Source organism: Nocardia brasiliensis ATCC 700358, from assembly GCF_000250675.2.
GTDB lineage: Bacteria > Actinomycetota > Actinomycetes > Mycobacteriales > Mycobacteriaceae > Nocardia > Nocardia brasiliensis_B.
The window spans coordinates 1037271-1267956 of the sequence record NC_018681.1 but is presented as its reverse complement, the minus strand read 5'-3'; the positions used below and the strand labels follow the sequence as shown (position 1 = coordinate 1267956).

Sequence of the window (230686 nt, the reverse complement as noted above, 5' to 3'; positions counted from 1 at the left end):
TGGTCCCGGTGCGCGCGCACCGATCCGGATCGCGCTGACCACGCTGCACGGCGTCGGCGGCGAACTGGCACGGCAAGCGCTGACCGCGGCGGGTTTCACCGATGTGCACGTGGTCGAGGAGCAGTTCGCACCGGATCCCGACTTCCCGACCGTCGCGTTCCCGAACCCGGAGGAGCCGGGCGCCACCGATCTCCTGCTCGCCCTGGCCGCGCGGGTCGACGCCGACGTGGCGATCGCGCTGGATCCCGATGCCGACCGCTGCGCCGTGGGAATTCCGTTGCCGGACAACACCTGGCGCATGCTGCGTGGCGACGAGACCGGGGCGCTGCTCGGCGCCTGCGTGCTGCGCACCGCCCCGCCGGACGCACTGGTGGCGACGACGATCGTGTCCTCACGGCTGCTCTCCAGGATCGCCGCGGCGCGCGGTGCGCGTTATGCCGAGACGCTCACCGGGTTCAAATGGCTGGCCCGGGCGGGCGACGGCCTGGTCTACGCCTACGAGGAGGCGATCGGTCACTGCGTCGATCCGGCGACGGTCCGGGACAAGGACGGCATCTCGGCCGCCGTGCTGACCGCGGATCTGGTGGCTCGGCTGAAGGCGGCGGATCGCACGCTGCGCGACGAACTGGACGACTACGCCGTCGAATTCGGCCTGTACAGCACGGACCAGGTGTCGCTGCGCCTCGCCGCACCGGCGGCCGCGGCCGAGGTGGTCGCTCGATTGCGGGCGAACCCCCCGGACGAGATCGCGGGCGAGCCGGTGAAGTACACCGATCTGCTCCAGGTGCGCGGGCGGATGCGCACCGACGCGTTGATCTTCGAGGGCGCGGGCACGCGCCTGGTGGTCCGGCCGTCCGGCACGGAGCCGAAACTCAAGTGCTATCTGGAGGTGCTGACCCCGGTCGGCGACCGGGCCGAGTTGGCCACCGCCAGGACAACTGCGGGACAACACCTTTCCGTCCTGCGCGAATACTGCCGACAGCTCTGATCGCCCAGGCATCATCATTTGATGACGGCGATGCACTGTACTCACTGCGGCGGCGACGGCCTGGTCCCCGGTTTCATCGAGGATTCCGGCGACAGTTCCCGCGGCCACGTCCGCTGGACCGAGGGCGCCCTGGAGATCGGCTCCTGGGGCGCCATCCGCACCGGCCGGCCACACTGGCTGGTCGATGCCTACCGATGTCGGGACTGCTCGCACCTGGTCCTGTTCACCAGGCCGCAGGAGAAGTAAGGAGCGGTCAGCGGGGGCCGAACTGCCGATCGCCTGCGTCGCCGAGGCCAGGGACGATGTAGGCGTTCTCGTTCAGGCCCTCGTCGACGGCCGCGGTGACCAGGCGAACCGGATGCCCCGAGGCGGCCAGCGCGGCCACCCCCTCCGGCGCGGCGACCACGCAGATCGCGGTGATGTCGGTGGCGCCGCGGGCGGCGAGCAGTTCCAGCGTGTGCCGCATCGAGCCGCCGGTGGCCAGCATCGGATCGAGTACGTAGACCGGGAGTCCGGCCAGATCGTCGGGCAGCGACTCCATGTACGGGACCGGCTGGTGGGTCTGCTCGTCGCGGGCGATACCGACGAAGCCGACCCTGGCGTCCGGGATCAATTCGGCGGCCGCGTCCACCATGCCGAGGCCCGCGCGCAGCACCGGCACCAGCAGCGGCGGCTGGGCCAGCCGCGCGCCCTGCGTGACGGCGACCGGGGTGCTGATCTCGAATCGCTGCGCGGGCGCGTCGCGCAGCGCCTCGTAGATGAGGATGCGGGTGAGATCGCGCAGCGCGGTACGGAAGGCGGAATTGTCGGTTCGCGCATCTCGCATCGTGGTCAACAGGGCGGCGGCGAGCGGGTGGTCCACGGTGTCAGTACGCATGAGGGAACGATAAAGTGAGTCAGGGTCCGCCGCCGAAAGCTCGCCCCGAAAGTTTTTTCGCATCGGTGGGAACCGAACGGGAAGAGCGCGCGTCGAACCAAGTGGATGACGTACTCTGCCTGGGAACAAGGATGGGGGAAGCTCTGATGCGGAAGATGTCGGCGGATACCGAGGGCATCGCGGCCTACGGCGCGACCGCGCATGTGATGGCCGGAGAAATGGCCACGGCCGCGGCAGGCGCGGCGGCGGCCGAACCCGCATTACTCGGCCCGGTCATGGGACTGATCGGCGGCGATTTCATGACCGCCTACGCCGCGGCGCACGCCGGGCACGTCGCCGCCATCGGGCAATTGTCCGCGGTGCTGACCAGCATGGGCGGCGCGGCCACCGGCGCCGCTGCGGTACTCACCGAAACCGACGTCGACCACGCGGGATCGCTGCAGAGCGCGGCCGCCGAACTGGACAGGTGAGCCTGTGATCGATATCGAGGCCCTGGCCAAACCGATCATCGAACTGCTGTCCAGCTTCGGGTCCGGCGTGCTGTCGTCCGGCGGGCCCTCCGACGCGCTGCGCAGCACGTCGAGCGTGGTCGACCAGATCCACCAGATGGGTCGCGACAGCATCAACGGCATGAACACGGCCTGGGACGGCCAGGCCGCCGATGCCGCCACCGCCAAGGCGCTGCGGGTGCAGACCTCCGCCGCCACCATCTCCGACCGTGGCAACGACATGGCAACCGTGGTGAATCAGGCCGCGGCCCAGGTCGAGACGGGCCAGAAGGAACTCACCGGCATCGTCGAGTCGTTCGTGAACACCGCCGTGAGCGCGGGCCCCGCGCTGGCCACGCCGGCGGGCATGACGATGATCGTCGGTTCCGCGATCGACCACCTCGGGCAGGCGCTCAACGTGGTCGGCCGGGTGCGCAGCGAGCTGGACACGCAGACCGCCTCGATGACCGAGTTGACGCCGCCGCCGTCCACGCCGTCGCTCGCGGGCACCGCGACCTCCGCCGCGAGCGCGCAGCAGTTCGTGTCGACCGCGAGCAGCGCGCTCAGCGGTGCGGGTTCGATGGCGAGCGGCCTGATGAGCTCCGCGATGTCCACCATCCCCGCGTCGATGCCGAGCACCACCGCCAACACCCAGAACGCACCGAGCACCACCACGAAGCCCAACACGGGTTCGTCGGGTCTGTCGGCCGACGGGAAGGGCGTGAAGATCACGCTGCCCGACGGCAGCGTCGTCGAGGCGCCCAACGAGAAGGCGGCGACCGCGGTCCGTTCGGCGATCAGCGCGGTCGGCACCCCGTATGTGTGGGGCGGCAACACCCCCGGCGCCGGATTGGATTGCAGCGGACTCACCAAATTCGCCTACGGCGAGGCCGGCGTCGACATCCCTAGACTGGCCGCCGATCAGGCCACCGGAAGTTCGGTCTCCCCCGGCGACCTGATGCCCGGCGATCTGGCCATCTGGGATGGTCACGTCGCGATGGTGATCGGCAACGGACAGTTCGTCGAGGCCGGTGACCCGGTCCAGATCAGCTCTATTCGAACGGAGAACTCAGGAATGGGCTTCCACGGCTTCTACCGGCCGACCTCATGACACAGCCGCAGATTCCGAACGTCACGGTGGCCGCCAGCACCAACCGGTCCGGGACCATCTCGGTGCGCGCCACCGATCAGGGCATGCCGGTGGAGATCAAGTTCGAGCGCAGCGAATACCGTTACGGTGCCCAGACTCTCGCGAACGAGATCCTGCGGCTCACCAAGCGCTCCACGGTCGCCGCGAAAGCCCGCAGGCGCGAATTGCTGGCCGAGACCGGCATGCCCGCCGATATCCTCGACCGGCTCGGCCTGCCCACCCGGCAGGCCGCAGTCGACGAGTTGGACCGGATCGACGACGCGGACACCGGACCGACGACATGGATGAGGCCGGTATGAGCGAGCGAACAATGGACACAGCCGCCCCGGCGGTCATGCGGGAGCCGAGCGCCAGCGAGGCGGACGCATGAGCGCCGAGATGGACGCGTTGGTCGCCAATGCGACGCAGAAGCTGGAGGCGCTGGAGGCGGCGCTGTACGGCCTCAAGCAGGTCCGGGGCCGCCACACCACCGACGACGGCTCGGTCACCGTCGAGGTGGACAGCGACGGCGCGCTCGTCGCGTTGAGCCTCGCCGAGACCGTCACCTCGCTGCCGCCCGCCGAGGTCGGACAGCTGATCGTCTGGGCCTGCAGGCAGGCCGCGGAGGACGCGGGCAACCAGCGCTCGAAGGTCGTTGCGACACTGAACGAGTCGTTCGTTCCGCCGGCGAACCCCGCCGGCGGAACCATTGGGGGCGGGCCGGATAGTGCCTGACGCGGAAGGTAGATAGGCTTCCGCTCATGGCTTCTGGAGACATCGTCCCGATCGAGCTCGGCCTGACCGACGGCGATCTCGTCACCCTGTGGGCACCGCGCTGGCGAGACGGTGACGACGAGTGGGAGGCGTTCCTCGGACACGAGGACTCCCTCTACGGTTTCGAGACCGTTGCGGAGCTGGCCGCGTTCATCCGGACCAACTCCGACAACGACCTCGTCGACCATCCGGCGTGGAAGGTCGTCGCCGGGCTGTCGGCGGTGGAACTGGAGCCGGAGGAGAACTTCTCCTTCGATCTGGTCGCCGTGCCCGAGCTGGCGGCGGGCGAGCCCGAGGTGGAGACCATCGCCGAGCTCGAGGACACCCTCAGCATGGTCCGCAACATCGGCGAGGTGTGCGAACTGGAGACGGTGACCAAGTTCTTCGGGTCGCATCCGGTGCTCGGCGCGCTGCCCGGCGGCGTGAACGCCTTCATCGGCCGCGACGGCGAAGAGCTGTGGGACCAGATCGGCGCCGCCATCGCCAAGGGCTGGGACGACGTGCTGGACGCCATCGACTCGGTCGTGCAGACGCCGGACGTCGACGCGGAGGCCGTCGCCGTCGCCGAGGCCGAACTGCTGGCCGCCGAGGAGAACGTGGTCGACGCCGACGACGCGGCGGACAACGAAGAGGACGAGTTCGAGCCCGTCGACCTGGATGCCGACGACGAGGACGAAGAGGACGAGGACGAGTCGTTCTGGCACGAGGTCGGCATCGACCCGGTCAAGATCGTCACCTCCGACGGCACGTACTTCACGCTGCGCTGTTACCTGGACGACGAGCCGATCTTCCTCGGCAGCGACAACGCGATCACCGTGTTCACCTCCGAGCGCGCGCTGGCCCGCTACCTGGCCGACGATCACGAGCACGACCTGGCGCGGGTCAGCACCTTTACCGATGTGCAGACCGCCGCGGTGGACGGCTCGCTGGAGGTCGAGGTCACCGACGAGAACGTCTACGTACTACCGGGGCTGGCCGACGATCTGGCCGAGGGCCCGGAAGCGGTCGACATCGAACAGCTCGACCTGGCGGTCGAATTGTTCACCGACGCGTCCGACTACGCGGGCGACGATGTCGTGGAACAGGCTCTGGCCCAGTCGAATCCGCTCGGCTGGTACGTGTCGTACCTGCTGAACCCGGACCCGAGCCGGATGGCGCCCAACCCGCCGTTCGCCGCCGAGGCGCAGTCCTGGCGGGAGCTGGAACGCAATTTCGAGTCCCGGCTCAACCCGCAGTAGACCCGGACCCGCAGTAGCCACGAGCCCCCGCCGCACCCGCGACGGGGGCTCGGCTCATTTCGGCTTCGGTTGCCGCCGTGGTCAATTCACCGCTGTCGTCAATTCAGCCGGATCCAGATCTGTTCGGCCCGGCCGAGCAGCCGGTCGTCGGCGCCGTAGACGGCGGTGGACGCGAACGATTTGCGGCCCTGCTCACCGTGCGCCTCGCCGACCACGACGCATTGCTCGCCGACCGCAGGCAGGTCGTGCACCGTGGCGGTCATGGAGCCGAGCAGGGCGGGCCGGTCCATCATGTCGGGCAGCGACCAGCCGCCGGGGCAATCCATGGCGGCCCACACGATGGCGGGGCCGAGCGGGAGCGAGGCGTCGGGAATCCACGGTGCCGCCACCCGGCCCGGGTCCACCGCGCCCGCCTCGATGCGCAGGCCGTCGGCGCGGCTGCTGCCGCAGACGAAGCAGGACGCGAACATCTCGTTGGTTCGATACGAACTCGCGGCCACCGCAGCCGTCGCGTAGGGCACCGATTGCGGTGCGGCACGGTCGAATTCGCCGGCCCGGGTCTCCGCGACCAGGGTGTCGCCGTCGTACAGGTGCCCGTCGCGCAGGTCGAGCGGGGTGTCCAGCGGCGGGCGGTTGCGCAGGATCACGGTGACCGCGGCCTCGTCGCGCTGTTCGGCGAGCAAGCCGCCCACGTAGCCGCCGTTACCGGTGCCCGGCGGGCCGTTGTATCGACTCGGAATGCGCAATGTCGCCATAGCGGCCACGCTAGCGAAACCGGGTGCAGCCACCCACGGACTGTCACCCGGTTCACACCACGGCAGCTAGCCGAGCAGCACCGCGTAGCCCGGCTTGATGATGTCGTCGATGATCCGCAGCCGCTCCGGGAACGGGATGAACGCCGACTTCATCGCGTTGATGGTGAAACGCTCCAGATCGCTCCAGCCGTAGTCGAACGTGTCGACCAGCTTCAGCATCTCCTTGCTCATGGTGGTGTCGCTCATCAGCCGGTTGTCGGTGTTCACCGTCACCCGGAAGCGCAGCCGGGCCAGCAGGTCGAACGGATGCTTGTCGAGCGAGGGCACCGCGCCGGTCTGCACGTTCGACGACGGACAGAGCTCCAGCGGGATGCGCATATCCCGCACGTAGTTCGCGACCAGCCCCAGGCGGGCGTCCTCGATCGCGCCGGGCACGCTGATGTCGTCGGTGATCCGCACGCCGTGGCCGAGCCGGTCACAGCCGCAGAAGGCGAGCGCCTCGTGGATCGAGGGCAGCCCGAACGCCTCGCCGGCGTGAATGGTGAAGTGCGCGCTGTTGGCGCGCATGTACTCGAACGCGTCCAGGTGCCGGCTGGGCGGGAAGCCGGCCTCCGCACCCGCGATATCGAAGCCGCCCACGCCGCGATCCCGGAAGCGCACGGTGAGCTCGGCGATCTCGCGCGACCGTGCCGCATGTCGCATGGCGGTGAGCAGGCAGGTCACCACGATCGGGCGGCCCGCCGCCGCGGCGGCCGCCTCGCCCTCCCGGAAGCCGGCCAGGGTGTGCTCGACGACCTCGTCGAGGGTCAGTCCGCGCTCGAGGTGCTGTTCGGGGGCGAAACGCACCTCGGCGTACACCACGCCGTCCGCGGAGAGGTCTTCCGCGCATTCACGGGCGACCCGGCGCAGGCCCTCCGGCGTCTGCATGACGGCGACGGTGTGCGCGAAAGTTTCCAGATACAGTTCCAGCGATCCGCTGTCGGCCGCGTCCCGGAACCAGGCGGCCAGCGCCGCCTCGTCCGTGGCGGGTAGGTCGGCGTAGCCGCACTCGGCGGCCAACTCCAGCACCGTGGCGGGCCGTAGACCACCGTCGAGGTGGTCGTGCAGCAGCGCTTTTGGCGCCTGTCGGATCGAGGCAAGGGTCAATGCGGTCGGTCCAGTCATGTAATGACGGTAGCCGCACCTCGCCGGAACGGCACCCGACTGACGTAGTGGCAACCATCTCGTTGCCGGCCCATCCCGTGACGGCCCACACCCGGACACCGGACAGACGCCCGGCATGCGCGCGGCGCGGGTGCGGAGTCCCGCAGGTCTGCCGTTGCCCACCAGCCTGTTTCGTGCGGCGAGGGACGCGGCGAGCCGAGCCGGTGCGGGCCGCTCAGACCCCGATTCGACCGAGGAGCAAAGGGGCGGTGGGCTTCTCGCCGGTGTCGCCGATGGCGACAGCCTCTCGCAGCGCGTCCTGCGCACCGGCGAACGCGTCCGGGGTGTCGGTGTGCAGGGTGAGCAACGGCTGCCCGGCGGTGACGGAATCACCTGGCTTGACATGCATTTCGACGCCCGCGCCGAACTGCACCGGATCGCCCTGCCTGGCCCGGCCCGCGCCGAGCCGCCACGCCGCGATGCCGACGCCCATGGCGTCCAGCCGGGTGAGCACGCCGTCACGCTCGGCCTTGACGACCTCGGTGTGTTTCGCGGTGGGCAGCGCGGCATCCGGGTCGCCGCCCTGCGCCCGGATCATCGCGCGCCAGTGATCCATCGCCCGGCCGTCGGCCAGCACGTCGGCCGGGTCGATGTCGAGCCCGGCCAGTGCGACCATCTCGCGCGCGAGCGTGACGGTGAGCTCGACGATATCCGCGGGCCCGCCCCCGGCGAGCACCTCCACCGACTCGGCCACCTCCAGCGCGTTACCCGCCGTCCGGCCGAGCGGGGTGTCCATCGCGGTGAGCAGCGCCACCGTGCGCACGCCCGCGTCGGTGCCCAATTCGACCATGGCCGTGGCCAATTCGCGCGCGCCGTCGAGCGTCTTCAGGAACGCGCCCGCGCCGACCTTCACGTCGAGCACCAGGGCCGCGGTGCCCTCCGCGATCTTCTTGCTCATGATCGAGCTGGCGATCAACGGGATGGATTCCACGGTGCCGGTGACATCGCGCAGCGCGTAGAGCCGTTTGTCCGCCGGTGCGAGGTCGGCGCCCGCCGCACACACCACCGCGCCGACCGCGGGGTCGCTGAGCAACTCGCGCATTCGCGGCACCGAAACGTCGGCCTGCCAGCCGGGAATGGCTTCGAGCTTGTCGAGCGTGCCGCCGGTGTGGCCGAGCCCGCGCCCGGACAGCTGCGGGACGGCGGCGCCGCACGCGGCGACCAGCGGCGCCAACGGCAGCGTGATCTTGTCGCCCACCCCGCCGGTCGAATGCTTGTCCACCGTGGGCCGGGGCAGATCGGTGAAGTCCATCCGGCGGCCGGACGCGATCATCGCGGCGGTCCAGCGCGCGGTCTCCCGCCGGGTCATCCCCCGCCACACGATCGCCATGGCCAGGGCCGACATCTGCTCGTCGGCCACCACCCCCTTGGTGAACCCGTCGATCACCCAGTCGATCTGGGCGTCCGACAGCGCGCCGCCGTCACGCTTGGCAGTGATGATCGAAACCGCGTCCAGTGCCGTCACATTCGCCAGTCTGGCACGAGCAGGCCGCCGAGAGCTGGTTCTTGTCGGCACCCTCCGATAGCCTCAGCGCATCAATCGAACACGGGGCAAGGGGGATCCATGACATCCGCACACATCGACCGTCGCGTCCGTGAGCTGGAGACGCGCGTCACCGATATCGAAGACCTACACAGCGAGTCGCTGTACGAACTGAAGCGCCGCGTCACCGGGATCGAACTGGTGCAACGCCGCAGCTTCGCCCTCCTACTCGGCCATATCGGCGTCCCCGCCACGGACATCCCAGCGATCACCAGCGCCACCGACGCAGAAGTCGACGCCGCCCTCGACTCGGACTGCTGAGGGCCGTTCGGCCCGGCTGAAAAGCACGGGCACGGCTTACCGCCGGCCGGCGTCCAGGTCGTCGGGGCCGAAGGCGTCGGGGAGCAGGGCGGCGAGGCGGACGGGTCCGTTCCGGTGATCGACCAGCAGGTCGGACCCGCCGTGCTCGTAGAGGAGCTGACGGCAGCGCCCACAGGGCATCAGGATTTCGCCGCGGGAATCGCACACGGCGAGGGCGAGCAACCGGCCCCCACCGCCGGAATGCAAGTTACCGATGAGTACGCATTCGGCACACAGGGTCAAACCATATGAGACATTTTCCACATTGCAGCCCCGCACAATTCGACCATCGGCACTGAGAGCCGCTGCTCCGACCGGAAACCGCGAGTACGGTACATAGGCATTACGCATTACTTGAATTGCGTTGTCACGCAGGGATTTCCAGTCGATTTCCGGCATCGTGAACCCCTTCTGGAGCGAGCCCGACCTGGCCGCAACGAGCCCTCGGCGGAACCCTTCAGGCATCAAGAAAGGCAAACCTAACCCGCCCGACTGTAGCGCAACGCACGGCACGCCGAATTAGTTCCGGCAAACCGAGAGGATTAGAGTCCAAATAGATCGGTTCAGGTTCCCGGCAGCGGGCCGCAACGCAGCCACCTGGGCATATGCCCCGGAACGCAGCCGGCGTCGAATCAGCGAACCGGGTCCATCAACGACGTTGGAGGCACCGCACTCTATGACCACGATAGAAGCTCCGGCCCAGCCGAAGCGGAAGACGCTGTACCGAGGCGACCCCGGAATGTGGTCCTGGGCGCTGCACCGGATCACCGGTTGCACCATCTTCTTCTTCCTCTTCGTGCACGTCTTGGATACCGCGCTGGTCCGAGTCAGTCCGGACACCTACAACCAGGCGATCGAGACCTACAAGACGCCCATCGTCGCCCTGATGGAAATGGGCTTGGTCGTCGTCGTGCTCTTCCACGCGCTCAACGGCGTCCGCGTGATCCTGGTCGACTTCTGGGCCAAGGGCCCCAAGTACCAGCGCACGATGCTCTGGATCATCCTCGCGATCTGGTTCCTGCTGGCGGTGCCCGCCATCGGCCGCCAGTTCTTCTACCTCTTCACGGAGCATTGAGATGAGTGCACCTGTTCTGGGTAAGTCCTACGACCGGCCGGCCAGCCTGGATTCGCCGCGCTCGCCCCGCGCCCGCTCGAAGAACAACTTCGAGATGTACGCCTGGGTGTTCATGCGCTTCTCCGGCCTGCTGCTGATCGTGCTCGTGCTCGGCCACATGACGATCATGCTGCTACTCGACGGCGGCGTGAAGCGGCTCAACTTCGGCTTCGTCGCCGGCCGCTGGGCCAGCCCGTTCTGGCAGATCTGGGACCTGACCATGCTCTGGCTCGCCCAGCTGCACGGCGGCAACGGCCTGCGCACGGTGATCGCGGACTACTCCCGCAAGGACTCGACTCGGTTCTGGCTGAACACCCTGCTGGCCATCTCGATGATTCTGATCCTGGCCGTCGGCACGTACGTCATCTTCACCTTCGACCCCAACATCAGTTAGGAACAGGCCACTTCGATGAGTGAATCGCGGATTCAGGAGCATCGCTACGACGTCGTGATCGTCGGTGCCGGTGGCGCCGGCATGCGCGCGGCGATCGAGGCCGGGCCCCGGGCGCGTACCGCCGTCCTGACCAAGTTGTACCCGACCCGCAGCCACACCGGCGCGGCACAGGGTGGCATGTGCGCCGCACTGGCGAACGTCGAAGAAGACAACTGGGAATGGCACACCTTCGACACCGTCAAGGGTGGCGACTACCTGGTCGACCAGGATGCCGCGGAGATCATGGCCAAAGAGGCCATCGACGCGGTGATGGACCTGGAGAAGATGGGTCTGCCGTTCAACCGGACGCCCGAGGGCAAGATCGACCAGCGTCGTTTCGGTGGTCACACCCGCGATCACGGCAAGGCCCCGGTGCGACGCGCGTGCTACGCGGCCGACCGCACCGGGCACATGATCCTGCAGACGCTGTACCAGAACTGCGTCAAGCACGACGTCGAGTTCTACAACGAGTTCTACGTGCTCGACCTGGTACTCAGCGATACCGACCGGGGCCAGGTCGCCACCGGCGTCGTCGCCTACGAGCTGGCCACCGGTGACATCCACGTCTTCCACGCGAAGTCGATCATCTTCGCCACCGGCGGTTCCGGCCGGATGTACAAGACCACCTCGAACGCGCACACGCTGACCGGTGACGGCATGGCGATCGTGTTCCGCAAGGGTCTTCCGTTGGAGGACATGGAATTCCACCAGTTCCATCCGACGGGCCTGGCCGGTCTCGGCATCCTGATCTCCGAAGCCGTGCGCGGCGAGGGCGGCATCCTGCGCAACGCCAGCGGTGAGCGCTTCATGGAGCGCTACGCCCCCACCATCAAGGACCTCGCGCCGCGCGATATCGTCGCCCGCTCGATGGTGCTCGAGGTGCTCGAGGGTCGCGGCGCCGGGCCGAACAAGGACTACGTCTACATCGACGTGACCCACCTCGGCGAGGACGTGCTCGAGGAGAAGCTGCCCGACATCACCGAATTCGCGCGCACCTACCTGGGTGTCGACCCGGTGACCGAGCTGGTGCCGGTCATGCCGACCTGTCACTACGTGATGGGTGGTATCCCGACCAAGATCCGCGGCGAGGTGCTGCGCAACAACACCGACGTGCTGCCCGGCCTGTACGCCGCGGGCGAATGCGCCTGCGTGTCGGTGCACGGCTCCAACCGCCTCGGCACCAACTCGCTGCTCGACATCAACGTGTTCGGCCGCCGCGCCGGCATCGCCGCCGCCGAGTACGCGCACCGCACCGAGTTCGTCGACCTGCCGGACAAGCCCGCGCAGATGGTGCAGGACTGGCTCGCGCTGATCCTGTCCGAGCACGGCGACGAGCGGGTCGCCGATATCCGTACCGAGTTGCAGTACACGATGGACATGAACGCCGCCGTGTTCCGCACCGAGGACACCCTCAAGCAGGCCCTCACCGATATCCACGTGCTGAAGGAGCGCTACAGCCGGATCACGGTGCAGGACAAGGGCAAGCGCTACAACAGCGACCTGCTGGAGGCCGTCGAGCTCGGCTTCCTGCTGGAGCTGGCCGAAGTCACCGTCGTCGGTGCGCTCAACCGGAAGGAATCGCGCGGCGGCCACGCGCGCGAGGACTACCCGGACCGCGACGACGTGAACTTCATGCGGCACACGATGGCCTACAAGGAAAGCGCGGATCTGATCTCCGACATCCGCCTCGACTTCAAGCCGGTGGTGCAGACCCGTTACGAGCCGATGGAGCGTAAGTACTGATGACTGCCGTACTCGAGAAGAACCCGCCCGCCAAGCCCGCGCCGGTCCCCGAGGGCTCCGTGATGGTCACCGTCAAGGTGGCCCGGTTCAACCCGGAGGACGACAAGGGTGCGCACTGGGAGTCGTTCCAGGTGCCGGTGCTGCCGACGGACCGATTCCTCAACGTGCTCATCTACATCAAGTCCTACCTGGACGGCACGCTGACGTTCCGGCGGTCCTGCGCGCACGGTGTGTGCGGCTCCGACGCCATGCGGATCAACGGGGTGAACCGGTTGGCCTGCAAGGTGCTGATGAAGGACATGCTGCCCAAGGGCGACAAGACCCTCACCATCACCGTCGAGCCGATCCGCGGCCTGCCCGTGGAGAAGGACCTCGTGGTGAACATGGAGCCGTTCTTCGACGCGTTCCGCGCGGTGAAGCCGTACCTGATGACCTCGGGCAACGAGCCGACCCGCGAGCGCATCCAGTCGCAGGCCGACCGCGCGCGCTTCGATGACACCACCAAGTGCATCCTCTGTGCGTGCTGCACCACCTCGTGCCCCGTGTACTGGAGCGACGGCAGCTACTTCGGTCCCGCCGCCATCGTCAACGCGCACCGCTTCATCTTCGACAGCCGCGACGAGGGTGCCCGCGAGCGCCTCGACATCCTCAACGATGTCGAAGGCGTCTGGCGCTGCCGCACCACCTTCAACTGCACCGACGCGTGCCCCCGCGGCATCGAGGTCACCAAGGCCATCCAAGAAGTCAAGCGGGCACTCCTCTTCGCTCGCTGACCCGGTACCCCGAAGGCCGCCTCCATCGAAAGATGCAGGCGGCCTTCGTCGTTCCCGGATATCAGTTGTCGTAGGAGGCGACGCCTACGGGGCCGACGCCGAGGCAGGTGGTGAGGCCGGGGGTGCGGGAGGAGATGCGCAGGGCGGCGCCGCTGCCGGTCAGGCGGACGTAGACGGTGTTGAGGCCTGCGCGGACCGGGACGGTGACGGGCTTGCCGTGTTCGAAGGCGACGGCCAGTTTGCCGTCGCGGTCGGCCAGGTAGTTGAGCTGGGCGGTCCATTCGTGTTCGAGCATCGGACCGTCGAGCCGGACGGTGACCGGGTCGCCGCCGTGAATTCGATAGCCGCACTGGGGATCCGGACCCGGCAGGATGCTGCGGTTCCACCAGACCTGAGCGTCGACGACGGTGCCGGTGTCGGTGATCATACGCAGGCGCGGAGTCGAGTCGGCGAAGGTGCCCGGCGCGGCGAGGGGTGCGAGTACCTGGCTGGCCAGGTTCTGCGGATAGGCCAGCGGGTTCAGCACGTCCCAGGGGACCTCCTGCTCCAGCAGCGGCACCCCGTCCCAGTGCGCGAGAGCCGAGTTCACGTTCGCCACATAGGTTTTCGTCGGACTTGGACGCCAGGAACAGACGAAAGTGTATGTGGAGAACAAGCTGCTGACGACGAACGACGCCGTCAGCGCGATCGCGGTACGGGACCCGAACTGCCGTGGGAGTGGTCGGCGCGGACTCGCTCGCAAGAGCAGGGCACCCACGACGGCGAAGGTCACGCCCAGATCGGCGAAGTAGCGCAGCGACTGCATGAGTTCGGCGGCCGTGTTCGGTCCGCCGCGCACCAGCGCCACCGGCAACTGCAGCAACAGCACGTAGGCGACGGCGAGCACCCACACCGGCCACACCCCGCGCCGGGTGTACACCGACAGTGCCGGCACCGAAATCAGCACCACCCAGGCCAGCACGACGGCGCCGCCCGGCGGATCGGCCCAGGGCGCGGCGGGCAGCCAGCGCTCCCACCGCCACGGCCCGCCGGCCAGGGCGGGCACCACGCCGAGCGAGGTCGCGTTGGGCAGCCAGTCCCGCATGCCCGCCGGATTGTTGTGCACACCGGACACGCCGACGACCGCCAGATACCCCGCCAGCCAGCACATCAGCACCAAACCCGAACCCAGCCACAAGCACTTCCCGCGCCGCGCCACCTCGCACACCACAGCCCACCGCCCACCGCCGCGCCGCTCTCCGTCCACGCGCTGCGCGAGCACCGCAGGTTCCAGCCCACCGCCGAACTGCTCTCCGTCGACGTCCTGCGCGAACGCCGCAGGTTCCTGCCCGCCGACGCACTGTTGCTGCCCGTCGATGTGCTGCGCGCGCACCGCGGATTCTCGCCTGCCGCGCCGCTCTCCCCCAGCGTGCTCGAGCACCGCAGGTTCCCCATCGCCAACGCGCCGCTGGGGTCCGTCACTGCGCTGCTGCGGTCCGTCGATGTACTGCGCGAGCACCACAGATTCCCGCCCACCGCCGCGCTGCTGCGGTCCGTCGACGTGCTGCGCGAGCACCACAGATTCCCGCCCACCGCCGCGTTGCTGCGGTCCGTCGACGTCCTGCGCGCGCCCCGATTCTCGCCCGCCGCCGAGCTGCCGGTCGATGTACTGGGTCAGCGCCGCGACCGCGAACGCGACGAACGGCACGATCACCGACTTCTCGAAGAACAGGAGCGCGAGCGCTAGCACGACGATCCCGGAGACCGCGTATCGGCGGCGGCCGGTGCGCAGCAGGAGCAGCGCGTCCCCGATGACCCAGGCGAGCGCGAATTGCAGCGGCAGCGTGTTCAATGCGGCCGACCACCACGCGAAGGCCGGCAGCGTCACCGGTGAGAAGAGAAAGAACACGAGCGGCACCAGCAGCGCCCACCGCAGGGCGAGCAGCAGCCGCAGCATGCGCAGCACCGCCAACGAGACTGCGAGCTGTCCGAGGACCAGTACCAGCACCGGTGCCGCCCAGATCAGCGGCGCGGCCTGCGTCACCACCCAGGCGACGACGAAGGCGAGCGGCATGAAATGCCCGTCGTGGTTGTGCAGCAACAGTTCCGTGGACAGCAGCGGATATCGACCGGCCCGGCCGACCAGGATCAGGTCGTCCCAGTAGAAGTAGCCACTGGCCGCCACCCAGCCTCGAAGTAGGAGCTGCAGAGCGATCAAACCACCCGCGACGAGCAGGACGGGCGGCACGCGCCAAGACCGGCCGGCGGGGGCCACACCGCCGCTGGATCGCGCGGCACCGACCGCGGACGCGGTGCGCGCGGTCCGCACATCACTCGGACGCGCAGGCACGTCGCTCGAGTCCCGGTCGGACCCGACCTTCGGTGCGACCGCAGCGGTGTCCATGCCGCCCCACCCTAGTGGCGGGCCGCGCGGGATCAGCGCAACCGCGGACGCGCGGGATCAGGCCGCGTAGCCGGTCGCCTTCTCGACTTCGACGCGCACCGCGACCCGGACCTCGCCCGGCGCGGGCAGCGCGTGGTCTTTACCGTCGTACTTCCAGGACAGTTCGTGACCGACCCGCAAATCGTCGTCGTGTGTGATGGTCGCGCGCCCGCGCAGTTCGACGTAGCTCTCACCGTCCGCCGAGTCGATCACCGTCACGCTGACCCGCGGGTCGCGGAGCATGTTCCGGTGCTTGAGCCGGCCCGCCAAGGTGGAGAACAGCAGGTCGTCGCCGTCCCGCAGCACCCACATCGCGGAGGTCTGCGGACTGCCGTCGGCGTTCAGGGTGGCGAGGACCGCGTAGTTCTTGCCGTCGAGCAGGGCGATGGTGGCGGGGCTGAGCGTGATTCCCATGTCTGGACAGTAGGCGACGCGCCGGGCGCGGCTCGACTGTTTTCCGGGGCGGCTGGTCCGTCCGGCGGCGATCGAGCGCAATGTGCCGGCACTACCGCGGGGTTGCCGGTAAGTTGATCTTGGACGTGTTCTCCAGGTTGCCGATACATCGTCAGCCACGCCACACCGCTCACCGTGCGTGGCCCGGAGGAAGGCGCTCATTCATGTTCATGCTCCGCACCGCGATCGCCGCCACTTTACTCACCTGCCCAGCACTGGTCGCCGCGGCGGCGACGGCCTCCGCTCCGACCGGGACTGCGCCACATCGGGATTCCGCGGTAAGCGCGGTCGTCACCACGCACCGCTCTGAACCGGCCGCATCGCAGGCCGTGCTCAGCACCCTGCTGTACCCGGGACTCGTCCCGGTCGCGACCTCGCGCCGCACGGTGCTCAACAGCCTGCTCTATCCGGGTCTGGTCGACACCGCGGGCCCGCTCGGCACCGGCGGTGCTGCTCTCGGCCTCGGCCTGGCCGCGCTGATCGGCACCGGCAGCGCGATGCTGGGTACGGGCAGCGCCGCCGCCGCGCCGTGGGCGGCCGTGCTCGGCACCGGCAGCGCCGCGGCGGGCACCGGTAGCGCGGCACTCGCGCCACTGGGCGTCGTACTCGGTACCGGCGCGGCGTTTCTCGGCACCGGCAGCGCGGCCCTGGGAGCGTCGGGCAGCGTGGCCAGCGGTGGCCTCGGCACCCCGTTGGCCATGCTCGGTGCGGGCAGCGCGGCGGCGGGCACGGGCAGCGCCAGCCTGGCGGGCGCGGGCGCGGCGGCCGCACCGTTCGCGGCGATGGCGGGCACCGGCAGTGCCATGCTCGGCAACGGCAGCGCCGCCGCCGTCCCGTTCGGCGTCGCCCTCGGGGCAGGCGTGGCCGCCGGAATCGCCACCGGCAGTGCGGGAATGGCCTCGCTCAGCGCCGCGTCACCGGTCGCGGGCACCCCCGACGCCGATCCCAAGTCAGGCACTGGCACTGGCACTGGCACTGGCACTGGCACTGGCACTGGCAAGACCGAACCCGAGTACAAGCCGCTCCGGCTCGGCCCGCCCAGCTGAGGCCACCGCGGTCCCTTCCCCCGGGCCGCGGCCGGGCACCCCCACGCGGCCCACCAGCAGCCAACGCCGGGCGGACCCACCGATCACCGATATACCCTGACGTATGGGTCTGTCGCGACGCCAACTGCTGAGGTTCGGGGGTGCCGGATCGCTCGCCGTGCTGGTCGGGACCTCCGCGGCGAGCAGCGGACGCTTTCGCGCGCCGCGCTGGTCCGACGACCCGTTCACGCTCGGCGTGGCTTCGGGTGAGCCGACGGCCGACGGCGTGGTGCTGTGGACGCGGCTCGCCCCGGATCCGCTCGCGCCCGACGGGCTGGGCGGGATGCCGCTGGCCCCGGTCAGCGTGGATTACGAAGTCGCGCACGACGAGCAGTTCCGGCAGGTGGTGGCGCGCGGCACGGCGGTCGCGACCCGCGAACTGGCACACAGCGTGCATCCCGAGATCAGCGGGTTGGCGCCGGACCGGTGGTACTTCTATCGATTCCGGGCGGGATCGGTGCTCTCGCCGGTGGGCCGGACCCGCACGGCACCGCAGCCCGGACAGCCGACCGCGCGGATGCGTTTCGCGTTCGCCTCGTGCCAGTCGTGGACCTCGGGCTTCTTCACGGCCTACGAGCACATGGCCGCCGAGGACCTGGATCTCGTTGTGCACCTCGGCGACTACATCTACGAACGGGGCTGGAACCGCGGGCGTGCGGGCATGTCGATCGAACCGCACCTGCAGTGGGAGGCGGTGGATCTGGCCGGGTACCGGTTGCGCTACGCGCAGGCCAAGGCGGAGCCGCCGCTGCGCGACGCGCATGCCGCGTTCCCGTGGCTGGTCACCATGGACGATCACGAGATCGACAACAACTGGGCGGGCGAAGCCCCCGGGCTCGGCCTCGACATCTACCGCCTGCCCGCACTGTTCCGCCGCCGCAAGGCCGCCGCCTTCCAGGCGATGTACGAGCATCAACCGCTGCGGCTGGCGCAGTTGCCCGCCGGGCCGTCGATCCACCTGCACCGCCGCTACGCCTTCGGCGACCTGGCCGAGATCACCATGCTCGACACCCGGCAGTACCGCGACAAGCAGGCCTGCGGCGACGGCAACACCGTCATCGATTGCGCGGATCGCCTCGCCGTCGATCGCACGATACTGGGTGCGCGGCAACGTGATTGGCTGATCGATGGATTCGCCGGCTCGGCGGCGCGCTGGCAGATCCTCGGCAATCAGGTGTCGATGGGTCAGTCCGATCAGGACGCCGGACCCGTGACCGCGGTCGGCACCGACTCCTGGGACGGCTACGTCGCCGACCGCAACACGGTCCTCGGCGCGGCCGCCGATCTCGGTGTGCGCAATCTCGTGGTGATCACCGGCGACCGGCACCAGAACCACGCCGCGAACCTGCGCCGCGACTTCGCCGATCCCGAATCACCGGTCGTCGCTTCGGAATTCATCGGTACCTCGATCAGCAGCGGCGGCGACGGGGTGGACATGAACCCGTCCGGGCGCAATCTGCTCGCCGCCAACCCCGATCTGAAGTTCTTCAACGCGCAGCGCGGCTACGTCCGGGTGGAACTCGAGCACGGCCTGTGGCGCAGCGACTTCCGGGTGGTGCCGTACATCCGCCGCCCGGGTGCGCCCATCCAGACGCGGGCCACGTTCGTGGTGCAGGATCGCGTTCCCGGCGTGGTTCAGGACGCGCAGTCCGAACCGGCTCCCCCGTCGTCGGCACCGGACTCGGCCGCGGCCCCACCAGCCACCGGCCCTCGTTAACCCGTTGCCGCACAGGCTGTTCCCGCACGCCACCTGCTGACGGGCGGGATACAGCGAGTGTGCCGACGACTACCGAACCGGGACCGGCAACGACGTCGCGGGCGTTTCCGCGATCGTGGCGGAACGCTCGGACGGCGTCCGGAAGGTCGCTTCGATGGTGGCCCGTTCACGCCACAGGTGGATCAGCGCGAGGACGAAGATCGTCGTGCCGACCACGTTGGCCCCGAAATGCCACCACACCCGATAGGTCCACAGGCCGGGGCCCGGGTCGAGCAACCCGAACCAGGTCGACAGCCCGATGGCCTTCGCCCCCAACGCCACCGAGACGGTCAGCGCGATGTGTTCGAGACCGTGGATGCCCTGCATCAGCACGCCCATCCGTCCCCATTTGCGCGCCTTGCTCGCCAGCGCCCGATGCGTGATCAGCGCGACCCCCACCAGCCCGGCGAGGAACTGGAAATTGCCTGCCAGGTGCAGGATTTCCATGCCGAGGGTCGGTTTGGAGGTGTCGACCTGCCCGAACCCGTTGGCCAGGCCGGTGCCCCACGGCGTCATCCAGGCCGGCGAGTTCGGGTGCCCGAGCCAGTAGCCGACCTGCAGCACGTGCTCCTGGAAGTGGCCGATCTGCGCCAGGACGCCGAGCCCGATGACGCCTAGGCTCCCGCGGTACATCCACGGTCGCACGCCGCGACGCATGGCGACGATGAGCACGGCTACCGCGGCCCACATCACCACCATCCACGACAGCATCGCGATCGCTCCGGCGATCTCCCATCCGGTCGCTCCCGCACCGTGATGCATGTTTTCCATCTCGTACCGCCTGTCGCCACCCAATGAATACGGGAATACAAAAAGGGTAATTCAAGGACGTTCGACAGCGATGCAAATAGCGCATTTTCACTTTTATCCCGGAACGGCCGCCCGCCGTCCGTCTCACGAATATAATGTTGTTATTTGCAGGCATGTCACAATTAAGGCTATGCGCTGCGCAAAAAGCACGCTGAACAGCGCATATCCGCGTCGCATTCGCACCTCGACCCGATATCGCCCGATAACCGAGTTATCCACCGATGATCTGCTGACCGACCGGGAAGTATATTATCGCCGCCGATATCGTTCACACAACGCACCGGTCAGTACGAAATGGCGGGCGCACTGGCCCACTCCTCGCCCGCAATTACCACATGGTCGAGGAAGCGGAGACCGACGGTGCGCGCGGCCTCGGCGAGCAGCGTGGTGGCGCGGCGATCGTCCAGGCTGGGCGCCGCGTCGCCGGAGGGGTGGTTGTGCACGACGGCGAAGGCACGGCCGTCGTGGCGCAGGACGGTGTTCAGGATCTCGCGGACCGGGACGGCCACCTGATCGACCGCGCCTTCGGCGACGAACACCTTGCGCCGCAGCCGATTCTGCGCGTCGCACACCAGCACCAGCAGCCGTTCCACCCGCGCGCCGGTGAACAGCGGGCGGGCCGCGGCGGCGACATCGGACGCGGCGGTGAGCCGCGTCGCGGTGGCGGTGCCGGTGCGGGCGCGCGAGCCGAGATGGAACGCGGCGACGAGGGCGGCGGCCTTGGCCGTCCCGATGCCCGCGCGGCGGGCCAGTTCCTCGGGGCGTGCCGCCGCCAGTTCGGCCAGGCCGCCGTGCTCGACGAGCAACTCCACCGCCAGATCGAGGGCGCTCGCCCCGGGCCTGCCGTGACGTAGCAGCAGAGCCAGTAATTCGGCGTCACTGAGCGCCTGCGGACCGAGGGCGAGCAGCCGCTCGCGCGGGCGCTGCTCGACGGGCACATCGATAAGAGAAACCGGCATCGTTCCACCCCTTGGTCACGGCGACAGTGTCACGGAGTCTGCCAGGACCCACCGACATGGTGTCCGCGTCCACGCGCCGCCCGAGTTGTCCGGTCCTGCCGATTGCGGTTCGGTGTCCGTCCGGCAGACTGAGTACGTCACACGGAGTACAGGGGTCGACGAATGTGCACATCGCGCAAGGGAACCGCGGCATCCGAGCGGGTTGCCGCGCTGACCGCGCTGCTCACCGCGGTCGTGTTGCTGGCCGCCGGGTGCGGCGGCGGCAAGGACGCGCCCCCGCCGCCCGTCCCGACCCTGGATCGGTACTACCAGCAGCAGATCGCGTGGGGCCCGTGCGACGACTATCCGGGCGGCGGGGCCGAACTCACCGCCACCGGAATCCAGTGCGCGCGGGTCACCGTGCCGATCGACTACGGCCGCCCCGACGGTGAGACGGCGAAGATCGCGATCTCCCGGCTGCGCGCCACCGGCGCCAAAGTCGCCTCGCTGCTGACGAATCCGGGTGGGCCGGGGGTGCCCGGCCTGCTCATGCCGCTGGCGCTGGCGAAGCTGCCGGTGGCCGAACGCTTCGACGTGATCGGGATGGACGTGCGCGGGCTCGGCGCGTCGACCCCGCTGGTCCGGTGTCGTTCCACGAAGGAACACCTGACCAGCCGGCGCGTGCTCGGCATGACCGACCCCTTCGCCGAGATCGACCAGATCGAGCAGGAGAACGAGGAATACGCGGACTCGTGCGCCCAGCGCACCGGGCTGGCGCTGCTCGGCCACGTCGGCACCGGTGACGTCGCGCGCGATATGGATGTCATCCGCGCCGTGCTCGGCGACCGGAAGCTGACCTACTTCGGCGGGTCCTACGGCACCCGGCTGGGCTCGACCTATGCCGAACTGTTCCCGGACCGGGTCCGCGCCATGGTGCTCGACGCCCCCGTGGATCCGACCACGAACATCGGCGACGAAGTGATCACCTCGGCCGGCTTCCAGCAGGCCTTCGACGCCTATGCCGCGGATTGCGCCAAAGCGCCGGACTGCCCGCTCGGCACCGATCCGAAGAAGGCGACGGAGGCCTACCGAGCTCTGGTGCTGCCGCTGATCCGGCGCCCGATCAGCGTCGCGGGCCAACGCGGCCTGGACTACGACGCGGTCATCACCGCGACCATCGCCTCGCTCTACAACCCGGAGTCCTGGCCCGCGCTCACCCGGGGTTTGGCCGAACTCGCCAACGGCCGCGGCGACGCGCTGCTCGGTGAAGCGGGCGAGTATCAGGAGGTTTCCTCCGACGACGTGCACCGCGCGGTGCTCTGCCTGGAGGAGGTCCGGGTGACCGACCGCGCGGTCGCGACCGATATCGACCGCCGATCCCGCAGTGCCGCCCCGATTTTCGACGACGGCGTGGCCACCGGCCAGACGCCGCTGGACGCCTGCGCGTTCTGGCCGATCCCGCCGACCGCGCAGCCGCATGTGCCGAACGTGGCCGGGCTGCCGAAGGTCGTGGTCGTCGCGGTGACGGGCGACCCGGCGACGCCCTATCCCGGCGGCGTTTCCCTCGCGAAAGCCCTCGGCGCCGCGTTGATCACCTACGAGGGCACCCAGCACGGCGTCACCTTCGAGGGTGTCGCGTGCGTGGACGAGCCCGTACTGAAGTATCTGATCGATCTGACCGTGCCGGCCGAGGGCCTGCGCTGCCGCAAGTCCTGAGCCGGCTACCCGTCGACCACCACGACCTCGGGCCCCGGCAGCGCGAACAATGCTGTCGCGGCGAGCTTTTCGAGATGGCGTAGCTGACGTTCGTGCACGACGATCCGGCGCAGTGCCTCGTTGATAGTGGCGTTGCTCGTCGAGGTGCCCATGATCGCGGCAGCGGCGGCGAGCAGTTTCTGGTCGAGATCGATCCGCACGGATTTCATGCGTCCTCCTTCGTACGTTCGCCATTTTGCGCTGTCTCGCCCGCTCATGTCCGGCAAATCGATCAGAGTCACCGAATTCGCCGAGTTTTTCAGGGCCGCAAGCAGGTTGGGCAGCCGGGTGAACAGGCACGTGGGTGGTTCCCGGCACACACTCGGCATCGTCTTCGGCACCGCGCGCCGGGCGGGTGTGACGACCCGACGGTCACTGGTCAGCTCGCCGCCGGATCAGGCGGTCTTACGCCGGTATGTGGGCACCGATCCGGCACCAGCTAGACACTTTGCCAAGCTGAATGCCCGTTTGTTGTCGCCGGGCCGCCGCGGTGCTTGCATCGTCGTATGTTCACCGAAGCTCAGCTGTACTCACCGGTGACCCGGTCCGGCGACGGCGATGTGACCGTCCACCTGAGCGACGAGCACCCTGGCGTGCACGACGCTGACTACCGGACCCGGCGCAACGCCATCGCCGAACTGGCACTCGACTACGCGCCGGGCAAGCCGGTTCCGCAGATCGCCTACACCGACGAGGAACAGCAGGTGTGGCGGATCGCTTCGGCGGAACTCGCCCGCAAGCACCAGACCTACGCCTGCGCAGAGGTATTGGCGTCGGCGGCGCGGCTCGCCCTGCCGGAGGACCATATTCCGCAGTTGGACGAAGTCTCCGCGGCACTGCTGCCGCTCAGCGGATTCCGCTACGCGCCCGCCGCGGGCCTGGTGCCGCTGCGCGAGTTCTTCGGCTCGTTCGCCGATCGGATCTTCCACTCCACCCAGTACATTCGGCACCATTCGGCACCGCTGTACACGCCCGAACCCGATGCCATCCACGAGATCATCGGGCACGCCAACCAGATCGCGAGCCCGCGCTTCGCCGCCATCTACGAGGCGGTCGGCGCGGCCGTCGGACGACTCGAGACCGATACCGCGCTGAAATTCCTGGCCAACGTGTTCTGGTTCTCGATGGAATTCGGGGTGGTCCGCGAACAGGGCGAGGTGCGCTGTTACGGCGCGGGCCTGCTCTCCTCCTACGGGGAGATCGAGGAGTTCCGCGGCGCCGACCTGCGGCCGCTCGACGTCGCCGAGATGGGCAGCGCGGTCTACGACATCACGCACTACCAGCCGATCCTCTACTGCGCGGAGTCGATCGCCGAGATCGAGGACGTGGTGGGCGGGTTCTTCGCGACCATGGACGACGAGACCCCGGAGCGGCTGCGGCATTCGAATACCGCTGGAGCGCAGTAGGTTCGGGCTACTTCCCGGAACGGTCCCGCCCCAGCGGCAGGCCCGCTTCGAGGAACTCCATCGCTTTGGCGATGTTCTCGGCGTTGACCGGCGCGATCGTCGCGATGGCCAGCGCGATGCCCGCCAGCGCGCCGGAGAGCACCCGGACCTCGAAGTCGTCCGGGGACACCTCCAGCCGTTCGGCCAGCATGCCCGCGGAGAGTTCGATGCTGCGCAGCATCTCCTGTCCGACCGCCGAGCGCAGTTCGGGCACGTGGTACACCAGCGCCTGGCGTTCCTGCTCGAAGGCCAGTTCCGCAGCGGGCAGCGAGCCGAACACCTCGGCGATGGCGTCGCGGAACGCCTGCAGCGGCGGCACCTCCGGCGGCTGCGCCAGGAAGACCGCCTCCAGCACCGGGTCGAGGTCATCGGCGAGCACCAGCTGCTCCTTGGACGGGAAATAGCGGAAGAAGGTGCTCGGCGAGACCTCGGCCGCCGCCGCGATCTGTTCGACGGTCGTCTCGCCGTAGCCCTGCTCGCGGAACAGCCGGAACGCTTCGAGGCGAATCGTCCGGCGGGTTCGCTCCTTCTTCCGCTCCCGTAGACCGGGCACCGCGGGTTCTTCTCCGGACAGATCAACCGACATGGTTCGATTCTGACGCATCCGCCCCGACGATCACCTCCGCTCCGGCGACCGGGGGTTGCCGATCCTGCGCCGCGGCGGGCATGGCCGGTCGCGGCACGCGGATGAACACGGCGGCGAGCACCGCCGCCGTTGCGCACAGGGCCGCGCAGACCCAGAGCATCGCCGCCATGCCGCCGACGAACGCGGTCTGCACCTGGTGCAGCAGCGCGAGGTCGCCGGTCCGGTGCGCCACCGCGGCGCCGGCGTTCACCCCGTCCGAGATCGGGTCACGATTCACATCGCCCAGTTCCGAACGGTAGCGGGTGGCCAGCACGGTGCCGAGGATCGCGACGCCGATGGTGCCGCCCGCTTGGCGCAGGGCCTGGATCAACGCGGACCCGGACCCGGAGCGCTCGGCGGAGAGTCCGCCCATCGCCAAGCCCATGGCGGTCGGCATGGCCAGTCCCATGCCGGCGCCGAGCAGGGTCAGCCACAGCGCGGTGAAACCGTAGCCGCTGTCCACGGTGGTCAGCCCGCCGAGTGCGAGTGCGACGGCGAGCAGGCCGAAGCCCACGGCGAGCACCGTGCGGGTGCCGAGTTTCGGCAACGCCTTGTCGACCACCCGGCTGCCGACCAGCAGGCCGCCGATCAGCGGCAGCAGCCGCAGCCCACTGCCGAGCGCGTCGACGCCGAGCACCGCCTGGAAGTACTGCGGCACGGTGAAGAACATGCCGAACATCGCGAAGTTGACGACGATGGAAAGTACGGTGCCCCAGCGGAATCCGGCGTTGCCGAACAAGCCGAGATCGATCAGCGGATGCGCGGTCCTGCGCTGCCACAGCACGAACGCACCGAGCAGCAGCACCCCGGCGCCGACGCTGCCCCACGCCGCCCCGTTGCCCCAGCCGAACTCACCGATCCGAATGAAACCGTAGGTGAGGCCCAGCATGCCCGCGGCCGACAGCACGACACCGGGCACGTCCAGCCGGTAGCGCTGTGCGCTGCGGGAGTCCGGCACCAGGGCGAGTACCGCGAGCACACCGATGATCACCATCGGCACATTGATCAGGAACACCGAACCCCACCAGAAGTTCCGCAGCAACCAGCCGCCCACGATCGGCCCGAGCGGCAGGCCGAGCGCGGTCGAGGTCACCCAGACGGTGAGCGCACGCTGCCGTTCGCCCGGCTCGGGAAACAGCGAGGGCAGCACTGCCATGGACAGCGGGATCATCGCCGCGGCCGCCACGCCGAGCACCACTCGCCCGGCGATCAGCTCGCCCGCCGAGGTCGCGAAGGCGCACGCGAGCGAGGCCGCGCCGAACAAGAGCAGGGCGGCGAGCAGGAACTTCTTGCGCCCGTACCGATCGCCGAGCGCGCCCGCGGGCAGCATCACCGCGGCGAGCGCGAGCGTGTACGCGCTGCTGAACCATTGCAGCGCAGCGGTATTCGCTTGCAGATCGATGGCAAGCGTGGGCAACGCCACGGTCAGCACCGTCACGTCGAGCCCGATGGTCAGCATCGCGACCGCCAGCGCGCCGAGCGCCAGCCAGCGGCGAGTCGAATCAGTCTGCACAACCCCTCCGTAAATGAGAGAAACTACTTTTTGATAGTAACTCTCATTTAGTAGCGTCTGTCGATACCCGGCCAGGACGCGTGCGCGGCCACCGCCCGCGCCGACCGTTACGCTCGCAAACGATGAAGATCCGGGAGTCGCGCCGCCGCGCCACACTTCGCCTCGGTTCCGCGCTGGCCGCACTGGCCGTCACCGCGGGCTTGGCCGCCGTACCGTCGTTCGCCGCGCCGACGAGCACGACGACGACACCGTTCAGCACGCCCAATACCGACGGGTGCCCGCAGAAGACCAGCCCGCCCCCGCCGATCGACCAGTCCGAGGTGCCGCGGCCCGGGCAGTCGGCGCCGACCGCGCTGCCCGTCCCCGTCCCACCCGTCGGCGGCAGCAGGCTCGGCGAATGCGGACTGGTGCTGCCCAAGGGCGCACCCGCTGTGCCGCAGGATATTTCGGCCACCGCCTGGCAGGTGTCGGACCTGGACACCGGCGAGGTCCTGGTCGCCAAGGACCCGCACGGCCGGTATCGGCCGGCCAGCACCATCAAGGTGCTGCTCGCCACCATCGCGCTGCGCACCCTCGACCTGAACAAGGTGGTGACCGGCACCGAGGACGACGCGAACGCCGACGGCACCCGGGTCGGCATCGGCCCCGGCGGCCGCTACACCAACCGTCAGCTCATGCAGGCCCTGATCATGGCGTCCGGCAACGACGCGGCCCATGCCATCGCCACCCAGCTGGGCGGCGAGGAGGCCACCGTCGCCAAGATGAACGAGCTGGCGAAGTCGTTGCACGCCTTGGACACTCGCGCGGCCAGCCCGTCCGGGCTGGACGGCCCCGGCATGAGCACGTCCGCCTACGACCTGTCCGTGCTCTTCCGGGAGGCCATGACGATCCCGCTGTTCGCCGAACTCATCCACACCGAACAGGTCGATTTCCCCGGTTATCCCGCGAACCCGAAGATCCCCGACGACAAGGACCATCCCGGCTTCCCGATCGGCAACGACAATCACCTGCTCTACGACTACGAGGGCGCCCTCGGCGGCAAAACCGGTTTCACCGACGACGCCAGGCAGACCTTCGTCGCCGCCGCCGAGCGCGACGGCCGCCGGCTCGTCGTCACCCTGCTCAAAGCCGATGTCCGGCCGCTACGCCCCACCGATCAAGCCGCCCGCCTGCTCGACTACGGCTTCGCCCTGCCCCGCGGTACCAGCATCGGCACACTGCCCAGCGCCACCCCCGACCAGTCGAAAACCGGTGCCGCCCTGGCCTCCCCGCCGCCTCGCGACACGGCCCCCCAGGCAGACTCCGCTCCCGGCGACTCTCACGGACCCGACCGTACCGTCTGGATAGTGGGCGGCACCATTCTGGTCCTCGCCCTGCTCCTGGGCGCCCGCCGCCTCAATCGCCGCAGATAGCAAGGCTTTTCAGAGCAGCAGGACAACGACGGTCGAGTCAGGGACGGCGGCGCAGGCCCGAAAGCGCCAGGGCCGCAAGGGCTCCCGCACCGAAGAAGGTCGCGCCCGCGCCGACGGACAGTTCCCGGGCGGAAACCCGGGGCGCGATCACAGCGGCGGGTGGCGGCGGGATATCGGCGTCGCGGTCGTTGTCGGAGGCGGTGGCGGCCCACGCGGTGGCGAACAGGACGATGCGGTAGGTGATGTAGCTGAAGACCATCAGGCCGATGATCGAGCCGAACGCCGCGCCGGCCGGGCTGGACAGCACGGTGCGCAGGTAGATCGAGGCGACGAACTTGAAGACCTCGAAGACCAGGGCGGCCAGCGCCGCCGCCTTCGCGGCACTCTTCAACGTGACCGGCTCGCGCGGCAGCCGCGCGATCATCCAGGCGAACACCGCCCAGGACGCGAGAAAACCGAGGAAGATCGAGACCAGTGCCAACAGCAGCCGCGCGCCCGGCAGGTGCGAAAGGCCGAGGCTGATCAGCAGCCGAGCCCCGAGGGTGCTGGACGCGAGTGCGGAAAGACCAAGAGAGACAACGAAAGCCAAGCCGAGTCCGAGCAGCGCGCCGAGATCGGACAGTTTCGCCAGGAACCAGTTCTGCTCCTCGCTCTTCTGCTCCCACTGTTCGGTGAGCGCCGCGCGCAGGTTCGCCATCCAGCCGAGCCCGGTGTAGAGCCCGGCCAGCAGACCGATGACGCCGACCGTGCCGCGGGAGTCGACGGCCTTGTCGACCAGCTCGTTCAGCTGGGTGCCGAGCTCGCCGGGAATGTTGTCGACGATCTTGGCCTGCAGCTCGCCGAGCAGATCGGGATTGCTCGTCAGCACGAAGCCCGCGATCGCGAAGGCGACCATCAGCAACGGAAACAGCGACAGCACGGTGAAATACGTGATGCCCGCGGCGTAGTAGTCACCGCGCTGCCGTTGATACCGTCCGCCCGCTCGCACCAAATGGTCGAGCCACGGCCGCTTCTGGATCCGTCGTTCGATCCCGGCCTGGATGTTGTCGATCACCTGCACCAGTTCGCCCCTTCAGGAGTGATCTCGCAGGTGCCGCCACTAGCGGGTCAGCAGACCCACTCGGTCGTATACCTGTGCGAGGGTGTTGCCGGCGATCTCTCGCGCACGCTCGGCACCGGCGGCGAGGATGCGGTCGAGTTCGCCCTGATCCGACAAATACTCTTGCACCTTCGCCTGCAATGGCGTGACAAATTCGACCAGCGCGTCGGCCACATCCGCTTTCAGGTCGCCGTAGCCCTTGCCCGCGTAATCCTTTTCGAGCGTCACGATCGGCGTGCCGGTCACCGAACTGAGGATCACCAGCAGGTTGCTGACGCCCGGCTTGTGCTCGACGTCGTAGCGGATCTCGCGCTCGGTGTCGGTGACCGCGGAACGCACCTTCTTGGCGGTGATCTTCGGGTCGTCCAGCAGGTTGATCAGCCCGGCGTCGGAGGACGCCGACTTGCTCATCTTCGCCGTCGGATCCTGCAGGTCGTAGATCTTGGCCGTGCCCTTCACGATATGCGCCTCGGGCACCACGAAGGTCTTCTTGAACCGGGTGTTGAAGCGCTGCGCCAGGTTTCGGGTCAGTTCGAGATGCTGGCGCTGATCCTCACCGACCGGCACCTGATGCGGACGGTAGAGCAGGATGTCCGACGCCATCAGCACCGGATAGGTGAACAGGCCGACGGAGGCGTTGTCCGAGCCCTGTTTGGCCGACTTGTCCTTGAACTGGGTCATCCGGCTCGCCTCGCCGAACCCGGTGATGCAGCTGAGCACCCAGGCCAGTTCGGCGTGCTCGGGCACCTGGCTCTGCACGAACAACGTCGACTTCTTCGGGTCGATGCCGACAGCGAGCAGCTGCGCGGCGGCACCCCTGGTCTGCGCCCGCAGCGCCTTCGGGTCCTGCGGCACGGTGATCGCGTGCAGGTTCGGGATGAAGTACAGCGAGTCGTAATCGTCCTGCATGGACACCCAGTACTGCAGCGCCCCAAGGTAGTTGCCGAGATGGAACGAGGAACTGGTGGGCTGGATCCCGGAAAGGACCCGCTGCTTGCGTTCAGCGGCCGGGGTTTCTGCAGGAACGGACATACCCCGATCTTTCCATGCCCCTCAAGCGGAATTCCGCTGCACCCAGTTGCGTGGATCGATGCCCGGCATACTCGGTCGCCCGGTGCGCAGCAGGCGACGTTCACGCTGGGAAACCAGCTTGTAGACCGGCGCGCTCGGCCCGGCCAGCGTGCCGCGCAGCACCGGCGGCGCCAGCGGCAACGCGACATGCGCCGTACGCACGGCCTGCGCGAGCGCCCGGTACGCGCCCTGCTCGGCAATCCCCCACCGCATGCCGTACATCTCGCGGATCCGCGGCGGCAGGCTGCCCTGCACCAGCAGGAAGAAGGCGGAGGTGACCTGCTGCAACGGCATCCGCTGCGGATACGGCACCCGCTGCCCGGCCAGGTACGAGCCGACCAACCGCGCCTCGTCGGTGAGGAACAGTTCATCCGAGGCGAGGTAGGCGTCGAACGACGCGCGGAACTCGCGGTAGGTGGCGGGCGCGGCCGCGGGCGGCATCCCGAACAGTTCGGCCCAGCGGACATAGTCCTGGTAGAGGCCCTCGCGTTCGCCGTCGGTCAGGGTGCGGACCAGCAGGTCGTACATCACCTCGGCCGAGTCGAAGGTGAACGCCATCGTCAGGTACATCAGGTGCGGATCGTCGGCCGAATATCCGGTGCCCGCCGGATGATGGGCCCCGGCGTCCTCGGGCAGCACGCCCCGCACCGTGGCGTGCTTCTTCTTGGTGAACTCCAATGCCCGGTCTGCCTCCGCCTTGCTGCCGAGAAAGACCGCCTCGAACAGGTGACCGGTGAGTGCGAGCCTGGTGTAGGGCGTCATCCGGTGCTCGGTGTGCTCGGCGGTGCCGACGTAGAGCAGTGGCTGCACCGCACCGACAACCAGGGCGCGCTGGCCATAGGTCAGGCCGACCGCCCGCTTGCGCATCACCCGCCGGGCCATCGAGTGGTCGCTGAAATAGCCGGGTTCGGACATCACTGCCTCCTCATCGAGACCATCTGGCAATAGCATCCGCCAGATCTGCAATTCTGGCAAGAGGCTATGCCAGAATGGGCCGTGCCAGAATCGGAGTCGTGACTCGTAGCTATGGCGGGGTCTCCGCGACGGAGCGCAAAGCCCAGCGGCGCACGGCACTGCTCGATGCCGCACTGGAGATCATCGGCACCCAGGGGCTGGCCAAACTGACCGTTTCGGGGCTCTGCGCCCGAGCCGGACTCAACGAGCGGTACTACTACGAGAGTTTCGACAGTCGCGACGCCGTGCTGACCGCCCTGATCGACGCCATCGCCGAGGAACTCGCGAGCGTGATCGTCGCGGCGGTCGGCGCCGCGCCGAAGGATTCCCGAGGCACCGCACACGCCGCGATCGCCGCGGGCATCCACCTGCTCACCGACGATCCGCGCAAGGCCAAGGTCGCGCTCGTCGCGGGTATGGCGACGCCGGAACTGCGGGCCCGCACCACCGAAACGGTGCGGTTGTTCGCCGGGATGGTCGCGGCCGAAGGCATCGACTTCTACGGCATCGACGATCCGGCCGCGGATCCGGCGATCGCGTTCCGGGCGAACTACCTGGTCGGCGGTTTGGTGCAGACGCTGACCGCCTGGCTACAGGGTGAGTTGCCGATCAGCCGGGACGAACTGATCGAGCACACCACCGACGTATTCGTCCTGCTCGGCGAGGACCTGGCACACCGCCTGAGCTGACCCGGCGGAGTCAGAGTTGCACCGAAACGTCCTGCAACCCGGTCGATCCGCCCTGCAGCACCACCCGGAACAGAATGCCCTTACCCGACCAGTATTCGGCGGCATCGCGAATCGCCGAGCCGAACCAGGCCCGCTCGTCCGGTTCGTCGGCCAGCAGCTGTGCCGAATCACGGATCACCACCACGTATCCGGTCGCGTCGCCGACGAAATCGTCCAGATCGCGCAGACATTCGTCGAACGCGTCCTTGTTCTCGCCGAAGTAGTACGGGAACTGCAACGCGGCGGCGATCTCGTCGAAAACCCGTGCGACCGACCGCATCTTCGGCCCGCGCAGCTCACGCACCGCGAAACCGGAAGGCGCGCGGTAGCGCACACTGCTCAGCTCGGCCGCATCGACGGCCGTCGCGCCCAGCGCCGTCCGCGGCGGCAGCGGGGCGATCGACGGGACCCCCGCGTCGGCGGCGACGGGACGAGCAAGGAACTGCGACAACGTGACTGACTCGGTCATCAACGCATCCTCGTGAAGGTTTTGTAATGGTCCCCGGTGTACCAGGCCGCACCGTCACTTCCGGTGACGATGCGTTCTGCGTCCCGATTCCGGTTGCGCTGCTTGGGATTGACGTCCCACTCCTGATAGGTGATCGGTGTGCCGGACGCGTCGGTGGCGGGCAGATCGCCGCCGCGATTCATCCAGCGGTCGCCGCCCTTGGTGCCCGGCGCGTTCGCCGAATCCGGCCAGCGACCCGCGTCGATCTCGCGCAGGGTGGCGTACGCGCGATCGGGCACGCCCGGTGCACGGCTGGCCGACGGAGGTGCTTCCGGTGTCCGCTGAGCATTCCCGGCCGGTGCGCCGGCGCTCGGCGTGGCGCGGGTGGTGGTGGCCCCCGCGGCCCGGTCGTCACCGCCGCGGGTTGCCAGCACCGCGGCCACGATCAGCACCAGCGCCACCGCGCCGAGCGCGACCGCCGCACGAATCGCCTTCGGCGACAGGTTCATCGGTACTGCACCGTGACCGGTGCGTGATCGGACCAGCGCTGGTCGTACGCGGCGGCCCGCTCCACCACGGCCTGCTTGGCGCGGGTCGCGAGCTCGCCGCGGGCCAGCTGGTAATCGATCCGCCAGCCGGTGTCGTTGTCGAAAGCGCGGCCACGGTAGGACCACCAGCTGTACGGGCCTTCGACGCCGGGATGCAGCTTGCGCACCACATCGACGTATCCCGCGGCGAGCAACTGATCGATCCAGGCGCGCTCGTCCGGCAGGAAGCCCGCCGACTTCAGGTTGCCCTTCCAGTTCTTCAGATCCAGTTCGGTGTGCGCGATGTTCCAGTCACCGCTCACCACGAACTCGCCGGTGCGCGTGGTCAGGTAGGCGCCGAGTTCGGCCAGGTACCGGTACTTTTCGTCCTGGCGCGGGGTACCTGCGTCGCCCGAGTGCACGTACACACTCGCCACGGTGACGTCGCCGAAGTCGGCCTCGAGGTAACGGCCCGAAGCGTCGAATTCGCTGCTGCCGAAGCCGATTCGGACCGCGTGCGGCTCCCGGCGGGACAGGATCGCGACCCCGGCGCGGCCCTTGGATTCCGGCTCGGCATTGGCCAGCCACCAGCCCTCGGCCAGCGCAGGCGCCAACGCCGCTCTGGTCTGCTCGTCGGTCGCCCGGACCTCCTGGACGCAGACGATGTCGGCCTCGGTGGCGGCGAGCCAGGCCAGCATGCCTTTGCCCGCGGCAGCGCGGACGCCGTTTACGTTCACACTCGAAATGATGTAGGCCACCGAACGACCGTACAATGCTGGTCAGATGAATTCCTTCGGACACCGCCGTCCAGGAAAGGGTGATGACGATGCCGTCTGACACCTCCAAGCCCACCGCCGGCGCGAAGCGCCCCGCGCGCCCGCCGGCCGCCGCCAAGCAGGCTCCGGCAATGCCCAAGGCCGTCAAGGCTTTACACCTGGGCTCCGGCGACCCGCTGCTCCTGCTGCACGGCTTCATGATGTCGCCGCACTGCTGGGAGCAGACGGCGACGCGGCTGTCGATCCAGTGCGAGGTGTACGCGCCCGCCTTCGCGGGCCACTGGGGTGGCGAGGAGGCCGACGGGTGGTCGGTCAACGTGCATACCCTCGCGGACCGCATCGAGGACCAACTGGACGACCTCGGCTGGCGCACCTGCCACATCGCGGGTAACTCGCTCGGCGGATGGGTCGGAGTCGAACTCGCCCGGCGCGGGCGGGCCCGCACACTCACCCTCATCGCGCCGGCTGGCGGCTGGCACGTCCCTTCGATCACCCACCTGCGGATCAACCTGAAGTTCCTCTCGCTGGTCCCGGTCGTCGAAATCGGCAAGCGGCTGGGCGGTTTCGCGATCAACAATCCGATCGCGCAGCGGCTGGCGTTGCTCCCGCTGAGCAAAAACGCGTCGGCGGTGTCCCGGGCCGACGCCGCGGCGTGCATCATGGCGGCGCTGCACTGCCCGACGATGATCCCGTTCCTCGTCGCCGGGCTGCGCGGGCCGGGACAGGAAGACCTGTCCACCCTCACCACGCCGGTCCGGCTGCTGCTCGCCGAATACGACCGGGTGATCCCCAATCGCGTGTACGCCCGTCGGTACTTGAAAGAGCTGCCCGACTCCGCCGATCGCATCGTCGTGCACGGGGTCGGGCACGTCCCGATGCTCGAAGCCCCCGACCGGATCGCCACCCTGATCGCCGAGCACGTCTACGCCAGCCGCAACCGGCTCCGCGCAGTCTGAACGACCGGATATCCACAGGTAGCGAAGTTGTCCCCAGATCGGAGAAAGATCTCGATCGTGCTCGCGCCCGGACTTAGTCTCGTGGCATGGGGAGCCAGCACACCGACCGAACCTTCCATCAACTGCGTGGCGACGTCTACGGACTGTACGACGTGGCCCAGGGGATCAAGGACGACGTGATCAAGTGCGACCGCGTGGTCCGAGACGTCCACCTTCGCCTAGGACGGCTGGGGCGAACCTCCGGACGCCAATTCGGTCTACTGCTCACCGCCCAGCATGAACACGGACACCGTCTGGACCGCGTGGAGTCCCACCTCCGCGATCTCACCACCGGTCTCGACAAACTCGCGCCACTACCAGCACAGGTCAGCACCCTCACAACCCAAGTCAACGAACTCACCGGCCGGGTCGACCAACTCACCAACCGGGTCGACCAACTCACCAACCGGGTCGACCAACTCACCAACCGGGTCGACCAACTCACTGGCGGGTTCGACCAACTCACCAACCAAGTCGGCGAACTCACCAGCCGCGTTGACCAACTCACGAACCAGGTCGGTGAACTCGCCGCTTTACCTGCACGATTCGTCACGCTCGAGACTCAGATGGGCAATCTGCAAGCGCAGGTAAATCAACTCGAGGGGACCATCCATCAGAACTCCCGGACCCTCGACACCGTCCTCGAACTCCTGCGCAAACAGCAACCCGCACGACGCAGGGACGAACTCGAACCTCCATTCTGAAACCAACGACCCGTTCCATTCGGACGAGCCCGATGTGCGGTGCAGCGGACCGGCCCGATGCACCGCAGATCAGAGCGGTTTTCGCAGGTCGACAATGTGGTCGACGTGCCCGGTAGCGACGGCTAGCGTTGCGCCCCATGGGAATCGCCGAGCTCCAGCACTACGACTTCGCAGTCGACTGAGGGCGGGGTCAGGAGGCGGCGGTTGATTGGGGGGTGGCGGGGAAGTGGAGGAGGAGGTGGGCGATCTGGTCGGGGGCGTCGAGTTGGGGGCAGTGGCCTAGGCCGGGGAGGGGGACGAACTCGCTGTGCGGGAGGAGGGCGTGCAGGGTGCGGGCGGCGGTGATCGGGATGATGCGGTCTTTGGTGCCGTGGGCGATGAGGACGGGGCAGGTGAGGGCGAGGGGGCCGTGGCCGGTGGGATGTTCGCGGGCGTAGCGGACGGCGTCACGACCGCGTGCGGCGACAGCAGCCATGTCGGGGATCGAACGGACTGCGCTGCTGAGGAATTCGGGGGTGGCGGCGAACCCGGGGCCGTAGACGAAGGTGGCGACGGCACGGTGCACACCCCAGCGCACCACCGAAGCCGGAACAGGCAGCACAGCGAGGAGGCGGAACAACAGCCGGTACTCACGCAATCGGCCGACCCGGGCCAGCCAATGCCGAGCCAGCAGCGGCTCGTCCAAGGCGACCACGGCGACGACCTCGTCAGCCGAATGCCGGGCGGCGGCATGCAGCGCGGTGGCCGCGCCGAGCGAGTTGCCGACCACGGTCAACGGACCGTGCTCGGCGATGATCGCATCGACGAACGCATCGAACTGCGGGGTCAACGCACCGGGCCGACGCCGATCCGCCAGGCCGAAACCCGGCAGGTCGACGGCGAACGCCGCACGCCCGGCGACGGCGAGCGCGGTGAGCACCCCGCGCCAGGTGTCGGCACTGTCCGCATACCCGTGTAGCAGCAGCATCGGCGGGCCCGCACCCGCGACGGAAAGCACCCGGGTCCGGACTCCGCCGTAGCGCGCGGTGGATTCGGTGATCATGGCCGATGCCCTTCACGAGCGGCGCACCTCGAAAAGGTGCAGGGACAACGGCGTTGCAACGGCACAGCACGTTCGGAGCGCACACGCCGTTGTCGTGCGCCCCGAACGACGAGCTGTCAGGCCAGCAGACCCTTGGCGATGTGGGTCACCTGGATCTCGTTGCTGCCCGCGTAGATCATCAGCGACTTCGCGTCGCGCGCAAGCTGTTCCACGCGGTACTCGGTCATGTACCCGTTACCGCCGAACAACTGGACCGCCTCCATGGCGACCTCGGTGGCCGCCTCGGACGCGTACAGCTTCATGGCCGAGGCCTCGGCCAGTGTCGGCGGTTTGCCGGCCCGGCCCCGTTCCAGCGTGTTGAACACCATGTTCTGCACGTTGATCCGCGCGATCTCCATCTTGGCCAGCTTGAGCTGCACCAGCTGGAACCGCCCGATCTCCTGGCCCCAGAGCTTGCGGCTCTTGGCGTATTCCAGGCAGAGCCGGTGGCATTCGTTGATGATGCCCAACGCCATGAATGCGACGCCGACCCGTTCCGCGGTGAAGCTGGAACGGGCACTCTCCCGGCCGTCACCGCCCTTGTGCTCCTCGGTTTCCCCGAGCAGCCGGTCCCGGCCGAGGCGGACGTTGTCGAAGAACAGTTCACCGGTCGGCGAGGCGTGCAAGCCCATTTTCTTGAACGGCTTGCCCTGGGTGAGGCCCTCCATGCCCTTGTCCAGCACGAAGGTCAGCACCTTGCGCTCGCGCTTGTCGGCGCCGTCACCCTCGTCGAGCTTGGCGTAGACGATCATCACGTCGGCGAAGGGACCGTTGGTGATGAAGGTCTTCTGCCCGTTGAGCAGGTAGTCCTCGCCGTCGCGTTTGACGTAGGTCTTCATGCCGCCGAACGCGTCGGACCCCGAGTCGGGCTCCGTGATAGCCCACGCCGCAACCTTTTTCATGGTCACGATGTCGGTGAGCCAGCGCTGTTTCTGCGCCAGCGTGCCCCGCGACATGATGGTGGTGGCGCCGAGACCGATGCTGACGCCGAGCGCGGTGACCACGCCCATGCAGACACCGGACAGCTCGCCGATGAGCACCGCCATCAGCGATTCCTGCCCGGCGAACGGGCTACCGCCGGCGGACTTGTCCTTCTTCTCCGGCTTCGGCTCGCCCGCCGCGATGGCCGCTTCTCTCGCCTCCTGCTTGGCGAGCAGCTTGGTCACCGCTTCCTCACCCATCGCGTCGATCCCGAACTCGCTGAACAGCTTCCGGATGATCGGGTACGGCGACAGCTCGCCGCTGTCCAGGGCGTCCAGGTTGGGCCGGATCTCCTTGTCGATGAACGTCCGCACGGCGTCGCGGATCAGCAGATCGGTCTCGGACCATTCGAACATCGTTGTTCTCCTAACGTTGCGGCGAGCTCAGGGCAGCCGGGCGGAGATGTCGTCGATCAGCCAGGGCCCTTCGGTCTCGATCGTCTTCACATCGTGCCAACCGGCCAGCTCGGAAATGGCGCCGCCCTGCACCGCGAACACCTTGCCGGTGATCGGGCACTTGTCCGAGGCCAGGTAGGCCACCAGCGGCGAGATGTTGGCGGGGCTGAAGGCATCGAAGCCGCCCTCCGCCACCTCGTCGGCCTCGGCGGCCATCATCGCGCCCATGCCCGGCGTGGCGAGGGTGAGCCTGGTGCGCGCGATCGGCGCGATGGCGTTGACCCGCACGCCGTAACGGGCGAGTTCGTCGGCCGCGACGAGAGTCAGCGCGGCGATCCCCGCCTTGGCCGCGCCGTAGTTGCCCTGACCGGCGTTGGGCACCGTGGTGCCGGACGCGGAGGCGGTGTTGATCACCGCCGCGTTGGGCTGGTTGCCCGCCTTGCTCTGGTCTTTCCAGTAGGCGGCGGCGTGGTGCAGCACGGCGGCGTGGCCTTTGAGGTGCACCGCGATCACCGCGTCCCATTGCGCTTCGTCCATGCCCGCGATGAACGCGTCGCGCAGGATGCCCGCGTTGTTGACCACGATGTCGAGCCCGCCGAGCTCGGCGACGGCCTGGTCGACCACCCGCTTGGCGCCGTCCCAGGTGGCGATGTTGTCGGTGTTGGCCACCGCCTTACCGCCCGCGGCGACGATCTCGTTCGCGACCTCTTGCGCGGGCGTGGTGTCGGTACCCTCGCCCTCGTTGCTGCCGCCGAGGTCGTTGACGACCACCGCAGCGCCTTCCCGGGCGAACAGCAGGGCGTGCTCGCGGCCGATGCCGCGCCCGGCGCCGGTGATGATGGCTACTCGACCTTCGAGTGCACCCATCGATGTCTCCTCTTCCTGAAGTCTGTGCTGAATTATTCGACCTGGTAAGGGTTTTCGCTCAGTCCGCGATCTCGGCGAGCCCGTCGCTGAGCACCACGTCCGCGCCGCGCACGGTCTCGAACGCGTAGGTGGTGACGCCGTCGGCGGAGCCGACCTTCCAGATGCGGGTTTCCAGGTCGTCGCCGGGGAAGACCATCTTGGCGAACCGCACGGCGAATCGCTTCAGCCGGTTGACATCCGAACCACCCACCTCGGTGAGCACCGCCCACGACGCGAACGCCATGGTGCAGAGACCGTGCGCGATGATGCCGGGCAACCCGGCGTCCTTGGCCACCTGCTCGTCGAGATGCAGCGGCACCGGATCACCGGAAGCCGGTGAGTACCGGAAGGTTTGGTCGTCGTCCACATGCTGGGCCACGACCGCCACCGGCGGCTGCGCGCGCAGGGCCTCGTCGAACTTGTGCGCCGGCGCCGCCGCGCCGACCGACTTGCCCGCGTCGATATTGCGGAAGAAGGCGGTCAGGTACTGCTCGTTGACCAATTCCCCTTCCTCGGTGCGACATTCGATGAGGATGGTGATGGTGGTGCCGTTGGACCGGCTGGTGTATCCGGTCGCCTTGGCCCGCGAGACCAGCTTGTCGCCGGGCTGGATGGCCCGGTGGAAGTGGAAGTCCTGCTCGCCGTGCACGACCCGGCCGAAGATGTCCATCGGCGCGACATCGATCACCGGCATCATCATCGCCTCGAACACCGGCACGATGGCGAAGATCGGCGAGGCGACCCGGCCCGCGAGGTGCGCCTCGATCGGATCGTTGGTGGCCGCGGCGTATTCGCCGATCCGCTCGCCGGTGACCTCGAACCGCTCGTCGTCGCACCAGGTTTCCAGGCCGGCGTCGTCGAACTCGACCAGCCGCGCCGCGGCGGTCTCGGCGGTCATGCCGAAGCCAGCGCGTCGAGCTGCTCGAGGGACTTGTCCAGCTGCTTGAGGCCGTCCTTCTCGACCGCCTTGCCGAGCGCACCCTTGATCAGCGCGCCTTCGAAGTCGCCGGACACCAGGATGGTGCTGCCGCCGTCCCCCTTGGGCTGGATGTCGAAGGTGAATTCGGTTTTCACACCGGCCATTCCGGTGCCGCCGAGGGTGAGCTTGGACGGCTGCGCGACGGAGACGACGGTCCACTCCAGCTTGTTCGCCATGCCGAGCATCACGATCTTGGCGACGAGCTTGGCGCCCTCGGTGAGCACGGCGGGCGGCTCCTCCATGAAGCGCTCGTGGATGGTGAACCACTTGTCCCAGCTCTGCGGGTCGGAGACGACCGCCCAGAGGGCCTCGGGGGTGGCGTTGACGTCCTTGGTGGCTTCGATGTGTCCCATGAGTTGACTCCTCGTCGAGATGTGTTGTGCGAGTTCAGCGGTCGGATGTTCGGCGCCGGTCCGGCTCAGCGGTCGGCGCGCTGGTAGGCCGTGACGACCGCGGCGCCGCCGAGACCGATGTTGTGCTGCAGCGCGGCGGTGACGCCGTCGACCTGGCGCTTGTCCGCGGTGCCGCGCAGCTGCCAGGTGAGTTCGGAGCATTGCGCCAAACCCGTTGCGCCCAAAGGATGTCCCTTGGAGATCAGGCCGCCGGAGGGGTTCACCACCCACTTGCCGCCGTAGGTGGTCAGGTTGTCGTCGATCAGCTTTCCGGCTTCGCCCTCGCCGCAGAGCCCCAGTGCCTCGTAGGTGAGCAGCTCGTTGGCCGAGAAGCAGTCGTGCAGCTCGATGACCTGGAAGTCTTCGGCGCCGAGACCGGCCTGCTCGTAGACCTTGCGGGCCGCCTGCACGGTCATGTCGTAGCCGACGAGGTTCTTGGCGGTCTCGTCGAAGGTGGACTTGAAGTCGGTGGTCATCGCCTGTCCGACGATCTCCACCGCCTGCGCGGCGAGGTTGTGCTTGTCCACGAACGCCTCACTGGCCAGGATCACCGCGCCGGAACCGTCCGAGGTCGGCGAGCACTGCAGCTTGGTGAGCGGGTCGTAGATCATGCGCGCGCCGAGGATGTCGTCCATCGAGTACGCGTCCTGGAACTGCGAGTACGGGTTGTTCACCGAGTGCTTGTGGTTCTTGTAGCCGATCTTGGCGAAGTGCTCGGCCGTGGTGCCGTACTGCTTCATGTGCTCGCGGCCGGCCGCACCGAACATCCACGGCGCCACCGGGAACAGCACCTCGGAGATCTCGGCGAGCGCCATGATGTGCCTGGCCATCGGCTGCTCGCGGTCGTCCCAGGTGGAGCCGAGCGAGCCCGGCTGCATCTTCTCGAAGCCGAGCGCCAGCGTGCACTCGGCCAGCCCGCCCCGAATCGCTTGTGCCGCAAGGTAGAGCGCGGTCGAGCCGGTGGAACAGTTGTTGTTGACGTTCACCACCGGGACACCGGTCATGCCGAGTTCGTAGACCGCGCGCTGACCGGAAGTGGATTCGCCGTACACATAGCCGACGTAGGCCTGCTCCACCAGGTCGTAGGCGATGCCCGCATCGGCGAGCGCCTTGGTCCCGGACTCCCGCGCCATGTCCGGGTAGTCCCAGTCGGTCCCGTCTTCGTTCTTGCGGCGGCCCGGCTTCTCGAACTTCGTCATGCCGACGCCGACGACGTAAACCTTGTTCGCCATCGAACTCCTCAGATAGTGCCTAGCCCGGCGGTCCCCGCCGGGTACCGCCCACGGGCGGACGACGCTGACCGATCCGTCCGGATCGAGCTGAAACAAACATACAGAGATGTATGTAAGTACGCAAGGTTGTCACCGGTACCCACGGTTCCATCTAGGCATTGTCCAGCCGACGGACACGCTTCTACGACATACCGTCGGAGGTGTATGTATCGCCAGTTCGTGCTGGTATTCGGACCGGTTCGAGCGACCTGCGGACTACTCCGAGCCGGTTCCTGTGACCCAATTCACCGCCTCGACGGACGTAACAGCCGCGTAATGGTCCGGAAATTCATCGTCCACAACCGTGTACGACGGTCGACAGGTCGCAGATCGTCAGTGCGAACATGAGGAGAAGAACGTGGTCGAGCTCGATACCCGGTCGTCGAATTCCGACGGGATCGCCGCAGCAAAAGAAACACTCGAGGACTACACCCTGCGGTTCGCGCCACGGAGTTACCGGAAATGGAGCCCGGCCGTCGTCGGCATCTCCGCCCTCGGTGGCATCGCGTACCTGGCCGACTTCGCCATCGGCGCGAACATCGGCATCGCCAACGGCACCGGGAACGCGCTGCTCGGGATCGGACTGTTCGCCGTCGTCGTGATGCTGACCGGCTTTCCGCTCGCCTACTACGCGGCGCGCTACAACATCGACCTCGATTTGATCACTCGCGGTAGCGGATTCGGCTATTACGGGTCGGTCATCACCAATATCGTGTTCGCCTCGTTCACCTTCATCTTCTTCGCGCTCGAAGGGTCGATCATGGCCCAGGGGCTGGAACTCGGCCTGGGCATACCGCTTTGGCTCGGCTACCTGGCCTCTACACTGATCATCTTCCCGCTGGTCATCTACGGCATGAACACCCTCGCCAAGCTGCAAGTGTGGACGACGCCACTCTGGTTGCTGCTGATGGTGCTGCCGTTCGGGTTCCTGCTGGTACGCCACCCTGATTCGGTGTCCTCGTTCTTCGCCTACGGCGGCGAAAACGGTTCCGGCGTCAGCTTTTCCGGCACGCTGCTGGCGGCGGGCGTCTGCCTGTCATTGATCGCTCAGATCGCCGAGCAGATCGACTACCTGCGCTTCATGCCGCCGCGCACGCCGGAGAACGCCCGCAAATGGTGGAGCTGGATGCTGCTCGCCGGGCCCGGCTGGGTGGTTTTCGGCGCGCTCAAGCAGGTGGTCGGGCTGTTCCTCGCGGTGTACCTGATCGCGAATGTGCCTGCTGCACAGGGGATCGCCAATCAGCCGGTGCACCAGTTCCTGGAGATCTACCGCGATATGGTGCCGGGCTGGCTCGCTATGACGTTGGCTGTCGTGCTCGTCGTGATCAGCCAGATCAAGATCAATGTGACCAACGCGTACTCGGGTTCGCTGGCCTGGACCAATTCCTACACCCGGGTCACCAAGAGCTACCCGGGCCGGTTGATCTTCCTCGGCGTGAACCTGGTGATCGCGTTGATCCTGATGGAAGCCAACATGTTCGACTTCCTCAACAACATCCTCGGTTTCTACGCCAACTGCGGCATCGCCTGGATCGTCACCGTCGCAACGGATATCGCGGTCAACAAGTACCTGTTGAAGATCTCGCCGAAGCAGCCGGAGTTCCGGCGCGGCATGTTGTACGACTTCAACCCGGTCGGCCTGGTCGGCTTCGGACTGTCCGCGGTGCTCTCGATCATGACGTTCTTCGGGCTGTTCGGTGAGCTGCTGAAGCCCTACTCCCCCATCGTCGCGGTGGTCGTCGCGTTCCTCGCCACCCCGCTGACCGCGATCGCCACCAAGGGCAAGTACTACCTGCGGCGCAGCGACGACGGCATCGATCTGCCGATGTTCGACGAGCACGGCAACCCCTCCGGCGAGACCCTCACCTGTCATGTCACCGGCCTCGAATTCGAACGCCCCGACATGATCGCCTCGGCCACCCCAGGGCCCGAAGGGGAGATCCAGTACATCAGTTCGCTGGCCCTGTCCACCGACAAACCCGGCCACCACCTCCTCCCCCGCCAGCACTGACCCACCCGTCGAGCGGGACGCGACCGAACGGCACACCGGTCTCGTCCCGCTCGACGGCGTTATCGGCCGGACTCGGCGGAGACGAAAATCGAAAAGAAGTCCGAGCTGCTCGCCCTGGCACTGTGCGACGAATAGACGCCGCGCCTCAGTCCGGCGTGCGCCTCAGTCCGGCGTGCGCCTCAGTCGGCGTGCGCCTCAGTCGGCGTGCGCCTCAGTCGGCGGCACCTGGGTCGGCGGTACGCCTCAGTCGGTGGTGCGGACGCCGGCCAACGCCGCGGCGGCGATGTCGTGCAGGTGGGCGGTGGCGCGACGCCAACGGCGCTGTGCGCGTTCGTTGTCCGGGTCGATGAAGTTGGAGACGAGAATGCCGCGCAGGGCGTCCATCGCCGTGTAGATGAAATCGCGGGCTTCCTTGCGGCGGATCTCGTCGGGGACGAAGCGGGCGACTGCCATCAGGACGGCATTGTTGACGAACGGCTCGACCTTCTCCATCGCGGCGGCGAGCACGGGGTCGGTGCGGCCCGCCACCCACAGCTCGACGGTGGCGATGAACAGCGGCCCCTGGTGCAGTTCCCACAGGAATTCCAGCGCCGCCCCGACCGGGTCGTCACCGCGCTCGACCTTGGCCATCTCCCGCATCGCGGTCTCCGCGCGCAGTTGCGCGAGATGGCTGATCGCGGCGACCACCAGATCGGTTTTGGAACCGAAGTGATGCACCTGCGCACCGCGGGTGACGCCGGCGCGTTCGGCGACCCGCGGTGTGGTCGTGCCCGCGTAGCCGTACTCGACCAGGCAGTCGATGGTCGCGTCGAGCAACCGCGTCCGCATCTCGGTGCTGCGCTGCTCCTGGGTGCGACGCTGCGGTTTCGCGACTTCGATCCTGGCCATCCGGCGATTCTACACTTACATACAGCTCTGTATGTTCAAGCGCGGCGCACCGTCAGGCGATCAGGGCCGCCGCCGCGACGAGGCGCGCGTCGCGCCGGGCCGCCCAGACGGTGACGGCGAACAACACCACGCCGATCACGGCGAGACCCGCGCCGACCATGGCGGGCGCGGTGTAGCCGAGCCCGGCCGCGATCACGGCGCCGCCGAGCCAGGCGCCCGCGGCGTTGGCGATGTTGAGCGCGGCGTGGTTCAACGCGGCGGCCAGCGTCTGCGCCTCGTGCGCCACATCCATCAACCGCGTCTGCAAGCCGGGGGCGAGCGACGCGCCGCTCGCACCGACCAGGAACGCGCCGATCGCCGCGGTGTACGGATTGTGCGCCGCCGCAACGAATCCGGCGAGGATGACGGCCATGCCGATCATGGCGACGTAGATCGCGCGATCCACACCGCGGTCGGCGAGCACGCCGCCGACGATATTGCCGACCACCATGCCGACGCCGAACAGCATCAGCACCAGCGGAACCAGTCCGGCGGACATGCCGGCGACGCCGGTGAGCGTCGTGGTGATGTAGGTGTAGACGGCGAACATGCCGCCGAAGCCGATCGCGCCGACCAGCAGGGTCAGCAGGACCTGGGGACGACGCAGCGCGCCGAGTTCGGTGACGGGATTGGTCATCGTGATCCCGGTGAGTTCCGGGACGAACTTGATCAGTGCGGCGACGGTCGCCAGCCCGATCACGGCGACCACGACATAGGCGTCGCGCCAGCCGAGATGCTGGCCGAGCCAGGTCGCAGCAGGAACGCCGACAACATTGGCGGCGCTCAACCCGAGCATAACCGCGGCGACCGCTTTCGCGCGCTGACCCACCGGAGCGAGGGTGGCGGCGGCGAGCGAGGCGACGCCGAAGTACGCGCCGTGCGGCAGACCGGAGACGAACCGCGCGGCCACCAGCGTGCCGAAGGTCGGCGCCAGCACGGTCGCGATGTTGCCCAGCGTGAACGCCGCCATCAGCGCGATGAGCAATTTCTTCCGGGACACCCGCGCGCACAGCGCGGCGATGACCGGCGCGCCGATCACCACCCCGAGCGCGTACGCGGAGACGGCGTGTCCCGCGGTCGGTTCGGAGACGCCCATCGCGTGGGCGATATTGGGCAGCAGGCCCATGGTGACGAATTCTGTTGTGCCGATGCCGAATCCGCCGAGAGCCAGCGCGAGCATGGCCGGAATATGCCAGCTCGTCCGCTCAGCCTCGGGGCGTGCGGGTACCTGGGTGGCGAGTGGGGTGGTCACGTATTCATGAAACGCCTCCCGCGGCGGTTTCGCTTCCCGAGTAAACGTGAGTTGAAACACCTTTAGTTTCGAGAAAACATGCAGGTCAGAAGGAAAAATCGCCCAATTTGGACGCGCCGGCCATTCGACCTGGCAAGTTTCATTCGGAAACACTCGCGTACCCCGATCGCACCGCCCGCCGCCGCCACCGCATGTGCGCGGCGTCATCCCGGCCCGGGTTCGGTTACGCCGGCGGGCAATTCACGCCGCGGGCGGTTCGCGCAGCGCGAAGGTGCGGCGGTATTCCGCGGGCGTCACGCCGACCACGGCGGCGAAGTGTCTGCGCAGGTTGGCGGCGGTACCGAGGCCGCACATGCGGCTGACCCGATCGATGGGGTGATCGGTGGATTCGAGCAGCGATTGCGCGCGGGCGAGGCGCTGGGTCAGCAACCACTGTTTCGGCGTGACGCCGATCGACTGCTGTACGCGGCGGTGGAAGGTGCGCGGGCTCATGGCGGCGCGGGCGGCGAGCTGGTCGACGGTGAGCGGCTCGTCGAGGTGGGCGCCGGCCCATTCGAGCGCGGGGCCGAGATCGGCGGCGGCCCGCGCCGTGACGGACAGGTCGACGAACTGGGCCTGTCCCCCGGCTCGATTCGGCGGCACCATCAGCCGCCTGGCCAGCCGGTTCGCCACGGCCGCGCCGAAATCGCGGCGCACCAGATGCAGCGAGAGATCCAGCGCGGCGGTCATTCCCGAGCTGGTGAGGATGTCCCCGTCGTCGACGTAGAGCGCCGCGCCGTCCACTTCGACGGCGGGAAAGCGCCGAGCCAGGATCGCGGCGTGCTCCCAGCCCACGGTGGCCCGCCTGCCGTCGAGCAGCCCGGCTGCGGCCAGCACGAAGGTGCCGCTGCACAGCGCGACCATCCGCGCGCCGCGCCGGTGCGCCGCGCCGAGGGCGTCGATCAGTTCGGGCGGCACCGGGCGGTTGTCGGTCGTGCAGTCGTAGGCGATCGACGGAATGAAAACCGTGTCGGCGGCGACCAGTTCGGCCACGCCGTACTCGGCGCGCAGAAAGGCGCCGTGCCCGATCGCCGACTCGGCCGTGCCGGGCAAGACCGAGCAGATCCGCAGCTCGTACCAGTCCTCGGCGATATCGGGCTGCGGTGTGCCGAAGATCGAGGCGAGCACGCCGAGTTCGTAGAGATCCCAGGGATGCATCGCACCGGGTGTGACGGCGATGGCGACGGTGCGGCCGGTCATGCCGCCCAGGATATGGCAGGAAGCGTGCGTCGACGGTCAGTCCTGCCACTCGTGCGACGCGACCGGAACGCGAAGACTGGGACGCGGGCGCCCACCCGACACCCGCACAGATCTACGGAGGAAACGCATGACCAGCGAAAAGCGCACGCGGATAACGGTGCTCGGACTCGGGCGGATGGGCTCGGCGATCGCCGGACGCTACCTGGCCGCCGGCTACCCGACGACGGTGTGGAACCGGACGCCGGGCCGCGCGCCGCAGCTGGACGAACTGGGCGCGCGCCGCGCCGCGCCGCTCACCGACGCGATAGCGGCGAGCGAACTGATCATCGTCTCGCACGTCGACACCCCCGGCGTGGCGGCGCTGCTGGCGACCGTTCCCGGCGCGCTGGCGGGACGCACGGTGCTGAACGTCTCGACTGGCCGCCCCGACGAGGCCCGCGCGCTGGCCTCCTGGATCGCCGAGCAACGGGGTCACTTTCTCGACGGCGCGATTCTCGGCATGCCCGCGACGGTGGGCACCGCGGCCACGCTCGTTCCCTACAGCGGGTCGGCCGAAGCCGCGGACGCACACGGCGCGGCGATCGCGGAGCTGGGCGCCACCAGCTATCTCGGCGCGGACACCGGCCTGGCGGCCTTGCACGACATGGCGGTGCTCGCGGGCATGTACGGACTGTTCGGCGGCTTCTTCCACGCGGCGGCGATGCTCGGCGGCGCACCGGCCACGGTGCACGGTCTCACCGCTGATTTCCTGGTGCCCTGGCTGCGCGCGCTGCTCGACGTGCTGCCGGCCCTGGCCGCCGAAATCGACGCGGACGAATTCGCGCCGACCTTCGCGAGCATCGCGGAGATGGGGTCGGTGCTGGAAACGATCCGCGGCGTGAGTCGCGAGCAGGGACTGCCCACCGACCTGCTGGACCCGTTGCAGCGACTGCTCGACGCGAGCGTCGAACGGGGTCTCGGCGCGGACAACTTCCCCCGCGCCGCCACGGTGCTGCGCGACCACACCGTCGCGGCCTGACCGGAAAACAGTCCGGGCACCCGTACCACCGTGTGGTGCGGGTGCCCGTAGAGTCGTCCCCGGCGCCGGATTCGCTGCCAGCGCCGGGACATTCAGCTGGTCAGCGCAGGGCGCGGGCCAGGTTAGCGTCCAGCGCGCCGAGGAATTCCTCGGTGCTCAGGTAGCCCTGATCGCCGCCGACGAGCAGCGCGAGATCCTTGGTCATCTGGCCGCCCTCGACGGTCTTGATGACGACATCCTCGAGGGTCTGCGAGAAGCCGATCACCTCGGGGGTGTTGTCCAGCTTGCCGCGGTGCTCGAGCCCGCGCGTCCAGGCGAAGATCGACGCGATCGGGTTGGTCGAGGTCGGCTTGCCCTGCTGGTGCTGGCGGTAGTGCCGGGTGACGGTGCCGTGCGCGGCCTCCGCCTCACAGGTCTTGCCGTCCGGGGTCAGCAGCACCGACGTCATCAGGCCGAGCGAACCGAAGCCCTGGGCCACGGTGTCGGACTGCACATCGCCGTCGTAGTTCTTACAGGCCCAGACGTAACCGCCCTCCCACTTCATGGAGGAGGCGACCATGTCGTCGATGAGGCGGTGCTCGTAGGTCAGGCCCGCCGCGTCGAACTGGGTCTTGAACTCGGCGTCGAAGACATCCTGGAACGTGTCCTTGAACATGCCGTCGTAGGCCTTGAGGATGGTGTTCTTCGTGGACAGATACACCGGGTAGTTCTGCTGCAGGCCGTAGTTGAACGAGGCGCGCGCGAAATCGATGATCGAGTTCTTGAAGTTGTACATGCCCATGACGACGCCGCCGTCCTCGGGCATCTTCACGACCTCGTGCTGGATCGGCTCGCTGCCGTCCTCCGGCGTGAAGGTCACGGTGACCGTGCCCGCCTGATACACCTTGAAATCGGTGGCGCGGTACTGGTCGCCGAACGCGTGGCGGCCGATGATGATCGGCTTGGTCCAGCCGGGCACCAGGCGCGGGACGTTGGAGATGATGATCGGGGCGCGGAAGATGGTGCCGCCGAGGATGTTGCGGATGGTGCCGTTGGGCGAGCGCCACATCTTCTTCAGGCCGAATTCCTTGACGCGGGCCTCGTCCGGCGTGATGGTGGCGCATTTGACGCCGACGCCGTGGCGCTTGATCGCCTCGGCGGCATCGATGGTGACCTGGTCGTCTGTCTTGTCCCGGTACTCGATGCCCAGGTCGTAGTACTCGAGGTTCACGTCGAGATACGGATGGATCAGCTTGTCCTTGATGAACTGCCAGATGATCCGGGTCATCTCGTCGCCGTCGAGTTCGACGACGGTGCCTTCAACCTTGATCTTGGACATGGATCTTCGTGTCCTCCTAGGATGGTGCCCTCATTGCACGGCCAGGCGAACACGCTTGTGAGCGGACCCCAGCTGTTCCAACAGACAACGTATATGCCCCGCGTTGTCCGCGAGACGTGTGGTGCAAACAAGACAAGCGTACTGCTGCCGCTGTTCGCGGTGTGCGGGCAGCCCCCCGAGTGAGAAACCCCACGAACTTACTGACTGGTAGGTCCCAGCGCAATTCACCGGTTGGTCACAGCCCACTGCATCGGTTGATACGGCGCAATGCGCAGGTCGCCCGCGTCCCCCACGATAGGTCCGCGGACCGCCGCCTGGCGATCCGCGGACCGAGTCGTTATCCAGCTGATCAGACTCCGACGTGCACCGGGCGCGCCGCGTCGTCGGCGCCCTCGATCAGGTTCGCCGGCCGGTCCCGGATCATCAGCCAGATCACCGGGATGGCGGCCAGGAAGAACCCGGCGCCGACATAGAACGCCACGTCGTAGCTGTGGATCGAGGCGCGGGCGAGCAGGTTGTCCAGCGTCGCGTGGCTCTCGGCGTAGCTCTTGGCCGTCTGCACCGAGATGGTGGTCAGCAGCGCCGTGCCGACCGCGCCGCCGACCTGCTGTGCGGCGTTCAGCAGCGCACTGGCCACGCCCGAATCCGCTTCTTCCACCTGATGCAGCGCGACGGTCTGCATGCCGACGAACAGCGGACCCATGCCGAGCGCGATCAGCAGCTGCGCGGGCAGCACGCTGGTCGCGTAGCCGTCCCCGAAACCGAGCTGGGCCAGCCACAGCAGACCGAGCACGCCGAGCACCGCGCCGGCCACCATCAGCGGCCGCGGACCGATCTTCGGCAGCAGCGCGCTGGTCACGCCCGCGGAGATCGCGATGCCCGCGGGGAACGGCAGGAACGCGAAGCCCGCCTTCAGCGACGAGTAGCCGAGCGTGATCTGGAAGTAGTAGCTGAGGAACAGGAACATCGCGAACATGGCGATCGGCACCAGCAGCGCGGCGAGGAACGCGCCGCCCCGGTTGATCTCACCCGGAATATGCAGCGGCAGCAGCGGATTCGCCGAGCGTCGCTCGATCGCGACGAACGCGATCAGCAGCGCGGCACCGGCCACCAGCAGGCCGAGCGTGCTGCCCGCCAGCCAGCCGTCGTCGGCGGCCCGGCTGAAGCCGTACACGATCGAGATCAGGCCGAGGGTGACGGTGACGGCGCCGGGCACGTCGTAGCCGCCGGTCCGCGGTGTCGGCACATCCTTTACCACCCAGGCCAGCGCGCCGACCAGGGCGAGCAACGCGATCGGGGTGTTCACCAGCAGGCACCAGCGCCACGAGGCGTATTCGGTGAGCGCGCCACCGGCGATCAGGCCGAGCGCGGCGCCACCGGCGGAGATCCCGGCGAACAGGCCGAAGGCCTTGGCCCGCTCACCTGGTTCGGTGAAGGTCACCGAGAGCAGCGAGAGCGCGGCCGGCGCGAGCAACGCCGCGAAGGCACCCTGCAGGGCACGTCCGGCGAACATCTCGGCCCCGTTCTGCGCGAGACCGGCAAGTGCCGACGCGGCCGCGAAGCCGATCAGACCGACGATGAAGATCCGCCGTCGGCCGAGGTAGTCGGCCAGCCGCCCGCCGAGCAGCAGCAGGCCGCCGAAGATCAGCGTGTACGCCGTGAGCATCCACTGTTTGTTGCCGTCGCTGATGCCGAGGTCCTGCTGCGCGAAGGGCAGCGAGATCGTCACGATGGTGGCGTCGAGCACCACCATGAGCTGGGCCAACGCGATGACGCCGAGGGCGAACCAGCGCGCGGAACTGCCTTGTTTTTCTGGAACTGCTACCGCTGTCGCAGTGTCGGTCACTGTCTTCTCCCTCATATCGAAGTGTTGCCATCCTGGCATTGCGCGACATTTGGCGTCAAGAGAAAAATGTCGTAACACGACAGTTGTCTGTTAATGACACGATCCGACCCGATTGCGATAGCATGGATGCATGCTCGAGTCACCGACGCCGACGAGTGCGAACGCCGCGGCCCCCACGCCGCAACCCCACCCCGGCCTGCGCGAGCGGAAGAAGCAGCAGACGCGGTTGCGCATCATCGAAGTCGGCCTGAATCTGTGCGACGCACAGGGATTCGACGCGACCACGATCGAACAGATCGCCCACGCGGCCGATATCTCGCCGCGCACCATCAACCGGTACTTCGAGAGCAAGGAAGACATCGTCCTCGGGCCGGTGGTCGACTTCGGCGCGGCGGTCGCGCACACCCTGCGCGAACTGCCGCACACCGGGAACGAACTGCACGCGTTGCGCGAAGCGTTCCTGCGGGTCGTCGACAGCGCGTCGACGAACGACAGCACCGACCCGGTGACCTTCCGCCAGTTCCAGCAGATGCGGCGGATCATGCGCAGCAGCGCGGCGGTCAGCACCCGCAGCATCGACCACGCCGAGAGCAAGAACGCCGCGATCGCGAGCGTGCTCGCCGAGCGGCTCGACACCACGCCCGACGCACTGCCGGTACGGCTCATCCTCGGCACCTGGCAGCTGATCGGGCACGTCGGCATGGAATGTCAGGAGGCAGTCTTCGACGACGATGATCTCGAGGGCGCGGCCCAGGCCGCGCGCACGGCCTTTACCACGACATTCGACGAGTTCCTGCGCTTGTGCTGCGGTACCGGTAGCGCCGCCGCGGGGTGAGGTTGCGGCGGCCGCGGCCGCGCCGGTTATGATCGCGGTCAGGTCATGAGTACCAGCGCCAAGCCCCGGCTCGCTGGTCGGCAACCCTCCAGCAGCGGTGGGGTGCTCCGGGTGATGACCCGGCTCTCGACGGTCGAGAGCAAGCGCGCTTCCAGGAGGTTCCCGAAATGTGTTGTTGTTCTGCGCCTGCGCCCCGATAACCCAGCAGTTCTGGCGAGCAACCTTTTCTTTGGAGCAAAACCGACATGACTGACCCCACCGTGTCCGAGGTCGATCCGAGTCAGTGGTCCTTCGAGACCAAGCAGGTGCACGCGGGCCAAACGCCCGACGCCGGTACCGGCGCCCGGGCCCTGCCGATCTACCAGACCACCTCGTACGCCTTCCGCGATACCGATCACGCCGCCGCGCTGTTCGGCCTCGCCGAGCCGGGCAATATCTACACCCGGATCATGAACCCCACGCAGGACGTGGTCGAGCAGCGCGTCGCCGCGCTGGAGGGCGGCGTCGCCGCACTGCTGCTGGCCTCCGGGCAGGCCGCGGAGACCTACGCGATCCTGAACCTGGCCGCGGCCGGCGACCACATCGTGTCCAGCCCGCACCTGTACGGCGGCACCTACAACCTCTTCCACTACACGCTGCCCAAACTCGGCATCGAGGTGTCCTTCGTCGACGACCCGGACGACCTCGAACAGTGGCGCGCCGCGATCCGGCCGAACACCAAGGCGTGCTACGGCGAGACCATCGCCAACCCGAGCAGCGCCATTTTCGACATCCCCGGCATCGCCGCCGTCGCGCACGCGGCCGGGCTGCCGTTGATCGTGGACAACACGGTGGCCACGCCGTATTTGATCCAGCCGCTGGCGCACGGCGCCGACATCGTGGTGCACTCGGCGACCAAGTACCTCGGCGGACACGGCTCGGCTATTGCGGGCGTTATCGTCGACGGCGGCACCTTCGACTGGACGGTGACCGACGCGCAGGGACAGTCCCGCTACCCCGGTTTCACCACCCCGGACCCGAGCTACCACGGCGCGGTGTTCGCCGATCTCGGCGCGCCCGCGTTCGCGCTCAAGGCCCGCGTGCAACTGCTGCGCGACCTCGGCGCGGCCATCTCACCGTTCAACGCGTTCCTGATCAGCCAGGGTCTCGAGACGCTGAGCCTGCGGGTGGAGCGACATGTGGCCAATGCCACGGCGGTCGCCGAATTCCTGCGCACCCACCCGGACGTGACCTCGGTCAGCTACGCGGGTCTGCCCACGTCACCGTGGTACGAACGCGCCCGGCAACTGGCGCCGAAGGGCGCGGGCGCGATCGTGGCCTTCGAGCTGCGCGGTGGTGTCGATGCGGGCAAGAAGTTCGTGGACGGATTAGTCCTGCACAGCCATGTGGCTAACATCGGAGATGTGCGTTCTCTCGTGATCCACCCCGCGTCGACCACACATTCGCAGCTCACGCCGGACGAACAACTCCGCGCGGGCGTCACTCCGGGGTTGGTCCGGCTGGCGGTGGGCATCGAGGGGATCGACGACATCCTGGCCGATCTGCGCGCCGGCTTCACGGCGGCGGCGACGTGACGGTGGGTACCGAACCGAGTTTCCGCCGTTCGTCCGGGGTGGCCCTGCCGCCGCCGGACGGACGGCTCGGGATCATCCCGGTCGGTGATATTCGATTGGAGAGCGGCGCGGTCATTCCGCAGGTCCATCTCGCGGTCCAGCGGTGGGGCGAGCTCTCCCCCGAGCTGGACAACGTGGTGCTGGTCGAGCACGCGCTCACCGGCGACTCGCACGTGGTCGGCTTCCCGGACGATATCCACCCGCTGCCCGGCTGGTGGGACGGCATGGTCGGTCCGGGCTGTCCGCTCGACACCGACGAGTGGTGCGTGATCGCGACGAACGTGCTCGGCGGTTGCCAGGGGAGCACCGGGCCGTCGACCCTGTCGCCCGATGGAAAGCCTTGGGGCGCAAGGTTTCCCGAGATATCCATCCGCGACCAGGTGACCGCCGAGGCAGCGCTGATGGATCGGCTCGGCGTCACGCGGCTGGCCGCCGTCGTCGGCGGATCGATGGGCGGTATGCGGGTACTGGAGTGGATGGTCGGCAGTCCCGACCGGGTCGGCGCCGCATTGGTACTGGCCGTCGGCGCCCGCGCCACCGCCGATCAGATCGGCACCCAGACCACCCAGATCGCCGCCATCAAAGCCGATCCGGACTGGCAGGGCGGCGATTACCACGACACCGACCGCGCGCCGATGACCGGCATGGGACTGGCCCGGCGCATCGCGCACCTCACCTATCGCACCGAGGACGAGCTCGACCACCGCTTCGAGAACAGCGCGCAGGGCGCCGAAGATCCTTGGCGCGGTGGGCGTTACGCCGTGCAGAGCTACCTGGACCACCAGGCCGACAAGCTGTGCAACCGGTTCGATCCGGGCACCTATGTGCTGCTGACCGAGGCGATGAACCGGCACGACATCGGCCGCGGCCGCGGCGGGGTGCAGGCGGCGCTGGCCGCGACGCCCGTGCCGTGCGTGGTCGGCGGTGTCGACTCCGACCGGCTGTATCCGCTGCGCACCCAACAGGAACTCGCCGACGGGCTGCCCGGCTGCGACGGCCTCGAGGTCGTGCACTCCCGAGACGGTCACGACGGCTTCCTCACCGAGGCGGCAGCGGTGGCGAAGCTGCTGACCGAAACGGTGCGGCTGGCCCGCGCCGCTCGGCAACCCGCCACCTGAGGTTCACGCGCACGAATTGTCTTGGCGCGCACAGAATCGCTGATCAATTCGTGCGCGGGGTGCTGAGATGTGCGCGGCGGCAGGGGTTATGGGGCTGGGGCGCCGACGAGTAGCCGGACGATGGCGTGCACGAAGCCTTGCAGGCGTTCGCGAGGGTACTCGTCGGGTTCACTGACCGCCAACCGCCCGAGCATCTCGGCCACCTGCAGCAGCGAGTTGGTGAGCAGCGCGGAATCCACACCGGCCCAACGCGGTTCGAGTGCGGTGCCGATCCGCACCAGCGCCTCGGCCTGATCGAAGATGCCCGCCCGCGAATGGCGCAGGGCCTCACGGTATTCGTCGGGCGCGTTGCCCGGCCCGGCGAGGATCAGCCGCCAGCGGGTCGGATTCTCCAGTGCCACACCGACGAACGCCTCGACCGTGGCCGAGGCGGCGACCACGGGGTCGGCGCCGATCAGATCGGTCGGCAGGGTGGCGGCGACCTGTTCCAGGCCGCGCTCGCGTTCCCGTTCCAGCAGTGCCGCAACGAGTTCGGCGCGAGTCTTGAAGACGGTGTAGAGCACCGGCTTGCCGACGCCGGCCTCCTGCGCGACCGCCTCCATGTTCAGCTCGTGCAGTTCCATCCGGCCCAGCACCGTGAACGCGGCGTCGAGCAACTGGGCCCGGCGCTGCTCGGGCGGCAGGCGCGGCGCGTAACGGCGACGCGGCCGCTCCGCCGCGGTACGCGATGTGGTCACTGCCGCCTCACCTCCATGCGGTCCATCCTGACAGCATTCGCCCACCTGCGGGGAATCCGCCGGTCACAAATGCTACGCCCCCGTTGTATTCGACACACGCAATTGCTACGGTTGCGTTGCATTCACCCCCGCGCCCAGGGGCGATCACCGCAAAGGAGCACGTGATGCACTTCGATCCGACCACCCTGCGCCGGGACGACTACGGGTTCTTCGGCCCCGATTCGCCCAGCTGGAAGATCTGGACCGCGCCGACCGCGGTGATCGGCTTCCAGCGGGCCGTGGTGCTCGAGCACTTCGACCCGTACCTCACCGCCGCCGTCGCCGACTCGCAGGGCATCTACAGCAACCCGCGCCGACGGCTCGACCACACCTTCTCCTACTTCCTGATCGCCGCGATCGCCGACGGTCGCACCGCCATCCAGGCGGCCGAACACCTGATGCAGGTGCACGCCCCGATGACGGGCATCGAACCGATCAGCGGCAACCGCTACAGCGCGAACAGCCCCGAGACCCAGCTGTGGATCCACATCACCGGCTGGCACTCGGTGCTCAAGGCCTACGAGGTATTCGGCCCCGGCCCGCTCTCGCCGGAAGAAGAGACCCGGTTCTGGCACGAGTGCGCCATCGCGGCCGAACTGCAGACCTGCAAGCCAGAGGATGTACCCCGTTCACGCGAGGAGGTACGCGCCTACTTCGAGCGGGTGCGCCCCCGCCTGTGCACCTCGGAACGCGCCGAAGAGGGCATGCACCACCTGCTGTGGACCTCGCCGCGCAACGGCGCCGGACTCGCGTATGCCCTTGGCAGCAGGCTGCTTTCGCTGGCCTCGGTGGCGACGCTGCCGAAGTGGATGCGCAAGCTCGGCCGCTTCGATCGCTGGGGCATCGTCGATCTCGCGGTGAAGATTCCCGCGAAGGTCCTGGTGTGGAGCTTCAGCCGATTCAATTCGTTCGGGCTGCTCGCCGCGGCGCCGTTCATCGCGCCGATGGCGGGACAGATCCTGAAGGAGCACATCAACGCCGCGCCGCCGACCTCGCCGGAAACCGTCACGCCGGCGCAGGCCCGCGCGCTCTACGGCAGTCGCGGCGCCCGGCCGGTACCGTCGCTCGTCGCGGAATCGGCCTGACCGGAAGGTATTTCACGGGATCCGCCCGCCGCGTCGAGGGGTGTGGCGCGGCGGGTCCCGCGCTCAGAAAACGCCGAGGGTGTTGATCGTCGCGGCGATGAAGACGATGGACGAGCCGAGCAGCGTCAGCGCGCCCACATCGAAAGGCTTGCTGCGCACCGCGAGCAGACCGACCCGCGCGGTCGGCAGGCACAGCCGGAAGGCGGCCGCGAGCAAAGTGGCCCCGCCGAAGAACAGGGCGCCGCGGCGCCAGCGATCCTGGGCCACGAACACGATCGCCACCAGGATGACCAGCGTGACGAGCACGAGCGGCAGATGGCAACGCAGGAACTGGGCTCCCGCGCCACCGGTCCGCTGATCCACTCTCGACCGCTCGGCACCTGTCACTCCCCGATTCTTACAGACCCGCATATCCCACGCCGCCACCGGCCGCGATGGCTACGTCGGGGCGGTCGCCACGTGGCGAGTCCCACCCTTGCCGGAAAATTACTACCGAGCGTAGTTTGAGAAGGGATCAGCGGCACAGAAGGTGGGCCATGCGAGCATTGACACGGATCGGGCATTACCTCCAGGCGATGCGCCAGGCCAAGCGGCACCGATCGGATCTGGTCGGCTGGCAGCTGCGCCGGCCGCAATTACTGTTCAGCACAGCGGTATTCGAGACCTCGCTGCTGTTCGCGAATCGACTGGACCCGAAACTCAAGGAACTGGCCGAACTGAAAACCGCGGGTCTGGTGAACTGCGAGTTCTGCCTGGACATCGGCTCCGCACTGGCCAGATCCGCGGGGCTGTCCGAACAGCAACTGCTGGACCTGCCGCGCTACCAGACCAGCTCCGCCTACACGGATTTGGAGAAGCTGGTCATCGCCTTCGCCGAAGCCATGACCGTCACGCCCGCGATCGGCATCGATGAATTGCGCGAATCCCTGCTCGTCCATCTGTCCAAAGCGCAGCTGGCCGAACTGGCCGTCACCATCGCCTGGGAGAATCAACGCGCCCGCGTCAATCAGGGGCTCGGCGTGCGCCCGACCGGCATGGCCGAAGGCGGCGTCTGCGCTCTGCCCGAACGGCCCGCCGCGGCCGAATAGTCGTGCGGTCGAATCGATTCGGTGCACCGCCCCGAAAAATGGGGGCGACGGCACGCGGGTGACATCATCTCGACCATGACTCGACGACTTTCCCTCCTCGCGCTGCTCGCCGTTCCGGCCGCGGCGCTGGCGCTGCCCGGCGCCACCGCCAACGCGATCCCCGGCCTCGACGCGCCGGTGATCGAAGAGGTCTTCTCGGTGTCGGGCACCGTGTCGGCGAAGTTCCACAACCCGAACAACGACGGCGTGTGCTGGATCTTCAACGCCAAGACCGGCGAAATCTTCGGCGGCAACAACCCGACCTCGTTCGCCACCGGCGACCACAAGATGGTGCAGACCTCGATCGGCAACGGCGGCCTGCCCGCCGGCCAGGTAATCGACGTCCGAGGCGCCTGCGCCTGGGAACGCCCCACCGGCCCGCACGACAACGTGACCGTCACCGACATCATCCCCGTCACCGTGGTCGGCAAACCCAGCACCGGCAGCTTCGGCTGACCCACCCGCGACCGGACGCAACCGGCACCTGATTGACTTGGGGGCGTGTTTCGTCTGATGTTTCATGAGCCCGCTATTCCTGGGAACACCGGGAATGCGATCCGGTTGGTGGCCGGGACCGGGTCCGAGCTGCATCTGGTCGAGCCGTTGGGGTTCGATCTGTCCGAGGCGAAGCTGCGGCGGGCCGGGTTGGATTACCACGACCTGGCCTCGGTGACGGTGCATCCGAGTCTGGCGGCGGCCTGGGCGGCGTTGCGGCCGGAGCGGGTGTTCGCGTTCACCACGCAGGCGACGACGCGCTACACCGAGGTCGCCTACCGCGCGGGCGACGTGCTGCTGTTCGGGACGGAGCCGACCGGGCTGCCGCCCGCGGTACTCGACGACCCGCAGGTGACGGCGCAGCTGCGGATTCCGATGCTGCCGGGCCGCCGCTCGATGAACCTGTCCAACGCGGCCGCGGTCACCGTGTACGAGGCGTGGCGGCAGCTCGGATTCCCGGACGGCGTGTAGCCCGGCTCAGCGGTCGATCTCGAACCGCTTGTGCCGGGAGGTCGCACCCGCCGCCAGGCGCACGGCGCTCTTCGGAACCCCGTAGTGCGCGGCGAGTAGTTCGATGGCGGCCTTGTTCGCTTTGCCCTCGACCGCGGGCGCGCGCACATACAGCTGCAAGGTCCCGTCGTCGAGGGTTTCGACGAGCGGGCCCTTGCGGCTGTTCGGTTTGATCGTGGCCCGGACGATGGTCGGCACCGCACCTCCCGCCGGTCGCCCATAATGGCTGGGCTCCAACAGTATTCAATGACTGAGCGGGTCCGCCCTCGATCTCGGACCCGCCCGGCCACAATATGCTCAGGACTCGGATTCCGCCGAACTTCCGGTGCCCGAAGGCTTCCCGGTGCCCGGAGGATTTCCGGTGCCCGGCGAAGTTCCAGTGCCCGGCGAAGTTCCAGTGCCCGGCGAAGTTCCAGTGCCCGGCGAAGTTCCAGTGCCCGGCGAAGTTCCAGTGCCCGGCGAAGTTCCAGTGCCCGGCGAAGTTCCAGTGCCCGGAGAGCGTCCACCGCCCGAAGAACCACTAGCGCCCGGAGCACTTCCCGTACCCGAAGAACCGCCGCTTCCCGAGGTTCCCTCGGCGCCCGGGGAGCTCGCTGAACCCACGGCACCGCCCGACCGCTCGGCACCCACCGCGACCGGCGCGGGCCGACTCGATTCCCCGTGCGCCGGACCATTCGCCCCGGTCTTGTTCCGTCGCAACACCGTTCGCACGATGCCCCACACCACGGCGGCGAGCACCACGAGGAACCCGAGCCACGGAATCGCCTTGCCGGTGAACACCACCGCGTCCTTCAGCCAATCCACCAGCGAGTTCCAGCCGTCGACGATGCCCTCCCAGAAGCTGTCGGCGCGCTCCTCGTCGACCTTCTTGGTCGTGGTGGTGATGTCGATCGAGAGGCTGGACAGCGCGACCTGGTCGTCGAGGTGGCGCTTCTGCGCGGTCAGGCTGTCCAGCTCGCCCTGCCGGCTGGACAGCGCCTGCTCGGCATTGAGCAGGTCGGCGGTGTTGGTCGCGTTCGCGATGAGCCCGCGCAGCCGCTCGACGGAGGCCTGCAGCGCCTTGATCCTGGCGTCCAGGTCTTCCCACTGCATGGTGACGTCGTCGCGATTGGTGCTCACCCGGGTGACCTTGCCGATGCCGCCGAGCCCGTCGATGAACGCGTCGGTCTTGTCCGCAGGCACCCGGACGGTGAGCGTAGCGCTGGCGTCGGTGTCGCCGGCGCCGGGTTGCTCGGTCCGGCTGTCGATCCGGCCGCCGACCTCGCGCACCCGATCGGCGATCTTGCCCGCCGCTTCGATCGGTTTGTCGGCGGTGATCTCCACGCTGCCGGTGACGATTTCCTTACGCGCCGAGGTGGTTTCGCCGCTCCCGGTGTTGTCCTTGCGCACGGGGCCCTGGTCGCGCAGCGCGGGCGGCGGCACGGCGGCGGGCGCGGGCGCCTCGGTGGCGTAGGTGGCGGGCCGGCCCGGTGGCGCGGACTTCTTCGCGTCGTCGGCACCGCAGCCGACGAGCAACGTGAGACCGAGCAGGCCGATGCACAGCACAGCAAGCTTCCGCATGATTCGCACAGTAACCCCTCAGGCTGCGGAAACGGCCCGACATAACGGTTCTCTAGAACGCTTCTAACAGTTCCTTAAAAGCCGCCGCCGCGGCTCAGCGGAAGTCCCGCGACTTCGAATCGACCCGCAGTTCCAGCCTGCGCAGGTGTTCGGCGACGACGGTGACCGCGCCCTCGGCGTTCTGTACCCGGCCCCGGATGAGCAGGGCGGGCGCGCTCTGGGCCAGGCGACGGTAGCGCGTCCACAGCCCGACCGAGCAGACGACGTTCACCATGCCGGTTTCGTCCTCCAGGTTCATGAAGGTGACACCGCCCGCGGTGGCGGGGCGCTGCCGATGGGTCACCGCGCCGCCCACCAGGACTCGCGAACCGTCCGGCACCGTGAGCAGATCGGCGGCGGGGACCACACCGAGCGCGTCGAGCCGCGGACGCAGGAATTCGGTGGGGTAGCTCCCCGGGGAGACCCCGGTGGCCCAGACATCGGCGGCGGCCGATTCGAGATCGCTCATGCCGGGCAGCACGGGCGCGGCGGTGGCGGCGCCGGTGCCGGGCAGGCGATCCGGACGTTCTCCCGCGGCGGCGCCCGCGGCCCACAGCGCTGCGCGCCGGGTGCTGCCCAGACTGCCGAGCGCACCCGCGGTGGCCAGCGATTCGGCTTGCGCGACAGTGAGTTCCACCCGCCCGGTCAGATCGAGGAAGCTGGTGTACGGCCGCTGTCCCCGGGCGGCGACGATCTTTTCGGCCACATCGGTGCCGATGTGCCGGACCGCCGCGAGACCGAGCCGGACCTCGGTGCCCCGGCGTTCGAGGGTGGGTTCGGCCCGGCTGGCATTGATGTCGGGGCCGTGCACCACCACCCCGTGCCTGCGGGCGTCGGCGACCAGCGATTGCGGCGAGTAGAAGCCCATCGGCTGGGCGCGCAGCAACCCGGCGCAGAACGCCGCCGGGTAGTGCAGTTTGAACCACGCCGAATAGAACACGATCGAGGCGAAGCTCTGCGAATGACTCTCGGGGAAGCCGAAATTGGCGAAGGCGTAGAGCTTTTCGTAGATGCGATCGGCGATCTCGCCCTCGATGCCGTGCAACTCGCGCATGCCTTGGTAGAGGCGCGCTTTGAGCCGCTCCATGCGTTCGGGCGACCGTTTGGACCCCATCGCGCGGCGCAGCTGATCGGCCTCGGTGGCGGTGAATCCCGCGACATCGACGGCCATCTGCATCAGCTGCTCCTGGAACAGCGGCACGCCGAGCGTCCGGGCCAGCGCGTTCTCCAGGGCCGGATGGTCGAAGTCCCAGTCCTCCAGTCCGTTGCGCCGCCGGATGTAGGGGTGCACCGAGCCGCCCTGGATCGGGCCGGGCCGGATCAGTGCCACCTCCACCACCAGGTCGTAGAACGTGCGGGGCCGCAGCCGGGGCAGCGTCGCCATCTGCGCGCGCGACTCCACCTGGAACACGCCCACCGAGTCTGCGCGCGAGAGCATCTCGTAGACGGCGGCCTCTTTCAGGTCGAGCTGGTGCAGTTCGACCACCTCGCCGGTGTGCTCACGCACCATGTCCATCATGTAGTGCAGCGCCGAGAGCATGCCGAGCCCGAGCAGGTCGAACTTCACCAGATCGATGGCGGCACAGTCGTCCTTGTCCCACTGCAGCACGCTGCGGCCGGGCATGCGCGCCCACTCCACCGGGCAGACGTCGGCGATCGGCCGGTCGCAGATCACCATGCCGCCGGAGTGGATGCCGAGATGCCGCGGAAGGCCTTCGATTTCGCCCGCCAACCGCAGCACTGCGGCGGGGATGTCGGTGTTCGCCTCCGCCTCGACGCCGGTCCACCTGCTCACCTGTTTACTCCAGGCGTCCTGCTGCCCTTGCGAAAAGCCCAGTGCGCGAGCGGCATCGCGCACCGCGGACTTGCCGCGGTAGGTGATCACATTGGCCACCTGGGCGGCGTACGCGCGGCCGTACTTGGCGTAGACGTGCTGGATGGCCTCCTCGCGGCGGTCGGACTCGATGTCGATATCGATATCGGGCGGGCCGTCGCGCTCCGGGGAGAGGAAGCGCTCGAACAGCAGAGTGTTGCCGACGGGATCGACGTTGGTGATGCCGATCGCGTAGCAGACGGCCGAGTTGGCCGCCGAACCCCGGCCCTGGCACAGGATGTCGTTGTCCCGGCAGAACTTGACGATGTCGTGCACCACCAGGAAGTAGCCGGGGAACTCCAGCTCCTCGATCACCGCCAGCTCGTGCTCGATCTGCTGGTAGGCCTTGGGATTTCGCTCCCGCGGTCCATAGCGCGCGGCCGCGCCCTCGAAGGCGAGCAGGCGCAGATAGGACGTCTCGTCGTGGTTCGGGGGCACGGTGAACGGCGGCAGTTTCGGCGCGATCAGCTTCAGGTCGAAGGCGCACTCGCGGGCGAGCAGGACCGCGTTGTGCACCGCCTGCGGGCACTCGGCGAACAGCCGCGCCATCTCCACGCCGGAGCGCAGGTGCGCGCCGCCGGTGGGCGCCAGCCAGCCCGCGATCTCGTCCAGACTCTGCCGCGCCCGGATCGCGGCCAGCGCCATGGCGCGACGACGCTGCCGCGGCGCGGCGAAATGTGCTCCGGTGGTGGCGATCACGGGCAGGCCGAGCCGATCGGCCAGCGCGAGCAGGTGCGCGTTGCGCTCGTCGTCCTCCGGGATGCCGTGGTGGGTGAGCTCCACGCTCACCCGGTCGGCGCCGAAACGTTCGGTCAGATCGCGCAGCGCGGCCTCGGCGTGCACGAGACGGGTGCTGCCCGAACGCAAGTCGTCCGCGAGCGCGCGGCGCAGGTGCCCTTTCCGGCAGCCGGTCAGGATCTGCCACTGGCCGCCCGCCGCCGCGGTGAGGGTGTCGAGGTCGTAGCGCAGGATGCCCTTCTCCCCCGCCGCCATGTGCGCGGCGGCGATCTCCCGGGAAAGGCGGCGGTAGCCCTCCTGACCGCGGGCCAGCACCAGCAGATGCGGTCCGGCGGGGTCGGGAGATCCGGTGCGCGGCACGGAATCCGGGGCATCGATGTGCCCGCTCCGGCCGGCGCCGTTCCCGTCCGGGTCCGGCGCGCCGAGCACACCGTCCGGGCCGATCGCCGAATCCCGTTGGCTGCCTGCCCGATCCGCGCCCTTGGTGCGCCGCCGCGGCGTCGGCCGTTCGGTACCGAGCGACAGCTCGGAGCCGAAGACGGTCGGCAGACCGAACTCCCTGGCTGCCTCGGCGAAGCGCACCGTGCCGTAGAACCCGTCGTGGTCGGTGAGCGCGATCGCCTCCAGGCCGAGGCGCACGGCCTCCTCCACCAGCTCTTCCGGCTGGCTCGCCCCGTCCAGGAAGCTGTAGGCCGAGTGCGCGTGCAGTTCCGCGTACGGCACCTGTGGCTCGCCGGCCGGCGCCACCGGCTCGGCCCGGTACTCGCCGCGTTTGCGGGACCAGGCCGGGCTGTCGCCGCCGTCGCCCGGATACATCGCGTCCGGGTTCGTGCGGCCGGGCCGGCCGGACAGCACGCGCTCCAGCTCCGTCCAGGTGGGCGGGCCGTTACTCCACCCCACCGCGCATCACCTCCTCGGGCGGGTTCAGCTCGACAGCGGTTCGGTCGAACCGCGGGCCAGCGCGGATTCGACGCGTTCGAGTTCGGACCGGATCAGCGCGCCGTACGCGTCGGCGGCGAGGACATCGAGGTGCCCGCGGGCGATGGTCAGCTGCATGCGCGCCGTATCGAAATCGCCGACGCGGCGATGGCTGTCGGCCAGGTTCAGATACAGCGACGGAAGGAAGCTGCGCAGCCCCTCGTCGAGCGGAATGCCGGGGCCGAACACCGCGGCCAGTGCCCGCCGATCCCAGAGCAGCGCGTCGGCTGCCGCGCCTTGCAGATCCGCCAGGTGATGCGCGATCACGCAGCGGTGCAAGGGATCACCGCCCTCACCGATCTCGTCCCACAACTTCTCCAGCGCCTGTCGCGCCGCCGCCGGGTTCCCGCCACCGAGCCGCACCGCGGCAAAGATGTCCGCCATCCGATCGTCCGCCATGCGCCGAGTATCGCACATATGTTCGATCGATTTCGAGGGGTTGTTCGACCCGTGTTCACCACCTCGACCGCCGCCCCGGAAAGTGATCAGCACCACTTGGCAGGTAAACTTACTTCGGAGTAAGTTCGTGCCAAACAACCTGCAAAGGAGCAGCGATGACCGAGGCCTCCGCTGACGCTGCCGGCGCACGTCGCCGCCGTAACCGTGATATCGCCGGACGGCATGTCCTGATCACCGGCGCCTCGTCCGGTATCGGCCGGGCGGCCGCGATCGCCGTCGCGGGCAAGGGCGCCACGGTGTTCCTGCTCGCGCGCCGCGCCGACGAACTCGCGAGCGTGGTCGAGGAGATCAAGGCCGCGGGCGGCAGCGCGTACGCCTACCAGTGCGACGTCACCGACTCCGACTCGGTCGATCACGCCGTGAAGACCATCCTCGACGAACACGGCCACGTCGACATGCTGGTGAACAACGCGGGCCGGTCGATCCGGCGCGCCATCCACCGCTCCACCGACCGGCTGCACGACTTCGAACGGACCATGGCGGTCAACTACTTCGGCGCGCTGCGGCTGACGCTGGCCCTGCTGCCGCAGATGCGCGAGCGCAAGTTCGGCCACATCGTCAACATCAGCAGCGCGGGCGTGCAGGTGGCGACGCCACGCTTCGCCGCTTACCTGGCCAGCAAGGCCGCGCTGGACAAATTCGCCGAGGTGGCCTCGGTGGAGACGATGGCCGACGGCGTCACCTTCACCACCATCCACATGCCGCTGGTGCGTACCCCGATGATCACCCCGAGCGGCGACCAGGGACCGTCCGAATCCCCCGAGTGGGCCGCGGCGACCATCGTGCGCGCGCTGACCGAACGCCCCAAGCGCATCGACGTGCCGCTGGGTACCTTCGCCGAATACGGCGCGCTGCTCACGCCCAAGTTCCGCGACCGGATCCTGCACCGCTACTACCGCGCCCTGCCGGACTCCCCCGCGGCCAAGGGCGAACAGGTGGAGGAGACCGAGGACAACGCCGAACCCGTGGTGTCCCCAGCGGAACCGCGTCCGCGCTCGGCGGCCCGCCGCGTCACCGGCACCGCCCTGCGCCGCGCGGCCCGCTGGGTGCCCGGCACCCACTGGTGAGCCGAGCCGCTCGACGAACTCAGGCGGCGAGGAACGGGTGCACGGCGGCGGCGAACTCGCGATAGCGGTCGCGGTGGATGCTGTGGCCACAGGTGAACGCGGTGACCGTGCAGTCGGGGACGGCGGTGCGCAGGAACTCGAGCTTCACCGGGTCGACCATGCCGCCGGGCCCGCCGCGCAGCACCAGCGTCGACGCGGTGATGTCGGCCAGCCGGTCCCACCACTCCGGGTTCGGCTTGCGGAACTGCTCGAGCGCGGTCCTGGTCATGGACCGGTCGAAGGCCAGCACCGCGCGCGGATGCCGGACCAGGCTCGAGGTGGCGTGCCAGAGTTCGGGCACGGTCGGGAAACGCCGGGTCAGGCGTAATTCCTCGGCACCGGACTGCAACGGCAGCGGGCATTCCTCGATGACCAGACGGCGCACCAGTTCGGGACGCTCCTGCGCGACGCAGGAGACGGCGTAGCCGCCCAGCGAATGGCCGACCAGATCCACCGAGGTCAGCTCCAGCCGCTCGCACAGGGCCAGCACATCGGCGCCGAACTCGTCGAACCGATACGACTCGGTGTGCGCGCTGCGGCCGTGGCCGCGCAGATCGGGGATGATCACCCGGCGACCCGCCTGCACCAGGGTCCGTGCGAACCGGTCCCAGGTGTGCCCGTCCCCGCCCATGCCGTGCACCAGCACCACGGGCACGCCGGAACCCGCGGTCGCCCCCGAGTCCCGGTAGGCGATCCGCACGTCACCGCATGCCAGCTCGGCCACCGTCAGATCCACGATCTTCGAGGGTACCGGGGTCGCGGCGGCCGGACCTGCGACTTGTCACCCGGATCACGTGCGCCGAGCGGCACAGATCCGCTCAGCCGACGGCGCCGGCGGGAAACTTCCTGGCGAAACCCGTTGTGCCGCGCAATACTCCGGGCATGCCGTCCTTCGCGGAGTACGACCGCCGAAACTATCCCACCGTCGACGTGGCCACCGGATACGACGGCTGGGCGCCGACGTACGAGAACACGGTCATGGACGAGATGGATATCGCGCTGCTGACTCGCCTGCGCCGCCCGGAGTGGGCCCGGGCGCGGCGGGCCGCCGACCTCGGCTGCGGGACCGGACGGACCGGCGCCTGGCTGCGCACCCAGGGCGTCGAAGAGATCGACGGGGTCGATGTGAGCACCCAGATGCTGAAGCGGGCCGCGCAGCGCGGCGCCCACAGCACGCTCACCACCGGCGACGTGCGCGACACCGGACTGCGCGGCGGGGCCTACGACCTGATCATCGCCTCGCTGGTCGACGAGCACCTGCCCGAGTTGGCGCCGTTCTACGCCGAGGCCTGGCGGCTCGCCGCACCCGGCGCGCGGTGCGTGCTGGTCAGCTTCCACCCCCAGTTCATGATGGTGACCGGCATGCCGACGCACTACACCCCGGCCGGCGGCGAACCGGTGGCGATCAGCACCAACCTGCATCTGCTCAGCGAGCACCTGACCGCGGCGCTGGACGCGGGCTGGGTGCTCACCGAATTCGCCGAGGCGCTGATCGACGAGGCCTGGCTGGCCGCGAAACCGAAGTGGGCGCACCTGCTGGGGCAGCCGTTCACCATGGCTTCGGTGTGGACCCGGCCTCAGTCGTAAAGCCCTTCCGCGCGCCAGTTCTCGTCGTAGTAGAGCAGCAGCAGCACCCGTACCTCGGCGGCCGCGCCGTCCAGCTGCACCTGGGCGCGGGCCGTGAAAGTGGCTGCGCCGTCAGCTTTTTCGGAGGCTTCCCACCAGCGCTCGTCCACCGGCCACGGTCCGGCCCACCCGGCCAGCTGCCACTGCCTGCTGCCCCAGCGCAGGCGGGACGGGTCGGCGCTGAACAACGCGCGTTCGGTGATCCGGATCGGCATGCCGTCGGCGTCCTCCAGGTGCACCACCGGGCGGTGCAGCAGGATCAGCGCGGGCGCGGGCTCCGGCAGCCGGCCGGGCCACGGCAGCGCCGGATCGGTGGCGGGCACGAGTTCGTCGCCCAGCGCGACCATGGTGACACGCTCGGTGGGGCCGCGTCCGCCGCTGAGCACGCCGACCCGCACCGCTTCCCCGCCGAGCAGGCCCTGCACCCGGATGAGCGCACGACGGGCCCGCTCGTCCTGTTCGCCCACGCCGCCCCACAGGCCGAGTTGCAGCGCGCCCGCGGCCACCACCTCGACCGGGTCCAGGCGCAGCCGGACGATCGGGGCGGTGGGCCGGTCCCGGTGGGTGAGCCAGCCGTCGAGCTGCCAGCGCACCCGGTCCGCGGTGCCCTCCGGGGTCAGCGGCTCCGCACAGCGCCAGATCCGGGAAAGCTCCTCCCCCGCTTCGGTTTCGGCGAAAATCGACAGCCGGGTACAGGCCAGTCCGGCGGCCGCGAGCGCGGCGTGCAGGCGGGTGGCGAGCAGGCGGCCCGCAAACGCGGCGGCGTCCACCCGCTCGATCGGCGGATCGCAGGGATACTCCACCGCCAGGTCTTTCGGCGGCTGCCGCGCGGCGGGCGGGCGCTCCGGCTCCGCGTTGGCGCTGCGGTGCGCGAGCACCGCGTCCGCGCCGAAGCGCGAGGCCACCTCGGCGGTGGCCAGCGCGGCGAAATCACCGATCCGGCGTAAACCCAAGCGGTGCAACAGATCCACCAGGTCGGTTCGCTCCGGGGCGGCCAAGCTCGGCTCGACCGCCAGCTCGTGTACCGGCAGCGGCGCCAGGAAGCGCGCGCCGTGCCCGGCGGGCACCAGCACGCCGCGGCGGGCGGCGATCACCGCCGTGGACACCTCGTCGGCGATGCCGACCTGCGCCTCCACTCCGGCGGCGGCCGCGGTGTCGACCAGTCGCTCGGCCGCCACCTCCTCGGAGCCGAAAAACCTTGCGGCACCCCGGGCCCCGAGCACCAGCAGACCCGGCCGCAACACCTCCACACCGGGCACCGTCTCGTCCACCGCCGCCACCACCGGCTCGAACAACCGCGCGTCCCGATCCGGATCCGCTTGGGCGAGAAACAGATCGGGGCAACGGGCCTGCGCCTCCCGGCGCTTGAGTCCGCGCCGCACCCCGTCGGTGCGCGCGACCGCCGAACACGCGACCACCCGGTTGGCGAACAGCACCGCCACCGGCCGCGTCGCGGGTATCCCGGCCGGCGCCGCCGCGGCGACCGCAGGCCAATCCGGGCACCACAACGCGAGCACCCGGGCCGGCTTTCCCGACTTCGGACGAATCATGGTGCCGCTGAGCCGTTCCCGCGCAAGGAGGCCGGGCACCTCACGAGGCTGCCTCGCCGGCGTCGACCACCGGCACGGCCCGCCGGCTCGTCTCGTGCCGGACCCATTCGACCCGGCCCGCCCGCGAACACAGGTCGAGTCTGCCGCGCCGGGGCTGCCCCTCCTTGCCACGCACCTCGACCTCCAGGCCGAGGGCGCGCAGGCGGCCCCGGCCCCGGCCGAGCCCCGCATAACCGGCGACGCGCGCGTCGAGCCGCAGGGCGGGACCGGGCCAGCGACCGTCGGTGACCACCAGGGTCGAGCCCTTGTTGCGGGCGCGCGCGGCGATCACCCTGGTGCGGGCGGGCGGCACCGCCGCGCCGCTCAGGCCGAGCACGACCAGGTCGAGACCGTCGAGCAGGACGGCGGCCACCTCCACCGGGTCCTGGCCCGGGTCGGCGATCACGGCGAGCCGCTCCAGCTGGGCGCCCATCTCCGCCGCGGCGAGCAGGCCGAGCCGCGGCACCCCGACCACCGCGGCATGGCCGCCGGCTCCGGTCACCGCGGCGACCAGCCCGGCGAGCAGCGAACGCGCCCCGGTGTAGGACACGACGGAACCTTTGGCCAGCCCACCGTCCGGCAACAACTCGGCGAGCGGCGGCGGCACCGCGAGCACCTCCCGGCGCAACCGCGTCTCCACCGGCGCCCGCTCGACCGCCGCCGCACCGCGCCCGGGGATGGCCGCCATCTTCCTGCGCAGCTCAGCCAGGGTCGGCCCGGCCTGACGACCGGCCGACGGCGACGAGCCCCGCGGTTGCGCCCCCGCCTGCGTTCGCGCATCCGAACCCATCCCTACCACCTACTTCCCACGATGGACCCGGGTCGGCACCGACTCAGCTATCGATCCGTAATCGAATATACGTTCGATACCTGCTCAGTAGAAACCGACCCCCGGGTTCCGTCAAGAGGGCGCACCCGCGGGCGGCGATTTCGAAACGCGGCCGTTGTACAACGACGGCCGCGCTACCCGGTCGTTATGCGGGTGCGACGGCGGCATGCGGTGTCGCCACGAATCAGGCCAGCTAAGCCCATTTTCCGCTACCCTCGCACCCGTGACCGAACGCGCTCGTCCCATCGTCGGCCCCGACTACCTCGTCGCCGGCCGCTACCGGCTGCAGTCGAAGGCGGGCGGAGGTGGCATGGGCGCGGTCTGGCTCGCGCACGACCGGCTGCTCGATCGGGATGTCGCGATCAAGCAGGTCATCTCGACGGCCGGGCTCGACGAGCAAGAGGCCAACGAGATCCGCAGCCAGATCATGCACGAGGGCCGGGTCGCCGCCAAGCTCTCGCACGAGCACGCGATCGCCGTCTACGACGTGGTGCTGGAGGCCGGCGAACCGTGGCTGGTGATGGAACACCTGCCGTCCCGCAGCGTCGCCAAGGCGCTCGCGCTGGTCGAAACCCTCCCCCCGATCGAGGTGGCGCAGATCGGCGCGCAGGTGGCCGACGCGTTGGCCACGGCACACGCGGCGGGCATCGTGCACCGCGACATCAAGCCCGGCAACATCCTTGTCGCCGACCGCGGTCCGATCGTCGGCATGGCCAAGCTCAGCGACTTCGGCATCTCGCGCGGCGCGGGCGAGCACTCCGACGAACCCGACGGCGTGATCACCGGCACCCCCGCCTACCTGCCGCCGGAGGTGGCGCGCGGCGCCCAGCCGACCAAGGCCAGCGACGTGTTCTCCCTCGGCGCCACGCTCTACACCGCGATCGAGGGGCAACCGCCGTTCGGTTTCGACGAGGACCAGGACGTCGTGGTGACCCGTGCGGCCATGGCGCAGATCATCCCGCCCACCCGCAGCGGCATGCTCACCGAGGCGCTGCTGCACATGATGGAGCCCGCCCCGCAGCGACGGCCGACGATGGCCGAGGCCAGAGACGAAATCCTCACCGCCGCTTTCGGTCCCGGCACCGGTCCGTACATTCTCGGCGCGCCGGTGCGCACCGAGGACGGCACGATTCCGGCGTGGGCGGCCCGCAATTCCGCCTCCGGCTTACGCAGCCCGCACTCCACCCCGTTACCCCGCCCGCATCGCACCCCCGCGAGCGCCGCGGCGGCCCCCGCCCCGCAGCGCACGAAGGCCCCGCAGCCGAGCAGCGCTCCGCTGGCCATCGCCGTCGGCCTGCTGATCGGCCTGATCATCATCATCGCGATCATCGTCGCGGTGATGTAAGCACCTCTGCCCCAAGACAACCCGCTCGGAGCGGGCGGCCGTTCGCGTGCGGTGAACTCAGTCGATGCGGCGCCGATGCGCCCAGCGGGTGAGCGCGTTGCGATTGGACTGCTGGGTTTTGCGCAGCACGTTGGAGGCGTGGGTCTCCACGGTTTTCACCGAGATGAACAGGTTTTCGGCGATCTCCCGATAGGTGTAGCCACGCGCGAGCAGGCGCAGCACCTCGAGTTCCCGCGGGGTCAGCGAATCCAGTTCCGGATCCAGCGGCGGTTCCGGAACCGGCGACTTACCGGTGAACGAGTCCAGCACGAAACCGGCCAGACGCGGGCTGAACACGGCGTCGCCGCCCGCCACCCGCCGGATGCCGTCGGCCAGTTCGGCGCCCGAAATCGTCTTGGTCACATAGCCTCTGGCACCCGCCCGGATCACCGCGATCACGTCTTCGGCCGCATCGGACACACTCAGGGCCAGGCACACCGGCCCGTCCTCGATGCCGCCGAGCACCGCGACGCCGCCACCGTCGGGCATGTGCACGTCGAGCAGCACCACATCCGGCTTCGCCGTGTTGATCCCGGCGATCGCCTCGGCCACCCCGCCCGCCTCACCGACCACTTCCATGTCGGTTTCTCTGCTCAACTCCGCCCGCACACCCGACCGGAACACTGCGTGATCGTCGACGAGAAAGACTCGCACGGTCACCTATCCGCCTCTCCGCGTACTCCGCCGGACATGAAAGCCACCGCGCTGTCGCCGCGGGCCACCGGCCGCACGCTGAGTCTAATGAAAAATCGTCACGGCACGGGTTGCCGGACTTCGGCCTGCGCCGGCTGCTCGGCGGCCACGTCCTCTTGGCCGCCGGAATCCGTGCGCGGCATGAAGATTCGTACCTCGGTGCCGCGTCCCGGATGGGACAGGATCTCCACTTGACCACCGCGGCGTTCGATGCGGCCGCGAATGGACTTGGCCAACCCCTGCCGGTCCTGCGGTACCGCCGCGGCGTCGAAACCGGTGCCGCGGTCGCGCACGAAGATGCTCACCTGATGGGGTTCGGTCTCGGCGAAGAGATCGATCTCCGGGACGCCCGCGTGCTTCGCGGCGTTGACCAGCGCCTCCCGGCTGGCGCCGAGCAGCGCGGTGAAATGTTCCTTGGGCAGGCCGGATCCGGTGTCGCCGAGATCCATCGAGACGTCGCCGACGGTCACCGGGGCGACCTTCACACCGTGCTGGTCCTCTACTTCGCCCGCGATGGTGCGCAGCGCGGCGGCCAGACTCGACTGCGCGGGCCCCGCGTCCTCGAACAACCACTTGCGCAGCTCCCGCTCCTGGCTGCGCGCCAGCCGCGCCACCTCCTGCGGGTCATCGGCCTGACGCTGGATCAGGGCCAGCGTCTGCAAGACGGAATCGTGCAGGTGTGAGGCGATCTCCTCGCGTTCCTCGTTGCGGATGCGCGCCGCGCGCTCGGCGTTCAACGCCCGCATCATGCGCAGCCAGAGCGGCACCGTCAGCAGCGCCGCCCCGACCAGGGTGACCGCCACCGCGACGAGCGCGGACCCGAGCGAGCTCAGATCGATCCGGGCCAGCACCACCACGCCGAGTCCCGCCACGATCAGCGTGCCGCCCGCGACGATGCGCGCCCAGGTCACCACCGAGGGACGGGCGGGCAGGCCGAGCAGCGAGCGCGGGCCGTCGGCGTCGTACTCGCGCCAGACCAGCGCCGCGCCGATGGCCACCACGATGATCGGCACGATCACACTCGCCGCGGTCCCGCTGAACAACCAGGACACGCCGACCGCGAGCGCGAGCCCGAGCAGGGCCAGGCCGATCGCCTGCCGCCGCTCCGAGCCGGAGGCCTTCACCACATCGTTGCCGCCGGGGGTGAAGATCCACAGCAACCCGTAGGTGACGATGCCCGCGCCGAACGCGGACAGCAGCACGAAGGCGATCCGTACCTTGAAGACGTCGATGCCGAGGTGATCGGCGATGCCGCCCGCCACCCCGCCGACGATCCGGCCGCCCGAGCGCCGGACCATCCGCGCATGCGGCGCCCGCCCGGGGTCGAACACCGGCGCCGGGCCGAAACCGCGCACAGGATCGAACCCCCGCGTGGCTTCGAACCCCCGGGTGTCGAACGAGGGCGCAGACGGGTACATGTCTTCGATAGTGACACGCGCCCCGGCAGCTAGCTATCAGGAATCACCCTGATCTTCGCGCCCACCCGCCGCTGACCGGCCGGTCCAAAGGATGGGGGGAATTATTCAGGGTTCCCCCCGATGTGCGGATGCGCTGGTCAGGCACAGTATGGGAACCATGACGAAAACGAGCTTCGGGGACCAGCTCCAGCACATGTGGCGCACGCGGCCGGTGCGGCTGCCTCGGCAGGGGCCGATCGCCGGCGTCGCGGCCGGGTTCGGCCGGCGGTACAACGTCGACCCGGTGCTCGTCCGCGTGGCGTTCGTGGTGTCGGCCATCTTCGGCGGCGCGGGCGTCGTCCTGTACCTGCTCGCCTGGCTGCTGTGCAGCGAGGCCGGGGACCAGGCGTCGGCGGCCGAGTCGCTGGTGGGGAAGGGCCACAGTTCCCAGTCACAGACCAAGACGATCGTGCTGATCGTCGCGCTCGCCATCGCGGTGAGCACGATGGGTCCGGTCGGGGTCGGCCTCGGCGGCTCGGGGCTGATCAGCCTCGCGCTGATGCTGGCGGGCTGGTGGATGCTGCATCTGCGCAACCCCGCGGCACCGCCCGGCACCACCAGTGAGTTCAGCGGGTTGATGACCGACGACGGCATCACCGCCACCGGGTACCCCGGCGCCGCCTTCCCGCCGGGCGCCCCGCGTACCGCCGGAGCCATGTACGAGCCGCCGACCAGCGTGTACACCCCGTACACCAAGCTGCCGGACGCCTACGTACCGGACGCCCAAGCCCCCGAAACCGCACCGCCGCAACCGGATTCGCCCGTTGCCGCCGAAGCGCCCACCGCCGTGCTCCGGGTGGACGAGCAGTCCACGACGATCATCGACCTCGAAAAGCCCGACACGCCTGGCGAAGACAGCACCGTCCTGCTGGACAAGTGGAGCACGCCGGCCGAGTCCGCCGACGACATCCAGGACGCCGAGATCGTCCCTTATCCCGCGCCCGCACTGCGCAAGGATTCGCCCGCCGCGCGGCCCGACACCGGAACGTCTTCCGGTGCAAGCAGATCCGTGACGCTCGACCGCCCGGCTCCGCCGTCCTGGGATCCGCTCGGCGTCGCGCCGCTCGCCTGGGACCTGCCCGAACCGACCCCGCTCCGCACCGTGGTCGCGCCCCCGCCGAAACGCCCACGCTCCCGGCTGACCCCGGTGGTGATCGGCCTCGCCATCCTGGCGGCCGCGGGCGCCGGTGCGCTGGCCGCCTCGGGCGTCGAATGGATGACGCCCGGCCGGATCGCGGCGGTGGCGCTGGCGGTGGTCGGCCTGGGCCTGGTGCTCGGCGCCTTCCTGCGTCGCGGCTACGGACTGCTGGTACTGACCGCACCGCTGGCCGGCTTCGTCCTGCTCGCCTCGGCGATCGGCCCGGTCGAACTCGATCGCGCCGCGATGGGCGAACACGTCTGGACCCCGACCTCGGTCGACCAGTTGGACGCGAAGTACCGGATCAACATGGGCGCGGGCAAACTCGATCTGCGGTCGCTGAATCTCACTGCGAATCGCACCGTCGACATCAATGTCCGCATGGGCGACTTCCAGGTGCTGGTGCCCGCGGGCATGACGGTGCGCACCAATTGCAATGTGGCGATGGGTGATTGCGTCAACGGCGTCACCGGACCGAATACACCCGACACCCCCGTGCTCGACCTGCGGGTCGACGTCCGGGCCGGCTCGATGGCGGTGCAACGTGGCTGACAACTCGTACAACGAGACCGAGACCAAGCGCGGCCCGTCCGCCTCGCTGCTCATCGTCGGCCTGCTGGCCCTCGGGGTGAGCGCCTGGGCCTTCATCGGCCCCGAGTCGTGGTCGAAGACCAGCGGGGTGCCGCTGGGCTGGATCGTGGTGCTCGCCGCCATCGTCATCGGCGTGGTGCTGGTGGTCTCCCCACGCAAACGACGCTGAGCACACAGCACAGTAAAGGCCCCGTCCGAACGGACGGGGCCTTTACTGTCGGCTCAGTGCGGGATCACTCCCATTCGATGGTGCCCGGCGGCTTGCTGGTCACATCGAGGACGACCCGGTTGACCTCCGGCACCTCGTTGGTGATCCGGGTGGAGATCCGCTCCAGCACCTCGTAGGGCAGCCGGGTCCAGTCGGCGGTCATCGCGTCCTCGCTGGAGACCGGACGCAGCACGATCGGGTGACCGTAGGTGCGGCCGTCGCCCTGCACGCCGACGCTGCGCACATCCGCGAGCAGCACCACCGGGCACTGCCAGATCTGCTTGTCGAGCCCGGCGGCGGTGAGCTCCTCCCGCGCGATGGCGTCGGCCTGGCGCAGCGTGGCCAGCCGATCGGGGGTCACCTCGCCGACGATGCGGATGGCCAGGCCGGGGCCGGGGAACGGCTGCCTGCCGACGATCTCCTCCGGCAGGCCGAGCTCACGACCGACCGCGCGCACCTCGTCCTTGAACAGCAGGCGCAACGGCTCGACCAATTCGAATTCCAGGTCGTCGGGCAGACCGCCGACATTGTGGTGGCTCTTGATGTTCGCGGTACCGGTGCCGCCGCCGGACTCGACCACATCCGGGTACAGCGTGCCCTGCACGAGGAATTCGACCTTCGAGCCGGTGTCCGCCGCATCCGTGCCCTGCTCGAGCACGACCTCGGATACCGCGTCCTCGAACGAACGGATGAACTCACGCCCGATGATCTTGCGCTTCTCCTCGGGGTCCGTGACGCCCTTCAACTCGCCGAGGAACTTGTCGACCGCGTCGACGGTGACCAGCTTGGCCCCGGTGGCGGCGACGAAATCCTGCTGCACCTGCTCGCGCTCGCCCGCGCGCAACAGGCCGTGGTCGACGAACACACAGGTCAACCGGTCCCCGATGGCGCGCTGCACCAGCGCGGCGGCGACGGCGGAATCGACACCGCCGGACAGGCCGCAGATCGCGTGCCCGGTGCCGATCTGCTCACGCACCCCGGCGATCAGCGATTCGGCGATATTGGCGGGCGTCCAGGTAGCGCGGATGCCCGCGATCTCGTGCAGGAAGCGGCTGAGCACCTGCTGGCCGTGCGGCGAATGCAGGACCTCGGGGTGGTACTGCACACCGGCCAGGCGGCGGGCCCGATCCTCGAACGCGGCGACCGGCGCGCCCGCGGTGGTACCGGTGACCTCGAACCCCTCGGGGGCATCGGTCACCGCGTCGCCGTGGCTCATCCAGACCGGCTGGATAGTGGGCAGGCCGCCGTGCAGCAGGCCGCCGTCGATATTGAGTTCGGTGCGGCCGTATTCGCGGGTGCCGGTGTGCGCGACCGTGCCACCGAGCGCCTGCGCCATCGCCTGGAAGCCGTAGCAAATGCCGAACACCGGCAGGCCCAGATCGAACAGCCGCGCGTCCAATTGCGGTGCGCCCTCGGCATACACGCTGGCCGGGCCGCCGGACAGGATCACCGCGAGGGGCTGGCGCTCGGCGATCTCCTCGACCGTGGTGGTGTGCGGGATCACCTCGGAGAACACACTCGATTCGCGGACCCGCCGAGCGATCAGCTGTGCGTACTGCGCGCCGAAGTCGACGACAAGGACCGGTCTCTGTGTTTGCGCCACCGGCACAGTTTAGTGAGCGCGCCGCACGAGCGAATCATCGGCACCGCGGTGCCGCTACCAGCCCCGACGAGGGCGTCTAGGTAGTACGCGGGCACCGGCCGCCGCGGGCGTCGCAACGAGCAGCCGCCCAGCGAAGGCGCAGCGAGCGAACTGTCGGCACCGCCGACACGCGGCCGCGGCGCTCGATCTCGAGCGTCGCTGCGCCGAACCCGGCCGCCCCGCAACGAAGTCCGGCGATCCCGGTCGTGGACTTGGCGGACCCGTCGGCGGGGGCGATTTCGGAACTCGCCGCACCCGCGAACTCCAGCAAGTAATCGGGCGACCCAGCAAATCGGCCCGCGAGCCGGTGCCCCGCTGGCTATCCTCGTGCAGTGCCATTCGCCCGCGCGATCGACGCCGACATCCACTACGAGGACAGCGGCGGGAGCGGCCCGGTGGTGCTGCTAGCACACGAATTCTTCATGGACCGGACCATGTTCGCGGCTCAGATGGCCGCGCTGGCACCGGAATTCCGGATCGTCTCGTGGGATGCCCGCGGCCATGGCCGCACCAGGGACGAAGGCTTGCCGTTCACCTACTGGACCGCGGCACGCGACGCGCTCACCGTGCTCGACCACGTCGGCGCCGAACGGGCCGTGGTCGGCGGCACCGCGCAGGGCGGCTTCACCGCCCTGCGAACCGCGCTCATCGCGCCGGAACGGGTCTCGGCACTGATCCTGATCAGCACCGAGGCGAACGGCCCGACCCCCGAACAGTCCGACGCCACCCAGAAGTTCCTGGAAGAGTGGTACGACGACGACTCGCGTCAGCAGGCGGCGCACCAGCTCGCGTCCTGGCTGATCGGCAACGACAACTGGTACCGCACCATCTGGACCACCCGCTGGCTGCTGCGCGACTGCCGCGGTATCGAGGTGGCGGCGGGCTGCCTGCTCAGCCGGGACTCCGTGCTGGAGCGGCTGTCCGAAATCACCTGTCCCGCCTTGGTGATCCACGCCACCGACAGCGGCATTCCGCCCGACCGGGCCAGGCAGCTGACACACGGCCTCACCGGCTCGACCTACGTCGAGATCGCGGGCGCGCGACTCGCCGTCACCATGACCCATCCCGACCCGGTGAACACCGCGATGCGCCGCTTCCTGCGCGAACGCGTCATCCCGAGCATCGCCCGCTGAAACCTGCGCGGCGAGCGCGGAATTCGCGACGCCGGGCGCTCAGCCCGCGGACGCCGAGTAATCAGCCGCGGACGCTGAGCCCAACCTTCTGGAACTCCTTGAGATCGGAGTAGCCCGCCTTGGCCATCGAACGACGCAGGCCGCCAACGAGATTCAGCGAGCCGAACGGGTCGTCGGAGGGGCCGAACAGCACCTGTTCCAGGCTGGGACGCACCGCATCGCCGGAGCCCTCCTCCTGTTCCCATTCGACGCCGAGCAGCGAGCCACGGGGCACCGAGGGGTGTGCGGCGGCCGAGGGCCAGTACCAGCCGCGGCCCGGCGCCTCGGCGGCCACCGCGAGCGGCACCCCGAGCATCGCGGCGTCCGCACCGCAGGCGATCGCCTTGGCCAGCTGACCGGAGGTCTCGATATCGCCGTCGGCGATGACGTGCACGTAGCGGCCGCCGGTCTCGTCCAGATAGTCGCGGCGCGCGGCCGCGGCGTCGGCGATCGCGGTGGCCATCGGCACGCCGATGCCGAGCACCTCGCGGGTGGTGGTCGCGCCGGGGAACGAGCCGTAGCCGACGATGACACCCGCCGCGCCGGTGCGCATCAGGTGCAGCGCGGTCCGGTGATCGCTCACCCCGCCCGCCACCACGGGCACGTCCAGCTCGGCGATGAAGGTCTTGAGGTTCAACGGTTCACCGTCGCCGACGTGTTCGGCGGAGATGATGGTGCCGTGCACGACGAGCAGGTCGACCCCGGCCTGCACCAGGGCAGGCGTCAACGCGCGCGCGTTCTGCGGGCTCACCCGCACCGCGACGGTCACCCCGGCCGCCCGCACCTGCGCGACCGCGGCCGCGAGCAGCTCCGGCTGCATCGGCGCGGCGTGCATCTCCTGCAGCAGCGAGACGGCCCGCTCGTAGCCGCCCTTGCCGACCAGCTCGAGCAGTTGCTCGATCTTCGCGGCGACGTCCGCGTGCCTGGCCCACAGGCCCTCGCCGTTGATGACACCGAGCCCGCCGAGGCGGCCGAGTTCGATGGCGAACTCCGGCGACACCAGCGCGTCGGTCGGGTGCGCGAGGAACGGGATCTCGAAACGGTAGGCGTCGAGCTGCCACGACAGCGACACCTGCTTCGACGAGCGGGTCCGGCGCGAGGGAACGATATCGATATCGTCCAGCTCGTAGGTACGCCGGGCGGTCCGGCCCATGCCGATCTCGACCATGTCGCGCACGTTTGTACTCCTATCTATCGGCCGCGCGGGCGCGGCGTGTTCGTGGCCCCCTCGTGCCTTGCGCCCGAGCCGTCGAGACTCGCGCGCGAGACGGGCCACGAACGGCGCTCGTGAGACTCGCGCTGTGGTGACCTTGTCCTGACCGGAGGTCGCGGCCCCAGGCTAGTCGCAGCCAGGTCAACGGCCGCGCGGACACGGCACGCCGGGCCCCGTCATCGGGGTCCGGACGCGCCGGCTCGGCGGTCGCGCCCGCTGTTCGCCCGGCAGCGACCGCCGGTGTGCTACCTCCGCTAGCCGCGACCGGTGTAGTTGGGGGCCTCGACGGTCATCGTGATGTCGTGCGGGTGGCTCTCCTTCAGACCCGCCGCGGTGATCTGCACGAACTGCGCGTCCTGCAGATGCGCGATGGACTGCGAACCGGTGTAACCCATGGCCGCGCGCAGACCGCCGACGAGCTGGTGGATGACCTGGTTCACCGGGCCGCGGAAGGGCACCCGGCCCTCGATGCCCTCGGGCACCAGCTTGTCCTCGGCGAGCACGTCGTCCTGGAAGTAGCGGTCCTTCGAGAAGGACTTCGCCTGGCCCCGGCCCTGCATCGCGCCGAGCGAGCCCATGCCGCGGTAGCTCTTGAACTGCTTGCCGCCCACCAGGATCAGCTCCCCCGGCGATTCGGCGGTGCCCGCGAGCAGCGAGCCCAGCATCACGGTGGACGCGCCCGCCGCGATGGCCTTGGCGATATCGCCGGAGAACTGGATGCCGCCGTCGGCGATCACCGGCACACCGGCGGGCTTGCACACGGCCACGGCCTCGAGGATCGCGGTGATCTGCGGCGCGCCGACACCCGCGACCACGCGGGTGGTGCAGATGGAGCCGGGACCGACGCCGACCTTCACCGCGTCCGCGCCCGCCTCGACCAGCGCGGCCGCGCCGGCCCGGGTGGCCACGTTGCCGCCGACGACCTGGATCCGGTCACCGACCTCGGCTTTCACCTTGGTGACCATCTGCAGCACCTGCGCCTGGTGGCCGTGTGCGGTGTCGACGATGAGCACGTCCACGCCCGCGTCGGCCAGCGTCATCGCGCGCGACCAGGCGTCCTCGCCCACGCCGACCGCGGCGCCGACCAGCAGGCGGCCGTCGCGGTCCTTGGTGGCGTTCGGGTACTGATCGGTCTTGACGAAGTCCTTGACCGTGATGAGGCCGCGCAGCCTGCCGTTGCCGTCCACGATCGGCAGCTTCTCGATCTTGTGCCGGCGCAGCAGGCCGAGCGCCGCCTCGGCGGTGACGCCCTCCTGCGCGGTGATCAACGGCGCCTTCGTCATCACCTCTTCGACCCGGCGGTTCTGATCGACCTCGAACCGCATGTCGCGATTGGTGATGATGCCCACAAGGGAACCGGTCTCGTCCACCACCGGCAGGCCGGAGATGCGGAACCGGGCGCACATGGCGTCGACCTCGGCCAGGGTGTCCGACGGCCGGCAGGTCACCGGATCGGTCACCATGCCCGCCTCGGACCGCTTCACCGTCTCCACCTGCGCGGCCTGATCGGCTGCTGCGAGGTTGCGGTGCAACACGCCCATGCCGCCCGCGCGAGCCATCGAGATGGCCATCCGCGCCTCGGTCACCGTGTCCATCGCCGAACTCACCAGCGGGGTCCGCAACCGGATCTCCCTGGTCAGCTGGCTGGACGTCTCCACAGAACTGGGGATGAGATCCGAGGCGGCGGGCAACAACAACACATCGTCGAATGTGAGGCCGAGCATGGCGATCTTGTGCGGATCGTCACCACCCGTAGATGGGCGGACAGCAGTGCGTTCGCCCGATACGGGATTACTCATTCGGATCGACCCCTCCTGGACGTCGACAGCGAGCGGCGCCGGGGTCACCGGCGTCGTGCGCAGCTGATGGGATGGACTGGTGGCTCCGGATATCGTGTCGGGTGCTCGCCGGAGCCTGACACCATGGTATCTGTCCCGCAAACGCACCGACCAAGTGAGCCCACCGGGGGACGAGAGGGCGGCGAAGCCGACGCGAAACGCGCGGGCACGGGGCGACGGCGCGGACCGGTGGCGGGCGGGTACCGGCGAAACTTGCGGCCCACATCGCTGGCGCAGACCACCCTGTTCTGCGTACCGTGGGGATGTGCGTGACCATCTACCACCTGGCTTGCCGCCGGATCCCTTCGCCGGAGACCCCTCCGACCCGTCCGCCGCGCTCGATGCCATCGAGCCCGGTGAGCCGCTGGATCCCCACGAGCGCCTCGCGGTCGAGGAGGATCTCGCTGATCTCGCCGTCTACGAGGCACTACTAGCGCACCGCGGTATCCGCGGACTCGTGGTCAGCTGCGAAGACTGTCGGCAGGACCACTACCACGACTGGGACATGTTGCGCGCCAACCTGCTTCAGCTACTGGTGGACGGCACGGTGCGCCCGCACGAGCCCGCCTACGATCCGACGCCGGAAGCGTACGTCACCTGGGATTACTGCCGGGGCTACGCGGATGCCTCGATGAACGAGGCCTTCCACGGCGACGGCTTCGACGGTTTCGACAGCTGAGCGTTTCGCCGCCGAGCTTCGTCCCCCTCCGTGCCGCATCGATGGTTCGGACCCGCGCTACAGCGTCGTGTGGCGCTGTGATTTTCGCCGCATAGATCTTCGCCGCACAGCCCCCGCGACAACCCGGTCGGGCAGCCCGAAAAGACAGAAAACCGACCGCCGTTCGGCAATCGGTTCATGTCTTGTTCGGTTGTGCTGTGTGCCAACCGGCTGGTGCGGCGCTCTACTCAGCTGGTGCTGGGCAAACCCGCACCGGACGGCACGGCGAACGTCGGCCCCGAGTTCCCCGTCGGCGGCTTGGTCACCGGCTGAGTCGGCGCGCCGTTCGAATCCCCGGTCGGCTCGACCACCGTAGGCCCGGACACCGTGGTGGGTGTCGCAGGCTGGGTGGTCGGCTCGACGGTCGGCGGCGGCGTGGTCACCGGCGGCGGGGTGGTCGGTTTGTCGTCGGTCGGCTCGGTCGGTTCGGTCGGCTTGTCCGACGGATCGCCCGGCTTCGTCTGCAGGATCGTGTTATCCGGGGTGGTCTGCACCGGCGGCACCGGCTTCGTGGGCTTGACCCCACTGGTCGGTGTCGGCGTGACCGGATCCGACGTGCCGTTGTTCAGCTGATCGGCCAGGTCCTGACGCACCTTGGCCAGCTCGGCGACGAGCCGGTTCCACTCCTCCATCGCCTCGGTGTGCTTCTTGGGGTCGCTGATCTGCCCGGCATTCTCCTTGGCCGCCGCCAAGCGCTGCTTGGCCGCAACCGGATCCTGCTTGACCAGCTTGCCGGCCTCGCTCAGATCGCTGTCGGTGCGCTGCACCACGGTGCTCTGCGCCTGCTCACTGAACACGACCTCTTTGAGCCGCCACAGCGGATCGTCCGGCTCGGCGTTGTAGGAGAACGCCGTCATACCGCCGAAGACCAGGGCGAGTGCCGCCGCGGCCCCGAGGAGCGGGCGGACCAGCCGTAGTCGGTTGCTGGTCTGGGCCCCTATCCGTACCTGACGCGCACCGATCTCCTGATTGACCGCGGCCACGATCGCATCCAGATCGGGTGCGTCGGCCATCGGCGGAGCGATGAGCTCCGCGCGCCAGTCCGCGAGCAAAGTCGCGAGCTGATACTCCTCCGCGCTGTCGGTGCGCACCTGGCCATCGCTTGCGATGGCATCGATCAGCACATCGTCGCGGCGTACCGCGGCGATGTCGACCGGGCCGGTGTCCCCTGACGCGTCGGCGTAGGGACCGCTGTTTCGCGATCCAAGCCGCGCTTTCCAGTCGCCCCGACCGCGCTCGCCATCCCTAGCCATACATTTCACCTGCCCTCGCCACTTGAGACTTGAGTTTCGCGAGTGCCCTGTGCTGAGCCACTCGTATCGCGCCCGCCGTACTGCCCATGGCGACTGCGGTTTCTTCGGCTGACAAACCCATGACCAATCGCAGGATCAAGATCTCTCGATGTTTCTCGGGGAGCGTCGCGAGCAGACGGTTCATCTGCCTGCTCGTCTCCGATTCGAGAGCGCGTTGTTCCGGACCATGGTCGGTGGATATGACATCTGGTACTTCGGCCATCGCCTCCGCCTTGTTACGGGCGGCGTTGCGATGGGCGTCGGCGACCTTGTGCGAAGCGATTCCGTAAACGAAGGCCATGAAGGGCCTGCCCTGGTCTTGATACCTGGGCAAGGCGGTCATCACGGCCAAACAGACCTCCTGCGCAACGTCGTCCGCGGAGAGCTGCCCACGCTCCGCGGCTCCGATCCGCGCGCGGCAGTAGCGCACCACCAGCGGGCGGATCATCTCCAGTACCTGAGCTAAAGCGGATCTGTCGCCCTGCGCAGCGGCAGCGACGGCGAGGTCCAACTCTTCGCCCGTGTTCGTCATCGTCAGAGAGATTCCTGGCGTTACAAGTGGCACGGTCGGTGTTGACCGGTGCTTCCACCGAAGCGGCGGAACGGAACTAACAATAGCGATACAGCGCGCGGAACAAGGCAACTGGGAGCGCATGCGCGCACGAAATGCGCGCGACCCCGCAGCCGCCCTGCGCGAACCTCATCCCACGGTCATCGGGCGGAACCGCCCGCCACGTCGGACGATGGTCGCCGCGCAGTCGTCGGCCGCGGCGGCGGCACCCGGCACGGACAGGCCGGCGCGCAGCATCGCGCTCGCCCAGCGCAGCGGCAGCAGGCCGTGTTCGCGGCACTGCGCGTCGACCTGTTCGGCGAGCTCCCGCGACCGGTCGTGTTCGTCCGCCGCCGCGGCGGCAGCGGCGACCAAGAGGCGGGATTTGACCCGATGCCGCACCGAGGGGCTGTGCTCGGCGAGTTCGAGCGCGGCGGCCGCACTGTCCCGCGCCCGCTCGACAAGGCCTGCGGCAAGCGCCGTTTCGGCGCCGACCCAGTGCCTGCGCAGGGTGGGGCGCCAGCCGAGTTCCCCGCCGGGCAGCAGTTCGTCCACCCGTTGCAGCAGCCGCCAGGACAGCGCGAGGCGGCCGGTGCCGAGCGCGTCCGCGGCGAGACCGGTCAGCGCGTCGCAGATCGCTTCGGCCGCGGGGAAGCGAGAGTGGGCGGGGTTCGCGCGGTCTCCCAGCGATCGCGCCGAGACCAGTGCGGCCGCGCGACCGTCGTAGGCGGCGGCGCGGGCGTGCCAGCCGAGCTGGCGCAGCAGCGAGCCCGTGGTGCTCGCGGCCAGCGAAAGCAACACCGGATCCGTGCTCGCGCCGCCGATAATTCGTAATTCCGCGCGCGCCGCCGCATAACATCCCTGTCCGCCGAGAATCACCGCTCGATACCACGAAGCGAGCGCACCGGGCGCGGTCGGCAACTCGGCAGCGGCGAGGCCCGGACGGGCACCGAACGCAGCGTCGGCGAGGACCTCGATACGGGGATCTCCGAGCGGAGCAGGCACGAACACCGCCGCACTGTATACCGGGCACCCCGCGCAGTGTCCGGGAGAAAGACCGGAAACAACCAACCGGCTACCGCGCAGCATTTACGACGACTATGTCATGTTTCCGTCAGGTAAATCTCATCACCGTAATCCCGCGGTGGCCGTGGTCGTTATTCACACGCGTTTCGCGCAATTTACCTGGATGCCCCGTTTTCGCCATCTCGGCGCCGCCCGCCACACCGGGGGCTGGACCCCATCGTGACCGCCCCCACACCGGCCATCGCCAGCTCTGAACGGTTCAGATCTCCAAAAAAGGCACTCTACCTGCGGAAATGTGTCCATATCGCAGGCAGCAGCGACCGATGCGCCTCTGGTCAACCGATCAGTATCGCCGGAACCAATGCGAAAAGTAAACAGCTCAGAGGTTAAATTTCGCAGCCTAAGATTTGGAAAACTGCTGCGCCGAACTATTGACGGAATTTCGCGGCTGGACCTAACGTAGCTCATCGCCACAGTCGGCGCCGCGCGAAATTGCAGCGACCGCAACGGGCAGCACAGGGGCACTCGCCGACACAGCGCCGTGGCCTACAACTTTGCAGAACAACTGCTCGACAACGCTGACGAGCTCGCACCACGAGGAGTTCACCATGCCCATGCCCACCCACCTCCCCGGGCCGAACGCCGATGTCTGGGATTGGCAGATGCGAGGGTCCTGCCGTGGGCAGGACTCCGCTGTGTTCTTCCACCCCGACGGCGAACGTGGCCGCGCCCGTACCGCGCGCGAGATGCGCGCCAAAGAGATCTGCCGGGCCTGCCCGGTGCTGATGCAGTGCCGCAGCCATGCCCTCAAAGTCAGCGAGCCCTACGGCATCTGGGGTGGCATGTCCGAAACCGAACGCGAGATGCACGCCCGGCGCAATCGCCGCCGCATGGCGGTCTGATCCAAAAATTTTCCCATCCATGTGGCGCGGCGCGCCGAATCCCTAGCAAACAACCGGCAGGCGATATGCGGTCACCACCGCGGCGCCGTCGGCGCCAAAGGCCAGAAGCCAAATAACCTGACGAGCCCTGCGTTTCGCAGTTAATTTCGGCGTGTCACGGCGTGTCTCAGCTCGAGATGCTCCGGCGTGTCGAAGTTTTCCGCAAAGTCGCTGGGCCACAGTCGGTTTGCCGACACCCCAGTCGAAGGGAGGTCATAGCGGCCCGCTACGGTGGTGACCGATGACACAGAATGGAGCGTTGTGACAACGCGGCAGCCGGCCGCAGAGGGCGACTCGTTCCGAAGAGATGCCTTCCCACCCGGTGTGGATTCTGCGGTTACGGCCCGCGCCGCCGAAAGTATCGAGCTCGCCGCATTGCTGGACAAGTGCGGCCAAGCCGACCAGGAAGCCTTCGCCGAGCTATACGACCGGACGTCCGCGCGCGTCTTCGGTCTGGTGCTGCGCGTCCTACACGACCCCGGATACGCCGAGGAGACGACCCAAGAGGTCTATCTACAGATCTGGCGCACCGCCGCCAGCTTCGACCCCGACAAGGGCTCGGCCGTGACGTGGTTGATGACGCTGGCACATCGGCGAGCCGTCGACCGGGTACGCGCCGAGCAGGCACACACCCAACGCGAGGTCGCCTACGGCATCCGGGTGCTCGGTAACGAATTCGACGAAGTGACCGAAGAGGTAGAGCGAAGGCTCGAACAGCAGGCCGTTCTCGACGGTCTCGCGACCTTGACCGAGACCCAGCGAGAAGCCATCTCGCTCGCCTACTACGGCGGGCGAACCTATGCGGAGGTAGCCCACTACCTTGGCGTAGGGTTACCGACCGTTAAGTCCCGAATTCGGGATGGATTGACACGACTCAAAAGAAGTTTGGGGGTGACGTGAGATGAACGAACGCCAGGTCGATCTCGCGCACACCGTCGCGCTCGGATCGATCGACGACGAAGACCACCATGAGGTGCAGGAACTGCTCGACACCGAGGACCCCGCGCTACGTGCGGAGTTCATCACCGAGATCCGGCGGACGCGCGAAGCCCTCGCGACGCTCGCCACTGCTTCGGCCAGCCAACCGCCCGCAGCGTTGCGGAGTCGGTTGCTCGCCGCCATCGCGGCCGAACAGCCGCCCGTAGCCTCTTGAACACATAGCAGCCACTCGAGCACATAAAACGAAGGCCCCCGGACGTTGTCCGAGGGCCTTCTCTGGTGCTGCGCCAGGGTCAGCTCAGTGGCTGTGCCCGTGGTGGCTGTGCTCCGGCGCCTCTTCGGCAGGCTTGTCCACGACCGCGCTCTCGGTGGTCAGGATCATGCGCGCCACCGACGCCGCGTTCACGACGGCCGAGCGGGTCACCTTCACCGGGTCGACGACACCGTCGGTGACCAGGTCGCCGTAGGTGAGGGTGGCGGCGTTGAAGCCGTCCTTGCCCTCGGCGACCTTGCTGACCACCACGGCGCCGTCCACGCCCGCGTTGGTGGCGATCCAGAACAGCGGGGCCGACAGCGCGGTCCGCACCACCTCGACGCCGACCGCCTCGTCGCCGGACAGCGAGTCGCGCAGGTCGCCGAGCTTGGCCGCCGCCTGCACCAGCGCGGAGCCGCCGCCGGGCACGATGCCCTCCTCGACCGCCGCCTTGGCCGCGCTGACCGCGTCCTCGACCCGGTACTTGCGCTCCTTGAGCGCCGTCTCGGTGGCCGCGCCGACCTTGATCACCGCGACGCCGCCGGACAGCTTGGCCAGCCGCTCCTCGAGCTTCTCGCGATCCCAGTCGGAGTCGGTGGCCTCGATCTCGCGCCGCAGCTGCGCGCTGCGGGCCGAAATGTCCTCGGCGGTACCCGCACCATCGATGATGGTGGTGTCGTCCTTGCTGACGACGACGCGGCGCGCCTTGCCCAGCACGTCGAGGCCGGCCTCGCGCAGCGTGATGCCCAGGTCCGGGTTGATCACGGTGCCCGCGGTGACCACGGCCAGGTCGTCCAGGAACGCCTTGCGCCGGTCACCGAAGAAGGGCGCCTTCACCGCCACGGCCTTGATCGTCTTGCGGATCGAGTTGACCACCAGGGTGGACAGCGCCTCGCCCTCGACGTCCTCGGCGATGATCAGCACCGGCTTGCCGGATTCGGCGATCTTCTCCAGCAGCGGCAGGAAGTCGGGCAGCGAGCTGACCTTCTCCCGGTGCAGCAGGATGTAGGCGTCCTCCAGCACGGCCTGCTGGGCATCGATGTCGGTGACGAAGTACGGCGACAGGTAGCCCTTGTCGAACTGCACGCCCTCGGTGACGACGAGCTCGGTCTGCAGCGTCGAGGACTCCTCGACGGTGACGACGCCGTCCTTGCCGACGACGGTCAGCGCCTTGCCGACCATCTCGCCGATCTCCTCGTCCCGCGAGGAGACCGTGGCGACCTGCGCGATCGCCTTCTCGCCGGACACCGGGGTGGCCGCGGCCAGCAGCGCCGCGGCGACCGCGTCAGCGGCCTTGGCGATGCCCGCGCCGAGCGAGATCGGATTCGCGCCCGCGGCAACGTTCTTCAGGCCGGCCCGGACCAGCGCCTGGGCCAGCACGGTGGCGGTGGTGGTGCCGTCGCCCGCCACATCGTTGGTCTTGGTGGCGACGCTCTTGACCAGCTGCGCGCCGAGGTTCTCGAACGGGTCCTCGAGGTCGATCTCGCGCGCGATGGTGACACCGTCGTTGGTCACGGTGGGGCCGCCGAAGGCCTTCGCGAGCACGACGTGGCGGCCACGCGGGCCGAGGGTGACCTTGACGGCGTCGGCGAGCTTGTCGACACCGCGTTCCAGAGCCCGGCGAGCTTGCTCGTCGAACTCGATCTGCTTTGCCATAAGTCCTATTCCTTGGATTCCAGGGCTTGAGATGCCACTGCCCCGGCCCCGCTCAGCGGAACCGGGGCAGTGGCACGACTAGATCCGGGCGGTCGGGTGGCAGCGGACCGTCACCACCGCGCGGAGCGCGGTCACTTGGTGACGACGGCCAGCACGTCGCGCGCCGACAGGATGAGGTACTCCTCGCCCTGGTACTTGATTTCGGTGCCGCCGTACTTGCTGTAGATGACGGTGTCACCTTCCTTGACGTCGACCGGGATGCGGTCACCCTTGTCGGTGACGCGGCCTTCGCCGACGGCGATGACGGTGCCCTCCTGCGGCTTTTCCTTCGCCGTGTCGGGGATGACCAGGCCGGAGGCCGTCGTCGTCTCGGCCTCGTTGGCCTGGACGAGGATCTTGTCCTCGAGCGGCTTGATGTTCACGCTCGCCACGTTGAGCCCTCCACTTTCAGGGGATTACCGGAACTGTTGTTCCGGACCATCGGTATCTGTATCGGTCACAGGTTCTTTCGAGCGACCTGCAAACAGTCGCAAGCGGTAGCCGACCCTGCGCACAGCCCCGTCGTCGCGGGTGCCGGGACCCCTGCCCAGTAGTCGAAACTGCCTGGCACAAGCACAGAGCACCGAGCGGATGGAAGTCCGGCCGGGCACGTCACACAGTGCCGACTAGCACTCTATACATGAGAGTGCCAGCGCTCAAGGCCGGGCGGTGCCAATTTCGGATCGCCGTGCAGCCCAGGCGGTCGCGACACGCCCAACGCACGCTCGCGGGGGTTCCAAATAGATCCGGAAAACTGTAACGTTCGGATAACGGATTGTGACACTATTGACGACGGTCGCTGTCCGACCACTGTGTTCGTCCCGAACCAGTGCCGTCGGAGACCAGGGGTCGTCAACAGCAGGCACGTCGTCACGGCACTCGGCTTCACCGAATACCTCAGCGGCACCGAACAGTTCAGCGGCACCGAGCAGTTCCACGGCACCGACGCCCCGGAGCCCGCGAACCACCCGGCACCGGGGAACACCCAGCGTCACCAGAACTACGTCTCATCGAGAGCTGCACCAGAGAGCTAGCCACACGTGATCCACCCCCGGTCCCCGCGACCCCACCGGACAACGGGACCGACCGGATTTCGGAGTCCGAACCGTGCGTCGACCACGACGATTCGGCAGTCCAACGAGATGGTCGGCGACAACGAGTTGCTTACGAGAGCGAATACCCCAGCCGCACATGACCATCCGCTCGAAGGGAGGTGAATGAACATGCGAACATCCCTCGGCATCTCCGCCGGGTCCGAGGTCGTGTGCTCGGCACTGGTCGCCACCGCCTCGAACGGGGCACAGAGCTTCGACTACCGCGTCGTCTCCGCCGACGCGGCGCATTCCGATCTCGGCGACCTGGTCGCCTCCTCGATCGAGTTGATGACCACCCAGCTGCCGACCACCCAGCTGGCCCACGACGTGGACTACCCCGTCGGCGCCCGGTTCGCCGGCGCGAGCCCGCGCAACCTCGAATCGCCGACCAGCAGGCCGCCCACCAGCGTCGCCGTCGCCTACCGGACCAAAGAGCAGGCGCAGGCGATCCGCTCGGCCACCGGCAAACAGCGCGAACTGCGCCTGGTGCCCGAGGGCACCGCGGCACTCACCTACCTCCGGCACACCGGATTGCTCGACCGCTACGAGACGGTCGCCATCATCGACCTCGGCGCGAGCGGGCTCACCGTCACCGTGGCCGACCAGGCCGACGGCACCGTGCTCCGCTCCGAGCGCACCGCCGCGATCAGCGGCAACGCCATCGATGATCTGATCTACCACCATTTGGTCGACCTGCACTACGCGCGGCGCGGCACCCGCCCCAACCGCGGCATGCTGACCAACCGCGGCCGCGCGGCCAAGGAACATCTGTCCATCGCGCCCGCCGTCACCATCGATCATGTCGCCGGGCAGCCGCTCAAGCTGACCAGGGCCGATTTCGAAGAGCTCATCGCCGACCTGCTCCGCGAGACCGCCGTCTTCGCGGCCGCGGTGTTCGCCCGGGCGCCCAAGTTCCCCGAGGCGGTGGCCGTGATCGGCGGCGGCGCCAATATCCCCGCCGTCGTGGACACCCTCGCCCGCCGGCTCGACGTGCCGGTGTTCACCGTGGAAGATCCCGATGCCGTGATCGCGAAAGGCGCCGCGCTGGTTGCCGATTCGGTCCAGCCGTCGGTGATCCCGCTGGCCGCGCTCGGTAGCGACGCGCCGGTCGGCACGTTCACCAAGGTGGTCGGCACGCTCGCCGGTGCGATCGTGGTGGTCGGGCTGATCATCGGCTACGGCGTGAAGACGTTCGCGCCCACCTCCGACGACGAGGTCTCCCCCGCGGGCACTACCAGCAGCGCGTCCCAGCTGCCGCCCGCGCCGGTGAGCGTCGTCCCGCCGACCGGTGCGGGCACCGCCACCAGCGGGCGTACCCAGGAGAGCACCAACCGGCCGAGCGACGGCAACCTGCCCTCGATCACCCAAGACCGCGGGCAGCCGTCGAGCACGCCGGCACCGTCCTCCGCCCCGCCGCCCAGCCCGCCCACCCTGCGGCCGGACCCGAACCTCCCGGTCATCCCGTTCCCCGAACTACTCGGCCCGCTGTTCGGCAACCCCACCACGCCCCCGGGCGGTTCCTCGGGCCCGGACAAGCCCAAGCCCGGAGCCGCCCCCACCCCGACCCAGGTCCCGCCCACCGGCCAACGCCAAGCCCCCGCCCAATCCCAACTCCCGATCATCCCCCGCTCGAACTCCGGCTCCGCACACGTCGGTGGAACCGAGCAGCCGGGCCACTCGGACTGAACAGGGTTCGCCCTGGGTGCGGGCCCGGAAGTTTCGCCCCAACCAGGACGGCATCCGCCGCCACGGCCTGCGGCGAGGGCACCGCGCGGATTCGAAAGGCGCACTACTTCTGAACTCACGCACCACTTCTGCGGCTTCGCACTCGCTACGGCAGGCCACAGCGGGTGCGGGAAGACAGAAGGGGTGCGGGGTTAGGGGACGCGGCTTACTGAGACCGGGAGGCCGGGGTCGGTGGCTACGGTGAGGGCGGAGGGGGGTGCGCCGCCGGCGATCACGTGGGCGCCGAGGGCGGCGATCATCACGCCGTTGTCGGTGCACAGGCGGGGTTTGGGTACGCGGAGGGTCAATCCGGCGGCGGCGCACCGTTCTTCGGCCATCGAGCGGATCCGGGAATTGGCGGTGGCGCCGCCGCCGAGGACGAGGGTATCGACGCCGACGTCCTGGGCGGCACGGACCGCTTTCATGGTGAGCACGTCGGCGACCGCTTCCTGGAACGACGCGGCGATATTCGGGATGGGCAGGTCGGCGGCGGTCAGGCCGCTGCGTTGCGCTGCCTCGACGTAGCGGGCGACGGCGGTTTTCAGGCCGGAGAAGGAGAAGTCGTATCGGGCGTCCCGGGGCCCGGTCATGCCGCGCGGGAAGGCGATCGCGCCCGGATCACCCTGTGCGGCAGCGGCGTCCAGTGCCGGGCCGCCGGGAAAGCCGAGCCCGAGCAGCCGCGCGACCTTGTCGAACGCCTCGCCCGCGGCATCGTCGACGGTGCTGCCCAGTTCGACGATGGGTTCGGCCAGATCGGTGACGTGCAGCAGGTGGGTGTGCCCGCCGGACACGAGCAGCGCGACGCACGGCGGCATCGGACCGTGCTCCAGCGTGTCCACCGCGACGTGTCCACCGAGGTGGTTCAACGCGTAGAACGGCACATCCCACGCCGCCGCATAGGCTTTCGCCGCCGCGACGCCGACGAGCAACGCGCCTGCCAGCCCGGGGCCGATGGTCACGGCCAGCGCGTCGGGCTTGGCGATACCGGCCGCGGCGAGCGCCCGGCGCATGGCGGGGACGATCGCTTCCAGGTGCGCACGGGACGCGATCTCGGGCACCACACCGCCGAAGCGGGCGTGCTGATCGACGCTGGAGGCGACCTCGTCGGCGAGCAGCTCGCAGCTGCCGTCGGCGTGCCGGCGCACGATGCCGACTCCGGTTTCGTCGCAGGAGCTTTCGATGCCCATGATGATCACGAGAGCACCTCGTCCGGCAGGGGCAGGGCGCTCAGCGCGGGCCTGCGCATGGTGTAGGCGTCGGCGCCGCTGGGGTGGTAGTAGTTCTTGCGCAGGCCGATGATGTGGAATCCGTGCTTGGCGTACAAGGCGATCGCGGGATCGTTGTCGGTGCGCACCTCGAGGAACACCGGCCCGCCGCGTTTGCCTGCCTCGTCGAGCAGCGCCTCCAGCAGCCGGGTGCCGATGCCGGCGCGCAGGTAGCTCGGGTCGACGCCGATGGTGTGTACCTCGGCTTCGGGGTGTCGGTCGTCACCGAGCAGTGCGATGCCGGCGTAGCCGACCATTCGCCCGTCGGCGTCGCGCGCGGTGATGTAGCGATTGTGTGCGGCAGCCAGTTCCGACTGGAACGCGACCGCGTGCCAGGGGTCGTCCTCCGGGAACAGCAGCTGTTCCAGTTCGACGCAGCGGTCGATGTCCGTGCCGGCCATCGGTTCGATCCGGATGTCCACCGATCTCACGCTCCCGTCCGGTCGAGGGTGCGGTAGCTCTTCTCGACGGCGTCGGGCCTGCGCAGATACAGCGGCACGAGCGGGTCGGGCACCGCGCGCGCGAGCACCGCCCCAGCGGCGACGGTGGCCAGGCCGGCCGGTGACGGCGTCTCCACCGGCAGCACCGGCAGGTCGAAGAAGTCGACGTGCGAGGCGGATCCGGCGATCACGGTGGCCTGTGCGAGATCGACCTCGCCGGGCTTGGCCACCTCCGGCCCCGCGACGCGCACGCCGTCGCGGTAGCGCGCCCAGTAGACCTCACGGCGGCGCGCGTCGGTGACGACGAGCAGTTCGCTCTCGGGGGTGAGGTCCGCCGCCGCGTCGGCGGCGATGGCGTCGAGACTGCACACCCCGTAGACCGGCAGCCCGAGCGCGTCACCGAAGGCGGCGGCGGTCGCCATGCCGACCCGCAGTCCGGTGAACGGGCCGGGGCCGACACCGACCACGACCGCGGCGAGATCGGTCCTGGAACGGCCTGCCTCGGTGAGACATTCGAGAATCTGCGGCGTGAGCACCTCGGCATGCGCACGCGGATCGACCCGCACACGGGAGGCGACCGTGCGCGTCTGGATCGGTGCTGCCTGCTCCAGTTCCACCAATCCCGCGGTCACGGCGGGTGTCGCGGTGTCGACACTTAATACCAGCATGATTGACCCAACGATACCGGGTGGTAGCTGCCGCCGGTGCGGAGCTACCAGGTGGTTAATCCACCCATTCCCATTCGGCGGTGCGCACGTCCGAATCCGGTTCGCGCGAGAGCTGCACCCGCAGATGCCGGTCGGTCAGGTGCTCCACGACGCCCCGGCCCCACTCCACCACGACCACCGCCTGGTGCAGATCGGTGTCGAGGTCCAGCGCGTCCAGCTCGTCGAGATCGCCGCCGAGCCGGTAGGCGTCCACGTGCACCAGCGGCACCGCTCCTACCTGCGCACCTGCCCGATGCTGCCGGGCGATGATGAAGGTGGGCGAACTCACCCGGCCCTGCACCCCGAGCCCCGCCGCGATGCCGCGGGTCAGTGCCGTCTTGCCCGCGCCGAGCGGCCCGTCCAGCACGACCAGGTCGCCGGCGCCGAGCCCGGCGGCCAGTTCCCGGCCGAGTGCTTCGGTGTCCGCCACCGTGGGCAGTGTGCGTTGCTGACGATCAGCCACTGGTCACCTCCGACGGGTGCGGTTCGAGCACGCCGGCGCGCACCAGCAATCGATCGAGCGCGTCGTTGACGATGTCCGGGAATTGCAGATGCGCCATGTGCGCGGCCTCCCGCAGATGAATCAGCTCACTGGCTTTCAACTCTCGGGCGAGCGCGCGTGAGTTGCGAAACGGGATCACCAGATCGTGCGAGCCGCCGATGATCAGCACCGGCACCTGTGCCAGCGCAGGCAGCGCGGCCGACTCGTCGTGCAGTTCGATGGCTTTGAGGAATTTCACGATGGTCTCGACCGGGGTGTCGTCGATCATCATCGTGGTGAACCGGGACAGTGTCGGGCTCACCGGTCCGTGGAACGAGCTGACATGCAGGATCGGCGTGATCACGTGCCGCGCGGTGGTCCGGCCCGCCTGCACCAGCGCGGGCGCGACCGCCACGGCCATCCGGAAGCCGTCGATGGCGGGATTGCGCAGCAGCTGGGTGATTCCGGCCGCGGTGACCTCGGCCGCCGCCGTGGACAGCAAGGCGATCCCCCGCACGCGCTCGGCGAACAACTCCGGGAACTGCGCCGCGGCCGCCAGCACCGACATCCCGCCCAGCGAATGACCCACCAGCACCACCGGACCGGCCGGTGCGGCGTCCGTGATCACGGCGGCGAGGTCGCGGCCGAGCTGGGAGACGGTGCAGCGCTCGGTCGCCGAGGTGCCGGACCGGCCGTGCCCGCGCAGATCGAACAGCACCAGCCGAGCCCGTGCGCCCCAGCGCTTTTCGAGGTCACGGCGTTGAAAGTGGAAGGACTCCATGGTGTTGCAGAAGCCGTGCACGAAGATCACCGTGACCGGCGCGTCCGCGGGACCGCATGCGCGGGTGGCCAAGCGCACACCGTCCTCGGTGTGCACGCTGCCCGCGCGATCCTCGTCGATGAGCGCGAAGTTCTCGTCGCGATACTCGTCACGGCGGGCGGGCCAGAGCACCCGGGCGCCGGCGCGGCGCAGGGCGTGCGCCCCGGCCAGCGCGGCGACCACGCCCGCGGTCGCCAGACCGCCGCGGACCGCGGTGACCCGCCGTCTGCTCACCGGCCACCGCCTACATAGCGGCGAACCGACCGGCCGCGCGGCGAACACACCACCTCGTAGTGAATGGTGCCGAGCAGATCCGCCCACTCCTGTGCGCGCGGTTCGCCCGGACCGCCGCCGAACAGGACGGCCATATCGCCCTCCCGGACATTCGCGGCGTTGTCGCCGAGGTCGACCACGAACTGGTCCATGCAGACCCGGCCGACGTTCGGCCTGCGCGCACCGCCCAGCCACACCTCGAAACGTCCACTGAGCGGCCGGAATACGCCGTCGGCATAGCCCACCGGGATCAGCGCCACCGTGGTGTCGCGCGGCGCGTACCAGGTGTGCCCGTACGAGACGCCCTCGCCCGCCGCGACCTGCTTGACCAGCGCGACCCGGGCCTGGAAGGTCATGGCCGGGCGCAGCCCGAAGTCCTCGGCGACGGGACTGTGCCCGTACATCGCGATGCCCGGGCGGACCATGTCGAACGCGAGGTCGGGGCGGGTCAGCGTGGCGGGCGAGTTCGCCAGGTGCACCAGTTCCGGTTCCAGGCCGTGTTCCTTGGCGACGGCGATCGCCTCCAGGAAGCGGTCGCGCTGCATGTCGTTGACCGGATGCGCGGGCTCGTCGGCGTTCGCGAGGTGGGAGAAGAGCGCCCGGAACCGCATCGCCTGCGCGTCGACCAGCGTCCGCAATTCCGCGAGGGCTTGCGGATATTCGACCGGCGACAGCCCGTTGCGGTTGAGGCCGGTGTCGACCTTGAGCGAGACCGTCGCCGTCCGGCCGGTCTGCTCGGTCGCGGCGGCCACCGCGCGCAGATGATCGAGCGAGGACACCCCGATCTCGATATCCGCGCCGATCGCCGCGGCGTAGTCGGCGGCGGAGTTGTTGAGCCAGCTCAGAATAGGCGCGGTGATACCCGCCTCGCGCAATCGGACGGCCTCGGCGATCGTGGTGACGCCTAGCTCGGCGGCTCCTGCGGCCAGCGCCGCCTTGCCGACCTCGACCGCGCCGTGGTTGTAACCGTCGGCCTTGACGACCGCCATCACGGCGGCGTCGCCCGCGAGTTCGCGCAGGATCCGCACGTTGTGCGCGATGGCGTCGAGATCGACAACCGTCTCCACTTGCACTGTTCCGCCTCTCCGGGAGTTCAGGTGCCGCCTCGGGTGGCGCGGCGACCGGCGGTGACCTCGGCCGTGCCGTCAGACCGTGCCGGCGAATTACCCATACGCTCGGCGAAATTTGTCACCGGTGTTCCGCCAGAGTCTATCGACCGGGAATGTCCTGGTGGAGTCGGTGGGCGCGGAGGTGTTCCGGGGCACAGCGCGCAGCACGGTCTATCACGACGGTGCGCGCGGGTCAGACGACGCGGTCGGCGAAGGCGCGCAAGGTGCCGATCGCCGGACGGATGTGCTCGAGTAGGGGTGTCGCGGAGATCGGCGCACCAGCCGAGTGCCCCTCCTGGGCAGCGAGGTTGGCCGCCAACGCGTGCACCCGGGCGGCGGCGGCCGCCGACCAGGCAGGATCGCGGCCGGCGGCGAGCAGCGCACCGAGAACGCCGGACAGCACGTCACCGGCGCCCGCGGTCGCGGCCCAGGACGCACCCGCCTCGTTGACCAGGACCGGCGCGCCCGGGGTGGCCACGAGGGTGGCGCGGCCCTTCAACAGGACGGTGACCTGCAAGTCGTCGGCGAGCGAACGGACCGCGCCGACCCGGTCGGGCCCGATGTCGCGCCCGGTGAGGCGCGCGAATTCGCCTGCGTGCGGGGTCAATACCGTCGGCGCGGTGCGGGCCCGCACCAGCCCGGGTTCGGCGGCGAGCATGGTCAGACCGTCGGCGTCGACGACGACCGGCAGCTCGGTGGCGAGGATCTCGACGAGACGATTGCGCGCGTCGGCGTCGGTGCCCGCGCCGGGGCCGAACACCCACGACTGCACCCGGCCGACTTCCGAGACCTGCTGGGTGGCAATGACTTCGGGGAACTTCGCGAGCACCTCCGCGGCGCCGGTGCCGGCATAGCGGACCATGCCCGAGGTCGCCGCGACCGCAGCGCCCGTGCACAGCACCGCCGCGCCCGGATAGCTCGCGCTGCCCGCGCAGATGCCGGTCACCCCCTGGGTGTATTTGTCGTCGGTCGCCGCCGGTACCGGCCAGTCCGCACCGATCGAACCGGGTGTCAGCGCGGCCAGATTCGGCCCGGGTAGTCGTAAACCGATGGGTACCAGCTCCGTTCGCCCGCAGTACGGGGCGGCCAGGACATGCACCGGCTTGTACGCGCCGAACGCCACCGTGACGTCGGCGCGGACGGCGGGGCCGGTGACCGCGCCGGTATCCGGGTCGACGCCGCTCGGCAGGTCCGCGGCGACGATCGGAACCCGCAGGCCCGCAACCAGTTCCGCGGCATCGGGGCGCAACGACCCGCGGCCGGAGATACCGACGATGCCGTCGACCACCAGGTCGGGGCCGCCGATCTCCGCGCGCACCCGCCCACCGACCTTTCGCAGTGCCGCAAGACCTTTCGCGTGCGCTCGAGCCGGATTCAGCAGCACCGCCGTCACTTCGACACCGCGCCGGCGCAGCATCGATCCGGCCCACAGCGCGTCGCCGCCGTTGTCGCCGGAGCCGACGAGCAAGGTCACCGCGCGACCCGCGACCCCGCCGGTGCGCGCCCGCAACTCCCGCGCGACGACGGTGGCCAGCCCGTATGCCGCGCGCTGCATGGGCACGCCGTCCGGGACGCGCGTGAACAACTCGGCCTCCGCCGCGCGCACTTCGTCTGCGGTGAAATAGCCCCGCTGCGTGGACATGAGCGATCCTCCACTGGGTTGTTCGGTACGGCTGCCGCGCGGACCCGCAACGTCAGCAGACTACGCTTGGCCATCATGCCAATGGTCACGCGTCGCGCACGGTCCACGCAGGTCGCCACCGGAGTGGCGGTGCTGACCGCGGTACTTGTGGCGGGCTGCGGCGGTGGCGATTCGGGCCCCGCCGCGACGACCACGAAGCGACCGGCGCAGCCGGTGACCACCACCACCCAGCCCGCGGGCGATACGAAACCCGCCGCCGTCACCATCGATGTGCGCGACATGAAATTCGCGCCCGGCGAGGTGACCGTCAAGGTCGGCGACACCGTCACCTGGCATTTCACCGACAAGGCCCCGCACACCGTGCAGGGCATCGGCGACAAGGCGATGGGCCTCAACAGCCCGATCATCGACAAGGGCGACTGGAGCTACACCTTCACCGCGCCGGGGACCTACCGCTATCTCTGCTCCCTGCACCCGGAAATGCGCGGCACTGTCACTGTGCAGTAGAGCACCCCGAATATCGCGCCACCCCAGCGCAATAGGCGCAGTCCCGCTCGACGCCGGGTTTCGTCGGCGGCGAGCGGAACAGACGCGCCTCAGACCGGCCGGTAGGCCCGGGTGCGCGGACTACGAGCCGACGCCGTGTTGAGCGCTTCGACCGCGGCCACCAGCGGTGCCAGCTCCGGGTCCGCCGCCGCTTGGCCGAGCGCGCCGGCCAGCGCGTCGTCGTGGGTCGGGCGCGCCCGGTCGAGCAGCGCGAGGCCGGGCGGGGTCACGTCGGTGTAGATGCCGCGGCGGTCGTCGGGGCACAGGTACCGCTGGAGCAGACCGCGGTCTTCCAGCCGGGTGACCAGCCGGGTCGTCGCGCTCTGGCTCAGCACCACCGCCTCGGCGACCTGGTTCATCCGTAGGTGACCGCCGGGACCGTCGTGCTGCCTGCTCAACACCACAAGCAGCGAGTACTCGCGGACGCTCAGGTCGTGGCCGGATTGCAGCGCGCGTTCGATGTGCGCCTCGATCCGGTCGTGCAGCAGCGACAGTGCGTACCAGCCATCGGCCAAGCCGGTCAGGGCGGCATCCGCGGTCATGATCGTCCTTCCGCGTAGGGAGTGTCCTTCCAGGATAGATGACGTCCGCAATAGCCCGCGCTTGCAATTATCACGCGCTTGCAATTATTGTTGACGCCCGTAAGGCTCAAGCGCAATCTCATGTGGAGGCTCTCGCCCATGCCGCTCGCACTCCTCGCCCTGACCCTCGGGGCCTTCGGAATCGGCACCACCGAATTCGTGGTCGTCGGGCTACTGCCCGACATCGCGGACACCTACGCGGTGTCCATCCCCACCGCGGGCCTGCTGGTCACCGGATACGCGCTCGGCGTGGTGGCCGGCGCGCCGCTGATGACCGGGCTCGGCACCCGCGTCTCGCGTAAGCGCATGCTCCTCGGCATGCTGCTGCTCCTGGTCGCGGGCAACGTATTGTCCGCCGTCGCACCGACTTTCGGACTCATGTTGACCGGCCGGATCGTCGCCTCGCTGGCACACGGCGCGTTCTTCGGCATCGGCGCGGTGGTCGCGGGCAGCGTGGTCCGCCCCGACAAACGCGCGGGCGCCATCGCGATCATGTTCACCGGCCTCACCGTGGCCACCATGGTCGGCGTGCCCGTCGGCACCCTGCTCGGCCAGCAGTTCGGTTGGCGGCTCACCTTCCTGATCGTCGCGCTGGTCGGACTCATCGGGCTGCTCGGCGTCGCCTTGCTGGTCCCGGAACAGCCCGCGCCGCCGGACGCCCGGCTGCGCACCGAGCTCGCCGTGTTCCGCAATCCGCAGGTGCTGCTCGCGATGGCCATGACGGTGCTCGGGTTCGGCGGCGTCTTCGCGGCGATCACCTACCTGGCCCCGATGATGACCGAGGTCACCGGTTTCGCGGACAGCTCGGTCACCTGGCTACTCGTGCTGTTCGGCCTCGGCTTCTCCGCGGGCAACCTGATCGGCGGCAAATTCGCGGACCGGCACCTGATGCCGATGCTCTACCTCACGCTGGGCGGACTCGCGGTGGCGCTCGCGCTGTTCACCCTCACCGCGCACAACAAGGTCACGGCCGCGATCACCATCGTGCTGATCGGCGCGCTCGGCTTCGCCACCGTGCCGCCGCTGCAGAAGCGCGTCCTCGACCAGGCTTCGGGCGCACCGACCTTGGCGTCGGCGGTCAACATCGGCGCGTTCAACCTCGGCAATGCCGTCTCCGCGTGGCTCGGCGGACTGGTCATCGCCGCGGGCTTCGGCTACACCGCGCCCAACTGGGTCGGGGTCGCGCTGGTGGTCACCGCGCTCGGCCTGGCCGTCTGGTCGGGTGCCCTCGAACGCCGGGCCGCTACCGAACCGGCCCCCGCGCTGGTGCCGGCGAACTGAGTCCCATGCGACCGGTCCGGCGGCGACCCGCGGTCACCGCCGGATTCGCGTCGTCTCAGCGAAAGGTGTTGCTGCGCAGCCACACACGTGCGGGCGCGGCGGTCACCGAGACCGCCGGATTTACGCCCTCTCGGCGAAAGGCGTTGCTACGCAGCCACACACGTGTGAGCGCGGCGGTCACCGAGGCGGATCCGCGCATGGCCGGCCACCCGTTCCTCGAGGTCAGTCGCGACTTCGGGCTTCGGGCTTCGGGCTTCGGGCTTCGGGCTTCGGGCTTCGGGCTTCGGGCTTCGGGCTTCGGGCTTCGGCGAGGCTGCCACAGCGTTCGTGGTGGCCGTATGCGGCGGTGCCGGGTGGCGCCATGCCCCATGGGCGCAGCGCCACCGGCCTACTCGACCGTGACGGACTTGGCCAGGTTGCGCGGCTTGTCCACGTCGTAGCCGCGGGCCTGGGCCACCTCGGCCGCGAAGATCTGCAGCGGGACCGTGGACAGCAACGGCTGGAACAGTGTCGGCGCGGACGGGATCTCGATCAGGTCATCGGCGAACGGCCGCACCGTGTCGTCGCCCTCCTCGGCGATCACGATGGTGCGTGCGCCGCGCGCCTGAATCTCCCGGATATTGCTGAGCAGCTTGGAATGCAGCACCGCGCGACCCTTCGGCGACGGCATCACCACGATCACCGGCAGACCGTCCTCGATCAGCGCGATCGGACCGTGCTTGAGCTCACCGGCCGCGAAGCCCTCGGCGTGCATGTACGCCAATTCCTTGAGCTTCAGCGCACCCTCCAGCGCCACCGGGTAGCCGACGTGGCGGCCCAGGAAGAGCACCGTCTGGACATGAGCGAGTTCCCGCGCGATGGCACGCACCTGCGGGCCGGTCGCCAGCACCCGCTCGACCAGCTTCGGCATCGCCTCCAACTCGGCGAACTCGCGGGCCACCTCGTCCGGGTACTTGGTGCCGCGCGCCTGCGCCAGCGCCAAGCCGACCAGGTAGTTCGCGGTGACCTGCGCCAGGAACGCCTTCGTCGACGCGACGCCGATCTCCGGACCGGTCCTGGTGTACAGCACGGCATCCGACTCGCGCGGGATCTGCGCGCCGTTGGTGTTGCAGATCGCCAGCACCCTGGCCTTCTGCTCCTTGGCGTGCCGCACCGCCTCGAGCGTGTCGGCGGTCTCGCCCGACTGCGAGATCGCCACCACCAGCGTGGAACGATCCAACACCGGGTCGCGGTAACGGAATTCGCTGGCCAGCTCCACCTCGACGGGCAGCCTGGTCCAGTGCTCGATCGCGTACTTGGCGAGCAGGCCCGCGTGGTACGAACTACCGCAGGCGACGACGAACACCTTGTCGAAGTCGCGCAGTTCCTGATCGGCCAGGCGCTGCTCGTCCAGCACGATCCGGCCCGCGCCGTCCTGATCCTGGCTGAAATGCCCGATCAGCGTGTCCGCGACACCCGCGGGCTGCTCCTCGATCTCCTTGAGCATGAAGTAGTCGTGACCACCCTTTTCGGCGGCGGCCAGATCCCAGTCGATCGTGAACGGGCGGGTCCGCGCGACCGCGTCGGTCCCCGCGAAATCGGTGACCGTGTACGTGTCCGCGGTGATCACCACCGCCTGGTCCTGGCCGAGTTCGACCGCCTCGCGGGTGTGCTCGATGAACGCTGTGACATCGGAGGCGATGAACATCTCACCCTTGCCGACACCGACCACCAGCGGGGTCGAGCGGCGCGCCGCGACGATCATCTCCGGATGGTCGGCGTGCGTGAAGACCAGCGTGAACGCGCCCTCCAACCGGCGCAGCACCGCGAGCGCGCTCGCCGCGAAATCGCCCGCCGTCGGACCCGCGGCGTAAGCCTGCGCGACGAGGTGCACCGCGACCTCGGTGTCGGTGTCGCTGCGCAGTTCGACCCCGGCGTCCTCCAGTTCACGGCGCAGCGGGGCGAAGTTCTCGATGATGCCGTTGTGCACCACGGCGACCTTGCCGCTGTGGTCGCGATGCGGGTGCGCGTTGCGGTCGGTCGGCGCACCGTGAGTCGCCCAGCGGGTGTGCCCCATGCCGGTGGTGCCCGCGAACCGCGCCACCCCGACCTCGGCCAGTTCGGCCTCCAGGTTGGCCAGCTTGCCCGCCTTGCGTTCCACCGCCGACGCGCCGGCGCCGTCGACGATCGCCACACCCGCGGAGTCGTAGCCGCGATATTCCATGCGGCGCAACGCGTCAACGACAACGCCGAGCGCGTCCCGGTATCCGACGTACCCCACGATTCCGCACATGGCTCACCAGAGTACTTATCGGATAACGTTCTCGTCGTGTCGGCGTCTGTGAAATCGCTTCTGAGCACCTTGACCAGCCGCGGCCCCCATCGGGTGCTGCGCGGCAACCTGGCCATCGCCGGGCAGCCCGGGGTGGTGTTCACGCCGGAATCCGGACTCAACCTGCCCGCGGTGGCGTTCGGCCACGGCTGGTTGACCGGCGTCGCGCACTACCGGACCCTGCTGGAGCATCTGGCTTCCTGGGGCATCGTGGCCGCAGCCCCGGACACCGAGCGCGGCCCGATCCCGTCGCACCTCGGCCTGGCCACCGACCTGCTGACCACCTTGGACATCTGCACCGGGGTGCGGCTCGGCGACGGCTCGATCAGCGTGCATCCCGAACGCCTCGCCCTGGTCGGCCACGGCATGGGCGCGGGCGCGGCCGTCATCGCGGCGAACCAGCGGCAGGTCGCCGCCGTCGCCGCGCTGTTCCCCGCGCCGACCGCCCCGGCCGCCGAGCAGCTCGGCGCCGACATCGACACGCCCGCCCTCATCCTGGCCGGAGCCACCGATATCGCCTCCGTCAGCTCCAACGCGCTCCCCCTGGCCGCCACATGGGGCGGGCCCATGGTGTTGCGCGCCATCGACGGCGCCTCCCACAACGGCATCGTCGAAGGTCGCCGCGTCCTTGCCGCGGTCGGCGCAGGCAAGCACGAATCGAAAACCGCCCGCACCACCCGCGCCCTCCTCGCCGGCTACCTGCTCGCCAAGCTCGCCGGCGACAAGACCTACCGCGTCTTCGCCGACCCCGACGCCGACATCCCGCACACCGCCGTCATAGATCCCAACGCCAAAGAAGAAACCCCCACCCCCAAACTCAAAGTCGGCCAACTAGCTTCCCTCCTCCGCCGCTGACCCGCCACTTGCCGCGACCGCCAATCACCGCAGCAGCCACGGCCGACCGGCTACACGCTCGCAAACCTTGTCGACACTTCACACACCAACACGCCGCACGACACACCGGCCCTCCGTCGACAACCTCTGTGAGCACCAGCCAGCACCGCCCGCAACAGGGCACCGACCCGCACACGCCAACCAGCCCGACACCCCACGGCCGATAGCACCGGCGGCGAGACTCCGGACCCAAATAGCGGCAGAGCGTCCGCCGACCGTGCACGCCACAGACCCTCTCGACACCGCACAGACCAACACGCCGCACGACACACCGGCACTCCGTCGACAACCTCTGTGACGACCACTTGCCGCTGACCCGCGCACACAGCAACTGACTCGACGCGTCGCGGCGGGTAGCTGCCGTCGGCGAATTCCTCGACCGACGGCGACAGCACAACGGTCAGCCCGAACGTCGCACCACCACAGACCTTCTCGACACCCCACACACCGACTCACCGGGGCGATTCACCCGTGCTTCGTCGACAACCTCTGTGACGACGGGCTAGACCACGGCCAACCCGGCGCTGAACCGCGCACGGCAACCGGCACGCGCGCCGCGACGGGTAGCGGACATCGGCGAGACGCCGGACCCCAACAGAGGCGGAGCCTCGGCCGCCCCTGTACGCCCACAGACCTTCTCGACACCTCACACACCAACACACCGCATGACACACCGACCCCCTGTTGACAACCCCTGTGACGACCGCGCACCACCGCGGTCAACCCACCGCTGACCGCGCACGATAATCGGCCCCACGCGCTTCGAGGCGACACGCCCGGGCGCGGCGGGGGTTTCGGGGGGCTCAGATCAGCCAGGTCTTGCGCTGGTAGAAGGCTGCTTCCTCGTCTTCCGCGTCGACGGGGGCGACGTCGCGGTTGGCGCGCCGGGCGGCGATGGAGCGGGCTATTGCTTCTCGTTGCTCGCGAGCCTCGGTTTCCTGACGGGCTCGTTCTTCCTCGGCTTGGGCTTCGGCTTCTTGGATCGCGGCGAGCAATTCCGGGCCGCCTCGGTCGCTGAGACGTTGTTTCATCTCGTCGTATTCGTCCTGTAGGCGGAGCACGGCGCGCCGATTCTCCTCGACGATGCATTCGATCTCGTAGGCGTGGTTCACCGCGCCACCGACCTGTCACTGCCGAGCCGGGTCACAGTGGTCCTGCCTCCGCCAGTTCGGCCCCGCTGTCGAACGGCGCGTCAGGGTTTTGGCTGCCGGGCATCGGTTTCGGCTTGTGCTCGCCGTCCTCTTCGCGGCGTGCGGACGGCACACCGGAAGGCAGCCCTGGCTGCCCGGTGTTCTCCTCCGCCGCAGGAGCTTTCGGTGCGGGCGCTTCCTGGTCCGGAGCGGCAGGCGCGGCCTCCTCGGACCGAGGAGCGGCGGCCGGATCCTTGGGCTGCGGCGCCTCCGCGGCCGGCGTCGGCTGCTCCCCCGTGGGCTGCTCCCCCGTGGGCTGCTCCCCCTTCGGCTTATCGGACGCGGGTTCGTCGGACGGCACGGGCTCCCCTTCGGCTTTCGGCTCGTTCACCGAAAGTACCGGCACCCCATGCTCATCCAGCTTCAGGCTGAACTCCTGCGGCTTGCCGTCGGCGTCGGACATCGTGAGCTTCAACCCGTCGGCGCCCAGCTCGAACTTCAAATGCTTACCGGCGACATCGAATTCGGCCGCGGGCTGGTCGGGCTTGCCGTCGTTGTCCCTGTCCACGGGTGTGGGTTCCAGGCTCGACTGCAGATTCTCGAGCGCGTCGTTCACACCGGTCGCAAGGCTGCTGGTCAGCGAACTGAGGCCGGAGGTGACCGCGCTGGTGAGCGTGGACGTCAACGGCGACAACGAACTCGCCACCTGGCTGAGCGAGGCGAGACCGTCCAGCGAGGGAATCTTCGTCGTGGTCGGCACCGTCGCGGCGGGCGTGGTCTCGGCAGGGACAGTGGAAGCAGGCGTCGTGCCAGGCGTTCCGGGCGTACCCGGCGTTCCAGGTGTACCCGGCGTTCCAGGAGTGCCCGGCGTTCCAGGTGTTCCAGGTGTTCCAGGGGTACCGGGAGTACCCGGTGTACCAGGAGTACCGGGCGTTCCAGGTGTACCAGGCGTACCAGTACCTTTCGGCTGCTCCGCAGGCGCGGGCGCATCGGCCGGTGCCGGATACTGACTGGTGTCCAACCGCGCGAGCGCATCGGCGAGCTGACCGTAGATGCGCCGCACATCCGAATCCGTCTTCTTGCACAGCGCCAGGAAGTTGTCGACGGTGCCGTCGACGTGCGGGACGAACGTCTCCTGCAACCATTTCTTGGCGTCTCTGCCGAGCTCGTAGTCGGCGTAGTTCTCGGCGTTGTAGATGAACTGGTCGATCGCCTTGCGGCCGGTGTTGTCGATATCGGGCTTGTCTTTGTCCCAGTACCGCGCGACGGTCTCCGCTTTGCTCCGTACGACGCTGCGCAGGCCGGGAACCGCCGCGGACAGCGTCGACGCGACGGCGACGGCGGTGCCACGATCGGTCTCGGCCCGGCGGACCTGCTCCGCCAGCATGGTGTGCGCGGCATCCCCCGCCACGCCCTGCCACACCGCGGGCAACGCCGCGAGCTGGACCTGCTGCTTGTGCAGTTCGGTGCCGACCTCGCCGTTCACCTTGCTCACCGTGGCGGCGATCTGGCCGAGCGTATCCAGATCCATCTCACGTTCGGCGTCGAACAGCGCGCAGAGCGCCGAGTATTCGGGCAGATCCCCCCGCCCGTACCCGAACTTGTCGTGGACGGTGTGGTAGCGCGGCAGATAGCTCTCGAAGTACATCAAGCCCTCGGCGCCGTTATCCAGCATCTGCTGGACCGTCGCGCTGTCGCCGGCCTGGTAATCAACCATTGGTCACTCGTCCCCGTCGGAGCCACTGCTGCTCGGCCGCCTCGCCTGCCTTTCGAACCGTCAGGCGAGTTGGACACCGACTGCCGTGATCTTGCGTACGTTCGCATCGTCGACGGTCGCGTACGTCGTGGCGCTGGTGGTGATCTGCGCACCCGTCTTGTCGACGGCACCCTGCCAGTTCTGCAACCAGGTCGCGAAGCGCGCCAAGCCGTCGTGCACCTTGGTGCCCTCGGCGCTGTAGGACCGGCCCGCCTGCGCCGCGCCGAAATCCTGCCGCCGCGCGTCGGTCACCTTGTTGCCGATGATCGCCGCCGAGGACTTCAGATTGGCCCCGATCTGTTGCAGCACAGCGGGATCCACCGTGACGCTGCCCATCGTGCCCCCTTCGTCCCTGCGTCGTCCGAACTCGCGCTTCGATACCGTGCCGACGCCGAGTGGTGTCCATACCTTCTTCGACGCGGCACTCCGACGTTCGGTTCCATCAATTCCCGCCGAACGCCGTACGCGGAAATCTAATGGGCGAGCCGGGCCGGGACAACCTGATCCGACCGGGAACTACGACCCGATCTTCCCGTGATCCGTGCGCACCCACTCGGACGTGCCGTCGGGATGCCGGTGGAACTCCCACGCGGCGTAGTCGCCGTCTTTTTCCACCACGGTGACGTGGTCGGCGAGGCCGTCGTGGTCGTAGTCGGTCCAGACCTGCATCGCCTCCTCACCGGTGGTGGTGATGGTGTCGAGGGTGCCGTCGCCGTCGATGTCCTGGGTGGGGTGATGCAGTTCGACCGCACCGAGGCCGTCCAGCGATGAGGACGCGTCGATGCCGGGCAGTTCCAGACCCGGCAATTCGCCCGAGGTGATCATTGCTACTCCTCAGCGGGACTCGTGGTGTGCGCTGCGTTGGTTTCCGCGGTGGTCCGCGAACAACGTCATCGCTCCATACTGACATCCGCGGGAGTCCGACGCAGCCCCCACCGACCTCACTTCTTCGGCATCAGCAGCCACAACACCAGGTAGATGATGAATTGCGGGCCCGGCAGCAGGCACGAGATCACAAAGAGCAGGCGCACGACGTTGGCGTTCCAGCCCAGGTATTCGGCGATGCCACCACAGACGCCCGCGATCCACTTGTCGTGGGTCGAGCGGGTGAAACGGCGGGTAGGTGCGGTCATGGTCTTCCCTCTCTGGCGGTGTTCTCTTCGACCTCCACTCTGCCGATTCCGGCCCGTCGGCACATCGCTCCGGCGACCGATCCCGACCCTGATTTCCACGCCACCCGGCTCAGGGTGCAACCCCGAGAGCACCGATGCGGACCACCCGGCCCCCGCGCGGCAGAATGCTCACGTGAACGAGGGCCAGCGAGCGAACCACGAGTACCGCACCACGGAACCGAGCGAGGCGCAGTCGTGAGGGAGCGCCAGCGAGCGAACCGGCAACACAGCGCGCCGGTGCCGAGCGAGGTTCAGTCGTGAGTACCACGCTGCACGCACGCGGCCTCTCGGCCGGGCACGGCGAACGTGTCCTCTTCGAGGATCTGGATCTCACCCTGGCCCCGGGCGACGTGATCGGCTTGGTCGGCGTGAACGGCGCGGGCAAGTCGACGCTGCTGCGCATGCTGGCGGACCGGCGCACGCCCACCGGCAGCATCACGGTGAGCCCGCCCGACGCGACCATCGGCTATCTCGCGCAGGAACCCGAGCGGGTGTCCGGTGAGACGGTGCGCCAATTCCTCGGTCGCCGTACCGGAGTCACCACCGCGCAGCTCGCCATGGACGAGGCGGCGGAGCGCCTCGCCGACGGCGGCGACGAAGCGGCGACGACGTATTCCGACGCGCTGGAGCGCTGGCTCGCGCTGGGCGGCGCGGATCTGGAGCAGCGCGCCGACGAGGTGGCGGCCGATCTCGGTCTGACCGTCAGCTTGGCGAACGGCCTGGAGACCCCGATGACGGGCTTGTCCGGCGGCCAGGCCGCGCGCGCGGGTCTGGCCTCGGTGTTGTTGTCGCGCTTCGACATTCTGCTGCTGGATGAGCCGACCAACGATCTGGACCTGGACGGCCTGGCCCGGCTCGAGCAGTTCGTCGCGGGCGTGCGGGTGCCGCTGGTGGTGATCAGTCATGATCGGGAGTTCTTGGCGCGCACCGTGAATCGGGTGGTCGAGCTGGATCTGGCGCAGCAGCAGGTCGGCTCCTACGACGGCGGCTACGAGGCCTACCTGGCCGAACGCGAGATCGCCCGCAGGCATGCGCGCGAGGCGTACGACGAGTACGCGGACACCAAGGCGGGTTTGGAGGCGCGGGCACAGATGCAGCGCAACTGGCTCGAACACGGTGTGCGCAATGCGCGCCGGAAGGCCCGCGATCCCAAGAAGGTCGATTCGGACAAGGTGGGCCGCAAGATGCGCGCCGAGTCCACCGAGAAGCAGGCGGCGAAGGCCAGGCAGACGCAACGCCGGATCGAACGGCTCGACGTGGTCGAGGAGCCGCGCAAGGAGTGGGAGCTGCGGATGACCATCGCCGCCGCGCCGCGCAGCGGCTCCGTGGTGGCGACGCTGTCCGACGCGACGCTCACGCGGGGCGATTTCACGCTCGGCCCGGTCACCACCCAGGTCGATTGGGCCGACCGGATCGTATTGACCGGCGCGAACGGCTCCGGCAAATCCACCCTGCTCGCGCTGCTTCTCGGAAAGATCGAGCCGGACACGGGAAGCGCGACGCTCGGTGCCGGTGTCGAGATCGGCGAGGTGGATCAGGCCCGCGGGCTGTTCCGCGGCACCGCATCGCTGGCCGACACGTTCGGCGCGCAGATGCCGGATTGGCCCGACGCCGAAGTCCGCACGCTGCTGGCCAAGTTCGGCCTGCGCGGCGCACATACGTTGCGCCCCTGCGAAACTCTCTCCCCCGGCGAACGCACCCGCGCCGCGCTGGCCCTGTTGCAGGCGCGCGGGGTGAACCTGCTGGTGCTGGACGAGCCGACCAACCACCTGGACCTGCCCGCCATCGAACAATTGGAGCAGGCGGTCGAATCCTTCACCGGCACACTGCTACTGGTCACGCACGACCGTCGAATGCTCGACACCATCCAGGCGACCAGGCGCTGGCACATGGATTCCGGCAAGCTCACCGAAACCACTTGAGCGAGTGCGGGTCAGACCGACGCGACCCGCTTGGCGAGATCGTCGGCGAGTTGCCTGGCCTGGGCCGGGTCGGTGGCTTCCACCATGACGCGGACCAGCTCCTCGGTTCCACTGGGGCGCAGCAGGACTCGGCCGGTATCGCCGAGGATGCGCTCGGCCTCCTGCACCGCCTCCCGCACCTCCGGCGCCGTCGCGACCAGCGACTTGTCACTGACCGGCACGTTCACCAAAACCTGTGGCACGGTCTGCAATACGGCGGCCAGCTCGGCGAGGCTGCGCCGCGTGGTGGCCATCCTGGCCATCAGTTTCAGGCCGGTGAGAATGCCGTCGCCGGTGGTGCCGAACTGCGGGAAGATCACGTGCCCGGACTGTTCGCCGCCCAGGGTGTAGCCGCCGCGCCGCAGTTCCTCCAGCACGTACCGGTCACCGACCGCGGTGGTGCGCAACGCGATTCCGGCCGCGCGCATCGCGATGTGCAGGCCCAGGTTGCTCATCACGGTACCGACGAGGGTCTGCTGCGCCAGTTCACCCGCCTCGTGCATGGCCAGCGCGAGCACCGCGAGAATGGCGTCCCCGTCGACGATCCGGCCCGCGGCGTCGACCGCGAGGCAGCGGTCGGCGTCACCGTCGAGCGCCAAGCCGAGGTCGGCGCCGTGCTCGCGCACCGCCTGCTGGATCGAGTCCAAATGCGTTGAACCGCAACCGTCATTGATGTTGAGGCCGTCGGGTTCGGCGTTGATCGAGATCACCGTCGCCCCGGCCGCGCGGAACGCGGCGGGCCCGACCTCGGACGCGGCACCGTGCGCGCAGTCGAGCACGACGGTCAGCCCGGACAGGTCCTGCGCCGTCGCCGCCACCAGGTGCTCGACATAGCGCTCGTGCGTGCCGGCCAGGCTGTACTGATCGGGCACCGCGGGCCCGTGGTCGCGCGCGCCGACCGCGTTGACCACCCGGCCGATACTCGCCCCGGTCGGGCGCACCACCAGGTCCTCGGTGATCAGGGCTTCGATCCGGTCCTCGATCGCGTCGTCGAGCTTGTGCCCGCCCGCGGCGAAAATCTTGATGCCGTTGTCCGGCATGGGGTTGTGCGAGGCGGAGATCATCACGCCGAAGCACGCGTCGTACAAACCCGTCAGATACGCGACGGCGGGGGTCGGCAGCACGCCGACCTGGAGCACGTTCACGCCGGTCGCGGTCAGGCCCGCGGTCACCGCGGCCTCCAGCATCTCCCCGCTGGCCCGGGAATCGCGCCCGACCACCGCCAGCGGTCGCTGCTTGCCTCGACTCAAGATCTGTGCGGCCGCACCCGAAACTCGCATGGCCAGTTCCGGACTCAACGACTCGTTGGCCAACCCACGGATTCCGTCGGTGCCGAACAAACGTCCCATACCTCAGCCCCTCATCGTGGATCCGCGGCGGCGCGCGCCGGCGGTCCGGAGACGGCGGCGTACGCGACCGGCGAAGGCGCAGACGCCACACGGTGATACAGCACGAGAGCAGGCAACCAGCCGTTGCTGGAAGCCTGCTCTCGTACAGCTGCCCGTCGACCGTTGTGCCCCCGGCACCTCCAAGGGTGCCGGATGGCAGCGGACGACGAGGCCAAAATCAGCGCTTCGAGTACTGCGGAGCCTTACGGGCCTTCTTGAGGCCGTACTTCTTGCGCTCGGTGGCACGCGGGTCACGGGTCAGGAAGCCGGCCCGCTTCAGCGCGGGGCGGTCGTCCGGGGTGACCTCGATCAGCGCGCGGGCGATGGCCAGACGCAGGGCGCCGGCCTGTCCCGACGGGCCGCCGCCGACCAGGCGGGCGTGGATGTCGAAGGACTCGGTCCGCTCGACGGTCACCAGCGGCGACTTGACCAGCTGCTGGTGCACCTTGTTCGGGAAGTAGTCCTCGATGGTGCGGCCGTTGAGCACGAAGTTGCCGGAGCCCGGCAGCATGCGCACGCGGACGACGGCTTCCTTACGACGGCCGACGGTCTGCACCGGGCGGTCGATCACGATCGGCGCGAAGCTCTCCGCGCTGACCTCGGCCTCGTCGTAGCCTTCGCCATCCTCGACGACCTCGACAGCGTCGAATTCCTCGGCGACGGCTTCTTCGTTGAATTCCTCAGGAGCGGTCACTGAATCTTCTCCGTTACTCACTGCGCCACCTGCTTGATCTCGAACGGAATCGGCTGCTGAGCGGCGTGGGGGTGGCTGGGGCCCGCGTAGACCTTCAGCTTGCCCGCGATCGCGTTGCCGAGCTTGTTCTTCGGGATCATGCCCTTGACGGCCTTCTCCACGAGCCGGTCCGGACGGCTCTCCAACACCTGGCCGACAGTGCGCGACTTGAGGCCGCCCGGGTGCCCGCTGTGGTGGTGGATCAGCTTGTCCGCCTTCTTGTTGCCGCTGATGGCAACCTTGTCGGCGTTGATGATGATGACGAAATCGCCACCATCGAAGTTCGGTGCGTAGGTCGGCTTCGTCTTGCCACGCAGCAGATTCGCTGCCTGGACGGCGAGACGGCCGAGCACTACGTCAGTGGCGTCGATGACGTACCACTTGCGGGTCACGTCACCAGCCTTGGGGCTGTACGTAGGCACAGTGCTTCCCTGTCTGTCGTCGGTGTTGCCGGCCAGGCGTGTGGTCGAATGCTCCCGGCGGCCGGTGGAGACCCGGGACTCGATTGCACGACCGGTTACCCGGTACGTCCGCACGCCAACGAGCCACGATACCAGTCCGAGCAGGCCGGACCGAAATCGCATCAGATCTCGACCGGCGGCCCCGGATCGATCGCCCGGCGCGGGCCGGGCAGCAGGTAGCGCAGGGTGTCGACACCCGGCTGTTCGCATTCCGGCTCGGTGGCCCGCCGGTCGGTGCGCGGCGCTCCCGGCGCGTGACCACGCACCGCGGCGATGCCGGGGCGGACCTCGTTGGTCACATACGGCGTCAACGGGCAGGCGATCAGGTCCGCGACCGCCGGACCCGGCGCCACGGTCAGCGTCGTCTCCGCCGCCGTCAGCTCGACCCGGTCACCGCTGCCCGGCAGCGCCACCACCGCGAGCGCCACCGCGCCGACCACCGTGTGTGCGCCGAACAGGTTGTCCTTCATCTTGTTCCACAGTTTTCCCTTGCGGGGTCTGTCCTCGTCGTCGTCCGGCTCGGACCCCGGCTCACGCCACTGGCCCTGCCGTCCCGGCTCGTCGGACTGCGGAGCCTGATACGAGCGGGCGCCGGGCGGGATCGGCCCGGGCGGCGGCCCGCTCTGCGGCGGTCCCGCCGGACCGCGCTGCTCCTCGGCGGGCTGCCCCGGCGGCCGGGTGAAGCGGCTGCCCAGTTCGGCGAGGTTCGGCGGCAGTCCGCGCGAGGCGTCTTCCCGCGAGAGCCGGGTGGTCGCGTCGAGATCGCCCTGGGTCGGATAGCCGGGGCCGTACTGCACGGGCGGCACGGGACGCGGCGGCACGGTATCCGCACGCCGCGGCGCGGACTCGGCTTGCCGCTGGGGTGATTCCGCTTGTCGCTGGGGCGATTCGGCCTGCCGCTGACCGGACTCGGCTTGGTGCCGAGGCGATTCCGCCTGCCGCTGGGTGGCGCCGGCCTGGCGCTGGCCGGGCGGCGCCTGCGGCGGCGCGGACTCGGGCCGGTAGTGCCCCGCCTGGTCCCGATGCTGCGGACCCGGATCCTGGTACTGCGTCGGGTCGACGCGCGGCGGCGCCGGCTCGGCATGCCTGCCGCCCGGTTCCGGCTCGTCCATCTCGGTATCGGTGACCAGCAGGTGCGCGGCGCCGAGCACCAGCGCGTGCATCGGGTGATCGGCGACCTGCAACCGGTGCCCGAGGTGGTTCTGGAAGGCCAGCCGCAACGCCTCGTTGAAGCACACATTGCCGGACAGCAGCACCGTCGAGGTGTCCGCGCCGATCCGGCGGGCCGCCGCCATCACCTCGATCACCACGTTGTCCGCGGATCTGGCGTCTCGCATGGATTCCGGGCTCACCGGCACGTCGACCGATTCGGTCGGCTGCTCGTCGTCGCCGTGCACCGCGACCACCAGCACGGTCCGGCCGTCGGAGTACACGCCGGTCGCGCCGATGCCGTTCGGCCTGGCCTGATCCGGCGGATGCACCAGACCGAGCGCGCGCACGTACCCCGACAACGCGATGCTCTCCGGCAGCGGCTCGACGATCACGTCGAGCTGTTCCACCAGCGCGGCGTACACCTCGACCTTCTCGTCCGGCCAGCCGTCCGGGAACGGCAGTGCCACCAGGTCGGGCTTGCCGCGCAGATGCTTACCGATCGAGGCCAGGGGGTTGTACATCCGAGCCCGGAACACCAGCTCCGCGGGCCAGGTGGCACCCGCCACCACGATCTGCGGGTGGCCGAGGATGTCGCGCACATCGGCGATCGCCATGCCGAGGTCGGGCCGCTGCCGGTCCACCCCGGCGGTGTGCAACCGTCCCGAAGAATCCGCCAGCAAATACGCGGGCGGTGTCCACATACCCTCCACCTGCACCGGGCGGATCGGCGTGCCCCCGCCACCCGCGGCTACGGACACCACATCCCAGCCGAGATGTACCGCCCCTACTCGCACCGTCACAGGCATAAGTGTGCCTGGTATGCGGCCGAGATGCTCGCTCTTGTCCGCAGCCCCCGGTAGTGGCCGGAAAATCGCACCGGCATCAGGCCACCGACTTCTTCAGCCGGAGTCGCCGCCAGGTGATGACGGCCAGCACGACGGTGAGCAGGATCAGCACGCCCACGTCCAGCGCCCAGATGCCCGGCGTGTGCTCCCACAACTTGTCCGGCTGGGCGTTGATGAACACTTCGCGAATATTCACCGTGGAGGCGCCCGTCGCATAACCCCAGCGGGCCGGGAACAGCCAGGACACCTGCTCGAGCACCACCCGGCCGGTGACCGGGATCAAGCCGCCCGCCATCACCAGCTGGCACATGATGGCGACCACCAGCAGCGGCATCACCTGCTCGTTCGACTTCGCCAGCGACGAAAGCAGCAGCCCGACAACAACACAGCACACCGCGGTCAACGCGATATCGATGTACAGCTCGGCGCTGCCCGAGGCCAGTACCGCGCCCTCGCCCGGCCGCTTCTTGCCTGCAAGCACGATGCCGACCAGCACCGCGGACTGCAGCAGCGCGGTGAAACTGAACACCGCGATCTTCGCCAGCAGATACGCCGAGGGCAGCAGCCCGACCGCGCGTTCGCGCTGGAAGATGGTGCGCTCGCCGACCAGGTCACGCACGGTGAGCGTGGAACCCATGAAGCAGGCGCCGAGGATCAGCACCACGAGTAGCTGCTGGGTCTCCCCGCCGCCCTGCGGGACGAAACTGCCGTCCGGCAGTGCCTTCAGCGCACCCCGCTGGAAACCGTCCTTGCCGGGCACCACCAGCGACAGCGCGCCGAGGATGAACGGCATCACGATGAGGAAGATCAGATAACCGCGATCGGCCAGGATCAATCGGACCTGTCTGCGCGAAAGCGTCGAGAATTGTTTCCCGCCACTGGATTGCGGGGGCGATCCCACCGAACCGTACTGCTGGGGTGGCGGCGGTGGCGGCGGCGCGAACGCCTGCCTGGACCGGTAGGCGGCGAACGCCTGGTCCGGGTTGGCCGCCACGTTGGCGAAGATCTCGGCCCAGTCGCTGGTGCCGAGCGCCGCGCCGACACCCGCCGGGTTACCGCAGTAGGCGGTCTTGCCGCCCGGCGCGAGCAACAGCACCTGGTCGCACATGTCCAGGTGCGCGACCGAGTGCGTCACCACGATCACCACGCGGCCCGCGTCGGCCAGCTCGCGCAGCATCACCATGACCTGCCGGTCCAGCGCCGGGTCCAGGCCCGAGGTGGGTTCGTCCAGGATCAGCAGCGACGGACCGGTGAGCAGTTCCAGCGCCACCGACGCGCGTTTGCGCTGGCCGCCGGAGAGCCGGTCCACCCGGGTGTCGGCGTGTTCGGTGAGCGAAAGTTCTTTCAGCACACCGTCGATCACCTGTTGCCGGTCGGCCTTGCTGTTGTCCGGCGGCAGCCGTAGTTCGGCCGCGTAGCCGAGCGCCTGGCGCACGGTGAGCTGCCGGTGCAGCACGTCGTCCTGCGGCACCATGCCGATGCGGGAGCGCAACGCCTCGTACTCGGCGTGCAGGTTGCGGCCTTCGAAGGTGACCACGCCGCCCGAGGGACGGGTGGTGCCCGCGATCAGCCGGGACAGCGTGGATTTGCCCGCACCGGACGGACCGATCAACGCGGTCAGCGTGCCCCGGCTGGCCTGCATGTTCACATCGACGAGCAGTTGCTTGTTGCCCTCGACGGTGAATCCGACGCCGTGCACCGCGAGGCCTTGTTCGGCGACCGGCTTCTGCCGGTGCACCAAAGTGCCCTGCTGGACCACGAAGTCGACGTTGCCGACGGTGATGATGTCGCGCTCGCGCAGCACCACCCGCTGCTGCCGGTGGCCGTTGACGAATGTGCCGTTCGCCGAGCCGAGGTCCTCGAGGGTGAGGCCCTCGGCGGTGGCGACGAGGCGCGCGTGTTTACGCGAGGCGAGCGGATCGTTGACGACGATCTGGTTGTCGGTGGTGCGGCCGATCGAGAGCCCACCGGCCGGCAGCCGATCGGCGCGCGCGATCGCCGCGGTCGAGGCCCTGGCCCGCACCGGCGGCATGTTCGAGCTGTCCGCCCGGTGGGTCATGTTGGGGTTGATCGGCTGGGGCGCGTCCTGCGGCGGCTGATACGCCGGGCGCTGGAACTGCTGCACCGGTCGCGGCCCGGCCATCGGTGGCTGGCCGGCCATCGGCTGCTGGCCGGACTGCGGCACCTGCCCCGACTGCGGCGGGCGCACCGACGGACGCTGCGGGGGTTGCGGATTGGCGGGCAGCAGATGGAGCAGCGGACCGCTGATCGCATCGCCGAGGCGCACCTGCGTCGGCCGATCGATCGACACCGGCTGAGTCAGTCGCCGCGCGTCCACGAAGACACCGTTGGTGCTTCCGTTGTCCGCGAGCACCCAGGCGCTACCCTGCCAGGTGAGCGTCGCGTGGACCCGCGAAACCAGCGGGCTGTCGACGAATAGCGTCACCTCCGGCGCGCGGCCCATGGTGACCGGCTGACTCGAATCGAATACTCGTTCGTTTCCATCATGGCGCACGGTGATGGTCTGCGCCCCCGGTGAAGACATGCAGCGGATACTATTCCATCACCCGGACATCGGCGGTGCCCCCGACGCGCCTCTTGCCCCGATCCGGCGACCGATGTGAACGTGATACCGGCCGACAAGGGGGAGCTTTGCCGAAAGCCCGTGCGACGGCGCTCATTACCGCCGCGCTGATCGTTGTGGTGCTGGTCGCGGGCTGCACCAGGCTGGTCGACGGCCGCGCCGTCTCGATCTACGACGACCCGTTCAAGGTCGCCGGGCTACCCACCACCAGCGGTCCCAACGGCCCCCGCGCCGGTGTCCCGGACAGTACGCTGACCGCCACCAACGGGGACGGTAGCGCCGAGGACAAGCTCGCCCTCAACGCCGTCGAGGACATCCAGACCTACTGGCGCGCGGAGTTCGGCAACGAGTTCGAGGGCAACGATTTCAAGCCGGTCGACAAGTTGATCTCGTGGAGCGCGAAGGCGCCGCGCGGCGACTCGCTCGAGTTCTGCAAGGAGACCACCTATCGCCTGGTGAACGCCGCCTACTGCAGGCTGGACAACTCGATCGGCTGGGACCGGTCGGTGCTGCTGCCCGCCATGGAGGAGACCTTCGGCAAGATGGCCGTGGTCATGGTGCTCGCGCACGAATACGGGCACGCGGTGCAGACGATGGCGAAGCTGGTCGGCGCCAAGGACCCGGTGATCGTCAAGGAGCAGCAGGCCGACTGCTTCGCGGGCGCGTTCATGCGCTCGGTCGCCGAGGGCAAGTCGAAGCACTTCACCATCAACACCTCCGACGGGCTCAACTCCGTGCTCGCCGCCACCGTCGCCATCCGCGATTCCGACCCCGACGACCCGGAGAGCGTGCACGGCTCGGCGTTCGAGCGGGTCACCGCCGTGCAGGTCGGCTTCACCGACGGCCCCAAGGGCTGTAAGCGCATCGATATCGACGAGATCAACGAACGACGGGGCAACCTGCCCAAGGACTTCAAAGGCGATACCGGTCGCGGCGAATACGCGATCACCAAGGAAAACCTGATCGAACTCAGCAAGGCCCTCGGCGCACTGCTGCCGACCAAGCCGAGCCCGACCTACGACTACCACGGCGCCAAGCTCGCCTGCCGCAACGGCGGCACCACCGAGCCGGTCAGTTATTGCCCGGAGAAGAACACCATCGGCACCGATATCCCCGCGCTCGCTCAGCGCGGCACCTCCAACTGGGACGTGGACGATCCGCTGCCGCTGAAGGTCACCGGCGACTACAACGGTTACATCGTCTTCATCTCCCGCTACACCCTTGCGGTGCAGCAGAATCACGGCCAGCAGCTGGTCGGCGCGAAGACCGGCCTGCGGGCCGCCTGCCTGTCCGGCGTGGTCACCGGCAAGCTCGCGATGCCGAACCGGCCCAGCTCGCAGGGCGATATCGGCCTTGCCGCAGGCGATCTCGACGAAGCGGTGTCCGGCCTGCTCACCGACGGCTTGGCGGCCAGCGACGTCCAAGGACAAACGGTGCCGAGCGGCTTCGCGCGCGTGGACGCCTTCCGCGCCGGGGTACTGAACGGCGAGAACACCTGCATGTCGCGGTACTCCTGAGCGCCTTCGCGCGCGGAGTCAGCGGCCGAACGGCGGTGGCGCCAGATGCTCGAAGCGCAGCACCCGGTTGCCGAGCATGACCTCGGCGCCGGGCACCAGCACCATGGATTGGTTGGGCGCCAAACGGATCCAGTCGCGGTAGCCGGGCAGCCGGGTGCGGGTGCCGTTGGTCGATCCCCGATCCACCACTGTCACATCCCAATTCAGCAGGTGGATCTCGGCGTGTGCCCGGGACATGCCGCCGGAGGAATCGTCGACCCGCAGTGGGACCAGGCCCCGCTGCGCGGCATCGGAATGCTCCGGATCGCGGCCGAGCACCGCGTCCGCGGCCAGGGTGTAGGTCATGCCGTCGTCGAGGACGAGCATGCCGAGCGGCGGCCGGACCACCTCGATCAGCGCCTGGGTCTGGTCCACCGGCATACCGCACACCGTGCAGAACGCCGAGCGCGGATCGCTGGGATGCGCGCGGGCGCACTTGAACCCCATCACCTTGACGGTGAGCGCGGTGGCCTTCGCCGTCGCCTCCAGTCTGCGCTGTAGATCCGGATCCGGGGGCGGCGCGGGCGTTGTGCCCCGCATCTGGGTCACCGCGTGCTGCAGGTCGGTATCGGCGGCGTCCGGCTGTGCCGCGGTGTGCGATTCGGTCGCCCGCTGCGGCGGCGGGACCTCGCGCTGTGGGGCCGAGACATCGGGTTGCTGGGTAGCGACATCGGGTTGCGGCGACGAGACATCGGGTTGCGGGGCCGAGGCATCGCGCTGCAGTGACGAGACATCGGGTTGCGGCACAGAGACATCGGGTTGCCCCGACGAGATATCGCGCTGCGGGGCCGACGCATCACGCTGCGGCGACGCGACATCGGATTGCGGTGCAGAGACGTGGAGTTGTGGCGCGGACACACCGGGTTGTGGTGACGCGGCAGCCTGCTGTTGCCGTTGCGACGGGGAACCCGCACGCTGTCGCGGCGACGCGTCGTAGGGCGGTGCGGAGCCGAGTCGATGCGGTGGCTCGTGGTCGATCCGTGCGGTCGGCAGCGGCGCTTCGTCTTCGCGCCTGCGCCTGGCCTCGCGGGCCGCCGCGCTCGGTCGGCTCGCGGCGCGCGCGCCGTCGGTCCAGACGATCGCCCCGCCCGCCTGCGCGAGACCCTCGACCAGCCAACCGATTCCGCGTTCCGCGGGCACCTCGGGTATTCGCCCTTTGGCATCGTCGACGAACAGGGCGGCGGCCCGCGCCGGGGCACTCGCCACCCGGTCGACGGTGAACGCCGCGTCGCTGCCGCGGTGCCGCTCGACCGTGCCGTCACCCACCAGTACCGCGGTGACGGCCCCGTGCAGGAATATCGCCACTCCGCCCGCCTCGGCGGGCGAGAGGATGCCGAAGTCGATCGGCTCCCCCGGACTGATCTGCTCGGCGGACTTCATCAGCCAGCGGGTGGCCTGCCTGGCGATCAGCGCACCGGGCGCGATCCGGTCCTGTTCGGTCGCCTCCCGGACCAGTTCGGCCAGCGATTCCGCGGCCAGCGCGGCGGGCGAATCCGGCGTCGGCCGACCCGGTCCGCGGTGCCCGACGACCACCAGCGCACCCGCGACCCGCGCCACCGCATGACTGCCGACAACGACCTCGACCTGCCGATCCATCAAAGGAATCGGCCTCTGTCGAGGGTGCGCTGCACGGTCGTTGCCACGAGAACCAGGGTATTGCAATCCCACAACTATCGACCCCCCTCCCAGGCGTCCGTCCGGTAACTTCAGTGTGAGCAAGTGAAGGAAACGAGGACCCGTCATGGTTCGGACATCACGTATCGCACTCGCCGCGTCGTGTATCGCTTTGACTGGTCTGCTGACCGGTTGCGGCGGCGTGCGGGGCACCGCCACGGCGGGCGAGCTCGACGTGCGCCAGCTGGAAGTCGGCACCTACGCCGTCGATCGGCACCGGTACAACCAGGATCCCGGCGACAAGGCCGCACTGCTCGAGGGCATGCGGATGTCCGATGCCGTGGTGCCGACCGTGCAGATCGATTCGTCGCTGAAGGTGGGCCGGGGCAGCACCGTGATCGCCGATGCCGAGCAGGCGCTCGATTTCGTCGCCAAGGTCTCCAAGCCGGTCTTCGACAACCGCAAGCTGATCGTCGGGTACGCGGCCAGCGGTGCCGACAAGCCGGACCCGGACGGGCAGACCACCCCCGCGCCCGAGGCCACCGCGGTGACCACCGCATTGTTCCGCTTCCCGGATCCGGCGATCGCGAAACTCGCCGCCCGCGAGCTCGAAGATGTCGATATCTCCGTCTCACCGGAGAACCGCAAGCTCCCGTCGACGAAATTTCCGGACGCCTATATCCATTGGCGCCCAGGCGTTCCCACCATCGGCACCTTCGTCGCCTACAAAGAGTTCGTCATCTCCCTGTTCATCCAGCGCCCGCGCGCCGACAGCGCGGACCTGGTGAGCTGGGTCGACAAGACGCTCACCGCCCAGCTCGCGCAGCTCGACAAATTCCAGGCCACGCCGCAGGAAAAGATCAAGGACCTGAAGGTCGATCCGGAGGGCCTGCTCGCCCGGGTGGCCGTGAGCGACCGCAAGAGCCGCACCCCCGATACCGCCACCTTCGCCGTTTTCGGCGCCGATCACCTGGTGCACCGTTCCGCCGACGAGGCCGCGCATCTGCGCCTGGTCCAGGACGCGGGCGTGGACCGCACCGCCGTGGCCGACGACAGTTATGTCGCCCGCGCCCGGGATGCGGCGGGCGCGCAGAAACTCGCCGCCGGATTGATGGAAAGCGAAGGCGCGCACTACGACACCCTCGGTGCGCCGAAGGACGTGCCGGGCGCCAAATGCCTGCAGCTGAACAGCAAGGGCAATCCCGACCGGGAATACAAGTTCCGCTGCTATGTCACCTACAAACGTTATGTGGGCGTCGTGACCAGCGACAAGGAACCCGATGTCCGCCAGAAGGTGGCGGCCGAATACGCGTTGCTCGCGAACAGCCTCTGAGCGAGGCCCCGAACGTTATGGTCCTGTGCCCGCCGACGCGGTGAGTTAGTATCCCGCGAGACGACCACAGTACGGGGAGGGCCGGTTTGCAGTTCGGCGTGACATCGATACCTGCGCGCACCGCGGGTGCCTTGGTCATTGCGGGCACACTGGCGCTCGGCAGCGCGTGCGGCACATCGCCGCAGGTCACTGCGGATCCGGTGATCGATATCGCACGCCTGGACGTCGGCAGCTATCCCACGACGCCGCGCGAATTGGGGCCGGTCAAGAACGCCGATCAGGCCCGCTTCATCGAGGCCGAGCGGCTCGGGAACTTCGTGCCCACCGCGTCGGATATCGATCCCGCATTCCGCGAGGGCAATCCGTCGGTCTCCACGGTGTTCATCGATCCGCGCAATTCCCTCGGCAAGATCATGAGCATTGATCGTTTCGCCGAGGCGGCGCCGGATTTCGTCGCCGGATTTCTCAGCAACGGCAGCACCGACGTGCGTAACCAGGGCCGGGACCTGTTCAACGCGGTCATGATCTTCCCGGACGAACAGCGCGCGACGGCCGCTGCCGAGGCGTTGGAACGGGTCGATTTCGAGGCCGCACCGCAGAACGAACGGGTGCAGATTCCGAAATACCCGGCGGCGCGCGCACATTGGCAACCGACGCAGCAATCGATCGGCTCCTGGTTCGCCACCGGCAAATTCGTCGTCTACACCTGGATCTACGACTACCTGAAGATCTTCCTGGAGAAGGTGGATCTGCCCGCGCTGTTCGCGCTGGTCGAAAAGAGTCTCGACACGGTCGTCCCCGCGATCGGCAAGTTCACGCCGACACCGGCCGACCAACTACTGAACCAGCCGATCGATTACGACAACATGCTCAGCCGCACCCTCCCCCGGCCGCGTGAGGATTCCTGGATCGATCCGCCGGGTGCGTACAACGGCCATGCCGCACTGCATTTCACCACCGATCCGGTCGAGGACCGCAGGCTGATCGAGGAGGCCGGAGTGGATCGGTTCGCCGTCGACGCCACCAACGTCTACCGGGCCCGCGACGCCGCCGCGGCCGCGAAGTTCCGGGCCGACCGCGGCGGGCTCACCAAACGCTTCAAGAGTGCCGAGTCGCCGCAACAGCTGCCGGTGGCCAAATGCAAGGAATACATCGGCACCCAGGCGATGGCGATCCGCTTCTACTGTTCGGTGTCTCAGGGCCGGTACGCCGCCTTCTCCTGGTCGCATCAACTGCTGGACGCGCAACAGCGGATATCGGCGCAATACGCAATTCTGGTGAATGCCCGATGAATTCCATGCGCGCCGGCCGCATCGCCGCCCTCGCCTGCTGCGCGATGACTCTGCTCGCCGCGTGCGGGTCGACCGTCTCCGGCACGGCCCAACCCGGCGAAATCGATATTCGCAAACTCGATGTCGGCAATTACCCGACCGTGCCGTTGAACGCGCACGACGACGACTACCGGCCGACCTTCTATGAAATGCGCGAGGTCGCCGCGATGCGGCTGGCCGACTACGTCGCCTCCGGCTACGATATCGATCCCCGGATGAAATACGGCTCGCTGTCCTGGAGCATCTCCAGTGGGGTGATGCCCGACGAACTCGGCCGTCCCACCGATCTCGAGCCGATCGCCAAGCGGCACAAGATGATCTACGGGTTCAAGTCCAACGGCTCGGATAACAACGGCACCAACTCCACCTCGTCGTGGCCGACCAAGCGGCAACCGAACTCGACGACGGTCAGCACCGTCGTCATGCAGTTCCCGGACGCCGAGCGGGCGAAGATCGCGGCGACCGAGTTCTACGATACCGACTTCGGCGCCTACCGCGAGCAGAACCAGCCGGTGCCGCTGCCGAAATACGCTGACGCGCATGCGCATTGGCGACCCGACTCGCCGTTCCTGCGGACCACCATGGCACACGGCCCCTACGTGATCGGCTTCCTTGTCTCGACCCCGGCCCCCGTGCTCGACGACCTGGTCGCGTTGGCGGAGAAGGCCTACAGCACCCAACTCGCGCTGCTGGACCAACTCCCGGTGCTGTCGGAAGAGCAGCTGCTCCAGTTGCCTTGGGACCCGGACCATCTGCTCAGCCGCGCGCTGAACCCGGACAAGGCCAAGCGGCCCAGCTTCGACGACAGCTACGCCCTGTTGGGCGGGCGGGGCGTGCTGCACTACACCCGCGATCGCGACTACGCGAAACAGCGCTTCGCCGAGATGCGGGCGGACCGGTTCGCACTGTCCGCGGGCACGCTGGTGGTGCACACCGCGGGACCCGATGCGGCGCGAAAGGTGGTCGCAGACCGGATCACTCCGACCCAGGCCGGCGCCAATGCGGACGCGCCCGCCAATCTGCCCGACTCGGCGTGCGTGGAAAACAAAACCGGCCTCAGTGGCAGCAAACGATTCACCTGCATTGTCGCGTATCGGGAATACGTGGGTTTCGTGTCGGCCAATCAGCTTGCCGACGCCCAGCAACGCGCGGCCGCGCAATACTCGCTTTTCGCGAATAGCCGGTAATGCGCGGCGCCGCGGCGGGTTCGAGCAGTCCAGTATGCTGCTGCGTGGGAAAGACCGAGTCAGGAGATTGTGGACTATGGCGATGAGCCCCGGCACCATCGTGGGCGGGTACCGCATCGATCGAGTACTCGGAGCCGGCGGTATGGGCACGGTCTACCTCGCCAAACACCCCAGCCTCCCGCGCATGGACGCGCTCAAGGTGCTCAGTCCAGAACTCAGCAGCGACCACGAGTTCCGGGCCCGCTTCGAACGCGAGGCCAATCTCGCGGCCGGGCTCGACCATCCGAATATCGTCTCGGTGTACAACCGCGGCGAGGAGCACGGCCAGCTGTGGATCGCCATGCAGTACGTCGACGGCATCGACGCCTCCGCCGAGATCGCCCGCGACCCGCACGCGATGAATCCGCTGCGGGCGCTGCGGATCACCACCGAGGTCGGCAAGGGCCTGGACTACGCGCACCGGAAAGGGCTGCTGCACCGCGACATCAAGCCCGCCAACTTCCTGCTCTCCGCCACCGACGGCGACGAAGAGCGAGTGCTGCTCACCGATTTCGGCGTGGCCAAGTCCAACGACGACACCACCGAACTCACCCAGACCGGCAGTTTCGTCGCCACCATCGCCTACGCCCCGCCCGAGCAGCTCACCGGCGAACGGCTCGACCACCACGCCGACATCTACAGCCTGGCCTGTTCCTTCTTCAAGCTGCTCACCGGCCGCAATCCTTATCCCGCAACGCAACCCGCCCTGGTCATGATGGGCCACCTGCACGAGCCGCCGCCCGCGGCGACCGCCGTGCACCCCGCGCTGCCGCCGGCCATCGATCAGGTCTTCGCCAGGGCCATGGCGAAGAATCCCGCCGACCGGTTCAATTCCTGCCGCGAACTCACCGACGCGGCGGCCAATGCCCTTGTCCCCGGTTACAACCCCGGCGCGACCAACACCTCCCCGACCTATCCCGTCCAGGTCGTCGACCCGCGCCCGCCGACCGATCCGCGGGCCGCGCACTCCGGCCCGCACGGCCAGGCCCCGGCGTCGCCGAAGCGGCGCAAGCGCAGGCTCATCGCCGTGGAAATCGGCGCGGTCGTCATCACCCTGGCCGCGGGATTCGGCATCTGGGCGGTCAGCGGCGGCAGCAGCAGTACACCCGATGCACCGGCGACGCCCTCGACGGTCATCGCGAGCGGGGCGACCTCGGTCGAGCAGGCGCGAGCCGACAATCCGGTGTTTCGCGGCAAGGTCATCACCATGGTGGATGTACCGCGAACCAAGCAGATCGCGGCTTTCCTCGGCGGTACCGCGCCGGCCAAGTTCCTCGAGGATCTGGGCTTCGTCTACAACTTCAATTACGCGAAGCAGGGCGAGGAGACCTCGCCGCGCGCGTTGACCACCAGCGGTGCGCTCGAGGTAGCGCCGGACAGCTATGTCCTCGCGGTGCGCAGTGACGAGGAGGCAGGCAACGGTGGCCTGCGCGGACTGCCGTATCAGGTCGCGGGCACCCGGGCCACGGTCATCGTGCTGGACGATCCCGCCGCCGTCGCCGCGCTGCGTACTTGGACGGCTGGTTCGGAACAAACCCTGCTCGACAAGCTGGTGCCGTTACTCCGGAATCGGGTGAAGTAAACAACCGTCGCGTAATTCCGCGACACCACAATTTGCGATCCGCGGATAACCGCAGTACATGGCCCCGATTTTGCTTTCGAAGCGGTTCGCTCTGCTGGTAGCGGTACTCATAGGCGTTCGGTAAGGTGTACCGCAGCCAGCCCACTCGCCGATCAACACACAGCGAGCAGGGGGAAGGAGGGGAGCCGAGCGCTGGCGGCATGTGATCGGCCGTGTCTGTAGAGCGACCCTGATGGGGCTTGAACACACGAAAGTACTGGTCGACGACGCCGGAACTGATCATGTGAGTCATCCCGAAACTTTCTCGGGTCGAGATGGAACCGATCAGGACCGAACAGCGTCCAATCAGATGTACAGGCCAACCAGGGCGTCCGCCGTTGGCCGAGACGGGAACCGAAAGGAGCCGAAATGGCAGGACAGCTCGAAGCGAGCGAGGAAGCGATCCGGAAGTTCACGGAGAACTGCCGTCAGCGGCACAGCGATCTGCAGGCCTCGATCACGGCGCTGAATGCAAAGTCGGATGCCACCACGGCTACGTGGAGTGGCGCGGCGCGCGGCGCGTTCGACACGCTGATGGACAATTACTTCGCGCAGGCGAAGAAGCTGAACGATCAGCTGGACCAGACCTCCGACAAGCTGGCCCACGCGGGCACCAAGTTTGCCGATCAGGACCAGCAGTTCGCCCAGCAGGTTGCGGCGCAGGCTTCCAGCCTGGACCTTCCCTGATCGACAACCAGACCATCAGACGATAAGGAGCTCCAGATGGCTGTAAACAACCCAGGAACCATTGCCTCCAATTTCGGTGAGGTCTCGGCCGGCGCACAGTCGATCGTCACCGAAGCACGGAACGTCATGTCCATGCTCGAGGACTTCCACAAGCAGGTCACCGACTTCGTGACCAACTACTGGAAGGGTGACGCGAACGACGCGTTCGCCTCCCTCCAGGCGCAGTGGAACACCAACGTCACCCAGCTGAACACCACGCTGGAGACCGCGGGCAAGCTCGTCGACCAGGGCAACACGGACCTGCAGACCACCGACACCTCCCTTGCGGGACTCTTCTGAGTTACCCGTCTCGGCGATTCGGGCCCCCGGCGTGCTACATGCCGGGGGCCCGAATTTGTTGCGGGTCACGGTAATCCGCTGAACTCCGCGATGCCGTCGATGCGTCAGGCTTCCTCGTCGCTGCGGAATAAGTGGTAGATATACGACTTTTCCCCTTTGCGACTCACCCACACCCCAGTCGGCGGTTGCGCACCTCGGCCTGCGTCATCGAAGGGCCGACTAAGCACCACACCGGACTCGGCCGACACGGCCCAGCCGTAGTCGGGAAGTCGCCGGCACCAAATATCGCTGCCCCCTCGCCGGTACGCCGGATATCCATAAGCCGCACCGGCGCGGACGAACTCGTAAGTCAACCCGTCCCCGCAGCGCACGAATCGTAGCTTCTGCATGTGGTGCTCCTTTGCTCGCGCACTGATTGTGGTGCCGCGCACAAGTTTTGACGGCGCACAGAATTTCGTCAGCGAATTCGCGCGCGGGGTGGCGAATCACGCGCCGGGTGGCGAATCGTACGCGGGACGGCGTCGGATCGCGCGTCCGCTACGGAACTACGCGGACCGAGCCGCCGAAACGATCACATGTGGTGGACAGGGCGTTCCAACCGTCGGCGACATATTGGCAGCCGATACTGAGCTGAATTCCGTACTCCAGCAATACATGCCAATTGACGGTGGAGCCGTCGCCGGGCCGCTCCCGGTAGGCGAGCCCGGAACGGCCGCCGAACACGACGTCCCGTTTCAGGTCGGTGAGCACGCCGGGTGGGCGCTGCCCGATCTGCGCTTCCAAATTCGACGCCACCTGCTCGTAGCCTGCGCCGAACGCCACCTGCGTTTGCGTCACGATGATGCGCATGCGTGCGCCGTCGTCGGGCGACAGCTCGACGCGTGCTCGGCCGGTGGCGTCGATCGGCGTGGCGAGATGCCAGCCGTCGGGCACCTGGAAGCGGACGCGGCCGAACACTTCCGGCTCACCGCCGGGGGGCGGCGGTGCACCGAAAGGCGGCGGCGGTCCCACGGTCGGACCGTTCGGCGGCAGCATGGTCGTCGGGGCCGCCGTCGTCGTGTCCGCCGATCGGTTCAGGAGCAGCACACCGCCGACGACCGCGGCCGCCACCACGACCACCGCCGCCACTGCGACTCCCACGTACGCGGTGCCGCGACGTCGCGGCTGCTGGGCGGCCGCGCGCTCGCGCAGCGGTTGCATCCAATCCGGCGGCGGCCCAACGGGTGCCGTCTCGGGCACCGCGATGGGTTCGGTCTGTTTGCCGCGGATGAGGTCGGGTCCGGCGATCGACCGCAGTTCCACCCCCGGCCCGCAGCTCTGCTGCACGGCCGCGCGGAGTACCTCGAACTTCGTCTGGTCGGCTAGGCCGACGACTTGCGCCAATTCGACCTGTTGACCGTCCAGCAGCCGACTGATCACCGTGGCCAGCTCGTCGAACCCCCGCGATTCGGGCAGCACCTCGGCCAGCGCGAGATTCGGCTCGTGCGCACAGGATTCGAGGCGCACACCCTCATGACTGCGCAGCACCGTCGCGGCCGTGGTGGTGAGCGCGCCGAATTCCAGCACCAGCGTGCGGCGGCTGTGACTGGTCCCTTCGTCCGCGGCGACCGCTCGTACCGCCAGTTCCTCGAACCGCACCTCGCCGGTCCAGCGGCGAGCGGCCTGCTCGAGCACCGCGCGCCGCGCCGGACCCCACTCGGTCGGGCAGATGACGGTGATCCGCTCGCACGGCGCGGCGACGCGCAGGTTCTCCATGGCCGTGCTGAGGATCGCGGCCATCCCGTCTGCTACGGACGGGACGCGAGGCAGCAGCGCGACTGCCTCGGCGGACACATGCTGCACGACGGAACTCACCTGCGTCGGCGGAGTCAGCGACTCGCCGACCACGAGGTCGAAACCGTTGCTGCCCAGCACGATCGAGGGCGGCCCGTCCCAGTGCGTGGCCGCGCTGCGCGCCCACACGCGGGTCTCGGTGACCACCAGCTCGACGGTGGACATCAGGGCTGCGGCATCCAGGCCGTCTGGATCAGACCTTCACCGGCGCGCGTGACATACGTGCCGCGTCCGGGCGGCATCGCGCTCGGCCGGGTGGTGCCCATCAGCACACCCTCGTCGCGACTGCAGCTCATGATCAGACCGGCCGACCCGAGATCCTTCATCCTGGCCAGCGTGGCCTCGTACATGGCGCGGCTCGCGCCACCCGAGCGCCGGGCGATGATCAGGTGGAAACCGAGGTCACGCGCGTGCGGCAGGTGTTCGACCAGCGCCTGCACCGGGTTGCCCGCGGACGTGGCCACCAGGTCGTAGTCGTCGACGATCACGTACAGCTCGGGGCCGCTCCACCAAGACCGGTCGCGCAGTTGCTGCGGCGTCACGTCCGATCCCGGCGTCCGCTTGTCGACGTAGGCCGCGAGGTCGGTCATGTTCTGGGTGAATTGCGGTGCGGTGGAACCGTATCCCGCGAGGTAGCCCTCCGGCACCATGCCGAGCATCGAGCGCCGGTAGTCGCCCATGATGATCCGGGCCTGGCTCGGCGTGTTCGAGGCGCAGATGCCCTCCACGATCGAGCGCAGCAGCGTGGTCTTTCCCGACTCCGTGTCGCCGATGATGAGCAGGTGCGGGCTCTCGGCGAAGTCGGCGTAGACCGGCGCGAGCTCGGACTCGTTGATGCCGATCGGGATTCGCATGCACTTCGTGGACTGATCCACCTGCGCGGGCCAGCCGCCCGCGAGGTAGAGCAGTTGCTCGCGGGCCAGCTGCTCGGGCAGCATCCGCACCGGCGGCGCGGGACGGCCCGGGGTGAGCCGGGCGATGGTGGCGACCGCGTCGCCGACCGCCTGGCCGAGGTTGTTCGGGTCCGAGCTGCCGTCGATGCGCGGCAGGGCGGTCAGCATGTGCAGGCAGTCCGGGGTCATACCGCGACCGGGCCGGCCCTGCGGGACCATGGCGGCGAACTTGCGGCCGAGGTCGGAGTCCATCGGATCGCCCAGGCGCAGTTCGATTCTGGTGCCGATCTGGTCCTTCAGCGCGGGCCGCGCCTCCGCCCACCGGTTCAGCGCGATGACGACGTGCACGCCGTAGGACAGACCCTGCACCGCGAGGTTCATGATGGTCTGCTCGAGCAGTTCGAAGTCCTGGCGGATCGAGCTGAAGCCGTCGACCACCAGGAACACGTCACCGAACGGGTCGTCGTGCGCGCCGGTCGCGGCCGGGCTGCTGGACGGATCCATCGCGCGCAGGCGCCGGAACTCCACCATCGACTCGATGCCGAGCTGCCGGAACCGGGCCTCACGCTGCCGGACGATGGTGGTCATCTCGGCGATGGTGCGCCGCACCTGATCCTCGTCCAAGCGACTGGCCACCGAACCGACATGCGGCAGGCCCTGCAGGCTCATCAACGTGCCACCACCGAAGTCGAGGCAGTAGAACTGCACCTGTTCGGCGGTGTGCGTCAACGACATCGCCATGATCATCGTGCGCAGCGCCGTCGACTTACCGGACTGCGGGCCGCCGACGATGGCGACGTTGCCGCGCGAACCGGACAGGTCGACGAGCATCGGATCGCGCCGCTGATCGTACGGGCGGTCGACGATGCCGATCGGTGCGCGCAGCGTCGCGACCGCGGAGTACTCGCCGGTGAGGATGGACCGCGGGATGAGCTGGTCGAGCGTGGACGCCTCGTCCAGCGGCGGCAACCAGATCTCGTGCGCCGGACGGCCGTGGTTGCGGATCCGGGAGACCAGCATGTTCAGGTTCGAGATCTCCTCGCCGTCCTCGCCCTCCTGCGGCTCGAGGCTCGGCTCGGCGGGCAGCGGAACCCGGTCCGCCGCACGGAATCCGACGTGGGTCGCGGTGAACGGCCGGGCCTTGATGTCGATCTCGCCGGACTGGTTGGCGACGCTCATGTCGCGTTGCGAGCCGCCGCCCACGTAGGCACCGGAGACGTAGGACGCCTGGAACCGGACGATCTCGCCGGAGTCCGATTTCAGGTAGCCGCCACCGGGATTGTTCGGCAGGTTGTAGGCGTCGGGCACACCGAGTACCTGGCGGGATTCGTTGGCGGAGAAGGTCTTCAGGCCGATCCGGTAGGACAGGTGACTTTCCAGGCCCTTGAGCTTGCCCTCCTCGAGCCGCTGCGAGGCGAGCAGCAGGTGCACGTGCAGCGAGCGGCCGAGCCGGCCGATCATCACGAACAGTTCCGCGAAATCCGGGTGCTGGGTGAGCAGTTCGGAGAACTCGTCGAGCACCACGAACAGCGCGGGCAGCGGGTCGAGGTCTGCGCCGGCCGCACGGGCCTTCTCGTATTCGGAGACGTTGGCGAAGTTGCCGGCGGAGCGCAGCACCTCCTGGCGGCGGTTCATCTCACCGGCCAGCGCGTCCTTCATACGGTCGACGAGGTCGGCCTCTTCCTCCAGGTTGGTGATGACCGCCGCGACATGCGGCACGCCGTCGAGCCCGAGGAAGGTCGCACCACCCTTGAAGTCGACGAGCACCAGGTTGAGCTGGTCCGGTGAATGCGTGGCGAGCAGGCTGAGCACCAGCGTGCGCAGGAACTCCGACTTACCGGAACCGGTCGCGCCGATGCACAGGCCGTGCGGGCCCATGCCGTTCTCGGCGGCTTCCTTGATATCGAGTTCGACCGGCAGGCCGTCCGCGCCGACACCGAAGGCCACCCGCAGCCGCTCCCGGCCGTAGCGCGGCCGCCAGGCGTGCTCCGGATTGAAGGTGCCGATATCGCCGAGGCCCATCAGCTGACTCCAGGTCGAGATCACCTCGGAGTCATCGGATTCCACGTCGCTGCTGCGCTGGGTCGCCGCGCGATACGGTGCGAGCCTGCGGGCCACCTGCTGGGCCTGCTGCGGCGAGATCCGGTCGATCAGCGCGAAGCGCTCCTGATTGCCGGTCGCGCCGCGGCCGACGCATTCGCCGTTCTCCACGATCATCTTGATGCCGCGCGACACCGCGAGCCGCGGCGCGTAGCCGCACAGGTCGATGATGGTGACACCCTCGTAGCCGGATTCGCGCAGCTGATCTTCCTCGGCCTCCAGCAGGCCGCCGTCCACGACGATCACGATGTGCACCATGTTCGCGTTGGCGGGCTGGTTACGCGAGTAGCGGACCCGGTTGCCGAGCAGCGGTTGCAGGCCTGCCATCGCCTCGCGGATCGACCCGTAGAACATGCGCTGGGTGCCGATGCCGTCCTGCGCGTCCGGATGCTGGGTGTGCGGGAGCCACTTGGTCCACTCCCATTCGCGGGCGGTGTCCGGCCCGCAGACGATCGCGAACAGCACCTGGTCGGGCGCCTGGAACATGGCCAGCTGCAACAACATCGCGCGGGTCATGTCCCTGGCCTCGCCCCGGTCGCCGTCCAGCGCGATGGTCGCGAAACCCTTCACCGCGATCGCGGTGGGCAGGTCGGGCACCGTCGAATGCGCCCGCACGAAACGGCGCAGCGAGACCGCCGCGATCGGTTCCAGCTCCTCCACCGGGCCGGTCTCCGGCGCGACCAAACGGGTCGCCAGCCGCTGACCGCCGACGCCGATGCGGGCGTGGCAGAAATCCTTGTCGCCGGCGCGGCGCTCCCACATCCGGCTGGTGCCCGCGAGCATCCAGACCAGGCCGGGCTCGGGATGACTCCATTCGACCGAGGCGCGTTGCTGTTTCGCGGTCTCGTCGACGTCGCGGCGCACCTGATCCAGGTAGCGCAGATAGTCCTTGCGATCCTCGTTCGCCTCGGCGGCCTTGGCCCCCTTGCCGCCGCCCTGACCGGCGAACATGCCGACCATGGAGAACATCATCATGAGCGGGAACATCATGCTCATCGGATTCGACCCGATGCCGCCGCCCTGGGTGAACAGCAGCGCCATCATGCCGACCATGCCGATGATCATCACCACCGGCATCAGCTTCATCAGCAGATTTCCCGGCGTCACCCGGGGGATCTCGGGCGGCGGCTGCAGCGTCACCTCACCACCGGGCGAACGCGGCATCTCCCGACGGGCCCGACGCTGAAACCGGACGGTGCTCATTGCGAAGCCTTCCCCCTCTTCGACAGCTCTACACGGCCGCCGCGCATTCACGGGGCTGCCGAGTTTCGGGCTCAGTGTAGAGGCCACCGCTGACATGTCGTACAGTTCGACCAGCATTCTGCTGCCCGAACCGTGGGTTCGCAAGCTCGACGCCAGCTCGTGAGTTTGCGAAAATACGAGGTAGAAGAGGTAGAAGACGAGTTGGGGGAAGCTTGACGCACGCGCGACTTGACCACATCGACGAAGATTCCTCGCGCGGTATCGTCCGCGCACCCGATCTCGCCCGGGTGACCATTCTGGCCAAACACACCCAGGTTGATATGGCGATTCCGGTGGACGTGCCGGTCGCACTCGTCATTCCCAGCGTCGTCGACATGGTCGCTCAGCACAGCCGCACCAATGATTTCGACAACGAAGGCGAGCGTTTCGAGCCCGCCGAATGGGTGCTGGCGCGGATCGGTCATCCGCCCTTCTCCAATTCGCTCAGCCTGGGCGAGCACGGTGTCCGCGACGGCGAACTGCTCATGTTGGAGAGTGCGTCACACATCGCGCCGACGCCGCTGTTCGACGACATCATGTACAACGTCGCGATCGCCGACACCGACCATTACCGCAGCTGGACCCCGAAGGTCGCGCGGATCACCGGGTCGGTGCTCGCCGCGATCACGATGCTCGTCGGCTGTCTCGGCCTGCTGCTCTCGCCCGGCGCGCTGCCGTACTGGGTCAGCGGCTCGGTCGCCCTGGCGGTGACCCTGCTGCTCGTGGTCGCGGCCATGGTGCTCAGCCGGATGTACGGCGACACCGCGACCGCGCTGGTCCTCGGCGGCTGCGCGTTACCGACCGCCTTCACGGCCGGAATGCTTTATGTGCCGGACCATTACGGTTGGGCGCACATCCTGCTCGGCGCGGTTTTGGCCGGCGCCACCGCGGTGCTTGCCTGGCGGGTCACCGGCGTCGGCCTGGCCCTGTTCATCGGCACGGCCACCCTCGCGGTGTACGTCGTGCCCGCCGCGCTGGTCGGGCTGCTCACCGGGCAGCCGGAGCGGGCGATCGGCGCGGGCGCCGCGGCGCTGGGCCTGGCCGGTCTCGCGCTCTCGCCGCGCATCTCGATGCTGCTCGCCAAACTGCCGCTGCCGCCGGTGCCCTCGCCCGGCACCCCGATCGACCCGACCGAGGACGACCCCGACGACCACCGCGCACTGCCCACCATGGAGGCGCTGCGCGTGAAGTCCGAACGCGCCCGGATGTATCTGGCGGGCCTGGTCGCCGCGACCACCCTCGTCACGGTGCTGGGTGCGCTCGGCGCCACCGACCCGCAGGCCGACGGCCCGTACTGGCAGGGCATCGCCTTCGCGCTGGTGTGCGCGGCGGTGCTGATGTTCCGCAGCCGCACCTACGCCGGCGCCGAGCAGGCCGTGGTGCTGATCGCGGGCGGCGCGGGCATCGTGCTGATCATGTTGGTGGGCGCGGGTTTCGCGATGGATCAGCCGCTCGCCGTGTTCGGCGCCGCCATGGTCATCCTGATCGCCGCCCTCATCCTCGGCATCATCATCCCGAACCAGTCGGCGACCCCGCCGATGCGCCGCGGCGTCGAACTGCTCGAATACGCCTTCGTAGCAGCAGTTCTCCCCCTGGCCTTCTGGGTGGCGAGCCTCTACTCCCTCGTCCGCGGACTGTGAACCGGATCCTGCGCACCGGTGCAGCCGCAGCGGTGCTGTCCCTGAGCATGTCCCTCGGAATGGGCACAGGTCAGGGCATAGCCCACGCCGACCGCCCGCCCCCGGTCGATCCGGGTGCCCTGCCCCCAGGTGATCCAGCCCGCCCGCCGGACAAGACGGAACATCCGGCCAACAGCCCGTGCGCGTCTACCCAGCAGGGCGGGGAAGGCCCCGCGGCTCCGACGCCTCAGCTTTCGCTCGATCTGGATCGAGCCTGGAAGTTCTCCCAGGGCGAAGGGCAACTAATCGCCGTCATCGATACCGGTGTCGTGCGACACCCGAGGCTGCCTGATCTGGAAGCGGGCGGTGACTACGTCGCCGACCCGGGCGACGGCGTCAGCGAGGACTGCGACGGACACGGCACCGTCGTGGCGGGCATCATCGGCGCGAAACCGGTAGATGGGCAAGGCTTTCGCGGAGTTGCACCCGAGGCCAGAATCCTGTCGATCCGGCAGACCAGCAAGTTCTACGACACCCAGGGCCGGGTGGACAAAAAGCCGGAAGATCCCGCAGAGGGATACGGCAATATCAACGCGCTCGCCTCGGCCATTCGACGAGCCGCCGATCGGCGCGCGTCGGTCATCAATATCTCGCTCGTCTCCTGCGTACTCTCCGGCCAGCCGTTCGCCGACGCAGCCGTCGGCGCCGCAGTGCGTTACGCAACGCTGGAAATGAACTCCGTCGTAGTCGCCGCCGCAGGCAACACCGACGGCAATTGCAAGCCGGGTAACCCGGACATCATCAATCCGCTCCATCCGGAGAGCGACCCGTGGAAGAACGTGACGACCAACGTCACGCCCGCCCGTTACGACGACTATGTCCTTTCAGTCGGATCCATCGACAAGAACGGCGCACCCTCGAAATTCACGGTCCCGGGGCCCTGGGTCGGCGTTGCGGCACCTGGCGAAGACATCGTTTCGCTGGATGCGCGTGGTACAGGCACGATCACCGGCATTTACGACAAGCAACAGATGGTCCCCCTCAAGGGCACCAGCTTCGCCGCGCCCTACGTGTCCGGCGTCGTGGCGCTCGTGCGTGCCCGCTTTCCCGAATTGAGCGCGGTCGACGTCATCAAACGCATCCAGGCCACCGCACACTCCCCTGCCGAAGGCTGGAACCCATACATCGGCTACGGCGCGATTGATCCGGTAGCAGCACTCACCGCCGAAGCAACAAAACCCTTGCCGCCCAAAAAGCCGGCCGCGGCGAAGCAGGTGCAACTAGCGGTCCCCGCCCCACCCCCGCCCCCGGACCACCGTGCCCGCAACGTTGCGCTGATCGGCAGCGGTTCCGTCGCGGTCCTGCTGATCCTCGGCATGCTCGCGTCCTTCCCCATCCGCCGCCGCTTCGGCGTCACCGGGGACGATATGTGAGGCGGAAACTGTCCGAGGCTACACACTGCCATCACTACGATTGATTCGGAACACGTTGTGCCGCTTGGGATGACGCGGCAGGGCCGCAGAGACTGCAGGCTTCACAGCGGGTTTTCACCCAGCAGTGGCTCCATCCTCTGGTAGGCCTCGTAGTCTCTGAAGTGCCGTGAGTACAGGTCACCACCGGTAGAAAGATCGTCGGTGAGAGACGGGCTCACATCGATGACGCCCTTGAGGGACAAAGTGATGCTTTCGCCCTGCTCGTTCTGATAAGTGCACTCCTGCTCTCGCGCAGCCGCCAGCGCCGACTCCCGAGCCGCGTCTTTCGAGTCTGCATAGAGAAGGACGAAGTCCTCCTGGTACATGGTCGTGTAATCGGGCGAGTCCGAGGTGGACTCGAACACCACGACGGCGATATACGCAAGTCTCATAGCGGCTTTCTCTGTGAGTACGACTTGCCGCGAGCTACGGTCGCGCCGACCGCGAGGTCTCAGATGGCGCGTTCGGAGTAGGTGACCTCGTAGAGCTGGCGGCCGCTCGTGTCTACGCCGGCTGGGCGGCAGGAGAACTCGACGTAGTTCGCGTCGTTCTGACACAAGGTTTGACGTAGCAAGATCGGAATCGGTTCCATCGAATCGGAAACTTTCCCGGCGCTCTCCGATGCGTGCCTCGGCCCAGGCTGTAGCGTCTGCGCAGCACATTGCGTTAAACAAGGTGCCGGAACCGATCGATGCAGGTAGTTACCATGGCGCAACTCAATCACGTACCCGAGACCACTCCGGAGCGGCTGAGCCGCCGTCAGGCCTGGGAGCGGGCGACCGGCGTGCCGATGGTGGCGCTCGCCGTCGTCTTCCTCGGCACCTACGCCTGGTTCGTGCTGGACACCGGCGCCTCACCGCAGCTGGACACCTGGCTGGCGCGGGTCGACGTGGCGATCTGGGTACTCTTCGGGGCCGACTTCCTGATCCGGCTCTGGCTCTCCACCCGCCGCTGGGCGTTTCTGCGCTCGCATCCGCTGGAACTGCTGATCGTGCTCATTCCACCGTTCCGCCCGCTGCGGCTGTTGCGCGCGGCGGTGCTGGTGCTCGGCACGCTCAACCGGCACACGCTGAGCCACCGGACGCGGCTGTCGGTGTTCGTCGGCAGCAGCTCGATCCTGATCTTGTTCCTGTGCAGCCTGGCCTTTTTCGATGCCGAGCGGGGTGTGGAGGGCAGCAAGGTGGTGCACTTCGGCGATGCCCTGTGGTGGTCGGCGGTCTCGGTCACCACCGTCGGATACGGCGACGTCTACCCGGTGACCGCCGAGGGCAGGCTGATCTCACTGGTCCTGATGACTTTCGGTATCGGCCTGATCTCCTTCGCCATCGGCACCACCACCAGCTGGGTGATCGACCAGCTCAAAACCGTCGAGGAAACCGCGGCGAGCACCGACCGCGAGATCGTCGCGCTGGTCGACGAGGTCAAGGCTTTGCGCGCGGAGATCGCGGACCTGCACCGCTCGGCGGCCACCGGGCCCGTTGCCATACCGGCGAACAGCAGCGGCACCGATAGCGCGCGTCCTGGAAGTTCTTCTCCGGCAGCAGGTTAGCCGCCGAATTCGATGGAACCGAACGGCCGCCTACCGCGTCAGAGTTGGTAGCGGCCGCACCGAGCGTGCCGTGGGAGGGAAGTATGAGCAAGTCCGCAATGAAACTGGCCTTCGTCGCTGTGGTGCTCGGCACCATGGGTTCGCTGACCGTCGCGACCGGGATCGCTTCGGCCAAGGCCGGCGCGATCGTCACCTGCGACACCAAGACGAAAAGTGGTGGCGCCAGCCGTGTTTCGGCAACGGCCGAGGCACCGACGAGGGCGGAAGCCGTCAAGCTCGCCATGGCGGACGTGAAACGTCAGCTGGTGGCCGGCGAGACGATCGTCAAGTGCTCCACCAGGTAGCGGTCCGAGGCGTCACCTCGAGGGGTACTGTCCGACCGCACTGAACGCGGTGGCCGCCTGATTCGATGCGAACAAGGCGGCCACCGTCGGCTGGAAACCTCGAATTACTTTGCGGCGACAGGCTGTTTGGCCGGGTTGGCGTCGGGGGCGACACCGTCGTGGGCGACCATGGCTTCTTCGCGGCCGAGGGTGGGGCCGTTGGCGAGCAGGCCGACGATCGGCCACGGCGCGGACTCCGGTGTCACGCCGGATTCTTTGTCCAGGCCGAGCGCTTTCGCGGCGTCGTCGTTCTTGATGCCGTACCGGACGCCCGTGTCGGACACATAGAACATGCTGTCCTTGCGGCGGCTGTCGACTTCGATGCCGGTGGTCTGTACGAACGCTCCGGAGCCGGGTTTGAAGTACACCGAGTCGACGTTGTCGCCCTTGCCGTCGGCCTGGGCCAACGGCACGAGCCGGGCACTGTCGGGCAGCGGCAGATCACTCGCGTCGATCACGTCCAGCTTGGCGCGCACCGCGACATCGGCATTGCCCGCCGCGCCCGCGATCGGCTGCCACGACATGCAGCTCACCGGTCGGGCCTTCGGCTGCACGATCGTCGGCGCGACCTCGGGGTAGGTGTCCACCTGCAGCGCTTTCGACGGCTGCGGGATCGCCACCTCAGCGTCGCTGACCGAGGTGCCGTGGTCGGGGTTGCGCTGGTCGATGCGGATGATCTCGGCGGTCAGCGGGCTGATCGCCTGGAGTCCGTTGCGCAGCAGCACATAGTTCTTGTCGGCCTTGCCCGCCTGCTGAACCACCGTGCCGATCTTCAGATTCCGGATCGAGTAACCCTCGGGCGTCCCGCCCGGGTCGGCGATCTTCGGCGGCACGATCGGGCTCACTTCGGGGATCGCGTTGAGCAGCCCCTCGCTGATCGGCCGCGGTGTCGCACCGCGGATGTTCAGCGGCACGGTGACGGTCGGATCGTTCATGTCGACCCGGGCGCGCGTGTTGTTCCACACCAGGTAGGTGGCGTCCTTGCCCTTCACCAGCAGGCCTTTGTCCCGCCCGAGCGCCGACGCCTTCTCACCCATGTCGAGGTCGCCGATCAGCACGGACGTGGTGCGATCGTCGCTGCCGTCGGTCTTGAGCGAATCGCAGACGGTCCAGGTGCGTCCCTTGCCCGCCTTGTCGTAGCTGAACGCGCTCGGCGCGCCCGGAATACCGATCAGCTGCCCGCGCGGCTTCTTGCCGATCTCGGATTCCTTCACCATCGCCGGCTTGGACGCGTCCCCCACCGCGAGGCGGGCCGAGGCCAGGTTCAGCGCCGGATGCACGACGTCGTCGATCACCGCGTAGATCGCGCCGGATTCCTTGCCCACCAGGATCTTGCTGTTGTCGACCTTGCCCTGCGGACGCAGCAGGGCGAGGATGCCGCAACCTGCCAAGACCACCAGCGCGAGCACCAGTCCGGCGGCATAGGCCCGCGACTGTGAGCGCATCGGGTCGTGCAGCATCCGCACGTCCCTGCGGACCAGGGCGTGTTCCATCCGACGAACCAGGAAGCGGTAACCGCTCACCTGCCACCGAGTGGTGGGTTTTGAAGGCATTATTCCTCCCCCGAACAGTGCTCGCGTTCGCGCAACACAGTACAGTTCCCGAGGACTCTTGTTCAGCTCGGCTACTCCGATTGGGCCGACACCGGGTACTTGGGGGACGACGATGGCGGAACCTGCCGGGGCGGGACCACGACCGCTCCTTGGCCGCATCTCGCTACAGAATTTGCTGATCGCGCAGGTCATGGGGTTTGTCGCGGGGGTGGCCGCGCTCCTGCTCGGCTTGCAGGCGCTGCCCGCACTGGCCGTGGGCGTGGTCGTCGCGCTGATTCCGCTGATTCCCGTCGCCAAGCGCACCCTGCTGGACTGGATCGCCACCTGGTGGCGCTATCTCACCAAGCGGGACTACCGCATCGGTGACACCGTCGACTTCCGTGGCGCGGACGGACGCTCACTCGGCCTGTACTGGGACGGCAGCCGGGTGGTCACCGTGGTCGAGGTGCTCGCCCCGCCCGGCGGGCTGACCCGCATCGCCCGCAACACCGTGCACGCCTCACACCTGCTGCCGCTGCCGGAGCTGGCGAAATGCCTGAACCAGCACGACATTCTGCTCAGCGGTATCGACATCATCAGCCACGGCCACCGTTCCCGGTCCGGCACGCCCGCGGGCAAGATCTACGAATCGCTGCTCGGGCCGCTGCCCGCGACGGCGCACCGAACCGTCTGGCTGGCAATCAGTTTCGACGCGGTCGCCTGCCCGGACGCGGCGGCCCGGCGCGGCGGCGGCGCGGACGGCGCCTCGCGCGCGGTCACCATCGCCACCCAGCGCATCATGCGCGCGCTGGAGGACGCGGACTGCAACGCGCGCATCCTGACCGCACCGGAGATCAAGAAGGCGGTCCTGCAGATCACCGGCGGCTTCGACCCGCGCACCCTCGAACATCGCTGGCGCTACGCCGAAATCGGCAACAGCGTGAACATCGGCATGGCGGTGGATCCGAAGAAGCTCGGCTCCGACCTGCTCGCGCAGCTGTGGGTGGCGCCGTCGCGCGGCACCACGGTGGCCGTGCGGCTGCGCCCGGGTAGTTCGGCCGAGGCGGTGAGCATCGGCGCGGCCTGGCGATTGACGGCGCGCGAGCTGCCCGAACGCAGCAAGCTCGCCGGCATGGTCTCGATGAACGGACGGCACCGCAACGGACTGCTCGCCCATCTGCCGCTCGCCGTGCCCGGCGTCGACGACACCGTGCCGATGAGCGAGTACCCGATCGACGTGATCGACGCGCTGCACCTGCCCTCCTCGGGCTGCGGCCAGCTGATCGGCTCGGACGACGAGGGCAACGGCGTCGCGGTGCGCATCGTCGGCACCGGCATCTCGACGGTATATGTGGCGGGCGAACTCTATCTCGCCCAGCAGCTGGTGTTCCGCGCGCTCGCGGTCGGCGAGCGGGTGCTGATCCGCACCGACCGGGCGCACGCCTGGGAGAACCTGGTCACCACCATCGGCAATCCGGAACGGCTGACCCTCGCGGTCGAAACGCATCAGTCCGACGCGGGTTTCACCGCGACCGTGGTGGACGGCGTGCTCGCGCCCGCCCCGCACGCCGGTGTCACCACGATCTACGTCACCGGCGATCCGATGGGCTGGCCCGCCACCCGGCCGGACCTGTCCATCCATCAGCCCGCGGCGATCGGCAACCACGTCATCCTGCGCACCGGCACCGCCCAGGTGGACCTGACCCTGGTCTCCATCCCGCGCGAGGCCACCTACATCGGTCACCCGCGCGGTCGCCGCGGCGCACCCGTCGGCTGACGCCGCGCGCGTTTCAGCACGGCGCGCACACATTCGTCGGCGAAATCGGGCGCGGCGAACTGAAATGCGCGCGTCAGGCGGGGTACGGGTCGGCCGCTCGCGCCGCGCGCAGAGTTCTTGCCCACCAGGACAATTGGCGAAGCATGCGGGCGGCGGCGTCGATCGCGGCACCGTCTGCGGTCTCCCCTGCCGCGTCGAACCGCTTCTTGGCCTGATGGAAGCTGACCGTCTCGCGGATCGACACCATGTGGATCTCCGCGACCACCTGACGGAGTTGCTCGACCGCGCGCAGACCCCCGGACAGTCCGCCGTAGGAGACGAATCCGATGGGCTTGGCCCGCCATTCGTGCTTGGCGGTGTCGAACGCCGTCTTCAGCGCGGCCGGGTAACCGTGGTTGTATTCGGAGGTCACCACGATGAACGCGTCGGCGGCGGCCAGTCTGGTGCGATATTGGACCACCTCCGGGGTTTCAATCAGCTCGGCCGGCAACAAAGTGTCCGCCAGATCGATGACACCCGTATCGAACTCGTCGTGCGCGCGTAGTGTGCGCAACAGCCAGTCGGCGACGACCGGAGCGAACCGCTCCGGACGCACGCTGGCCACGATGACCTCGAGTCGCAACGGAGTGTCCACCGCGCGAGCTTAACGCGCGCACCGCTGCCGCTCGCCGGACCCATCGGCCGCGCAGACGACCGAATCAGGCACGATATGCACTGGATAGCCGCCTGACCGTGGCATAGTGTTCGACTTCGGGGAGGGGGATTGTGATAACCGGACGCTGGTTGCTGATCGAGACGCTCGGTCATGTCGACACCTGGTCGCTGCTCGCGGTCGGCACCGCGCCGCGGGAGTGGAAGTCGTTCCAGCGCGCGGTGTCCACCCGGTTGCAGCCGTTCATCGCGGCCGCCTACACCGGCGGCACGGTCATCGATCAGGAACTGCCGCAGTCACGCCACGACTGGTCCGGCCAGCATCTGCGCGCGGTGCCGCTGCACGGACCCGATGGCCGCGTGCACGCCGTGCGGCTGTGGGTCGGCGGCGCGGAACCACCGGAGCCGGTCGGTGTGGCGGCGTTCAGCGTCGACGCGCGCAATCGCCGCATCGAGGCGCTCTCCTACGATCTCGGCGCGAATTTCGACAACGAGCACAACATCTGGATCGGTGCGGAATCCTTCGAGATCATCGAACGTTTCGACGGCGCACTCGAACTCGTCGCGACGCTGGCCCGGTCCACGCCGGGCGCCCGCTGGCTCGACACCGCGACGGTGCGGGCCCGCACCGGCCCGCGCACCCTGCTGCTCGCCGCGCACAACCCGGACGAGAACCGCTACCACTGGCTCGGTTTGGCCGTAGACGTCACCGAAAGCGTTGCTCCGCAGCGCAAATCGTTCGAAGCGGCGACCCTGGACCTGCTGCGCGGCGCGCAGCCGAACCTCTACCTGGCGATCGTCGACCTGGCCCAGGTCCGGCTCATCCGCTGGGTCACCGAGCCCGTCCCCGAACTGCGTTGGGGAAGGGGCATCGACGAACGCACCGTGCCGCATCCGGCCGACCGGGGACGCATCGTCGCGGCGCGGGACGAGATCCGCTCCGGCGTCGAACGGGTGACGCTGACCGGGGTCCGCCTGGCCACCGACAGCGGTGACTGGCTCGTCGCCGACCTCGAGGCCTCGCCGCTGCCCGGCGGGACCGCGGGCGCGGCCGTACCCGAGTTCGCGCTGGTGCAGCTGGACCTCCCGGCGCAGCCGGCGTGATCAGCCGCCGGTGGCGGCGGTGGCCTGCGCGGTGGCGAACTCGGCCAGCCCCTTGGCAGGCGGTGTCGTAGGCGCGAATCCCAGCGTGCGCTTGGCTCTTTCGATATCGGCCACGAAATGGCGGACGTCGGCGATGCGGTACTGACCGGTGACCACGGGCGGCGGTCCGCCGCGGGCCTTGGCCATGATCGAGGCGAGCTCCCACAGCGTGATCGGCCGGCCGGACGCGATGTTGAGCGGAACGAAACCGGGCAGAGCCCGCTCGATCGCGGCGAGCAGGGCGGCGGTGGCATCGCGGACATGGACGAAATCCCGGACCTGGCCGCCGTCCTCGAACACGTGCGGCGCGCGGCCCTCGTCCAGCGCGGCACGCAACTGCCCGACCAACCCGGTCCGCGCGCCGTCACCGTAGACCTGAGGCAGGCGCAGCGCGGTCACCGCGCCGCCGACGCCCAACCCCCAAGCGAATGCGTAGTTTTCCTGCGCCGCCTTGCTCGCGCCGTAACTGCCGCGCGGTCGCAACGGTGCGTCCTCGCCGACCGGTTCCCAGGTGAGCACCTCACCCGTGCGCGGGGCGCGATGATCGAACAGGCCTCGGTCCAGGTCGGCGCGCCTGCGCAGGCCGGGGAAGAACGGGCCGCCGCGCACACTGCGGTAGCGCCCCTCGCCGTAGACCGTGATCGAGGAGGCGAGCACCAGCCGGCGCACCTCGGCCTGCTCCATCGCACCCAGCAGCGCCGCGGTACCGAGATCGTTGTGCGTCGCCAGGTCGGCCGGGCTGCCCGCGCTGACCGCCGCGAGATGACAGACCACGTCGATCCCGGCAAGCACCGGCGCCAGCGCCGCGCCGTCACGCACATCGACCCGCAAAACACCTTCCGGCGGTTCGGCGTTCGGGCCGTGCACGGCATCGAGCAGCAGATCGATGCCGATCACCTCGTGCCCCGCGGCCGCCGCGGCCGCGCGCACATGTGTACCCAGGAACCCGGCCGCGCCGGTGACCAGAACTCTCATTCACCGCACCTCTGTTCGGCACCCCCGCATGGTCACGGTAGCGCGAATGGCAGCGACACCCCGGTATGAACACGGCACCGGTCACAGGTGTCGGTCTCGGTGACCGCGGCGACCGAGCGGCGGATCAGGTCCTTGAACGGCGCCAGATTGCGCTTGAACTCGGCGAACACGTCGACCGCGTGCACGCCCGTGCCCTCCTCCAGTCCGGCATCGAGGTCGGTCACCAAAGCCACTGCGGAGTAGCACATTTCGAGTTCACGAGCGAGTACTGCTTCGGGATGCCCGGTCATGTTGACCAGGTCCCAGCCCTGTCCGGCGAACCAGCGGCTCTCCGCCCGGGTGGAGAATCGCGGGCCCTGCACGACGACCATCGTGCCCGCGCCCTTCATCGGCAGCGTGTCGTCCGCGGATTTGATGGTGGCGGTGCGGAGTTCGTCGCAGTACGGATCGGCGAACGACACGTGCACGCCGCCCCCGTCGAAGTAGGTCTGCGGGCGGCCAGAGGTGCGATCGACCAGCTGATCCGGCACCACCACGGTGCCCGGACCCCAATCTCCGCGCAGGCTGCCCACCGCACACGGCGCGAACACCCGGCGCACACCGAGCGAGCGCAGCGCCCACATATTGGCCTGATAGGGCAGCGTGTGCGGCGCGAACTCGTGGTTCTTGCCGTGCCGCGGAACGAAGGCGACCGGGCGACCCTCGACCTCCCCGATCGCGATCGGCGCGCTCGGCGCTCCGTACGGCGTCTCGATCTCGACCTGGGTCGCCTCGTTGTCGAAGAAATCGTAGAACCCGCTCCCGCCGACAACGGCGAGCGCGGGCCTGGCATGCGAACTCATGGCCGCAATTCTCCCGCCCCGGCCCGCGGGCCGCGCAACGGCCCCCGGACCGGCCGTGCGCACGGTTGTCAGTGCCGTCGGCGATGATGGACGGCATCGGGGCGCAACACGGCGCCACCGGCGCTGACCTGACAAGCCGGTCCGGAAACTGTACCCTAGGGGGGTATGAATCCGGTCCGGTCACGGACCGGCAATCGACGAGGAGAGCACCGGTGACACCCACCCCGCAAGCGCACGACGCGCACGATCACGCGGCACACGGCTACATCACCGCGAAGGACGACTACCTCAAGCGGCTGCGCCGGATCGAGGGGCAGGCGCGCGGGTTGCAGCGGATGGTCGAGGAGGAGAAGTACTGCATCGACATCCTCACCCAGGTCTCCGCGATGACCAAGGCGCTGCAGGCCGTGGCGATGGGCCTGCTCGAGGACCACATCAGCCACTGCGTCGTCGACGCCGCCGTCGCGGGCGGCCCCGAAGCCGAGGCGAAGATCAAGGAGGCGACCGACGCCATCGCGCGCCTGGTCCGCTCCTGATCAGCCGTGCCACCTCCGGTAGACCGCCGCGGCACCGGGGTGCAGCGGGATGGGGGCGGTGCTGATCAGCGAGCGGCCGTCCAGGAACTGGGTGCCCGCCGCCTCGGTCGGCACCAGCGAATCCGCTTGATACACCAGTAGTTCCACGATCGACGCGGCGGTCTCGGCAGGCAGGCCCGCCGCGACCAGCAGCAGGTTCGCCACGCCGATGGTGTGCACCGCCGAACCACCGGGGTAGGCGTCGGCGGGGATCTCCACCCGGTCGTATACCGGGCCGAACCGCTCCCGCATGGGGGCCGCCAACTCACCCATGTCCACCAGGCGCATGCGCGCCGGCACCTGGAGCACCATCGTCGGCACGCCACCCGCCCACAGCAGCGCGTCCGACTCGGCGGCGGCCAGCGCCGTCACCGCTTCGCGCAGCGGGCGATGCGAAACCGCCACGTCCGTCGCGGGATCCAGCCCGGCGACCCGCAGGATCCGCTCACCGGTCAACGCCGCACCCGACCCGTCCGCGCCCAGGTTGACTCGCGCGCCGCGCAGGTCGGCCACGCTGCCGATCCGACTGTCCGACCGCACCACCAACTGCAGGTAGTTCTCGTACACCCGGCCGAGCGCCAGCATCCGGTCCGCGCTGTCCCCCACCGAATCCGACAGCGCCAGGGCCGCGTCCACCTGCCCCTGCGTCAACAGCGTCAGATTTTCCTCCGACCCCGAGGTAGTGACCCGCTCGATCCGCACCTTCCCCGACCGCGCCGCCGCGGCCGACAGCAATCCCGCGAACGCATGATAGAAGCCGCCGACCTCCCCCGACGCCATCCGCACCACCGGACCACCGCCGCTCGGCCCGCACCCGGCCACACCCGCCGCCGCCACCCCGGCCAGCGCTAGGAAACCCCGTCGCCGCACGGTCATCGCATCCTCCCCGCACGGTGCGCGGCACTGCCCCGGGTTCGGCTCGGACTCGCGTCGGTCGGCCGAATCGACTCGGCGGCAACCCTTTCAGCCGATCCGCCGGCCCAACCATGGGTGACGATTCGTCCGTGCAAAACTGCTCGAGTCCCGTGCGCCCGTAGCCTGCGATTCCGATCGCCCAGCGGCGCGCATGCACTCCATCGACGCAGCGTCACCCGCGCGATCCACACCCAAACCTTCACCGCGCCAACAGATTCGACCACCCCCGCGCTCATTCCGGCACCGCTGCAGGTAGGCGCACCCGGACCGACAGGCCGTGGGGTCGCACGGGTTCGACGGTGAGTGTCCCGCCCCGGGCCTGCGCGAGCGCCGCGGCGATGGGCAGGCCGAGGCCGGAGCCGCCGCGCACCGCTGTCGACCCGCGGTAAAAACGCGTGGTGAGCTTGGCGATTTCGGCGGACGGGACGCCTGCTCCGTCGTCGTGCACGGTCACCGTGACCCAGCCGGGTTCGACGGCGACCACGATCTCGGTGCGTGCGCCCGCCCCGGCATAGCGCGACGAATTGCTCAGCGGCACATCGAGGATCTGGGCCAGCACGTCCGCGGACACCGCGACGTCGGCATGCGCGACAGCCGGTCCAACGCTCAGCTCCTGACCGGACGATTCGTAGGCCGAACACCACGCGTCGAACCGGTCGGCGACTACTTGCACGGCGTCGCAACGGTTCTCGGCCTCGGTGAGCCGGACGGTGTCGAACGCGGCGGGCGTTTCCGCCACGGCGAGGGTGAGCAGGCCGTCCAGCAGCGCGGCCAGCCGCTCCACCTCGGCACTGGCGCCGCGGAAGGTGGCCGCCGCCTCGGCCGGTATCGCGGGCTCCAGCGAGTCGAGCCGAATCAGCAAGGCCGCCAGCGGGTTCCGCATGGCGTGCGCGGTGTCGGCGACGAGCTGGCGCTGCGCCGCCACCGAATCCGCGACGGCGAGCGCCATCGCGTCGAAAGACTCCGCGACAGCCCGCATTTCGGGCGGACCGCCGTGATGGCCGGCGATCGACACCGGCGGCCCGGCCGCGACCTGTCCGGCGGGCGGCTTCGGCAGTGTCGCGGTGAGTTCGGCGACCGCACCCGAGAGCGCCGCGAGCGGCCGCAGCACCCAGCGGCTCAAGGTCAGCGCCAGCAGGGTGAACAGCGCCATCGCGCCTGCGCCGCCGAGCAGGATGAACCCCCACGTCCGCGCGATATCGGCGCGCGCACGCGCGGTGGACGCCTGGATCACCACGGCCCCGCCGACCTGCACGCCGGTCCCGACCGGACGGGCGATGAGCACCGTCCGCGCGCCCCACGGCGTCAGCCGATCGGGCACGTGCGGACGCTGGTTGCGCCGCGCCGCCGCCACTGCCGCGCCGATCTCCGGATCGTTCGGGCTCGCACCGCCGTTGGCGGTCGTCGCGCCCTTGGCGTCCACGATCAGCACGTTCTCGCCGTACAACTCGTGATAGCGGCCCACCTCATCCGCCAGCGCACGGGCGTCCCCGGTGGTCGCGGCGGCGGCCGCGAGATTCGCGAAGCGATCGGCATCGCCGGAACGAGCGAGCACCAGCGTCTGGGTCCGGCTGGTCGCGACCGTCAGCGACAGCGGAACGGCGAACGCCAGCACCGCGATCGCGGCGAAGACGGTCAGCGCGATGAGTAGGCGGCGCCGCACGGCCTGCCCCTGATCACTGCCCCCACCGATACCCGTAGCCGCGAATGGTGGTGATCAGCCCCGGCCGATTCAGCTTGGCGCGCAACCCCGTCATGTGCACGTCCAGCGACCGCGACACGGCGACGAACGCGTCGCCCCAGATCCGGTCCATCAGCTGCTGGCGGCTCACCGCGGCCCCCGGCCGCTCCACCAGCGCCTCGACCAGTTCGAATTCCTTCTGCGTCAACGTGATCGGCGTCCCCGCCACCTCGACCAGTCGCGCCTGCAGGTCGACCCGCACATCACCGGTGACCACCACCGCCTGGGTGGGCTGGGCCGCCGCGGCCGCCCGCCGGGTGACGGTCTCCAGGCGGGCCATCAATTCCGCGATCCGCGGTGGCTTCACCAGATAGTCGTCGGCGCCTCCGCGCAATCCGCGCACGATCGAACGTTCGTCGCTGCGCGCGGTCAGGATGAGCACCGGCACCTGACTGACTTCGCGCAGCTGCCGCAGTATCTGCAACCCGTCGGCGTCGGGCAGGCCGAGGTCGAGAATGACCGCGTCGTAACCCCGGTGCGCGGTCAGCAGATCCGCGCCGCGCCGCTTGCGTTCCGCGCGGTAGCCACGGGCGTTGAGCGCTTCTACCAGCGCGTCACCGACGCCGTCGTCATCTTCGACCACCGCAAGCCGCACGCGCCGATCCTCCCATAACGGGTGGATCGGCGCGTGTGCCGGGCGGTCAGCCACGCACAGTGGCCAATGGACGATCCGGCTCGGCCACCCCGGCGCCGACCCCAGTGTCGGCGTTGGTGGTGGAGCCCTCGGCGTCGATGGTCGACGACGTCGAGGTCTCCCGCATGAAGAAGTACGTGACCAGCGAGATCAGGATGCACCCCGCGACATACCAGAAGTACACCGACTCGTGGTTCGCCTTCTTCAGCGCGAGGGCGATGGTTTCCGCGGTGCCGCCGAAGATGGCGACGGTCAGGGCGTAGGGCAGGCCGACGCCGAGGGCGCGGATCTTGGTCGGGAACAGCTCGGCCTTCACGATCGCGTTGATCGAGGTGTAGCCGGTGATGATGACCAGAGCCAGCATCATCAAGGCGAACGCGGCGAGCACATTCGTGGTGTGCGCCAGCACCGTCATGATCGGCACCGTCAGCAGCGTGCCCGCGACGCCGAAGAAGATGAGCAGCTTGCGCCGGCCGATCCGGTCCGACAGCGCGCCCGCCAACGGCTGCAGCACCACGAACACCAGCAGCGCGATGAAGTTGATCCACGCGACGGTGCCCTTGGAGATGCCCGAGGTGTTGATCATGAACTTCTGCATGTAGGTGGTGTAGGTGTAGAACGCCACTGTCCCGCCGAGCGTCAGACCCATCACCAGCAGGCATTCGCGCGGGTACTGCAACAGCATCCGCAGCGACCCGCGCGCGGCTTCCGGTTTCGGTGCGCCCTCGTGCGCCGCGGTGTCCGCGGCGGCGGCCCGGAACTGCTCGGACTCGTCCATGCCGCGGCGCAGCCACATCACGATCAGCGCGCCCGCCGCACCGATGACGAACGGAATGCGCCAGCCCCAGTTGTTCATTTCGGCGCTGGTGAGGAACTGCTGCAGGACGATCTGCACGCCGAGCGCGACGAGCTGACCCGCGACCAGGGTGACGTACTGGAAGCTCGAATAGAAACCACGTCGACCGGAGGAAGCCACTTCGGACAGATACGTCGCGCTGGTGGCGTATTCGCCGCCGACCGAAAGTCCTTGCAGCAGGCGGGCGATCAACAGGATCGCCGGTGCGGCGATACCGATCGTCTGGTACCCGGGAGTCACCGCGATCAGCAGTGAACCCGCCGCCATCACCGTCACCGAGAGGGTGAGCGCCGACCGGCGGCCGAACTTGTCGGCGTAGCGGCCGAGCAACCAGCCGCCGATCGGGCGCATCAGGAAGCCGACGGCGAACACCGCTGCCGTGGACAGCAGCTGCGCCGTCGGATCGTCCTTGGGGAAGAACGTTTTCGCGAAGTACACGCTGAACGCCGCGTAGACGTACCAGTCGTACCATTCGACCAGGTTGCCGATCGAACCGCGCAGCACGTTCGCAACGACCCGGCGCTCACCCGCGGGCTGTGTCGTAGTCACAAGATCTCCTTCTTCGACGCCTCAGCGCGTCAGCAAGAACGAGTGTGTGACCAGTCACAGGCCCGGGGGAACCGTCCGGGTCGCTTTCTAACGTTCCCTTAGGGGTGTCGCGTCAGGAGCGCAACAGTGGGGCGAGGGTGCGCAGGGTGGCGAGGTAGTCGTCGTCCAGGGCTTGCACCGCGACGTGGTCGGCGCCGGCGTCCAGGTGCGCGATCAGCTGCGCGGCGACCGCTTCCGGCGTGCCGTGCGCGACTACGGCGTCGAAGACGCGACCGCTCGGGTCGGCTACCTCCTCCTCGGTGAAGCCGAGCCTGCGCAGGTTGGAGACGTAGTTCGTGAGGCCGAGGTAGAAGTTGACTGTCTGCTCGGCGGCGGTACGCGCTTGCGCGTCCTCGGACAGGAGAACCTTGTGCTCGGTCGCGAGCAGCGCGTCCGAGCCGATCACCGGGCGAGCCTGCGCGGTGTGCGCGGCGGGCACGAAGTAGGGCAGCGCGCCGGCGGAACGTTCCGCGGCCAGCTTCAGCACCCGCGGGCCGAGCGCGGCGACGGCCCGACGCTGCACCGGGACGTCGGCGGCATCGAGTTCGTCCAGGTAGTCCACGAGCGCGTCGTAGGGCTTGCGGTAGTCACCGGCGTGCTCCGGGTGGCCGACGCCGACGCCGAGCAGGAACCGGCCGGGGTACTTCGCTTCGATCCGATGGAACGACGCGGCGGCTTCCTTCGCGGGCGTGGACCAGACGTTCACGATGCTGGTGCCCACCGAGATCGTCTCGGTCGCCGCCAGCAGCGGCTCGACCGTGTCCAGCTCGCCGGGCGGCGACGCACCGAGCCACAGCGTCCCGTAGCCGAGCTGTTCCAGCTCCCGTGCGTCCTCCGGGCTGAACCCGTTGTACGCCCGCCATACACCGAACCGTCCGAACTGATCAAAGGTCATGCTTGCGGAACGATCCGGCCGCGCAGCCTATTCCGCTGTCGGCCCCGTTCGTCAGTCGCCGCAGCAGCCTTGGGCCGCAGGCACGGTGCGCACCTCTCTGGTCTGCGCGTTGCGTGCGGCCAGGTCGGCGTCGGCGGGATAGTCCACCGCGATCAGGCTCAAGCCGTGCGCCGGCGCGACGGTGACCGAACTGGAGCGTTCGGTTTCCTGGAGCAGCCCGGCCACCCAGTCCGGCGTACGCCGCCCCTCCCCCACCGCGAGCACCGCGCCGACCAGGCTCCGCACCATCGACCAGCAGAACGCGTCCGCGCTGACGTAGGCCGTCAACAGTTCGCCCTGCTGTGCCCAGTCGAAGCGCTGCAGCTCACGCACCGTGGTCGCGCCCTCGCGCCGCCGGCAGAAAGCGGCGAAGTTGTGCAGGCCCAGCAGCTTTCGCGACGCCGCGCGCATGGCATCGAGATCGACGTCGTGGCGGCAGGCGACCACGCTGCGGGCCTGCAAGGGTTCGGCCCCGTAGCGGGCGGTGGTCAGCCGGTATGCGTAGTGCCGGCGAATCGCCGAGAAACGAGCGTCGAATTCGGCCGGGGCGAGCTGAACATCCTTGATTCGCACGTCTTTCGGCAGGAACCGGGCCATCCGGTGCACCAGTTTGGCGGGGTCCACCTCGGCGGCCGTATCGAAGTGCGCGACTTGGCCTTCCGCGTGCACGCCGGCGTCGGTGCGGCCCGCGACGGTCAACTGCACCGGCTCGCGGAACACCTTCGTCAGCGATTCCTCCAGCACGCCCTGCACGGTGCGCAGTCCCGGCTGGCGCGCCCAACCGGTGAAATCGGTACCGTCGTAACCGATGTCGAGCCGAACCCGGACCGGGTCGGGTGACTGCGCGGCGGGGTCCGCCGAATCCTGCACCGTCACAACGATCTCCTGTCATAACGAACGAACCCGCCGACCCGCAGAGCGGGCGGCGGGTTCATTCGAGAACTCCGGACGTCAGGCGTCTGGATCATCCCCGCAGGCGCGGGGAACACGATCTCAGGCGTCCTTCTTGTCCTCAGCGGCCTCGTCGGCAGCCGGGGCCTCGGCCTCGGCGGTCTCGGCGACTGCCTCGTCGGCGGTCTCCTCGACGACCTCGGCGGCCGGAGCCTCTTCGGTCTTCTTGGACGCCGCGACCCGGCGGGCCCGGTCGGCCTCGTTGGTCACGGTCTTCTCGCGAACCAGCTCGATGATCGCCATCGGCGCGTTGTCACCCTTGCGGGGCAGCGTCTTGGTGATGCGGGTGTAGCCACCCTCGCGACCCTCGAACGAGGGACCGATCGTGGCGAAGAGCTCGTGCACGACGTCCTTGTTACGGATCACCTTGAGCACCTCGCGACGGTCGGCCAGGGTGCCGCCCTTCGCCTTGGTGACCAGCTTCTCCGCGTAGGGGCGCAGCGCCTTGGCCTTGGCCTCGGTGGTCGAGATTCGACCGTGCTCGAAGAGCGCCGTCGCCAGATTGGCGAAGATCGCCTTCTGGTGCGACGCCGACCCGCCGAAGCGGGCACCCTTCTTGGGCTTGGGCATTGGTTTGTTCTCCTGTGTCTTATTGCGGCGCTCCCGGCGCCCTGCGTGGTTACGCTCCGCTACCGCCTCCGGGCGCGTCGCTCACGCCGCGGGTGCGAGGCCCGCCGGGGTGCCTACCCCGGCGGCCTAGAGCTGTTCGGTCTCGGCGTAGTCCTGCTCGCCACCGTCGGTGTCACTGAACGTGCCGCTGTCGCTCCACGTTCCGGTGCTCGCGTCGTAGCCGACCACGCTGGACGGGTCGAACGACGCCGGGCTGTCCTTCAGCGAGAGGCCGAGCGCGTGCAGCTTGACCTTGACCTCGTCGATGGACTTCTGGCCGAAGTTGCGGATGTCCAGCAGGTCCGACTCGGTGCGGGCGACGAGCTCGCCCACCGTGTGCACACCCTCGCGCTTGAGGCAGTTGTAGGACCGGACGGTGAGGTCCAGGTCCTCGATCGGCAGACCGAACGAGGCGATGTGATCCGCCTCGGCCGGGGAGGGGCCGATCTCGATGCCTTCGGCTTCGACGTTCAGCTCGCGGGCCAGGCCGAAGAGCTCGACCAGGGTCTTGCCCGCCGAGGCGAGCGCGTCCCGCGCGCTGATGGAGTTCTTGGTCTCCACGTCCAGGATGAGCCGGTCGAAGTCGGTGCGCTGCTCGACACGGGTGGCCTCGACCTTGTAGGTCACCTTGAGCACCGGCGAGTAGATCGAATCCACCGGGATCCGGCCGATTTCCGCACCCGACGCCTTGTTCTGCACGGCCGGGACGTAGCCGCGACCGCGCTCGACCACGAGCTCGATCTCCAGCTTGCCCTTGTCGTTCAGGGTGGCGATGTGCATATCCGGGTTGTGTACGACGACACCGGTCGGCGGCACGATGTCACCGGCGGTGACGGTGCCGGGGCCCTGCTTGCGCACGTACATCGTGACCGGCTCGTCCTCCTCCGAGGACACGACCAGACCCTTGAGGTTCAGGATGATGTCGGTGACATCCTCCTTCACCCCGGGAACGGTGGTGAACTCGTGCAGCACGCCGTCGATACGAATGCTCGTGACCGCGGCCCCCGGGATCGAGGACAGCAGGGTACGCCGGAGCGAATTGCCCAGGGTGTAACCGAAACCCGGCTCGAGCGGTTCGATGGTGAACTTCGAGCGGTTCTCGGCGACGACCTCTTCGGTCAGTGTCGGACGCTGTGAAATCAGCATTTAGGATCATCCTCCTGTTTGGGCGCCCGCTATTTGACGCCTCGTTCTGGGGGTTTCCCTTCCGTCCTCCGGCTTTCGCGAGGACGACGGAAGGGAACAGCGGCAGAGCCGATTACTTCGAGTAGTACTCGACGATCAGCTGTTCCTGCAGCGGCACATCGATCTGAGCGCGTTCCGGCTGCTGGTGCACCAGGATCCGGAGCCGGCCCGGAAGGACCTGCAGCCAGCCGGGAACCGGACGGTCACCGACGGTCTCGCGCGCCACCTGGAACGGCAGCGTGCCCAGCGACTTCTCCTTGACATCGATGATGTCGTACTGGGTCACCTGGAAGCTGGGGACGTTCACGGCCCGGTTGTTCACCAGGAAGTGGCCGTGGCTGACCAGCTGACGCGCCTGACGACGGGTGCGCGCCAGACCGGCGCGGTACACGACGTTGTCGAGACGGCACTCCAGCAGGCGAAGCAGGTTGTCACCGGTCTTGCCCTTGAGGCGGTTGGCCTCTTCGTAGTACCGGCGGAACTGCTTCTCCATGACGCCGTAGGAGAAGCGAGCCTTCTGCTTCTCCTGCAGCTGGAGCAGGTACTCGCTCTCCTTGATCCGCGCCCGGCCGTGCTGGCCCGGCGGGTAGGGGCGACGCTCGAACGCCTGGTCGCCTCCGACGAGGTCGACACGCAGACGACGCGACTTGCGGGTGATGGGGCCTGTATAACGAGCCATGTGTTATCTATCCTTTCCCGCTAGACGCGACGCCGCTTGGGCGGACGGCAGCCGTTGTGCGGCTGCGGGGTGACATCGGAGATCGTGCCGACTTCCAGACCGGCGGCCTGCAGCGAGCGGATCGCGGTCTCGCGACCCGAACCCGGGCCCTTCACGAAGACGTCGACCTTCTTGACGCCGTTCTCCTGCGCCTTGCGGGCAGCGTTCTCGGCGGCGAGCTGCGCGGCGAACGGGGTCGACTTGCGCGAACCCTTGAAGCCGACGTGACCCGAGGACGCCCAGGAGATGACGTTGCCGTTCGGGTCGGTGATGGACACGATCGTGTTGTTGAACGTGCTCTTGATGTGCGCGTGGCCGTGCGGGACGTTCTTCTTTTCCCGGCGACGCGACTTCTGGGTCTTCTTGGGGCCGGAGGCCCGTGACTTCGGAGGCATCGGTTATCCCTACTTCTTCTTGCCGGCGACGGTGCGCTTCGGGCCCTTGCGGGTGCGCGCGTTGGTCTTGGTGCGCTGGCCACGCACGGGCAGGCCACGACGGTGGCGCAGGCCCTGGTAGCAGCCGATCTCGATCTTGCGACGGATATCGGCCTGCACCTCGCGGCGCAGGTCACCTTCGACCTTGAGCTCGGGCGAGCTCTCGATGTAGTCACGCAGCTGCGTCACCTGGTCGTCGCTGAGGTCCTTGCTGCGCAGGTCCGGGCTGACGCCGGTGGCCGCGAGGATCTCCTTGGAGCGGGTACGGCCGATGCCGTAGATGTAGGTCAGCGCGATCTCCATGCGCTTTTCACGCGGGAGATCGACGCCCATGAGACGTGCCATGTGGCAGGTTCCTTCACTGTGTCGGAGGTCTGCTCCCTGTCCGTCCCCTCGTCGTAGTGGGGCACCGGCCTCCGTACCGGTGGTAGGCACACACGCCTTCCGAGCGAACCCGGAATACCGCAGCGTGCGGCTGGAGCTGGGAGTTCTTCTTCTTGTGGCCAAGCCGATCAGTGATCGGTGCCCGGCTGGTGATCGTCGGGGCGAGCCCCGCTTGATCAGCCCTGACGCTGCTTGTGGCGCAGGTTGTCGCAGATCACCATGACCCGACCGTGGCGGCGGATCACCTTGCACTTCTCGCAGATCTTCTTGACGCTCGGCTGAACCTTCACGTCCGTCCAATCTTGTTGTGGTCCACACAGGTGTGAACACAGTTTTTCCCCGGCCAACCCGGCCGGGGAAGTCTGTTGTATCGCCACGAGGGCGACGCTCCACCCTACCGGGTGGCGATTTCGCCCTGTCGGGCGAGGTCCAAGTCGTGCTACTGCGCACCGCTGCGGTTCAACACCCCGAGCGATTCACGCCCTGTTGGACGTGATCCCCCGCGATGCGGTTCCCACCCGAGCCGGGTACGCACCCGACTGGGGGTCCGGGGGCGAAGCCCGCCGGGCGGGGCGTGGGGGTTGCACCCCCACAAAAACACGAAGTGAATCGACCTGGGCGAGCGTTCTCCGCGAGCAGAGTTCACCCAGTCGAATCACTTATAGCGGTATACGATCCGGCCGCGTGACAGGTCGTAGGGAGAAAGCTCGACGACCACGCGGTCCTCGGGGAGGATACGAATGTAGTGCTGCCGCATCTTCCCGCTGATGTGCGCGAGAACCTTGTGCCCGTTCTCGAGCTCGATCCGGAACATCGCATTGGGCAGCGGCTCGACAACTCGACCCTCGACCTCGATGGCCCCGTCTTTCTTCGCCATGTCCTCCGCGATCCCGGTTACGCTCAACCTGGTTTGTTTGGCTTGTTTCTGCTTACATGTACCCGTCGGTCGACCTGACCGGTGACATGCAAACAGTCGGCGCATAGGTGCACCGCCGCTCCAGCTTACCGGTACCGGTTGGTTCCGGCAAAAATGCCTCGCCCCGAGCACGCTTTCGGGGTTGGACCGAGCTGGGTCTGGGTAGCCTTTTCGCCCCGATCAGAACCGGGAAACCAGTCCTGCGACCCCCTGGCCTCCTGCGCCGCGGCGGTGTCCGGGCTTCGCGTAAACTGACCGCTGTCCAGGTATTAAGGGTCGAGCAGATCGAGGGGGATCCGTGAGCGAGCGCAGCGAGCGAACCCCATGCGCAGCGCCGACGAGGAACACCGAGCCCACCGCGTCCATGGGAGCGACGGCACCGAGCGTCAGTGAGGTGGAGTCGTGAGTAGGAATAATGACGGCTTGCCCATGCTGCCGCCGTGGCTGTCCGAGAGTGATGTCACCCAGGTCGGTTATGAGGCCCCGGTACAGAATCTGCCTGCCGACGATCTGATCGAGGAGGCGCCGAGCCGCGGCCGTGGCCGCTTCAAGCGCGCGCCCGAGGGCGATCGCCCCGATGCCGCGCCCGGTAAGCGCCGTAAGGGCTGGCGCCGCGACAAGCACGAAGAGCAGCCTGCCGCGCAGCAGCTACCGAATGAGGTCGCTCCGCGCCGGCCGGACGCACCGCACCCCGATGCCCCGCGTGAAGACCCGTGGCGGCAGCAGGGTTTGGACGCTTATACCCCGCCGCGGGAGGAAGCGGCCCCGCCCGCGCCGCCGCAGCGCACCGAGGCGCCCCCGCAGGGTCTGCCCACCCGTAACCCTGGCCCGCCGCCCGCGGGTTTCCAGCCGCTCGGCCGACGCTCGGGTACCGATGCGCCGCAGTCCAGCGAGTTGCCCGCGCGTCCACAGTCCGGCCGCCCCGATCTGCCGCCGCCCCCGTCCCTACCGGACGCCCCGCAGTCGTCGACGCGAGCACCCGAACGTCCCCCGCTCCCGGATGCGCCACCGCAGGCCCCCGCCGAATGGACCGCGGTCCCCGACGCCGCACAGCAGGCGTCAACTCGCGCGCCACAGGCTCCGGGCGAATGGACCGCGATCCCCGACGCCGCGCAACGGGGTCCGGCTCGCGCACCGCAAGCACCGGCCGAATGGACCGCAGACCCGGACGCCGCCCAGCAGGCTCCGACGCGCCCGCCGCAGGCTCCGGCCCAATGGACCGCGAGTCCCGACGCCGCGCCGCGAACCCCGCAGGCCCCCGCAGAGCGACCACCACTTCCGGACGCCCCGACGCGCACTCCGCAAGGCTCGACAGAGCGACCGGCGATCCCCGACGCACCGCCGCAAGCTGCCACACAGGCTCCGGCAGAACGACGGGCGATCCCGGACGCACCGCAGCGCGCCCCCCAAAGCTCGACCGAGCGGCCCCCGCTCCCGGACGCACCGCCGCAGCCTGCGGCCGAGCGACCGGACTCGCCGATTCCCGCACCGCAAGGTTCGACCGAGCGACCCCTCCTCCCCGACGCACCGCCGCAGGCTTCGGCCGAGCGGTCCACGATTCCGGACTCGCCGACGCGCACCCAGCAAGGCTCGACCGAGCGACCCCCGCTCCCCGACGCACCGCCGCAGGCTTCGACACGTGGCCCGCAATCCGCCGCGGATCGACCCTCGCCCGAAAGCCCTGCGCGGCCGCCTCTTCCGGAGGCGCCTACGCCCGCCGCGACCGGTGGCGCGCCGGGACCGTTCGACCGGCACGCGCCGACCGAGCCCGACGGGCCGCCGCCGTGGCTGGCCGGCCCACGGTCCGAGCAAGGAACCGCGGAGCAGTCACAGCGCCCGCCGCTCCCTGAACCCCCTGCGCCGCAAGGTGCTCCGGCCCCCGCGCCGGTCGAGCAGGTCCCGCCCGCTCGCTTCGAAGCACCGCTGGGAACCGACGGCCCGCCGCCCTGGCTGGCCTCGACGGTCGCCGACGAGCAGGCCGCGGCCGCGAAACAGGCGAGCAGGCGACCCGAACTTCCGCCGTCCCCTGGTGAATTCGCCGAAGGCGCCGATCAGGAAGCCGCGGACCCGGCACGCACCGGACCGATCGACACCGGGTCCGTGGCCGAGCGCCGACCGGGCCAGGCCACCTCACCGGATCGCTCCGGTCCCCTGGACCAGAGCCGGACGCCTGGTCCGGTGCCCGCGGAGAGCGGCCCGCTCGGTGTGCCCATGCCGCATCACACCGCACCGCAGGCACCGGCCGCCGAAGTGCCGGGCCCGAACGGCCTGCCCGGACCGAACTGGGTGACCGGGCCGCCGCCCGGTGTCACCGAGCGTCCGGAATCCGCTCCACCGCAACGCGATAGCGGACGCCAAACACCCAGCTGGGTGCCGTCGTCCGGTGCCGAGACCGCTCGGCCGAGCACCAGCGGGCGGCACCGTCTGCCCGCTGAAGCGATGTCGACCGACGAGGTCGACCAGGCGGGTGCCGCACAGCAGCAATCGGCCCCGCCCCAAACCGGCCCGCACCAGCCCGGTCCGTCCGGCTACGCCGCCCCCGCGACCGGCGGCCAGGCACCGAGCAGCGACGAACTGGGCGCACCGGCGCCGAACGAGCCGTGGCGCAATGCCGCGGCGCCGACCTGGGCGGACGAAACCGTCGGACGCCCCGCGCATTTGGCGGGTGGCCAGGCGCCGGGACCGCAGCAAGGCCCACCGCAAAACCAGCAGTCCGGGCCCCCTCCGGTCGAGGGACCGCCGGGCGGCTACACCGGTCCGCCCATGGGCGGACCGCCTCCGGGCGGTATCGCGCCCGCCCCGCCACCGGCCATGCCCGGACAGTGGGGGCGGCAGCCCGGCCCGGTCGTGCCGGGTGGGCCGTATCAGCCGGGCCCGCCGCCCTCGCTCGACGACGTGCCGATGCGGCGCGCCAAGAAGTCGCCGGGTAGCGGCTGGCGCAAGGCCGTGCATCACGTGTCCGGCGGTGCGATCAATCCGGGGCTGTCCGCCGAGGAAATGCGGTTGCAGGAGCTTGTCGCACGGATCCGGCAGCCGGTCCGCGGCGACTACCGGATCGCGACGCTGTCGCTGAAGGGCGGCGTCGGAAAGACCACCACGACAATGGGTATCGGCTCGATCTTCGCCTCGATTCGCGGCGATCGGGTGATCGCGGTGGACGCCAACCCCGACTTCGGCACGCTGTCGCAGCGGGTGCCGCTGCAGACCAGGTCCACCGTGCGTGACCTGCTGCTCGACCCGTCCATCCAGCGCTACTCGGATGTGCGCAGGCACACTTCACAGGCCACCAGCCGGTTGGAAGTGCTTGCCAGTGAACGCGATCCGGCGGCGTCGGAGGCGTTCAGCGAGGAAGAGTACCGGGCGGTCGCACGGATCCTGCAGCGCTTCTACAACATCATCCTGACCGACTGCGGCACCGGGCTCATGCACTCGGCGATGTCGGGCGTGCTCGATCTCGCCCACTCGCTGGTGCTGATCTCCTCCCCCGCCATCGACGGGGCCCGCAGCGCCGCAGCGACTTTGGACTGGCTGTCGCTGCACGGGCACGACCATCTCGTGCGCAACGCGGTGGTGGTGATCAACTCACCTCGCGCGGGCTCGCCGAATGTCGGTGTGCAGCAGCTGCGCGAGTACTTCCTGTCCCGCTGCCGTGCGGTGCACATCATCCCGTTCGACCCGCACATGTCCGAGGGCGCCGAGATCGACCTGCACCGCCTGCACAAGCACACCAAACGCGCCTACGTCGAACTCGCCGCCACCATCGCCGACGACTTCGCCACCGACCACCGTCGTTACCACTCCTGAAACCGTCAGCCCAGGGTTTGCGCGCACCGCACAGCAACGACACTCGCCGTGCGCGCAAACCGGTGGTTGCCCGGAAATCCTTCAGCCCGCAGAGTTTCCGAGCGCAGCACAGCGCTTACAGGTGCTGTGGAGCGTCCGCACACTCTGTGGACCCGGCCCACCACTCGGCGAGCCGGCGCTTGGCTGCACAGTTTCAGAGCACCCGCAGCATGCTTCCCGCTGCGCGGTGGTGAACGCACCACGCGCAGAGCTCCCGAACACCGGCACCGCCGAACGGACGGCGCAGGCATTCTCGGCAATCGCCCGCGAAACCATCAGCCCCACAGAGTTTCCGAGCGCAGCACAGCGGTTGTAGCTGCTGTGGAGCGTCCGCACACTCTGTGGACCCGGTCTACCACTCGGGGAGTCGGCGCCTGCCTGCGCTGATGTCGCGCACCAGATCGTCGTAGGCGTCGGCGAGCTCGGCGAGGTGATGCCAAGCGCCGTGCAGTCTTTCGTCGTGCGCGTCCAGAGTCATCAGCGCGTGGTGGGCCCGCACCGAGGATTCGGCGAGCCGGTCGATGACCGCGCCGACGGTTTCGGTGTGCAGGGTGGCGCCGAGTCGATGCTGGGGCACGCTGCGCGCGACCCAATCGTCGATCGCCATCACCAATTCGACTCTGCGGCGCTCGATTTCGAGAACCACCACCGGATCGGTGTCCACCGAACCACCCCGGCCGACCAGCCGCCGCTCGTGCAGCACCGCGAGATCGCGGGCGAACCAGAGCAGCGGGCCGCCGACGACGCGATGGCCGCGACACGCCCGAACGAGTAGATCAGAGGTGGGAAGCAGCCCGGAAGCCGGGGACTGCACCACCGAATCGGCGCACCGCAGTGTGCCGGGAAGAGCCATTACGACCGTTGTATCCGAACCTGCCACGTTGCCTCGCCGTCATCGCCGCACAACACCGGATCAGGACGTTCATTACAATAAACCTCTGAAGGCACCTGTCAAGCGTTACCGGGCCGTAGGAAGTCACGAAGAGTACACTTCGTTACCTGCACGACCAACCGAGGAGCAAGATGGCGGACGGTCCGACGTATCACCGGATCGCAGACCTCCTCCGCGAGGAGATCCGCGCAGGCAAGTGGAAACCGGGTGATCGGTTGCCCAGCCACACGGAGCTGGCCGAACACATGCAGGTCTCACTCACGACCGCTCGCAACGCGATTCAGGTGCTTGTCACCGAAAATCTGGTCTATACAGCGACTTCCCGCGGCACCATCGTGCGAAACCAGGAAGTTCTGGAATCAGTTGTCACCGACCATATTCGACAGGATCGCCCGCGCGCGGGACACGATATCTTCGAGGAGATCGCGCGGGCCGCGAACCGCGTGCCGTCCAAGGAGTTCAGCGCGAAGATGGAACCCGCGGGCCCCGAGGTCGCGTTGTGGCTCGGCGTGCCGGAGGATTCCTGGGTGCTGGCCAGGACGGTCGTTCAGTACCTCGACAACGAACCGTGGTCCTGGGAGGTCAGCTTCTATCCGCGAGATCTGGCCGAGGCCACGGGAATCGACTCGCCGCACGACATCCCGGAGGGCACCACCCGCAGGCTCGCCGACCGCGGTCAGGCCGAGACGGCCCACCGCGACACCTTGACGGCGCGGCCGGCGAGCGCGGAGGAGGCGAATGTGCTCGGCGTGGCGACCGGCACGATCCTGCTGGACCACTTGCGGATCGGCGCCAATCACGAGCGGGTCACCCGGGCCACCCGGCACCGTTCCATCGCGGCGAGCAACCGGCTGGCCTATCAGCTCGGCGACGCCGAGGGCATGGCAGTCATCGGGCGCACCCTCGGCGTGCCGTTCGGGCCGGGTATCGCGTTGCCATGAGTACCGTTCTACGCCGCGCGACCATCGGGGACCTGGGCCTGATCTGCCGACTACGCGTGCAACGCACCGCGTGGTTGACCGCGCAGGGTTCCGACCAGTGGACGGTGGCCGGGCGCGGCCTGCCGATCGAAATATTCGCGCGGGCGGTGGGGCGTTCGCTCGACGCGGGCGAGACCTGGATCGCCGAGGTCGGGGGTGAGCCCGCGGCGACCATCACCATCAACCATCGCGCCGACCCGGGGTTGTGGTCGCCGTGGGAACTAGCCGACGCGGTCGTGGTCCACTTCATGATCGTGGACCTGCGATTCGCGGGCCAGCGCCTCGGCCACCGACTGCTGGCGCACGCGGGAGCCATTGCGCGCCAACAGGAACGCGAATGGGTCCGGCTCGACGCCTGGACCACCAACACCGAACTGCACGACTACTACCGCCGTGCGGGCTTCCGCCTGGCCCGCATCGCCGGACCGATCGCCACCGGACCGTCCCGGGCGCTGTTCGAACGCCGTACGGACAGCTGGGATTTCGACCCGGCACAACCCGAGATCTCCTGGGCGCGCGGCTGATCGACCGCGCACCGTCCGTTCCCTTGCCGGGTGCGCCAACCGCGCCCGGCCGGGGAGTACCGGAAGTGCTTACACCGGTGGCAGATACGCGATCTGCACCATCTCCTGCCCCTTGCTGCGCGAGGCCAGCGTGCCGCGGCCCGGCGGCAGTTTGCTCGGGCGGATCTCACCGATGATCTTGCCCTCGTCCCGGGAGCCGCTCATGATCAGCGTGTCCACCGACATGTTCTTCAGACCGCCGATGATCGGGTCGTACAGCGCGCGGGACACACCACCCATGCGCCGGGTGACGACGAAGTGCATGCCGATATCGCGGGCCTGCGGCATGTATTCGATCAGCGGCGCAAAGGGATTGATACCGCCGGTCGCCACCATGTCGTAGTCGTCGACCACGATGTAGATCTCCGGGCCCTCCCACCAGCTGCGATCACGCAGCTGCTGGGGGGTGATGTCGGAGCCCGGGATGCGCTTGGACAGGAACTCCGCGACCTCCTGGATCATCGGACCGCAGGTCTGCGACGAGGTGGAGTAGCCGGCGAGGTGCTCGCCCTCGACCACGCCGAGCATGGTGCGCCGGTAGTCGATCATGATGATCTTGGCCTGCTCGGGATCCGAGTTCTCCACCACACCCATCACGATGTTGCGCAGCAGCGTGGTCTTGCCCGATTCGACGTCGGCGAACGCCATGAAATGCGGTTCGGTCTGGAAATCCAGGACCAGCGGCTGCAATTCGGATTCGCCGAGTCCGACGACCACCTTGGTGGGGCTGAGCTCGATGCCCTGCGCGCGCGTGGTGGCGAGCAGTTCGTCCCGGCTGAACTGCATCGGCAGCATGCGCACCTCGGGTGCGTGCCGGCCCGCGTGCAGTTCCGCGAGTTCCTGCCGGGCCCGGGAGACGCCGTCGGCCAGGGTGGACGGATCGGAGTCGGAATCCAAGCGCGGCAGGGCGATGAGCATGTGCAGCTGTTCCGGGGTGAGACCACGGCCGGGGCGCCCGACCGGAACCTGGAAAGCGGTGCGCCGCCCCATCTCCGAGTCGGTCGGGTCGCCGAGGCGCAGCTCCAGCCTGGTGCCGATCTGGTCCTTGACCACCGGCCGGATCTCGGCCCAGCGGGACGCGCCGATGATCACGTGGATGCCGTAGGACAGGCCTTGCGCCGCAATGGCATTGATCTGCGATTCCAGCACGTCGAACTCTTCGCGGATCACGGCCCAACCGTCGATCACCAGGAAGACGTCACCGAATCGGTCGTCCGCCAGCGGATTACCGGAGGACGCCGCGCCCTCCGGCACGTGCGCGGCCGCGGCGAACTTGCGCCGCCGGAACTCGGCCATCGATTCGATCCCGAGTTCGGCGAACCGTTCCTCGCGCTGACGCATGAGCGAAGTGAGTTCGGCGATGGTGCGCCGCACCCGGTCGCTGTCGAGCCGACCCGCCACCGATCCGACATGCGGCAGACCGACCAGACCCGCCATGCTGCCGCCACCGAAGTCCAGGCAGTAGAACTGGACATGCTGCGGGGTGTGCGTCGCGGCGGCGGCCATGATGATCGCGCGCAGCGTGGTCGACTTGCCCGACTGCGGACCACCGACGACCGCGACATTGCCCTGTGCGCCGGCCAAACTGATGGTCAGCACGTCACGACGCTGCTCGTACGGCTTGTCGATCACGCCGATCGGCATCCACAGCTGGCCGTGCCGGTTGACCGGCGAACGCCAGTCCGGATCGGGCAGCAGCATATCGACGGTCGGGGATTCGTCCAGCGGCGGCAGCCACACCTCGTGCGCCGGGCGGCCGTGCCCGGTCAGCCGCTTCACGACGACGTCGAGCAGCGAATCCGGAATGCCCTCGTCACTGCCCGGTGCGCCGGGCAGGCCGAGTGCCGATGGCGGCGGGGGCAATTCGAGCATCGGATTGGTCGGCGAGGGTGGCAGATCCAGGGGCGAAGCTTCTTCTTCCTCGGGCGGCGCGGGCATCTCCACCGGGGCCGCGGTGAACAGCGCGAGTCGCTGGCCGCCGACCGGGGTGCCGTCCTCACCGGTGACCGTGCCCTGCGGCGCGACGTACGGGCCGGACACGTAACTCGCGTTGAACCGCAACGGATCCGAGGCGTCGCTCTTCAGGTAGCCCGCGCCGGGCACGCTGGGTAGGTGGTAGGCGTCGGTGATACCGAGCACCGCGCGGGATTCGTTGGCCGAGAAGGTACGCAGACCGATCCGGTACGACAGGTGCGACTCCAGGCCGCGCAGCTTGTTCTCCTCCAGCCGCTGCGAGGCCAGCAGCAGGTGCACGTGCAGCGAGCGGCCGAGCCGGCCGATCATCACGAACAGTTCCGCGAAGTCCGGCTTCTGCGAGAGCAATTCGGAGAACTCGTCGACCACGACGAACAGCGCGGGCAGCGGGTCGAGCGGAACGCCTGCGGCGCGCGCCTTTTCGTAGTCGGTGACGTTGGCGTAGTTGCCCGCCGACCGCAGCAGCTCCTGGCGTCGGTTCATTTCACCGGCGAGGGCGTCTTTCATACGGTCGACGAGTGAGAGTTCCTCTTCGAGGTTGGTGATCACCGCGGCGACGTGCGGCAGCGAATCCAGACCGAGGAAGGTCGCGCCACCCTTGAAGTCGACGAGCACCAGGTTCAGCGCGTCCGGCGAGTGCGTGGTGACCAGCGAAAGCACCAGGGTGCGCAGGAATTCCGACTTGCCGGAGCCGGTGGCGCCGATGCACAGGCCGTGCGGGCCCATACCGTTCTCGGCCGACTCCTTGATGTCGATCTCCACTGGCGTGCCGTCGGGGGTGATGCCGATCGGCACGCGCAGCCGCTCGCGCGCGGTGCGCGGTCGCCATACCCGGGCCGGGTCGATCTGCGCCGCGTCCGGAATCTTCAGCAGGGCCATCAATCCAGGGTCGGCGGTCGAGCCTTCGCCGAGGCTGACGATCTGTGCCGCGGTGGCCAGCCGGTACCGCGACAGGGTGCGGGAAAAGGCTTCGGCCTCTGCTGGACTCACCATATCGGCGGTGGCGAACTTCTCGACGCCCGCCGCGCTGCGCGCGGACACGTCGCCGTCCGAGGCGATCAGTTGCAGCCCGCGCCGGGCCGCGAGCCCGCCCTCCGGCGCGGTGAGGTCGAGCACGGTCACCGAGTCCAGACCGGACTCGCTGATCAGTCGTTCGTTGCCGTTGACGTATCCGTCATCGATGATCACCACCAGGTGTAAACGCCCCTGGGTCGGCTGCGGATTGCGCATGAACCGACCGCGCTCCATCAGCTCGGCGGCCAGCGCGGTTTCCAGCTCGCCCAGCGAGGTGTACATCATGCGGGCCGAGCCCATGCCGTCGCGCTGGGTCGGATGCTGCAGGTGCGGAAGCCATTTCGCCCAGCCCCAGGCCCCGTCCGGATCCGCGCAGACGATGGCGACCGCGAGGTGGTCGGGGCCGTGGAAGGTGACCAGTTCCATCAGCATGGACCGCACCAGCATCCGGGAGTCCTCGGGCGAGCCGCTGATGTTGATCGCCGGGAAAGCGCGCAACGACACCGCGGTCGGCAGGCCGTGCACCACGGAGTGGGTGCGCACGAACCGGCGCAGCGCGACCGTCGAGACGGGCTCCAGGTCCTCCAGCGGGCCGGTCTCGGGCCGCGCCAGCTTGGTGGCGAGCCGGTGGCTGCCCATGCCGACCCGGACGTGACCGAAATCGGGATCGTTGGGCCTGCGCTCCCACATCCGCCGGGTGCCGATCAGCGACGGCAGGTCGGCGGGTTCGGGGTGGCTCCAGACCAGTGTCTCCAGCTGCTTGTTTCCGGTGCGCCGCACATCTTTTCGCACCTGGTCCAGGTACCGGAAGTAGTCCTTGCGTTCCTCGTTCAGCTCGACCGCGCGCTTGCCCGTGCCGCCGCGGAAGCCCGCCATCATGCCGACCATCGACATCAGCATCATCATCGGGAACATCATGGACAGCGGGTTGGCCAGCAGGTTGCGACCCATCATCGCCATCATCGCGATCATGCCGATCACCGCGACCACCATGACGACGGGCATCAGCTTCATCATCAGCGGCGCGGGCAGCGCGCGGGTGACTTCCGGTGGCGGGGTGAGCGCCACCTCCCCGCCGGGTGCGCGGGGCGGCGCTATCCTGGGGCGTCGTACGAAACCTTCGGTAGCCATGATTCCTTCGATCGGTCGAGCTGTCGGCGGTCGGCGCGGGGCCTGCCGCTACGGGTCGTATTCGGCTTCGATCTCCTTGCGTCTGCGCCGGTACGGAATCGCCACCGCGATACCGATGCCGAGCGCGCTCAGGCAGACCAGCGAACCGATCACCGCGATCCGGCGCGGGCGCGGATCCGGCCCCGGCGGGATGACCGGGGCGGCGATCGCCCGGGACACATCGGCCCCGGCACTCACCGGCCGCTCGGGCAGCTGCGCGGTCAACGCGGCGAGCGGATCGATCAGCCCGGCGCCGATCGCGTCGTCACGGCCGGTGCCCGGCGACTGCGCGGTGCGGGTGATCCGATCCATCACGCCCTGCGCGTCCAGATTCGGGAAGCGGGACCGCACCAGGGCGGCCAACCCGGCGACGTAAGGCGAGGCGAAACTGGTGCCGTCCACCGGACGGATGCCCTCGCTGGTCTGCACCCCGTTCACGAGCCCGATGCCGCCCGGCTTGCTGTCCAGCGACACGATGTTGCGTCCGATCGCGGCAACGCCGACCCATGGGCCGTGCAGCGACAGATCCGACGGCTTGCCGTCGGCGTCCACCGAACCCACCGCGAGCGCGTACCGGGAGAACCACGCGGGGCTGGCGATGGTGTTGACCGCACCCCAACCCGTGCCCTCGTTCTGGGTCTTGCACGGTCCGTCGGACTCGACGTTGCCCGCGGCGACCACCACCACCACGTTGCGGTCGTAGGCGTATTTCACCGCGGCGCCGAGCGTGGAGTCGGCGGGATCGGAACCGGCTGGGCTGCAAGCCACTTCGGAGATGTTGATGACGGTGGCGCCGAGGTCGACCGCGCGGACCACCGCCGCGGCCAGGGTGAGCACGCTGCCGTAACCGTCGGCCCGGATGGTGCCAGGCGGCCGGTCACCGCCGCGGTCCTTCTTCTCGTACGCCAGGCTGAGCTGGCGGATGGAGAGAATCTCGGCGTCGGGCGCGACGCCGGTGAAGGCGTCACCCGGATGCGGCTGTGCCGCAATGATTCCGGCCACCAGTGTGCCGTGTCCGTCGCAGTCGACGGTGCCGTCGGTATCGGAGACGTAGTCGCCGCCGGGCTGCAGGGCGGGCAGCCGGGGGTGCCGGTTCACCCCGGTATCGATCACCGCGACCTTCTGTCCCGCGCCCCTGCTGAACTGCCAGGCGGCGGGCAGTTCGAGCACCCGTTGCGAGATCGGCGGCTCGTTCGGCGGGGCACCGGTGAGCGCGGGTTCGGCGCACAGATCCCGCTGCTCGGTGGGTTCCAGCGGGGCAGGGCGGCCGCTGAGGGCCTGCGCGATACCGAGCGCACCCGGATCGATGACGGGTGGTGAGATCGCGAAAGCGGGCGGCGTGGGCAGGCTCACCACGCCGATCACTGCGGCGACACTGGCCATCCGCAGCAGGCTGCGGCGGAAGGCGCTAGGTCTCATGTCTCCCTGCGCTCATATGTTTCTGGCCATCGAGTAGACGTTCATGATCCACAACACCAGCGGAATCAACGAGATGATCAGCATGTACTCGAAGATCTCGATCATCCGCCTGGTCACCGGCGTGACTTCGATATGCGGTCCGATCACGCCGAAGCCGACCGTGCCGGCCGCGAACACGACCAGCAGACCGACCACGAGCAGTTCCAGGTCCGTGTCGCCGACGGCCGCGCCGACGATCAGCGCGACGAAGGCCAGGCAGCCACCCGCGATCAGGGTCGCGGCCTGCGTGAGATCGGCGAAGGACCGGCCGCGCAGGCACAGGATGATCGCGGTGACGACGGCGAGGGTGACACCCTGCCAACGCGCCGAACCCAGCGGGTCGGCCGCACCGAACGCGCCGATCACCGCGCTCAGCGTGCACGCGATGATCAGGCCGGACTGGTACTGGTTGGCCGCGCGGGCCCGCTCGCCGAGACCGGCCGCCGACGGCAGCGCGGTGGCGCCGATCGCGCCGATGCCCTCGATGGTCGGGCGCGGCTCGTGATCGGCCGGATCGATCGCGGCGCCCGCGGTCGGCACCGGCGGGATCGGCAGCCGGGCCAGGCCCGCGGCCAGCCGCGGCACCATCGACAGCAGCGCGATGCCGACCACCACCAGGCCGGCCGAGAGTTTCGGCAGGCCCGGATGCCAGACCAGGTACACCGCCGCCGAACCGCCCGCGATCACGCTGACCGCGGCCGCGGCGGAGAACAGGGTGGCGCCCGTGCCGATGACCCGGTACCCGAGCACCGCGGCCACCAGGGTCAGCGAACAGCCGAGCAGCAGATGCGCACTCCCCAGCGCACCCGGCACGAACAGCGCGCCGCCACCGAACACCAGCAACAGCCCGTCCAGTGACAGCCAGGTGGCGGTGATCGTGTCCAGATACCTACGGGCGGCGAAGCCGGCCGCGACGAACGCGCCGATGCCCGCGGCGGTCAGGATGAACGCGGGCGCGAGCGGATCGCCGTGCCCGCGCGCGTTCGCCAGCGTCAGCAGGACGGTGAGCACCGTCAGCACCGAGGCGACCAGGCCGGTCCACCGTGCCGAGTTGCCGGTCCAGCTGCGGAACTCCTCTGCGGTGAGCCGGGAGACCGCGTCGATCACGTCGTCGAAGAGCGCGGGGGCTTCCTTCGAGGTGACCGAGCGCAGCACGAGCAGTTCGCCGTCGTGCACGTCCGCGTCGTTGAGCGTGCGGCTCGGGGCGAAGGCCTCCTGGCCGACCCGCGCCAGCGTCCAGTGCTGGGCCTGCAGCGGCACCGAGTCGTCCTCGGCGTCGATCTGTTCCGGATTGCGGGATTCGATCAGGGCCACCAGATCGCCGATGAATCCGGCGATCGGCACGGTCGCGGGCAGCCCGACGTCGAGCTGAGTATTACCGCCGATAACGGATACCCGACTCAATTCTGGCTCAGTAGCGCGTGCGCCACTGGTTGGTGTTTCGATCAACGACCCCGGACCCCCAGCCTCTCCACTGGCGATGGTTCACGCCCCAGCTGCACTGCGTGAATCTGTGCTGGGTGGAACGTCTTCTGAGTGAACGACTTCGACACCCTAAGACTCTCACCTAGACAACACTTGCGTTGCAACCTCCCGGCAGCTGAACCTAATGTAACGGACAGACCAGGCGCTGCGCGATCGGTAGTCTGGAGTCCACAAGAACTCATCCCATCACTACGAACGAAGACTTCGGGGTCAGACAGCCATGACCGGCAATCGCCAAGCACAACGAGCCTTCGACGCCGGAATTCTGTCACTCGGACTGTCCATCGAAGGACAGGAATCCGCGCGCGATCTCGAATACGCGAAGCTCGCTTTTCAGCGGGCCACCGAGTGGGACCCCACGATGTGCGACGCCTGGCTCGGTCGCGCGGCCGCAGGCGAACTCACCAAGGACGTCTTGTTCAACATGCACCGGACCAGCGCCAGCACGCTGTACCGGGAGCAGCGCAGGCTCGGCCTGCAGTCCCGGGAGCTCGCCGGCCGCTTCCTGCCCGGCCTCTATATCGACTACCCGCTGTCGAGCTACACCGAGATCTGGCTGGCCTGGGCCGCGCAACTCATCGCGGACAAGGAGTACGACGAGGCCGAGCGCGTGCTCAACGAGCTCGACACGCACCGCAAGTCGCAGCTCAGCGATCCGGACCGGGAGATAGACAACCGCATCTGCGCCTACGTGCGCGGCGTGCTGCACTACAACACCCAGCGCTGGCCCGATGTGATGGCGGTGCTGGCCGGTTCGGCCGAGTGGGACGATCCATACCTCGCCGCGGGCGCGCACGTCATGGTCGGCACCGCCTGCGCCCAGCTCGGGCTCTTCGGTGAGGCGATCCGCCGGATGGAACAGGCCGAGGCGGGCCCGATCCCGGCCGCCCGATCGACCGCCATGTTCTGCCGCGGCCTGTGCCTGCGCGAATCCGGCAACGAGGAGATCGCGCAAGGCCTGTTCGAGAAGGTGTACTCGCAGGCACCGGATTTCGACGCGAACGCCGCGGCCATGCGCGACCGCACCTACCGGATCAGCATCACCTCCCGCGAGACGATCGACGCCCGCACCGACAAGTGGGATCCGAACTCGGCACCGTCGATGAAGGCGATGGAGCAGGCCGAGACCGAGGACCGCGCCAAGAAGATCCTGGCCGCGGCCCGCGCGGAGCTGGACTCCCAGATCGGCCTGTCCTCGGTGAAGACCCAGGTCGCCAAGCTGCAGTCGAGCGCGCAGATGGCGAAGATCCGCGCGGAGAAGGGCCTGGCCGCAGGCGCCCGCGGTCAGCACCTGGCCTTCACCGGCCCGCCCGGCACCGGTAAGACCACGATCGCCCGCGTGGTCGCCAAGATCTATTGCGGCGTAGGCATTTTGAAGACCGACAAGGTGGTCGAGGCCAAGCGCGTCGACTTCGTCGCCCAGCACCTCGGCGGCACCGCGGTCAAGTCCGAGGCGCTGATCGACAGCGCGATGGACGGCGTGCTGTTCATCGACGAGGCCTACACCCTGATCCAGACCGGCCTGCAGGGCGGCGACTCGTTCGGCCGCGAAGCCGTGGACACGCTACTGGCCCGGATGGAGAACGACCGCGATCGGCTGGTCGTGATCATCGCCGGGTACGACGGTGAGATCGATCGCCTGCTGGCCGCCAATGACGGTCTGGCGTCCCGCTTTTCCAAGCGCGTGCAGTTCCCGTCCTACACCCCCGAGGAACTCGGCGAGATCGGCAAGGTCATCGCGCACAAGCGCGACTCGGAGCTGTCCGACGAAGCGCTCGAACTGCTCGTGATCGCCTGCACGAAGCTCTACTCGCTGCAGAGCACCGACCAGAGCGGCCAGCCGCGTCGCGGCGTCGACCTGGCGGGTAACGGCCGGTTCATTCGCAACGTCATCGAGGCCGCCGAGGAGGAACGCGAGTTCCGGTTGGCCAACGACGAGTCGCTGGACCTGGCCAATATCGACGAGTCGATGCTGATGCGCATCGAGGCCCCGGATATGCACACCGCGCTGTCGGGCATCATCGCGTCGCTGAACGTCAAGGGCTTCAACGACTGACCCCCCGGCCGCCGGATTACCCCGGCGGTTCCAGGGGGAGCTGGTCGCGGGCGGTGAGCGCTTCCTTCTGGGACAAGGTCGCGCCCGGCACCATCTGGCCGATGATCGGCCACGGCGCGAGGCGTGGCGTATTCCCGAGCCCGAGCACCTGCGCGGTCGCCATATCGGGGATGCCGTAGCGCACACCGTTGTCGGCGACGTAGAACAGACTGCCGCGGCGCGGGCTGCCCGGCCCCATACCGGTCACCTGGACGAATTCACCGGTGCCCGGCGGGACGTACACCGCGTCCACATGGTCGCCGGTCCCGTCCGCGGTGGCCAGCGTGACGGTCTTGGCGGATTCCGCGATCGGCACGCGGACACCGGCGAGCAGCGTGATCGCCGCGCGTTCGTTCGGGCCGTCGCCTGCGTCCACCTTGCGGTTGGCCGGGGCCGTGCCCGGCGTCTTGGTCCACGCCACGCAGGTGACCGGCGCGTCCTCCGCGTTCAGGATCTTCGGCGGCTCCACCGGAAAGTCGTTGACCGGCAACGAATGCAGGATCGGCAGCCGGTCCAGCACGTCCGGCGGCATGGTCGGGATATCGCTCATCCCGTGCGAGTCGGCGAACCGGATCAGCTGCGCGGTGAACGGGCTCACCGGCTGCAGGCCCTCGGCGAGCACCACATACAGGCCGGGCTTGCCGTCGCCGACGTCACTGACCGAAATAACGCCGCCCACCGGAACTTTCGACAGCGGACCCGGCCCGGGCTGCCCTGCCTGCGGGATCTGCGGCGCCGTGATCGCGGGGACTTCCGTTGTCGCGCCGAGCATTCCGGTGCCGATCGGGCGGGCGCGGTGCGCGGACAGGTTCAGCGCGCGCACCAGCACCGAGTTGCTGGGGTCGATCTCGGCCCGCTTGCCGTCGTAGACCAGGTAGGTCTTGTCGCTGCGCTTCACCAGCAGCGCCTGGTCCGCGCCGACCGTGCGGATCCGATCGCCGAGCTCCGGCTTGCCCGCGATGATCGTCGTGGTGCCGCCGGTCGCCGAGGCCGCGCTGCCGCCCTGCGACAGCGCGATCGTCTCGCAGAGCGTCCACGCCGACCGCGAGCCCTGCGAGGACCCGGGCAGCGCGCCCGGTGCGCCGGGGATGCCGACCATCGGGCCGCGCGGCATGTCGTTGAGCTTGCTGTCCTTGACGCCGTGCGGCTCGGCGTTGCTGCCCGTGATCAACCGGGCCGAGGCCAGGTTGAGCACCGGGTGCAGCGTCTTGCTGCCGTCCTCGGCCTGCACCACGACGTACAGTGCGCCGCTCTGCTTGCCCGAGACGATCAGGTTGTCGCCGATCGCGCCCTGTGGGCGCAGGAAGCCCAGGATCGCCGCACCGGCGATGATGAGGATGCCCAGCACCAAACCGACCCACAGCGAGCGCACCTGGGACCGCATGGGGTCGTGCAGCATCCGCACGTCGCGCCGCACCAGCGCGTGATCGAGTCGGCGCAACAGGAATCGATACCCGTTGACCTGGGCTCGGGTGGTCAACTGTGCCGGCACAAGGTCTCCATCGAACTGTCGAGAACCATCTTCATCGACACGGTACCGTAATTCCAGGACGGCCCTGAACCGATGAATTCATGGCTGGCGGAGTATCCGCACGGGTGGCAGACAGGGACTACGCGGTGACGACGAGTGTGAACGAGACCAGGCCTGACGGGGCGACCGAGCAGGAGGACGGTGCGGCGGCAGAGCCCGGCCGCACGTCGACCTATGACACCCTGCGCGATCCCGAATTCTGGCTCTTCCGTGTCTATCCCTTGCGGGTGGTGGTGCCCATGGTGGTGCTGGCCGCGACGGCGGCCTGGGTCGTCCTCGCCACCAGCGAGAACCTGTGGGCCGCGCTCGGTACCGGCGTCGGAATCGCGCTGATCGGCCTGGTCCCGATCCGCGGCCGCACCCTGGCGGGCATGATCGGCGGCGCGCTGGCCCGGCGGCGCAGCGGTCTGCGGCCCGCGGACCAGCTCACCCAGGCGCCTGCCTTCGACGTGCCGTTCAGCGAGGGCGGCGGTTACGGCGTGCGCTGGGACGGCGAACTGCTGCTCACCATGCTGCGCATCGACCCGCCGCCGGACACGATGACGCTGCTGCGCCGCGGTTCGCTCAGCACCGACCAACTGCTGCCGCTCACCGAAATCGCCCGCTGCTTGGACCAATTCGACCTGACGCTGGCCAGCGTGGACATCGTGAGCACGGGGGCGCGCACGGCGGGCACCGGCATCATCTCGCACCTCTACGACCGCATTCTGGGTCCGCTGCCCGCGATCGCGCACCGCACCCTCTGGCTGGTGCTGCGGCTGGACCCGCTGGCCAACGCCGAGGCGGTGGACAAGCGCGGCGGAGGAGGTACGGGCGCGCTGCGCACCGCGATGATCGCCACCCGCCGGGTAGCCAACCGGCTCGCCGCGCACGACATCGCCACCTCGGTGCTCACCGCCACCGAGATGAACAGCGCGGTCCGGGAACTCACCCACGGCTTCGAGGTCGATCAGCTCACCGAATCGCCGAGATCGCTGGAGTACCAGGGCCGATACCTCACCCAGTATCAGATCGGCGCGGACATGATCGCCCCGTCCGGCCTCGCCGATATCTGGACGGTGCAGAGCCTGTCCACCACGGTGACCCTGCGGCTGCGCCCCGGCGCGAACCGGCACGACACGCGGGCCGACCACCTGGGCACCGTCGTGCTCAACGCCGTCGTCCGGTTCGACACCACCTTCGAACCCGACGAGCCGCCACTGCCCGGCCTGCGTGAGCTGCCGGGCAATCAGATGCGAATCCTGTTGGACACCTTGCCGATCGGCGCCACCGGCCGCTGGGGCTCCGATACCGGCTACCGCGGCACCATCGCCGCGCTCACCGATATCGCGGTACCGACGGCGGGCTGCGGGCAGTTGATCGGCGCCGACGAACTCGGCCAGGGCATCGCGGTGCCGCTGGTCGGCGAAGGCACCCGGCACCTGGAGGTCGTCGGCAATCTCGACCTGGCCCAGCAGGTGATCCTGCGCGCCACCGCGCTCGGCGCGCACGCCATCGTGCACACCGCACGGCCGGACGCGTGGCACACGATGGTGACCAATCTCGATGCGCCGCATGTCATCTCGATCGCGCCGCGCTCCGCGGGCGCCAGCTATCACGCGCCCGCCGCGCCACCGCTGCCCGCAGCGCCCTATCCGAGCACGACCGTGGTGGTCTTCGACGGCATCGCGCCCACCGCGCACGCGGGCGGTGCCACGATCGTGCACGTACGGACGCCGGACGAGCCGCCAGCACCGATCGACGCGGACGTCACGCTGCTCCAGGATCCGCTCGCGCCCAACCGGATCACCGTGCGCACCGCCACCGCGAGCGCGACCGTGTTCATGGTGACGACGCCGGACGAGATGCACTACATCGGCGAATCGCTGGCCGCGCGCTGAAGCGCACCCGGCCCAGCTGAGTCACACCCGGCCCGCCCGCGCGAAAGCCCGTGCGGCCGGACTGATTCGCGCTCAACGCTCCGAAAACCGAAACGGCCGACCGGAACTCGCAGGTTCCGGCCGGCCGTCAGGTAGCCGACATGTCAGAACGCGGCGAAACCGTCGCCGACCTTGCCGTCGGCCTCGAGCGCGCGCTGCAGCGCGTTCTCGACCTGAGCACCGAGGGCATCCAGCTTCTGCAGGGTGTCCTCCAGACCCGTGGTGAGGTTCTTGTGCGCCGCGTCGAAGCCCTGCGACGCGTTCTCACCGGTCAGGTTGTCGTGGAACGCCTTGGCGGCGTCGTTGAGCGAGTCGATCTCGCCCTTCATCTTGCCGCCGTGGTTCTGCAGGTCGCTGTACAGCTCGTTCATGGCTGCGGGATCGTAAAGGATGGTCATTCTTTATTCCTTAGAACGATGGGGTTCCGATAAGGGATGGACAGACCGTCAGGCCTGGTCCATGGCCTGCAGGGTCTTCTTGCCGCCGTCGACGGCCTGCGAGAACTGGTCGAGCCGCTTGTTCAGGTCCTCGGCTTCGTCGTGCCAGTCACGGGCGACCGTAACGAACTTGTCGGACGCATCGCCCTTCCAGCCCTTCAGCACGTCCTGTGCGGCCTGATCGATTTCCTTGACCGAAGTCCGCAGGTTGTTGATCGCGGTCTCCAGGTCACCGACGACCTTGTCGACGCCACCGGCCTCGACACCAACAGCCTTGCCCGAGCCACCGAGAGAGGTGAGAGACATTTCTTTGACCTTTCGTCATTTTTGTTGATCGCTGTCCCATACGAGCGATCTCGTTGCAATACGAGACAACCGAAGTTGCACCCCGAGAACTACTGAGGCAGCCACCTCCCCCCGGGTAACCCCTCGATCAACGTGGCGACTGCTTGCGCAACCCGATGATCGGTACCCGGTGTGACCGTGGACCAGACCTGCTGATCCGGAGAAACCATCGGCGCCGCGACGATCCGCCCGCGAGCGGTGTCGTACACGGCGACGGCGCCGGGCGCTCTGGTGGTCACACCATCCTCATGGGCGCACGCCACGATCTCGGCGTAAGCGTGCGTCGCACCGAAGGTCAGCCCCAAAGTGGTGGCGTCGCGATCGGTGGCACCCAAGGCATAGAGAGCGTCGGTCAGCTCGCTGGAGTTCGTGGCCGAATCGAGTCGTTCGGCCAGCTCCGCGGCGGGGACGCTGAAATTGGGAATCTCGGCGGGCGGGCACGCGTCCATGGCCGCGAGCACCGGCCGCACCAGATCGGCGGCCGAGCCGTCGGTCCACACCGGGCGCACGTCGAAATCGTCGCCCGAGCGCACCGCGACGGCATGCATGTGCGCGCGGCGCACCACACAGACTCGGCGCGAACCGTTTCCGGTGTAGATGCGGGCCGCCAGCTCCTGCTCCGGGTGGGCCAGGGTGAACAGCACGTCGGCCAGCTCCGGGTCCACCTCGCCGTGCGCGTCGATCAGGCCGCCGTCGATCAGCGAGGCCACCGCCGACTCCTGCGCGCGCTGCCACTCCTCGAACGAATCCTGTTGCGGCCCTACGGCCAGCGCCAGTGGCAGGGTCTGCACCCCGGCTCGGTCCGCGACCGCGAGCAACGCGTCGTTGGTCAGCACGGTCACGGCGCACCGCCGGTTTCGGTCCGAGTCTCGGTGGGCGCCTTAGCCACTGCCTCGGTGCCGCCGAGTACGGCTGGAGCGGCCTGGATTTCGCCCTCCAACCCGATCTGATCGGCCTCGCCCGCCAGGCTGGCGCGCGGGAACCGAGCCGAATCCTGGGCTCCGCCCGCGGCGCCCATCGCGCCGGGCGCGATCGGCGCGGACTGTCCGGTGGCGGCCGTCGTGCCCACCTGTGTGCTGCGCGCCACCGGCTCGGCGGCGGTGGTCGATTGCGAGAACACCGGCGCGCGATAGGCGGACAGCGCACGCGGCGGCAACGCGGGAATGCCGATCGAACCCACCCGCACGCCGGGGAAACCCGGCATCGCCTTCGGTGCCGCGGCCGCGGCGGCGGCCGCGGACTGCTCCGCGACCAACGCCTGCTCGGGCGCGATCTTCGGCGGTTCCTGATGCTGCCACGGCGTCGCCAGCGGCTCGGCCGCCGATTCGTAGCTGCGCATCACCCGCGACGCAACGGCTTTCGCCACATCCGCGTCCGCGTCGGTATCCGCGGCGACGGCCCGGATCGGAGCGCCGAGCATGGCGCCGACGCTCTCCACCGCCTGTTGCACCTGCTTGATCTGCTCGATCTCCGCGGTGTTCGGCATGGCCAGCCTGGCCACCTCGTACGCGGTGACCTGCGCCTGCAGCCGCGCGGCATTCGAGCTCGCCGTCGCCGCCGCGTCGACCAGCCATTGGCGCAGCGTGGTCACCTTCTCCATGACCTCGTTGCTGCGCCCGGACTGCCAGGCACCGCGCAGCGATGCAAGAACCTGCTCGTATTCGAGCACCGCCGCGCCGAAAACCGTGGCAAGCCGCGCCCATTCGGCGGCTGCCTCGGCCATCGGCAAGGAACCCGGCCCCATGGTGAGGTCTTGCGCGAGCCGCTCCGGCGGCCGCGCTTCCCACACCACGCCGGTGAACCCTGGCTTCGGTGGTTCGATCATCGCTGCGCTGTGCCCTTCCATGGACCGTGCCTCAGACGGCCCGGCCGCCCGCGGCGTCGAAGTCCGCGACGCTGTCGGTTTCGATCTGCGCGAACTCGTTCGTGTGCATCCGCAACGTGGCCGCCAGCTTGCGCATCTCGTGCACGCTGGCCTGGGCGCTCGCCAGGTACGAGGTGGCGACCTCGTTCCCGGTCTGCGCCGCCCGGCCGGAGACTTCGTCGGCGCCTGCGGGCTGAATCCGCAAGGCCTCCTCCGCCGCCTGCAGATCCGCGGTCAGCCGATCGGCCAGCACATCGAGTCCGTTCGATGCCTTCCCCGCCGCGACAGCGTCGAATTGAACGCTCGCGAACGCGTCTTCACCACTCATGAGACCCTCCTCAAGATTCAGAGCGTGAGTTCTTTATCCGGCGGCGGTTCCGACGTGGTGTCGGCCGCGCCGACCACCGGCAGCGAGACCCCCTCGATCCGGCCGACCACTTCGTCGCCGTGCTGGCTCGTCACCATCTGCCCGCGCAATGCGTCGGTAGACGATTCGCCGTCCCTGGCCATGCCCGCAGCACCCATCGCACCGGCGCCGCCCATCGGCATCATGCCGCTACCGGTACCGGTCGAGCCCGACATCGCCGCTGCCGCAGCCGGACTCGCGCCGACACTGCCCAGCCCGGTGAGCGCGCCCACCGAACCGCTCGCGACCCTGGTGCCCTGCCACGGGTTCAGCGGTTGCGCCGGAGCGGCCGCAGCACCGGGACCGGGGCCGTACGCGCCCACACCCGGGCCAGCCCCGCGCGAAGCCTCCGCCTTGGCCTTCTCCTCGTCGGAAAGTTCGCTGGCCACATGGGCTTTCGAATCGATGGGCGATTTCGGCGCGCTGAGCGACGAACTCGCCTGCGCGAGCTGGCCGAGTGACTGCGCCGCCGTGCTCGCGGTGCTGATCAGCGGCGTCACCAAGCTCATCAGCTGGCTGAGCTGGTCGGCGCCGCCCGCACCCGCAACGCCCTTGGGCGCGTTGGTGATCGGGACCTTCGTACCGGCCTTGGTCATGGTGCCGCTGTGGCCGAGCAGTTCGCCCTTGGTCTTGACGGTGATGCCGAGCGCCTCGGCCATCGCCTCGACCGCCGATGCCGCCAAGAACACCTGTCCCGCAGGCGTGGCCGCGTACAGGGGTGCCAGTGCGAGGGTCGTGGAGAACTTCGCCACCACCGCGGACATCAGGCCCGCGCCGGTGAAGACGCTGCCCGCCGCCTCGCCGAGGACGAGCTTCTCCTCGCCGCTCTGCGCCTGCAGTTTGCCCGCATCCGCTTGCGCCTCACCGGCTTTCTTCGCCGCCTCCATCGCCGCCAGGCCCTGCCAGACCGACATCGCCGTCTGGATCGCCGAGGTACCGACCTGCATCACCGTCTGCATCACCGTGGAGATGCCGGACAGCAGCTGGGTCGGGTCGGGCGCGGGCGCCGGTGCGGCCGCGTTCTGCGTACCGTCCGCGTTGGCCGGGGCAGGGGCGGGCGCGGCCGCGGGCAACTGCCCGCTGCCGAACGCCGACGCCAGATCGGTCAGCGGCCGCATCAGCGCCGTCAGATCGAGCGGCGGCAGCGGCGGCATCTCCGGCATCTGGATGTGCGCGGGCATCTCGGGCAGGTTCGGCAGGCCCAAGTTGTGCAGGATGTCGTTCACCGGCTGGTCGAGCATCGGGGCAAGAACACTGCCGCGCAACAGATCCAGCACGGTGGGATCCAGTGGCTCCGCCCCCGGCGGTGGGATGGCCCCGGGATTGGTCATGACTTCGAGTTGACCGATCCGATGGCCGCACCGGACGCGCTGTCGGTGACCTCGTACGTGCTCGCGGCCTGATGCGCGGTGAGCGCCGTACCCGCGTGCACCGCGGCGAGTTCGGCCACCGAGGACAAATGGTTCGCCTGCGCGAACGCGAACGAGGCGAGGAACTCCTGACCGATCAGGCCGAACACCGGCACCACGGTCGCGATGGTGGCGGCTTGGTCGACCGCACCCGCCGTCGCGACGCCGGCCGCCATCGCGGCCGAGGCGGAACCGTAGGCCCGAACCGCATCCGGAACAACTTCAATGTGATTCATGACTGTGCGTCCAATCCCGAAACACCCCTCGATGCTTCGTGCAAAACCTTACCTATCGGAACGTAATTCGCTGATAACTGCGGGCTCATCCGGGCCGCTCACCTCGTGCTTTCCTCGTTGTAAGCGGTAACCAGCCCGGCCCGCTCGGCGAAAGCCCGATAGGCCGCCGCCTGCGCGGTGTCGACCAGTGTCTTCTCGAAATCCGCGGGCGTGAGTTTGGCGATCGCACCGGACAGTTCCAGCCCGACCAGCGCGCCGTTGCCGTCCACCGATGCCGTGACCGCGCCGTCGGGCGAGGTTTCGGTGACCAGGATCGCGGCGGTCGCGTCGTTGAGATCGCGCAGCCGGTACATCTGCTGCTGCACCCGAGCGATCAGCTCGTCCATTGTGTCGACCATGAGGTCCTCCCGAATCCTCTCCCCGCTCAGACCGATCGAAGCCAGCTCTGCGGCTCGGTCTCGTATTCCTGCTCTTCGATGATCTCCTGCCGCGCGACTTCCTGCTCGGTGGGCAGACCGGTCATCGCCAGCATCTCGGAAGTGAAACCTGCCTCTTTCAACTGGTTCCGCCGCGCCAGGCCGGCTCGGTTCGCCGATTGTTTGCACAGCCGCAATATCTCGGCCGCCAAAGCTTCCGGCGCGCGCCGCAATTGATCTTGATCGAGCTTGATCCCCAGCGGAAGGCCCTGTTCCGTGGTGCGCACGGCAAGCGACCCGGTCAGCGAGGTCACGACGAATTCCGTCGGAAACTCCTGCCCCGTTTCGTCTTTAGGTGCCGTCATATCCGCCCCTCCTCCAGACATGGGATCAATAACAGCGTCTCACGCACGTCAACCCCCTTTATGCTCGTTCGTCTTTGATGACCCGAACCACCTCGGCGACCCTGCTGTTGATCATCTGCACGAACCGCTTACTGTCAGCCGCCACCGCCACGGGCGGGGATTCCTCGGTGATCACATAACGACCGTCATCCTCGATGTCACGCCACTGGAGTTGGTGGCGGGTAACACCACGGGGGCCGAATCGCGAACGCCCCTGCCGGACATCAACGGTGCCTCGATACTCGATCGGCGCGGCCAAGAACTTCTCGGACCGCCGCTGCACAGGATCCGAAAACGAGTCTCGCACAACAGAACTGGCAAACGAATAGTCCAGCTCCTCCGCGCGATCTTCCACGGGAAGGAGGTAATCCGCTTCGCGGCCCGCGGACACTTCAGGAAGTGCCGCCACCACCTTGTCCGCCAATCGCACCGCATCACATTCGACGATCGTGTATCCGCCACTGTGCCAGTATGTTTCCCCGGGTTTCTGAGTCACGATGTAACCCGTATCAGCACGGCGAACGGCCAATACCCGCACCAGCGTTTCCACTTTGTCTTCGTCGCGACCATCATATCCATTGACCGCGATCGAGATCTCCGGCGAGCGCAACGTCTCTAATACCTCGCCCATGAACTCCGGGTACGTAGCCGCGACATGATTCACGGCCTGCCGCATTTCGTAGTCGAGTTCACTACGAGTACGCGCCCGTGTCGTGCAGACCAATGGCCATGGCAACCACGTCGTCGTCGCCCGTTCCCAGACGGCGAAGAGTTCGAGATCGGTGAGTGTCCAGGTGCGGTTCATTGCTCTACAACAGGTTTGACCACCACGGGCGCGTCACCGATCGCGTCTTCCAAGTGCTCGGTGGAATCGAGGTAGTCGGCTCGCTTGTGCTCCTTCTGCTGGCCGGCAGCGCCGGGGCCCGGGCCGGGGCCCATGCCCATACCACTGGCGGCAAGACCCGCACGGGACGCCGCCGCAGTGCCGGTGGTCGTCGCCTCGGCACGCGGGAACAGTTTGGACGCCTTGTCCAGGCTCTGATTCATGTTGAGCCCCTTCGGCGCGCCACCGGGACCACCAGCGCCCCCAGCGCCCTTCCCCGCGGTGCCCATCGCCTTTTTCGCCTGCTCCTCCAGGTCCTTGAGGCTGGGCAGTCCGGGCAGCCCCGCCAGGCTCGCCTGCTGCGCGGCCTGCTGTGCCGCACTGGCCAGTTGCTGGCCGAGCTGCTGCCCCGCCTGGGCGACCTGCTGCGCGATCTGCGATGCCTGCTGCGCGGCTTGCTGGGCTGCCTGCTGCTGTGCTCGCTGTTGCTCCTGCCGCTGCTGCTCTCGAGCACGCTGCTGTTGCTCTTCGCGCGCACGGGCCATCTGCTCTTCCAGCGCCTTGCGCTGCTGTTCAGCCTGCTCCTGAAGGCGCCGCTGCTGGTCCTGCTGCTGCTTTTGATTCAGCCCCGGGTTAGCGGTACCGGGTGGGCCGGGCGGTCCGGGAGGGCCGGGCGGCCCCGGATCATAGGCCTGCTGCTTGGGACCTTCAGGAAGTGGCAAGGGCGGAAAGGCCGTAGACGTCGTCTCCATGCCCGGCTCGTACCAGGCTTTGAAGGTATCCCGGGCCAGTCCGAGCTCGATATTCTGATTTTCCTTCGACAGCGTATTGGCAGGGGACTCGGGCATGTTCACCTGAGTGGTCTTTCCCCAGTTGTACGCATCCATCAGATTACTGCTCATGGTGTACATGGCTTGAACCAGAGCCGAGCCGGTACCGGTATATATTCCGACAGCCTTCTTGGCGCTGTTGGCGCCGTAACCGGTCCACTCCTCGGAATCCACGAGGTTCGAGATGTTCCTCTTGAAATCGGAGAAACCTCGATCCAGCTGAACGGCCATTCGATGCCAGTCCGAAGCCAGGTCCTGGACGTAGTCGATGCCCCGCAATGTCGTGTGCAGCTTGTGCAAGTCCTCGAACCCGAGGGTCGAAGCGGGTTCGGCGTCGATTGCCGCCCCCTTGTCCGTGACCTTCAGGCCGGAAGGTAGGCCTTCGTATTTGCCGATCTGCCAGTTACCCTTGTCATCCCGCTTGGACTTCTCGTACTTGTCCTTCGCCGCAGGGAGTTTGTTGTCGTACCAGTGATCGGGATCGGCGACTTCCCCGTTGTAGTGTTGCTCGGCGTGCTCGATGCCCGCGTCGGGGTGCCGGCTGTTCTGCAACGTGGTGAGCTCGGCCTTGGAATCCCCGTCCGCGTTCTTGTACTTGTTACCCGCGATAAGAAATGACTGAGCCATATCGGTCAGAATCTTCTTATGTGCGTCTATAACTTCTTCACGAAACTTCGTGCCGATTTTGTAGACTTCCCTGGTCATTTCTTGGCCAGAACCCAGATGACCGAAGAGTTGATAAGACGTCGGCAGTTTCTGATCCGAAAGTTCGTCTGCTCGACCGACCACCAGGTCGATGATGTCGAGCATGTCGGCGCAATAGGTCGCCGCCTTCGTCGCGACGTCGTGATTCAGTTTGAGCGCACCGGGCCTCTTGAAGCCCTTCCAGTCGTCCTTCGGCTCACCCATCGATCATGCTCCTAGCAGCTCGAAGTTCCGAGTACGGGTACAGCAGCACTGCCCGGCAGCAGCAAGCTCCCTACCTGTCCTCGGCATCGAACGACGCGCATGCGCTGGATCCCTCATCCGCTACTGGCCCTCCTCGCAGCTGCGATGCTGACGCTGTGTGCGCACGTCGGCTTCGCAGCCAGTTACTACAGCGTCCCAATCCTATGGGTACTAGTGCCCGACTCGCACGTACAGACCCGAATCTTGGTGGCACATATACATCGTGTCCGAGGCATCTGGCCCACCATCAGAAATAACGCAGGTACGCCTCCCGAAAAGCGTCGTCTAGCAGGTCGTATTGCGGGGGCACGTAGTCGTTGGCACGCACGCGCTGGACGAATTCGTCGGGCAGGGCGAGCGGCCGAGCTGTGAGGTATTCGATCGAATCGGTGCGCCAGATCCAGGCGCCGTCGGAGTGCAGGGACGATCCACCCTGGATCCACCCCTCGCCGGTGATCAGGTTCGGGACGGCTTCCATGACGTCGAAGACCTCCGGCGCCTTGCGCAGGTAATCGAGGATGCGGTCGCGGTCGGCGGGCTGGTCGTCGGTGCGGGATTCGTGGATCGACGGGAGATCGTCGTGCCCACGCTTGTACATCTCCCGATAGATGCCAACGGGTTTCAGGTCCGTCATCTCAACCCCTCCCGGTCGCGCTCGGTGTGCGGTAACTCGCTGGTCACCCTACCGTTGCTGGTGCTGTGCTCGCGCACTACTCGAAGGCGCGGTTGATGGCGGCTTGGCGGGCGGCGGCGTTGGCGCCGTCCAGCTGGCCGGCGAAGGCGGCGTGGGCGGCGGCGATCAGGTGGTCGGGGATGTCCGGGTAGGCCTCGGCGATCTCCCACAGGGCGTTCGCGGTGCGCAGGTCCAGTCCGTTGTCGGTGGGCACACCGGCACCGCCGCGGACCGCGGTCAGCGCCTCGTCGAAGAACAGCCGCAGTTCGTCCTCGCTCGGGTGGTCCGAGAGCATGATTCCTCCTCAGCTGAAGATCGTGGCACAGCGCCGCGGATCGGCCAGCACATCCCGGACCAGCAGCCCGAGATCGGTGCCGAGGCCGGTGAGCGGATACGGGAAATCGGTGACGGTATGGCCGTCGACGTGCACCTGGAACCGCGCCTGTCGCGGACCCCGCTGTTCCCAGCCGACGCCGACCGCGGGCGAATCGAGATCGAACTCGTTCGCGCCGAGCCGCAACGTCAGCCTGCCGTCCTTGCGGTAGAACACGGCGAGGGTCTCCCCGAAGTAGCCGAGCACGCCGCCCACCTGTCCGGTGGCGATGGTCGCGGCGCGCAACGTGCCGGTGACCGGGTCGAAGGTCGCAAGCCGGCCGCCGTCGAGCGCCTGCAGGATGACTTCCGAACTGCCCGAGCCGTTCTCGTCGTTCCAGCGGCGACGCCGATCATCACGCCCGCCCGCGCCGCCACCGCCACCGGCCGCGGCACCGGCCATCGGCGGCACCATGGGCGGCGGCATCATCGGCGGCACCAACGGCTGTTGTGGTCCACCGGACAGCAGCGGGTTCGGCGGGAGCCCGTGCTGACCCGGGACGCCGTTGTGTCCCTGGTTGCCGTTCTGCCCCGGGTAGCCGGGCTTGGCCACGTCGCTCGGGTACGGCGTCAGCGGCGGACGCGGCGATCCCGACCCGCCAGGTGAACCTGTCGGGTCCGGTGACCCCGTCGGATCCGGCGACGGCGTCGGGTCCGGCGACGGCGTCGGATCCGGCGGCAACGTCGGTGGGGTCGTCGGCGGCGGCGTGGTCGGCGGCGTAGTGGGTGGAGTCGTCGGCGGTGTCGTCGGTGGGGTCGTCGGTGGCGGCGTGGTCGGCGGCGGCGTGGTCGGCGGCGGCGTGGTCGGCGGCGGCGTGGTCGGCGGCGGAGTCGGCCGCGGCACGGTGGGCGTCGGCGATCCGGTCGGCCGTCCCACCGGACGATTGGCCGGACTCGTCGGCCGCGGCGAAACCGGCGGCTGCGGTGGCACCGGCGGAACCGGTGGCACCGGCGGCTTTTCGGGTTCCGGCAGCTCCGGCATCGGCGCCTTGGGCGGCGGCGGAGCCATCGCGTGCGGCGGGAACTCGAGCTCGAATTCGTGCGGCGGATGCGGGATGTGGGAACGGAACACCGGCGGCGTCAACTCGTCCTCCGTCGTGCGCGCCCGATCACCGTCGTCGCCGTCATCGTCGTCGGTCGCCCGATCCCGATCCGTGCTGTTGCCGGCATCGTCACGGTCCCGGCCCGAGTCCGCATCGCTTTGCTGCTCGGGACGATCGGTGCCGTCGAGCACGCCGTCCTCCGAACCGGGACGTACCGGAGCGGTGTAATCCACTGCCCCTTGCCGGTTTTCGTGCTCCGGATCCGAGCGCGAACGGTCCGGCGCACCCGTCTCCGGGGCGGCCAGCGCCGCGGCCCGAGACTCGGCGCGCGCCAAGTCTTCCTCGATCCGCGCCACTTCCAGCTCGGCCGCCAGATAGTCACGGGCGGCCCGCTCCAGTTCGGCGACCTTGTCCAACCGGGCTTGCTGTTCGGTGACATCCAGTGTGCGGGCGCGCAGTTCGTCGCCGCGGGCGACGATCTCACTCTCGGAGCCGAGCTGGTTCGGCTCGATCGACACGCGCAGCGCCTCGGCGGCCTCGGCACGCGCCGCCTCGGCGCGATCCAGCGCCTCCTGCGCCCGGGTCAATTCCTGTTCCAGACTCTCGCGGCGGTCTTCCGCCAAGAGGCGTTCGGTCTCACGTTGCGCGGCGGAGCCGGGCGTGCGCTCACCGTCCGGCTGATTCTCGGCCGAATCGGCTTCGGTCTCAGGCAGTTCCGGCCGACCAGTGCGCACCAGCTCGCGCGCCTTCGCGAGTTCGCTGTCGTGGCGCGCGATGTTCTCTTCGAGCACCCGCACCACCTCGGTGGCGGCGTCGAAGTCGCGACAGGCCTGCGCCAGATCATCAACGCGCCGTTCACCTTCGGCATCGGTCTGCGCTGCTCGCAGGTCGGCCAGCAACGCGTCGACCGTCCGGTCGGAGCCGAACATCCACTCCGGATCCAGACCGAGGCTCTGCTCCAGCTCCAGCAGCGCATCGATGCGTGTGTCCAACGCCGCACGCGCCCTGTCCAATTCGAGCTGGTACCGGTCGCGCGGCAGGAACGGCGGCGGCTCCGGCAAGGGACCGACCGCGTACGGAACGCCCGCGCGATCGCCCGTCAGCGGCGGCCGATCCGCATCCCAGTGGAAGCCGAGGCCGACCGCGTGCGTGTTCGCGTCGTGCCAGGTCTTGTCGTGATTCTCCGGGTCCCGCAGGAACTCCGATTCGGCCAGCGCGTCGTACAGCAGCACGATGTCCTGCTTCATCGCTTTGCCCGCGACGAGACGGTTGATCGCCTCGGCGACGTCGGCGAGCTGGTCCATCCGCTTCGGCACCGCCCGGCCGTTGGGATCGGTGTAGTCGGTGACCAGGTGCTCGTCGGTGAGCAGATGGTTGAGCACCTGCTGGATCTGCTCTTTGGTGAATCGCGGCGGCGGCAGCGCGCCCTCGGCGGTGGCGTCGTGCCACATGTTCGGCACCAGCTCCGCGACGATCTCGTTGATCCGCTCGTCGCTGATCCTGCCGTTGTTGCTCCGCTCGTCCAGCAGGGCGTTGCGGATATCAGCGATGGTGTCGCGCACCAGGTCTCGATCGTTGCCGTCGAACATGGTGTCCGTGCGCGCAGCCAGCTCGTCGATCTGCTTGTCGATCCGCGCCAGCTGTTCGGCGACGTCGGATCGAGTCGGGTCGATGCCGCGGTGCCCGTCCACCAGTTGCTTGCGCACCAGGTCGATCAGTGCGCGAGCGGCGGCCTCCTGCTGGTCTTTTCCGTACTGCGCCAACTGGTCGACGATCTTGTCGGCCAGCTGATCGTCGGCACGGAACTTCTCATATTCCCGGTCGGCCCAGTCCTGGACCTTCTGCCACTGGGCCACCTCGTGATCGAACTGGCGCTGCAACCACTCCGGGATCTCGACGTGGTCGTAGCTGGTGTGTTCGCTCGCCTCCCAGCTCCGGTACATCGGCTGGATATTGGTCTCCGGCGGTGTGTGCCAATCGAATCCGGACCACACCGTCCCGAACGGCGGCAGCTTCTGCAGCCACGGCCGCGCCTTGACCCAGTCCCCGATCTCCGGATGCCGCTGGATCCACGCCTTCACCTTCGGATGATCGATCGCCGCGAGCAGCGTACGGATATCCCGTTGAATGGCATAGAAATCCGAGCCGATGTGCACGTTGACCAGAGCGTCGTCCGGCACACCGTCCTGGAAGTACTTCACCGGCACGTTCATCGGGTTCATCGGCAGCATGTTCTTCGCGATATGCCCGGGCGGGATATCGGCGAAAGGCGTTGCCAGATCGTTGATGTAGTCGGCGAGGCCGGCCCACCAGTCCGGATCACCCGGGTCGTAGGCATCCGGCGTCTCGGCGTCGCGGTTGGTCTTCCAGTCCGGCCTGCTCGGGTTCACCGGATGCCAGACGTCGTCGCTGTCGCGCCAGCGAACCATCAACAGACCCGGATCACCGTTGGTCCAGCCCGTCTCCAGACGTTCCACCTCGGGCCCGCGCGAGACCACCGTTTCCCGGCCGGGTGCGGTATGCCGGTATTCGATCTGCGGCGATCGCATCATGCCCTGCGCCACATCGGAATTCGTCCGGATGGCGTGCTCGAGTGCGGCATCGTGCCCGGCCCGCGGCTGATCCGAGGCCGAAACCGGACCGAAGACCACGATGCGCGGCCGCTCACCGCCGAAGTAGCCGACCCGGTCGGTCACCATCCGCCCGCCCTCGGCCGTGAGCGCGTCGCGCCAGCCCGCGACCTCATGCCAGCGCTCGGTGAGCGCGGTCATCTGGTCCTGCAACCGGGTCATCGCGTTGTCGGCCCTGATCACATCCGCGGCGGCAGTGGCGAGCACGTCGAGCATCGCAGGTCGATTGGGGTCCGTGCCGTCGTCGGTACGCAGGTGGTGATCGATCGTGTCGGCCAGCCGCTGCGGCTCCGGACCCAGGTCGGTCAGCGGAATGCTCAGCCGTTCCGCCAGATCCTCCAGGACCGCGCGTGGCCGCCTGCTCTCCTGGAAAATGGCGGCCTGCCGGCCCGCCAGCTCATCCAGTTCAGCGACAACGTCATCGGAGAGCGGTCGGTCCCGATCCACGCCCTGCCGCTGCAACTCGTTGAGCCTGGCATCGATGCCCGTGACGAGTTGGTCGAGCCGGTTGAACTCCCGGACCGACTGCTGCAGGCTGCGGATGGCTTGCTCGCGCAGTTCCCGCTCGGGCCCCGCCACCGGCTCGTGCACCACCCTGCCGGGGCTGTCGAGGTTGCCGGGCACCCGTACCGTTCGGGTGCGCGCCTCCTGGTAGAGATCGAGCACTCGCCGGTCGAACGCGTCACCGCTCAGCTCCGGCACATCGAGACGCCGTGCGAGGTCATCCCTTGCGGCACGGGCGGTTTCCCGTTCCCGCGCTCGGTCCGCCCGCTCCTCGAGCAGCCGGTCGTATTCGGCTTCACGGGTTTCCAGCGGCGCGTACTCGGCGTCCAGGCGGGCCAGCTCGGTGGTCAACCGCGCGAGCGTTTCCTCGTCGGTCGCGATCCGATTGCACAGCCGCTCCAGCTCTTTCACCCGGAGCACGTCGTGCGGCAGCCGCTCCTGACCCTCGATGCGGTGGTGGTTCAGCTCGCGCAGCGTGTCGGCCAGGGCGTCGCCCGGACGCAGGGCCGCCCAGTCGTCGGACGGATCGACACCGAGCAGCGTGGCGAGCTCGTCGCGCCGGCGCACCGCGCTGTCGCGGTCGGCGATCACCTGGTCACGCGACTCGACCAGTTCGGCACGACGCTCGGCGGGATCCACCTCCGGCGTCGGTGCCGGATCGGGATCCGGCGGGGGCGTCCCGCCTTCAGGTTCGGCAGTACCCTTCGGCTTCGGTGTGCCACTTTCGTTTTCGGGGGCGATCGGCTGTTCGGGCGCACCCGGGCGCTGCGGACCACCCGGTTGCCGCGGACCCGCACCGCCCGGCTCGCCCGGTCCGCTCGACGGATCCTCGGGCGGAATCGGGCCGTCGTCCGGCCGCGCGTTCTGCTCGAGAATCGTCAACCGATCGAGCACCGACTGGAACCACTCGGGGTGCGCGGCGAATTCCGGCTCCATCGCCTCGATCCGGCGGCGGATCTCGGCGAGTTCGGCGGCACTGACCTCGTGCCGGCGCCAGTGGATCGTGCCATCGGCGCCGCGATCGAAGAAGTGGTAGGCGAACCCGCTGGTGGTTTCGGCGTCACCACGCCGGCCACCGACAAACGCGAGGCTGTGATCGATACCGCTGATCTGACCGTCCCGGGTGGCCAGCCAGTTCGTCATGCCGCGGTCCGGCATCCGGATCAGCACGTCCAACAAGCCCATACGCACACCGGCGGGAGTGTCGGTGAGCCCGGTCTGCTGCGGGCTCCAGGCCCCCGGATGCAGGCTGCTCGGCCAGTCGCCCGGCATGAACTGCATGAAGATCATGTTGTCGCTGACCCGGATGATGTGCGGCACGGTCGCCCCGACCGCCCGGCCGACCAGCGCCGCAAGCACTTCCGCGTCGGCGTGGATCGGGTTGCTCAACGTCTTGCGGATCAGCTGCGTGCCGTCGGCGAGGGTGATCAACTCGACCCGCTCGGCCATCTGCAGCGCGCCCTCGCTGAGAATTTCGACGCGGATCTCCTCGCCCGAGGTCGGCGCGTCCTCGACCCGAGCCACCGCGCGGGCGAGATCGGCTGCGCCCGTGTCGGATTCGTTCGGGTCACGGGGAGCGTCGCCCCGACGGTTCGAGCGGCGCTCGGAGCCGTCGCCCGGATCACCGACCGGCGGTGTCGCCGGCGGTTGCGGCGGCTTCTTCCCGCCGCCTGCGCCTTCCGCCTGCGGCGGGGCGGGCGGTTCTTGCGGCACTTCGGATTTCGGCTCGCCCGGACGTGAACCCTCGCCCGGCTCAGGCGGTTTACGCGAACCGGGGGTCTCGTTCGACTGTCCCGGACGTACCGGTGCGCCGCCCTCGCCGGGAGTCGGCCGCGGGCCCGGCGTAACCGGCTCGCCCACCGGGGTCGCACCGCTCGGCGGCAGTAGATCCACGATGGTCACGCGGCCGGTGTCATCCACCTGAACTTGCCGGTAGACCACGTCGATGTGCTGCTGCGCCAAGGAATCACGCAACTGGTCGCCGAGGATGTGCTCGGGCGCGCGGAACGGCGAGACCACGAGGATACGCCGCGGATCGCCTGGGAGGACCGCGACGCCGTCCGCATTCCGCAACGGTTGTCCCTCCGTGGCGAGCACGTCACGCGCGATCACCGCGCCCGCTTCGGCGCACAGGTCGCTCTTTGTCCGCATCGACTCGTGGTACTGGCCGAGACTTTGCGTCAGCGTGCCCATCAACCGGGTGACCTCGGCGTACCGCTGCTGCGCGGCGTTGCGGTCATCGAAGTACTGCACCATCTCGTCGGGCCGGATGCCGGTGCGGTTGTTCAGCTCGGTGATCCGGGCGTCGGCGGCGTCGGCGACTTCGCGCGCCCGCTCCTCCATCTGCCGCGGATTCAGGCCGTCGGGGTCGATGCCGAGCCCGCGCAGTGCCGACCGCGCACCATCGAGCAGTTGTGCACCGCGGGCCGCCTCGTCGGCGATCCGCGTGACCAGGCTTTCGAATTCCGGTGTACGGGTGGTGGGTTCGTACGCTCGCGGTTCGCCGACCGTCGACCACTGGCCCGCCGGCGCACCTGTCCGCGGGCGATTGCTCCCCGTTGGGACTCCCGGGCCGCCCGTGGGCGGGCCGGTTTCACCCTGTCCGACACTCTCACCCGGTGCATGCTGCGGCACACCGGTGTCCGCCACCGGCCCCGCCTGCGGACCGGTCTGGTTTTCCGGCACCGGTCGGGCTTGCGGTTCTGCACTCGACCGCGGCACGGTACCGGCGGGTGCCTGACGCACCTGCTCTCCCCGACCCGACTGTGCGGGTTCAGGGACCGACGGAGCTTCGCGCACCGGCGACACCGGGCCAGCCTGCGGGCGCGACTGCTCGCCCGGCTGCTGAGCCTTGCGCGACTGCGGTGCCTCGCTCGCGGCGCCTTCCCCGGTCTGCGGAGCCTGACGTGCCGTCGGCGCTTCGCTCGACCGCGGGGCCGCGCCGGTCGGCGAAGTCTGACTCCGCCCCGGGCGCGCGACCTCGCCAGGTGCGGCGGCACCTGGCGGCGGCGCTTGCCGCGACTGCGGCTCATCGTCTCCCGGCGGTGTTTCGTGCGACTGCGGCGCTTCGCCGACCACCGGTGTCTCGCGGACCGGCGGAACCGCGCCCTGCTGGGGCATTTCGCCGGTCGGCGGGGATTGCCGCGACTGCGATGCGGCACCAGGGGTGTTCTCGCCTTGCTGCGGGGTTCCGCCGGACTGCGGGGTTTCGGTGATCGGAGGTTGCTTCGCACCGCCGCCATCGCTCGGGGAGTGGGGTTCCGGGCGGGATCTGGGCAGGGCCGACGCATCCGGCGGGTCGACGCGATGCACCTGGGTGCGACCGTCTTCGCCGACGACGAGACGGAACAGCACCACGTTGTCGCGGTTCGGTCCGACGACCTCGGCGAGGTCCGGATGCTGGGCGACCGCCCGATCGAGCACCGTCGTGGGCTGCGCCGACTCGCCACGCAGCACGACCACCACCCGGCGCGGGTCACCATCGATCACACCGACCTGCGGCAGACCCGTGAGCGGACGAGCACCGACCTGGGTTAGCACGTTGTCCCGAAGCTGTTGCGTGAGTTGCTGATCCAGCCCGGCAGCGGCGCGCTCGGCATCACCCTTCCGCTCGAACGCGCCTTCTGCCTCCGCCTGATCGCGCGCCTGCTGCAACTGCTGCTCGGCGTCGTCCCGGGCGCGCAGCGCCTCGGCCTTGGCCTGCTCCAGCCGATCGATCTCCGGGTGCTGCTGCGGCGTCTCCGCGACCGGCAACCGCTTCGCGGCACCGCCATCGCTCGGCGCGTCAGGCTCGGGCCGCACCGCGTGCAGCGGCGGCGCATCCGGCGGATCCTCCCGATGGACCTGCATGCGCCCGTCTTCGCCGGGAGTGAGCCGGAAGACGGTGGCATTGTCACGGTTCGGCCCGACCAGGTCACCGAGATCCGGATGCGCTGCGACCGCCCGGTCCAGCAGCGTGGCCGGATCCGACTCCCCGCGCACCACCACGACCACGCGACGCGGATCACCATCGGTCACCCCGACCTGCGGCAGACCCGGCAACGGACGTGCCTCGACATCGGCCAGCGCGTTGTCCCGAAGCTGTTGCGTGAGTTGCCGATCCAGCTCTGCCGCATCGCGTTCGGCGAACCGCTGCCGCTCGAACGCAGCCTCCGCCTCGGCCTGGTCCCGCGCCTGGCGCAACTGCTCCTCGGCCTCGTCCCGAGCCCGCAACGCATCGGCCTTGGCCTGCTCCAGCCGATCGATCTCGGCTCGGCGGCGCTGCGCTTCCGTTTCGGCGGCCCGCTGCCGTTCGGCGACCGCTTCGGGCGATGCCACCGGTTCCGGCCGTGCAGGCGAATCCGGTTCCCCGGCAAGTAGTTCCATGCGCTGGGCGCGCGGCAACGCGCGGTCGGCGTCGTGCTGCGCGAGGCGGTCTTCCAACCGTGTCACTTCCGCGGCGGCGGCATCGAACTCGTGCAGGGCCCTGCTCAGATCGTCGATGCGCTGTCGCCCAGCCTCGTCCGGCTGCTCCGCGCGCAGCTCCGCCAGCCGGGGCGCAGGATCCTCCGCGAACACCACATCCGCGTCGACCCCCGCCGCTCTGGCCGCCTCGAGCAAGGCGTCGGTGCGCGCCTCCCAGGCAACCCGAGCCTTGGCGAGCTGGAGCTCGTAGCGATCCCGGGGCAGGAACGGTTCCGGCGGGTTGAGCGGTTCGGGCGCGTACGGGATACCGGCCCGATCCTCGGTCAGCGGTGGGCGATTCGCGTCCCAGTGGAAGCCCTCGGCGACCGCGTGCGCGTTCGCGTGATGCCAGGTCTTGCCGGCGTTCGCCGGGTCGCGCAGGTAGTTGGACTCGGCGAGCGCGTCCAGCAGCAGCACGATATCCGCGGGCAGCGGTTCGCCTTCGACGATCCGGTTGATGGCCTCGGCGACATCGGCCAGCTGATCCATCCGCCGCAGCACCGGCCGGCCGCTCGGATCGGCGTGGTCGCTGGCCAGGTGCTCGTCGAAGAGCAGGTGGTCGAGGATCTGCCGTAGCTGCGCGGTGGTGAACTCCGGGAAATCGAGCCGGGGGGTGACATGGTCGAAGTCCAGATCCGGTGCTTTCAGAGCCGGGTTCTGCCGTTCGATTTCCGGGGTCAGCGGACGCATCGCCGGAGTCAGTTCCGTGACGAGGCGCGCGATGTCGGCATCGGTGATCGGGCGCTCGTTGCGAATATCCAACAGCTGCTGGCGAATATCGGCGATCTGGTCACGGACCTCGACCCGGTTGTCGGTGTCGAAGTGGTTGGCGAACTTGTTGGCGAGCCGATCGATCTGCTCGTTGATCAGCTGCAACTGCTTGTCGACATCCGGGCGGCTCAGGTCGACACCGCGATGCGGATCCACCAGTTCCTCGCGGATGTGCTTCAGCACGTCCTCCGCACCGGCCACCCGCTGCTGCTGGCGGTAGTCGGCCAACGGCCCGGCCATCCGATCGGCCAGCTGGTCATCGGCGCGGAAGCGCTCGTATTCACCGTCGGCCCACTGCTGCACCTCGCGCCAGCGCGCGACATCGGCGTCGATCGAACGCTGCAACCACTCCGGGATCTCGACCCGGTGACCGAGCGGCGCATGCTCGGAAGGCTCCCACCGCCGGTACATCGGCTGGATGTTGGACTCCGGCGGCTTGTACCAGTCGAACGACGACCACACGGTGCCGAAGATCGGCATCTTCTGCAACCACGGCCGCGCCTTGACCCAGTCGCCGATTTCCGGATGCCGATGGATCCAATCCCGGACCATCGGATGGTCGATGGCCGCGAACAGGGTGCGCAGATTCCGTTGGATGGCATAGATATCCCCGCCGAGGTGGATAGTCTCGATCGAATCCGGATCGACGCCGAGGCCGTCGTAGAGCACCGGCGCGCTCATCGGATTCATCGGCAGCATGTTCTTCGCGATATGCCCGGGCGGGATATCGGCGAAAGGCGTTGCCAGATCGTTGATGAAGTCGGCGAGGCCCGCCCACCAATCGGGGTCGGGCGCCTCCCAGTGATCCGGCGTGCCGTCCTCGCGATTGGTGCGCCATTCGGGCCGGGCCGGATTGACCGGATGCCACTCGCCGTCACCGTCTTGCCAGCGGACCACCAGCATGCCGGGATCCCCATTGATCCAACCTGTTTCGGTGCGCTCGATCCGGGGACCGGTCATACCGACATCGCGCCACCCACCCGAGCGGTCGGTGACGATCTGGTGGTACTCGACGCGCGGATGCCGCAGCATCGCCTGCGCGGCAGCGGGACTGCGGTTCAACGCGTCGCGCAGCGCATCGTCGAATGCGCGGTGCGGGTGCTCGAATTCGGCACGCGGGCCGAACACGATGATCCGCGGGCGCTCACCGTAGATGACGCCGACGCGGTCGGTCACCATGTGCCCGCCCTGGGCGGTGATGAGGTCACGCCACAACCCGGTGACGCGGGCCATCTCGTCTTCGAGCCTGCCGATGGCGTTGTCGGCCGCGAGCACATCCGCGGCCGCGGACTCCAGGAGATCGAGCATCGCGTGGCGGTCGGCCATTTCGTCGACCCGCATCGTCCGCGAGCGCTGGTGTTCCAGCTCCTCGGCCAGCCGCTGCGGACTCTCCAGCAAGCTGCTCTCATCGATCCGCAACGCGCGCGCCAGGTCGGTGACCATCATGCGCTGCACCCGGGTGTCACGGAGCAGCTCGGTGCGCTCACCGGCCAGCCGATCCAGTTCGGGGGCAAGGTCTTCGGTGGGCGGCCGATCGAGACCGACGCCGTCTTCCCGCAGCTGGGCCATCCGTGCGTCGATCTGTTCGATCGCCTGATCGAGCCGGTTGAACTCCGCGAGCGCCTCGGCGAGTGCGCGGATCTCCCGTTGCCGCGCCACCGCTTCGGGCCCGGACAGCGGCTCGCGGACGATCCGCTCCATGCTGTCCAGCCCGCCGCGCACGTGCACCTTACGGCCCTGCGACTCGTCGTACAGGTCGAGCACCCGGCGCTCGAACGCGTCGCCGTCGAGATCGGAAATACCGTGCCGCACCGCCAGTTCGTCCCGGATGGTCCGTGCCGCTTCGCGATCCTGGAACAGCTGCCGCCGCTGCTCGAGCAGGCGGTCGTATTCGCCCTCTGGGGTCTCGTTGCGCGCCGCCGCCTCACGTTCCGCGGCGAGCAACGCCAGATCCCGGTCGATCCGGGCGATTTCGGCGTCCGCGTCGGCGATCCGGCCCACCTGGTGTTCCAGATCGCGGACCCGCTCCGCGACTACCGCCTGCTCGCGCAACTCCGTGGTGCGCCCGAGGATCTCATCGATCGTGTCGGACAGATTCTCGGGCCGCAGGCCGGGCGCGTCGACATCGGAGTCGACCCGCAAGCGCATCGCGAGTTCGGTGCGCTGTCGCAGCGCATCGGCGCGCTCCGCAAGAGCACGGTCGCGCGCTGCCTCGAGGTCCTGCTGCCGCTGGGCGAACACTTCCTCGGGTGTCGGCGTCGGCTGCTCGGGCGTCGGCGCGGGCCGTTCCGGTGTCGGGGCGGGTTCCTCAGGCGTCTGCGTCTGCTCCGGTTCGCGTGCCGCCGGCTCCTCGGGGTTCTGCCGGTCGCCGTTGTTCGCATCCTCGTCGCCCGGATCACCCACGCGCGGTGGGGTTTCCGGCGGCTTCTTGCCGCCCCCGGCACCCGCGGCCGCCGGCTCGGCCGCGGACTCGCCGAGCGGCCAGACCTTCTTGTCACCCGGATGCGGCGGCTCGCCTTCGGACTCGCCTGTGCGGCTCCGGTTTTCGGGATTCTCGGCGCGGTGTCGACCGGTCGGCTCCGATGGCGCCTCGGCGGCAACCCGCGGCAGCACGCCGTCGGCGATATCGCGAGAGAACTCCGCCCGCAGCGCGGCCATGCGCGCCTGCCATTCGGCGTGGTCGGCGCGCATCTGCGACGCCCAGTCGACAGGTCCGGTATCGGCGATCCGGCGCATCGCCGCCGCGTGCTCGGCGGCCATCCGCGCCGTCCACTCCGCCTGTTCGGCGCGCATCCGTGCGGACCAATCCGCGAGGCTCTCGTGCCTGCCCTCATCCCGCGCGGGTGCCGCCTCGGAGTCGTCGCCCGCCCGCATCGGCGGCTCGTTCGCCGGTCGCTGTGGCGCTTCGGCAGCCGGAACCCGTTGCGGTGCGGAAGGATCAGCGGGTACGTCGGCGCGCTGGGCACCGCCCGCATCAGGCCGCGGCAGGCGCGGCGGCAGCGCGTCGGCGCCCAGCGCCGCCAGGTCCGTCAGCATCCGGTGCAGGACCTGGGCGGGCTCACTCGCGCGCGAGCCGTTGAGTTCGACGTCCAGGAAGGCGTCGGCGACCGCCTCACCCGGATGGAAAACCCCGTTCTGGTCGAAGCTGTAGGGGCTGAGCTGACGCAGCCACCGGTCGTAACCCTGTGGGGTAGCCGGGAACGCCGGATCTGTCGCCGCCTTCTGCTTGTAGTACTCCTGCAGCACGTGATCCGCGTACGTCAGCGAATGCGGATCATCCGGATTCATCGGCCGCAGCGAGGCCCGCTGGCCCTGCATGTCCACCACGTGACCGAATTCGTGCGTCAGGATGCCGAGCACGGCCCGGCCGTCACCCATCATGTTCGGGCCGAACCGGCCGTTGCTCAGGCCACGTTGAACCTCCTGCCGGAAGTCGTTCATGCTGCCGACGAAATCCGAGCTGAACTTGATCGAATCGGCGCGCCGCAGACCGGTTTCCGGGTTGATCCCCGGCAAGACCATCGCCAAGCAACGGCCCCGGAAATCACCGATACCGATGGTGCGCAGGTCCATGTTGGGGTACTTGCCGCGCAGATCGACGATGCCCCTGGCGATTTCACGCGCCACCTCGGCATCGACACCGGGCCGGTCGAACCCGTACACGACGAGGCCGGTGTCCTCGGCCAGCTTGGCGCCGACCTCGGCCGCGCTCAACGGCGTCCACTCGTCGGTGATATGCGGCTGCGGCAGGTCGTCACCGGGGCGAGCAGCGCCGTCGACCGCTGCATCGGGCCGAGGCGGCATCAGTCGCGAGCCCACCTCACGCTCATGCGACAGCGCGCTCGCCATCTTCCCCGGATCATCCGCCCCGCCCGGCCTAGGCCGCGGCTGCGTCGACGAATCCCCCTCCGGCCGAGCCGAATCCGCAGGCTTCGGCCGACCCTCCGTAACCGAATCCGCGGGCTTGACCGTCGGTGACGAATCCTGTTCCGGTCGCGACGAATCCGCGGGCCTAACCGGGTTGCCTTCGTTGTTCATCCAATCCAGGCGAGCCGCATCCGGGTGACGTGGTTCCGCATCCGTCCCATCACGCCGCGCGGATTCGGGGGCGGGCCGATAATTCGGCTCGTGACCGCCCTCTCGGACCCATGGGTGCGGTTCGACTGCGGCATCGGGGTGGAAGGTCCGCCATTCCCCGCCGTTGCGGATGACGGGAAGCTGGCCCGGCCCTCTTGCCCGGTCCACACCGACCGCGTCGGTTGGTGCGTGGACATCCACACCGAGGCGGTTGGCTACGTACTGGGCCCAGCCGTGTTCGTTCCCGCTGTGGCATGCCAGCAACCTGACCGGCGTGCCGGGCACGTAATGCGGATTGTTGAGGATCGCTTGGACGATCTGCTCCGGATGGGTCTTCAGGTTGTTGCCGGGGATCGGCGCGCCGTCCTCGCTGCCGTGTACGACCACATCATGGACACCGTCCTCGTGCAACACGTTGTCGCGCACGTTGTGTGTCTTCGTGTCGTCACCGATCGAGGTGCTCTCAGGGCGGTGTACCACGCCCTCGCCATTGGCGAGATGATCGTCGTAAACCCGGCCATCGGTGGCGGAGTCCGAATCTCGTTGCGTGCCATCGTCATTACGGCCCATCTCGTCTGCGGGGCGCGGGCTGGCACCGGGATACGAGTTCTCGTCACGGACCGGAGTGGCCGGTTCGGGGGTTTCCTCGGCGGGGCGGGGGCGGGTATCGGTGGTGTCCGCGGGGGCGCGGTTGGTGGGGGGCGCGCCTTCTTGCGTTGGGGTGGTGCGGGTTTCGGGGGCGTCGGCGGCTACCGGTTTGATGACCAGGTAGCCCTTTTCGCGGGCTACTTCCTCGGAGAAGATTCCGGCTACGTCTTTGACGCCCGGGATGGGGCTTTCGCCCTCGTGCAGGTCGGCGAGCCGCATCAGCCCTTCAGCCGTGGTCGCGGCAAGGTCGAGATCGCTGTCTGCGCGGAACGGTTCGCCGGTCTTTTCCGAGATTCCGGTTTGGCGGCTGCCGAAAAGCACCAGGGGCTCACCGGTTTCGGCGACCGAACGGCGCGCGGCGTCCAGCATCTCCGGTGTCACACCGGGGCCGGGCTCGCCGATCATCTCGACTTCGGGCAGGTCCGTATCTCGGCGCGGCGCGTCTGTGTCGGGGCCGTCGAGGTCGGCGGGTGGTGAGGTGTCGGACAGTTCGTGGAGTGGGCTGCCGGTGCCGGTGTGCTGCCTGCCGTCGAACGGCTGGCCGACGCGGGCCGGATCGTGCGCGCCCGCTTCCTGATCGAGAATCCGACGACGGTCGGCATCGCTGATCGGATGTTCCGGCCGTCCCTCGTGTCCGGCCAGGAGAATGGCGCGGATATTGCGCACCTCCCCCGGCGTGCGTGGCGGGAAGCTGTGATTGTCCAGTCCGGCACCGATATCGCGAACGATGATGTTGTCGCCGCCGACGTTGATCAATTCGTAGGCGTGCGCGCCGACACCGTGCTCGTCGCGCCCCGCGTAAGTGTCGACGACCAACGCCGAGGAGCCCTCGCCCAGGGCGATGAGCTGCTGGCGGATCTGCTCGTGCGTATCGACGGGACGCAACTCGCCGCCGGCCAGCGCCTCCAGTTCCCTGGCGGTCATGCCGTCCGGGCCGATTGTGCGCTCCGGCAACCAGATATGGTCGCCGTGCCGGTTGCGCAGGTCGACCAGCGAGTCCTCGCCGCAGCGGCCGCGGCGGTCGTCCAGCTGGTTGGCAGGGTCATTGTCGCCGCGCGGATGCGGTCCCGCCGGGGGCGTGCCGTCGGGTGAACTCTGTTGCGGCGGAGTGTGATCGGATTGGACCTCACCGATGTTGTCCATCCGCACCGGCACACCGTTGCGGTCCAGGCCGAACTCGGAGATCTTGACCTTGCCGTGGATGTTGACGTGCGCCTTGTGGTACTCGATGTCCAGAGTGCCGTCGCGGTGCGCCTTCAGCAGTTCGTCGCGGGCACTGAGAAGTGCTTGTCCCTCAGGCGAATCGACATCGATGCCACGAGCGCGCAACTGCTCTGGCGTCTCGGACAAGATGGTCTTCAAGTTGTGGTCGATGGCCAGGGTGCGCCGCAGGTATTCCGGCGAGCCTTGCTGTGCCCTACCGTCCACGGTGTTCGCACCGCCGAGCCCGGAACCGACACCCTTCGCCTCGATCACGACCAATTTGGGTGGTCGCGGCGGGTTGCCGTCCGAACCGTCGTTGCCCGGCACCAGGATCGCGTAGTCGACCATGTCCGCGCCGTCCCGCGCGCCCTTGAACGGACTGATGATCACCGCATCCGGGTGCAATACCGGATCGAGTCCGAAAGCCTTCGCACCGAGCTCGCCGAGGAGCTTGGAGGCGTTCACCATCTTCGGGCCGAGTTCGTTGTACTTCTCTGCTTGACTCTGCAGATCATTCAGCTTCTCGAGCTTCGCCAGCTTCGCGTCGTCGGTCAGCCCGGGATCGGCCATGATCTTGTCGGTCAGCCGGTTGATGACCGTGTCGAGTTCGCTGGCCTTCAACTGCGGGATCTCCTTGATCCCGTACTGCGAGAACTCCGGAATGAGATTCTTGACCAGATCGTCGGCCACCGTGTCGCGCTGGGTCTGCAGGTTCTTCCGCTCGGTGGACGCGTCGTCCAACTGCTTCTGTAGGTCCGGGTCGGTCACGTCGTAGGGCTTGGCGGGTCCTTCGTCGGCCAGGAAGGCGAACCCTCGCTTGCTGAGGTGATCGTCGATCCAGCCCGTGTTGTCGCGCAGTCGGAACGTGCCCTCGTCACGCCACGTATTGTCCGCGTCCTCCGGGTGGTGCCATTTGCCGTCGGCACCCCGGTAGAACTGGTTCGCGTCGGGTCGCGCACCGATGCGCACCGGGTCGGCCTCGTCCGCACCGTGCGACATGAGTTCGTCGCGGATGTGCGCGGGCACCGGATCGACCGGCGTCCCATCACCTTTGAAGAGAATCGCCAGGGAACGGTCGACGTCACGGACCGGCGCGCCGCCTTCTTCACCGGTCAAAGTGGCGTCGCGGATGGTGATCTTGCCGTTCTCGTGCACCATCAGGTAGGCGTGCGCGCCGACGCCGTGCCGATCCGACGGGCCGCTGTAGACGTCGACCACCAGCGCGGTCGCGCCCTCGCCGAGGCTCATCAGGCGGTTCGCGATGGCATCCGCGCCCGGGAACTCCCGCAGTGCGCCACCTGCCGAGGCGACCAGCTCACCCGCGGTCATGCCGTCCGGGCCGATCGTACGGTTGGGCAGGCGGAAGTTCTCGGCGCCGAACCGGCGGATCAGCTCGACAACGGAGAGCAGGCCGCACTTGCCGCGCAGATCGTCGTCCCCGCGCGGTCGCGGTGCGTCACCGGGCTCGGTATCGCCGTCGGGTCGCGGCGAGCCGTCGTTGGGCGCATCGGCGCTCGGGTGCCGCCCGTGCGGGGTGTTCGCGCCGTCCGGACCCACGAGCGGCGGGACCAAGAGCAGATCATCCGCACTGCGCTGCCGGTCGTCCGGGCCGTCCACACGATCGGGGTGCTGGGTCGAATCCACGTCGTCGCGCGCCGCCGGGGCCTCGTCGCGCGGCCGTGCACCGGACTCGCCCGGTTCGCGGCCCGCGCGTGGTTCCTCACCGACACGCGGCCGATTCGGTTGTGCCGCAGGGTCATCCGAACGCGGCGCGTCGGTCTCGGGCCGAGTCGCGGTGTCATCCGAGCGCGGCGCATCGGTCTCGGGCCGAGTCGCAGGATCGTCCGATCGCGGTGCACCGGTCTCGGGCCGAGCCGAAGTGTCGACGGAACGGGGCGCTTCGCCCGAACGCGGTGCCGCCTCGCCCGTTCGGGGTGTCGCCTCGCCCGTTCTGGGTGTCGCCTCGCCCGAGCGCGGCGCGTCGGTCTGCGGACGTACCGTGGAATCGCCTGCTTCCGAACGGACTTGGACGTTATCGCCCGCTTCGCTCGTGACCCGCTGCTTCGCGCGCGGCGCCTCTTCTCCGCTCGATTCGGCGCGGATGCCCGGCGTCGAATCACGCGTGCCCGCACGGGCATTCGGATCCGCGACCGAAGCACGCGAATCAACGCGTGGCCGTTCGGCACCGGGGCGCGCCTCCGGCGAGCCTGCCCGCGGGTCGGTCGCCCTGGTCTCACCACCCGACTGAGTCCGCGCCTGCTCGCCGCCACGCACCGGCTCGGAGCTGCCACGCACCGGCTCGGCGCCGGTGTGCGGCCGCGCTTCACCCGGCACACCGGCCCTCGGCTGCGATCCGTCGCCGCCGGTGCGCGCCGGATCAGCCGTCGTGACCGGATTATGTTGTGGCGCAGCCTGTCCCGATTGCATCGGCGCGCCGGAGTCGACCCCTGTGTGCTGCGAGCCCGCGTTGCGATCGGCACCCGCACCGGCGTTCCCGGTCTCACCCGCGGTACCACGATCTTGTCCGCTGCCACCCTGATCCGTTGCGCCGCTTCGGCTTTGGTCACCGCTTCCGGCCTGCTCCGGCGCGGCTCCGGCCCGGTTCTCCGAGCCGCCTTCGTGACGCCCACCGTCGGACGCCCGGCTTTCCGAACCACCTTCGTGACGCCCACCGTCGGACGCCCGGTTCTCCGAACCACCTTCGTGGCGGCCACCGTCGGACGCGCGGCTTTCCGATCCGCCCCGATCATGTTGCTGCGCACCGGTTTCAGCGCTACTCGGGTTCGTCCGGTTCGATCCGTCACCGGAGGTCTGCGACGCGCCATCGCCCGTCGAGGTACGTGACGACGAACCATCACCCGTGGACGTCCGCGACGACGAACCGTCGCCGGTGCCACTGTTGGTATTACGGGAACCGTCACCGGCTCTACCGCTGTTGTTGTTCCCCCCGGCACCCGTACCGTCGCCGGTACGACCGGCCCCGGTGCCACCGCCCGTAGTACCGGTGTTCGCACCAGAACCGTTGTTGCCCAACCCATTTGCCCCGGATGGATGGACCGCGGGCGAGTTCGCCCCCGCTCCGACGCCGGTCGGGGTGAGGGTGCCGAGAGAGCCGACGCGGGGCACGCCGACCGGATCGACGCGCACGCCGCCGCCCCACTTCGGCGACGAGCTGAAGTACCCGTTCGCCAACGCCTTGTTGCCACCCGACATAGCACCGTTGGAGACGCCCGCGGTGAACATCCGTGGATCGAGGTTGCTGAACGCCGCGCCCCAGCCGTTCTTGTAGACGTCGAGGGCGAACTGTGGTAGCGCGCCGGCAACGGCACCCACTGTGCCAGCGGCCATCCCGGTGATCGCGCCCGCCAAGAACGGCTTCATCTTCCCGCTCAGCATGTTGCCGAGCTTGTCGCCGACCGGGCCCGCTGCCGCCGCACCGAGGCCGGAGGACAGGGCGGTCATGCCGACCTGCCCCCAGTCGACGCCTTCCTTGCGGTTGCCCTGCCAGACCTGCATCTGCTGGATGCCGAGGTCCTGCATGGTGCCGAGCGCCAGGTCGATGGCGACGTGCTTCATCAACCACTTGGCGAAGGCGGAGCTGACCATCTTGGCGAGTGCTCTGGTGATCGCGGCCATCACCCGCTGCGCGATCATTCGGATGGCGAACCTGGTGGCGATGATCGCCCCGGCTTCCACGGCCGGCGCGGTGGGCGGAAACAGCCACGCCGCAGCGATTTCCAGCGCGAGCAGGCCCAGCGACGAGGCCATCATCCATTTGGCGTATTCGATTTCGTCGCCGACTTTATCGCAGGATGTGGCGATGCCGTCGAAGAACTCCGCCATCTTTTTCAGATTTTGGTTTTCTTGTTCTTTCGTCGCGCCGGTGCCGTCGAGCAGTTTCTGGAATACGCCGCCGATTTCGTCGCGGGCGGCACCGTGCGGGTACGCGGCCAGGGCAGCACTCTTCGCGGCCAAGATATCGGATTCGATACCTCTGATGCCCTCGGCGGCATTACGCCAATCATCGGCCAAGCCACGCATGCCGGTCTCGGAACCGTCCGGCCAATCGCTACCGGCGACCCACCCGAGTACATCGACTACGCCGCTCCAAAAATCGCCCATACCTGGTCACCACCCGATTACCAACCGGAATCGGTGACCCCCGGCTTCTTCGGTATGACCTGCTCGACGGTTTCCACATTGTCGAACGTCATGCCCTGATCCGCCGCCGCGGCGGCGGCACGATCGGGTGCGTCCGGCTTGGACTGCGGAGCCCGGTCCATCGTCGGCATCATCGAGCGCACGTCCGGCATGCCTTCGACCAGGTCGGACAGTTTGGGCAGCCGGGCGCGGTCCTCTTGAATGGGCGCCATCAGCTCCTGCGTCTGCCGCATCACGTCCGCCGCCGCCTCCTGTGAGGCTTGCAGTACCGCACGGGCCAGATCCGCGTATTCGAGCTCTTCCACATTGCGGCCGAATTTGACGTCGATGACCACGCCGTCGGCGTTCACCGACACGGTGACCCGGCCACCCCGGACCGTGGCCTTGCCCACGAGCGCGGTGCGCTGGCGTTGCAGCTGCGCGATGTTCCGAAGCTGCGACTGCACCTCGTCCATGAGCCCCGCGACATCTCCGCGCGAAAAATCATGTGTCACAGCGACCGACCTTCACTCATTTGTATTCGAAGCCCTGACGGTTACGTTCTTCCAAGATGTTCTGGATATCGTCGGCGACCTTCTCTTGCGAATCGGCGAGGCCGTCGAAGGTGCCCGCCATTCCCTCGTTGCCGCCCTCCCCGACGGCGAAGTCGTGCATGTTCTTCTTCGATGCGTTGTAACCCGGCTGGCCGTCGGCACCGTCGGTGAACTGCTTCCCGAGCTTGTCGTCGCCCCACGGCGCGCCTCTGCCGGTGATAGCGGTCTCCAGGTTCGACCAGACCTTGGCGACGCGCGTGCCGACGGTACGGGTCTTTCCGGCGGCTCTGCGGAATGCGGCGGGATCGACCTCGAATTTCTCATCGGCCATCGTGAACCCCTTCCTGTACCGACCGAGGCTATATGCCCCCGTTCACGACCCGCTCGCCCGTTCATGCGACGTTCACGTGCGCAGCGGCGATCAGTCAAACTACGGTAACACCAACAACACTCACCCACTACTCCAAACGGGGGGTGCGCAGAGCCCCAGAATTTAGGGGCACAAGGCTGCGACCTGCGGATTCATCCTTGACCGGGCCGTGGGATCTGGTCGATCAGCTCGCCTTTGTCGTCCCACTTCCGCCGCGAGACCAGCTTGCCCGGCCCGTCGAAGACGCTGACCTCCCGCAGACTGCCGTCCGGATACCATTCGCGCCACTCCCCGACCGGCCTGTTCTTGACGACCATGCCGGTGTGCTTGGGCGCGCCGTCGGAATACCAGCTCTTGCTCGGGCCGTCTTCGAATCCGTCCACAAACGTCCACAGTCCGATGATCGTCCCGGCGGCGTCGCGTTCGACCGCCTCACCGGTGTACCGCTCCCCGCGGTAGAACATCTGGCTGTACTCATTGGACATGTCCGCGTCGGGGTCGTCGACATCGATCGGTTCATTGCCGGTCATCGCTCAGGCCTCCACCGCGCTGTGCCGTCGTTGGAATCTTTCCTCGAACTCCGCGATAAAGATCGACGGTGCCACCGACGACGAGGACTGCTCGAGCACGCCGTCGTCGGCGATATAGAAGATCGCCCGGCCGATCGCGATCTCGTCCGGTTTGGTCGGCACGTAAACCATCCAGCCGACGCTGATCCGCTCCGCCCGCAGATCCGACAGCGGATAGCGCGCGGTGTTCATTCCGCTGTCGATGACGAACTGCCGCACTCGAGCCAGCGCGTCCTCCTGCGGCATCGGCTCGGGCAGCGTCATCGTCGCGCCGGCCATGGCGAGCTGGAAAAAGGCGCTGTCCACGTCGAACGCGCCGTCGTCGCCGAACACGTCGACCAGGGTGGCGCGGGTGACGATCCCGATCTCGGCGGCCGACACCAGGGTCGCGGCGGCCGCGCGCTGCCGTTCGGTCACCTCGTCGCCGAGCACTCCGCAGACGATGTCGACGACGGTTTCCGAGGTCCACATCCCGGGCACGGCGTCACTCAGCTCGTCCGCGATCGGCGACTCCCCGCGGTACCAGTTGCCGCCTTCCCACCAGTAGCAGAACGACAGCAGGCCACCCGCCACCCGAGCGTTCAGCACCGGGTTGGCGATCCACTCCGGGGCGCCCGCATACAGCTGCGGCATCGGCTCACCGTCGTTGTAGGCCCGGGCCAGGGCGGGCGCGTTCCACACGCCGCCGGACAGGACGGCTCGGCCGCCGGGCAGCGAATACAGCGTGGAACCGCTGCGCTTGAGCCCCTCGAACCAGCTCATCGAGGGCAGCACCCGCGGGCCGAGTTCGGAGCCGGCGGCGACGAACGCCGCGGCGATCACACCCCAGCGGGCGGCCATCAGCGGGAAGGCCGGGAAGTCGTGTTCGGACAGCACACCGCGCCTGCCGGTATCCCGATCCGCCCGCGCCTGCACGGCCGCGTCCCGCGGGGTACGGGACTGGCGATCGCCGTGCCCGAGATACGCGGCGAGCCAAATCGGCAGCGCCGCACGGGGATACACCTCGAGGTCGGCACGGTAGATCTCCGGCGCGAACAGCTGGTCGTCCGGGAACGGCTCGTCACCGTAGTCGTAATCGACCTCGACCTGACCGGAGTTGGTCAGGGTGAGCAGATAGCGCCACCAGGGGCCGTCACTGAGCTGTGCCGACAAGTGCCGGTGTTCCCGGATGAGCGCCAGCACGTCCTCGGGCGGGAAGGCGCGCGCGACCCGCCCCTCCTCGTCGGTGAAGACGACCAGTGCCACCTCGGCGCCCACCGCCATCGCGAAGGTCGCCTCCAGCCGGGTCCACCCTTCCGGACCGGCCGCGCCGAGTTCACGGGCGACCTGGTGGCTGATCGCACTGGTCCGTTCGGCGACGTCCTCGGTCTGCGGTGCCGCGCCCATCAGCGTGAAACCCACGTCGGGGTCGTCGCCGTCCGGCAGTTCGACGCCGACACCTTCGAGCAGTTCGGCCACGGTTTCGTCCGAGTCCGAGTCCGACTCGGACGACAGCGAGGCGAAGAATTGGCGCATGAATTCCGCACCCGCGGCTTCGTCGTCGGCCGCGGCTGCACCCGCCGGGGCAGGCTCCTCAGGCGCTCGACGCATTACCGTCTTCAAGTAGCGGCGCATGAAGGCGTCCTGCTCGGCCGACGTTTCCGCGGACCGGGCCGGGGAGGTGGGCGAAGACACGTCGGATTGCTCGCGATCCGTAGCCGATTCGGCGCGGGGCTTGTCCTGCGGAGCCTCGTCGTCTGGTCTGGTCACGTCGCGGAACTCTCCTCGTCTGGCACACGGACACCGGCCGGCCCCGGGGACGGCCGCACGAATTCATCCTGGCACAGCGGGCACGATGGCGAGCGGCGAATATCGCGCCACCCGCCGCGACGACTCATCCAGCGCGGGACAGGCCCAGAGCGGGCAGTTCCAACGGGGTGTTGCCGGTGTTCTCGTTCCAGGCCCGATAAACCAGATCCGTGGGCGCCGGAACATGCAGTGCGTCGCGCAGTCCGACCACCACCATCGTCGCCAGCCGCGCGTAGTCGGCGGTTCGGATCGGCCAGGGCAACTCGATCCACCAGTTGTCGCCGTGCTGGAAATCGGGCAGCTGCCAGCCCGCGCCCGCGATCAGATCGTTGCCCGCCGCGCCTGCCTGCGCGGCGGAATTCAGCCATTTGTCGCTGACGAGCTCGGCCCACACCCTGTCCGCGGTTTGCAGGAACTGGGCGTACGGACCGACCTCCGAGGTCGAACTGGACTGGATGACCTTCACGATCGCGCCCTCCGGCAGCGCCGCCAATTCCTCGGCCAGCCCGGCCGCGAACTCATCCCACCCGGTCAAAACTCTTGCCCTTCGAGTTCGACAGCCTGATCGCGCAGCGCGAGCTTGGCGTTGTTGATCAGCGAAAGCTGAACCGCGGTTTCGACATCCTTCAGCACCACAGTCGTTTCCGTACCGGCCCAACGGATCTCGGCCGAGGCTCCCGGCTTTCGATCGGTCGGGTCGCCGAGCGCACCCGTCAGCGCGGCACCCAGCTGGGCGAACGCGTCGCGCGACTGCGCGTGCCCCGCCGCGTCGTCGGAGGCGGGACCGGCGACCTTGGCCGTGATGTACTCGGCCGCGCCGTCCGAACCGGCGATCCGGCCACTGCCCATGCCGAAACCGGTGTCGAGCATCGCCCATTCGGGCTTGGCGAGCACCACCTTCCACCCGAACTCCGCAGCCAGTTCGGCCGCGTCCGCCACCCGCCACGACCACTGCACCGAACGCAGCCGAGTGGCCAGGTCGACGATCTCCTCGTCGGTCAGCGCGCGCCATTCCGTCATGCGATCACCCTAGTTGCCCCGTCGGACCTCGTGTTTCTGCGCGCTCGACTGTGCCACAACGGGTAGCCGGACACAACAGTGCCCGGCACTCGCCGCGGTCCCGTTCACGCGGTGCGCGGACCCCGGGTGACCTGCGGATTCTCCACCTCGGCGACGAATTTCTCGACCGCGTCGAGAGCCGCACGGGCTTCCGGCAGGAATCGGTGGCCGACCTGGAACACATGGAACATGCCGGGCCACAGCTGGACCTCGCAGTGACCGCCCGCGGCCCGCTGCGCGGTGCCGTAGTGCTCGGCGTCGGCACTGAGCATTTCGCTGCCGCCTGCTTGGAGGAGCATGGGCGGTAGGTCGGGGCCGACGTGGGCGGCCACGTCCATGCGGGGGTCTTCGAAATGCGTTGTGCCGTAGTAAAGGCCGGTCATGCGGCGAGCCAGACCGAGAGTCATGAAGGCGTCGTCCACCTCCGCGCGGCGGGCCCGCGCCAGCGACCACGTCGCGTCCACCAGCGCGGAGAAGCCGATCAGCGCCTTCGGCTGCGGCAAGCCCAGTTCGCGCAATTGCCCACACAGGCCGAGCGCCATATGGCCGCCCGCCGAATCACCCATCAGCACAATGTCTTCCGCCGCATGCCCTTGGTCGAGCAGCCAGCGGTAGCCGTTCAGCACATCGTCGTGCGCGGCGGGGAAGCGGTGTTCCGGGGCGCGCCGGTAGCGCAGGGTGAACGCTGGACGGTCCAGACGGCGGGCCAGCTCGGACACCAGACCGCGATGCGTGGCCGGGCTGCATCCGACGTATCCGCTGCCGTGCAGGTAGTAGATGAGGGCGCGCCCCGGTCGCGGCGGCACACCGACCCACTCCCCCGCCGTCCGGCCGCGCGGGGTGGTGACGTCCACCGACGTGGTCGGCAACATGCGGTCGAACCAGAGCTGGCAGGCGAGGGCCAAACCCAGTCGCGCACCGGCCACACCGAGGCGGTTCGCGGGCAGGCGCGCACCGAGCGGGCGCAGGGTGGATTGCAGCGCCCAGATCGTGCCGCGACTGGGTAGGGACAGCGGATCGCCATTGATCATCTGTCCAGTGAACCAAGTGGTTCGCACCCCTGGCAATCACCGCCGTTTCGATCGGGCGTAGTGCACAAAACCGGCGCTCACCTGCTGTGTCGTAGCACAGGGGGTACGCGATCAGGCGAAGATGGCGGCGCGCCGAGGTGCGTCCGCGATGACGTCCCGGACCAGCAGGCCCAGATCCATGTCCGCGGGCAGCGAGCGGTACCGCAGATCTGCGGCGACCGCGCCCCCGACACTGACCACGAACCGTGTCGTGCGCTGATCGAAAGGACGCCAATCCACGGCGACGGGTCCGTCCAGATCGATGTCCTGATTTCCGATTCGTAAGCCCAACCGGCCCTGATGCCGATAGAGCACCACCGGCACGTCACCCAAATCGCCGTATACGCCCCCCAGCGGACTCACGCCCGCAGGAGTCGCCCGGAGCGCCCCCGTCGCAGGCTCGAACTCGGCGAAGACGCCGTAACCCACATATGGACGCACCACAACTGTTGTGCTGCTGGAGTTTTCAGTGATGTACGAGCGTCGCCCGTACCCACCACCGCGCCCGCCGCCGGCGGGCGGCGCACCGCCGCCCATCGGCGGAACGAACGGAGGAGCCGGTGGTGCGCTCTGCGCCGGGGATGCATCCAGGCCCAACGGGGTTGGCGGAGTGGGCGAAACCTGCGGCGGAGCCGGAACATTCGGCCGAACCGCATCCTGCGATGGACCTGCCTGACTCCCCGGCGCCGACGAACCCGGCGCGTGCGGAGCGGAGTCTTGCGGCTGCCCCGGCTGGGCTGGCGGCGGGGCAGAGTTCGGAGTCGGGTCCTGCGGCGGCACCCACAAATCCGGTGCAGGTGCGCCCGGGGTCGTCGGCAACTGCGGCACGCTCTGCGGTGCCGAAAACTGCGGTTGCCCAAGTGGAATCGGCGACTGTGCCGCGCCCGGCGGCATGGACGACTCTGGCTGACCGGGCATGGTCGGCAGCTGAAGCGAATTCGGCGGTACCGCAGTCTGTGCCTGCCCGGGCAGCGTTGACGGCTGCGCTGCGTCCCGCTGCGCCGCGGACTCTGGCTGGGCAGACAAGGTCGGCGAATGCGGTGGGGCCGGAATCTGCGGCAGCGGGCTCGGCGTAGTCGGCTCCGGCGGTGGCGTTGGGATACCTGGTGGAACCGGCAGGTCCGGGGGTACCGGAATCCCCGGCGGCACGGGCAGGCTCGGCGGCACAGGCGACGTTGAAGGCTCCGGCGGCAACGGAAACACAGGTGGGGCGGGCAGATCCGGCGGGGTCGGCAGATTCGGCGGCAGCCCGGGCGGAACCGGTCCGTTCGGCGGAGCCGGAAACTCCGGCGGCATCGGAATACCCGGCGGGACCGGCAGATCCGGCGGCACCGGAATCCCAGGCGGCACGGGAACGCCCGGCGGCACCGGAATACCGGGCGGGATCGGCAAGCCCGGCGGAACCGGAATCTCGGGCGGAACTGGCGGACCCGGCGGAACCGGAATACCCGGCGGTACGGGAACGCCCGGCGGTACCGGGATGCCGGGCGGGACCGGCAAGCCCGGCGGGACCGGAATCCCGGGCGGGACCGGCAAGCCCGGCGGGACCGGAATCCCGGGCGGGACCGGCAAGCCCGGCGGGACCGGAATCCCGGGCGGGACCGGCAAGCCCGGCGGGACCGGAATCCCGGGCGGGACCGGCAAATCCGGCGGGACCGGAATCCCAGGCGGCACCGGCAAATCCGGGGGTGTCGCGATACCCGGCGGCACGGGCACGGTTGGTGGGACCGGCGGTGTGGGTGGTTGCGGGGGGACAGGAGGTGGGGGTGCCGGCGGGCGTGGGGGCTGTGGGGGTGTGGGCGGGTGTGGGGTGACCGGTGGGGTCGGGGGTTCGGGTGGTGTCGGAGGGGTGGGCGGTGTCGGGGGTTGGGGGTCCGGGACGGGCCATGGGAGCGGGGTGGGGTGGATGGGGTCGGGGAACTCGAACTCGTAGTCCCGGGGTGGGTGTGGGATGTGGGAACGCAGGGCGCGGCCGGGTAGCTGCGGGATTCGGGGTGAATCGCCCTCGGGTGTAGGGGGTTTCGGCGGATCGTCATCGTCTGCACGGTTTGTGCGCGTGTCCGTGCTCGGCTGCGGCGCAGACTCGTCCGGGGCTCCCGGCTTGCGCGTCTGCGAGGCACCCGTTTCCGCCGACGCGGTCCCATTGGTATCGCGTTGTTCGAGTTCGGCGAACTTGTCGGCTATTTCGCGGTGGGCGGCGTCCAGGTCGCCCATCAATCGCTGGTGTTCGGACTGGGCTGCGAGGTCGGTGCGGATGCGGTCGAGCCGGTCGAGGGTGTGTCGGAGCTGGGCATCGGCTGCTGCGGCGTGGCGGCGGTAGGCCTCGTCTACCTTGGCGAGTTCCCGCGACAGGGTGTCGTCGATCCGTGCACTCGAATCAGGTTCCGGCGCACTCTCATGCGCATCCAGCGACTCGTTCAGCTCGCGACCGACCTGCTCGAGCCGATCCAGCACCCGCTGCAACTCCGCGTCGGCTTCCTCAGCGTGCCGCCGATACGACTCGTCGAGTGCGGTCAACTCACGCGTCAACGCTTCATCGATTCGCGTGCGCGGGTCGACCGAATCCGGTTGGCTGTCAGGCACACCCAGTTCACGGCCGATCTGCTCGAGGCGGTCGAGCACCTGCCGGAGTTCGGTGTCGGCCCATTCGGCATGGCGGCGATACGCTTCATCGACCTTCGCCAGCTCCCGTGCCAGCGCGGCGTCGATGCGCGAAACCGGTTCGACCGGCTCGGATTCCGGCGTGCGATCAGCGGTTTGCAGCGGCTCGTCCAGTTCGCGCCCGACCTGCTCGAGCTGATCGAGCACCCGCTGCAATTCCGCGTCGGCTTCCTCGGCGTGCCGCCGGTACGACTCGTCCAACGCTGCCAGCTCACGCGCCAACGCCGCATCGATCCGCGACGATCGTTCCGGCGCGTTTTCGGTCGGCGTCTCCGAAACCGGCTGTTGCACCGGATCTACCGGCGATTCCTTCGTGGGTCGACCGCTGTCCGTCTCGGGCGACGATCCGTCCCGGATGGGCGTCGTGCGATCAATCCCGTTCTCTGCCTCGGGTGCTGCAGTCTTGTCCGTAAGCCCAGCATCGGCACCGTCACGATCGATGACCGCGTCGAACCGCGCCGCTATGTCGCGCCTGCGCTGCGCCAACTCGTCCATCAAGCGCTGATGTTCGCGCTGCGCCCACTCCTCGTTGTGCCGGAGCGCCTCGTCCAACGCCTCGGTCTCGCGACGCAGCACTTCCTCGACGAACGACCGCTGTTCCGGAGCGCGTCGCGTACCAGGTTCGGTATCGCGCTCCCGCACAGAACTATCCGAATCCTCCGTCTTCGGATCGACTGCTGTCGGCTGATCACGCGAGACCGGCGGCACCTCCGCGCCGCCGGAACTCGGCTGACGGGGCGGCGGATCGGTGGCGGGCGGCGCGGTCGTGGGCGGATCCCCATCCGGCCCGTCGAGCGGCGTGCCCGGCCCGTCACCCGGCCGACCGCGCTGCGCTCCACCCGGAAGCTGTTCCGGCGCAGCATAGAACTCCTCGGCCAACGCGGCGAGGTCGCGGATCTGTGCTGCCCGCTGGCGGACCTCGTCGCGCATCTTCGCGATTTCGGCGGCCAGTTCTTGCGGGTTGAGCCCCTCGTGCTTTTCGATCTTGCCGTCGCGATAGGCCTCGTACACCTTGCGGAAGGTGGCATCGTCGGCATCGGCGAGGTCCACGCCGACGAGCCGGGCCCAGTCCCGGTTGGGATCGGGCCGGTCGCCCGTGTTGTCGCTGTCGCGATTCCAGGTGCCGTCGCCGTCCTGCCGACCGGGATGGTCAGCGAGGGTCTGCCCGAAGTCGAGCGGATCACCCGACTGCATCGCGTCGCGAATGATGTCGCGCAGAGCGTGGATCGCCTCGGGATCGTGGATGGGCGGTTCGCCGGTGACGCGCGGGTCGGCGGAAAGGTCGCCGCGCGGTACGTCGGAGTAGGGGTCTACCCGGATGAGCGCGCCCGTGTACTCGGTGAGCGCGTTCTTCAGCAGATCCTGTTTGCCGTCCCGCTCGAGCTGCGCGAACAGCTTGCGGAGCTTCTTCGGATCGAGGCTGTTCGAGTCCAGGCCGTGCACCAGCCGGCCCGCCTCGTTCTTGCTGTACTTCGGCGGAAACAGCTCGGACGGCTCGACACCGAGCCGCTTCGCCAATTGGTCGCGCGCGGCGACGAAAGCGGCGGGATCCAGATCGCGCAGTTGCTTGGCATATGCCACGAGGTCGGCTACCTGCTGTGCGCGCAACGCGTTTCGGAACGAACTGTCGGTCAGCGCGTCGGCGAGGCGTTGCGGGCTCAGCTCGGCTTCGGGAATGCCGAGGCGCGTGGCCAGTTGGCTGCGCGCGTCGCTGATGTCGTTGAACGACGCGATATCGTTCATCGACCGCGCGAAGTCGGCCAGTGCCTCGATCTGTCCGGCGCGAACGGCGTTGTCCAGCTTCAGATCCGCGATCGTCTGCGCCAGCCGGTCCGGATGCAGGGCGTCGGGTTGCAGTCCGAGTGTTCTCGCCACGTCGACCAGATCGGCGAGAATCTCCGGGCGGGGCCGCGGCGGAGCTTCCGACGTGTCCACGGGATCCGGCTCGGTGCGGGGCGCGTCGGTGTCGTCGAGCACCACCGGCCGCCACTGACCGTCGCTGTCGCGCAACAGGGTTACCGCCAGATCGCGGCCGTCGACGCGTTCCCGGTGGTGGTAGACCTCGGGGGTGCCGACCGGCTCGAGATGGATGCGACCGTTTCGATCCGTCCGGGCCTTATGGAAATCGACCTGCACCTCACCGCGATTCACCGCCTGCGCGAGGTCGGGATGCTCGGCGAGCACCCTGGCCAGCGCGGTGGCGCGGTCCTGTGGCCCGTCGATGACCACGAGCCGATCGGGCACGCCCTCGCCGACCGGGATCCGCACGACCTGATCGCCGAACGGCTGTCCGACGGGCGGCTGATCGTCGGACGCGGGATACAGCCGGATCTCGGCGGCATCGGCGAACTCCGCCAGCCGGTCGGCGCGCGCCTGATTCGCGGCCCGCAGTTCTTCGATCCGCTGGATGGTGACGGAGTCGATGTCGAGACCGAACGTCTGTGCCCAGGTGGACAATTCATCGCGGAGCTGGTCGCGGCGCAGCGCATGCTCGAAGTAGGCCCGCGGCCCCTGATCACGACCGAGTTCGTCGTCGTCCGGCCCGATATCGCCCCACTCTTTGAGCGGGTCCGCGCCGTTGCCGACGGGAGTGTAGTTCTGCACACCCGGCATGCCGTCGAAGGCCGCGTTGATCTCCTTGAGGAAGCGGCCCATCGGGTTCTCGTCGAAGAAGCTGACTTCGTCGGCGTACGGGATGGGTTGACCGGCCGGATCGGGTTCCTGCCGGGTGGCGCGGTGACCGGCGCCGTCCTTGTCGAATTCGTCGTCGTCCAAGTAGAAGTCGGCGTCGTCTTCGTCGCGCCGGCGCGCGTCCGGTCCCTCGAGTTCACCCGGCGGCCGGTTCCGGCTCTCGCCCGGATCGAGCGGAGGCCGCGAATCCTGGCCTACCACATCCTCTCTGGTGTACGGCCGGGTCTGTTCCTCGTTGAAGCGCCGGTAGGCGTCCGCGAGTCCTTCGACCGCCGCGGCCTCGCGCAGGGTGCGATATTCCTGCTCATCGATCGTTCGGCGCACCGTCGCCGGATCGTCATCGGGCAGTTCGAAGCCCAGGCGTTCCGCCATGTCCGACAGCGATTCGTCGGCAGGTGGCGGACCGTCCGGCTCGGCTATGGGCTCCGGTGCCGGCGGTTGCTGCGCCAGCCGCTCGGCCTCGACGTCGGAGATCAGACCCAGCCGTGCCATATCGTCGACGATCCGGCGACGCTGTTCCGGATCGGACACGGTGAGCGCGTCGGTCAAGACGGCCCTGACCTCTTCGGCCGGCATCCGGCCGACCTCGAAGAGGTCGGTCACGGTCTCACGCACCAGGTCCGGGTCCGCATCACTGACCCAGAACCGGTACTCCTCGCCGTCCGCCGTGCGCGGTGGCACGAAATCGCCTGCCACGTCGCGCTCACGCCCCGACAGCTGGCCGAGGAGGGGGACGAGCTCGCGGTTCTTCCACATCGTCGCCCCCTCTTTCAGGATGCGAGCGACATTGGGCGCGTTGCCCGCTCCCGGCTCGGGAGCGGGCCCCATGGTCGGGACGTCCGGGTTGGCCGGCACGTGCGGTGCCGGGGCGGGCGGCGGATCGAACAGGTCCGGTGCGCTGGCAACCCCGTCGCGTAGCGCGGTCTGCCCGCGACCGTCTTCACCCGAGCCGGACGGGTATTTAGGATTGTCGCCTTCGTAGCCGCGCACATGGGTCCGGTCCCGAAAGCGTTCCCACGCACGGCGAACCGCCGACTTCTTCTCGACCTCGCTCGAGTTCTCGCGGCGGGCGGGCACCGCACCGTCGGCGGCCGGTACTGCGCGCCAACGATCTTCGCCATCCGGACGCAACGCCAACGGCACTTGCTCGCCGTCGATATCGACGGTGTGCGGGCGGGTATCGTCGGCGAGCACGATTTCGTCCGGTTCGAGTACCGGTGAATCATCGGAAACGTTGTCGCGGTTCGAATTCGGCTTCGCGTGCTCGCCCGGATCATCCGGCGAGGCGGGCGGCGGCAGTTCGCTCGGCGGCTTCTTCCCGCCACCGTTCGAGTTCGAAGCCGGTTCGACCGGGTCGCTGCCCGGTATGGGCGGGCGATCGCCGACATCGACGGCGTGCAGTGCCGAACCCCGGGGTGACGCGCCGGACTCGTGGTGCTGCTGTGGAATTCCGTTCTCGTCGAACAGGATCGTGCGGATGAGCGCGACCGGATGGTCACCGTCCGGCAGGATCGGTGGGAAACCGTGCTCGAGCCCCGCGGTGAGATCACGTACGACGATCGCACCGTTCTCTTTGACCAGCACGTAGGCGTGGGCACCGACGTTGTGCTCGTCGACCTTGCCGTAAACGTCCACCACCAGCGCGGCTACCCCGTCGGGGCGCTCGATCGGGTTGCCGTCGGCGTCGCGGAGCACGCTTCCGTCCGGCCCGGTCTCGTACAACAGCGCGTCCCGAATCACGTTGTGGTTCTCGACGTCTCGCAGCGGCGCACCGGCGGCGTGCTCGATTTCCGACTGGGACACACCATCCAGACCGATTTCTCTGGTCGGCACCTCGATCACGGCGCTACCGGTGAGATCTCGGATCAATTCGAGGCTGCGGATCGCGCAGTCGCGCGGATGCTCGGTTTCCGGCTGTTCCGGACGCGGCGTGTCCGGCTCATCGACGGCACGCTGGCCGCTATCCGGGGACGCGGCTCGTTCCGGGCGCGGTGTCGGGGTCGCCTCCGCACCGGCCGCGGCAGCGAGGGGCAACACCCCGGTCACATCGAGCGGACCACCACTGTCGGCTCGCGCCGCAAGCTCGTTCTCCGACACCGGTATTGCGCCATCGGCGTGCTGTCGGACCGGAGTGGAACCGTCCGCGACAGCGGGACCCCGGGGCACAGACTCGCCACTCGAGCCCGACTGCAAGCCCGACCGGTGATCGTTGCCGCGCGCGGAACCGTCGGCCAGGCCCGACCTACGCGGCTCACCGCCGGTGCTTTCGCTACGGACATCACCCGCGCGCGGAGACGTACGCGCCTCGCCCGTCGCTCGACCGTCCGGGGCCCCGGCGCGCGACTCCGCACCCGTACGGGGCTGTTCGACGCGCGGCGCATCCGCACCGGTGGGTGGCCGGACCTCGCCTGTCACCGGTCGCAGCGGGCTGGAAGAGCCAGGGCTACTGCGATTTTCACCTCCAGTAACGGGCCCGGTCGAACTCTGTTGCGGCGGAGCAGCACTCGGATGGGTGGCAGGCGGGTGCGAGGGCGCGGTAGTGACCGGACCGCCGTCGGCCAGGCCGGTATGCGCCGTAACCGGGTCGTTTCCGGTAGTGGTGGCGTCGATGCGACCGTCAGAGGAGTGCACTGCGTCCTGCGCCGCCAGCCCTGCCCGCTGATCGGCGAAACCACTCGAATCGGTCTGCGCGGCAACACGGTCAGGGTTCGCACTGCTGCCTTCGGGAGGCCGCCCGGTGCTGCCGTCACCGGTCCGGGCGGCGGCGTCACCCGCCCGGCTCTCCGATACTGCCTCGCTACCCGCGCTCCGAGCGGAATCACCGGATCGGCTCGTGGAATCGCGCGACGCCCCGCTATCGCTTTCCCTCGACGCGTCGCTATCGCTTTCGCCCGACGCTCGGCGGCCGTCTTCTCCAGACCCTCTACCTTCGCCCGCCGAACCCCGCTCTTGGCCATCGCTGCCGTTCTGCCGACCAGCGTCCCCCTCGGCGACGCGGCCCTGCCCCTCGGCACCGGCGGGACGTGTCGCACTGCCGTCACTACCGGACCGACCGCCGTCGCCAGCCGTGCGGCTCCCGTCCCCAGCGGCACCCGTACTGCCGTCACCAGCCGCGGCGCGACTGCCGTCACCAGCCCCGTCAGGCCGGAATCCGACGCGCGCACCGTCGGTCGACTGCGCACCGCCGGGACCATCGACCGCATCGGCGAAACGTGTCCCGAAATCCGGCCTGCCGAACATCTCCGGCCGCATGCTGCCCCAAGCATGCTGGGCGCCAACCTTGTTCACCGCCGACATGGCACCGTTGGAGGCGCCCGCAGTGAACATCCGCCAGTCGACCTGGGTGTTCTTCAGGTTGTTCCAGGCGTCACCCCACCCGTTCTTCGCGGCATCGATCCCGAACTGGGTGCCGGTCGCGGCGACGAAACCCGCGCCGGCGCCGACGAGACCCGCGGCGGGACCGGTGATCGCGGCGCGCATCCACGGCTTCATCTCCGCGCTCAGCTTGTTGCCGAGCCAGTCACCGAACGGCCCCGCCGCGGCACCGCCCGCCGCCGAGCTCACCGCGGTGACGGCGACCTGCTCCCAATTGATGTTCTTGCGATGCCCTTGGTCGACCTGCCACTGCTGGACACCCAGTTCCTGCAAGGTGCCGAGCATCGTGTCGATCGCGACATGCCGCAACATGAATTTCGCGAACTTGGACGCGACGAGTTTGCCAACGTGCCGGATGATCGCGGCGACGACCCGCTGGCCGATGATCCGCACGGCCACCCGGGTGAGCCCGATCGCGGCTGCCTCGACCGCGGGAGCGGTCGGCGGGAACAGCCACGCCGCAGCGAGTTCGGCCGCCAGCAGGCCCAGCGAGGACCAATACATCAGTTTGGCGTATTCGATCTCGGTGCCGACGCTGTTGGCGGATTCACCGATCTGATCGAAGAGCGTGGCCAGCTTCTCCAGCGACTGGTCCTTCTCCGATCCGTCACCGGACCGCATGCTGTCGAAGCCCTTGATCATCTCTTCGACGCCCTCGCCGGCCGGATACGCGGTCAGCGAAGCGCTTTTCGCGGCGTCGATGTCACCGAGGATGGTGCGCAGGTCCGCCGCGGCGGTGTGCCAGTCCTGGGCCAGTGCCCACATCTGGTCCTCGTTGCCCTCGGGCCACTCCATGCCGACTATCGGCTCGAGCCATTCGAGCCAGCCGGGCAGTTCAATCATTGTGGGCTATACGCGAATTGGGCTCAGTTGAAGCCGTCGCGGTTGCCGTTTTCCATCTTCTCGAGCAGCTTGGCGCTCTTGGTCTGGCCGGAGGAGAAGTTGTCGAGCGAGCCCGCGATATTGGTCGCGCCGGTGATCATGTTGTCCCGCGAGGAGGTGTATCCGCCGGCGCCGTCCGGTCCGTTCGCGAAGTTACGACCGAGTGTGTCGTTGCCCCAAGGGTTTCCGCGTGCGTTGAGCGAAGCCTGCAAGGTGTGCAGCACCGCGTTGATCCGGTCCCGCGCGTCCCCGGTCTTCTTCGCAGCCTTGAAGAACAGATCCGAGTCGTATTGGACTTTGTCCGCCACCCGCGTTCCCTCCGCACATGCGCGGTCGCCCGCACGTCAGCTCCTACGGATTCGACGATGACAGCCGATAGCAACTCGCCTGTTGCTCAGAAATGAACGGAAAGTGCCACGACAGTGACAGACAACGGGCGGGTACACCTGGTCGTCTGCTAGGCGAAATGTGCTATATGCGTTGACGTTCGGCGACGGTGCGAGCACGCCTGCGATCGAGCGCCGAAGACCGGTCAGCCCCGAGTGGGAGCGCCGGTGTCCCCTGCTTCCCCTCATCGGTGTTCGTACCAGGGGACACGGCGGCCACCCAGGGCCGGCGGTAAGGCCCCGGGGACATGCGCAGAGATTGGCGTCGCTTTGGGCATGCCCCCAGGTCCTGAGACAACGTTACATCGAATAATGCGCCGCTGTCTAGCGGCAAGATTTGACCAGCGTCATCCCAAGGCCTCGACCAAGGGTTTCACCGTCCGGACAACTCGTCACCCAGTTCCGGGAGATCCCGCTCCAGGTACCGCGCGATGAATCGACCTACGAGATCAGCGGCCGCCTGACCAGGGAGTATCCGGGTACCGGCCACCCGCTCGGCCAGCTCGTTGCGATCAGCCGCGGTGCGCCCGGACTGCCGGAACGCCTGCCACGCGGTTCGCTCGAAGGTTTCGACGAATCGACGGGCGATCCGGTCGCAATCCCCCTGCAACCGTTCGACCTCATCGAGCGCCTGCACCGGCGTCGCGCCCGCCGAGCACAGCTGCTCGACGATCCGGAGCAGCGGGCGATCGGCCACCCGGTAGGTGGCGGCATCGAGCGGCTCGTACAGACCGGCCGCGACCACCCGGGCGAATCCGTTCGGCACGTCCCGATACAGGTCAGCGAGTTCGGTTGCGGCTATTAATGTTTCATCGACTTCGGCGATCGGCGCCGCCGGATCGGGCAGTGCGGCAGGCACGCTGGAATGCGCGTGCGGCTCCTGATCGGGCACCCCGAGTACGTCGCCGAGATCGTCGCCGCGATCCCAGGCCTCGAGCAGTTCCCGGATGCCGTTCAGCTTGATTCCGCGGTCCAGCAACCTGCCGATGGTGCGCACCCGGTTGAGGTGCTCGTCCCCGTAGAACCCGGTCCGCCCTTTCACCTGCGGCGGCGGCAGCACGCCCCGCTCGTGATAGACGCGCAGACTCCGCACGGTTGTCCCCGCCTCGCGCGCCAGCTCGTCGATAGTGAACTCGGTATCCGCTGCCATACCTCAAGGAAACCACACCGAAACAAGGTTGTTCACCGACCTGAGGTGCGACGCCTCACCCACACCACCCCCTGAGCCGGCCCCACAGGGCCCGTCCGGCGGACCCGGCAACCTCCGCGATATCGCTTGCCGCGCAACGGTTTGCCAACCGATTGCCCTATATGACGATTTCATTTCATGAGATGACAACTGGCCGCAACTATTGAACGTGCCGTTATCTAGCGGTACGTTACTCAGCGATATGACAGCCGTCACAGGGAAGGCAACCCCATGACCATCGTTCGACCGCCGGCCGAGGTGCAGCAACAGGCCGCCGCCGCGCGTGCTTTGCACGCCGAAGACGTGGGCTATCACAAGGCGCTGCGTCCACGTCAATTGCAGATGATCGCTATCGGTGGTGCCATCGGCACCGGTTTGTTCTTAGGTGCCGGCGGGCGGTTGAAAGATGCCGGGGCTGGGCTTTTCCTCGCGTACGCCGTGTGCGGTGTGTTCGTGTTCTTCATCCTGCGAGCGCTGGGCGAGCTGATCCTGCATCGCCCGTCCTCGGGTTCGTTCGTGTCCTACGCTCGCGAGTTCTACGGCGAGAAGCTGGCCTTCGGTGTCGGCTGGATGTACTTCTTCCACTGGTGCATGACCGGCATCGTGGACATCACCGCGATCGCCACCTACGTGCACTACTGGGGCAGTTTCCAGGTGATTCCGCAGTGGACCATCGCGCTGGTCGCGCTGGCCCTGGTGGTCTGCATCAACATGGTGTCGGTGCGCTGGTTCGGTGAGATGGAGTTCTGGGCGGCGCTGATCAAGGTGGTCGCGCTGGTCGGGTTCCTCATCGTGGGCACGGTGTTCCTCGCGCGCCGCACGCCGATCGAGGGCAACAGCACCGGGATCAGCGTGATCAGCGAGCACGGCGGTCTGCTGCCGAACGGCCTGGTCCCGATCGTGTTGTGTACCACCGGCGTCATCTTCGCCTATGCCGCGGTCGAGTTGATCGGCACCGCGGCCGGTGAGGCGGAGAACCCGGCCAAGATCATGCCGCGCGCGATCAACTCGGTCATCGCCCGAATCGCGCTGTTCTACGTCGGCTCGCTGGTGCTGCTGGCGCTGCTGCTGCCCTACACCGCGTTCAAGTCCGGAGAGAGCCCGTTCGTCACGTTCTTCTCCAAGATCGGGGTCGACGGCGCGGGCACGATGATGAACCTGGTGGTGCTGACCGCGGCGTTCTCCAGCCTCAACGCCGGACTGTATTCGACCGGGCGGATCCTGCGGTCGATGGCGATGAACGGCAGCGCTCCCGGTATGGCGGCGCTGATGTCGCGACGCGGGGTGCCCTTTGTCGGCATCCTCGCGACCGGCGCGGTCGCGCTGATCGGCGTGGGGCTCAACGCCCTGGTCCCGGAGAAGGCCTTCGAGATCGTGCTGAACATGTCCGCCCTGGGCACCGTCACCGCGTGGGCCGCGATCGTGCTGTGCCAGCTCAAGCTGTGGTCCTGGTCGCGCGAGGGACGGATGGAACGCCCCGCGTTCCGGCTGCTCGGCGCGCCCTACACGAGCATCGCGACGCTGGTGTTCCTCGCCGCCGTCGTGCTGCTGATGCTGTTCAGCGACAGCGACGTGCAGCGCGGCGCGGTCATCGCGATGGTGGTGATCATGGGACCGACCCTCGTCGGCGGCTGGTACCTCGCGCGACGCCGGGTCATGCACGTCGCCGCAATGCGCGATGGCTATACCGGCGTGTTCCCGGTGGTCGCGGAGCGACCGTTGGAACATCGTGATCTCCGTATTACGGATTCCACCCGCACAACTAACGCCGCTGTTACGTCCGATGAGGCAGAATCGCGCTGAGACCGATGAAGTTCGCCCTGTTCGGTGGCGCCGATATCGTACGGCGCCACCGAACAGGGCGGGTTCGGTCCAGGAATTGTATTCGTGGTGCGGAGAGGGTCGAATGCCGGAACACCTCAGTGCGTCCGACAACATTCGCCCGGTCCCGCCGGCGACGACACTGACCCGCGAGCCCATGGAAATACCGCACCGAGCCCCCTCGCCGTGGGCCACCCGGCGCGCGTCGGCGAACGAGACCGATCAGTGGTCACCGGAGGCGGAAGCGGCGCTCGGCTCGGCGACCATGCCCAGCTCGGGCCGCAGCGTCCGATCCCGGCCCAGCGTGCGCAGGCTGACCGCGGGACTGGTCGAACTGCCGCAGGTCGATCAGGTCGACCCGGCCGGCGCGATGCTGTCGGATCCCGAGGTGCCCGAGGACAAACGCTTCTGCTGGAAATGCCAGAAGCCCGTCGGCCGTTCGTCCGGCACGCAACGCGGCGCGTCGGCGGGCACCTGTCCACAATGCGGCTCTCCGTTCAACTTTCGTCCCGCGCTGGACACCGGCGACTTGGTGGCGGGCCAATACGAAGTCCGGGGATGTCTCGCCTACGGCGGCATGGGGTGGATATACCTGGCCCGCGATCGAAATGTCAGCGATCGCTGGGTGGTCTTGAAAGGACTACAGAACCCGCTCGATTTCGAAGCGCACGTCGTGGCGCTCGCCGAACGGCAGTTCCTTTCCGAAATGTCACATCCGGGGATCGTGAAGATCTTCAACTTCGTCAAACATCGTTCCGCCGACGGAATTTCCTCCGGATACATCGTGATGGAATACATCGGCGGGCAATCGCTGAAGACCATGCTCGATCGCCGGGCCCCGGAACGCCTGCCGGTCGCCGAAGCCATCGCCTATGTGATGGAAGTGCTGCCCGCGCTGGATTATCTGCACTCGTTCGGCCTGGCCTACAACGATTTGAAGCCGGACAACATCATGGTCACCGAGGGCGAGGTCAAACTGATCGACCTCGGCGCGGTCGCCGCCCGGGAATCCGGCGGCAGCCTGTACGGCACCTTCGGCTACCAAGCGCCCGAATTCACCAGTACCGGACCGACGGTGGCCTCCGATATCCACACGGTCGGACGCACGCTCGCCGCGCTCACCCTGCCGATCCCGCTCGAACGGCTCGGCCCGACGCTCCCCGCCCTCCCAACGGCCGACGAGGCACCGGTCCTGCGGCGCTATCCGTCCTTCGAGCGGCTGCTCCTGCGCGCGACCGACGCCGACCCGGAGCAGCGATTTCCCTCCGCCTACGCGATGTACCGGCAACTCGCCGGAGTGCTCCGTTCGGTGCTGGCCGAGGACACCAACCACGAATACCCGCAGACATCGGCCGTGTTCGGTTCGCCGCGTGGGGATTTCGGCATCGAGGCGCTGATCCGGCAGACCGAGGGAGTCATCGAGGGGGTGCACGCGGCCCCGACCCTCGAACCCGCGAGTGTCATTGCCGCGCTACCGGTTCCACTGATCGACAGCGAGGATCCGAGCGCGGAACTGCTTTCCCCACTGCTGCACGGCGATTCGCAACAAGCCCTGGACACCCTGCGCCAGAGCGCCGCCGACATGAGTGCCGGGGTCATCGGCACACCGGCGACCTTCGAGCTGGAAGGCACCTTGACCGCGGTGCGCGCGCACCTCGATCTGGGCGAGGTCGAGCAGGCACGGCAGTACCTCACCCAGCTGACGCCCGCCCATCGGGCCGACTGGCGGATTCAGTGGTACACCGCCATAGCCGACCTGTCCTGCGCCGAATACGTGCTGGCGCACGCGCATTTCGATCGCGTGCACGCGATGGTCCCGGGCGAGATCGCACCGCTGCTCGCCTTGGCCGCCACCGCGGAACTCGTCCTGCAGTCGAGCGCGGCGACCGGGGATCAGGATCGGTGGCGACAGCAGGCCACCGAGCGCTACCGCTCGGTCTGGCGCAACACCCGCGGCGTGGCGAGCGCGGCGTTCGGGCTCGCGCGCGGGCTCGCAGCCGCGGGCGACGTCGACGCCGCGGTGTCCACGTTGCAGCAGGTGCCCGATTCCTCGCGGCACCACAACACCGCCAGAATGACCGCGTGCCTGCTGTCGGCGACCCGGCCGGTGGCCGACCTGACCCGGGCCGACCTCGACGCGGCCGTAGCGCACGTGCACGCGCTCCCGGACGACCCGCGCCTGACCCAACTGCGGGCCATCGTGCTCGGCGCGGCCCTGTCCTGGGTGCAGGCGGGCGGACACCCGGAACCGCGCACCACGATCCTCGGCTGCCCCTTCACCGAGGCAGGCCTGCGCGGCGGGCTGGAATCGGCCCTGCGCGCGGTCGCGCGAACCACACCGAGCCGGTTGCATCGTTACGCGCTGATCGATCTCGCGAACGACATCCGTCCACGCTCGCTCTGGTAGCGCTGCCGGGCACCCCGCGGCCCGCCCGGCGCGCCCGCCCGGCATGATCAACGGCTGTGCGAGTCCTGCTGCAACGAGTCCGCTCCGCCGAAGTGACGGTCGACGACGAGGTGGTCGGCCGGATCGAGCCGGCCGCGACCGGCGCGCCGCACGGCTTGGTCGCGCTGGTCGGCGTCACCCACGGCGATACCGAGGCGGTCGCGAAAGCACTCGCCGACAAGGTGTGGCGGTTGCGCATCCTCGACGGCGAGCGCTCCGCCGCCGACCTGAGCGCCCCGATTCTGGTGGTCAGTCAATTCACGCTCTATGCCGACACCGCCAAGGGCCGTAGGCCGTCCTGGAACGCGGCCGCGCCGGGAGCCGTCGCCGAACCGTTGGTCGACACGTTCGCACAGGCCCTCCGCGAACTCGGCGCTACCGTGGCGACCGGACGGTTCGGCGCGCACATGCGGATCGAACTGGTCAACGACGGACCGGTCACCCTGCTGCTCGAGGCATGACCCGCGGCGCCGGTCACCGGTCCCGAAGACGACGAATACCGCAAAGCCGTCAGCACTTTCGCCTGCCGACCAGCGCACCGGACGCGCACCCCGGCCACCCGGGCAGCATCGCCCGGCACCGGAATGCGGTGGCGAACAAGGACATGAGGAGCGAGAACACCGCAGGCCTGGACAACCTGGTGCGCCCGGCCGACAACCGTGACAGACTCGTGCACGGATGATGAGTGGCTCGATGCCGCCGGTTAGCGGAGGATCATGCTGGAAACGAGGGGCTCGATGGATCTGGGCGCGCTGGAGCGTCAGGTCGCCGCGGATCGCTATGCGGCGCTCGATCGTTCGATCGAGGCGGATCTTCGGCTCGCGACCTCGCTGAGTGAACTCGCGAAAGGCTTTATCGCCACGAAGACCGACGGGTCGGTCCGCGACCGGACCCGAGACGCACTCGCGCCCGCCGAGGAAGCGGTCGGCATCCGGCTGCGGTTGCTCGCCACCGGGCAGGTGTTGAATGCCCGCCTCGCCGGCGAGCTGAACGAGGCGCTGCGCGCGGTCGAATTGGCGGCCCGGCACAGCGGCCGTCGCGAGCTGGCGACCACCACCATTCGACGTGCCTGCGACGCCTACCGGCAACTGGCCCGGATCCATCCGGAAGTGGCCGGGCTCTGCGCCGACGGCCTGTCGAAATGCGGTGTCTGGCTGGGCCGTCTCGACCAGGACGCCGCCGTGGCGGCGACCGGGGAGGCGGCGCGCATCCGCAGCGCGCTGGCCGCGGCGAATCCGGAGCTGTCCGGTAAGTACCTGGCCAGCCTGAGCACCCTGCTGCGCACACTGATGGTCGGCCGGTCGCGCAAGCAGGCGCTGTCGATGTACCGCGAGCGCTACTCCGCGTTCACGTCGACGAATATGTCGATCCGCTTGCGCGCGTGCGGCATTCAAGACCTGGACTTGACCCCGAAGTCGTACAAGGCGCTCACCGAGCTCGGTTGCCGCACGCTGGAGCAAGCGGGGCGGCTGACCCAGCAGCAGATCCTGTTCAAGTCCTCCGGCGACCTGTCCACCGTCGAAGAACTCAACTGGAAGCTGGCGCTGGTCGGCCTGCGACCGCTGCTGCCCGGTGCGGAGCCCGATCCGCCGTCGATGCCTGTGCAGATCGGCACCAGCTTCGGCGCGCTGAGCGTGTACTGCCCGACCCCCGACGCGATCGCCCAGATCCGGGCGGCGATCATCGGCGCGTACGCGACCGATGACGCCTATCCGCTGGATCGAGCCAGCTACTTCGGTGAACGCGACGAACGCGTGCAGACCACCGACGCCACGGTGAACACGGCGGAGAAACTCGGCGACGACATCGTCCTGATCGACCAGCCCTACGGTGGCTGGGTCACCGTGATGAGCCTGCACTGGGAACTGACACCGGTCGCGAAACATCCACTGGCGATGCGACTTTCCCAGGATTGGCCGGTCGCCGCGATCACCGTGACCGAACACATCGCCTACGAGCTGTGCTGGTACGAGCACGGCGTCGCCACCCAGTACGCCGCGCTGGGCCGGCCCGCCGGGCAGGAGCCGCTGGACAAGCCGCTCGCGCCGCTGGACTTCAAAATGCTGGCGGAACTGAACGCCGACCGTGCGACGGAGACCAAGCTGCGCGCGGCATTCGGTAACACCCAGATGTTCGCCAACCTCACCTACCTGCCCTCCAGCGGGCTGCGGCAGATCAGCGCGACCACGCCGCTGGCCGAGCACGGTGACCGCGCCCTGTTCTTTCGCACAACCCCCTGACCGGGGGTTGTTCAGCCCACTGGATGAGCGGAAAACACCAGGTAAACGTCGTCGTGGCGAACTTAACGAGAACTAATTGAACGCAACGGTTACCACCGTCTCCCGGGGTGCTTCACTGAGATCACGCCAGAACGGTGTCCCAGGTCACTCCCAGTGCCTATGGCGTATCGGCTCCGGCGGCTTCACCAGACAACGATGCTAGTCGAGGCTCCCCATGGACCAAGTGGCGTTGGCGGAAACTCCTGCCGCCCGATGCGCCTATTACCGCCACACCTGCGACCTCCCCGCCGGATTTCATCCGGAGATCGGCCGGATCACCGTCCGGGCCGGTTTCGTCGGCGCCATCACGATGCCTGCCGCGCTGGGTAAACAGGTACACGACGATTTGATACGCCACCGAAATCCATTGGGCCCGATCATCTCTCATGTTCGATCCAAACGCTGGACCTTTCTGATCCGTCCCGACCTGCCCGACGACGTCCGTTTGTTCGCCGAACTGTTCCGGCTCAACGTGTCCATCGTGCCGATCGGCGGTGAGATCGCGCTGCCCTCCCCCGGCTACCCCGGTACCGGCTATCGGGAGTGGATTGTGGCTCCGGAGAACACCTTTCGACCCTCCGGTGTCTCGATCGTCAACACCGTGCGCACCTGCCGGAACATGGGGTCGCGATGACGACGGGCCAGCTCCCCGCCAAACATCAAGTGCTGCAGGCCTGCCGGGGTGATCATCCGGAAGACAATCCGCTGCTGCGGTGCGCGCACGAGCTGACCACCCTGCACGAGCGGCGGATCAGCGCCGATCGCCGGTCCGCGGACGAAATCGACGCGCTGCGTGCGAGTTTGGTGCGCGACATCGATCGCTGGATCACCGTCCAGTTGCCGCCCGCGCACGGCGCCGCCCACGTGCACACCGAAACGGTCGGCGCGGTGATCGATCGGCTCGCCCAATTCACCGCCAACGCCTACGCCGCGCTGGCGAGTGCGTCGGAGTGGGATCTGTGGGATGCCTGGCAGCGGTTGGCCGAACTGGCCGTCGGCTACGACGACTTGGCTGCCGAGGTCTGCGCCGGCGTACGGCGGCTGCCGGGCGCGTCGTAAATATCCCCGCGCGCCCGCCGCACGGATCTATGGTTGGGCGCATGGGGAATACGACTGATCGAGAAACGGACAAACGTGCCCTGCGCGCCCGGCGCGCATCCTCTTTTGGTACCCACGCGGCAGCCTATGCCGAACACCGGCCCGACTACCCGCTCGCCGCGGTCCAATGGGCTTTGGAACCCGTTCCGGCCGTGCCCGCGCCGGTCGTGCTCGACCTCGGCGCGGGCACCGGAAAACTCACCGAGGGTCTGCTGGCCGCGGGCGCCACGGTGATCGCTGTCGAGCCCGACGACGGTATGCGGGTCGAGTTGATGCGCCGGCTACCCGGCGTGCGGGCGTATGAAGGTACGGCCGAGGCGATTCCGCTGGCGACCGGATCCGTCGACGCGATCGTGGCCGGGCAGGCGTTCCACTGGTTCGATCAGGACCGGGCCTTCCCCGAGTTCGCTCGGGTATTGCGCCGCGGCGGCGTTTTCGCGGCCCTGTGGAACACCGACGACAAACGCGTCGCCTGGGTCGCCGGCCTCGCGGACGTCACCAGGACCGACGCCTCCACTACGGCGGTAGAACCCGGCGATTCGGCGCTGCCCGCGCATCCCCTGTTCGAAGACTTCGTGAGCGCCGAATTCCCGCACTCCCAGCGCCGAACCGCCGAGACGCTGGCCGCGACCATCGGTACCCATTCGCACACGCTGGTGGTGTCCGCGCAGCAGCGGGCCGAGGTGCTCGGCCGAATCGTCGACTATCTGCGCAGCAGGCCCGAGACGGCCGAGGGTGAATTCGACCTTCCCCTGGTCACTTTGGTGCTGCGCGCCAGGCTACGCGGCAACTGACCCGCGACACGGCCACGACCTGTCTTGCCTGAACCTGTTGCGCCGGCTCGGGCAAGACGGGATGCCCGTCGTTCCCCGCGGCTGCCGGACATTACCTGCCCCGGCCGAATCCGCATGCCAGCGGCCCTTTCCGGATGCGCCGAGGCTTCGACGTTTCGTCCGCATCGGCCCCAACTACGTGGTGCGCCAAGCAGATTCGAGTAGTTCTCTACTCACGTGCAGCCGACCACCCCGGACATACGCTGACAGCATCGTTCAACACACGGGGAATCAGGACCGACTGTCGACCTGATCCACCACCGGGCAGCGTCGCCCGGACCGCCACGTCACGGCCAGGCGCAGTAGGCGCAAGGAACGACGTCACCGATCCAGCGCAACAGCTGGGTAGCGTCCAGATCCAGCGACAACAAACGTGTCGCCGGATCACGCGACGTGATCACCCGGACCTCGAGTCCGGTGTCGGTGCGATCGCGTCCTCGCCACGCGGAACTGGGGAACCGTGCATACCCACCGTAGGCACGGCTCGATCGGATCGGGCCCGGAAACGTTGCCCGATTACTCCGGGCGGAGGGTGAGAATGCGGGGGCCGTTCTCGGTGACCGCGACCGTGTGCTCCCAGTGGGCGGCACGCGACCCGTCAATGGTGACCACGGTCCAATCGTCCCCGAGCACCTGGGTCTGCGTGGTGCCGAGGGTCAGCATGGGCTCGATCGCGAGCACCGAACCGACCACGAGCTTCGGGCCCTTGCCCGGGGCGCCCTCGTTGGCGAGGAACGGGTCGAGATGCATCTCGCGGCCGATGGCGTGCCCACCGTAGCCGTCGACGATGCCGTAGGCGCGACCGTGCTTCTGCTCCGCCGCGCGGGTGCCGAGTTCGATGGCGTGCGAGACGTCGGAGAGACGGTTGCCCGGCAACATGGCCTCGATGCCCGCCTCCATGGACAGCTTGGTGGCCTCGCTCAGCAGCCGGTCGGCCTCGATGATGGTGCCGACGCCGAACGTCCACGCCGAATCGCCGTGCCAGCCGTCGAGGATGGCGCCGCAGTCGATGGAAACCAGGTCGCCCTCGGACAGGATCTCTTCCGCGGTCGGAATCCCGTGCACCACACGATCGTTCACCGACGCGCAGATGGAACCGGGGAAGCCGTGGTAGCCCTTGAAGGACGGTACGGCGCCCGCGTCACGGATCACCTGCTCGGCCACGTCGTCGAGTTCGAGGGTGGAGACGCCGGGCTTGGCGGCCGCGCGCACGGCAACCAGGGCGCGACCGACGATCGCACCGGCGGCCGCCATGGCGTCCAGCTCACCTGCCGTGCGGAACGGCACGACCTTCTTCTTGCGATTGAAGACCACGCGGCCTCAGCGCTCCATCGTGCGCGGCAACAGTGCCTCGGCGTCGGTCATCAATGGCCCAGGGCCCGCAGTGCGCGCGCGTTGACCTCGTCGACCTCGCCGACGCCGTCCACCGAGACGACCAGCCCGTCGTAGTGCTCCAGCAGCGGCTCGGTCTCCTCGCGGTACACCCGCAGCCGGTTGCGGATCACGCCTTCGTTGTCGTCCGCGCGACCACGCGAGAGCATGCGTGCGACCACCGTGTCCTCGGGGACCACGAAACACAGCACCGCGTCGAGCTTGGTGTCCATGTCCTTGAGGATCTTCTCCAGCGCGTCGGCCTGGTCGACCGTGCGCGGGTAGCCGTCCAGCACAAAGCCGTTCGCGGCGTCGGGCTCGTTCACCCGGGCCTCGACCATGCGGTTGGTGACATCGCTGGGCACGAGATCGCCCGCGTCCATGTACTTCTGCGCTTCGCGACCCAGTGGGGTCTGCTGGCTGATGTTCGCGCGGAACAGGTCTCCAGTGGAGATGTGCGGAACGCCCAGCTTTTCCGACAGCAGGACGGCCTGGGTGCCCTTGCCTGCACCAGGCGGACCGAGGAGTACAACTCTCACTTGAGGAACCCTTCGTAATTTCGATTCATCAGCTGGCTTTCGATCTGCTTCACGGTGTCCAGACCGACGCTCACCATGATCAGCACCGCGGTGCCACCGAACGGGAGGTTCTGGGTGTTAGCGGATGCGCCGATATCCAGGAACAGGTTCGGCAGCACGGCAACGAGACCGAGGTAGATCGAGCCGGGGAGGGTGATACGGCTCAGGACGAAGTTGAGGTAGTCGGCGGTGGGCTTACCCGGGCGATACCCCGGAATGAAGCCACCGAACTTCTTCATCTCGTCCGCGCGTTCCTCCGGGTTGAAGGTGATCGCGACATAGAAGTAGGTGAAGAACACGATCAGACCGAAGTAGATCGCGATGTAGACCGGGTTGCCCGGAGACACCAGGTACTTGTTGATGATGTCCTGCCACCAACTCGGATCCGGGTTGTTGCGCGCGGAGGTTAGCTGAGCCACCAGGTTGGGCAGGTACAGCAGCGAGGACGCGAAGATCACCGGGATGACACCGGCCTGATTGACCTTCAACGGCAGGTAGGTAGAGGAGCCGCCGTACATCTTGCGGCCGACCACGCGCTTGGCGTACTGCACCGGAATCCGGCGCTGGCCCTGCTCGACGAAGATGACGGCGACGATGATCGCGAACGCCGCGACACACACCAGGCCGAACACCAGTCCGCCGCGGCTGTCCAGGATGGACTTGCCCTCGGTCGGGATGCGGGCCGCGATGCCGGCGAAGATCAGCAGCGACATGCCGTTGCCGATACCACGCTCGGTGATCTGCTCGCCGAACCACATGACCAGTGCCGCGCCGGCGGTCATCACCAGCACGATGATGATCATCGCGAAGATGCCGTTGTCGGCGATGATGTCCTTCTGGCAGCCCTGCAGCAGCTGACCGCGCGACGCGAGCGCGACCAGGCCGGTGGCCTGCAGGATCGCCAGCGCGATGGACAGGTACCGGGTGTACTGCGTCATCTTGGTCTGGCCAGACTGGCCTTCCTTGCGCAGTTCCTCGAACCGCGGGATGACGACGGTCAGCAGCTGGATGATGA

Annotated in this window: 190 protein-coding genes and 1 riboswitch (2 of these 191 only partly in view); of the genes, 70 read left to right on the top strand and 120 right to left on the bottom strand. The window is 68.6% G+C overall.

The window, feature by feature from the left end; genetic code table 11:
• Both O3I_RS05525 and O3I_RS05520 read left to right on the top strand, forming a co-directional pair.
• On the top strand, positions 1–988 hold the 3' portion of the coding sequence (locus O3I_RS05525; protein WP_014981910.1) for a phospho-sugar mutase. The gene continues 509 nt to the left of window position 1, outside the view; the window shows 988 of its 1497 coding nt (coding positions 510–1497); the start codon falls outside the window, past its left edge; its stop codon occupies positions 986–988.
• Between the two features lie 21 nt (positions 989–1009).
• The gene (locus O3I_RS05520) at positions 1010–1234 is read left to right on the top strand and encodes a hypothetical protein (RefSeq protein ID WP_014981909.1); all 225 of its coding nucleotides are present in this window, start codon (positions 1010–1012) and stop codon (positions 1232–1234) included.
• 7 nt (positions 1235–1241) lie between these two features.
• Here O3I_RS05520 and upp read toward each other — a convergent pair whose 3' ends face one another.
• On the bottom strand, positions 1242–1865 hold the full coding sequence (gene upp, locus O3I_RS05515; protein ID WP_014981908.1) for a uracil phosphoribosyltransferase: 624 nt from the start codon (positions 1863–1865) through the stop codon (positions 1242–1244).
• Positions 1866–2011: 146 nt separating this feature from the next.
• Here upp and O3I_RS05510 point away from each other — a divergent pair, with 146 nt between their 5' ends.
• The 5 genes from O3I_RS05510 to O3I_RS05490 all read left to right on the top strand — a co-directional run bounded on the left by O3I_RS05510 (position 2012) and on the right by O3I_RS05490 (position 5494).
• Entirely contained in the window at positions 2012–2335 is a 324-nt protein-coding gene (locus O3I_RS05510; RefSeq protein ID WP_014981907.1) for a type VII secretion target, read from the top strand.
• A gap of 4 nt (positions 2336–2339) precedes the next feature.
• The gene (locus O3I_RS05505) at positions 2340–3464 is read left to right on the top strand and encodes a C40 family peptidase (protein WP_014981906.1); all 1125 of its coding nucleotides are present in this window, start codon (positions 2340–2342) and stop codon (positions 3462–3464) included.
• Positions 3461–3802 (top strand): hypothetical protein, encoded by a 342-nt coding sequence (locus tag O3I_RS05500; protein WP_014981905.1) that lies wholly within the window; start codon positions 3461–3463, stop codon positions 3800–3802. The genes O3I_RS05505 and O3I_RS05500 overlap by 4 nt, the downstream gene beginning before the upstream one ends.
• Positions 3803–3869: 67 nt before the next feature.
• Positions 3870–4217 (top strand): YbaB/EbfC family nucleoid-associated protein, encoded by a 348-nt coding sequence (locus tag O3I_RS05495; RefSeq protein WP_014981904.1) that lies wholly within the window; start codon positions 3870–3872, stop codon positions 4215–4217.
• 26 nt (positions 4218–4243) lie between these two features.
• Positions 4244–5494: a hypothetical protein gene (locus O3I_RS05490; RefSeq protein ID WP_014981903.1), complete on the top strand. Its 1251-nt coding sequence runs from the start codon at positions 4244–4246 to the stop codon at positions 5492–5494.
• A 98-nt stretch (positions 5495–5592) separates the two neighbouring features.
• On the opposite strand, the gene O3I_RS05485 is transcribed toward O3I_RS05490, so the two are convergent.
• The 3 genes from O3I_RS05485 to O3I_RS05475 all read right to left on the bottom strand — a co-directional run bounded on the left by O3I_RS05485 (position 5593) and on the right by O3I_RS05475 (position 8917).
• Positions 5593–6249, bottom strand: a complete 657-nt coding sequence (locus tag O3I_RS05485) for a hypothetical protein (RefSeq protein WP_014981902.1) — start codon at positions 6247–6249, stop codon at positions 5593–5595.
• A 66-nt stretch (positions 6250–6315) separates the two neighbouring features.
• Positions 6316–7413 carry an adenosine deaminase gene (locus tag O3I_RS05480; RefSeq protein WP_014981901.1) on the bottom strand — a complete coding sequence of 366 codons (1098 nt, stop codon included), beginning with the start codon at positions 7411–7413 and terminating at the stop codon, positions 6316–6318.
• 214 nt (positions 7414–7627) lie between these two features.
• Positions 7628–8917: a thymidine phosphorylase gene (locus O3I_RS05475; protein WP_014981900.1), complete on the bottom strand. Its 1290-nt coding sequence runs from the start codon at positions 8915–8917 to the stop codon at positions 7628–7630.
• Between the two features lie 99 nt (positions 8918–9016).
• Between O3I_RS05475 and O3I_RS05470 the strand changes: the two genes are divergently transcribed.
• Positions 9017–9256: a hypothetical protein gene (locus O3I_RS05470; protein WP_014981899.1), complete on the top strand. Its 240-nt coding sequence runs from the start codon at positions 9017–9019 to the stop codon at positions 9254–9256.
• Positions 9257–9292: 36 nt separating this feature from the next.
• Here the strand turns inward: O3I_RS05470 and O3I_RS05465 are convergent, their stop codons facing one another.
• Positions 9293–9694, bottom strand: coding sequence for a cytidine deaminase (locus tag O3I_RS05465; protein ID WP_014981898.1), 402 nt, complete (start codon positions 9692–9694; stop codon positions 9293–9295).
• Between the two features lie 277 nt (positions 9695–9971).
• Between O3I_RS05465 and sdhC the strand changes: the two genes are divergently transcribed.
• Genes sdhC through O3I_RS05445 form a run of 4 tightly spaced genes read left to right on the top strand, consistent with a single transcriptional unit; the run spans position 9972 to position 13358 of the window.
• Positions 9972–10370, top strand: a complete 399-nt coding sequence (gene sdhC, locus O3I_RS05460; protein ID WP_081593903.1) for a succinate dehydrogenase, cytochrome b556 subunit — start codon at positions 9972–9974, stop codon at positions 10368–10370.
• Between the two features lies 1 nt (position 10371).
• Positions 10372–10803 carry a succinate dehydrogenase hydrophobic membrane anchor subunit gene (locus O3I_RS05455; protein WP_014981896.1) on the top strand — a complete coding sequence of 144 codons (432 nt, stop codon included), beginning with the start codon at positions 10372–10374 and terminating at the stop codon, positions 10801–10803.
• A gap of 30 nt (positions 10804–10833) precedes the next feature.
• Positions 10834–12585 (top strand): succinate dehydrogenase flavoprotein subunit, encoded by a 1752-nt coding sequence (sdhA, locus tag O3I_RS05450; RefSeq protein ID WP_041563412.1) that lies wholly within the window; start codon positions 10834–10836, stop codon positions 12583–12585.
• Entirely contained in the window at positions 12585–13358 is a 774-nt protein-coding gene (locus tag O3I_RS05445) for a succinate dehydrogenase iron-sulfur subunit (protein WP_041562427.1), read from the top strand. Before sdhA ends, O3I_RS05445 begins: the two co-directional genes overlap by 1 nt.
• 61 nt (positions 13359–13419) lie before the next feature.
• Here O3I_RS05445 and O3I_RS42395 read toward each other — a convergent pair whose 3' ends face one another.
• Together O3I_RS42395 and O3I_RS05435 are read right to left on the bottom strand one after the other, a co-directional pair.
• The gene (locus O3I_RS42395; RefSeq protein WP_014981893.1) at positions 13420–15741 is read right to left on the bottom strand and encodes a hypothetical protein; all 2322 of its coding nucleotides are present in this window, start codon (positions 15739–15741) and stop codon (positions 13420–13422) included.
• A gap of 57 nt (positions 15742–15798) precedes the next feature.
• Positions 15799–16194, bottom strand: a complete 396-nt coding sequence (locus O3I_RS05435) for a PPOX class F420-dependent oxidoreductase (RefSeq protein ID WP_014981892.1) — start codon at positions 16192–16194, stop codon at positions 15799–15801.
• 203 nt (positions 16195–16397) lie between these two features.
• Here O3I_RS05435 and O3I_RS05430 point away from each other — a divergent pair, with 203 nt between their 5' ends.
• Both O3I_RS05430 and O3I_RS05425 read left to right on the top strand, forming a co-directional pair.
• Positions 16398–17279 carry a hypothetical protein gene (locus O3I_RS05430; RefSeq protein ID WP_014981891.1) on the top strand — a complete coding sequence of 294 codons (882 nt, stop codon included), beginning with the start codon at positions 16398–16400 and terminating at the stop codon, positions 17277–17279.
• A 103-nt stretch (positions 17280–17382) separates the two neighbouring features.
• On the top strand, positions 17383–19035 hold the full coding sequence (locus O3I_RS05425; protein ID WP_014981890.1) for an alkaline phosphatase D family protein: 1653 nt from the start codon (positions 17383–17385) through the stop codon (positions 19033–19035).
• Positions 19036–19104: 69 nt separating this feature from the next.
• Here the strand turns inward: O3I_RS05425 and O3I_RS05420 are convergent, their stop codons facing one another.
• Positions 19105–19845 carry a DUF6008 family protein gene (locus tag O3I_RS05420; RefSeq protein ID WP_014981889.1) on the bottom strand — a complete coding sequence of 247 codons (741 nt, stop codon included), beginning with the start codon at positions 19843–19845 and terminating at the stop codon, positions 19105–19107.
• Between the two features lie 323 nt (positions 19846–20168).
• Positions 20169–20843 (bottom strand): RadC family protein, encoded by a 675-nt coding sequence (gene radC, locus O3I_RS05415; protein WP_041562426.1) that lies wholly within the window; start codon positions 20841–20843, stop codon positions 20169–20171.
• 162 nt (positions 20844–21005) lie between these two features.
• Between radC and O3I_RS05410 the strand changes: the two genes are divergently transcribed.
• Entirely contained in the window at positions 21006–22538 is a 1533-nt protein-coding gene (locus O3I_RS05410; protein WP_014981887.1) for an alpha/beta hydrolase, read from the top strand.
• Positions 22539–22543: 5 nt separating this feature from the next.
• Here the strand turns inward: O3I_RS05410 and O3I_RS05405 are convergent, their stop codons facing one another.
• Positions 22544–22747 (bottom strand): type II toxin-antitoxin system VapB family antitoxin, encoded by a 204-nt coding sequence (locus O3I_RS05405; RefSeq protein ID WP_014981886.1) that lies wholly within the window; start codon positions 22745–22747, stop codon positions 22544–22546.
• A 336-nt stretch (positions 22748–23083) separates the two neighbouring features.
• Between O3I_RS05405 and O3I_RS05400 the strand changes: the two genes are divergently transcribed.
• Positions 23084–23983, top strand: a complete 900-nt coding sequence (locus O3I_RS05400; protein ID WP_014981885.1) for a phenylalanine 4-monooxygenase — start codon at positions 23084–23086, stop codon at positions 23981–23983.
• Between the two features lie 7 nt (positions 23984–23990).
• On the opposite strand, the gene O3I_RS05395 is transcribed toward O3I_RS05400, so the two are convergent.
• Together O3I_RS05395 and O3I_RS05390 are read right to left on the bottom strand one after the other, a co-directional pair.
• A complete protein-coding gene (locus O3I_RS05395; RefSeq protein ID WP_014981884.1) occupies positions 23991–24608 on the bottom strand; it encodes a TetR family transcriptional regulator in 618 nt (205 codons plus the stop codon).
• The gene (locus tag O3I_RS05390) at positions 24598–26160 is read right to left on the bottom strand and encodes a DHA2 family efflux MFS transporter permease subunit (RefSeq protein WP_014981883.1); all 1563 of its coding nucleotides are present in this window, start codon (positions 26158–26160) and stop codon (positions 24598–24600) included. The genes O3I_RS05395 and O3I_RS05390 overlap by 11 nt, the downstream gene beginning before the upstream one ends.
• 122 nt (positions 26161–26282) lie before the next feature.
• Between O3I_RS05390 and O3I_RS05385 the strand changes: the two genes are divergently transcribed.
• The gene (locus O3I_RS05385) at positions 26283–27572 is read left to right on the top strand and encodes a D-alanyl-D-alanine carboxypeptidase family protein (RefSeq protein ID WP_014981882.1); all 1290 of its coding nucleotides are present in this window, start codon (positions 26283–26285) and stop codon (positions 27570–27572) included.
• Positions 27573–27609: 37 nt separating this feature from the next.
• Here O3I_RS05385 and yhjD read toward each other — a convergent pair whose 3' ends face one another.
• The 3 genes from yhjD to O3I_RS05370 are packed head-to-tail and all read right to left on the bottom strand — an operon-like array spanning position 27610 to position 30657.
• On the bottom strand, positions 27610–28632 hold the full coding sequence (gene yhjD / locus O3I_RS05380) for an inner membrane protein YhjD (RefSeq protein WP_014981881.1): 1023 nt from the start codon (positions 28630–28632) through the stop codon (positions 27610–27612).
• 39 nt (positions 28633–28671) lie between these two features.
• A complete protein-coding gene (trpS, locus tag O3I_RS05375) occupies positions 28672–29703 on the bottom strand; it encodes a tryptophan--tRNA ligase (RefSeq protein WP_014981880.1) in 1032 nt (343 codons plus the stop codon).
• Positions 29704–29724: 21 nt separating this feature from the next.
• Positions 29725–30657, bottom strand: a complete 933-nt coding sequence (locus O3I_RS05370; protein ID WP_014981879.1) for an oxygenase MpaB family protein — start codon at positions 30655–30657, stop codon at positions 29725–29727.
• A gap of 98 nt (positions 30658–30755) precedes the next feature.
• On the opposite strand from O3I_RS05370, the gene O3I_RS05365 reads away from it, so the two are divergent.
• Complete coding sequence (locus O3I_RS05365) at positions 30756–31385, top strand: TetR/AcrR family transcriptional regulator (RefSeq protein WP_014981878.1); 630 nt, start codon at positions 30756–30758, stop codon at positions 31383–31385.
• 10 nt (positions 31386–31395) lie between these two features.
• Here the strand turns inward: O3I_RS05365 and O3I_RS05360 are convergent, their stop codons facing one another.
• From O3I_RS05360 to O3I_RS05350, 3 genes are read right to left on the bottom strand one after another with little or no spacing between them, the layout of a single operon-like run.
• Positions 31396–31893 carry a barstar family protein gene (locus O3I_RS05360; RefSeq protein ID WP_014981877.1) on the bottom strand — a complete coding sequence of 166 codons (498 nt, stop codon included), beginning with the start codon at positions 31891–31893 and terminating at the stop codon, positions 31396–31398.
• Positions 31893–32381: a ribonuclease domain-containing protein gene (locus O3I_RS05355; RefSeq protein WP_014981876.1), complete on the bottom strand. Its 489-nt coding sequence runs from the start codon at positions 32379–32381 to the stop codon at positions 31893–31895. Before O3I_RS05355 ends, O3I_RS05360 begins: the two co-directional genes overlap by 1 nt.
• The gene (locus O3I_RS05350) at positions 32378–33097 is read right to left on the bottom strand and encodes an exodeoxyribonuclease III (RefSeq protein ID WP_237748348.1); all 720 of its coding nucleotides are present in this window, start codon (positions 33095–33097) and stop codon (positions 32378–32380) included. Before O3I_RS05350 ends, O3I_RS05355 begins: the two co-directional genes overlap by 4 nt.
• A gap of 122 nt (positions 33098–33219) precedes the next feature.
• Between O3I_RS05350 and O3I_RS05345 the strand changes: the two genes are divergently transcribed.
• Positions 33220–34131 (top strand): alpha/beta fold hydrolase, encoded by a 912-nt coding sequence (locus tag O3I_RS05345; RefSeq protein WP_014981874.1) that lies wholly within the window; start codon positions 33220–33222, stop codon positions 34129–34131.
• An 86-nt stretch (positions 34132–34217) separates the two neighbouring features.
• Positions 34218–34874, top strand: coding sequence for a family 25 glycosyl transferase (locus O3I_RS05340; protein WP_014981873.1), 657 nt, complete (start codon positions 34218–34220; stop codon positions 34872–34874).
• Positions 34875–35064: 190 nt separating this feature from the next.
• Here O3I_RS05340 and O3I_RS05335 read toward each other — a convergent pair whose 3' ends face one another.
• From O3I_RS05335 to O3I_RS05310, 6 genes are all read right to left on the bottom strand, one after another.
• Positions 35065–35916: an alpha/beta fold hydrolase gene (locus O3I_RS05335; RefSeq protein ID WP_014981872.1), complete on the bottom strand. Its 852-nt coding sequence runs from the start codon at positions 35914–35916 to the stop codon at positions 35065–35067.
• Between the two features lie 116 nt (positions 35917–36032).
• Complete coding sequence (locus tag O3I_RS05330) at positions 36033–37292, bottom strand: acyl-CoA dehydrogenase family protein (RefSeq protein WP_014981871.1); 1260 nt, start codon at positions 37290–37292, stop codon at positions 36033–36035.
• 27 nt (positions 37293–37319) lie between these two features.
• Positions 37320–38198 (bottom strand): SDR family oxidoreductase, encoded by an 879-nt coding sequence (locus O3I_RS05325; RefSeq protein ID WP_014981870.1) that lies wholly within the window; start codon positions 38196–38198, stop codon positions 37320–37322.
• Between the two features lie 58 nt (positions 38199–38256).
• A complete protein-coding gene (locus O3I_RS05320; RefSeq protein ID WP_014981869.1) occupies positions 38257–39135 on the bottom strand; it encodes a MaoC/PaaZ C-terminal domain-containing protein in 879 nt (292 codons plus the stop codon).
• Positions 39132–39569 (bottom strand): type II toxin-antitoxin system Rv0910 family toxin, encoded by a 438-nt coding sequence (locus O3I_RS05315; RefSeq protein WP_014981868.1) that lies wholly within the window; start codon positions 39567–39569, stop codon positions 39132–39134. Before O3I_RS05315 ends, O3I_RS05320 begins: the two co-directional genes overlap by 4 nt.
• A gap of 65 nt (positions 39570–39634) precedes the next feature.
• A complete protein-coding gene (locus tag O3I_RS05310) occupies positions 39635–40840 on the bottom strand; it encodes a lipid-transfer protein (RefSeq protein WP_014981867.1) in 1206 nt (401 codons plus the stop codon).
• Positions 40841–41237: 397 nt separating this feature from the next.
• On the opposite strand from O3I_RS05310, the gene O3I_RS05305 reads away from it, so the two are divergent.
• Positions 41238–42890: a purine-cytosine permease family protein gene (locus tag O3I_RS05305; protein ID WP_051066898.1), complete on the top strand. Its 1653-nt coding sequence runs from the start codon at positions 41238–41240 to the stop codon at positions 42888–42890.
• Between the two features lie 243 nt (positions 42891–43133).
• Here the strand turns inward: O3I_RS05305 and O3I_RS05300 are convergent, their stop codons facing one another.
• The 3 genes from O3I_RS05300 to O3I_RS05290 form a co-directional block, all read right to left on the bottom strand.
• Entirely contained in the window at positions 43134–43778 is a 645-nt protein-coding gene (locus tag O3I_RS05300; RefSeq protein ID WP_014981865.1) for a TetR/AcrR family transcriptional regulator, read from the bottom strand.
• A 52-nt stretch (positions 43779–43830) separates the two neighbouring features.
• Positions 43831–44997 (bottom strand): MFS transporter, encoded by a 1167-nt coding sequence (locus O3I_RS05295; protein ID WP_014981864.1) that lies wholly within the window; start codon positions 44995–44997, stop codon positions 43831–43833.
• A gap of 312 nt (positions 44998–45309) precedes the next feature.
• Positions 45310–46308 carry a GlxA family transcriptional regulator gene (locus O3I_RS05290; RefSeq protein ID WP_014981863.1) on the bottom strand — a complete coding sequence of 333 codons (999 nt, stop codon included), beginning with the start codon at positions 46306–46308 and terminating at the stop codon, positions 45310–45312.
• 127 nt (positions 46309–46435) lie between these two features.
• Here O3I_RS05290 and O3I_RS05285 point away from each other — a divergent pair, with 127 nt between their 5' ends.
• Positions 46436–47326, top strand: a complete 891-nt coding sequence (locus O3I_RS05285) for an NAD(P)-dependent oxidoreductase (RefSeq protein WP_014981862.1) — start codon at positions 46436–46438, stop codon at positions 47324–47326.
• Between the two features lie 100 nt (positions 47327–47426).
• On the opposite strand, the gene O3I_RS05280 is transcribed toward O3I_RS05285, so the two are convergent.
• Positions 47427–48644, bottom strand: a complete 1218-nt coding sequence (locus O3I_RS05280) for an NADP-dependent isocitrate dehydrogenase (protein ID WP_014981861.1) — start codon at positions 48642–48644, stop codon at positions 47427–47429.
• A 349-nt stretch (positions 48645–48993) separates the two neighbouring features.
• Complete coding sequence (locus tag O3I_RS05275) at positions 48994–50505, bottom strand: MFS transporter (protein ID WP_014981859.1); 1512 nt, start codon at positions 50503–50505, stop codon at positions 48994–48996.
• 115 nt (positions 50506–50620) lie between these two features.
• Here O3I_RS05275 and O3I_RS05270 point away from each other — a divergent pair, with 115 nt between their 5' ends.
• The 3 genes from O3I_RS05270 (at position 50621) to metX (ending at position 54056) form a co-directional block, all read left to right on the top strand.
• Positions 50621–51325: a TetR family transcriptional regulator gene (locus tag O3I_RS05270; RefSeq protein ID WP_014981858.1), complete on the top strand. Its 705-nt coding sequence runs from the start codon at positions 50621–50623 to the stop codon at positions 51323–51325.
• A 41-nt stretch (positions 51326–51366) separates the two neighbouring features.
• A riboswitch (SAM riboswitch) is annotated at positions 51367–51477 on the top strand.
• A 93-nt stretch (positions 51478–51570) separates the two neighbouring features.
• A complete protein-coding gene (locus tag O3I_RS05265; protein ID WP_014981857.1) occupies positions 51571–52899 on the top strand; it encodes a bifunctional o-acetylhomoserine/o-acetylserine sulfhydrylase in 1329 nt (442 codons plus the stop codon).
• Positions 52896–54056: a homoserine O-acetyltransferase MetX gene (gene metX, locus O3I_RS05260; RefSeq protein ID WP_014981856.1), complete on the top strand. Its 1161-nt coding sequence runs from the start codon at positions 52896–52898 to the stop codon at positions 54054–54056. The genes O3I_RS05265 and metX overlap by 4 nt, the downstream gene beginning before the upstream one ends.
• Before the next feature lie 86 nt (positions 54057–54142).
• Here the strand turns inward: metX and O3I_RS05255 are convergent, their stop codons facing one another.
• Positions 54143–54793 (bottom strand): TetR/AcrR family transcriptional regulator, encoded by a 651-nt coding sequence (locus O3I_RS05255; protein ID WP_014981855.1) that lies wholly within the window; start codon positions 54791–54793, stop codon positions 54143–54145.
• Between the two features lie 164 nt (positions 54794–54957).
• Between O3I_RS05255 and O3I_RS05250 the strand changes: the two genes are divergently transcribed.
• Positions 54958–55917: an oxygenase MpaB family protein gene (locus O3I_RS05250; protein WP_014981854.1), complete on the top strand. Its 960-nt coding sequence runs from the start codon at positions 54958–54960 to the stop codon at positions 55915–55917.
• Between the two features lie 63 nt (positions 55918–55980).
• Here O3I_RS05250 and O3I_RS05245 read toward each other — a convergent pair whose 3' ends face one another.
• Positions 55981–56304, bottom strand: a complete 324-nt coding sequence (locus O3I_RS05245; RefSeq protein WP_042263493.1) for a DUF3017 domain-containing protein — start codon at positions 56302–56304, stop codon at positions 55981–55983.
• 149 nt (positions 56305–56453) lie between these two features.
• Here O3I_RS05245 and O3I_RS05240 point away from each other — a divergent pair, with 149 nt between their 5' ends.
• The 3 genes from O3I_RS05240 to O3I_RS05230 all read left to right on the top strand — a co-directional run bounded on the left by O3I_RS05240 (position 56454) and on the right by O3I_RS05230 (position 58010).
• Complete coding sequence (locus O3I_RS05240; protein WP_014981852.1) at positions 56454–57005, top strand: carboxymuconolactone decarboxylase family protein; 552 nt, start codon at positions 56454–56456, stop codon at positions 57003–57005.
• A 75-nt stretch (positions 57006–57080) separates the two neighbouring features.
• Entirely contained in the window at positions 57081–57500 is a 420-nt protein-coding gene (locus O3I_RS05235; RefSeq protein ID WP_141691986.1) for a hypothetical protein, read from the top strand.
• 45 nt (positions 57501–57545) lie between these two features.
• Complete coding sequence (locus tag O3I_RS05230) at positions 57546–58010, top strand: tRNA (cytidine(34)-2'-O)-methyltransferase (RefSeq protein WP_014981850.1); 465 nt, start codon at positions 57546–57548, stop codon at positions 58008–58010.
• A 6-nt stretch (positions 58011–58016) separates the two neighbouring features.
• Here O3I_RS05230 and O3I_RS05225 read toward each other — a convergent pair whose 3' ends face one another.
• The 4 genes from O3I_RS05225 to O3I_RS05210 form a co-directional block, all read right to left on the bottom strand.
• Positions 58017–58247 (bottom strand): DUF167 domain-containing protein, encoded by a 231-nt coding sequence (locus tag O3I_RS05225; protein ID WP_014981849.1) that lies wholly within the window; start codon positions 58245–58247, stop codon positions 58017–58019.
• Positions 58248–58346: 99 nt separating this feature from the next.
• Positions 58347–59609: a DUF4349 domain-containing protein gene (locus O3I_RS05220; protein WP_041562423.1), complete on the bottom strand. Its 1263-nt coding sequence runs from the start codon at positions 59607–59609 to the stop codon at positions 58347–58349.
• 94 nt (positions 59610–59703) lie between these two features.
• On the bottom strand, positions 59704–63159 hold the full coding sequence (locus O3I_RS05215) for an error-prone DNA polymerase (protein ID WP_014981847.1): 3456 nt from the start codon (positions 63157–63159) through the stop codon (positions 59704–59706).
• Positions 63160–63183: 24 nt separating this feature from the next.
• Entirely contained in the window at positions 63184–63636 is a 453-nt protein-coding gene (locus tag O3I_RS05210) for a hypothetical protein (protein WP_029894997.1), read from the bottom strand.
• Positions 63637–63791: 155 nt separating this feature from the next.
• Between O3I_RS05210 and O3I_RS05205 the strand changes: the two genes are divergently transcribed.
• Complete coding sequence (locus O3I_RS05205; protein WP_014981845.1) at positions 63792–64763, top strand: SDR family NAD(P)-dependent oxidoreductase; 972 nt, start codon at positions 63792–63794, stop codon at positions 64761–64763.
• Between the two features lie 19 nt (positions 64764–64782).
• On the opposite strand, the gene O3I_RS05200 is transcribed toward O3I_RS05205, so the two are convergent.
• The gene (locus O3I_RS05200) at positions 64783–65538 is read right to left on the bottom strand and encodes an alpha/beta fold hydrolase (protein WP_014981844.1); all 756 of its coding nucleotides are present in this window, start codon (positions 65536–65538) and stop codon (positions 64783–64785) included.
• A gap of 146 nt (positions 65539–65684) precedes the next feature.
• On the opposite strand from O3I_RS05200, the gene O3I_RS05195 reads away from it, so the two are divergent.
• Entirely contained in the window at positions 65685–66389 is a 705-nt protein-coding gene (locus O3I_RS05195) for a class I SAM-dependent DNA methyltransferase (RefSeq protein ID WP_014981843.1), read from the top strand.
• On the opposite strand, the gene O3I_RS05190 is transcribed toward O3I_RS05195, so the two are convergent.
• Together O3I_RS05190 and O3I_RS05185 are read right to left on the bottom strand one after the other, a co-directional pair.
• A complete protein-coding gene (locus O3I_RS05190; protein ID WP_041563404.1) occupies positions 66380–67978 on the bottom strand; it encodes a DNA polymerase Y family protein in 1599 nt (532 codons plus the stop codon). The two genes, O3I_RS05195 and O3I_RS05190, sit on opposite strands and share 10 nt — an antisense overlap.
• Positions 67979–68018: 40 nt before the next feature.
• Positions 68019–68807, bottom strand: coding sequence for a hypothetical protein (locus O3I_RS05185; RefSeq protein ID WP_014981841.1), 789 nt, complete (start codon positions 68805–68807; stop codon positions 68019–68021).
• Positions 68808–69069: 262 nt separating this feature from the next.
• Here O3I_RS05185 and O3I_RS05180 point away from each other — a divergent pair, with 262 nt between their 5' ends.
• Positions 69070–70191 carry a serine/threonine-protein kinase gene (locus tag O3I_RS05180; RefSeq protein WP_014981840.1) on the top strand — a complete coding sequence of 374 codons (1122 nt, stop codon included), beginning with the start codon at positions 69070–69072 and terminating at the stop codon, positions 70189–70191.
• A 57-nt stretch (positions 70192–70248) separates the two neighbouring features.
• On the opposite strand, the gene O3I_RS05175 is transcribed toward O3I_RS05180, so the two are convergent.
• Together O3I_RS05175 and O3I_RS05170 are read right to left on the bottom strand one after the other, a co-directional pair.
• Positions 70249–70884, bottom strand: a complete 636-nt coding sequence (locus O3I_RS05175) for a response regulator (protein ID WP_014981839.1) — start codon at positions 70882–70884, stop codon at positions 70249–70251.
• A gap of 98 nt (positions 70885–70982) precedes the next feature.
• Positions 70983–72221 carry an ATP-binding protein gene (locus O3I_RS05170; protein ID WP_141691993.1) on the bottom strand — a complete coding sequence of 413 codons (1239 nt, stop codon included), beginning with the start codon at positions 72219–72221 and terminating at the stop codon, positions 70983–70985.
• A 268-nt stretch (positions 72222–72489) separates the two neighbouring features.
• On the opposite strand from O3I_RS05170, the gene O3I_RS05165 reads away from it, so the two are divergent.
• Positions 72490–74070, top strand: coding sequence for a PspC domain-containing protein (locus O3I_RS05165; RefSeq protein WP_014981837.1), 1581 nt, complete (start codon positions 72490–72492; stop codon positions 74068–74070).
• The gene (locus tag O3I_RS05160) at positions 74063–74278 is read left to right on the top strand and encodes a hypothetical protein (RefSeq protein WP_014981836.1); all 216 of its coding nucleotides are present in this window, start codon (positions 74063–74065) and stop codon (positions 74276–74278) included. The genes O3I_RS05165 and O3I_RS05160 overlap by 8 nt, the downstream gene beginning before the upstream one ends.
• A 64-nt stretch (positions 74279–74342) precedes the next feature.
• On the opposite strand, the gene guaA is transcribed toward O3I_RS05160, so the two are convergent.
• Positions 74343–75920, bottom strand: a complete 1578-nt coding sequence (guaA, locus tag O3I_RS05155; RefSeq protein ID WP_041563402.1) for a glutamine-hydrolyzing GMP synthase — start codon at positions 75918–75920, stop codon at positions 74343–74345.
• 371 nt (positions 75921–76291) lie between these two features.
• Here guaA and O3I_RS05150 point away from each other — a divergent pair, with 371 nt between their 5' ends.
• Positions 76292–77092 (top strand): alpha/beta fold hydrolase, encoded by an 801-nt coding sequence (locus tag O3I_RS05150; protein ID WP_014981834.1) that lies wholly within the window; start codon positions 76292–76294, stop codon positions 77090–77092.
• 61 nt (positions 77093–77153) lie between these two features.
• On the opposite strand, the gene O3I_RS05145 is transcribed toward O3I_RS05150, so the two are convergent.
• Together O3I_RS05145 and guaB are read right to left on the bottom strand one after the other, a co-directional pair.
• Positions 77154–78308 (bottom strand): GuaB3 family IMP dehydrogenase-related protein, encoded by a 1155-nt coding sequence (locus tag O3I_RS05145; protein ID WP_014981833.1) that lies wholly within the window; start codon positions 78306–78308, stop codon positions 77154–77156.
• Positions 78309–78598: 290 nt separating this feature from the next.
• Entirely contained in the window at positions 78599–80143 is a 1545-nt protein-coding gene (gene guaB / locus O3I_RS05140) for an IMP dehydrogenase (RefSeq protein ID WP_081593900.1), read from the bottom strand.
• A 304-nt stretch (positions 80144–80447) separates the two neighbouring features.
• Here guaB and O3I_RS05135 point away from each other — a divergent pair, with 304 nt between their 5' ends.
• Entirely contained in the window at positions 80448–80861 is a 414-nt protein-coding gene (locus tag O3I_RS05135; protein ID WP_011207424.1) for a DUF5319 domain-containing protein, read from the top strand.
• Positions 80862–81088: 227 nt separating this feature from the next.
• Here the strand turns inward: O3I_RS05135 and O3I_RS05130 are convergent, their stop codons facing one another.
• The 3 genes from O3I_RS05130 to O3I_RS05120 form a co-directional block, all read right to left on the bottom strand.
• A complete protein-coding gene (locus O3I_RS05130; protein WP_014981831.1) occupies positions 81089–82153 on the bottom strand; it encodes an anti-sigma-D factor RsdA in 1065 nt (354 codons plus the stop codon).
• Positions 82146–82724: a sigma-70 family RNA polymerase sigma factor gene (locus O3I_RS05125; RefSeq protein ID WP_014981830.1), complete on the bottom strand. Its 579-nt coding sequence runs from the start codon at positions 82722–82724 to the stop codon at positions 82146–82148. Before O3I_RS05125 ends, O3I_RS05130 begins: the two co-directional genes overlap by 8 nt.
• 168 nt (positions 82725–82892) lie before the next feature.
• The gene (locus tag O3I_RS05120) at positions 82893–83753 is read right to left on the bottom strand and encodes a hypothetical protein (RefSeq protein WP_014981829.1); all 861 of its coding nucleotides are present in this window, start codon (positions 83751–83753) and stop codon (positions 82893–82895) included.
• Positions 83754–84376: 623 nt separating this feature from the next.
• Between O3I_RS05120 and O3I_RS05115 the strand changes: the two genes are divergently transcribed.
• The 3 genes from O3I_RS05115 to O3I_RS05105 all read left to right on the top strand — a co-directional run bounded on the left by O3I_RS05115 (position 84377) and on the right by O3I_RS05105 (position 85862).
• Complete coding sequence (locus tag O3I_RS05115) at positions 84377–84670, top strand: WhiB family transcriptional regulator (protein WP_014981828.1); 294 nt, start codon at positions 84377–84379, stop codon at positions 84668–84670.
• 363 nt (positions 84671–85033) lie between these two features.
• Complete coding sequence (locus O3I_RS05110; RefSeq protein WP_014981827.1) at positions 85034–85609, top strand: sigma-70 family RNA polymerase sigma factor; 576 nt, start codon at positions 85034–85036, stop codon at positions 85607–85609.
• A gap of 1 nt (position 85610) precedes the next feature.
• On the top strand, positions 85611–85862 hold the full coding sequence (locus tag O3I_RS05105; RefSeq protein WP_014981826.1) for an RskA family anti-sigma factor: 252 nt from the start codon (positions 85611–85613) through the stop codon (positions 85860–85862).
• An 84-nt stretch (positions 85863–85946) separates the two neighbouring features.
• On the opposite strand, the gene groL is transcribed toward O3I_RS05105, so the two are convergent.
• Together groL and groES are read right to left on the bottom strand one after the other, a co-directional pair.
• Positions 85947–87557, bottom strand: coding sequence for a chaperonin GroEL (groL, locus tag O3I_RS05100; protein WP_014981825.1), 1611 nt, complete (start codon positions 87555–87557; stop codon positions 85947–85949).
• Positions 87558–87688: 131 nt separating this feature from the next.
• Positions 87689–87988, bottom strand: a complete 300-nt coding sequence (gene groES / locus O3I_RS05095) for a co-chaperone GroES (protein WP_014981824.1) — start codon at positions 87986–87988, stop codon at positions 87689–87691.
• A gap of 831 nt (positions 87989–88819) precedes the next feature.
• Here groES and O3I_RS05090 point away from each other — a divergent pair.
• The gene (locus O3I_RS05090) at positions 88820–90376 is read left to right on the top strand and encodes an Hsp70 family protein (RefSeq protein ID WP_041563398.1); all 1557 of its coding nucleotides are present in this window, start codon (positions 88820–88822) and stop codon (positions 90374–90376) included.
• Positions 90377–90567: 191 nt separating this feature from the next.
• Here O3I_RS05090 and tsaD read toward each other — a convergent pair whose 3' ends face one another.
• The 7 genes from tsaD to O3I_RS05055 form a co-directional block, all read right to left on the bottom strand.
• Positions 90568–91611, bottom strand: coding sequence for a tRNA (adenosine(37)-N6)-threonylcarbamoyltransferase complex transferase subunit TsaD (gene tsaD / locus O3I_RS05085; RefSeq protein WP_014981822.1), 1044 nt, complete (start codon positions 91609–91611; stop codon positions 90568–90570).
• A complete protein-coding gene (rimI, locus tag O3I_RS05080) occupies positions 91608–92102 on the bottom strand; it encodes a ribosomal protein S18-alanine N-acetyltransferase (RefSeq protein WP_086006262.1) in 495 nt (164 codons plus the stop codon). The genes tsaD and rimI overlap by 4 nt, the downstream gene beginning before the upstream one ends.
• A gap of 5 nt (positions 92103–92107) precedes the next feature.
• Positions 92108–92788: a tRNA (adenosine(37)-N6)-threonylcarbamoyltransferase complex dimerization subunit type 1 TsaB gene (tsaB, locus tag O3I_RS05075; protein ID WP_014981820.1), complete on the bottom strand. Its 681-nt coding sequence runs from the start codon at positions 92786–92788 to the stop codon at positions 92108–92110.
• 55 nt (positions 92789–92843) lie between these two features.
• A complete protein-coding gene (gene tsaE, locus O3I_RS05070; protein ID WP_014981819.1) occupies positions 92844–93290 on the bottom strand; it encodes a tRNA (adenosine(37)-N6)-threonylcarbamoyltransferase complex ATPase subunit type 1 TsaE in 447 nt (148 codons plus the stop codon).
• Positions 93283–94362, bottom strand: a complete 1080-nt coding sequence (locus tag O3I_RS05065; protein ID WP_014981818.1) for an alpha/beta hydrolase — start codon at positions 94360–94362, stop codon at positions 93283–93285. The genes tsaE and O3I_RS05065 overlap by 8 nt, the downstream gene beginning before the upstream one ends.
• Positions 94359–95498 (bottom strand): alanine racemase, encoded by a 1140-nt coding sequence (alr, locus tag O3I_RS05060; RefSeq protein WP_051066485.1) that lies wholly within the window; start codon positions 95496–95498, stop codon positions 94359–94361. The genes O3I_RS05065 and alr overlap by 4 nt, the downstream gene beginning before the upstream one ends.
• Positions 95499–95703: 205 nt before the next feature.
• Positions 95704–97152 carry an NAD(P)H-hydrate dehydratase gene (locus tag O3I_RS05055; RefSeq protein WP_014981816.1) on the bottom strand — a complete coding sequence of 483 codons (1449 nt, stop codon included), beginning with the start codon at positions 97150–97152 and terminating at the stop codon, positions 95704–95706.
• Between the two features lie 75 nt (positions 97153–97227).
• On the opposite strand from O3I_RS05055, the gene O3I_RS05050 reads away from it, so the two are divergent.
• Positions 97228–97659 (top strand): cupredoxin domain-containing protein, encoded by a 432-nt coding sequence (locus O3I_RS05050; RefSeq protein ID WP_141691985.1) that lies wholly within the window; start codon positions 97228–97230, stop codon positions 97657–97659.
• Between the two features lie 89 nt (positions 97660–97748).
• Here the strand turns inward: O3I_RS05050 and O3I_RS05045 are convergent, their stop codons facing one another.
• Complete coding sequence (locus O3I_RS05045) at positions 97749–98240, bottom strand: MarR family winged helix-turn-helix transcriptional regulator (protein WP_014981814.1); 492 nt, start codon at positions 98238–98240, stop codon at positions 97749–97751.
• Positions 98241–98378: 138 nt separating this feature from the next.
• Between O3I_RS05045 and O3I_RS05040 the strand changes: the two genes are divergently transcribed.
• On the top strand, positions 98379–99560 hold the full coding sequence (locus tag O3I_RS05040; protein WP_014981813.1) for an MFS transporter: 1182 nt from the start codon (positions 98379–98381) through the stop codon (positions 99558–99560).
• 388 nt (positions 99561–99948) lie between these two features.
• Here the strand turns inward: O3I_RS05040 and glmS are convergent, their stop codons facing one another.
• Positions 99949–101832: a glutamine--fructose-6-phosphate transaminase (isomerizing) gene (gene glmS, locus O3I_RS05035; protein WP_014981812.1), complete on the bottom strand. Its 1884-nt coding sequence runs from the start codon at positions 101830–101832 to the stop codon at positions 99949–99951.
• 36 nt (positions 101833–101868) lie between these two features.
• Here glmS and O3I_RS05030 point away from each other — a divergent pair, with 36 nt between their 5' ends.
• Positions 101869–102726, top strand: coding sequence for a dienelactone hydrolase family protein (locus O3I_RS05030; protein ID WP_014981811.1), 858 nt, complete (start codon positions 101869–101871; stop codon positions 102724–102726).
• 842 nt (positions 102727–103568) lie between these two features.
• On the opposite strand, the gene O3I_RS05025 is transcribed toward O3I_RS05030, so the two are convergent.
• The 5 genes from O3I_RS05025 to O3I_RS05005 all read right to left on the bottom strand — a co-directional run bounded on the left by O3I_RS05025 (position 103569) and on the right by O3I_RS05005 (position 106784).
• Positions 103569–103877 (bottom strand): hypothetical protein, encoded by a 309-nt coding sequence (locus tag O3I_RS05025; protein WP_014981810.1) that lies wholly within the window; start codon positions 103875–103877, stop codon positions 103569–103571.
• 31 nt (positions 103878–103908) lie between these two features.
• Entirely contained in the window at positions 103909–105612 is a 1704-nt protein-coding gene (locus tag O3I_RS45880) for a WXG100 family type VII secretion target (RefSeq protein WP_014981809.1), read from the bottom strand.
• Positions 105613–105672: 60 nt separating this feature from the next.
• Entirely contained in the window at positions 105673–105987 is a 315-nt protein-coding gene (locus O3I_RS05015; RefSeq protein ID WP_014981808.1) for a type VII secretion target, read from the bottom strand.
• Positions 105988–106167: 180 nt separating this feature from the next.
• A complete protein-coding gene (locus tag O3I_RS05010) occupies positions 106168–106476 on the bottom strand; it encodes a DUF6802 family protein (protein WP_014981807.1) in 309 nt (102 codons plus the stop codon).
• A 116-nt stretch (positions 106477–106592) separates the two neighbouring features.
• A complete protein-coding gene (locus O3I_RS05005; protein WP_014981806.1) occupies positions 106593–106784 on the bottom strand; it encodes a PspC domain-containing protein in 192 nt (63 codons plus the stop codon).
• Positions 106785–107080: 296 nt separating this feature from the next.
• Here O3I_RS05005 and O3I_RS05000 point away from each other — a divergent pair, with 296 nt between their 5' ends.
• The gene (locus O3I_RS05000) at positions 107081–108745 is read left to right on the top strand and encodes an ABC-F family ATP-binding cassette domain-containing protein (RefSeq protein WP_014981805.1); all 1665 of its coding nucleotides are present in this window, start codon (positions 107081–107083) and stop codon (positions 108743–108745) included.
• Between the two features lie 11 nt (positions 108746–108756).
• On the opposite strand, the gene glmM is transcribed toward O3I_RS05000, so the two are convergent.
• The 5 genes from glmM to O3I_RS04975 all read right to left on the bottom strand — a co-directional run bounded on the left by glmM (position 108757) and on the right by O3I_RS04975 (position 115908).
• Positions 108757–110133 (bottom strand): phosphoglucosamine mutase, encoded by a 1377-nt coding sequence (gene glmM / locus O3I_RS04995; RefSeq protein ID WP_014981804.1) that lies wholly within the window; start codon positions 110131–110133, stop codon positions 108757–108759.
• Between the two features lie 217 nt (positions 110134–110350).
• The gene (gene rpsI / locus O3I_RS04990; RefSeq protein WP_014981803.1) at positions 110351–110866 is read right to left on the bottom strand and encodes a 30S ribosomal protein S9; all 516 of its coding nucleotides are present in this window, start codon (positions 110864–110866) and stop codon (positions 110351–110353) included.
• 17 nt (positions 110867–110883) lie between these two features.
• Positions 110884–111327 carry a 50S ribosomal protein L13 gene (gene rplM, locus O3I_RS04985; RefSeq protein ID WP_014981802.1) on the bottom strand — a complete coding sequence of 148 codons (444 nt, stop codon included), beginning with the start codon at positions 111325–111327 and terminating at the stop codon, positions 110884–110886.
• 161 nt (positions 111328–111488) lie between these two features.
• Positions 111489–113324: a hypothetical protein gene (locus O3I_RS46205; protein WP_424769565.1), complete on the bottom strand. Its 1836-nt coding sequence runs from the start codon at positions 113322–113324 to the stop codon at positions 111489–111491.
• Between the two features lie 76 nt (positions 113325–113400).
• A complete protein-coding gene (locus tag O3I_RS04975) occupies positions 113401–115908 on the bottom strand; it encodes an FHA domain-containing protein (RefSeq protein ID WP_014981800.1) in 2508 nt (835 codons plus the stop codon).
• Positions 115909–116015: 107 nt separating this feature from the next.
• Here O3I_RS04975 and O3I_RS04970 point away from each other — a divergent pair, with 107 nt between their 5' ends.
• A complete protein-coding gene (locus O3I_RS04970) occupies positions 116016–117464 on the top strand; it encodes a metallopeptidase (RefSeq protein ID WP_014981799.1) in 1449 nt (482 codons plus the stop codon).
• Between the two features lie 18 nt (positions 117465–117482).
• Here O3I_RS04970 and O3I_RS46200 read toward each other — a convergent pair whose 3' ends face one another.
• The gene (locus tag O3I_RS46200; RefSeq protein ID WP_014981798.1) at positions 117483–119099 is read right to left on the bottom strand and encodes an FHA domain-containing protein; all 1617 of its coding nucleotides are present in this window, start codon (positions 119097–119099) and stop codon (positions 117483–117485) included.
• Positions 119100–119244: 145 nt separating this feature from the next.
• Here O3I_RS46200 and O3I_RS04960 point away from each other — a divergent pair, with 145 nt between their 5' ends.
• The 6 genes from O3I_RS04960 to O3I_RS04935 all read left to right on the top strand — a co-directional run bounded on the left by O3I_RS04960 (position 119245) and on the right by O3I_RS04935 (position 125654).
• A complete protein-coding gene (locus O3I_RS04960) occupies positions 119245–120450 on the top strand; it encodes a DUF7373 family lipoprotein (RefSeq protein ID WP_014981797.1) in 1206 nt (401 codons plus the stop codon).
• A 98-nt stretch (positions 120451–120548) separates the two neighbouring features.
• Positions 120549–121742, top strand: a complete 1194-nt coding sequence (locus O3I_RS04955) for a DUF7373 family lipoprotein (protein ID WP_237748255.1) — start codon at positions 120549–120551, stop codon at positions 121740–121742.
• Positions 121739–122968, top strand: coding sequence for a DUF7373 family lipoprotein (locus O3I_RS04950; RefSeq protein WP_014981795.1), 1230 nt, complete (start codon positions 121739–121741; stop codon positions 122966–122968). Before O3I_RS04955 ends, O3I_RS04950 begins: the two co-directional genes overlap by 4 nt.
• A gap of 76 nt (positions 122969–123044) precedes the next feature.
• Positions 123045–124589, top strand: a complete 1545-nt coding sequence (locus O3I_RS04945; RefSeq protein WP_014981794.1) for a serine/threonine-protein kinase — start codon at positions 123045–123047, stop codon at positions 124587–124589.
• Between the two features lie 408 nt (positions 124590–124997).
• Positions 124998–125315, top strand: coding sequence for a WXG100 family type VII secretion target (locus O3I_RS04940; RefSeq protein WP_014981793.1), 318 nt, complete (start codon positions 124998–125000; stop codon positions 125313–125315).
• A 36-nt stretch (positions 125316–125351) separates the two neighbouring features.
• Positions 125352–125654 (top strand): WXG100 family type VII secretion target, encoded by a 303-nt coding sequence (locus O3I_RS04935; RefSeq protein WP_014981792.1) that lies wholly within the window; start codon positions 125352–125354, stop codon positions 125652–125654.
• A gap of 537 nt (positions 125655–126191) precedes the next feature.
• On the opposite strand, the gene O3I_RS04930 is transcribed toward O3I_RS04935, so the two are convergent.
• Complete coding sequence (locus tag O3I_RS04930) at positions 126192–127652, bottom strand: type VII secretion-associated protein (RefSeq protein WP_014981791.1); 1461 nt, start codon at positions 127650–127652, stop codon at positions 126192–126194.
• Entirely contained in the window at positions 127652–131683 is a 4032-nt protein-coding gene (locus O3I_RS04925; RefSeq protein ID WP_041562422.1) for a type VII secretion protein EccC, read from the bottom strand. Before O3I_RS04925 ends, O3I_RS04930 begins: the two co-directional genes overlap by 1 nt.
• Positions 131684–131895: 212 nt before the next feature.
• Between O3I_RS04925 and eccD (O3I_RS04920) the strand changes: the two genes are divergently transcribed.
• A complete protein-coding gene (eccD, locus tag O3I_RS04920; RefSeq protein WP_014981789.1) occupies positions 131896–133362 on the top strand; it encodes a type VII secretion integral membrane protein EccD in 1467 nt (488 codons plus the stop codon).
• Positions 133359–134774, top strand: a complete 1416-nt coding sequence (mycP, locus tag O3I_RS04915) for a type VII secretion-associated serine protease mycosin (RefSeq protein WP_237748254.1) — start codon at positions 133359–133361, stop codon at positions 134772–134774. Before eccD (O3I_RS04920) ends, mycP (O3I_RS04915) begins: the two co-directional genes overlap by 4 nt.
• A gap of 101 nt (positions 134775–134875) precedes the next feature.
• Here mycP (O3I_RS04915) and O3I_RS04910 read toward each other — a convergent pair whose 3' ends face one another.
• On the bottom strand, positions 134876–135205 hold the full coding sequence (locus tag O3I_RS04910) for a DUF4288 domain-containing protein (RefSeq protein WP_014981787.1): 330 nt from the start codon (positions 135203–135205) through the stop codon (positions 134876–134878).
• A gap of 299 nt (positions 135206–135504) precedes the next feature.
• Here O3I_RS04910 and O3I_RS04905 point away from each other — a divergent pair, with 299 nt between their 5' ends.
• A complete protein-coding gene (locus tag O3I_RS04905) occupies positions 135505–136362 on the top strand; it encodes a potassium channel family protein (RefSeq protein WP_237748253.1) in 858 nt (285 codons plus the stop codon).
• An 83-nt stretch (positions 136363–136445) separates the two neighbouring features.
• Positions 136446–136706 (top strand): hypothetical protein, encoded by a 261-nt coding sequence (locus O3I_RS04900; protein ID WP_141691984.1) that lies wholly within the window; start codon positions 136446–136448, stop codon positions 136704–136706.
• Between the two features lie 104 nt (positions 136707–136810).
• Here the strand turns inward: O3I_RS04900 and eccB (O3I_RS04895) are convergent, their stop codons facing one another.
• Positions 136811–138298, bottom strand: a complete 1488-nt coding sequence (gene eccB / locus O3I_RS04895) for a type VII secretion protein EccB (protein ID WP_051066484.1) — start codon at positions 138296–138298, stop codon at positions 136811–136813.
• 112 nt (positions 138299–138410) lie between these two features.
• On the opposite strand from eccB (O3I_RS04895), the gene eccE (O3I_RS04890) reads away from it, so the two are divergent.
• Positions 138411–140054, top strand: coding sequence for a type VII secretion protein EccE (gene eccE / locus O3I_RS04890; protein WP_041562421.1), 1644 nt, complete (start codon positions 138411–138413; stop codon positions 140052–140054).
• A gap of 73 nt (positions 140055–140127) precedes the next feature.
• Here eccE (O3I_RS04890) and O3I_RS04885 read toward each other — a convergent pair whose 3' ends face one another.
• A complete protein-coding gene (locus O3I_RS04885) occupies positions 140128–140688 on the bottom strand; it encodes an NADPH-dependent FMN reductase (protein ID WP_041562420.1) in 561 nt (186 codons plus the stop codon).
• A gap of 131 nt (positions 140689–140819) precedes the next feature.
• On the opposite strand from O3I_RS04885, the gene O3I_RS04880 reads away from it, so the two are divergent.
• Entirely contained in the window at positions 140820–141809 is a 990-nt protein-coding gene (locus tag O3I_RS04880; protein WP_014981781.1) for a GAF domain-containing protein, read from the top strand.
• Here O3I_RS04880 and O3I_RS04875 read toward each other — a convergent pair whose 3' ends face one another.
• Together O3I_RS04875 and O3I_RS04870 are read right to left on the bottom strand one after the other, a co-directional pair.
• Entirely contained in the window at positions 141810–142823 is a 1014-nt protein-coding gene (locus O3I_RS04875; protein ID WP_014981780.1) for an NAD-dependent epimerase/dehydratase family protein, read from the bottom strand.
• 32 nt (positions 142824–142855) lie between these two features.
• Positions 142856–143665: an S-methyl-5'-thioadenosine phosphorylase gene (locus O3I_RS04870; RefSeq protein WP_014981779.1), complete on the bottom strand. Its 810-nt coding sequence runs from the start codon at positions 143663–143665 to the stop codon at positions 142856–142858.
• 212 nt (positions 143666–143877) lie between these two features.
• On the opposite strand from O3I_RS04870, the gene O3I_RS04865 reads away from it, so the two are divergent.
• Positions 143878–144201: a metal-sensitive transcriptional regulator gene (locus O3I_RS04865; protein WP_014981778.1), complete on the top strand. Its 324-nt coding sequence runs from the start codon at positions 143878–143880 to the stop codon at positions 144199–144201.
• On the opposite strand, the gene O3I_RS04860 is transcribed toward O3I_RS04865, so the two are convergent.
• From O3I_RS04860 to infA, 13 genes are all read right to left on the bottom strand, one after another.
• The gene (locus O3I_RS04860; protein WP_014981777.1) at positions 144202–145116 is read right to left on the bottom strand and encodes a TAXI family TRAP transporter solute-binding subunit; all 915 of its coding nucleotides are present in this window, start codon (positions 145114–145116) and stop codon (positions 144202–144204) included.
• Between the two features lie 271 nt (positions 145117–145387).
• A complete protein-coding gene (locus O3I_RS04855) occupies positions 145388–146818 on the bottom strand; it encodes a sensor histidine kinase (protein ID WP_014981776.1) in 1431 nt (476 codons plus the stop codon).
• Positions 146819–146831: 13 nt separating this feature from the next.
• Positions 146832–147491, bottom strand: a complete 660-nt coding sequence (locus O3I_RS04850) for a response regulator transcription factor (protein WP_014981775.1) — start codon at positions 147489–147491, stop codon at positions 146832–146834.
• Positions 147492–147537: 46 nt separating this feature from the next.
• Positions 147538–148935, bottom strand: coding sequence for an MFS transporter (locus O3I_RS04845; protein WP_014981774.1), 1398 nt, complete (start codon positions 148933–148935; stop codon positions 147538–147540).
• A 112-nt stretch (positions 148936–149047) separates the two neighbouring features.
• The gene (locus O3I_RS04840; protein ID WP_014981773.1) at positions 149048–149869 is read right to left on the bottom strand and encodes an LLM class F420-dependent oxidoreductase; all 822 of its coding nucleotides are present in this window, start codon (positions 149867–149869) and stop codon (positions 149048–149050) included.
• Between the two features lie 51 nt (positions 149870–149920).
• Positions 149921–150790: a tRNA pseudouridine(38-40) synthase TruA gene (truA, locus tag O3I_RS04835; RefSeq protein ID WP_424769575.1), complete on the bottom strand. Its 870-nt coding sequence runs from the start codon at positions 150788–150790 to the stop codon at positions 149921–149923.
• Positions 150791–150901: 111 nt separating this feature from the next.
• Positions 150902–151429 carry a 50S ribosomal protein L17 gene (rplQ, locus tag O3I_RS04830; RefSeq protein ID WP_014981771.1) on the bottom strand — a complete coding sequence of 176 codons (528 nt, stop codon included), beginning with the start codon at positions 151427–151429 and terminating at the stop codon, positions 150902–150904.
• Positions 151430–151555: 126 nt separating this feature from the next.
• Positions 151556–152614 (bottom strand): DNA-directed RNA polymerase subunit alpha, encoded by a 1059-nt coding sequence (locus O3I_RS04825; RefSeq protein ID WP_014981770.1) that lies wholly within the window; start codon positions 152612–152614, stop codon positions 151556–151558.
• 112 nt (positions 152615–152726) lie between these two features.
• The gene (rpsD, locus tag O3I_RS04820) at positions 152727–153332 is read right to left on the bottom strand and encodes a 30S ribosomal protein S4 (protein WP_014981769.1); all 606 of its coding nucleotides are present in this window, start codon (positions 153330–153332) and stop codon (positions 152727–152729) included.
• Between the two features lie 20 nt (positions 153333–153352).
• Positions 153353–153766: a 30S ribosomal protein S11 gene (gene rpsK / locus O3I_RS04815; protein WP_014981768.1), complete on the bottom strand. Its 414-nt coding sequence runs from the start codon at positions 153764–153766 to the stop codon at positions 153353–153355.
• Positions 153767–153775: 9 nt separating this feature from the next.
• On the bottom strand, positions 153776–154150 hold the full coding sequence (gene rpsM, locus O3I_RS04810; protein WP_014981767.1) for a 30S ribosomal protein S13: 375 nt from the start codon (positions 154148–154150) through the stop codon (positions 153776–153778).
• Between the two features lie 215 nt (positions 154151–154365).
• Positions 154366–154479, bottom strand: a complete 114-nt coding sequence (gene rpmJ, locus O3I_RS04805) for a 50S ribosomal protein L36 (RefSeq protein WP_011207363.1) — start codon at positions 154477–154479, stop codon at positions 154366–154368.
• 365 nt (positions 154480–154844) lie between these two features.
• A complete protein-coding gene (infA, locus tag O3I_RS04800) occupies positions 154845–155066 on the bottom strand; it encodes a translation initiation factor IF-1 (RefSeq protein ID WP_003418601.1) in 222 nt (73 codons plus the stop codon).
• A 441-nt stretch (positions 155067–155507) separates the two neighbouring features.
• Between infA and O3I_RS47005 the strand changes: the two genes are divergently transcribed.
• Positions 155508–158909 (top strand): AAA family ATPase, encoded by a 3402-nt coding sequence (locus tag O3I_RS47005; protein WP_424769564.1) that lies wholly within the window; start codon positions 155508–155510, stop codon positions 158907–158909.
• Between the two features lie 391 nt (positions 158910–159300).
• Here the strand turns inward: O3I_RS47005 and O3I_RS04790 are convergent, their stop codons facing one another.
• Positions 159301–159801 (bottom strand): DUF4254 domain-containing protein, encoded by a 501-nt coding sequence (locus tag O3I_RS04790; RefSeq protein ID WP_014981765.1) that lies wholly within the window; start codon positions 159799–159801, stop codon positions 159301–159303.
• 170 nt (positions 159802–159971) lie between these two features.
• Between O3I_RS04790 and O3I_RS04785 the strand changes: the two genes are divergently transcribed.
• Positions 159972–160781 carry a GntR family transcriptional regulator gene (locus O3I_RS04785; RefSeq protein WP_014981764.1) on the top strand — a complete coding sequence of 270 codons (810 nt, stop codon included), beginning with the start codon at positions 159972–159974 and terminating at the stop codon, positions 160779–160781.
• Positions 160778–161344 carry a GNAT family N-acetyltransferase gene (locus tag O3I_RS04780; RefSeq protein ID WP_014981763.1) on the top strand — a complete coding sequence of 189 codons (567 nt, stop codon included), beginning with the start codon at positions 160778–160780 and terminating at the stop codon, positions 161342–161344. The genes O3I_RS04785 and O3I_RS04780 overlap by 4 nt, the downstream gene beginning before the upstream one ends.
• A 69-nt stretch (positions 161345–161413) precedes the next feature.
• On the opposite strand, the gene O3I_RS04775 is transcribed toward O3I_RS04780, so the two are convergent.
• Genes O3I_RS04775 through eccD (O3I_RS04765) form a run of 3 tightly spaced genes read right to left on the bottom strand, consistent with a single transcriptional unit; the run spans position 161414 to position 168403 of the window.
• The gene (locus tag O3I_RS04775; protein ID WP_041562419.1) at positions 161414–165502 is read right to left on the bottom strand and encodes a type VII secretion protein EccC; all 4089 of its coding nucleotides are present in this window, start codon (positions 165500–165502) and stop codon (positions 161414–161416) included.
• 48 nt (positions 165503–165550) lie between these two features.
• Positions 165551–166960 (bottom strand): type VII secretion-associated serine protease mycosin, encoded by a 1410-nt coding sequence (gene mycP, locus O3I_RS04770; RefSeq protein ID WP_141691983.1) that lies wholly within the window; start codon positions 166958–166960, stop codon positions 165551–165553.
• A 12-nt stretch (positions 166961–166972) separates the two neighbouring features.
• Entirely contained in the window at positions 166973–168403 is a 1431-nt protein-coding gene (eccD, locus tag O3I_RS04765; RefSeq protein ID WP_051066483.1) for a type VII secretion integral membrane protein EccD, read from the bottom strand.
• A 301-nt stretch (positions 168404–168704) separates the two neighbouring features.
• Here eccD (O3I_RS04765) and eccA point away from each other — a divergent pair, with 301 nt between their 5' ends.
• Positions 168705–170540, top strand: coding sequence for a type VII secretion AAA-ATPase EccA (eccA, locus tag O3I_RS04760; protein ID WP_014981759.1), 1836 nt, complete (start codon positions 168705–168707; stop codon positions 170538–170540).
• 16 nt (positions 170541–170556) lie between these two features.
• On the opposite strand, the gene eccB (O3I_RS04755) is transcribed toward eccA, so the two are convergent.
• Complete coding sequence (gene eccB / locus O3I_RS04755) at positions 170557–172071, bottom strand: type VII secretion protein EccB (RefSeq protein ID WP_014981758.1); 1515 nt, start codon at positions 172069–172071, stop codon at positions 170557–170559.
• Between the two features lie 125 nt (positions 172072–172196).
• Here eccB (O3I_RS04755) and eccE (O3I_RS04750) point away from each other — a divergent pair, with 125 nt between their 5' ends.
• Entirely contained in the window at positions 172197–173990 is a 1794-nt protein-coding gene (eccE, locus tag O3I_RS04750; RefSeq protein ID WP_237748252.1) for a type VII secretion protein EccE, read from the top strand.
• A 143-nt stretch (positions 173991–174133) separates the two neighbouring features.
• Here the strand turns inward: eccE (O3I_RS04750) and O3I_RS04745 are convergent, their stop codons facing one another.
• From O3I_RS04745 to O3I_RS04630, 24 genes are all read right to left on the bottom strand, one after another.
• Positions 174134–174427, bottom strand: coding sequence for a WXG100 family type VII secretion target (locus O3I_RS04745; RefSeq protein WP_014981756.1), 294 nt, complete (start codon positions 174425–174427; stop codon positions 174134–174136).
• Positions 174428–174475: 48 nt separating this feature from the next.
• Positions 174476–174772: a WXG100 family type VII secretion target gene (locus O3I_RS04740; RefSeq protein WP_014981755.1), complete on the bottom strand. Its 297-nt coding sequence runs from the start codon at positions 174770–174772 to the stop codon at positions 174476–174478.
• Between the two features lie 89 nt (positions 174773–174861).
• The gene (locus O3I_RS04735; RefSeq protein ID WP_014981754.1) at positions 174862–175653 is read right to left on the bottom strand and encodes an ESX secretion-associated protein EspG; all 792 of its coding nucleotides are present in this window, start codon (positions 175651–175653) and stop codon (positions 174862–174864) included.
• Positions 175650–176636: a PPE domain-containing protein gene (locus O3I_RS04730; RefSeq protein ID WP_014981753.1), complete on the bottom strand. Its 987-nt coding sequence runs from the start codon at positions 176634–176636 to the stop codon at positions 175650–175652. The genes O3I_RS04735 and O3I_RS04730 overlap by 4 nt, the downstream gene beginning before the upstream one ends.
• A gap of 31 nt (positions 176637–176667) precedes the next feature.
• Complete coding sequence (locus O3I_RS04725; protein WP_014981752.1) at positions 176668–177003, bottom strand: PE domain-containing protein; 336 nt, start codon at positions 177001–177003, stop codon at positions 176668–176670.
• Between the two features lie 17 nt (positions 177004–177020).
• A complete protein-coding gene (locus O3I_RS04720) occupies positions 177021–178412 on the bottom strand; it encodes a hypothetical protein (RefSeq protein ID WP_014981751.1) in 1392 nt (463 codons plus the stop codon).
• Positions 178409–178726 carry a type VII secretion target gene (locus O3I_RS04715; RefSeq protein WP_014981750.1) on the bottom strand — a complete coding sequence of 106 codons (318 nt, stop codon included), beginning with the start codon at positions 178724–178726 and terminating at the stop codon, positions 178409–178411. Before O3I_RS04715 ends, O3I_RS04720 begins: the two co-directional genes overlap by 4 nt.
• A gap of 98 nt (positions 178727–178824) precedes the next feature.
• Positions 178825–179124: a YbaB/EbfC family nucleoid-associated protein gene (locus O3I_RS04710; protein WP_014981749.1), complete on the bottom strand. Its 300-nt coding sequence runs from the start codon at positions 179122–179124 to the stop codon at positions 178825–178827.
• A 26-nt stretch (positions 179125–179150) separates the two neighbouring features.
• Positions 179151–179507, bottom strand: a complete 357-nt coding sequence (locus O3I_RS04705) for a hypothetical protein (protein ID WP_014981748.1) — start codon at positions 179505–179507, stop codon at positions 179151–179153.
• 58 nt (positions 179508–179565) lie between these two features.
• Positions 179566–180351 (bottom strand): ESX secretion-associated protein EspG, encoded by a 786-nt coding sequence (locus tag O3I_RS04700; protein WP_014981747.1) that lies wholly within the window; start codon positions 180349–180351, stop codon positions 179566–179568.
• Positions 180348–182108, bottom strand: a complete 1761-nt coding sequence (locus O3I_RS04695; protein ID WP_014981746.1) for a hypothetical protein — start codon at positions 182106–182108, stop codon at positions 180348–180350. Before O3I_RS04695 ends, O3I_RS04700 begins: the two co-directional genes overlap by 4 nt.
• A gap of 286 nt (positions 182109–182394) precedes the next feature.
• Positions 182395–182781, bottom strand: coding sequence for a hypothetical protein (locus O3I_RS04690; protein WP_014981745.1), 387 nt, complete (start codon positions 182779–182781; stop codon positions 182395–182397).
• Positions 182782–182857: 76 nt separating this feature from the next.
• A complete protein-coding gene (locus O3I_RS04685; protein WP_014981744.1) occupies positions 182858–183115 on the bottom strand; it encodes a hypothetical protein in 258 nt (85 codons plus the stop codon).
• A 9-nt stretch (positions 183116–183124) separates the two neighbouring features.
• Positions 183125–202633: a hypothetical protein gene (locus O3I_RS04680; RefSeq protein WP_014981743.1), complete on the bottom strand. Its 19509-nt coding sequence runs from the start codon at positions 202631–202633 to the stop codon at positions 183125–183127.
• Between the two features lie 17 nt (positions 202634–202650).
• Positions 202651–203166: a YbaB/EbfC family nucleoid-associated protein gene (locus O3I_RS04675; RefSeq protein WP_041562417.1), complete on the bottom strand. Its 516-nt coding sequence runs from the start codon at positions 203164–203166 to the stop codon at positions 202651–202653.
• Positions 203167–203182: 16 nt separating this feature from the next.
• On the bottom strand, positions 203183–203536 hold the full coding sequence (locus tag O3I_RS42385; RefSeq protein ID WP_014981741.1) for a hypothetical protein: 354 nt from the start codon (positions 203534–203536) through the stop codon (positions 203183–203185).
• Between the two features lie 191 nt (positions 203537–203727).
• Positions 203728–204105 (bottom strand): toxin-antitoxin system YwqK family antitoxin, encoded by a 378-nt coding sequence (locus O3I_RS04665; protein ID WP_014981740.1) that lies wholly within the window; start codon positions 204103–204105, stop codon positions 203728–203730.
• Between the two features lie 3 nt (positions 204106–204108).
• Complete coding sequence (locus O3I_RS04660) at positions 204109–205893, bottom strand: hypothetical protein (protein ID WP_014981739.1); 1785 nt, start codon at positions 205891–205893, stop codon at positions 204109–204111.
• Positions 205894–206017: 124 nt separating this feature from the next.
• A complete protein-coding gene (locus O3I_RS04655) occupies positions 206018–206467 on the bottom strand; it encodes a TY-Chap domain-containing protein (protein WP_014981738.1) in 450 nt (149 codons plus the stop codon).
• Positions 206464–206952: a DUF6301 family protein gene (locus O3I_RS04650; RefSeq protein ID WP_014981737.1), complete on the bottom strand. Its 489-nt coding sequence runs from the start codon at positions 206950–206952 to the stop codon at positions 206464–206466. The genes O3I_RS04655 and O3I_RS04650 overlap by 4 nt, the downstream gene beginning before the upstream one ends.
• Before the next feature lie 104 nt (positions 206953–207056).
• Entirely contained in the window at positions 207057–208022 is a 966-nt protein-coding gene (locus tag O3I_RS04645) for an alpha/beta hydrolase (protein WP_014981736.1), read from the bottom strand.
• Positions 208023–208133: 111 nt separating this feature from the next.
• A complete protein-coding gene (locus O3I_RS04640) occupies positions 208134–217631 on the bottom strand; it encodes a hypothetical protein (RefSeq protein ID WP_014981735.1) in 9498 nt (3165 codons plus the stop codon).
• Positions 217632–217654: 23 nt separating this feature from the next.
• Positions 217655–217978 (bottom strand): hypothetical protein, encoded by a 324-nt coding sequence (locus tag O3I_RS04635; RefSeq protein WP_014981734.1) that lies wholly within the window; start codon positions 217976–217978, stop codon positions 217655–217657.
• A gap of 451 nt (positions 217979–218429) precedes the next feature.
• On the bottom strand, positions 218430–219206 hold the full coding sequence (locus O3I_RS04630; RefSeq protein WP_014981733.1) for a MerR family transcriptional regulator: 777 nt from the start codon (positions 219204–219206) through the stop codon (positions 218430–218432).
• Between the two features lie 270 nt (positions 219207–219476).
• Between O3I_RS04630 and O3I_RS04625 the strand changes: the two genes are divergently transcribed.
• From O3I_RS04625 to O3I_RS04595, 7 genes are all read left to right on the top strand, one after another.
• Entirely contained in the window at positions 219477–221048 is a 1572-nt protein-coding gene (locus O3I_RS04625; protein ID WP_014981732.1) for an amino acid permease, read from the top strand.
• Between the two features lie 103 nt (positions 221049–221151).
• On the top strand, positions 221152–223473 hold the full coding sequence (locus O3I_RS04620; RefSeq protein ID WP_014981731.1) for a serine/threonine-protein kinase: 2322 nt from the start codon (positions 221152–221154) through the stop codon (positions 223471–223473).
• Between the two features lie 56 nt (positions 223474–223529).
• Positions 223530–223973, top strand: a complete 444-nt coding sequence (gene dtd, locus O3I_RS04615; protein WP_014981730.1) for a D-aminoacyl-tRNA deacylase — start codon at positions 223530–223532, stop codon at positions 223971–223973.
• 255 nt (positions 223974–224228) lie between these two features.
• A complete protein-coding gene (locus O3I_RS04610; RefSeq protein WP_141692264.1) occupies positions 224229–225752 on the top strand; it encodes a hypothetical protein in 1524 nt (507 codons plus the stop codon).
• A gap of 214 nt (positions 225753–225966) precedes the next feature.
• Positions 225967–226425, top strand: coding sequence for a hypothetical protein (locus O3I_RS04605; protein WP_014981728.1), 459 nt, complete (start codon positions 225967–225969; stop codon positions 226423–226425).
• Positions 226422–226850, top strand: a complete 429-nt coding sequence (locus O3I_RS04600) for a DUF4254 domain-containing protein (protein ID WP_014981727.1) — start codon at positions 226422–226424, stop codon at positions 226848–226850. Before O3I_RS04605 ends, O3I_RS04600 begins: the two co-directional genes overlap by 4 nt.
• A 41-nt stretch (positions 226851–226891) precedes the next feature.
• Positions 226892–227683 (top strand): class I SAM-dependent methyltransferase, encoded by a 792-nt coding sequence (locus O3I_RS04595; protein ID WP_051066482.1) that lies wholly within the window; start codon positions 226892–226894, stop codon positions 227681–227683.
• 555 nt (positions 227684–228238) lie between these two features.
• On the opposite strand, the gene map is transcribed toward O3I_RS04595, so the two are convergent.
• The 3 genes in view from map to secY are tightly spaced (at most 50 nt apart) and all read right to left on the bottom strand, a layout consistent with a single transcriptional unit that may run on beyond the window.
• Positions 228239–229036, bottom strand: a complete 798-nt coding sequence (map, locus tag O3I_RS04590; RefSeq protein WP_014981725.1) for a type I methionyl aminopeptidase — start codon at positions 229034–229036, stop codon at positions 228239–228241.
• A gap of 50 nt (positions 229037–229086) precedes the next feature.
• Positions 229087–229632, bottom strand: coding sequence for an adenylate kinase (locus O3I_RS04585; protein ID WP_014981724.1), 546 nt, complete (start codon positions 229630–229632; stop codon positions 229087–229089).
• A protein-coding gene (gene secY, locus O3I_RS04580) for a preprotein translocase subunit SecY (protein WP_014981723.1) crosses the window boundary here: on the bottom strand, positions 229629–230686 show its 3' portion. It continues 265 nt past the right edge of the window; 1058 of the gene's 1323 nt are visible here — the last part of the coding sequence; its start codon lies off the right edge, out of view; the stop codon is at positions 229629–229631. Before secY ends, O3I_RS04585 begins: the two co-directional genes overlap by 4 nt.

What these genes read in the sequence shown, in the direction of transcription:
- O3I_RS05185 (WP_014981841.1), bottom strand. Translation starts at nt 68,807, where the DNA reads ATGGGTTCGGATGCGCGAACGCAGGCGGGGGCGCAACCGCGGGGCTCG.
- O3I_RS05165 (WP_014981837.1), top strand. Translation starts at nt 72,490, where the DNA reads ATGGGAACCATGACGAAAACGAGCTTCGGGGACCAGCTCCAGCACATG.
- O3I_RS05500 (WP_014981905.1), top strand. Translation starts at nt 3,461, where the DNA reads ATGACACAGCCGCAGATTCCGAACGTCACGGTGGCCGCCAGCACCAAC.
- O3I_RS05355 (WP_014981876.1), bottom strand. Translation starts at nt 32,381, where the DNA reads ATGAACCTGTCGCCGAAGGCGATTCGTGCGGCGGTCGCGCTCGGCGCG.
- O3I_RS04630 (WP_014981733.1), bottom strand. Translation starts at nt 219,206, where the DNA reads ATGGCAGCGGATACCGAGTTCACTATCGACGAGCTGGCGCGCGAGGCG.
- O3I_RS04740 (WP_014981755.1), bottom strand. Translation starts at nt 174,772, where the DNA reads ATGTCTCTCACCTCTCTCGGTGGCTCGGGCAAGGCTGTTGGTGTCGAG.
- O3I_RS04685 (WP_014981744.1), bottom strand. Translation starts at nt 183,115, where the DNA reads ATGCTCTCGGACCACCCGAGCGAGGACGAACTGCGGCTGTTCTTCGAC.
- O3I_RS05385 (WP_014981882.1), top strand. Translation starts at nt 26,283, where the DNA reads ATGAAGATCCGGGAGTCGCGCCGCCGCGCCACACTTCGCCTCGGTTCC.
- O3I_RS05430 (WP_014981891.1), top strand. Translation starts at nt 16,398, where the DNA reads ATGTTCATGCTCCGCACCGCGATCGCCGCCACTTTACTCACCTGCCCA.
- O3I_RS04610 (WP_141692264.1), top strand. Translation starts at nt 224,229, where the DNA reads ATGCTGGAAACGAGGGGCTCGATGGATCTGGGCGCGCTGGAGCGTCAG.
- O3I_RS45880 (WP_014981809.1), bottom strand. Translation starts at nt 105,612, where the DNA reads ATGGTTGATTACCAGGCCGGCGACAGCGCGACGGTCCAGCAGATGCTG.
- O3I_RS05265 (WP_014981857.1), top strand. Translation starts at nt 51,571, where the DNA reads ATGACTGACCCCACCGTGTCCGAGGTCGATCCGAGTCAGTGGTCCTTC.
- O3I_RS04930 (WP_014981791.1), bottom strand. Translation starts at nt 127,652, where the DNA reads ATGTCCACCGTCGAGCTGGTGGTCACCGAGACCCGCGTGTGGGCGCGC.
- infA (WP_003418601.1), bottom strand. Translation starts at nt 155,066, where the DNA reads ATGGCGAAGAAAGACGGGGCCATCGAGGTCGAGGGTCGAGTTGTCGAG.
- rpsK (WP_014981768.1), bottom strand. Translation starts at nt 153,766, where the DNA reads ATGCCTCCGAAGTCACGGGCCTCCGGCCCCAAGAAGACCCAGAAGTCG.
- O3I_RS46205 (WP_424769565.1), bottom strand. Translation starts at nt 113,324, where the DNA reads ATGCCTGTGACGGTGCGAGTAGGGGCGGTACATCTCGGCTGGGATGTG.
- O3I_RS05235 (WP_141691986.1), top strand. Translation starts at nt 57,081, where the DNA reads ATGACTCGACGACTTTCCCTCCTCGCGCTGCTCGCCGTTCCGGCCGCG.
- O3I_RS04595 (WP_051066482.1), top strand. Translation starts at nt 226,892, where the DNA reads ATGGGGAATACGACTGATCGAGAAACGGACAAACGTGCCCTGCGCGCC.
- O3I_RS42385 (WP_014981741.1), bottom strand. Translation starts at nt 203,536, where the DNA reads ATGGCCGATGAGAAATTCGAGGTCGATCCCGCCGCATTCCGCAGAGCC.
- O3I_RS05410 (WP_014981887.1), top strand. Translation starts at nt 21,006, where the DNA reads ATGTGCACATCGCGCAAGGGAACCGCGGCATCCGAGCGGGTTGCCGCG.
- glmM (WP_014981804.1), bottom strand. Translation starts at nt 110,133, where the DNA reads ATGGGACGTTTGTTCGGCACCGACGGAATCCGTGGGTTGGCCAACGAG.
- trpS (WP_014981880.1), bottom strand. Translation starts at nt 29,703, where the DNA reads ATGTCCGTTCCTGCAGAAACCCCGGCCGCTGAACGCAAGCAGCGGGTC.
- O3I_RS04775 (WP_041562419.1), bottom strand. Translation starts at nt 165,502, where the DNA reads ATGGCTACCGAAGGTTTCGTACGACGCCCCAGGATAGCGCCGCCCCGC.
- tsaB (WP_014981820.1), bottom strand. Translation starts at nt 92,788, where the DNA reads ATGCTGGTATTAAGTGTCGACACCGCGACACCCGCCGTGACCGCGGGA.
- O3I_RS04925 (WP_041562422.1), bottom strand. Translation starts at nt 131,683, where the DNA reads ATGAGCACCGTCCGGTTTCAGCGTCGGGCCCGTCGGGAGATGCCGCGT.
- O3I_RS05325 (WP_014981870.1), bottom strand. Translation starts at nt 38,198, where the DNA reads ATGGGTGCACTCGAAGGTCGAGTAGCCATCATCACCGGCGCCGGGCGC.
- O3I_RS04705 (WP_014981748.1), bottom strand. Translation starts at nt 179,507, where the DNA reads ATGACGGCACCTAAAGACGAAACGGGGCAGGAGTTTCCGACGGAATTC.
- O3I_RS05320 (WP_014981869.1), bottom strand. Translation starts at nt 39,135, where the DNA reads ATGACCGCCGAGACCGCCGCGGCGCGGCTGGTCGAGTTCGACGACGCC.
- O3I_RS04945 (WP_014981794.1), top strand. Translation starts at nt 123,045, where the DNA reads ATGGCGATGAGCCCCGGCACCATCGTGGGCGGGTACCGCATCGATCGA.
- O3I_RS05210 (WP_029894997.1), bottom strand. Translation starts at nt 63,636, where the DNA reads ATGGCGGACGATCGGATGGCGGACATCTTTGCCGCGGTGCGGCTCGGT.
- sdhC (WP_081593903.1), top strand. Translation starts at nt 9,972, where the DNA reads ATGACCACGATAGAAGCTCCGGCCCAGCCGAAGCGGAAGACGCTGTAC.
- O3I_RS05315 (WP_014981868.1), bottom strand. Translation starts at nt 39,569, where the DNA reads ATGGGACACATCGAAGCCACCAAGGACGTCAACGCCACCCCCGAGGCC.
- O3I_RS04825 (WP_014981770.1), bottom strand. Translation starts at nt 152,614, where the DNA reads ATGCTGATTTCACAGCGTCCGACACTGACCGAAGAGGTCGTCGCCGAG.
- O3I_RS05045 (WP_014981814.1), bottom strand. Translation starts at nt 98,240, where the DNA reads ATGACCGCGGATGCCGCCCTGACCGGCTTGGCCGATGGCTGGTACGCA.
- O3I_RS05340 (WP_014981873.1), top strand. Translation starts at nt 34,218, where the DNA reads ATGGGGAGCCAGCACACCGACCGAACCTTCCATCAACTGCGTGGCGAC.
- O3I_RS04875 (WP_014981780.1), bottom strand. Translation starts at nt 142,823, where the DNA reads ATGAGAGTTCTGGTCACCGGCGCGGCCGGGTTCCTGGGTACACATGTG.
- mycP (WP_141691983.1), bottom strand. Translation starts at nt 166,960, where the DNA reads ATGAGACCTAGCGCCTTCCGCCGCAGCCTGCTGCGGATGGCCAGTGTC.
- O3I_RS05195 (WP_014981843.1), top strand. Translation starts at nt 65,685, where the DNA reads ATGCCGTCCTTCGCGGAGTACGACCGCCGAAACTATCCCACCGTCGAC.
- O3I_RS05510 (WP_014981907.1), top strand. Translation starts at nt 2,012, where the DNA reads ATGCGGAAGATGTCGGCGGATACCGAGGGCATCGCGGCCTACGGCGCG.
- O3I_RS05420 (WP_014981889.1), bottom strand. Translation starts at nt 19,845, where the DNA reads ATGGAAAACATGCATCACGGTGCGGGAGCGACCGGATGGGAGATCGCC.
- O3I_RS04745 (WP_014981756.1), bottom strand. Translation starts at nt 174,427, where the DNA reads ATGACCATCCTTTACGATCCCGCAGCCATGAACGAGCTGTACAGCGAC.
- O3I_RS04600 (WP_014981727.1), top strand. Translation starts at nt 226,422, where the DNA reads ATGACGACGGGCCAGCTCCCCGCCAAACATCAAGTGCTGCAGGCCTGC.
- O3I_RS04620 (WP_014981731.1), top strand. Translation starts at nt 221,152, where the DNA reads ATGCCGGAACACCTCAGTGCGTCCGACAACATTCGCCCGGTCCCGCCG.
- O3I_RS04700 (WP_014981747.1), bottom strand. Translation starts at nt 180,351, where the DNA reads ATGAACCGCACCTGGACACTCACCGATCTCGAACTCTTCGCCGTCTGG.
- O3I_RS05285 (WP_014981862.1), top strand. Translation starts at nt 46,436, where the DNA reads ATGACCAGCGAAAAGCGCACGCGGATAACGGTGCTCGGACTCGGGCGG.
- O3I_RS05345 (WP_014981874.1), top strand. Translation starts at nt 33,220, where the DNA reads ATGACGATGCCGTCTGACACCTCCAAGCCCACCGCCGGCGCGAAGCGC.
- O3I_RS05240 (WP_014981852.1), top strand. Translation starts at nt 56,454, where the DNA reads ATGCGAGCATTGACACGGATCGGGCATTACCTCCAGGCGATGCGCCAG.
- O3I_RS05485 (WP_014981902.1), bottom strand. Translation starts at nt 6,249, where the DNA reads ATGGCGACATTGCGCATTCCGAGTCGATACAACGGCCCGCCGGGCACC.
- eccE (WP_041562421.1), top strand. Translation starts at nt 138,411, where the DNA reads ATGGCGGAACCTGCCGGGGCGGGACCACGACCGCTCCTTGGCCGCATC.
- O3I_RS04910 (WP_014981787.1), bottom strand. Translation starts at nt 135,205, where the DNA reads ATGAGACTTGCGTATATCGCCGTCGTGGTGTTCGAGTCCACCTCGGAC.
- O3I_RS04840 (WP_014981773.1), bottom strand. Translation starts at nt 149,869, where the DNA reads ATGACCTTTGATCAGTTCGGACGGTTCGGTGTATGGCGGGCGTACAAC.
- O3I_RS05465 (WP_014981898.1), bottom strand. Translation starts at nt 9,694, where the DNA reads ATGCCGGAAATCGACTGGAAATCCCTGCGTGACAACGCAATTCAAGTA.
- O3I_RS05005 (WP_014981806.1), bottom strand. Translation starts at nt 106,784, where the DNA reads ATGACCGCACCTACCCGCCGTTTCACCCGCTCGACCCACGACAAGTGG.
- O3I_RS05090 (WP_041563398.1), top strand. Translation starts at nt 88,820, where the DNA reads ATGCGAACATCCCTCGGCATCTCCGCCGGGTCCGAGGTCGTGTGCTCG.
- O3I_RS05335 (WP_014981872.1), bottom strand. Translation starts at nt 35,916, where the DNA reads ATGATCACCGAATCCACCGCGCGCTACGGCGGAGTCCGGACCCGGGTG.
- O3I_RS05470 (WP_014981899.1), top strand. Translation starts at nt 9,017, where the DNA reads ATGACATCCGCACACATCGACCGTCGCGTCCGTGAGCTGGAGACGCGC.
- eccA (WP_014981759.1), top strand. Translation starts at nt 168,705, where the DNA reads ATGACCGGCAATCGCCAAGCACAACGAGCCTTCGACGCCGGAATTCTG.
- O3I_RS05425 (WP_014981890.1), top strand. Translation starts at nt 17,383, where the DNA reads ATGGGTCTGTCGCGACGCCAACTGCTGAGGTTCGGGGGTGCCGGATCG.
- O3I_RS05280 (WP_014981861.1), bottom strand. Translation starts at nt 48,644, where the DNA reads ATGTCCAAGATCAAGGTTGAAGGCACCGTCGTCGAACTCGACGGCGAC.
- rpsD (WP_014981769.1), bottom strand. Translation starts at nt 153,332, where the DNA reads ATGGCTCGTTATACAGGCCCCATCACCCGCAAGTCGCGTCGTCTGCGT.
- O3I_RS05250 (WP_014981854.1), top strand. Translation starts at nt 54,958, where the DNA reads ATGCACTTCGATCCGACCACCCTGCGCCGGGACGACTACGGGTTCTTC.
- O3I_RS05520 (WP_014981909.1), top strand. Translation starts at nt 1,010, where the DNA reads ATGACGGCGATGCACTGTACTCACTGCGGCGGCGACGGCCTGGTCCCC.
- O3I_RS05360 (WP_014981877.1), bottom strand. Translation starts at nt 31,893, where the DNA reads ATGACCGAGTCAGTCACGTTGTCGCAGTTCCTTGCTCGTCCCGTCGCC.
- O3I_RS04905 (WP_237748253.1), top strand. Translation starts at nt 135,505, where the DNA reads ATGCAGGTAGTTACCATGGCGCAACTCAATCACGTACCCGAGACCACT.
- O3I_RS04690 (WP_014981745.1), bottom strand. Translation starts at nt 182,781, where the DNA reads ATGACGGACCTGAAACCCGTTGGCATCTATCGGGAGATGTACAAGCGT.
- O3I_RS04725 (WP_014981752.1), bottom strand. Translation starts at nt 177,003, where the DNA reads ATGAGTGGTGAAGACGCGTTCGCGAGCGTTCAATTCGACGCTGTCGCG.
- O3I_RS04940 (WP_014981793.1), top strand. Translation starts at nt 124,998, where the DNA reads ATGGCAGGACAGCTCGAAGCGAGCGAGGAAGCGATCCGGAAGTTCACG.
- O3I_RS04730 (WP_014981753.1), bottom strand. Translation starts at nt 176,636, where the DNA reads ATGATCGAACCACCGAAGCCAGGGTTCACCGGCGTGGTGTGGGAAGCG.
- O3I_RS04950 (WP_014981795.1), top strand. Translation starts at nt 121,739, where the DNA reads ATGAATTCCATGCGCGCCGGCCGCATCGCCGCCCTCGCCTGCTGCGCG.
- O3I_RS04780 (WP_014981763.1), top strand. Translation starts at nt 160,778, where the DNA reads ATGAGTACCGTTCTACGCCGCGCGACCATCGGGGACCTGGGCCTGATC.
- O3I_RS05130 (WP_014981831.1), bottom strand. Translation starts at nt 82,153, where the DNA reads ATGGCTAGGGATGGCGAGCGCGGTCGGGGCGACTGGAAAGCGCGGCTT.
- radC (WP_041562426.1), bottom strand. Translation starts at nt 20,843, where the DNA reads ATGCCGGTTTCTCTTATCGATGTGCCCGTCGAGCAGCGCCCGCGCGAG.
- O3I_RS04680 (WP_014981743.1), bottom strand. Translation starts at nt 202,633, where the DNA reads ATGGGCGATTTTTGGAGCGGCGTAGTCGATGTACTCGGGTGGGTCGCC.
- O3I_RS05490 (WP_014981903.1), top strand. Translation starts at nt 4,244, where the DNA reads ATGGCTTCTGGAGACATCGTCCCGATCGAGCTCGGCCTGACCGACGGC.
- O3I_RS05290 (WP_014981863.1), bottom strand. Translation starts at nt 46,308, where the DNA reads ATGACCGGCCGCACCGTCGCCATCGCCGTCACACCCGGTGCGATGCAT.
- O3I_RS05220 (WP_041562423.1), bottom strand. Translation starts at nt 59,609, where the DNA reads ATGCGGAAGCTTGCTGTGCTGTGCATCGGCCTGCTCGGTCTCACGTTG.
- O3I_RS05435 (WP_014981892.1), bottom strand. Translation starts at nt 16,194, where the DNA reads ATGGGAATCACGCTCAGCCCCGCCACCATCGCCCTGCTCGACGGCAAG.
- O3I_RS04860 (WP_014981777.1), bottom strand. Translation starts at nt 145,116, where the DNA reads ATGACCGTGCGGCGACGGGGTTTCCTAGCGCTGGCCGGGGTGGCGGCG.
- glmS (WP_014981812.1), bottom strand. Translation starts at nt 101,832, where the DNA reads ATGTGCGGAATCGTGGGGTACGTCGGATACCGGGACGCGCTCGGCGTT.
- O3I_RS05310 (WP_014981867.1), bottom strand. Translation starts at nt 40,840, where the DNA reads ATGGCGAACAAGGTTTACGTCGTCGGCGTCGGCATGACGAAGTTCGAG.
- O3I_RS04935 (WP_014981792.1), top strand. Translation starts at nt 125,352, where the DNA reads ATGGCTGTAAACAACCCAGGAACCATTGCCTCCAATTTCGGTGAGGTC.
- O3I_RS05295 (WP_014981864.1), bottom strand. Translation starts at nt 44,997, where the DNA reads ATGCTCGCGCTGGCTCTCGGCGGATTCGGCATCGGCACAACAGAATTC.
- groL (WP_014981825.1), bottom strand. Translation starts at nt 87,557, where the DNA reads ATGGCAAAGCAGATCGAGTTCGACGAGCAAGCTCGCCGGGCTCTGGAA.
- O3I_RS05040 (WP_014981813.1), top strand. Translation starts at nt 98,379, where the DNA reads ATGCCGCTCGCACTCCTCGCCCTGACCCTCGGGGCCTTCGGAATCGGC.
- guaB (WP_081593900.1), bottom strand. Translation starts at nt 80,143, where the DNA reads ATGAGTAATCCCGTATCGGGCGAACGCACTGCTGTCCGCCCATCTACG.
- O3I_RS05480 (WP_014981901.1), bottom strand. Translation starts at nt 7,413, where the DNA reads ATGACTGGACCGACCGCATTGACCCTTGCCTCGATCCGACAGGCGCCA.
- O3I_RS05170 (WP_141691993.1), bottom strand. Translation starts at nt 72,221, where the DNA reads ATGGTCCGGCGCTCGGGCGGCCGGATCGTCGGCGGGGTGGCGGGCGGC.
- O3I_RS04710 (WP_014981749.1), bottom strand. Translation starts at nt 179,124, where the DNA reads ATGGTCGACACAATGGACGAGCTGATCGCTCGGGTGCAGCAGCAGATG.
- O3I_RS05010 (WP_014981807.1), bottom strand. Translation starts at nt 106,476, where the DNA reads ATGATCACCTCGGGCGAATTGCCGGGTCTGGAACTGCCCGGCATCGAC.
- O3I_RS05405 (WP_014981886.1), bottom strand. Translation starts at nt 22,747, where the DNA reads ATGAAATCCGTGCGGATCGATCTCGACCAGAAACTGCTCGCCGCCGCT.
- O3I_RS05190 (WP_041563404.1), bottom strand. Translation starts at nt 67,978, where the DNA reads ATGATTCGTCCGAAGTCGGGAAAGCCGGCCCGGGTGCTCGCGTTGTGG.
- O3I_RS04665 (WP_014981740.1), bottom strand. Translation starts at nt 204,105, where the DNA reads ATGACCGGCAATGAACCGATCGATGTCGACGACCCCGACGCGGACATG.
- O3I_RS04960 (WP_014981797.1), top strand. Translation starts at nt 119,245, where the DNA reads ATGGTTCGGACATCACGTATCGCACTCGCCGCGTCGTGTATCGCTTTG.
- O3I_RS05270 (WP_014981858.1), top strand. Translation starts at nt 50,621, where the DNA reads ATGCTCGAGTCACCGACGCCGACGAGTGCGAACGCCGCGGCCCCCACG.
- O3I_RS46200 (WP_014981798.1), bottom strand. Translation starts at nt 119,099, where the DNA reads ATGGATCGGCAGGTCGAGGTCGTTGTCGGCAGTCATGCGGTGGCGCGG.
- O3I_RS05050 (WP_141691985.1), top strand. Translation starts at nt 97,228, where the DNA reads ATGCCAATGGTCACGCGTCGCGCACGGTCCACGCAGGTCGCCACCGGA.
- O3I_RS42395 (WP_014981893.1), bottom strand. Translation starts at nt 15,741, where the DNA reads ATGGACACCGCTGCGGTCGCACCGAAGGTCGGGTCCGACCGGGACTCG.
- O3I_RS04790 (WP_014981765.1), bottom strand. Translation starts at nt 159,801, where the DNA reads ATGGCTCTTCCCGGCACACTGCGGTGCGCCGATTCGGTGGTGCAGTCC.
- O3I_RS05370 (WP_014981879.1), bottom strand. Translation starts at nt 30,657, where the DNA reads ATGTCCGAACCCGGCTATTTCAGCGACCACTCGATGGCCCGGCGGGTG.
- O3I_RS05125 (WP_014981830.1), bottom strand. Translation starts at nt 82,724, where the DNA reads ATGACGAACACGGGCGAAGAGTTGGACCTCGCCGTCGCTGCCGCTGCG.
- O3I_RS04900 (WP_141691984.1), top strand. Translation starts at nt 136,446, where the DNA reads ATGAGCAAGTCCGCAATGAAACTGGCCTTCGTCGCTGTGGTGCTCGGC.
- O3I_RS05495 (WP_014981904.1), top strand. Translation starts at nt 3,870, where the DNA reads ATGAGCGCCGAGATGGACGCGTTGGTCGCCAATGCGACGCAGAAGCTG.
- O3I_RS04645 (WP_014981736.1), bottom strand. Translation starts at nt 208,022, where the DNA reads ATGATCAATGGCGATCCGCTGTCCCTACCCAGTCGCGGCACGATCTGG.
- O3I_RS04785 (WP_014981764.1), top strand. Translation starts at nt 159,972, where the DNA reads ATGGCGGACGGTCCGACGTATCACCGGATCGCAGACCTCCTCCGCGAG.
- rplQ (WP_014981771.1), bottom strand. Translation starts at nt 151,429, where the DNA reads ATGCCCAAGCCCAAGAAGGGTGCCCGCTTCGGCGGGTCGGCGTCGCAC.
- O3I_RS05205 (WP_014981845.1), top strand. Translation starts at nt 63,792, where the DNA reads ATGACCGAGGCCTCCGCTGACGCTGCCGGCGCACGTCGCCGCCGTAAC.
- O3I_RS04695 (WP_014981746.1), bottom strand. Translation starts at nt 182,108, where the DNA reads ATGGGTGAGCCGAAGGACGACTGGAAGGGCTTCAAGAGGCCCGGTGCG.
- O3I_RS05105 (WP_014981826.1), top strand. Translation starts at nt 85,611, where the DNA reads ATGAACGAACGCCAGGTCGATCTCGCGCACACCGTCGCGCTCGGATCG.
- O3I_RS05350 (WP_237748348.1), bottom strand. Translation starts at nt 33,097, where the DNA reads ATGCTGGCCTGGCTCGCCGCCACCGAGGCCGACATCGTCTGCGTCCAG.
- O3I_RS05275 (WP_014981859.1), bottom strand. Translation starts at nt 50,505, where the DNA reads ATGAGGGAGAAGACAGTGACCGACACTGCGACAGCGGTAGCAGTTCCA.
- O3I_RS05395 (WP_014981884.1), bottom strand. Translation starts at nt 24,608, where the DNA reads ATGTCGGTTGATCTGTCCGGAGAAGAACCCGCGGTGCCCGGTCTACGG.
- O3I_RS04650 (WP_014981737.1), bottom strand. Translation starts at nt 206,952, where the DNA reads ATGACGGAATGGCGCGCGCTGACCGACGAGGAGATCGTCGACCTGGCC.
- O3I_RS05300 (WP_014981865.1), bottom strand. Translation starts at nt 43,778, where the DNA reads ATGGCCAGGATCGAAGTCGCGAAACCGCAGCGTCGCACCCAGGAGCAG.
- O3I_RS04625 (WP_014981732.1), top strand. Translation starts at nt 219,477, where the DNA reads ATGACCATCGTTCGACCGCCGGCCGAGGTGCAGCAACAGGCCGCCGCC.
- O3I_RS05015 (WP_014981808.1), bottom strand. Translation starts at nt 105,987, where the DNA reads ATGGGCAGCGTCACGGTGGATCCCGCTGTGCTGCAACAGATCGGGGCC.
- O3I_RS05330 (WP_014981871.1), bottom strand. Translation starts at nt 37,292, where the DNA reads ATGTTCGAATGGTCCGAGACCGATCTGCTGATCCGCGACGCCGTGCGG.
- O3I_RS05445 (WP_041562427.1), top strand. Translation starts at nt 12,585, where the DNA reads ATGACTGCCGTACTCGAGAAGAACCCGCCCGCCAAGCCCGCGCCGGTC.
- rpsM (WP_014981767.1), bottom strand. Translation starts at nt 154,150, where the DNA reads ATGGCACGTCTCATGGGCGTCGATCTCCCGCGTGAAAAGCGCATGGAG.
- O3I_RS04720 (WP_014981751.1), bottom strand. Translation starts at nt 178,412, where the DNA reads ATGACCAATCCCGGGGCCATCCCACCGCCGGGGGCGGAGCCACTGGAT.
- O3I_RS04715 (WP_014981750.1), bottom strand. Translation starts at nt 178,726, where the DNA reads ATGAATCACATTGAAGTTGTTCCGGATGCGGTTCGGGCCTACGGTTCC.
- O3I_RS04975 (WP_014981800.1), bottom strand. Translation starts at nt 115,908, where the DNA reads ATGTCTTCACCGGGGGCGCAGACCATCACCGTGCGCCATGATGGAAAC.
- upp (WP_014981908.1), bottom strand. Translation starts at nt 1,865, where the DNA reads ATGCGTACTGACACCGTGGACCACCCGCTCGCCGCCGCCCTGTTGACC.
- O3I_RS04640 (WP_014981735.1), bottom strand. Translation starts at nt 217,631, where the DNA reads ATGATTGAACTGCCCGGCTGGCTCGAATGGCTCGAGCCGATAGTCGGC.
- O3I_RS05400 (WP_014981885.1), top strand. Translation starts at nt 23,084, where the DNA reads ATGTTCACCGAAGCTCAGCTGTACTCACCGGTGACCCGGTCCGGCGAC.
- eccB (WP_051066484.1), bottom strand. Translation starts at nt 138,298, where the DNA reads ATGCCTTCAAAACCCACCACTCGGTGGCAGGTGAGCGGTTACCGCTTC.
- O3I_RS05455 (WP_014981896.1), top strand. Translation starts at nt 10,372, where the DNA reads ATGAGTGCACCTGTTCTGGGTAAGTCCTACGACCGGCCGGCCAGCCTG.
- O3I_RS04870 (WP_014981779.1), bottom strand. Translation starts at nt 143,665, where the DNA reads ATGAGTTCGCATGCCAGGCCCGCGCTCGCCGTTGTCGGCGGGAGCGGG.
- O3I_RS04605 (WP_014981728.1), top strand. Translation starts at nt 225,967, where the DNA reads ATGGACCAAGTGGCGTTGGCGGAAACTCCTGCCGCCCGATGCGCCTAT.
- O3I_RS05055 (WP_014981816.1), bottom strand. Translation starts at nt 97,152, where the DNA reads ATGTCCACGCAGCGGGGCTATTTCACCGCAGACGAAGTGCGCGCGGCG.
- O3I_RS05115 (WP_014981828.1), top strand. Translation starts at nt 84,377, where the DNA reads ATGCCCATGCCCACCCACCTCCCCGGGCCGAACGCCGATGTCTGGGAT.